This window comes from Xanthomonas massiliensis (assembly GCF_900018785.1).
Classification (GTDB): Bacteria; Pseudomonadota; Gammaproteobacteria; order Xanthomonadales; family Xanthomonadaceae; genus Xanthomonas_B; species Xanthomonas_B massiliensis.
In genome coordinates this window covers 1200040-1423892 of sequence record NZ_FCOY01000006.1, presented here as the reverse complement: position 1 = coordinate 1423892, position 223853 = coordinate 1200040, and the positions used below count along the sequence as shown (strand labels likewise).

The following is a 223853-nucleotide window of genomic DNA, read 5'->3' as shown; positions in this document are numbered from 1 at the left end:
ATCGGCAAGCAGAAAGGCTGAACGCCGCCGGCTGCGGGCATCGGCCCGGCCTGCGATAATGACGAACCGGCGCCGCAAGGGCGCCGGTGCCGTCTTTCCCTGCCGCGAAGAGATCGCCGGCAAGGTTATCCACAGCTTGTTCCGTCGCCTGTGCACAGCGGCGGGCACTAGCATGTGGGCGAGGTCCCCGTCAGGTCAGCGGCCGCGCGCCGCAGGAGTCGTGTTTCCATGTCCGCCCGTCCCGGTTTCCGCAATTCCAGCAACCGCGGCAGCGATCGCAGCGACCAGCGCATCGAGCAGCTGCGGGTGCCGCCGCATTCGGTGGAGGCGGAGCAGGCGGTGCTGGGCGGCCTCATGCTGGCCCCGGACGCCTACGACAAGGTCAACGACCAGCTCACCGAGAACGACTTCTACCGGCGCGACCACCAGCTGATCTACCGCGCCATCCGCGAGCTGGCCGAGAAGAGCCGTCCCTTCGATGCGGTGACCCTGACCGAGTGGTTCGAGTCGCAGGGCAAGCTGGACCAGGTCGGCGACGGCGCCTACCTGATCGAGCTGGCCAGCACCACGCCGTCGGCGGCCAACATCGCCGCCTACGCGGAGATCGTGCGCGACAAGGCGGTGCTGCGGCAGCTGATCGAGGTCGGCACCGGCATCGTCAACGACGCCTTCCAGCCCGAGGGGCGCGACAGCGCCGAGCTGCTGGCCACCGCCGAGAAGCAGGTGTTCCACATCGCCGAGGCCGGCGCCCGCGGGCGCACCGATTTCGTCGGCATGAACACCGCGCTCAAGGATGCCTTCGAGGTCCTGCAGACCCGCTTCGAGAACGGCGGCAGCGTCACCGGCCTGCCGACCGGCTACACCGAGTTCGACAACATGACCGCCGGCCTGCAGGCCACCGACCTGGTGATCCTGGCCGCGCGCCCGGCCATGGGCAAGACCACCTTCGCGCTGAACATCGCCGAGTTCGCGGCGATCAAGTCGAAGAAGGCGGTGGCGGTGTTCTCGATGGAAATGTCGGCCGCGCAGCTGGCCATGCGCCTGATTTCCTCCAACGGCCGGATCAACGCCCAGCGCCTGCGCACCGGCCAGCTCGAGGACGAGGACTGGAGCCGGGTGACGAGCGCGATCTCCATGCTCAAGCAGACCAAGATCTTCATCGACGACACCCCGGGCCTGTCGCCGGAGGTGCTGCGCTCCAAGGCGCGCCGGCTCAAGCGCGAGCACGACCTGGGCCTGATCGTCATCGACTACCTGCAGCTGATGAGCGTGCCGGGCAACAGCGAGAACCGCGCCACCGAGATCTCCGAGATCAGCCGTTCGCTCAAGGGCCTGGCCAAGGAGCTGAGCGTGCCGGTGATCGCCCTGTCCCAGCTCAACCGCTCGCTGGAGTCGCGCACCGACAAGCGCCCGGTGATGGCCGACCTGCGCGAATCCGGCGCCATCGAGCAGGACGCGGACATGATCGTGTTCATCTACCGCGACGACTACTACAACCGCGAGAACTCCCCGGACAAGGGCCTGGCCGAGATCATCATCGGCAAGCAGCGTTCCGGCCCGACCGGCTCGCTCAAGCTCAAGTTTTTCGGCGAGTACACCCGCTTCGACAACCTGGCGCACGATTCGGTCGGCAGCTTCGAGTAGCGCCGTGCACGCGATCGTCCGCACCTGCTCCAGGCGCCGGCAGAGGGGTTCCGGCACGGGCACCGGCCGGCGCCCGGGCGGGAAGGGCGGTGGCGGCCTGTCGCCGGTACCGGCTGTCCCGGCCCGGTGGCCGGATCGCGTCCGCCACCCTGGCGCAGGCGACCGGCGCCCGATCGCGATGGACCAAGGACGCGAGCGCCCGATCGCGGCGGCACGTGGGCGCGGGGCGTTGTCCGGCCGGGACGCCGGGCGATGACCTTCGCCCTGGTCTGGTTCCGGCGCGACCTGCGCCTGGACGACAACCCCGCGCTGCAGGCGGCGCTGGCGGTCGGCCACGTGCCGGTTCCGGTATATGTCCGCGCGCCGGAGGAGGAGGGCGCCTGGCGCGCCGGGCCGGCCTCCGAGGCGTGGCTGCATCGCTCGCTGGCGGCGCTGGATGCATCGCTGCGCGCGCGCGGTTCGCGCCTGCTGCTGCGGCAGGGACCGGCATTGCCGACGCTGCAGGCGCTGGCGGCCGAGACCGGCGCGGCGGCGGTGTACTGGAATCGCGGCTACGAACCGGCCGGCATCGCCCGCGACGCGGCGATCAAGCGCGCGCTGCGCGGCCAGGGCCTGGACGTGGCGAGCTTCAATGCGACGCTGTTGTTCGAGCCCTGGACCCTGGCGACCGGCCGCGGGGCGCCGTACCGGGTGTTCACTCCGTTCTGGCGCAGCGCCCGCGCGCGCCTGGCGCTGCCGGCACCGTGGCAGGCGCCTGCGGTATTCCCGTCGCTGCCGGAAGACTTGCGCGGTGCGCCGTTGGCGGACCTCGGGTTGCGCCCGCGCCCGGCCTGGGATGCCGGGTTCTGGGCCCACTGGCAGCCGGGCGAGGCCGGTGCGCAGGCGCTGCTGGACGCCTTCCTCGAGGGTGCCCTGCGCGGCTACCGCGAACAGCGCGACCTGCCCGACCGCACCGGTACCTCGCGGCTGTCGCCGCACCTGCACTTCGGCGAGATCGCGCCCTGGCGCTGCGCGCAGGCGGTGCTGTCCTTGCGCGATGCCGGTGCCGAGGCCGACGCCGAGGCCTGGCTGCGCCAGCTGGGCTGGCGCGAGTTCGCCCACCACCTGCTGTACCACTTCCCGGATACCGCCGAGCGCAACCTGGATCCGCGGTTCGATGCCTTTCCCTGGGCCGCGGCCGATCCGGCCGTCCTGGCCGCATGGCGGCACGGCCGCACCGGGATCCCGATCGTCGATGCGGGCATGCGCGAGCTGTGGGCCACCGGCTGGATGCACAACCGGGTGCGGATGATCGTGGCCAGCTTCCTGTGCAAGCACCTGCGCGTCCACTGGCACGAGGGCGCGCGCTGGTTCTGGGAGACGCTGGTGGACGCGGACCTGGCCAACAACACCCTGGGCTGGCAATGGGTGGCGGGCACCGGTGCCGATGCCGCGCCGTATTTCCGCATCTTCAATCCCGTCACGCAGTCGCGCCGCTTCGATCCGCAGGCGCGCTACCTGGCGCGCTGGCTGCCGGAACTGGCGCAGCTGCCGCCGGCGCAGCGCCACGCGCCGTGGGAATCGGCCACGGCCGCGGCCATGGCCGCGCGCGCCGGCTATCCGCCTCCCCTGGTGGACCTGGCCGCCGGCCGCGACGCAGCGCTGGCGGCATGGCGCGGGCTTCCGACCGCCGTCCGCACAAGCTGAATCGGCACTGGCCGCGCGGTCCCGCGCATCACCGGCGTTTCGCGGCCGGCTGGCTATGCTTGCCGCCGCTCCCTGGAGCACTTCGGAAATATTTCGTGCCGCATCGCCGGCAAATTTGGGAGAGATCTGATGACTTCGAACATTCTCAAGGCCACCGCCCTGGCACTGGCCACCAGCGTGCTGCTGTCGGCCTGCGCCACCGGCGGGTCCTACGTGCAGCAGGACCAGAACGGCAACCCGACCCAGCAGCGCAACCGCACCGGCACCGGTGCGCTGATCGGTACCGCGATCGGCGTGGCCGCCGGCCTGCTCAGCGGCAACAGCGCCACCGAGCGCCGCCAGCACGCGATGGTCGGCGCCGGCATCGGCGCGCTGTCGGGCGCGGCGATCGGCAACTACCAGGACCGCCAGGAACGCGCGCTGCGCGAGCGCACCGCCAACACCGGCATCGACGTGCAGCGCCAGGGCGACAACATCACCCTGAACCTGCCCGACGGCATCACCTTCGACTTCGGCAAGGCCACGCTCAAGCCGCAGTTCTATTCCGCGCTCAACGGCGTGGCCGGCACCCTGGCCGAGTACAACCAGACCATGATCGAGGTGGTCGGCCATACCGACAGCGTGGGCAGCGACGCCTACAACCTGCAGCTGTCCAAGCAGCGCGCCGACTCGGTCGCCGCCTACCTGGAAGGCCAGGGCGTGCAGGCGGTGCGCATCCAGACCCTGGGCGCCGGCAAGGCCTACCCGATCGCTGACAACAGCACCGAGGCCGGGCGCGCGCAGAACCGCCGCGTGGAGATCCGCGTGGTGCCGCTGCGCTCCTGACGGCCGGCACGGCGTCCCGGGGCATCCCGAGCCCGGCTCCGGCCGGGCTTTTTGCGCCGGCCCCGGCGCGCGACGCTCGGCAACGGCCGGGCAGGACGGCGGGGCGTGTAGAATGGCGGTTTTTTAGCCAGTATCGATGATGCAGCATTCCTCCCCGGCGCCCGTGCAGGGCCCGGCGTTCGTCCGCCTGTTGGCGCGCCTGGCCGGGGAAGGCCGGGCATCGGCGGCGACACCGCTGGCCGACCGGCTGGGGCAATGGGTCGACTGGAACCGCGCGGTGGTGCTGGCCGGCGCGCTCGACGGCCGCCTGCCCGAGCCGGAGGCGGAACCGCTCGCCTTCGACGCGGAGGAGGTCGAACGGGAATGCACGCTGGCCCGGCAGGCGCTGGTGCAGGCCATCGGCCAGGCTCCTGAGCTGGCTCCCGGTCCGGATGCGACGGCAGCGGTTTCGCCGCCGGACTTCGCCGCGTTCCGCAAGCGCCACGCCACGCTGCAGCAGTCCATGCTGGCCGCCACGGGGCGCCTGCGCGGGCGCCTGCGCGACCTGCTGGCGGCCCGGCCGGCGCCGCTGCGGCGGCTGGCCGAGCTCGACGCGGCCATGGAGCGCGTGCTCGGCCCGCGCGAGTACGCGCTGCTGGCGATGGTGCCGGACCTGCTCGAACGGCGCTTCCTGCACCTGCGCGGCCACGCCCAGGCGCCTGCCGACGACATCTTCTCCGCATCCGCCGACGCCACGGCCGGCCGCACCTGGCTGGACCTGTTCCGCCACGACATGCGGGCCGTGCTGCTGTCGGAACTGGATGTCCGCTTCCACCCCATCGAAGGCCTGCTCGAGGCGCTTCGCACCCGCTGACCGGAACCCCATGCCCAGACACCTCGTTTCCTCCCTCGTCTTCCTGGCCGGCCTGCTCGCCGTGGGCTGGGTCGGCATCGGCTACCTCGGCAACCATCCGCTCGGTGCCGCCATCGCCGCGGTGATCGCGCTGTGCTACCTGGCCGGTGCCGCCGAGCTGTACCGCTACGACCAGGCCAGCGCCGGGCTGGCCCGCGCCGTCGATGGCCTGGACGCATCCCCGGCGAACCTGGACGACTGGCTCGCGCGGGTGCCGGCCGGCCTGCGCCACGCCGTGCGCCTGCGCGTGGAAGGCGAGCGCGTGGCGCTGCCGGCACCGGCGCTGACGCCCTACCTGGTCGGCCTGCTGGTGCTGCTGGGCATGCTCGGCACCCTGCTGGGCATGATGGTCACCCTGCGCGGCACCGGCCTGGCGCTGGAGGGCGCGGCCGACCTGCAGGCGGTGCAGGGCTCGCTGGCCGCCCCGGTGAAGGGGCTGGGGTTCGCTTTCGGCACCTCGATCGCCGGCGTGGCGACCTCGGCCATGCTCGGCCTGCTGGCGGCGCTGGCACGGCGCCAGCGGACGCTGGCGGTGCAGCACCTGGACGCGGCGATCGCCGGCGTGCTGCGGCCGTTCTCGCAGGCCTGGCGGCGCGAGGAGGCCTTCCGCCTGCTGCAGCAGCAGGCCGCGCTGATGCCGGCGCTGGTCGATCGCCTGCAGGCGAGCGCGGACGCGCTGCAGGTGCAGAATCTCGCCGCCGCCGAGCGCCAGCTGGCCGGGCAGCAGGAATTCCATGCGCGCACCGAGGCGGCCTACCGCGCCCTGGCCACGAACGTGGAGCAGGCGCTGAAGGACAGCGTCGGCGAGAGTGCACGCGGCGTGGGCGTCGCGCTGCAACCGGTGGTGCAGGCCACCCTGCAGGCCGTTGCCGACCAGGCCGGTGCCCTGCATGCGCAGGTGGGCGAGGCGGTGCGCCGCCAGCTCGATGGCGTGTCGGACGGGCTCGAGGCGGCCACCGCACGCGTGGCCGGGCAGTGGGACGCCGCCCTGGAACGCCAGCAGCACGCCGCGCAGGCACTGGCCCGCGACCTGCGCGCCACCCTGGGAGGTTTCGCCGCCGGCTTCGAGCAACGCTCGTCCGCGCTGGTCGAGGCGATCGCGACGCGGCTGGAGACCGGCGTGGCCGGCCACGCGCAGGCCTGGGAGCAGGCGCTGGCCCGGCAGGACGTGGCCAACGCGGCCCTGGCCGATCGCCATGGGCAGGCGCTGGCGACCGCTGCCGCGACCTTCGCGCAGCAGGCCGACGGGCTGGTGCAGGCCTTCGACCAGGCGCAGGCGCGCCAGCAACGCGCCCAGGAGGAAGGCGGACGGCAGCAAGTGCAGGCGTGGACGGCGGCCTTCGACGCGCTGGCCACGACGCTGGCCGAGCGCTGGCAGCAGGCCGGCGTGCAGGCCGCCGCGCAGCAGCAGGCAGTGTGCGAGGCGCTGGCACGGCACGAGGCGGCCCAGTCCGAGCGCCTGCAGCAGCAGCGGCAGTCGCTGGCGGCAGTCGCTTCGGGCCTGGAAACGCAGGCGCAGGCGTGGCTGGACGGCCTGCGGCAATCGCAGGATCAGCTGCAGCAGGCGCTGGAGGCGCGCGACGCGCAGCGCCTGGCGACCTGGGCGCAGGCCTTCGAGGAACTGGCGACCGGCCTGGGCGCACGGTGGGAACGGACCGGGCAGGCCGCGGCCGAGCGCCAGCAGGCGATCTGCGAGGCGCTGGCACGCACCGCCGCGGACATCGGCGAGCAGGGCCGCCGCCACGCCGGCGAAACCCTGGCCGAGATCGGGCGGCTGGTGCAGACCGCCTCGGAGGCGCCGAAGGCCGCCGCCGAGGTCGTCGCCGAGCTGCGCCAGAAGCTGTCCGACAGCATGGTGCGCGACACCGCGATGCTGGAGGAACGCAACCGCCTGCTGGAAACGCTGCAGACCCTGCTGGAGGCGGTCAACCATGCCTCCGGCGAGCAGCGTGGCGCGATCGATGCGCTGGTCACCACCTCGGCCGACCTGCTCGAGCGCGTCGGCACGCGCTTCACCGACCGCATCGAGCACGAGGCCGGCAAGCTGGAAAGCGCCGCCGCCCAGCTCACCGGCGGCGCCGCCGAGGTGGCCGGCCTGGGCGAGGCCTTCGGCGCGGCGGTGCAGGCCTACGGCCAGTCCAACGAGGCGCTGATGGAGCGTCTGCAGCAGGTCGCCGCCGCGCTGGAGCAGTCGCAGTCGCGCAGCGACGAGCAGCTGGCCTACTACGTCGCCCAGGCGCGCGAGGTGGTGGACCTGAGCGTGCTCTCGCAGAAGCAGATCATCGAGGAACTGCAGCAGCTGGCCAGCCGCGGAACCGCCGCGGCATGAGCACGGAAGTCGAGGTCGAATCCGCGTCGGAGGCGACGATCTGGGCCGCCTTCGGCGACCTGATGGCGGTGCTGCTGGGCGTGTTCGTGCTGATCCTGGTCGGGGTGATCGCCGTGCAGGCGCAGCTGTCCGGGCGCCTGGACGACGCCCTGCGCCGGCAGCAGGCCGAGGCCCAGCGCCGGCAGACGCTGGAGCAGGCGCTGGCCGGGCCGCTGGCCGCCGGCCGGGTGACCCTGGTGGACGGGCGCATCGGCATCAGCGGCAACGTGCTGTTCGCCTTCAATTCCGACCAGCTCCAGCCGCAGGGGCGCGAGCTGCTGGACAGCCTGGCCGCTCCGCTGGCCGGCTACCTGGCCTCGCGCGAGGAGGTGCTGATGGTCAGCGGCTTCACCGACGACCGCCAGGTGCGCGAGGGCAACCGCCGGTTCGCCGACAACTGGGAACTGTCGGCGCAGCGCGCGTTGACCGTGACGCGCACGCTGATCGCCGCCGGGGTGCCGGCCGACGCGGTGTTCGCCGCCGCGTTCGGTGCCCAGCACCCGGTCGCCTCCAACGACGCCGAGGCCGGGCGGGCGCGCAACCGGCGCGTGGAGATCGCTCCCATCCCGACCTCTTCGGCCGCGGCCGAACCCGGGCCCGATGGACGCTGACCGCGCCGCGTTGCAGGCCCGGCTGGCGGCGCTGGACGGGCGCGACGACCACGGTGCTGCGGGCATGCGGCTGCGCCTCGTCCGCGCCCTGGCCCGGCGCGCGCAGGACCTGCAGGGCGAGGCCAGGGCGCAGCTGGAACGGCGCCTGGCCGGCCTGCTCGATACGCTGCCGCCGGTTGCCGGGGACGCCGGACCGGACCACGCCGGATCCGGCGCCGCCGGCGATCCTCCGGCGCACGCGGGCCGCGCGGCCCTGCGCACGCTGCTGGACCGGATCGATTCGGAACGGCAGGCCGTCGGGGCGGGCGCGCCGGGCAACGGGTTTCCGGCATTGCCGTTGCTGGACGAGTTCCGCCGGCGCTGGGACGGCCTGCGCGCCGAGAGCCAGCTGCGGCAGAGCCTGGCCCCGGCGGACGAGGAGGCCGGCCCGCTCAATTCCGTCGTGCTGGTGCGCCGCGCCATCGCCCTGATGCGCGATAGCGCGCCCGGCTACCTGCGCCATTTCCTGGCCTACGCCGACGCCCTGACCGGCCTGGAGCAGCTGCGTGCGTCCGCACGCGCGCCGGCGGGCGAGGCGGCCGCACCTGCCGCGAACAAGCGCAAGTCCCCGCGCGGCACGCCGCGCCGCCGTGGCTGAGGCGGGGCGCTTCGCGCCCGCGCGCCCGGATTCGCCGGTCCGCATTGCGCGGCGCCGGCACGGTTGGAAGCGCCGCTTCGCGCCCGCACGGATTCACCGGGCCTTGCCAGGCGCCGCCGGACCATGGAATCCCGTATTCCATTGGACAGGCCCCATGGCCAACATCCTGATCCTCGGGGCGGCCGGACAGATCGCCCGCCTCGCCACGCGGCTGTTCTTCGCCCGCACGTCCGACCACCTGGTGCTGTACCTGCGCCATCCCGGCCGCCTGAAGGTGGGCGATCCGGCGCGCGAGACCGTGGTGGACGGCGATGCCAACGACGTGGCGGCACTGACGCGGGCCATGGCCGGGCAGGACCTCGTCTACGCCAACCTCGCCGGCGACGACATCGAATCCCAGGCCCGCGCCGTGGTGGCGGCCATGCGCGCGGCCGGGATCCGGCGCCTGGTCTGGATATCGACGCTGGGCATCTACGACGAGGTACCGGGGCCGTTCGGCAAGTGGAACCGCGACACGCTCGGCGACTACCTGACCACCTACGCCGCGGCCGCCCGGGTCATCGAAGGCTCGGGACTGGACTACACCCTGGTGCGGCCGGCCTGGCTGACCGACAAGGACGAGATCGACTACGAGACCACGGAGAAGGGCGAGCCGTTCAAGGGCACGGAGGTCTCGCGCCTGAGCGTGGCGGACCTGGTGGTGCGGCTGGCGACCCATCCGGAGAGGCACGTGCACGGCTCGCTGGGCGTGGACAAGCCCGGCAGCGAGGGCGACAGGCCGGCCTGGTACCGCTGAGCCGGCGACGTTCGGAAACGTGGCCGACGCCGGGATCCCTGGATTGCGGCACAGGAGCCACGGCCCCGCGGGACCGGCCGCCGTTGCCGCGACACGGCGACCGGCGTGGAACCACGCCGCTCCTGCCGTACCGTTCGTTGCGATCGGCCCGTCCGGTGCCGTACCGGCCGGGGGATGGCTCCCGGGATTACGGCCCCCGCGCCGTCGGGACCTGGGCGGTGCCCGAATGCGTATCGCCTGGCCCGCCGGAACCGGCGCGGCTGCTTCCGGCGCGATGCCTCGTCTTCCCGTGCCTCAGCGACGCTTCTTGCGCACGTACAGCACCAGCGAATGCTCTTCCAGTTCGTAGCCGTGCGCGGCCGCGATCTTGCGCTGCAGCTCCTCGATCTCGTGGCTCTCGAACTCGATGATCTTGCCGGTGTCCACGTCCACCATGTGGTCGTGGTGGCCGCCGCGGTCCAGCTCGTACACCGCCTGGCCGCTCTCGAAATTGTGCTTGAGTACCAGCCCCGCCGCCTCGAACTGGGTGAGCACCCGGTACACCGTGGCCAGGCCGATCTCCTCGCCCTGGTCGATCAGGTGCCGGTAGATGTCCTCCGCCGTCATGTGGTGCTGGGGCGTCTTGCTCTCCAGCAGCTCCAGGATGCGCATCCGCGGATGCGTCACCTTCAGGCCGACTTTGCGCAGGTCGTGGGTTTCCATGCCTTCTCCGTTCATTGGCGACTTAACGCCAGCTGCCAGGGGCGGGTTGCGATGGCGGCCGGGAGTGTATCATCGCCGGGTTATTTCCTATTCCGGATCCGTCCGACGCATGCGCAACTTCCTGCTGGTCGCCGCCCTGACCCTCTCCACCGCCGGCTGCGGCATCATCTACAAGCAGCCCATCTTCCAGGGCAACCTGATCAAGCAGGACGCCGTGGAGCAACTGCAGGTCGGCCAGAGCAAGCAGCAGGTGGCCGCGTTGCTGGGCACGCCGTCGATCCCCGACCCGTTCCATGCCCAGCGCTGGGACTACACCGCCAGCGAGCGCACCAACCGCCTGGCCACCACCCACATCAAGAACTTCACGGTGTTCTTCGAGGGTGACAAGGTGGCCCGTTGGGAAGGCGACTACTTCCCCAACCAGGACGAGGAGCTGGCCAAGAACTCGCGCAAGCTGTTCGGCCCCAACCTGGCCAAGGACAAGAAGAAGAGCGGCGGCGGGGAGTAATCCGCCGGCGCGGTTCTCAGGTGCGTGCGGCCCGGCGCCGGCGCGCCTCCTTGGGATCGACCCGCAGCGGCCGCAGCAGTTCCACGCGGTCGCCTTCGTGCAGCACCTGGTCCGGCGTGGCCAGCACCCCGAACACCGACCGCGCCACGGCCCGGTCCGCGTGGGGCAGGGCGGCGGCGGCCACCGCCTGGTCCACGCGCGCGCCCTCGGCAAGCTCCACCCAGGCCGATTCGCAGCCCCGGGGCCAGGCCATCACCACCTGCACGCGCATCAGCCGTCCTCGCGGTCGGCCACGCGGATGAAATCGTTGACCATGCGGTCGGCCAGGGCCTGGAAGCCGAGCATCAACGCCGGCACCAGCAGCCGCGACTTGGGCTCGAACTCCAGGGTGAGGGTGACCTTGCAGGCGTCCTCGCCCAGCGGCAGGAAATCCCACTGGCCCTGCAGGCGCTTGAACGGCCCGTCGCGCAGCTGCATGCGGATGCCGTGCGGCGGATCGAGCAGGTTCTCGGTCATGAACCAGGTGTGGAACGAGCCCAGCCCCAGATCCAGGCGCGCGACCATGCGGCGATTGTCCTGTTCCAGGACATCGGCATGTTCGCACCAGGCGAAGCGGCGCGGGTAGTCGGCGACATCGTTGACCAGGTCGAACATGCGCCCGGCATCGTGCTGGACCAGGGCGCTGCGGCGGATCGTTGGCATGGGCAGGAAGGATCGTCCGGAAGCCCCCGGATCGGAGACAATGGCGCAATGAGCAAGAAGACTGCAAAGGATAAGGCAAACGGCTCCAAGACGATCGCGCTGAACAAGCGCGCCCGCCACGAGTACGCGCTGGAGGACCGCTTCGAGGCCGGGCTGGCGCTGCAGGGCTGGGAGGTCAAGGCGATCCGCGCCGGGCGCGCCACCATCGGCGACGCCTATGCCTACGTGCGCGACGGCCAGATCTACCTGATCGGCTCGCAGATCACCCCGCTGATCCAGGCCTCCACCCACGTCATCGCCGAGGACCGGCGCACGCGCAAGCTGCTGCTGCATCGCCACGAGATCGACAAGCTGATCGGCCGCGTCGAGCGCGACGGCTACACGCTGGTGCCCACCGCCATGTACTGGTCCAAGAACCGGGTCAAGCTGGAGATCGCCCTGGCCAAGGGCAAGCAGGCCCACGACAAGCGCCAGGCCTCCAAGGACCGCGACTGGGAGCGCGACAAGCAGCGCGTCATGCGCCGCCACAACCGCGACGCCTGAGCGGCGATGAAGCGCGCCTGAGCCCGGCGCGCGCGCGGCTTGTGGGCGCCGGCGCGCGCCCCTACACTGCAACGGTCGGCAAACACCGATTTCCCCGGGGGTGTACTTGGTTTCGACGGGGGTCGCGAAGTTGCTTGGCGCATGCCGAGGGGGCAGCTTTCCTCGTAAATCCAGCGGCAAAACTCATAGTTGCCAACGACGACAACTACGCTCTGGCCGCTTAAGGCCTAGCCCCGAACCCACTTGTGCTCGTGCTCGTGGATGTAGGGTCATTATCACGGGATCGCCCGAAGCCGCCGCCTGTCGGCCAGGGTTAAATCAAGCAGGCTGGTTCCCCGGTGCGCTTCGCGCGTCGTGCTGCCGGGGAACGAGATCCAACGTCGCGCTAAGCATGTAGTGCCGGGGATGGAGTGCCTTCGGACGGCGGTTCGATTCCGCCCACCTCCACCAATCGAAAAGCCCAGCCGCTCGCGCGGCTGGGCTTTTTTCTTGTGCCGGATCGGCGCCAGCCCGGGCCGCGCAAGGTCGCGCGAGCGAAGTCCCCCTGCGCTTCACGGAGCTGCCTGTATACCCGCCGGCCAGACCGCCACCGCGGCTCCGGTCCGCCGTGCCGCCTGCCGGTCCGGGCAGCGCGGGGGAAGCGGCGAAAACCCGGCCTGCCATCCGGAGTAGCTGTCGCCGACCGCCGACCGCCGATTCCGTCGGCCCGTCAGCCCGTCGCCCTCCGTGCCTGCCGTCTGCCGTGCGTCTCGTCCGGGAATCCGTCCGCGCCTACGCGTCCCGCTGGCCCGTGCCTGGCTCGCGGCCTTCCTGCAGCAGCCGCCGCGCCGCCGCACGCGCCTCCTTGCTCACCTCCACGCCGCCGAGCATCCGCGCCAGCTCCTCCTGCCGCTGGCGCGCATCGAGCAGTTCCACCGCGCTCTGGGTCATGCCGTCCACCGGGGCCTTGCTCACCCGGTAGTGGGCATGGCCCTTGGCGGCCACCTGCGGCAGATGGGTCACGCACAGCACCTGGCAGCGCTCGCCGAGCGCGCGCAGCTTCTGGCCGACGATGTCGGCCACCGCGCCGCCGATGCCCGAGTCGACCTCGTCGAACACCATCGTCGGCACCGCGTCCACGCCGAGGGCGGCGACCTCGATGGCCAGCGAGATGCGCGAGAGCTCGCCGCCGGAGGCAACCTTGCGCAGCGGGCGCGGCGGCTGGCCGGCGTTGGCCGCGACCAGGAATTCCACGCGCTCGGCGCCTTGCGGGTCGGGACGCTCGCGCGGCTGCGGTTCCAGTTCGACCAGGAAGCGGCCGCCGCCCATGCCGAGCTCGCCGATGATGGCGGTGGTGTCGGCCGACAGCCGTTCGGCGGCACGGGCACGGCTGCGGCCGAGCACGTCGGCGGCCTGTTCCCAGGCCTGGCGCGCGCGCGCGATTTCCCCGTCCAGGACGTGCAGGCGCTCGCCGGCGCCGCGCAGCCGTTCCAGCTCCGTCGCCAGCGCCTGCCGCGCCTGGGCCAGCTCGGGCACCGTCACGCGATGCTTGCGCGCCAGGTCGTGCAGCCGCCCCAGGCGCAGTTCGACCTGTTCGAACTGCGCCGGATCGGCGTCCAGGTCGTCGCGCACGCGCTCGACCAGGCCCAGGGCCTCGTCGAGCTGGATGGCCGCGCTTTCGATCAGGCCGTCCACCTCGCCCAGGCGCGGCTCGTGCTCGATCACCCGGCCCAGCACGTGGCGGCAGCGTTGCAGCAGCGCCAGGGCCGCGCCGGCGCTCTCGCCGTTGAGGGCATCGGCGACCTGGCCGCAGGCCTCGGCCAGCGCGCTGGCGTGGGCCTGGCGGCGATGGCTGGCTTCCAGCGCCTCCAGGGAGGCCGGCTCCAGGTCCTCGCGCTCCAGCTCGTCGTACTGGTGGTGCAGGTAGTCGATGCGGTCGGACACGTCGCCCTGGCCCTGCAGGCGCTCGCGTTCCTCCAGCAGCGCCTGCCAGTGGCGCGCGGCCAGGCGCACCGCCTCGCGCTCGTCGGCGTTGTCGGCGTGGGCGTCGAGCAGGGCCAGCTGGCTGGCGCGCGACAACAGGGCCTGGTGCTCGTGCTGGCCGTGGATCTCCACCAGCCAGCCGGCCAGTTCCGCCAGCTGCGACAGCGTGGCCGTGCGGCCGTTGATCCAGGCGCGCGAACCGCCGTCGGCGCGGATGACGCGGCGCAGGTGGCAGGCGCCGTCCTCGTCCAGCGCGTTCTCGTGCAGCCAGACGGCGGCGGCCGGGGCGTCGGCCAGGTCGAACTCGGCCGCCAGCTCGGCGCGCTCGGCGCCGTGGCGGACCACGCCCGAATCGGCGCGCAGGCCGGACAGGAAGCCCAGCGCATCGACCATGAGCGACTTGCCGGCGCCGGTCTCGCCGGAGACCACGGTCATGCCCGGGCCGAAGTCCAGCTCGGTGGCGCGGGCGACGGCGAAATCCTTGATGGACAGGTGGGTCAGCATGGGCGGGAAGCTTAGAGGGCCGGCAACGGTTGCGAAATGGGGTAGGGCGCGGGACGCCGCCTGGCTTGCCAAGCGGCCGCGGAGACATTATCTAACAGGCATCTTCACGGAATGCTTACATGATCGCCCGCGCTTCGTCCCCGCTCGATTCCCGTGCCCGGCACCTGCTGCGGACGCTGATCTCGCGCTACATCCGCGACGGCGAGCCGGTCGGCTCCAAGACCCTGGCCGAGCAGGCCGGCCTGGACGTGAGCGCGGCGACCATCCGCAACATCCTGGCCGACCTGGAGGAATCCGGGCTGCTGCGCTCGCCGCACACCTCGGCCGGGCGCGTGCCGACCGCGCACGGCTACCGGGTGTTCGTGGACAGCCTGCTGCAGGTGCAGCCGCCCAGCGAGGACGAGGTGGCGCGCCTGCGCGGCGAGCTGGGCGCCGGTGCCGGCACCCAGGCCCTGCTCGGCAACGCCTCGCAGATGCTCTCGGCGATGAGCCACTTCGTCGGCGTGGTCAGCGCGCCGCGGCGCGAGCAGTTCGCCTTCCGCCACATCGATTTCGTGCCGCTCGACGCCGAGCGCGTGCTGGCCATCGTGGTGTTCTCCGACAACGAGGTGCAGAACCGGGTCATCCGCACCCGCCGCCCGTACGAGCCGGCGATGCTCGAGCGGGTGGCCAACCATCTCAACGAGCGCTTCGCCGGCCATCCGCTGACGGCGATCCGGGCGACCTTGCTGCACGAGCTGCGGCGCGCGCGCGACGAGATGCAGCTGCTGCTGACCGACAGCATCGAACTGGCCGGCCAGGCGCTGGCCCCGGCCGAGGAGGGCGGCGGCGTGGTGCTGGCCGGCCAGACCCGGTTGATGGGGGTGCAGGACCTGACCGACCTGGACCGCCTGCGCGAGCTGTTCGAGCTGTTCGCCAGCAAGCGCGAGATCCTGCAGCTGCTCGAGCGCACCGCGCGTGCGCCGGGCGTGCGCATCTTCATCGGCGAGGAGACCGGGCTGGTGCCGATGGAGGAGGTCTCGGTGGTCAGCGCGCCCTACGCCAACGGCGGCCGGGTACTGGGCGTGCTCGGCGTGATCGGGCCCAAGCGCATGGCCTACGACCGCATGATCCCGCTGGTGCAGGCCACCGCGCAGGCGCTCGGCGCGGCGATGGCGGATGCCGGCAGCGGCACCGGTGGCGAAGGCCGGACCCATCACGCTTGAAACACGGCGTTGCGCCCACATTGGGGATTGCAGAGGCGGGGCAGTGCCCGCCAGGGAACCGGAAATGACACAAGACCACCCCGAGTCCGCCACGGACAACGCGCAGGCCGGCGCCGAGCCGGCCGCCGAGCTGGAGGCGTTGCGCGGCGAGATCGCCCAGCTCAAGACCGAAGCGCTGCGCGAACGTGCCGACCTTGAGAACCAGCGCAAGCGCCTGCTGCGCGACGTGGAGAACGCGCGCAAGTTCGCCAACGAGAAGCTGCTCGGCGACCTGCTGCCGGTGTTCGACAGCCTCGATGCCGGCCTGGCCGCCGCGGCCGAATCCGGCCCGTTGCGCGACGGGCTGGAACTGACCCACCGGCAGCTGGCCAAGGTCGCCGCCGACAACGGCCTGACCGTCCTGGATCCGGCCGGCCAGCCGTTCAATCCCGAGCACCACCAGGCCATCAGCCAGGTCGAGGCCCCCGAGGGGCTGGCGCCCGGGAGCGTGGTTCAGGTGTTCCAGAAGGGCTATCTGCTCAACGACCGCCTGCTGCGCCCCGCGCTGGTGGTGGTCGCCCGGCACGACTGATCCGCAGGCCGCCCGGACCCGGCGGCTGGCAGCAAGTTTCGATAGATGGCTTGAATGGGTCCGGGCCATCCCCACATCGGGTACCGGAACCCGGCAGCGCCGGAACGGAATCCCCAAGAAAACCTTTCGCAGGAGTCAAACATGGGCAAGATCATCGGCATCGACCTCGGCACGACCAATTCGTGCGTGGCGATCATGGAAGGCGGCAAGGCCCGCGTCATCGAGAATTCCGAGGGCGATCGCACCACGCCCTCGATCGTCGCCTACACCAAGGACGGCGAAGTGCTGGTGGGCGCGTCGGCCAAGCGCCAGGCGGTGACCAACCCGAAGAACACCTTCTACGCGGTCAAGCGCCTGATCGGCCGCAAGTTCACCGACGCCGAGGTGCAGAAGGACCTCGACCACGTGTCCTACAAGATCGTCGCCCACGACAACGGCGATGCCTGGGTGGAGACCGGCGACGGCAAGAAGCTGGCGCCGCAGGAGATCTCCGCGCAGGTGCTGGAGAAGATGAAGAAGACCGCCGAGGACTTCCTGGGCGAGAAGGTCACCGAGGCGGTCATCACCGTGCCGGCCTACTTCAACGACAGCCAGCGCCAGGCCACCAAGGACGCCGGCCGCATCGCCGGGCTGGACGTCAAGCGCATCATCAACGAGCCCACCGCGGCGGCGCTGGCCTACGGCCTGGACAAGGGCGACAACAAGGACCGCAAGATCGTCGTCTACGACCTGGGCGGCGGCACCTTCGACGTGTCGGTGATCGAGATCGCCAACGTCGACGGCGAGAAGCAGTTCGAGGTGCTGGCCACCAACGGCGACACCTTCCTCGGCGGCGAGGACTTCGACAAGCGCATCATCGATTACCTCGTCGAGGAGTTCCAGAAGGACCAGGGCATCGACCTGCGCAAGGACCCGCTGGCGCTGCAGCGCCTGAAGGATGCGGCCGAGCGCGCCAAGATCGAGCTGTCCTCGGCGCAGCAGACCGACGTCAACCTGCCGTACATCACCGCCGACGCCACCGGTCCGAAGCACCTGAACATCAAGCTGACCCGGGCCAAGCTCGAGGCGCTGGTGGAGGACCTGATCAAGAAATCGATCGATCCGTGCCGCATCGCGCTCAAGGACGCCGGCCTGAGCGCCAGCAACATCGACGAGGTGATCCTGGTCGGCGGCCAGACCCGCATGCCCAAGGTGCAGCAGGCCGTGGCCGAGTTCTTCGGCAAGGAGCCGCGCAAGGACGTCAACCCGGACGAGGCCGTGGCCATCGGCGCGGCGATCCAGGGCGGCGTGCTCGCCGGCGACGTCAAGGACGTGCTGCTGCTGGACGTGACCCCGCTGAGCCTGGGCATCGAGACCCTGGGCGGGGTGATGACCAAGATCATCGACAAGAACACCACGATCCCGACCAAGGCCTCGCAGACCTTCTCCACCGCCGAGGACAACCAGTCCGCGGTCACGGTGCACGTGCTGCAGGGCGAGCGCGAGCAGGCCCGCTACAACAAGTCGCTGGCCAAGTTCGACCTGACCGGCATCGAGCCGGCGCCGCGCGGCCTGCCGCAGGTGGAGGTGTCCTTCGACATCGACGCCAACGGCATCCTGCACGTGTCGGCCAAGGACAAGAAGACCGGCAAGGAGCAGAAGGTCGAGATCAAGGCCGGTTCGGGCCTGTCCGAGGAAGAGGTGCAGCGCATGGTCGCCGATGCCGAGGCGCACCGCGACGAGGACAAGAAGTTCCAGGAGCTGGTCGCCGCGCGCAACCAGGCCGATGCGCTGATCCATTCCACCCGCACCGCGATCACCGAGCACGGCAGCAAGGTCGGCGGCGAGGTGATCGGCAAGGTGGAGGCGGCGCTGTCCGACCTGGAGGCCGCGCTCAAGGGCGAGGACAAGGCCCAGATCGAGGCCAAGTCCAAGGCGCTGGAGGAAGCCGGGCAGTCGCTGTACGCGGCCGCCGCCGCTGCCGCGCAGGGCGGCGCCTCGGCCGGCCCGTCGGCCGGTGCCGCCGGCGGCCAGGCCCCGGGCGGCGACGACGTGGTCGATGCCGAGTTCACCGAAGTCAAGGACGACGACAAGAAGTAAGCCCGTCGGGGCGTGGATCGGGAGCGGGGCCTGCGGGTCCCGCTCCTTTCGTGTCTGCCGCCGCGATTTCGCGCGGCGAGCGTTCTTTCGGCCCGGTGGCGCTTGAAGCGGCGCCATCGGCCCCCCATGTGACAGGCCATGAGCAAGCGCGACTACTACGAGGTGTTGGGCGTGACCCGCACCGCCAGTGCCGAGGAAATCAAGAAGGCGTACCGCCGCTGCGCGATGAAGTACCACCCGGACCGCAATCCGGGCGATGCGCAGGCGGAGGTCATGTTCAAGGAGTGCAAGGAGGCCTACGAGGTCCTGGCCGACGACGGCAAGCGCCAGATGTACGACGCGCACGGCCATGCCGCCTTCGAGGGCGGCTTCGGTGCCGGCGGCCCCGGCCCGGACATGGGCGACATCTTCGGGGACATCTTCGGCAACATCTTCGGCGGTGGCGGGGCACGCGCGGCCCGCCGCGGCGCCGACATCGGCTACGTGATGGAACTGGACCTGGAAGAGGCCGTGGCCGGGGTCGAGCGGCGCATCGAGGTGCCGACGCTGGCCGAGTGCGGGCACTGCCACGGCTCCGGTTCGGAGGACGGCAAGGTCGAGACCTGCACCACCTGCGGCGGGCGCGGCCAGGTGCGCATGCAGCGCGGCATCTTCGCCATGCAGCAGACCTGCCCGGCCTGCGGCGGGCGCGGCCAGGTGGTACGCAATCCGTGCGGCGAATGCCACGGTGCCGGCCGCGTGGAGGAAGAGAAGGTGCTGCAGGTCAAGGTGCCCGCCGGCGTGGATACCGGCGACCGCATCCGCCTGGCCGGCGAGGGCGAGGCCGGGCCGGCCGGCACCTCGCCGGGCGACCTGTACGTGGAGATCCGCGTGCGCGAGCACGCCATCTTCCAGCGCGACGGCGACGACCTGCACTGCGAGGTGCCGATCCGCATCTCCCAGGCCGCGCTGGGCGATACCGTGCGCGTGCCCACGCTGGGCGGCGACGCGGAGATCCGCATCCCCGCCGAGACCCAGACCGGCAAGCTGTTCCGCCTGCGCGGCAAGGGCGTGCGCTCGGTGCGCAGCCGCACGCCCGGCGACCTGTATTGCCGGGTGGTGGTGGAAACCCCGATCAACCTCACCGCCGAGCAGCGCAAGCTGCTGCAGCAGTTCGAGACCACCTTCAGCGGCGAGGAAGGGCGCAAGCATTCGCCGCGCTCGGCCACGTTCCTGGACGGGGTCAAGGGCTTCTGGGAGCGGATGACCTCCTGATGCCGGCAGCCGACGCGCGCGGCCGGAGGCCGTGCGTGTCCTTGGTGCTGGCTTGCGTGTTCCCGAGGCCGGCCGCACGGCCTGCCATGCGCATGAAGGTGCCGCCGCCATGCCACGACGTACGGCGATGGCTCGCGCACACGGCCGGGTGGCGCGCGACGGCGCGGTCCGTCGGCGCCGACGATGGGTGCACCGCGGCCGGGCGCGGCCGTAGAATGCGGCGATGAGCGAACAGGCAAGTCATCTGGTGCATGGTCGCCGGCAGCGCCCCGACGGGCCCTCGCCGGTGGATGTGATCTCGGTGCAGTCGCAGCTGGTGTACGGCTATGCCGGCAACAGCGCGGCGGTGCCGCCGTTGCGGCAACTGGGCATGCGGGTGGCGGAGATCCCGACCACGCTGCTGAGCAACGCGCCCTTCTACGACACCCTGCGCGGGCGCATCCTGCCGGTGGACTGGTTCGGCGACCTGCTGCTCGGCGCCAGCGAGCGCGGCCTGCCGGGACGGGCCAAGGTGCTGATCTCCGGCTATTTCGGCAGCCTGGACAACGGCGAGGCCTTCGCCGACTGGCTGGACGGGCTGGATGCACCGCAGCTGCGCTACTGCCTGGATCCGGTGATCGGCGACACCCACACCGGCCCCTACGTGGAGCCGGCGCTGGAGCGCGTGTTCGTCGAGCGCCTGGCGCCGCGCGCCTGGCTGGTCACGCCCAACGCCTACGAGCTGGGACGGCTGACCGGCCTGCCGGCGCTGGCCGAGGACGATGCCATCGCCGCCGCGCGGGTGCTGCTCGCGCGCGGCCCGCACTGGGTGCTCGCGCACAGCGTGGCCGGCGCCGACGGCGAGCTGGTGACGCTGGCGGTGAGCCGCGATGCGGTCTGGCGCTGGACCACGCCGTACCTGCCGGTGGACGTGGCCGGCACCGGCGACGTGCTGATGTCGCTGCTGGTGGCGTTCCTGTTGCGCGGAGAGTCCTTCGAGCAGGCCGCCAGCCGCGCGATCGCCGGCGTGCACACGGCACTGGAGGCCACCCTGGCCAACGACTACGAGGAGTTCGACGTGGTCGCCGCGGCCCCGGCCGCGCTGGAACGGGCCGAGCGCTTCCGCCCCGTCCGCCTGGCATGATCCCGCCGCGTCCGGTCGTCGGCATCGTCGGCAGCGCCGGTGCCTACGGACGCTGGCTGCGCGCTTTCTTCGAGCGGCGCATGGGGCTGAAGGTGATCGGCCACGACCCGGCCGACCCGGCCTCGGACAGCCCGCAGGCGCTGGTGGAACGCGCCGACGTGCTGGTGTTCTCCGCCCCGATCCGCCATACCCCGGCGCTGATCGCCGAGTACGTGCGGCTGTCGGCCGGGCGCGAGCGCGGCCGGCTGTGGCTGGACATCACCTCGGTCAAGGCCGCGCCGGTGGCGGCGATGCTGGCCTCGCAGGCCGAGGTCGCCGGCCTGCATCCGATGACCGCCCCGCCGAAGACGCCCACGCTCAAGGGCCGGGTGATGGTGGTGTGCCGGGCGCGCGTGGATGCCTGGGCCGGCTGGCTGCAGGCACTGTGCGAGGCGCTGCAGGCCGAGTGCGTGCCCGCCGATCCCGAGTACCACGACCGGGTCATGGCGCTGGTGCAGGCCATGGTCCACGCCAGCCACCTGGCCCAGGCCGGGGTGCTGCGCGAATACGCGCCCGCGCTGGGCGAATTGCCGGCGCTGCTGCCGTTCCGCTCGGTCGCCTTCGAGCTGGATACCGCGTCCGTCGCCCGGATCCTGTCGCTGAACCCGGCGATCTACGAGGACATCCAGTTCGGCAACCCCTACGTGGCCGAGATGCTCGGCCGCCTGCTGGCGCAGCTGCAGGCCCTGCACGCGCTGGTGGTGCGCGGCGACGACGCCGCCCGCGCGCAGTTCCGCGACCGCTTCCTGCAGCGCAACCACCAGGCGCTGGAGAGCGGCCTGGCCGCCGGCAACTACACCTTCGAGCGCGTCGGCTACCTGCTGGCGGACCTGGCCGGGACCCGCGCGCTCAGCGTGTACCTGCCCGAGGACCGGCCGGGCTCGCTGCGTGCGCTGCTGCATGTGTTCGAACGCCATGGCGTCAACCTGGCCTCGATCCATTCCTCGCGCACGCCGGCCGGCGAGCTGCATTTCCGCATCGGCCTGGAGAACGGCGTGGACGCGCCGGCGCTGGCCGCGGCGGCCGCTGAGATCGACGCCACCGGGATCGGCCGGGTGCTGGCGCCGGCCTGAGCGGCTACAGCGTCAGCTGCACGCTGCCGTCGGCGGTGCGGAAGCTGCGCCCGTCGCGCAGCAGCGGGCGGCCGTCCTCGAGCTGATAGCGCAGCGGTTCGGCCGGCCGGCGCTCGGTGGTAGGGATCGGCGGCGCGCCGGGGTCGCGGAATTCCAGGACCACGTGGGGCACGCCGTTGGCATCGGTGGCCGGGAACTGGCGGAAGGACATCGCGGCACCTCCTGCGGGACTGTGGGCTGGGCCAGGGCCGGTGCGGGACCGGCGCGGCCAGCTTCGGCAGCGGGCCGTTAGCGCGGCGTGGTCACTGGATGAACTGCAGCCGCGCCAGCTCGGCGTACAGCCCGCCCTGGGCGAGCAGCTCCTCGTGGCGTCCCTGGGCGACGATGCGGCCGTGGTCCATCACCACGATGCGATCGGCGCGCAGCACCGTGGCCAGGCGGTGGGCGATGACCACCGTGGTGCGCCCGGCCATTAGCCGCTCCAGGGCCTGCTGCACCGCCTGCTCGCTCTGTGCGTCCAGTGCGCTGGTGGCCTCGTCCAGGAGCAGGACCGGGGCGTCGCGCAGCACCGCGCGGGCGATGGCGATGCGCTGCTGCTGGCCGCCGGACAGGCGCGCGCCGCGCTCGCCCAGCTCGCTGTCGTAGCCCTGCGGCAGGGCGCGGATGAAGGCATCGGCCTCGGCCGCGCGCGCGGCCGCCTCGATTTCCCCGCGGCCGGCCTCCAGGCGGCCGTAGCGGATGTTCTCGGCGGCGCTGGCGGCGAACAGCGTCGGCTGCTGCGGCACCAGCGCCATGTGCCGGCGCAGGGTGTCCGGCGCCAGTGCGCGCACGTCCACGCCGTCCAGGGTGATCGCGCCTTCCTGCGGGTCGTAGAAGCGCAGCAGCAGCGCCAGCACGGTGCTCTTGCCGGCGCCGGATGGGCCGACCAGGGCGACCGACTCGCCCGGGGCGATGGCCAGGCTGAAATCCTCCAGCGCCGCCGCGTCGGGCCGCTGCGGGTAGCGGAAGGTGACGTGCTCGAAGGCCAGGGCGCCGCGGACCGGCTCGGGCAGGGCGAGCGGCCGCGCCGGCGCGGTGATCCGCGCGCGTTCGTGCAGCAGCTCGGCGATGCGGCCCATGCCGCCGCTGGCACGCTGCAGGTCGTTCCACACCTCGGCCAGCGAGGCGACCGAGCCGCCGCCGATCAGCGCGTACAGCACGAACTGGCCGAGCGTGCCGGCCGTCATGGTGCCGGCGATCACGTCGCGCGCGCCGGACCACAGCACCGCGGTGATCGCGCCGAACACCAGCACGATGGCGATCGCCGTGACCCAGGCCTGGGCCCCGATGCGCCGCTGCGCGGTGGCCACCGCGTCGGCCACGGCGCGGGCGAAGCGGCCGCGCTCGTAGGTCTCGCGGGCATTGGCCTGCACCGTGCGCACCGCACCGAGGGTCTCGGCGGCGAGCTGGTTGGCGTCGGCGACGCGGTCCTGGCTGGCGCGCGAGACCTTCTGCAGGCGGCGCGCGCCGAACACGATCGGCAGGACCGCCAGCGGGATGCCCAGCAGGGTGTAGGCGGCCAGGCGCGGGCTGGTGATGCACAGCATGGCCAGCGCGCCGACCATGGTCACCGTGCTGCGCAGGGCCACCGACATGGTCGAGCCGATCACCCCGCGCAGCAGCTCGCTGTCGGCCGACAGGCGCGAGACCAGCTCGCCGCTGCGGCTGCGGTCGTGGAACTGGGCGTCCAGCCCGATCAGGTGGCCGTACAGGCGCTCGCGCAGGTCGGCCACCACCTTCTCGCCCAGCAGCGAGACGAAGTAGAAGCGCGCGGCGGTGGCCAGGGCCAGCACCACGGCCACGCCGAACAACAGCAGGAACACCCGGTCGATCTGGGTGCCGCCGCCGGAGAAGCCCTGGTCGATCATGTGCTTGACCGCCGCCGGCAGGCTGAGCGTGGCGGAGGAGGAGAGCGCCAGCGCCACCAGCCAGGCCGCGAACAGCCCGCTGTGGCGGCGGACGAAGGGCCAGAGCGTGCGCAGGCTGCCCAGGCGGCGCAGCCCGCGGGTCTCGGTGTCGGTCATGCCGGATCTTCCAGGAAGCGGATGCGATTGCGGGTGGCATCGCGCAGGCGGGTTTTCAAGGCCCCGACCCGGTCGGCAGGCAGGCGCAGGTTCATCCTGACGCCCTCGGCAAGGTAGTCCTCGCCGAGCTTGTCCGCCGAATGGGCAGCCAGCGCGGCATGCACGGTGCCGATGTCCTCGAAGGCGCAGGCCAGCGCCAGGGCGGCCTGCACCACGATCGGCTGGCGCGGGGCCAGGCGCAGGCACTCGGCGGCCACGCCGCCGTAGGCGCGCACCAGGCCGCCGGCGCCGAGCTTGATGCCGCCGAACCAGCGCGTGACCACGACCACCACCCGGTCCAGGCCCTGGCCGTCGATCGCGGCCAGGATGGGACGGCCGGCGGTGCCGGCCGGCTCGCCGTCGTCGCTGGAGCGGTAGTCGCCGCCGATGCGCCATGCCCAGCAGTTGTGGGTGGCCTGCGCATCGCCGGCCTGGCGCACGAAGTCCAGCGCCGCCGCGCCGTCGGCCACCGGTGCGGCCTGGGCGAGGAAGCGGCTGTGCTTGACGTCCAGCGCGTGCCGGACCGGTGTGGCGAGGGTGTCGGCCATGCCCCGATCCTAACCGCGCCGGGCCGGGCGCAGGCCCGCGGGTGTCGCCGTCAACCCATCATCGCCTTGCGGCGCTTCTCGTCGATCCACTTGGAGGCCTGCGCCGGCACGTAGCCGCGCATCCATGCCAGCAGGGCATCGATGTCCTCGCCGTACCACAGGTCGGCGCGCTGGTCCGGGTGCAGGAAGCGCTGCGCGACCATGCGGTCGATCATCTGGATCAGCGGGGCGTAGAAGCCGTCCATGTCCAGGAACGCGCACGGCTTGGTGCCGATGCCGAGCTGGCGCCAGGTGAGCATCTCGAAGATCTCCTCCATGGTGCCGAAGCCGCCGGGCAGGGCGACGAAACCGTCGGAGAGCTCGAACATGCGCCGCTTGCGCTGGTGCATGGTCTCCACGATCTCCAGCTCGGTCAGGCCGCGGTGGGCCACTTCCCACTCGGCCAGCTGGCGCGGGATCACGCCGTGGACCTGGCCGCCGGCGGCCAGGGCGGCGTTGGCCACCGTCCCCATCAGGCCGACGTTGCCGCCGCCGTAGACCACGCGGATGCCCTCGCGGGCCAGCCGGGTGCCCAGCGCGGCGGCGCGCTCGGCGAAGACGGGATCGGCTCCGGCATTGGAGCCGCAATACACGCAGATGCTTTTCATTGGATCTCGGGGCAGGCGAAAACGGGGAACGGGAGCGGCGGGGCATGCGCCGGGCCGGGAAAGCAAGAACGCCGGCATCGCTGCCGGCGTTCCGCGGGAGGGGCAGGGGCGGGCTTACGCCCACGTCCTCCCCTGCAGGCTCAGTTGGCCTTGTGGATGGCGCGCTTGTGCACGGCCATCGCGGCGTCGTGGATGCTCTCGGACAGGGTCGGGTGGGCATGGCAGATGCGCGCCAGGTCGTCGGCCGAACCGCTGAATTCCATGGTCAGCACGCCCTCGTGCACCAGCTCGGACACCACCGGGCCGACCAGGTGCAGGCCGAGCACGCGGTCGGTCTCGGCATGCGCCAGCACCTTGACGAAGCCGACCGCCTCGTCCATCGCCACCGCGCGGCCGTTGGCCGCGAACGGGAAGGTGCCGGACTTGTACGGCACGCCCTCGGCCTTGAGCTGCTGCTCGGTCTTGCCGACCCAGGCCACCTCCGGCTCGGTGTAGATCACGTAGGGGATGGTGTCGTAGTTGACGTGGCCGGGCAGGCCGGCGATCAGCTCGGCCACCTCGATGCCTTCCTCGAAGCCCTTGTGCGCCAGCATCGGCCCGCGCACGCAGTCGCCGACCGCCCACACGCCGTCCACACCGGTGTGGCAGTGCTCGTCGACCACGATGCGGCCGCGCTCGTCGACCTGCACGCCGGTGCCCTCGGCCAACAGGCCCTTGGTCGCCGCGCGGCGGCCCACGGCCACCAGCAGCTTGTCCACCACCAGCGTCTGTTCGCCGGCCGCGTCGGTGTAGCTGATGACCACTTCCTTCTTCTTGCCCTTGCCGGCGACCTCGGTCTTGGAGACCTTGGCGCCGAGGCGGATGTCCAGTCCCTGCTTCTTGTATTCCTTGGCCGCGGTCTTGGCGATCTCGGCATCGGCGGCGGGCAGGAAGTCCGGCAGCGCCTCGAGGATGGTGACTTCCGCGCCGAGGCGGCGCCACACGCTGCCCAGCTCCAGGCCGATCACGCCGGCGCCGATCACCGCCAGGCGCGCCGGGGTCTCGGTGAAGTCCAGCGCGCCGACGTTGTCGACGATGGTCTCGCCGTCGAACTTGGCGAACGGCAGCTCGATGGAATCCGAGCCGGCGGCGATGATCACGTTGGTGCCCTTGAGCTCGACCTCGTCGCCCTCGTGCGGCTTGATCTTGACCACGTTGCCCGGCTGCAGCTGGGCGTAGCCGTAGTACGCGGTGACCTTGTTGGCCTTGAACAGCAGGCCGATGCCGCCGGTGAACTGCTTAACGATCTTGTCCTTGCGGGTGATCATCGCCGGCACGTCGATCGCGGCGTCCTTGAAGCTGATGCCGTGGTCGCCGAACTGGTGGTTCATGTTCCAGAACTGGTGGGACGAGTCCAGCAGCGCCTTGGACGGGATGCAGCCCACGCGCAGGCAGGTGCCGCCGAGTGCCGGCTTGCCGTCCTTGCCCAGCGCGGCGTCCACGCAGGCCACCTTCATGCCGAGCTGGGCGGCGCGGATGGCGGCGTGATAGCCGGCCGGGCCGGCTCCGATGACGACGACGTCGTATTGTTCGCTCATTTCATTCGCTCACGGGAATGGGGAATGGGAGACGGGAAGGCGCACGGGCGGCCGGTTCCCGTCCAGGTCCAGGCGGGAACGGAGGGGGGCGTTCCCGCCCCGGCGTCCGTTCCCGATTCCCGGCTTACAGCCCGAACAGCATGCGGTCCGGGTTCTCCAGCTGGTTCTTGATGTCCACCAGGAACTGCACCGAATCCTTGCCGTCGATGATGCGGTGGTCGTAGGACAGGGCCACGTACATCATCGGCGCGACCACCACCTGGCCGTTCTCGGCAATCGGGCGGTCCTTCATGGCGTGCATGCCGAGGATTGCGCTCTGCGGCGGGTTGACGATCGGGGTGGACAGCAGCGAGCCGAAGGTGCCGCCGTTGGTGATGGTGAAGGTACCGCCCTGCAGGTCCTCCAGGGTCAGCTTGCCGGCGCGGGCGCGGGTGGCGAAGTCGGCGATGCCCTTCTCGATGTCGGCGAAGGACATGCGCTCCACGTTGCGCAGCACCGGGGTCACCAGGCCCTTGTCGGTGGACACGGCGATGGAGATGTCGCTGTAGCCGTGGTAGATGACGTCGGTGCCGTCGATGGAGGCGTTGACCAGCGGGAAGCGCTGCAGCGCGTTGGCCGCGGCCTTCACGAAGAAGCTCATGAAGCCGAGCTTGATGCCGTGGGCCTTGACGAAGTCCTCCTGCAGCGCCTTGCGCGCGGCGACGACCTTGGCGAGGTTGATCTCGTTGAAGGTGGTCAGCATCGCGGTGCTGTTCTTGGACTGCAGCAGGCGCTCGGCGATGCGCTGGCGGATGCGCGTCATCGGCACGCGCTCCTCCGGGCGGGCGCCGGTGGCGGTGGCCGCCCCGCCGGAGCGGGCGTAGTTGACGATGTCCTCCTTGGTCACCGCGCCGTGGCGGCCGGTGCCGGACACCTCGGCGGGATTCACGCCCTCGGTGATGGCGGCGAAGCGCGCGCCCGGCGGCAGGGTATCGACGCCGCTGCTCTTGGCGGCAGGCGCCGGGGCGGCGGCCGCTGCCGCTGCCGGCTTGGCCGGGGCCGGTGCCGGGGCGGCAGGCGCGGGAGCCGCAGGCGCGGCCGGGGCCGGTGCGGCGGCTTCGGCCTTGGGCTCGGCCGGCGCGGCCGCGGCGACGGCGCCTTCCTCGATCACCGCCAGCACCTGGTTGCTGGTGACGGTGTCGCCCTCCTTGAACTTGACCTCCTTCAGCACGCCATCGACCGGCGAAGGCACTTCCAGCACGACCTTGTCGGTTTCCAGGTCGACGAGGTTCTCGTCGCGCTTGACCGCTTCGCCAGCCTTCTTGTGCCAGCTCGCGATGGTGGCGTCGGATACGGATTCGGGCAGTACCGGGACTTTGACTTCGGTGACCATGCGTTGGGCTTCCTGGTGTTCGTTATCGAAGGGGGTGATGGAAGTGAGGGGTTACTCGGCGACCTGGTCGTCGAAGGGGTTGACCAGCGCATCGGCCACCAGCTGCTTCTGCTGGGCGACGTGGTCGGCCATGTGGCCGGCCGCCGGCGACGGCGAACGGGCGCGGCCGGCGTAGTGCAGGTTCTGGCCCGGCTGCAGGCAGGCCTGCAGGTGGTGGCGGATCTGGTACCAGGCGCCCTGGTTCTGCGGCTCTTCCTGGCACCACACCACGTCGGCACCGGCGTAGCGCTTGAGCTGCTCGACCAGCAGTTCGCGCGGGAACGGGTACAGCTGCTCCACGCGCAGGATGGCCACGTCGTCCTGGCCGCGGGCGAGCTTGTCCTCCAGCAGGTCGTAGTAGACCTTGCCAGCGCACAGCACCACGCGCTTGACCTGGGCCGGATCGGCCGCGCCGTCGGGAATCAGGTGCTGGAAGTGGCCGTTGGCCAGATCGTCCAGGCTGGACACGGCCAGCTTGTGGCGCAGCAGCGACTTGGGCGTCATCACCACCAGCGGCTTGCGGGTGGTCATGCGCAGCTGGCGGCGGATCATGTGGAAGCACTGCGCCGGGGTGGTGGGCACGCACACCAGCATGTTCTGCAGCGCGCACAGCTGCAGGTAGCGCTCCAGGCGCGCGGAGCTGTGTTCCGGGCCCTGGCCCTCGTAGCCGTGCGGCAGGAACAGCGCCAGGCCGGAGATGCGGCCCCACTTGGCCTCGCCGGCGGCGATGAACTGGTCGATCACCACCTGCGCGCCGTTGGCGAAGTCGCCGAACTGGGCCTCCCAGATGCACAGGGTGTTGGGATCGGTGGTGGAATAGCCGTACTCGTAGGCCAGCACCGCCTCCTCGCTGAGCAGCGAGTTGACCACCGCGGCCGACTCCGGATCCTTCACCAGCTGGTGCAGCGGGGTGTAGGTGGCATCGCTCTTCTGGTCGTGCAGCACCGCGTGGCGGTGGAAGAAGGTGCCGCGCTCCACGTCCTCGCCGACCAGGCGCAGGCGGTGGCCCTCGTCGAGCAGGGTGGCGTAGGCCAGGTTCTCGGCGAAGCCCCAGTCCGCCGGCTGCTCGCCGGCCGCCATCTTGGCGCGGTCGCCGTAGATCTTGGCCACGCGCGGGTGCAGGGTGAAGCCGTCCGGGACGGTGTTGATGGCCTTGGCCATCGCGTCCAGTTCCTTGCGCGGCACGCGGGTGTCGATGTCGTCGTCCAGGCCGCCGACCAGGTAGCTGGACCAGTCGATGGCGGTCTTGTCCGGATTGCGCTTGGCCAGCTCGGTGGTGTACTCGCCGGAGTCCAGCTTGGCGCGGTAGCCGTCCACCAGGGCCTGGGCCTCGCCGGCGGCGATCACACCCTCCTTCTCCAGCTGCGCGGCGTACAGCTCGCGCGGGGTCTGGTGGCTGCGGATCACCTGGTACATGACCGGCTGGGTCACCGCCGGCTCGTCGGCCTCGTTGTGGCCCCAGCGGCGGTAGCACACCAAGTCGATGAACACGTCCTTCTGGAACTTCTGGCGGAACTCGTAGGCCAGCTTGGTCACGTAGACCACCGCGTCCGGGTCGTCGCCGTTGACGTGGAACACCGGCGCCTCGACCATCTTGGCCACGTCGGTGCAGTACAGCGTGGAGCGGTCGTCGGACTCGCTGGTGGTGAAGCCGATCTGGTTGTTGATGACGATGTGCAGGGTGCCGCCGACGCCGAAGCCGCGCAGCTGCGACATCTGCAGCAGTTCCATGATCACGCCCTGGCCGGCCAGGGCGGCGTCGCCGTGCACCAGCACCGGCAGCACGCGCTTGCGTTCGCTGTCGCCGTAGCGTTCCTGGCGCGAGCGCACCGAACCGGCGACCACCGGGTCGACGATCTCCAGGTGCGAGGGGTTGAAGGCCAGGGCCAGGTGGACCGGATTGCCGGCGGTGACCACGTCGGCGGAGAAGCCCATGTGGTACTTGACGTCGCCGGTGCTGGCGCGGTCGTCGTGGGCGTGCTCGAACTTGCCCTCGAACTCGTCGAACAGCTTGCGCGGGTTCTTGCCCAGGGTGTTGATCAGCAGGTTCAGGCGGCCGCGGTGGGCCATGCCGATGACCACGTCCTGCACGTCGGTGCGGCCGGCGTCCTGCACCAGCGTGTCCATCATCGGGATGAACGAATCGCCGCCTTCCAGCGAGAAGCGCTTCTGGCCGACGTACTTGGTGTGCAGGTAGCGCTCCAGGCCCTCGGCCGCGGTCAGGCGCTCGAGGGTGCGCTTGCGCGAGGCGGTGTCGCCGGCCCAGGCGCCGCCGTCGTTCTCCATGCGCTGGTAGATCCAGCGGCGCTGCTCGGCGTCGCTGATGTGCATGAACTCGGCGCCGATGTGGCCGGCGTAGGTCGCCTTCAGGCGCCCCAGCAGCTCGCGCAGCTTCATGCGCGGCTGGCCGGCCACGCCGCCGGTGCTGAACTCGCTGTCCAGGTCGGCGTCGGAGAGGTGGTGGAAGGCCAGGCCCAGGTCGGGCGGGTTGACCGGGGCGACCAGGCCGAGCGGATCGAGCTGGGCGCCGAGGTGGCCGCGCGCGCGGTAGGCGGTGATCAGGCGGCCGACGTTGCGCTCGCGCTCGTCGGAGATCGGGACGCCCGCGCCGGAGGCGGCCTGGCGGGCGGCCTCGGTGATGTGGGCGATGACGGCCGAGTGCGGCACGTCGCCGGCTTCGCGGCCCTTGAGGCCGTCGAAGTAGGACTTCCACTCCGGTTCGACGCTGTCGGGAGAGACGAGGTACTGCTCGTAGAGCTCCTCCACGTAGGAGGCGTTGCCGCCGGCGAGCTGCGAGGTCTGCGCAAACTGCTTGAGTAGATTGTCCACGATGTTGGCCGATCGCTTGGAAATGGTCTGATGGGGCCTGGCGGATCCCGGAGGGGCGGCCAGAAGGCATCACGGTCGGAAATTATAGACCCGGGATGTCAAGGAATTGATGCGTGGGCACCGGCCGCGACGGTGTGCGGCCGGTGCCGGTACAGGCTCATGGCGTGGTCTCGTCCTCCACCTCGTCCTGCCCGGCGAGGCGATAGTGGCCTGCCTGCAGCAGGTCCCACACCGCATCGCGCCCCCGCGCGGACAGGCGTGCGTACTGGTGCCCGTCCACGCTCTCGGCCGCGGCCAGCGCCCGCGCGTCGTTCACGCCGACGTGGAATTCCAGGCCGCTGCAGAACAGGGTCGCGCCGCGGCTGGCGCGGCGCCAGGCCAGGCGCGACCACGGGAAGCGCTGCAGCACCCGGCCGGCGGCCAGGGCGGCTTCCACGTCCGCGCGCGGCGGCAGGTCCGGCGGCGGCACGACCTCGCCGGAGGCGCGATAGGTGGTGACGAAGCGGCCGAACCAGTCGCCCAGCCGGTCCGGGTCGTTCATGCGCAGCGCATTGAGCGCGGCGATGGCGCGGTGCATGGCGGCCGGGTCGATCTCGTAGGGGTCGGCCGCCGCCTGCAGGTCCTCGTCGTGGTAACGCACCGCCTCGTCGGCACCGTCGACCAGGGTATCCAGGTAGTCGGCGATCAGTTCGGCCGAGGACGGCGCGCGCATGCCGACCGAGAAGGTCAGGCACGGATCCTCGGCCACGCCGTGGTGCGGCACCAGCGGCGGCAGGTAGAGCATGTCGCCCGGCGCCAGCACCCAGTCGTGGGTGGGCGCGAACCGGCGCAGCAGCTTGATGTCCACGTCGTCGCGGAAGGCCAGGTCGGGGGCCTTGCGGCCCATCGCCACGCTGGCGTCGATCTGCCAGCGGCGCAGCCCGTAGGCCTGCAGCAGGAACACGTCGTAGTGGTCGACGTGGGCGCCGACCGAGCCGCCGGTGGCGGCGAAGCTGATCATGATGTCGTCGATGCGCCAGCGCGGCAGGAAGCGGAAGTGCTCCAGCAGCGCGCGCACGTCCGGGTCCCACTTGTCCACGTCCTGCACCAGCAGGGTCCAGTCGTGGTCGGGCAGGCCGGGGAAGTCCTCCTCGGCGAACGGGCCGGTGCGCACGTTCCAGCGCCCGCTGGCCCGGTCCAGGCTGACCATGCGCGCCAGCACGCCGTCCTCGCAGGCCAGGCCGGCCAGGTCCTCCGGGGTCACCGGCGTCTGGAAGCCGGGGAAGGCGTTGCGGATCAGCAGCGGGCGCTTGTGCCAGTAGTCGCGCAGGAAACGCGCGACCGGCATGCCCAGCGGGTACTGGCCGCTGGCCTGGATCTCGAAGGGAAGGGCGGGGGACTTGGCGGTTTTCTTGGTCATCGGGATGCACGCCCCTGTGGCGTGGCGCGGACGGGAGAAGGGAGGATGCAGGCATCGTCGCCGGCGCCGGTTTCCGGAACATTGATGCGGATCAACATGGCCGGGGGCGGGCAGGGCGAAGGGCGGAGCCGTTCAGGTCGCGCACGCCGGGCGCGTGCCGGCGGAGCGTATGCGCCGACAGGCATGTGCCGGCCCTGGAATGCCGCATGGAGGGAGGGCGCGGTGGCGCCCACCGGACGCGTGCCTGACCGGCACGCGGCGGTCGTGGCTCCGGGATGGCCGGCTGCGAAGCGATGCCGCCGCTGCGAGGCGGCGAATTTCCGGCGGCGCCGGATGAGAACAGGGCCCGCCAGCCCCCGGCACGCCCGCGGCAGCGCCGGCCCGGGGCCGGTGCCTGCGGCGGCGCCGTGGGCACGGTCGGCCGACCCGTGGGCTGGCGCATCGCCGGGCATGGTTCAGATCGCCCGTGCCAGCCGCTCGGCCAGGCCGGTGTAGTGCCCCGGGGTCAGCGCCAGCAGGCGCTGCTTGTCGGCCTCGGGCAGCGCCAGCCCGGCGATGAACGCCTGCATGGCCTCGGCGCTGATGCCGTGGCCGCGGGTCAGCGCCTTGAGCTGCTCGTAGGGATTGGGCAGGCCGTGGCGGCGCATCACCGTCTGCACGGCCTCGGCCAGCACTTCCCAGGCCGCGTCCAGGTCGGCGTCCAGGCGCTCGGGATTGACGGTGAGCTTGCCCAGGCCCTTGGCCAGCGAGTCCAGCGCCACCTGGGTGTGGCCGAAGGCGGTGCCCAGCGCGCGCAGCACGGTGGAGTCGGTCAGGTCGCGCTGCCAGCGGCTGATCGGCAGCTTGGCGCTGAAATGCCCGAACAGGGCGTTGGCGATGCCGAAGTTGCCCTCGGCATTCTCGAAGTCGATCGGGTTGACCTTGTGCGGCATGGTCGAGGAGCCGACCTCGCCTTCCTTGAGCTTCTGCCGGAAGTAGCCCAGCGAGACGTAGCCCCAGACATCGCGGGCCAGGTCGATCAGCACGGTGTTGGCGCGGCGCACGGCATCGCCGATCTCGGCGACGTTGTCGTGCGGCTCGATCTGGGTGGTGTAGGGGTTGAACACCAGGCCCAGGCTTTCCACGAAGCGGCGCGCGAACGCCGGCCAGTCCACGTCCGGGTAGGCGATCACGTGGGCGTTGTAGTTGCCGACCGCGCCGTTGATCTTGGCGGTCAGCTCGACCGCGGCGACCTGGCGGATCTGCCGGTCCAGGCGCGCGACGACGTTGGCGATCTCCTTGCCCAGGGTGGTCGGCGAGGCGGTCTGGCCGTGGGTGCGCGAGAGCATCGGCTGGGCCGCCTGCACGTGCGCCATTTCGCGCAGGGCCTGGGCGATGCCGTCCAGGGTCGGCAGCAGCACCTCGGCGCGGGCGCGGGCCAACATCAGGCCGTAGGACAGGTTGTTGATGTCCTCGCTGGTGCAGGCGAAGTGCACGAATTCCAGCGCCGGGGCCAGCTCGGCGTCGTCGCGCAGGCGCTCCTTGATGAAGTACTCCACCGCCTTGACGTCGTGGTTGGTGGTGCGCTCGATCGCCTTGACCCGGGCGGCGTCCTCCACCGAGAAGTCGTCGGCCAGCCCGCGCAGGCGCGCGGCCGCGCCGGCGGAGAACGGGGCCAGTTCGGGAATGCCCGGCTCGTCCGCCAGCGCCAGCAGCCAGGCGATCTCCACCCGCACGCGGGCATGGATCAGGCCGTATTCGGAGAAGATCGGGCGCAGGACGTCGACCTTGGCGGCGTAGCGGCCATCGAGCGGGGACAGGGCGAGCAGGGCGGAATCCGGCATGGCGACGGCGGGAAGCGGGGAAGAGGTCGTCCATTCTAGCCGGCCGCGCGGCCGGCCGAGCCCGGCGGGCCTGCACGCGCCGCAAAGGGGCGCGGCGTATCCTTGCGCGGTGCCAGCCCGGGCCCGTTGCCCCGCCAGCCGCAGGCTTCCCTTCAACCTGAAACGTGGAGTAGTGCGATGAGCGAGCGTTACCGGATCGAACACGACAGCATGGGCGAGCTGCAGGTGCCCGCCGAGGCCCTGTGGGGAGCGCAGACGCAGCGGGCGGTGCAGAACTTCCCGGTGTCGGGCCAGCGCATGCCGCGTGGCTTCATCCGTGCGCTGGGCCTGATCAAGGGCGCGGCCGCGCAGGTCAATGCCGAGCTGGATCTGCTGCCCAAGGGCGTGTCGCGGGCCATCCAGAAGGCGGCCGCCGAGGTGGCCGAGGGCCGCCACGACGACCAGTTCCCGATCGACGTCTACCAGACCGGGTCGGGCACCTCGTCCAACATGAACGCCAACGAGGTGATCGCCACCCTGGCCACGCGCCACCTCAAGGGCGACGCGTCCGGCAAGCGCCCGGTGCACCCCAACGACCACGTCAACCTGGGGCAGAGCTCCAACGACGTGGTCCCCACCGCGATCCGGGTATCGGCCCTGCTGGCCGTGCACGAGCAGCTGCTGCCGGCGCTCAAGCACCTGCGCAAGACCATCCACAAGCGCGCCCGCGGCCTGGACAAGGTGGTCAAGACCGGCCGCACCCACCTGATGGACGCCATGCCGGTGACCTTCGGCCAGGAGTTCGATGCCTGGGCGGCGCAGCTGCACTCGGCGCACGGGCGCCTGGAGGACAGCCTCAAGCGCCTGCGCCGGCTGCCGCTGGGCGGCACCGCGGTGGGCACCGGCATCAATGCCGATCCGCGCTTCGGCGGCAAGGTGGCCAAGGCGCTGTCCTCTACCACCGGCTTCAGGTTCGAGAGCGCGGACAACAAGTTCGAGGGCCTGGCCTCGCAGGACGACGCGGTGGAGCTGTCCGGCCAGCTCAACGCGCTGGCGGTGGCGCTGATCAAGATCGCCAACGACCTGCGCTGGATGAATTCCGGGCCGCTGGCCGGCCTGGGCGAGATCGAGCTGCCGGCGCTGCAGCCCGGCAGCTCGATCATGCCGGGCAAGGTCAACCCGGTGATCCCGGAGGCCACGGTGATGGCCTGCGCCCAAGTCATCGGCCACCACACCGCGATCACCGTGGCCGGGCAGACCGGCAACTTCCAGCTCAACGTCACCCTGCCGCTGATCGCGCTGGACCTGCTCGACTCGGTCGGCCTGCTGGCCAACGTCTCGCGGCTGCTGGCCGACAAGGCCATCGCCGGGCTGGTGGCGCGCAAGGACCACGTCGGCGCGGCGCTGGCGCGCAACCCGATCCTGGTAACCGCGCTCAACCCGATCATCGGCTACGAGAAGGCGGCGGCGATCGCCAAGCGCGCCTACAAGGAACAGCGGCCGGTGCTGGACGTGGCGATCGAGGACAGCGGCCTGCCCGAGGCCGAGCTGCGCGGCCTGCTCGATCCGGCCGCGCTCACCGCCGGCGGCATCCACGGCGGCAGCGGCGGCTGAACCGGCCCGCGCCCGCGGACCGCACGCGGGCAGCAGACAGCAGAACGGCCGCGCGAGCGGCCGTTCTGCTGTCTGGAGTAGGGGTGTCCCGGCTCAGTGCCACTCGGCCTTGAGCGCGGCAAAGCTCGGCGCGTAGGGGCGCAGTTCCGGGATGTCCTGCATCAGCTGCTGCTGCAGCGCCTGCAACGCGGGCGGGGCCTGCACCGGGACGCCGCGCGCGTCGGCGGCCAGCCGGCCGTCGTTGATCGCCTGCTGGCGCAGCATCTGCCACTGCAGGAAGGCCTCGCGCGTTTCCTGCTTGCGCGCCTCCGGCAGCGGCAGGGCGATATCGTCGATCTTGACGGTGCCGTCGATCAGGAAATCCACGTTCGGTGCCGGCGGCCGGCGCAGCGTCACCAGGGTGCCGCCGATGGACACGCGCGGCTGGGAACGTTCGGCGCGCGATTCGTGCCGGGAGGGGGAGGAACCGCCGCAGGCGGCCACGAGCAGGCAGGCGGCCAGCAGGACGGACAGGGCGAGCAGCTTCTTCATCGACGCGAACCATGGGGGAAGGACCCGTCCATTGTAAGGGGCCGCCGCGGAGGCGGCCCCCACCGAGGCTCAGTCTTCCTGGGCGTCGCGGCGGCAATCGTCCGCGTCGCCGGCCTGCACGTCGGCATAGGGCCGGAATGCCGGCACCTGCGCGGCGAGCGCGTCCTGGGCCGTGCGCAGCCCTTCGATCGCATCGCAGATCTTCAATGCGGCCTGGCGCACCTGGCCGGTCTGGGCCTTGATGCGCTGCTCGAGCTGGTCGGTGTCGCCGGCCAGCACCGCCTTCACCGCCTCGCCGGCGGCGCTGGCACCGAGGGCGGCGCCCTGCTTGCCGACCTCGATGCCCTGGTCGGCGATGCCCAGCACGTGCTGGCGGTAGTCCAGCACCAGCTGCCGTTGGGCCGGCGTCAGCGCCACTGCCCTGGCGCCGATCCGCAGCTGGCCGTCGGGGGTGATCGCGGCGGGCGGCTGGCCCTCGGCATGGAGTTGCAGGTTGCCGTTGACCAGGCTGACGCCGTGGCCGTCGACGTGGATGTCCTTGCCGGCCGGGGTCGCGGAGACCGAGGTGGTGGCGGCGGACTGGCCCTGCTGGCGCCCGCAGGCGGCCAGCAGGAACGGGGCGGCCAGGGCGGCCAGCAGCAGGGGGCGGAAGGCACGTTGCATCGGGGGCAGGGTCATCGGGGTCATGGCGCTTTCCGTGTCAGCGGCGGGGCAGGTTGACCGGGCCGCGCACGTCGCGGTGGCGCACGTCGCCGCTGCCCTTGGCCTTGACGGTCAGGCTGCCGGCGACATTGCGCGCGTCCACGTCGCCCGAGCCGATCACGTCGATGACGATGCTGCCGCCGACGTCGGCCAGGCCGACATCGCCCGAGCCGACCGAGGCGATGCTGACGTTGCCGCGCACCCGGGACAGCTCGAGATCGCCCGAGCCGACGCTGCCGACCGTCACCGGCCCGGCCACGCCTTCGCCCTTGAGGTCGCCCGAGCCGATCGAGCCGATCCTCAGCGCGCCGACGTCCTGCAGCTTGAGGTCGCCCGAGCCGATGCGCGCGTCCACCAGGCCCTTGACCCGGCGCACGTCCAGGTCGCCCGAGCCGATATCGGCCGAGAGCGAGGCCACGCCGCTGACCGCGGCATCGCCGGAGCCGACCCGCACCTGCACCGGGATGCCGTCGGGCACGCTGCCGGCGATGTCCAGCCAGGCATAGCTGTTGCCGGAGAACAGGCCGCCCAGGCCGGTGTTGCCTTCGCGCTGCAGGCGCACCACCAGCGCGTCGCCCTCGCGCTGCTGGGTCAGGGTCAGCTGTCGGAGCAGGGCCGGATCGCTGGCGCAGGCGCGGCCCTTGAGCGCGCCGGCGTGGCCGGGCGCGCCGGCCAGGCGCAGGTCGTGGCTGTTGACCTCGAAGCGCAGCGACGTCACCCCGGTGGTATCGAAGGCGAGCTGGCGGGGTTCGGCGTGCTTGCATTCCTGCGCGGCCAGCGCCGCGCCCGGCAGGGCGGCCGCGGCGACGGCCAGCAGCAGGAGGGATCGGGTCCGGAGCGTGTTCATGGTGAGCCTCTCGTGGAAGGCCGGCGTCCGCGCCGGCGCGATGGTGTGGCCGGCATGGATGCCGGGGAATGCGGGGGAGGGCGCGGTCAACGTGTCGCCAGTTCCTCGCGCACGCTGCGGTCGCAGTCGGCGATGTCGTCCTGGCGCAGGTCCGCGTAGGGGGCGAAGGCCGGCAGGTCCGCGGCCAGTTGCTGCTGCGAGGCCAGCACCACCGGCAGGCGCGCGCAGATCCGCTCGATGGCCGGCTTGAGGGCGGCCTTCATCTGGCGTTCGACCCGGCGCTCGGTGCTGCCGGTGAGCGCGCCGACCATCAGCCCGAACAGGCCGCGATCGACGACGTCCACGGCCGCCAGCGCACTGCGCTCGCCGACGTCGAGGCCGTCCCTGGCGATGTCGATCACCAGGCCGCGATAGGCCAGCAGCCGTGCGCGTTGCCGCGCGTCGATGGCCACCGCCTTGCCGCCGACCAGGAAATCGCCTCGCGGGCTGATCTCGGCGCCGGGCAGGGCGGCGTGCTTGCCGCCGCCGTCGCGGTGCCTGCCGAAATGCAGGCCGTTGCCGACGTCCAGGTTCTGCGTCTCAAGCTCGGTACGGGCCTTGGCCAGCTCGGCCACGATCTCGGCGCGGGCCTCGGCCATGCCCTGGCCGATCTCGCCGTTCACGCCGGCCGGCGTGTCGCCGGTGGCGGGCGGGGCCGCCCGGGCGGCGGCCGGCAGGCACAGGCACAGCGCGAGCGCGATGGATGCATGCTTCATGGTCGGTCCTCGTATCCGTGGATGTATGCGTCGATGCCGGGTCAGTCGGCCAGCTCGCGCCAGCGGCGCAGCCAGACGGCGGCGGCGATCAGGGCGATGCCCACGACCACGCCGATCCACAGGTCCCAGGTGGCGAAGGCGTGCCAGCTGTCGAGGTAGTCCAGGCCGGCGATCACCTGGTCGGGATGGTCCAGCCCGGCCGGTGCGGCGCTGCCCGAGGTGGCGGTCAGCCAGGTGCCCGGTATCGCGCTGAGCAGGCCGCGGTAGGCGAGCACGTGCCAGATCGCGCGGTGCGGCACCTGCAGCCCGGGCAGGATGCCCATCATGCTCAGCACCACGCTGGCCAGGATCGGCAGCAGTACCGCCCACAGGAACGGCTTGGCGCGGGCCCAGGCCGAGCAGAACATCAGCCAGCCGATGGTCGGCAGCGCCCACAGCACGTAGACCGGCAGTGCGGCCAGCACGTGGCCGAGGACCTGCAGCGGGTGTGAATGGGTGAACACCGCGGTGCTGGCGGAGATGCCGTTGACGGTCAGGGTCAGCGCCGAGACCACCCACAGCACCAGGCCCAGGACGATGCCGACGCCGAGCGCGATCAGCGGCGCCAGCACCAGTGCCCACAGCGCCTTGGACAGCACGGTGTCGCGATCGGACAGCGGCAGCGACTTCCAGAACAGCACGCTGCGGTCGCGGCGGTCGTCGTACAGGCTGCCCAGCGCGTAGAAGAACACGACGAAGGCCAGGACCACGCTGGTCAGGCCGATGCCGACCAGCAGCACGCCGTCGCCGAAGCGACCGAGGGCCTCGCTGATCCGCTCGGCGCCGCCGTCGATGACCATGTGGTTGCCGCCGATCTGGTTGCGCCCGGCGATGCTGCCGATCACCGCCAGCAGCGTGTACAGCACGGCGACGATGGCGCCGGTGATCACCGGCGCCCACAGCAAGCCGCCGCGGTTCTCCCAGAATTCGCGGCGCAGCAGCCAGACGAACGGATGGGTCTTGTGGGTCGGTGCGGAGACGGAAACGTTCATGCGTAGGTTCCCTTCATGATGGCCACGAACAGGTCGGCCAGGCCGGGGTTGCGGGTCTCGCCGAGCGCGGCCAGGCGCTGGCGCGGCGCGCCGTCGAACAGCATCACGGTCTTGCCGAAGGGCAGGGCGCGCTGGTCGATCGGGCCGAGGGCGCGGGCCTGGTCGAGCCGGTCGGCCGGCACCAGCACCTCGGTGTAGCGCTCGGACAGGCTTTCCATGTCGGTGGACAGGACGATCCGGCCGTCGCGGATGAACAGCACGTCGGTGAGGATGTGCTCGATCTCCTCGACCTGGTGGGTGGTGACCAGGATGGTCTTGTCCTCGTCGAAGTAGTCCTCCAGCAGGCGCTGGTAGAACTCCTTGCGGTACAGGATGTCCAGGCCCAGGGTCGGCTCGTCGAGCACCAGCAGGCGCGCGTCGATGGCCATCACCAGGGCCAGGTGCAGCTGCACGATCATGCCCTTGGACATCTCGCGCACGCGCAGCTCCGGCTTGAGCTGGGTGCTGGCCAGGAAGCGCTCGCACTTGGCGCGGTCGAAGCGCGGGTGCACGCCGGCGACGAAGTCCACCGCCTCCTTGACCTTGATCCAGCGCGGCAGCACCGCCACGTCGGCGATGAAGCAGACCTCGCGCATCAGCGCGTCGCGCTGGCGCCGCGGATCCATGCCGAGCACCCTGAGCTCGCCCTGGAACGGGATCAGGCCGAGGATGGCCTTCAGCGCGGTGGTCTTGCCGGCGCCGTTGGGGCCGATCAGGCCGACGATGCGGCCGGCGCCGATGTCGAAGTCAAGGCCGGTCAGGGCGTGCTTGTGCTTGTAGTCCTTGCGCAGGCCGCGGGCGCTGACCACGGCCTCGGCGGAGACGGGGGTGGGGATGGTGTTCATGCGGTGGTGTCCGGAGGAAGCAGGTCGTGGAGGTCCAGGCCCAGGCGCTGGATGCGTTCGAGCACCTGCGGCCATTCCTCGGTGAGGAAGCGTTCGCGCTCGCGTCCGCGCAGCTGGCTGGCGGCCGCCTCGGTCATGAACATGCCGAGGCCGCGGCGCTTCTCCACCAGGTGCTCGTCGGCGAGCTCCTGGTAGGCACGCGAGACCGTGATCGGATTGAGCTGGTATTCGGCGGCCACCTGGCGTACCGAGGGCAGGGCATCGCCCGGCTTGATGATTCCGTCGAGCATCATCGCGACCACCTTGTCCTTGAGTTGTCGATAGATCGGAGCGCCGTCGCTCCACTGGATGTCGGTCATGGGGGATCAGCTCCGTGGACGCAGTCTGCGCGCGAAGGAGAAGTAGGGCATCGCCAGCGAGGCCCGCAGGATCCGTTCGGGTCCTGCCGAAGCCGCCGGCGTGGGGGAGTCCTGTGCCGCTTCGGAGACGCCGCGTACGGCGCCGGGGTCCATGTCCCGCGAGGAAGCGGATACCACCAGCCAGCCCGCGGCCAGGAGGGCGACGCCGATGCAGCCCAGGGCTGCCGGGTGGGCGATGCGTTCCCGTTTCATGCCGCCTCCTGTCTTGGGTGAGTGGTGTTGTACGTGACTATAACACTAGATTTGGCCGCGTCAACCGGTTTCGCATGCGTGTTCCTCCCTGTTCATGGTTTCTGTCCTTCCCAGGGGGAGGGAGAGGGCGGATTCCAGGCCGGGAGCCTTGTGGAAGCGGCGGATTCCGGGGAGCCGCGTCCTTGAACAGGAGCGGCCGGGTACGGCCCCCGGGGCAGCACGGCACCGTTCGCCCGGCCTTCTTGGGTTTCTCGGACCCCGGCGGGGCCAGCGAAGCGTCGCGCTCCTTCCCTGGGTTTCCGGGCCCGGATGGTCATGGCGCCGGCGTGCCTGCGTTGCCCCCGGACGTACCGAAGGCGGAGGCCGCCCCGGGCCCACCGACGCGGCGGGATCGGCCGCTGCCATGCCGTCGGCGTCTTCGGGCAAGGGCGGCGTTGCGTCGATGCCGGGCGTGGCGCTTCGCCGCCGGAACGCGTGCCTCGGCCGGCGGCCGCATCGGCAGGGCCGACGGGGGCGGCCACGCGCGGCCGCTGCACAGCCCTGGCCCAGTGCGCGGATCGAGGCAGGATGCCTTGGCCATCCTTCGGCGACGGGGCTGGGTGTCGGCCCCGGATGCGGTGCTTGGTCGCCGCTGGCCATGGCCGGGCCGCGGCGACCGTTCCCGCGGCTTGGGCGCAGTGGCGAAGGGCGGCTGCGGGCACGGCGCACGGATCGAGGTGCGGCGATTGCCGTCGGGGGCAGGGCAGAGTCGATGGGGGCACGTCGTGATGCCGGTGCCTGCGCTGCCCGCGAATGCCGTGACATCGCGAATGCCGTGACGGGGGATCGGTCGCGGTGCCGCGCGCCGCGGCAGTCGCGGGCCGCAGGGTGCCGGGTGTTCCGCCATCGACGGCCGCCGGGGCACGCCGCCGCCGGCGCCTGCCGTGTACCGGGCGCGCATCGACATCGCCGCCGTGCATGCGACAATGCGGGCCGGTCGCGCCGTGGTGGCGCCGGTTCCATCGAGGACAAGCAGCGAATGAAGACGGGTATGCGCGGCGCGATGGCGTCGCTGATGATCGCGACACTGGCCGCTTCCGGGGCCGCAATGGCACAGCAGCCGGCCGCCACGCCGGCCGCCCACGACGCACAGGACAAATCATTGAATACCGAGCGGCAGAAAGTCAGCTACGCACTGGGCCTGGACGTGGCCCGCGCCTTCCAGCCCATCGCCGGCGACATCGACATGGCGGCACTGCGCAAGGCGGTGGACAACGCGCTGGCCGGCGGCCAGCCGCTGATCTCCATGGAAGAGGCCCAGGCCACCGACGCGGCACTGCGTACCGCCATGGCCGCCCGCAGCGGCCAGCCGGTGCCGGGCCAGGCGCCGGGCAGCGCGCCGCCGCCGGTGGACAAGCACAAGGTCGGCCTGATGCTGGGCAGCTACGCGATCGGCCCCAGCCTGGCCGGGCTGAAGGACGAGATCGACCTGGACACGCTGTTCGGCGCGTTGACCACCGTGTTCTCCGGCGGCACCCCGAGCATGGATCCGCAGCAGGCCCAGGCCGTGCTGCAGGCGTTCGGCTCCAGCCGCCAGGCCCAGCAGGCCGAGCGCAACCGCGCCGCCGGCGCCGAGTTCCTGGCCCACAACAAGACCCAGAAGGGCGTGATCACCACCGCCTCGGGCCTGCAGTACCTGGTGCTGCGCCAGGGCAGCGGCGAGCGTCCCACCGCCACCAGCAAGGTGCGGGTGAACTACGAGGGCAAGCTGCTCGACGGCACCGTGTTCGACAGCTCCTACCAGCGCGGCGAGCCGGCCGAGTTCGGCCTGGGCCAGGTCATCCCGGGCTGGACCGAGGGCCTGCAGCTGATGCCGGTCGGTTCCAAGTACCGCTTCTGGATCCCCTCCAACCTGGCCTATGGCCCGCAGGGCACCCAGGGCGGCCCGATCGGCCCGGACGCGACGCTGACCTTCGACGTCGAACTGATGGGCGTGTTGCCGTAAGCGGGAAACAGACGATGCGCGTTTCGATCTTCGGCACGGGTTATGTCGGCCTGGTCACCGGAACCTGCCTGGCCGAGGTGGGCCACAGCGTGGTCTGCGTGGATATCGACCAGGCCAAGGTGGAAGGCCTCAATCGCGGCGTGGTGCCGATCTACGAGCCCGGCCTGGAGCCGATGGTGCAGGCCAACCATGCCGCCGGGCGGCTGTTGTTCACCGACGACGCCGGAGCGGCGATCGAGCACGGGGAGATCGTGTTCATCGCCGTGGGCACGCCGCCGGACGAGGACGGCAGCGCCGACCTGCAGTACGTGCTGGCGGTGGCCCGCACCATCGGCCGCCACATCGACGGGCCGGTGATCGTGGTCAACAAGTCCACGGTGCCGGTCGGCACCGCCGACCGCGTGCAAGCGGTCATCCGTGCCGAGCTGGATGCGCGCGGCCTGTCGTTCGGCTTCGATGTCGTCTCCAATCCCGAGTTCCTCAAGGAAGGCGATGCGGTGGCCGACTGCATGCGCCCGGACCGCATCGTCATCGGTGCGTCCAGTGCGCGCGCGGTGGCGCGCCTGCGCCGCCTGTACGCGCCGTTCAACCGCAACCACGAGCGCATCGTGGAGATGGACGTGCGTTCGGCCGAGCTCACCAAGTACGCGGCCAACGCGATGCTGGCGACCAAGATCAGCTTCATGAACGAGATCGCCAACATCGCCGAGAAGGTCGGCGCGGACATCGAGTGCGTGCGCCAGGGCATCGGTTCGGATCCGCGCATCGGCTGGCATTTCATCTATCCCGGCGCCGGCTACGGCGGCTCGTGCTTCCCCAAGGACGTGCAGGCCCTGGCCCGCACCGCCACGCAGGTCGGCCATCCGGCCGTGCTGCTGCAGGCGGTGGAGGCGGTCAACGCCGCCCAGAAGGCGCACCTGTTCGAGCTGGTATGCCGCCACTACGGCACCGCCGACCTGGCCGGCAAGACCTTCGCGGTGTGGGGACTGGCGTTCAAGCCCAACACCGACGACATGCGCGAGGCCTCCAGCCGGCGCCTGCTGGCGCTGCTGTGGGAGGCCGGCGCACGCGTGCGCGCCTTCGACCCGGAGGCCGCCGACGAGGCGCGGCGCATCTTCGGCGAACGCGACGACCTGGTGCTGTGCGGCAGCGCCGGCGAGGCGCTGGAAGGGGCCGACGCGCTGATCGTGGTGACCGAGTGGAAGCAGTTCCGCAGCCCGGATTTCGTCGCGCTGCGCAGCGCCCTGGGCGACGCGGCGGTGTTCGACGGCCGCAACCTGTACGAGCCGGCCGAGGTCGAGGCCGCCGGCCTGGCCTACTACGGCATCGGCCGCGGCCGTTCGGTGGAGGGACATGCCCATGGCTGAGCCGGGCGATCTTTCCGACGAGCGTGCCCGCGCCCTGGAGGCGCGCCTGGTCGAGCTGGAGATGCGCGTGTCCTTCCAGGAACAGGCCATCGCCGAGCTGAGCGAGGCCCTGGCCGATGCGCGCCTGCAGGGCTCGCGCAACGCCGAGGTGCTGCGCAACCTGATCGAGGACCTGGGCAAGGTTCGCTCGGCGCTGTATTCGGACCCGGCCGACGAGCCGCCTCCGCCGCATTACTGAACCGTTGTCGGCGGCCGGGGCATGCTCGGCCCTTTCCCCCGTTTCCCGTACGATCCGAACACGCATGAGCGATTCCCTCCGCGACCAGCTGATGGGCTTGGGGTTCAAGCCCGCTCCCCGGCCCGAGCGCAAGCCCGAAGGCCGCAGGCCCGACCGCCCGGGCAAGCCGGCGGCGCATGCCGGCAAGGGCGGGGACGGGCCGCACAAGCCCGGTCCCGGCAAGGGACCCGGCCGGAGCGCTGCCCGGGGCGCCGGCAAGGCGCCGCGTTCGCGCGAGGAGATCGACCTGGCCAAGGCCTACGCGATCCGCGCGCAGAAGGAGAAGCAGGAGCGCATCGAGGCCGAGCGGCTCAAGCAGGAGGAGGCCCGCCAGCGCCGCGAGGCACGGGCGAAGCTGGAGGCGCTGCTCAAGGACAAGGCGCTCAACCAGGCCGAGGCCGAGATCGCGCGGCATTTCCCCTACGGCGGCAAGATCAAGCGCATCTACGTCACCGCCGAGCAGCTCAAGGCGCTCAACGCCGGCGCGCTGGGCGTGGTCCAGCTCAACGGCCGCTACCTGCTGGTGGATGCCGCCGCGCTGGCCGAGGTCGAGGCCGTGTTCCCGCCGGCGGTGGCGCTGAAGGTGGATCCGGACGCGCCGGCCGCGGACGATCCCTACGCCGACCCCAAGTACCAGGTGCCCGACGACCTGGTCTGGTGACCCTGCCGTTCCCCGGCCTCGGCGGCCGGGGAACGGCGCACCCGCTCAGCCCAACGGGCGCAGGGTGAGGATCTGGGCGCTGCGCCCGAACGGGCCGCGCTCGTCGTGCAGCACCGAGGTGGTCAGGCCGATGCCGTCCGCGCCGTACTGCTGGGTGGTCTGCAGGCCCAGCCAGGCGCCCTCGGGCAGGCGCAGCAGGTCGATGTTCAGGTCGAGATTGGGAAATGCCCACTCGCGCGGCGGCACGCGCGGGACGATGCCGTTGGCGGTGTCCACCATGCCCATCAGGCGCACGAACGCCGAGGTCGGGCGGCCTTCGACCATGTCCAGCTCGTTGCTCATCCACACCGTGCCGCGGCCGGCGCGGCGCCCGGCGTCGGCCCTGAAGCGCAGCGACTGGATGTAGCCGCCGGCCCACTGCTGCATGCCCGACCAGTCGGCCACGGCCTGCGGCCCGTCGATGCCGGGATCTTCGATCGCGGCGATGGCCGAGGTGTCGCGGGTCTGCAGCCGCCACGCCCGCGCGACGATGCAGGCCCGGCCCTGCGCGCCCATCGTCGCCTCCACCAGTTCGATCGTCCGGCCCGGCCGCAGCAGGCGCGTGGTGATGGTGAACGGGGCCAGCGGGATCAGCCCGAGGATGTCCAGGCATACCCGGCCGATGCGCAGGTCCTCGCGCGGCTGGAAGCGTTCCAGCTCGGCGCAGATCACGCCGGTGGCCGGCGCCATGTGCTGCTCGTGGGCGTTCCAGGCGCCCTGCGCCGGCAGTTCGGGCTGGTAATGGGCGACGACGCTGCCGTCGGCCTGCAGGTGGCGTTCGCCGGGGCGGTAGTAGGCGGGCATGGAGGCTCCTTGCAAGGATTCGGGGAAGGGGCGGCTTGGCGCTCGGCGGCTCAGGACGGGATGGGCGTTTCGGGAGCGGCGACGGCCCGGGGCCACAGCCAGATCGCCCCGATCACGGTGGCGGCCAGGGCGAGCACGCCCGACGCCAGGAACGAGGCCTGCCCGCCGAAGCGCCACAGCTGGCCGGCCAGCAGCGCGCCGGCCACGCCGCCGGTGCCGGAGGCGGCGCCGTAGAACAGGCCCTGGCCGTGGCCGTTGAGCCGGCCGGGGAAGTATTCGGCCAGCAGCTGCATCGCCGCGGCGAAGAACACCGCGAAGCTGAAGGCGTGCGTGGTCTGGGCCAGCGCCAGCACCGCCGGCGAGTCGGGCCACAGGCCGGTGGCCCACCAGCGCAGCACGGTCACGGCCAGCGAGAACACGATCAGCCGGCGCGCGCCCCAGCGCCGGAACAGCGGCCGCGAGGCGAAGAACAGGCCGATCTCGACCAGCACGCCGATGCTCCACAGCACGCCCTGGGTGCTCGGTGGATAGCCGTGCTCGCCCAGGTAGATCGAGAAGAACGTGTAGTACGGGCCGAACGACACCTGCAGCAGGAACGCGGCGAGGAAGAAGGCGCGCACCTGCGGCCGGCGCAGCACCGGCCGCAGGCTGTCGGCGCGGCCGGCGGCGCCCGGCGCGGCCGGCGGGAGTCCGGGGTCGTCGGCGTAGCGGTTCAGCCAGGCCGCGGCGAGCAGGCCGGCGAACAGCGGCAGCATCAGCCATGGCAGGGCGCCGGCGCCGAACCGGTCGATCAGCACGCCGTACAGCGCGACCACGACGATGAAGCCGATCGAGCCCCATACCCGGATCAGCCCGTAGCGGGCGCTGTCGCCGCGCAGGTGCGAGAGCGTGATCGACTCGAACTGCGGCATCACCGCGTTGTAGAAGAAGCAGAACGCGGTCATCGCCGCGAACAGCCCGGCGGTGCCGAGCGGCAGCACGAACGCGGCGAAGCTGGCCAGGGTCAGGCCGCAGCCGAGCCACAGCCAGCGGATCGGCGTCGGCGAGCGCGCCGCCAGCGTGGTCCAGGTGCTCGGCGCCACCATGCGGGTGGCATACCACAGGCTCATCAGCACGCTGATGGTCGCCACCGGCAGGCCGCGCGCCTGCAGGAACAGGCTCCAGTACGGGGTGAACGCACCGAGCGCGGCGTAGTAGGCCAGGTAGAACGCGGACAGGCGCGCAGCAGGCACCGCGCGGACGGCCGCGCTCACCGCCGGGCCCGGATCGTCATTGCGCGACATACCAGTCGCGGCGGTGGTTCAGCGCGATGGCCAGGTTGAGCACGGCCGCGCCGAGCAGCGACAGCATCACCGTGCGCGGATCGAGCAGGCATGCAGCCACGGCGAACAGGCCCAGGTCGAAGGCCAGCTGCACCCAGCCGGCGCGGAAACCGGTGCGTTCCTGCACCTGCAGGGCGATGATGCCGATGCCGCCGCAGCTGGCGCCGTGGCGGAACAACGCGATCAGGCCCACGCCCTGGGCGAAGCCGCCGACGATGGCGGCCACGCGCGGATCGAGGTGGTCGTAGGCGATCCAGTGCGGGGCCCACTGCGCCAGCGCGGACACGCCGGCCACCGCGACCAGGGTCTTCAGGGTGAAGCGCCAGCCGCGGTAGCGCAGCGCGAACAGGTAGCTGGGCAGGTTCAGGACGAGGAACAGCGTGCCCACCGGCCAGCCGTTCACCTGCGACAGCAGCAGCGCCAGGCCGGCGAACTGGCCGGTGATCAGCCCGGCCGCCTTCAGCATCGACAGGCCGAAGGCGGTCATCACGATGCCGAACAGCATGCCCTGCGCGTTGTCCAGCCCGCTGTGGCGGCCGGCATGCGCGGGATCGGCCTGCGGCACGGCGGCGCGGGCCACGGAAGCGGACGGGCGGTTCACTCGGGGTCGTAGTCCAGGTTCGAGGCCAGCCAGCGCTCGGCCTGGGCCAGGGACACGCCCTTGCGCCTGGCGTAGTCGGCGACCTGCTCCCTGGACACCCGCCCGACCACGAAGTACTGGCTGCCCGGGTGGCTGAAGTAGTAGCCGCACACCGCCGCGGTGGGCAGCATGGCGTAGCTCTCGGTGAGCTGCATGCCGGCGTTGCGTTCGGCATCGAGCAGGCGGAACAGCGTGGCCTTCTCGCTGTGCTCCGGGCAGGCCGGGTAGCCGGGGGCGGGGCGGATGCCGCGGTACTTCTCTCCGATCAGGGCCTCGTTGTCGAGCCGCTCGTCGCCGGCGTAGCCCCAGAACTCGGTGCGCACGCGCTGGTGCAGGCGCTCGGCCAGCGCCTCGGCCAGGCGGTCGGCCAGCGACTTGAGCAGGATCGCGTTGTAGTCGTCCTGCGCGGCCTCGAAGCGGGCCACGTGCGCGTCGATGCCGATGCCGGCGGTGACCGCGAACGCGCCGATCCAGTCCTGCCGCCCGGAATCCTGCGGCGCGACGAAGTCGGCCAGGCAGAAGTCCGGTCGGTCGGCGGGCTTGTCCACCTGCTGGCGCAGGAAGTGCAGGGTGGCCGGGCCGTCCCCGCCCTGCAGCACCACGTCGTCGCCCGTGGCGTGGGCCGGCCACAGGCCGAACACGGCCCGGGCGGTCAGCCACTTCTGCGCGACGATCGTCTCCAGCATCGCGCGCGCGTCGCGGTACAGCTCGCGCGCCTGGGTACCGACCACCTCGTCGTCGAGGATCGCCGGGTACTTGCCGGCCAGCTCCCAGGCGTTGAAGAACGGCGACCAGTCGATGAGCGGCACCAGGTCGGCCAGCGGCCAGTCCTCGAACACGTGCAGGCCCGGCTGCTTCGGCACCGGCGGCACGTAGCCGGCCCAGCCGCCGTCGAAGGCCTGGGCGCGCGCCTTCTCCAGCGACACCAGCCGCTTGGCGTCGCCACGGTTGGCGTGGCGCTTGCGGATCTCGGCGTAGTCGGCCTCGTTGGCGGCCACGAACGTGCCGCGCAGGTCGGCCGAGATCAGCGACTGGGCCACGCCGACCGCGCGCGAGGCGTCCTTCACCCAGACCGTCGGGGCGTGGTAGTGCGGGTCGATCTTCAGCGCGGTGTGCGCGCGCGAGGTGGTGGCGCCGCCGATCATCAGCGGGATGTCGAACTTCTGCCGTTCCAGCTCGCGCGCGACATGGCTCATCTCCTCCAGCGACGGGGTGATCAGTCCGGACAGGCCGATGATGTCGGCGTCGACCTCGCGCGCCTTGTCGAGGATGACCTGGGCCGGCACCATCACCCCCAGGTCCACGACCTCGAAGTTGTTGCAGGCCAGCACCACGCCGACGATGTTCTTGCCGATGTCGTGCACGTCGCCCTTGACCGTGGCCATGACGATGGTGCCGTTGTTCCGGCCGGCGTCGCCGGTGCGCAGCTTCTCGGCCTCGATGTAGGGCAGCAGGTAGGCCACCGCCTTCTTCATCACCCGCGCCGACTTGACCACCTGCGGCAGGAACATCTTGCCGGCGCCGAACAGGTCGCCGACCACGTTCATGCCCGCCATCAGCGGGCCCTCGATCACGTCCAGCGGCCGCGTGCTCTGCTGCCGCGCGGCCTCGGTGTCTTCCTCGACGAAGGCGTCGATGCCGTGCACCAGCGCGTAGGCCAGGCGCTCGTCCACCGGCTTGTGGCGCCAGGCCAGGTCCTCGGTCTTCTTCTCGCCCTTGGCGCCCTTGTAGCGCTCGGCGATCTCCAGCAGGCGCTCGGTCGCGTCCTTGCGGCGGTTGAGGACCACGTCCTCCACCCGCTCGCGCAGCTCCGGGTCGAGCTGGTCGTAGATCGGCAGCGCGCCGGCGTTGACGATGCCCATGTCCATGCCCGCGGCGATGGCGTGGTACAGGAACACCGAGTGGATCGCCGCGCGTACCGGCTCGTTGCCGCGGAAGGAGAAGCTGACGTTGGACACGCCGCCGGAGACGTGGCAGTGCGGCAGCGTGGCCTTGATGGTGCGGGTGGCCTCGATGAAGTCCACCGCGTAGTTGTCGTGCTCCTCGATGCCGGTGGCCACGGCGAAGATGTTGGGGTCGAAGATGATGTCTTCCGGCGGGAAGCCGACCTGCTCGGTGAGGATGCGGTAGGCGCGGGTGCAGATCTCGACCTTGCGGTCGCGGGTATCGGCCTGGCCCTGCTCGTCGAAGGCCATCACCACCGCCGCGGCGCCGTAGCGCAGCACCTTGCGCGCGTGTTCGACGAATGCCGCCTCGCCTTCCTTGAGCGAGATCGAGTTGACCACGCCCTTGCCCTGCAGGCACTTCAGCCCGGCCTCGATCACGCTCCACTTGGACGAATCCACCATCACCGGGATGCGGGCGATGTCCGGCTCGGAGGCGATCAGGTTGAGGAACCGGACCATCGCCTTCTCCGAGTCGATCAGGCCCTCGTCCATGTTGACGTCGAGGATCTGCGCGCCGCTGTCCACCTGCTGGCGCGCGACCTCCACCGCCTCGTCGTAGCGTTCCTCCTTGATCAGCTTGCGGAACTTCGCGCTGCCGGTGACGTTGGTGCGCTCGCCGATGTTGACGAACAGCAGGTCCGGGGTGATGACCAGCGGTTCCAGGCCGGACAGGCGGGTGGGGCGGGGCGTGGCGCTCATGCGGCGAGTTTCCGTGAGCCGGCCGGCCGGCGCGGCGCGATGCCGGCCACTGCCGCGGCGATGGCGCGGATGTGGTCCGGGGTGGTGCCGCAGCAGCCGCCGACGATGTTGAGCAGGCCCGATTCGGCGAACTCGCGCAGCACCTCGGCCATGTCCTCCGGGGTCTCGTCGTAGCCGCCGAAGGCGTTGGGCAGGCCCGCGTTCGGATGGGCGCTGACGTAGGCGTCGGCCACCCGCGCCAGGGTCTCGATGTGCGGGCGCAGGTCCTTGGCGCCGAGCGCGCAGTTCAGGCCGATCGACAGCGGCCGCGCGTGCGCCAGCGAGGTCCAGAACGCCTCGGCGGTCTGCCCGGACAGGGTGCGGCCGGAGGCATCGGTGATCGTGCCGGAGATCATCACCGGCAGGCGCCCGCCGCGGCGCTCGAACACGTCCTCGATGGCGAACAGCGCCGCCTTGGCGTTGAGCGTGTCGAAGATGGTCTCGACCATCAGCGTGTCGGCGCCGCCGTCGATCAGGCCGTCCACGGCCTCGGCATAGGTGGCGCGCAGTTCGTCGAAGCTGGTGTTGCGGAACCCCGGGTCGTTGACATCCGGGCTGATCGAGGCGGTGCGGCTGGTCGGGCCGAGCACGCCGATGACGAAGCGCGGCTTGCCGGGCGTGGTCGCCTCGACCGCCTCGCACGCCTGCCGCGCCACCTGCGCGCCGGCCTTGTTGAGCTCGTACACCAGGTGCTGCAGGTGGTAGTCGGCCTGGCTGACCGCGGTGGCGTTGAAGGTGTTGGTCTCCACCAGGTCGGCGCCGGCCTCCAGGTAGGCGCGGTGGATGCCGGCGATGACGTCCGGCCGGGTCAGCAGCAGCAGGTCGTTGTTGCCCTTGAGATCGTGGCCCTGCGGGGCGGCGTGGTCGCAGCCGGCGCCGTGCACGTGGCCGGCCGGGGCCGGTGACGCCGGCGCCGCGACCGCCGGCGGGGCCGCCTGTGCCGCGTCGAAACCGCCGGCGAAGCGCTCGCCGCGGTAGTCGGCCTCCTCCAGCCCGTGGCGCTGGATCATCGTGCCCATCGCCCCGTCCAGTACCAGGATGCGTTCGGACAGGTCCTGCAGCAGCGCGCGTGCGCGCTGCGGGTGCAGCCAGGGCAGGGGCCGGGCGGTGCCCGCGGCGGGGCGGGCCTGCGGATCGTGCGCGTTCATGGCTTGTGGCCTATCAGCGAGATGACCTCGAAATGCGGCGGCCGCTTCTCGCGGGTGACGGTCTCCAGGCTCGAGACCTGCAGGCCGGCCTTCTCCACGAACCGGCACAGCTCCTTGCCGGAAAAGCCGAGGTTGACGTGGCCGTAGGCTTCCACCGCGCTCTTGTGCTCGTGCCGGGCCAGGCTGCACAGCAGCAGGCGGCCGCCGGGGCGCAGCACGCGCGCGGCCTCGGCCACCGCCTGTGCCGGCTTGCTGGCGTAGGTCAGCGCATGCATCAGCACCACCAGGTCGAAACTGGCGTCGGCGAAGGGCAGGGCATGCATGTCGCCCTCGCGCACCTCCACGTTCTTCAGCTTGCGCAGGCGCTCGCCGGCGGCGGCGACCACGCGCGCGCTGGTGTCGATGCAGATGTAGCGGTGCGCATGCGGGGCCAGCAACTCGGCCAGCACGCCGTCGCCGGAGGCGATGTCCAGTACGTCGCCGGTTTCCAGCAGCGGCAGCGCGGTGCGCGCCAGCGCTTCCCAGGTGCGCCCCGGCGAGTAGTGCCGTTCCATGTCGCCGGCGACGGTATCGGCCCAGTTCTGGTCGGCCGCACGCATCGCCAGCACGCCGGGCAGGCGCTCGGCGTCCTGGCGCAGCAGCGGGTCGTCGCTGCCGGTGCTCAACGCGTGCCAGAGCGCGCGCTGCGCCGGGTCGAGCGTGGCCTCGTCGAAGCGGTAGTAGGCCGACACGCCGGCGCGGCGGTCGCGGACCAGCCCGGCCTCCTTGAGCCGGGCCAGGTGGGTGGAGACGCGCGGCTGGGCCAGGCGGGTCACGGCCGACAGTTCGGCCACGGTGAGTTCCTCCTGCTCCAGCAGCGCCAGCAGGCGCACGCGGGTGGCGTCGGCGAACACCTTGAGCCGGCTCGACCAGTCTTCCAGGTCCATCGATATCTCCGTATCGCGATATAGAGATATTTTCCGCGCCGGCGCCGCCTGCGGTCAAGCCGCGATGGCGTCGCACGTCGCGGGAAGGGACTGGCGGATGGCGGCCGGAAGAGCCGAGGTCCGGCTATTCCGACCAGGGGCGAGGAAGGTCGCCCGGCTATCGCTTGCGCGGTCGCGGCCAGGGTTCCCCGGCCGGCGGCGCGCGGCCCTCGCTGTCCGTACCCGGAAGCGAGGCAGGATGGCGGTTCCGCGCATTCAAGAAGGGCTTTGCCGCGGCGCCTGCGAACGCGCCGTCGCGCCGCGAACCGCCGCAGTTCTGGCCTGCCGTCTCAGGTGGCCTCGAAGGCCTTGGCATAGCCGCTGTTGACGATCACCTTCTGCAGCGCGTCGCAGACCTTGATGTTGCCGGCCACCACCTGGCGCGAATCCGGGCCGCGGTCGTCCATGCGCGCCGGCGTGGCGCCGGTGTAGTCGCACACGCGGCCGCCGGCCTCGCGCACCAGCAGCACGCCGGCGGCGATGTCCCAGGCCTTCACCCCGGCCTCGAAATAGGCGTCGGCGCGGCCGCAGGCGACATAGGCCAGGTCGAGCGCGGCCGAGCCGGTGCGGCGGATGTCCTCGGCCTGGGTCAGCAGGGCGTCCACGCACTTGAGCTGGGCGCTGGCGCGGGCGCGCTCGCGCGGGGCGAAGCCGGTGTGCACCATCGCCCCGGCCAGGTCCTTGCGCTCGGCCACGCGGATGCGGCGCTCGTTGAGCGCGGCGCCGGAACCCTTGCTGGCGGTGAACAGCTCGTTGCGCAGCGGATCGAAGATCACCGCGTCGGTCGGCTCGCCGTTGTCGACCAGGGCGATGGACACGCAGTAGTGGGGAAAGCCGCGCAGGTAGTTGCTGGTGCCGTCGAGCGGGTCGATCACCCACATGTAGCGGCCGCCGCCCTGGGCGCCGCTCTCCTCGCCGAACACCCCGTAGCCGGGGTAGGCGCGCTTGAGTTCCTTGATCGCGGTCTTCTCCGCGTCCGCGTCCACCTCGCTGGCATAGTCCATGCGGCCCTTCTGCACCACGTTCAGCGAATCGAGCTTGTTGATGTTGCGCAACAGGACGTTGCCGGCGAGACGGGCGGCCTTGACCATGACGTTGACGGCGGGTTTCTGCATGGCGAACGGCTCCCGTGAAGGCGGAAATGGACTTGGAGTGGAAAAGAGCGGACCGGCGGCAATGGCCGGCCGCACAGTTTACCATCTGCCGCTTTCCGTTCCGAACCTTGCCATGTCCGCCGCCCCGCATATCCGTTTCGTCCTGGTCGGTACCCAGCATCCCGGCAACATCGGCGCGGCCGCGCGCGCGATGAAGACCATGGGGCTGTCGCGGATGGTGCTGGTGGCGCCGGAGAAGGCGCTGGACGAGGTGGCCTATCGCCGTTCGGCCGGCGCCGAGGACGTGCTGGAGCAGGCGCCCGTGGTGGCCGGCCTGGCCGAGGCGGTGGCCGATTGCCACCTGGTGCTGGGCTGCACGGCGCGGGCGCGGCGCGTGGCGCTGGAGGAGCTGCAGCCGCCGGCCGCGGCCGCGCGCGCGCTGCAGGCCGTGGCCGAAGGCAGCGAAGTGGCCTTCGTCTTCGGTCGCGAGCGTACCGGCCTGACCAACGAGGAACTGCAGCTGTGCCACCTAGCGGTGCACATCCCCTCCGACCCGGCGTTCAGTTCGCTCAACCTGGCCGCGGCGGTGCAGGTGCTGGCCTACGAAGTGCGCATGGCGTACCTGGCCGGCAACGAGGCGCCGGCGCCGGTGCCGGGCCTGCGCGAGGGCCCGGCCGACCACGGCCAGCTCGAGGGACTGTTCGAACAGCTCGGCCAGACCCTGGAGGACATCGACTTCCACAAGGGACGCGCGCCGGAGTCGGCGATGCGCAAGCTGCGCCGCCTGTTCCTGAAGGCGGCGCTGACCGAACAGGAGGTGCGGCTGCTGCGCGGCATACTCGCCGATGCGCAGCGCATGGCCGGGTTGGCGTCGCCGGCCCGGCGGTGAGCGCGGCCGCTGTCCACGCGGCGGCCTTTGGGCTAGTCTTCAACGGTTCCTGAACGGGGGTGCGGATTGTCCGGTTGGCGTGCTCGCCTGGTGGCGTTGGGTCTGGCGCTGCTGGCAGGCGGGATGCTCGTCCCGTGCGCCGTCGCCGCGCGCCCGCCCGCGGCGCCGGCCGAGGAGCTCGATGCCTCGGTGCTGGTGCTCGGCCGGATCAGCGACGATCCGCGCGCGCACTACGAGCAGCTGCGGCCGCTGCTGGACTACGTGGTCGCGCACATGCACGACGTCGGCATCACCCGCGGGCGCATCCTGATGGCGCGCGATGCCCAGCAGATGGCCAGCTACCTGCGCCGCGGCCGCGTGGACTGGCTCACCGAGACTTCCGGCACCGCCATGGACCTGGCCGGCCGCTGCCATGCGCGGGTGCTGCTGCTGACCGAGCGCGACGGGGTGCGCGACTACCGCTCGCTGATCTTCGTGCGCAAGGACAGCCCGGTGCGCGACCTGCAGGACCTGCGCGGGCGCACCATCGCGCTGCAGAACGCCCAGTCCACCAGTTCCTACCTGCTGCCGCTGATGGCGTTGCTGCAGTCGCGGCTGCATCCGGAGCTGCTGCTTTCCCCGCGCGATACCGCATCGCCCGACTCGGTGGGCTATGTGTTCGCGCGCACCGGCCCGTCGGTGGCCGCCTACGTGCACAAGGGCCTGGCCGACGCCGGTGCGCTCAACGACGTGGAGTTCACCCGCAACGACGTGGTGCCCGAGGCATTCGCGCACGACCTGCGGGTGATCCACCGCAGCGAGGCGTTCCCGCGCGCGGTCGAGCTGGTCCGCGGCGACTTGGACGAGCGCGTGCGCCGGCGCCTGCAGGAGGTGCTGCTGCAGGCCGCCGGCGACCCGGCCGCGCGCCCGGCGCTGCGCCAGTTCTTCCATACCTCCGGTTTCTACCGGGTCGATCCGCAGTCCGAGCGCCAGCTCGAACGCCTGCGCGCCGGTTTCGCCCAGGTGCGCAGGAGCGTGGAATGAGCGTGCCGCGCCTGGGCCTGCAGGCCCGCTTCCTGATCGCCATCGGCATCGCCGCGCTGCTGTTCATGGGCGTGGTGGCGTTGCTGCTGACCCGCCAGGCGGCGATGCAGCGCGAGATGGTGTCGATGGGCGACACCGTGCTGCGCGACCTGTACGAGCGCAGCGTGCGCAGCCGTGCCGAGACGCTCGCCCACAGCCTGGCCCAGGACCTGGCCAACCCGCTGTACTACATGGACATGGACGCCATCGGCACGTTGCTGGCCAATACCCGGCGGCAGTCGGTGGTCGGCTACGTGGAGGTGCTGGACCCGCAGGGCCGGCTGGTCCACGACGGCTCGCGCGAGATCGCCGGCTACGGCCAGCCGCCGCCGGACCCGCTGGCCGCGCGTGCGGCCGCGGCGATGGCGCCGGCGGTGCAGCAGACCCGCGACCTGCTGGAAGCGGACGAACCGATCATGATCGGGCGCGAACGCATCGGCGTGGTGCGCGTGGGCATGTCGCTGCAGCGCGTGCGCGCGCTGGAAGCCGACGCGAACCGCAGGCTGGGCTCGCGCCTGGCCGAGACCGGGCGCCGCCACCTGGACCTGGTGGCGGTGCTGCTGGCGCTGCTGGCATTCAGCGGCGTGGTCGCGGCGGTCTACCTGCAGCGCACGGTGGTGCGGCCGATCCGCTCGCTGTCCCGGGCCGCGCGCGACATCGAGACCGGCCGCTACGAGGTCGAGGTCCCGGAGGTGCGCAACCGCGACGAGGTCGGCGAGCTGGCGCAGGCGTTCGTGCGCATGAGCCGCTCGGTGGCCCGGCACGACCGCGAGGTGCGGCGCATGGCCTACACCGATGCGTTGACCGGGCTGGCCAACCGCCTGGCCTTCCACGAGGTGCTCGAACAGCGCCTGCACCACGGTCGCGTGGCGCAGGCGCTGCTGTTCGCCGACATCGACGATTTCAAGCGCATCAACGACAGCCTCGGCCACGAGGCCGGCGATGCGGCGCTGCTGCAATTCGTGGCGCGGGTGACCACGGTGCTGGGCGAGGTGGTGGGCCCGGATGCGGTGATGGCGCGCTTCGGCGGCGACGAATTCGTGGTACTGGTCCAGGGCGAGGACATCGCCGCGCGCGCCGCGCACGTGGCCAACCGCATCATCGCCGAGCTGCGCCGGCCGATGCTGGTGCTCTCGCGCGAGGTGTTCATCGGCATCTCGCTGGGCATCACCCTGTTCCCGGACGATGGCCGCGACGCCAGTACCCTGCTCAAGAACGGCGACATCGCCATGTACCAGGCCAAGCTGGCCGGCAAGAACTGCTACCGCTTCTACAGCCGGGCGATGGAGCAGGCGGTCGAGCGCCGGGCGCGGCTGGAGCGCGAGCTGCGCGGGGCCTGGGAGCGCGGCGAGATCCACCTGGTCTACCAGCCGATCGTGGCGCTGCCGTCGCGGCGGATCGTCGGCGCCGAGGCGCTGATGCGCTGGGACCATCCGGCGATGGGCACCATCGCCCCGGCGGTGTTCATCGAGATCGCCGAGCAGACCGGCCTGATCGAGGCGATCGGCCCGGCCGTGCTGGTGGCCGCCTGCGAGGAGGCCCAGCGCTGGCCGCAGCGCGACGGCCGGGCGCCGTTCCTGTCGGTGAACATCTCCCCGCGCCAGTTGCGCGACCTGGCGCTGGACAAGCGCGTCGAGGCGGCGCTGGCGCATTCCGGGCTGGCGCCGGCGCGGCTGCACCTGGAACTGACCGAGACCGCCATCGCCGGCGACGAGATCCAGGCCGCCAGCCTGATGGCGCGCCTGGGCCGGCTCGGCATCAAGGTCTGGCTGGACGACTTCGGCACCGGTTTCTCCGGCCTGAACCAGCTGCGCCAGGTGCCGGTGGACGGCGTCAAGATCGACAAGAGCTTCGTGGCCGACCTGCAGCGCGACCCGGACGACCTGGCGCTGACCAGCGCCATCATCTCGATGAGCCACGCGCTGGGGATCACGGTGGTGGCCGAGGGCATCGAACTGGAGTCGCAGCTGGCGCTGCTGGAGGCGCGCGGCTGCGACTACGGCCAGGGCTACCTGTTCAGCCGGCCGCTGAGCGGCCCCGGCCTGGTCCAGCTGCTGCAGGCCTGACCGGGACGGCCCGCCACGCCGGGACCGGGCGCGGTCCCGCCGGCCCGTCGCTACAGCGGGCGCTTGCCGGTATCGCCGGCGATCTCGCGCACCAGCCGCGGCACCAGGTAGCCGGACAGGCGCGCGGCCAGGGCGGCGTGCAGGGCGCGGGCGCGGGCATCGTCCACCTCGAAATGGGCCACGCCCTGCACCCGGTCGAGCTGGTGCAGGTAGTAGGGCAGCACCCCGGCGGCGAAGCCGCGCTCGCTCAGCGCCGCCAGCGCATCGACCGAATCGTTGACCCCGCGCAGCAGCACGGCCTGGTTGAGCAGGTGTGCGCCGGCCCCGCGCAACGCGGCCAGGGCGGCATCGACCGATGGGTCGAACTCGTTGGCGTGGTTGGCATGGATCACCACGGCCACCGGCCAGGGCAGGGCGGACAGCCAGTCCAGCAGCGGCCGGTCGACCCGCTCGGGCAGCACCACCGGCAGGCGGCTGTGGATGCGCAGGCGCCGGACGTGCGGGATGGCGCGCAGCGCGTCGGTCAGCTCGGCCAGCTTGGAGGTGGCCAGCGACAGCGGATCGCCGCCGGAGAGCAGCACTTCCTCGATGCCCGGGTCGTCGGCGATGGCCGCCACCGCCTCGCGCCAGCCGTCGCGCGCGGCGGTCTCCTCGGCGTAGGGGAAGTGGCGGCGGAAGCAGTAGCGGCAATGCACCGCGCAGCTGCCGGTGGCCACCAGCAGGGCGCGGCCGCGGTATTTCTGGATGACGCCGGTGGCCTTCTTCGCCGCGCCGTCGCCGACCGCGTCCAGGGCGAAGCCGGGCACGATGCGCATCTCCGCGTCGATCGGCAGCACCTGGCGCAGCAGCGGGTCGTGCAGGTCGCCGCGGCGCATGCGCGCGGCGAACCCGGCCGGCACCCGCAGCGCGAACTGCGCGGCGGCGGCCTCGCTCAGCCGCGCGGCGGCCGCCTCCAGGCCCAGCATGCGCAGCAGTTCGCGCGGATCGCGGATCGCCTCGCGCCACAGCTGCTGCCAGCGCGCCGCAGCGCCGCCGCCGGGGGCGGAAACGGGCGAGGGCGCGTGGAGGGAAGCGGGGGCTGCGGTTATCATAGGCGGTCAGAAAACGAGCGCCCGCCGGTATGGCGGGCTTCCCTATTGTATCCGTCCGGCCGCCGACCCGCGGCGGCCCGAGTCCCACCCGAGGAGCTGCACATGGCCACTTACGGCATGAACGACGTCAAGAACGGGATGAAGATCCTGGTCAACGGCGAACCCGCGATCATCACCGAGACCGACTACGTCAAGCCGGGCAAGGGCCAGGCCTTCACCCGCGTGCGCTACCGCCTGATCAAGTCCGGCCGCGTGCAGGAAGTCACCATGAAGTCCACCGACTCGGTGGAGGCCGCCGACGTGGTCGATACCGACATGCAGTACCTGTACAGCGACGGCGAGTACTGGCACTTCATGCAGCAGGAGACCTTCGAGCAGGTGCAGGCCGACAAGGCCGGCATGGCCGGTGCCGAGAAGTGGCTCAAGGGCGAGGAGGACTGCGTGGTGACCCTGTGGAACGGCACCCCGATCTCGGTGCAGCCGCCGAACTTCGTCGAGCTGAAGATCGTGGAGACCGACCCGGGCGTGCGCGGCGATACCTCCGGCGGCGGCGGCAAGCCGGCTACCCTGGAGACCGGTGCGGTGGTGCGCGTGCCGCTGTTCGTCGGCCAGGACGAGGTGATCAAGGTCGATACCCGCTCCGGCGAGTACGTCAGCCGGGTCAAGTGACCGGCCAGCCGGCCGGGAATGCGGGCCGTGCCAGCGGCGCGGCCTCGACCAATCGCCATCCCCGCCAGGGCGGGGATCCAGTTCCGGGGTTTGCGGTGCCGATCGAGGATCTGCAATGACAGGGCATGCCGACGAGGCGGGTGCGGGGCCGGAACTGTTTCCTCACGACCGCGTCGTGTTCTTCAGCGATGCGGTCTTCGCCATCGCCATGACCCTGCTCGCGGTCGAGCTGAAGACCCCGTCGGAGGAACTGATCGCCCGGGTCGGCGAGAACCTGGCATGGGGCGAGACCGTTTCGGTGTTCATCGCCTACCTGGTGAGTTTCCTGGTGTGCGCGCTGTTCTGGGTCGGGCACATGCTGACCTGGAAGCACATCGCCCGCGCCACGCCGAAGCTGGTCTGGTGCACCGTGTTCCAGCTGATGTTCGTCGCGCTGATGCCGTTTGCCACGCGCCTGTATTCGGAAGCGTTCAACGGGCACAGTCCCGGGCGCTTTGCCTTCTACAGTTTCGTGCTCGCCGGCATCGCCCTGTTCAACGTGCTGACCCGGTGGGTCGCGGTGCGGCAGGAGAACCTGCGCGCGAAGCTCGGGGCCACGCAGGTGCGCTGGCTGCTGCTGCGCGGCATGGTGCCGCTGCTGGTGTTCGCCGCGGGCATCCCGCTGGCGTTCGTGCTGCCCATGCAGATGGGCGGTTTCATGTTCGCCCTGATCCTTCCCCTGAATATCGTTGCGCGGCGGCTGTGTCTGCGTCGCACGCAACCGGAACCCGCTGCATGAACGACACGGTACGGAAAGAAGACTGCGACCTGCTGATCGAGGCCGGCCACGTCGTGCCGATCGAGCCGCACGGCGTGGTGCTGGAGGACCATGCCGTGGCCGTGCGCGACGGTGTGATCGTGGCGCTGCTGCCGGTGGCCGAGGCGCGCGCGCGCTTCGCCCCGCGCGAGACCGTGGCGCGGCCGGACGGGGTGCTGATCCCCGGCCTGGTCAACGCCCATACCCACAACCCGATGACCCTGCTGCGCGGCGTCGCCGACGACCTGCCGCTGATGACCTGGCTGCGCGAGCACATCTGGCCGGTGGAGGCCGCGGTGATCGGCCCGGAGTTCGTCGCCGACGGCACTACCCTGGCCATCGCCGAGATGCTGCGCGGCGGCACCACCTGCGCCAACGAGAACTACTTCTTCGCCGACGTGCAGGCCGCGGTCTACAAGAAGCACGGGTTCCGCGCGCTGGTGGGCGCGGCGATCATCGACTTCCCCACCGCCTGGGCCAGGAGCGACGACGAGTACTTCGCCCGCGCCGCCGAGCTGCACGACCAGTGGCGCGACGATCCGCTGATCGACACCGCGTTCGCGCCGCACGCGCCGTACACGGTCAGCGATGCCAACTTCGAGCGGGTGCGGATGCTGTCCGACCAGCTCGAGGTGCCGGTGCACCTGCATACCCACGAGACCGAACAGGAAGTTCACGACTCGCTGCGCGACCACGGCCAGCGCCCGCTGGCGCGCCTGCAGCGCCTGGGCCTGGTCAACGACCGCCTGATCGCGGTGCACATGACCCAGCTCACCGAGGGCGAGATCGCGCTGTGCGCCGAGCACGGGGTCAGCGTGGTCCATTGCCCGGAATCCAACCTCAAGCTGGCCTCCGGCTTCTGCCCGGCCTGCGCGCTGGCGCGGGCCGGGGTCAACCTGGCCATCGGCACCGACGGCTGCGCCAGCAACAACGACCTGGACATGTTCGGCGAACTGCGTACCGCCGCGCTGCTGGCCAAGGCGGTGGCGCGCGATGCCACCGCGCTGGACGCGGCCACCACGCTGCGCGCGGCCACCCTGGGCGGCGCGCGCGCGCTGGGCATGGGCGAGCGCATCGGCTCGATCGAGCCGGGCAAGCAGGCCGACCTGGTGGTGGTGGACCTGTCGGCGCTGGAAACCCAGCCGCTGCACCACGTGCTCTCGCAGCTGGCCTACGCCGTCGGCCGCCAGCACGTGAGCGACGTGTGGATCGCCGGGCGCCCGAAGCTGCGCCGGCGCGAGCTGGTGGACATGGACGTGGCGGCGATCGTCGCCAACGCCCGCCAGTGGCGCCACCGCATCCGTACCCTGCACGCCGACTGAGCGCGCCACCGTCCTTCCGGAGATTTGCCCCATGAACGCCCCTTCCGCCTCCCGCGGTACCAATTTCCGCCAGGACGAGCTGGACAAGTTCGCCGCACTGGCCAGCCGCTGGTGGGATCCGGAAGGCCCGCAGAAGCCGCTGCACGCGCTCAACCCGGTGCGCCTGCGCTATATCGCCGCGCGCGTCCCGCTGGCCGGCGCGCGGGTGCTGGACGTGGGCTGCGGCGGCGGCCTGCTCAGCGAGGCGCTGGCGCGCGAGGGCGCCCAGGTCACCGGCATCGACCTGGGCGAGGAACTGATCGAGGTCGCGCGCCTGCACCGGCTCGAATCCGGGCTGGAGATCGATTACCGGCTCGAATCGGTGGAGGCGCTGGCCGACGCCCGGCCGGCCGGATTCGACGTGGTCACCTGCATGGAGATGCTCGAGCACGTGCCCGACCCGGCGGCCATCGTGCAGGCCTGCGCGCGCCTGCTGCGGCCGGGCGGGCGCCTGTTCCTGTCCACGGTCAACCGCACCCCGGCCGCGTTCGCGCTGGCCATCGTCGGTGCCGAGTACGTGGCGCGGCTGCTGCCGCGCGGCACCCACCACTACCAGGACTTCATCAAGCCGGCCGAGCTGGCTGGCTGGCTGCGCCAGGCCGGCCTGCAGCTGGAGGACGTCAGCGGCATGGCCTACGAGCCGTGGCGCAACGCCGCGCGGCTGTCCACGCGCACCGACGTCAACTACCTGGCCTGCGCGGCGAAGCCGTGAACACCGCGCGCGATGCCGGACCGCAGGCGCCGGGGCCCGCCGCCGTGACCTCCGCCCCGGATGTCCCCGCCGCCCGGGCAGGCTTCCCGCCGGCCGTGCTGTTCGACCTGGACGGCACCCTGCTGGACAGCGCGCCGGACATGCTGGTCACCGCCAACGCCATGCTGGCTGCGCGCGGCCGGCCGCCGCTGACCCTCGCCCAGCTGCGACCGGTGGTGTCCAAGGGGGCGCGCGCGATGATCGGCGTGGCCCTGCCGGAGCTGGACGCGGCCGGGCGCGAGGCGCACGTGCCCGAGTTCCTGGACCGCTACGAAGGCATCGTCGGCACCCACGCCCGGCTGTTCCCGGGCGTGGCCGAGCTGCTGGCGGCGTTCGACGCGGCCGGCACGCGCTGGGGCATCGTCACCAACAAGCCCGAGTACCTGGCGCGCAAGGTGCTGCCGCAGCAGGGCTGGGAGGGACGCTGCGCGGTGCTGATCGGCGGCGACACGCTGGCCGAGCGCAAGCCGCATCCGTTGCCGCTGCTGGTGGCGGCGCAGCGCATGGGGTTCGCCGCGCCGGCCTGCACCTACGTGGGCGACGACGAACGCGACATCGTCGCCGGCCGCGCGGCCGGCATGGCGACCGTGGCCGCGTTGTGGGGCTACCGCCCGCCGGGCGACGATCCGCATGCCTGGCACGCCGATGCGCTGGCGGCCGACGCATACGCGTTGCGGGTGCCGGCGCACTGGCCGCGTCCGGTCCGGGGCGACGACGCACGGGACGGAACGACGCCGGCATGAGCGACGCGCTCGACAGTTTCCTGGACAAATGGCGCAGTCGCTGGCCGGAATGGCAGCTGGCCGAAGGCTTCGTGCCTTCGGGCCAGCGCGCCACGACGCTGGCCTGGTTCGCGCTGCTGCAGGAGCTGGAGGACATCATGAACGTCACCGGCGATCCGCTGCCGGCCGACGCCAAGCTGGCCTGGTGGCAGCAGGAATTGCGCGACTGGTCGGCGCGCCGCTCGCGCCATCCGCTGGGGCGCGGGCTGGAGCCGTTCGAGGCACCGTGGCGGCAGCTGGCCGAGACCCTGCCGGCGATCCAGGCCGCGCGCGAAGTGCCGGCATCGCTGGACGCGGCGCTGGCGGGCCTGGAGGATTTCGCCCGCGCCCAGGCCGCGGTCGAGGCGGTGCTGTTCCAGCGCACGGCACCGGCCGCGCCGCGGGTCCTGGCGGTGCAATGGCTGGCCGCACGCGCCGACGCCGGCAGCGAGGCCCCGCCGGCCGGCCTCGATGCGCAGCAGTGGCGCGCGCAGCTGCTGCGCCAGTGGCCGGCCAAGCCGGCACTAGCCCGGCCACACCGGATCTGGTCGCGCCTGGCGCGTTTGCGGCTCAAGCGCCAGCAGGCCGGCCAACCGCTGCCGGCGCCGGCGCTGCAACTGGTCTGGCACAGCTGGCGCGCGGCCAGCGGCGGCGACTGAATCGCGGGCCTTCGTCGGCAGGGCGAAGGGCGAAGGCCACGGCGGTGGCACCGGGCAGCAAGGCGGCCGAAGCCGGCCCGCTCCCGGCCCGCTCCCGGCCATGCCGGCCGCTTTTGAATGCAGGTCCATGGCTGCGGCACGGCCGCAGGGCGGGGCAGGAGCGGCCAGGGCAGGGGGCGCGCGCCCGCTCCGGGCTCGAGTGCGGCCGGCCGGGCGACGCACGGTCTTGCCCGGGGACCGTGGCGGCCTCTCCGGCAACGACCGCCGGTACCGTTTCCGTTCCGGTCGAAGCGGGTCGACGCGGAACGATCGGCCGTCCATTGCCGCCAGCCCCTGCGGTGTCGGGAGCCGACCTCGCCAGGGTATGTCCGCACACGCCCATGCCGGTGGCGGCAGGAACCGGGAAGCCCTGCCGCTGCCGGTCGCGCTGCGTCCGAACCCTCCGGCATGCCGGCGTCCTGCCATCGCTGCGGTGCGACGCAGCGCGCCGTGCGCAACCGGCTACTGCTGCCCGCGTTGCAGCACCAGCAGCGGATCGATGCGTACGTCGAACCAGTTCATGCCCCAGTGCAGGTGCGGGCCGGTCGCGCGCCCGGTGGCGCCGACCGCGCCGATCACCTGGCCCTGTTCGACCCGGTCCCCGGGCTTCACGTCCAGCCGCGACAGGTGCAGGAAGTTGGAGCTGATGCCGTAGCCGTGGTCGAGCAGGAGCGTGCCGCCGGTCAGGTACAGGTCCGGCGCGGCGAAGGTGACCACGCCGGCCGCCGGCGCCTTGACCGGGGTGCCGGTCGGCACGGCGATATCCATGCCCGAATGCCCGGCGCCGGCGGCCTGGCCGTTGTACACGCGGGCATTGCCGAAGCGGCCGCTGATCCGGCCGGTCACCGGCCAGACGAACGGTTGGGCGAAATCGGTGCGGGCATCGTCGCGGGCGCGCGCCGCGGTCACCTGCGCTTGCTCGCGCGCGATGCGAGCGGCGATCGCCGGCGGGGGATTGACGGTCCTGGGCGGCACGCCGTCGACGCGCTCGACCGGCCAGTCGCGCGGGGTGACGGCGATGGCTTCCGTCTCCCGCCGGCCGTCGGGCCGCACCACCTGGACCTGCAGCGGCCCGGCCTCGTCGCGGCCGACCCCGAACACCACGGTGCCGTAGTCGCTGACCCGCAGGGTCCGGCCGGCATAGTCCACCCGGCTGCCTGGCGGGACCTTGCCGATCACCATCGCGCCCTGCGAAACGTGGTCAGGGAAGACGACGACGCGGGCGCTTTCCGGCGCCTGCGCGGGCGCCAGGCACGGCAGCGCCAGCAGCAGTACCGCGAACGCGGCCACGCGCCAGGGGCCGGAACGGAGGTACCGCATCAACGGTCGAAGGCCAGGCGGCGCCCGGCCGGCGTGCCGACCAATTCGGTGCCGTTCCAGACCAGCTGGCCGTTGACCCAGGTCGAGGCCACGCGCGAACGGAAGGAGGTGCCTTCGAACGGCGACCAGCCGCACTTGGACAGGATGTCCTGCCTGCGCACGGTGAACGGCGTGTCCTCCACCAGCACCAGGTCGGCGGCATAGCCCTCGCGCAGGAATCCGCGGCCGTGCACGTCGAACAGCTGCGCCGGGGCATGGGCGAACTTGCGCACCACGTCGGCGCGCGCGAGCTTGCCCTCGTGCACCAGCTCCAGCGCCGCGACCAGCGCGTACTGGGTCAGCGGCAGGCCGGACGGGGCCTGCGCGTACGGCTTCTGCTTCTCTTCCCAGGTGTGCGGGGCGTGGTCGGTGGCCAGCACGTCGAGCACGTCCTCGACCAGGGCGCGGGTCAGCGCCTCGCGGTCGGCCGGGTCCTTGATCGCCGGATTGCACTTGATCAGGTTGCCCAGGCGCGCGTAATCGCGGCTGTCGAAGCGCAGGAAGTGGATGCAGGTCTCGGCGGTGATGCGCTTGCGCACCTTGCCGGCCGCGTCCACCAGCGGGCCGCGCTCGAACAGCGCCAGCTCGTCGGCGGTGGACACGTGCAGCACGTGCAGGCGGGTGCCGTGCTTGCGGGCCAGCCCCACCGCGAGGGTGGAGGACTTCAGGCAGGCCTCGCGCGAGCGGATCAGCGGGTGCATGGCCGGGGTCAGCCCGTCCTCGCCGTACCGGGCCTTGAACGCGGCCAGGTTGGCGTCGATCATCGGCGTGTCCTCGCAATGGGTGATGATCGGCGTGGGCGCTTCGCGGAAGATCGCGTCCAGCGTGTCCGGATCGTCCACCAGCATGTTGCCGGTGGAGGCGCCCATGAACACCTTCACCCCCGGCGTGGTCAGCGGGTCGATGCGGCGGATGTCCTCCAGGTTGTCGTTGCTGGCCCCCATGTAGAAGCCGTGGTTGGCCCAGGCGCGGCCGGCGGCGCTGTCGTACTTGGCCTGCAGCGCGGCCGCGTTCAGGGTCGGCGGGCGGGTGTTGGGCATATCCATGAAGGTGGTGGTGCCGCCGGCCACGGCCGCGGCCGACTCGGTGGCGATGTCGCCCTTGTAGGTCATGCCCGGTTCGCGGAAGTGCACCTGGTCGTCGACCATGCCCGGCAGCAGCCAGCGGCCGGCCGCGTCCACCACGGTTTCGCCGGGGCGGGCCGCCAGCTGCGCGCCGATGACGGTGATGAGCCCGTCCTCGAAGCGCAGGTCGGCGTCGAACTCGCGGCCTTCGTTGACCAGGCGGGCATTGGTGATCAGGGTGGAGGCCATTCAGTGGGTTCCTCGGCAACGGTGGGGAGTGGGCGCGTCCGGATCGGGCACCGGGTCGTATCCGCCCGGGTGCAGGGGGTGGCAGCGGCCCAGGCGGCGCACGGCCAGCCAGCCGCCGCGCAACACGCCGAAGCGGGCGATTGCGGTCATCGCATAGGTCGAGCAGCTGGGCTCGAAGCGGCAGCGCGGGCCCAGCAGCGGACTGACGAAGCGCTTGTACAGGCGCAGCAGGGCGATGAGGATGCGGGCGATCACGATTCCATGATATGACAGGCGCCCGTGACGCGGTTGCCGCTGGGGTGACGGTAGGCTATAAAGGCCCGCTTTCCCGGCCCCCGGGAGGAACCAAGGAAGAGCGATTCGTGGCTGCTAAAAAACCTGCAAACAAGGCCCATCCGGCCGCCAAGAAACCCGCCAAGCCTGTCTCCAAGAAGGTGGTCAAGAAACCCGTGGCCAAGGCGCCGGCCGTGCACAAGGCGGCCAAGGCGCCTGCCGCGAAGGCGGCGCCGGCCAAGAAGCCCGCCGCCAAGAAGACGGCGACGAAGGCGGCAGCCGCCCCGGCGGGCAAGGTGCCCGCACGCAAGAGCGCCGCCCCGGCCAAGAAGACCACGTCCCCGGCCAAGCCCACGGTCGCCAAGACCGCCCACGCCAAGCCGGTCCCGGCCAGGCCGCACGCGCCGGCCAAGGCCCCGGCGGCGGTCGCGCCGGCGAAGAAGTCCGCGACCGCGGCCCATGCTCCGGCCGTGCACAAGAAGCCGGCCGCCGCGGCATCGGTCGCGCCAACCAACACCCCGCAAGTCAGGAATACCGTGCCAGCAGTGAAATCAAGCGCTTCCACGCCCGCCAAGAGCAAGACCCCTTCCGTGGCCAGCCGGCCGACGGGCAAGGTGGCCGTTGCCGTGACCGCGCGCCAGTCGGCTCCCGCCCCGCGTACCAAGTACAAGGTGGTGGAGTACAAGACCGACGAGGTCACCGGACGTCCCATCCTCCCGCCCGGCTACAAGCCGTCCCCGGACGAGGAGTACATGAATCCGCTGCAGCAGGAGTACTTCCGCCAGCGCCTGCTCAAGTGGCGCGCCGACCTGGTCGAGGAGTCCAAGCAGACCATCGAGAACCTGCGCGAGGAGGTCCGGGACATCGGCGACGAGGCCGAGCGTGCCACCCGCGAGACCGAGAACTCGCTGGAACTGCGTACCCGCGATCGCTACCGCAAGCTGATCGGCAAGATCGACAGCACCCTCAAGCGCCTGGACGCCGGCGACTACGGCTACTGCGTGGATACCGGCGAGGACATCGGCCTGGAGCGCCTGGAGGCGCGCCTGACCGCCGAGCGCACCCTCGACGCCCAGGAGCGCTGGGAGCACCTGCAGAAGCAGCAGGGCGAGTAGGCACCGCCGGCGCCTTCCCGGCGTCGCCCGACGAAAAAAGCCCCGCCTCGGCGGGGCTTTTTCCTGTCCAGGCACCGGGCTCGCCGTGGGGAGGCGGCACGGGTCCTACTGCAGTTCGCGCAGGTCCAGCCGGCGCAGGCGCGGCGCCTTCATCGCGGTGATGGCGACCACCGCCAGGGTGATGCAGCCGCCCAGCACCACCGCCGGCACCAGGCCGAGGGCACGGGCCATGACGCCGTCGTAGAAGGCGCCCAGTTCGTTGGACGAGCCGATGAAGATGCCGTTGATCGAGGACACCCGGCCGCGCATCTCGTCCGGCGTGGCCAACTGCAGGATGGTCTGGCGCACCACTACCGAGACGCCGTCGCACATGCCGTAGGCCAGCAGGATCGCCGCCGACAGCCAGAAGTGCCGCGACAGGCCGAAGGCGACCGTGCACAGGCCGAAGCCGGCCACCGCCAGCATCAGGGTGCGCCCGGCGTTGCGCTGCAGCGGGCGCCGCGCCAGCCACAGGCCGACCAGGATCGAGCCCAGCGCCGGCGCGCTGCGCAGGATGCCCAGGCCCTCCGGGCCGTAGTTCAGGATCTCGCGGATGAAGGCCGGCAGCATCGACACCGCGCCGCCCAGCAGTACCGAGAACATGTCCAGCGCCATCGCCCCGAGCATGATCTGGTTGGAGAACACGAAGCGCGCGCCCTCGGCGATGCTGCGCAGTACCGGCGCGCGCGCACCGCTGCCGGCCGGATCGTGCACGCGCAGGGCCAGCAGCGAGGCGCCGGCCAGCACCGCCACGACCATCGCCACCGCGTAGGCCGTGGCGCTGCCGCCCCAGCCGACCAGCACGCCGCCCAGCGCCGGGCCGACCACCATGCCGGCCTGGAAGAACACGCTGCCGATGCTGGCGCCGCGGGCGAAGTCCTGGCGCGGCAGCACCTTGGCGAACAGGGTGTTGTAGATCGGGGTGAGGAACGAGCGGACCATGCCGGTCAGCGCGATGGCGGCGTAGATCGGCCAGGTGCCGTGCACCGGCAGCCAGCCGCGCGCCACCGCCAGCAGGACCACGGCGGTGGCCACCAGGCCCAGCGTGGACAGCGCGCCAAGCCGGCGCTTGGGGAGGTGGTCCACCAGGTAGCCGGCGAACGGGGCGATGCAGAAGTAGGGCAGGATCTCGGCCAGGCCGATCAGGCCCAGCGACAGCGGGTTGCGGGTGATCTGGTAGATGTGCCAGCCCACCGTGACCGAGACGATCTGGTAGGACAGCATGGCCAGAACGCGGTAGCCCAGCAGCAGCGAGAAGCCCGGGTGCGCCATCAGGGTGCGCAGGCCGCCCGCGCTCGGAGGGGGCGTGCTCACGGGGCCAGTTTCTCGCGGGCGGTATCGCGGATGAACGCGAGCATGGCCGCCACGCCGTTGCTGCGGGTCGGCGACAGGTGCTTGGACAGGCCGACGGTGGCCAGGTATTCCGGCTCGGTGGCCAGGATCTCCCTGGCGCTGCGTCCGGAATAGACGCGCAGGGCCAGGTAGATCAGCCCGGAGACGATGGTCGAGTCGCTGACCGCGTGGAACACGAGCCGGTCGGCATCGCCCTCGGGCACGATCCACACCATCGACTGGCAGCCGAGCAGGCGGTGCTCCTCGGTCTTCCACGCCTCGGGGAAGGGCGGCAGCTTGTGGCCCAGGTCGATCAGGTACTGGTAGCGCTCGGACCAGTCGCCGAAGAAGGCGAATTCCTCGGCGATGGCGGCCTGGGCCTGCGCGGCGGTGGGTTCGAGCGGGAAATCGGGAGTGTCGGTCATCGTGTCGTTCGGTCCTGTGGCTGCGCCTGCGGTGCCGCGGCGCCGCCCGGCGCATCGGGTGGCGCGGGCGGCCCGGGGCGGGGGCCCGGGTGCGCGGCCGCCACCGGCGCGATCGGGGCTATGCGCGCTTCCTCGCCCAGCGCACGCCCTGCGGCGTGTCCTCGAGCACGATGCCCTCGGCGGCGAGCTGGTCGCGGATGGCGTCGGCGCGGGCGAAGTCGCGCGCCTGCTTGGCCGCGCCGCGTTCGTCCACCAGCGCCTGGATGCGGGCGTCGTCGGCGCCGTCGGTGCCCTGGAACCAGGCCTGCGGATCCTGCTGCAGCAGGCCCAGGGCGAGGCCGGCGCCGAGCAGCGCGGCCTTGAGCCGGGCGCGTTCGTCCGCGGCGCCGGCCTTGCGCGCTTCCGCGGCGATGCGCGCCAGCTCGGCCAGCGCCAGCGGCGTGTTGAGATCGTCGTCCAGGGCGTTCTCGATGGCCTCGGGCACGATCGGCTCGGCGTCCACGTCGGCCAGGTCGCGCAGGGTGCCGTACAGCCGGTCCAGGGTGTTCCTGGACTGCCCGATCAGCGCGTCGGACCAGTCCAGCGGCTGGCGGTAGTGCGCGCTCAGCAGCGCGTAGCGCAGCGCCTCGGGCGGGTGCCGGGCGACCAGGTCGTGCACGGTCTCGATGTTGCCCAGCGACTTGCTCATCTTGGCGCCGCCGAAGTTGAGCATGCCGTTGTGCAGCCAGAACCGGGCGAAGGTGGCGCCGCCGTGGGCGCACTCGCTCTGCGCGATCTCGTTCTCGTGGTGCGGGAACTGCAGGTCCACGCCGCCGGCGTGGATGTCGATGGTCTGGCCCAGGTGCGCGGCCGCCATCGCCGAGCATTCGATGTGCCAGCCGGGGCGGCCGCGGCCCCACGGCGAATCCCAGCCGGGCAGGTCGTCGGTGGACGGCTTCCACAGCACGAAGTCGCCCGGATCGCGCTTGTACGGGGCCACGTCCACGCGCGCGCCGGCCAGCAGCTCTTCGGGGTTGCGCCGCGACAGCCTGCCGTAGTCCTTGAACGTGTCCACGGCGAACAGCACGTGGCCTTCGGCGGCATAGGCGTGGCCGGAATCGAGCAGGGCCTGGATCATCGCCACGATCTGGTCGATGTGGGCGGTGGCGGCCGGCTCGATGTCCGGGGCGAAGTCGCCGACGATGCCGAGCGCGGCCATGTCCTGGCGATAGGCGGCGGCGAAGCGGTCGGTGATGGCCGAGATCGGCACGCCCTGGGCCCTGGCCGCGGCGTTGATCTTGTCGTCCACGTCGGTGATGTTGCGCGCGTAGCGCAGCTTGCCGTAGCGCCGGCGCAGCAGCGCGGCCAGCACGCCGAACACCACCGGGCCGCGGGCGTTGCCGATGTGCACGTAGTTGTAGACGGTGGGGCCGCACACGTAGAGGGAGGGCCCGGCCGCGGGGTCCAGCGGGGAGAATGCCTCGACCCGGCGGGTCAGGTTGTTGTGCAGGCGCAGGCTCATCGGCGGCAGGGCAGCGGAAACCGGCAGATTCTACCGGCTAGCTGCCGTCCCTGCGGACGTTCAGCCGGTCGCAAGCCGTCCGGCCTACACTTGCCCACTTGAATTCGACCCTCCTCACGATGCGCTCTTTCCATCCCTGGATGCTGGCCAGCCTGCTGGCGTCGCCGCTTGCGGCGGCGCAGGACGCCGGCGATCCCGGCAAGAACCGGGTGATCGTGGTGGAGAACGTCAAGTTCGACTACGCCCAGGTGCTCAACGTGGAGCCGGTCTACCAGACCCTGCGCGCCAGCCGCACCGAGGAGCAGTGCGATCCCCCGCCGGCGCCGCCGCGCGGCGGCATGCCGCCGCCGGCGCCGCGCGAGGACGAGGGCCGCCTGTCGCGGGCGGTGGATACCGTCAAGGGCTGGTTCGGCGGGCGCCCGGCCGCGCCGGAGCCGGCGCCACCGCCGCCGCCGGCCAGCGGCACGCCACGCAATTGCCGGATCGTGGAGATCGGCCGCGAGTTCCGCCGGCCCATCGCCTACGACGTGGACTACGTCTACAAGGGCACCAAGTACCGCTCGCGCCTGCCCGAGGATCCCGGCAACCGCCTGCGCGTGCGCGTGACCGTCGCGCCGTACGTGCCCGACGCGGTGATCGTGCCGCCGCGCTGAGGCTTGCCTGCTTGCGCGCGCCGCGCCCGCGTGCGAGGATGCGCGTCCGATGAACGCCACCATCTTCCCGCACGCAGACAGCGCCGCCCGCCTCGCCTCGGGCATGACCTCGCGTGCGCGCCGACCGGAACCCCACAGCATCGCTGGGTGACCGGAGCGTCGTGCCGTCCGTTTCCGAAGACCCAGCCAGCGGCTGGGTTTTTTCGTTCTGGCGCCGGCGTTTGGTTGCAACCGTAAAGAAATGCGCATTCCGCGCCCCGCTGTCCGCAGCGGCCATGCAGCAAAGGATCGACCGATGTCATTGAAGCATTTCCTCAACACCCAGGACTGGAGCCGGGGCGAGATCGATGCACTGCTGACGCAGGCGGCGCTGTTCAAGCGCAACAGGCTGGGCGAGGAGCTCAAGGGCCGGTCGATCGCGCTGGTGTTCTTCAATCCGTCCATGCGCACCCGCACCAGCTTCGAGCTGGGCGCCTTCCAGCTCGGCGGCCACGCCATCGTGCTGCAGCCGGGCAAGGATGCCTGGCCGATCGAGTTCGAGCTGGGCACGGTGATGGACGGGGAGGCCGAGGAGCACATCGCCGAGGTCGCCCGGGTGCTGGGCCGCTACGTCGACCTGATCGGCGTGCGCGCCTTCCCCAAGTTCAAGGACTGGGCCTACGACCGCCAGGACCTCGTGCTCAAGTCCTTCGCCAAGTACTCGCCGGTGCCGGTGATCAACATGGAGACCATCACCCACCCGTGCCAGGAGCTGGCGCACGTGCTGGCGCTGCAGGAGCATTTCGGCACGTCCGACCTGCGCGGCAAGAAGTACGTGCTGACCTGGACCTACCACCCCAAGCCGCTGAACACCGCGGTCGCCAACTCGGCGCTGACCATCGCCACGCGCATGGGCATGGACGTGACCCTGCTGTGCCCCACGCCCGACTACATCCTCGACGAGCGCTACATCGGCTGGGCCGAGCAGAACGTGGCCGAGAACGGCGGCAGCTTCCAGATCAGCCACGACGTGCCCAGCGCCTACGCCGGCGCCGACGTGGTCTACGCCAAGAGCTGGGGCGCGCTGCCGTACTTCGGCAACTGGGAGCCGGAAAAACCGATCCGCGACCAGTACAAGCACTTCATCGTCGACGAGGCCAAGATGGCGCTGACCAACAACGGCGTGTTCAGCCATTGCCTGCCGCTGCGCCGCAACGTCAAGGCCACCGACGCGGTGATGGACTCGCCGGCCTGCATCGCCATCGACGAGGCCGAGAACCGCCTGCACGTGCAGAAGGCGGTGATGGCCGCGCTGGTCGGGCAGCAGCGCGAGGGTTGAGCGCAGCCATGGCCGCCGATCTCCACCGTTACCGCGCCTGCATCCGCTGGACCGGCGATCGCGGCCAGGGCACGCGCGACTACCGTGCCTACGGGCGCGAGCACACGGTCGCGGTCGAGGGCAAGGCGGAGATCGCCGGCTCGGCCGATCCGGCGTTCCTCGGCGACCCGGCGCGGCACAACCCCGAGGACCTGCTGCTGGCCTCGCTGTCCTCGTGCCACATGCTTTGGTACCTGCACCTGGCCGCCGAGGCCGGGCTCGTGGTGACCGGCTACGTGGACCGGGCCGAGGCCAGCCTGGATGCCGCCGGCCAGCGCAGGCACTTCACCGAGGCGGTGCTGCGGCCGCAGGTGACGATCGCCGGCGGCGATCCGCTGCTGGCCGAAGTGCTGCACGAGGCGGCGCACCAGGCCTGCTTCATTGCCCACTCGGTCAATTTCCCCGTCCGTTGCGAACCGGTCATCGTGGCCGCCGCATCGTCTTCCTCCCCCTGATTCCCTCCCCCCAATTTCCCTAGGACACACAGCCATGAGCAAAGACGTCGTGCTCGCCTTCTCCGGCGGCCTGGACACCAGCTTCTGCATCCCCTACCTGAAGGAGCAGGGCTACAACGTGCACTCCCTGTTCGCCGACACCGGCGGCGTGGACGCCGAGGAGCGCGAGTACATCGAGAAGCGCGCCGCCGAGCTGGGCGCGGCCAGCCACGTCACCGTGGACGCCGGCAACGCGATCTGGGACGGGTTCGTCAAGCCGTTCGTGTGGGCCGGCGAGGGCTACCAGGGCCAGTACCCGCTGCTGGTCTCGGACCGCTACCTGATCGTCGATGCCGCGCTCAAGCGCGCCGCCGAGCTGGGCACCAACGCCGTCGCCCACGGCAGCACCGGCATGGGCAACGACCAGGTGCGCTTCGACCTGGCGATCAAGGCCCAGGGCGACTACGTGATCCACGCGCCGATCCGCGAGATCCAGAAGGAGCACACCCAGACCCGGGCCTACGAGCAGAAGTACCTGGAGGAGCGCGGCTTCGGCGTGCGCACCAAGCAGAAGAGCTACACCATCAACGAGAACCTGCTGGGCGTGACCCTGTCCGGCGGCGAGATCGACCGCTGGGAAGCCCCGGGCGAGGGCGCCCGTGCGCTGTGCGCGCCGCGCAGCGCCTGGCCGGTCGAGCCGCTGACGGTGACCCTCAAGTTCGTCCAGGGCGAGGCGGTGGAGCTGGACGGCAAGCCGCTGGAGGGCGCCAAGCTGCTGGCCCGGCTGAACACCCTGTTCGGCCAGTACGGCGTCGGCCGCGGCGTGTACACCGGCGACACCGTGATCGGCCTGAAGGGCCGCATCGTCTACGAGGCGCCGGGCCTGGTCGCGCTGCTGGCCGCGCACCGCGCCCTGGAGGACGCGGTGCTGACCAAGCAGCAGAACCGCTTCAAGCCGGAGGTGGCGCGCAAGTGGGTGGAGCTGGTGTACGAAGGCTTCTTCCATGATCCGCTCAAGACCGACCTGGAGGCGTTCCTGAAGTCGTCCCAGGCCCAGGTCAGCGGCGAGGTCACGCTGGAGACCCGCGGCGGTCGCGTCGATGCGGTGGCGGTGAAGTCCCCGCACATCCTCAACGCCAAGGGCGCCACCTACGCGCAGTCGGCCGACTGGGGCGTGGAGGAGGCCGAGGGCTTCATCAAGCTGTTCGGCATGAGCTCCACCCTGTACGCCCAGGTCAACCGCTGACGCCGCCCGCCCCTTGCCCTTCCGTGAGGGGGGGCAAGGCGAGCGACAGCGGCACCGATGGACGCAGCGCGCATGTCCGGGAGAACCGCCCGGGCATGATCCCCGGGCGATGCACTGCACGAGGCCGCGTCCGGACCCCCCGTCCGCCCTCCGGGGCGCCTTCTCCCGGAAGGGGAGGGCTTTTGCCGATGGAACCCATGGATACATTGCGCATCAGCACCGACAAGCACGAGCTGGACGTGGACCTGGTCCACCGGTTCCTCTCGACCGAGGCCTACTGGAGCCGGGGCATCCCGCGCGACACGGTCGAGCGGGCGATCGCCGGCTCGCTGTGCTTCGGCGGCTACCTCGACGGGGTGGGCCAGGTGGCGTTCGCCCGGGTGATCACCGACGGCGCGACCTTCGGCTACCTGTCCGACGTGTTCGTGCTGCCGGCGCACCGCGGGCAGGGCTACGCCAAGCAGCTGGTGGCGGCGATCATGGCCCATCCGCAAGTGCAGGGGCTGCGCCGGTTCATGCTGGCCACCTTCGATGCGCACGGCCTGTATGCCCGGTACGGTTTCGCCGCCCCGGCCCAGCCGCAGTCGCTGATGGAAGTAATGCATCCCGACCTCTACCAGCAGGCCGCCAGCGCGGCCGCGTGACTTCCCCATGACCGATCTGCTCGAAAACACGCTCGCGCACCTGCGGCAACTGGTGTCCTTCGACACCCGCAACCCGCCGCGCGCCATCGCCGCCGAGGGCGGCATCTTCGACTACATTCGCGCGAACCTCCCGGGGTTCGCGGTGGAGGTGATCGACCACGGTGCCGGCGCGGTCAGCCTGTACGCGGTACGCGGCGCGCCGAAGGTGCTGTTCAACGTGCACCTGGACACGGTGCCCGATTCGCCGGCCTGGAGCGCCGACCCGCACGCGATGCGGCGCCTGGACGACCGCGTGGTCGGGCTGGGCGTGTGCGACATCAAGGGCGCGGCGGCGGCGCTGATCGCGGCGGCCAACGCCGGCACCGGCGATGCCGCGTTCCTGTTCTCCTCCGACGAGGAGGCCAACGATCCGCGCTGCATCGCCGCCTTCCTGGCGCGCGGCCCGCAGCCCTACGAGGCGGTGGTGGTCGCCGAGCCGACGATGGGCGAGGCGGTACTGGCGCATCGCGGCATCAGCTCGGTGCTGATGCGCTTCAAGGGCACCGCCGGCCATGCGTCGGCCGCGCTCGACCCGGCGGCCAGCGCGCTGCACCAGGCGATCCGCTGGGGCGGCAGGGCGCTGGACCACGTGCAATCGCTGGCGCATGCGCGCTTCGGCGGGCTGACCGGGCTGCGCTTCAACATCGGCCGCATCGAGGGCGGGATCAAGGCGAACGTCATCGCCCCGGCCGCCGAGCTGCGCTTCAACTTCCGGCCGCTGCCGTCGATGGACAACGACGCGCTGCTGGCCACCTTCGCCGGTTTCGCCGAGCCGGCCGCGGCCGAGTTCGTCGAGACCTTCCGCGGCCCGAGCCTGCCGTCCGGGGACATCGCCAGGGCCGAGGACCGGCGCCTGGCCGCGCGCGATGTCGCCGACGAGCTGGGCCTGCCGATCGGCAACGCGGTGGATTTCTGGACCGAGGCCTCGCTGTTCTCGGCCGGCGGCTACACCGCCTTCGTCTACGGCCCCGGCGACATCGCCCAGGCCCACACCGCCGACGAGTTCGTCACGCTGGAGCAGCTGCAGCGCTACGCCGAGTCGGTGAACCGCATCATCAACGCCGGCGCCTGAGCGCGCGGCCGCACACGACCATGAACATCAAGACCTCGCTTCCCGCCCCGCAACGCCACACCCGCCAGACCATCGTGCGCCTGCTTTCCAGCATGGCCAGCGCCAAGGAGATCAGCCAGTACCTCAAGCGCTTCTCGCAGCTGGACGCCAAGCGCTTCGCCGTGGTCAAGGTCGGCGGCGCGGTGCTGCGCGACGACCTGGAGTCGCTGACTTCCTCGCTGACCTTCCTGCAGGAGGTCGGCCTGACCCCGATCGTGCTGCACGGCGCCGGCCCGCAGCTGGATACCGAGCTGGCCGCCGCCGGCATCGACAAGCACACCGTCAACGGCCTGCGGGTGACCTCGCCGGAGGCGCTGGCGATCGTGCGCAAGGTGTTCCAGGCCTCCAACCTGCGCCTGGTCGAGGCGCTGCAGGCGGCCGGGGCGCGCGCCACCTCGATCACCGGCGGCGTGTTCGAGGCCCGGTACCTGGACCGCGACACCTACGGCCTGGTCGGCGAGGTGACCTCGGTCAACCTGGCGCCGATCGAGGCCAGCCTGCACGCCGGCTCGATCCCGGTCATCGCCAGCCTCGGCGAGACCGCCGGCGGCCAGATCCTCAACGTCAACGCCGACTTCTCCGCCGCCGAACTGGTGCGCGCGGTGCAGCCGTACAAGATCATCTTCCTCACCGGCACCGGCGGCCTGCTGGACGAGAAGGGCAAGGTGATCGACTCGATCAACCTGTCCACCGAGTACGACCACCTGATGGCGCAGCCGTGGATCAACGGCGGCATGCGGGTGAAGCTGGAGCAGATCAAGTCGCTGCTCGACGGGCTGCCGCTGGAGTCGTCGGTGTCGATCACCCGGCCGGCCGACCTGGCCAAGGAGCTGTTCACCCACAAGGGCTCGGGCACGCTGGTGCGCCTGGGCGAGCGGGTGTGCTGCTTCGATCGCTGGGAGCAGGTGGACCTGCCGCGGCTGCGGGCACTGATCGAGTCGAGCTTCGGCCGCCGGCTGGTGGACGACTACTTCGAGCGCACCCGCCTGCTGCGCGTGTACGTCAGCGAGAACTACCGCACCGCGATCATCCTGGCCGACGTGGACGGAGTGCCGTACATGGACAAGTTCGCCGTCTCCGACGAGGCGCAGGGCGAGGGCCTGGGCCGGGCGGTGTGGAACGTGATGCGCGCCGAGACGCCGCAGCTGTTCTGGCGCTCGCGCCACAACAACCAGGTCAACATCTTCTACTACTCGGTCTCCGACGGCTGCTACAAGCAGGCCAAGTGGAAGACGTTCTGGTGCGGCCTGGACGATTTCGAGCAGATCCGCCGCTGCGTGGAATACGCCGGCGGCCACGAAGCGACGCTGGTGGGCTGAGCCGTGGCGCGCGCCGTTCCCGTGCCCGATGCCTGGCGGCAGGTCCCGGACCTGGCCGGCGGCGGCGTGCGCCTGGTGCCGCTCGCCGCCGCGCATGCGCCGGGGCTGCGCCGGGCGCTGGGCGAGGGTGCGCTGTCGCGGCTGTGGTACGCCAACGTGCCGGCACCCGGGGAGGTGGAGGACTACGTCGACGCGGCGCTGGCCGCGCGCGATGCGGGCACGGCGCTGCCGTTCGCGGTGCTCGATCGCGACGGCGCCGTCGTCGGCAGCACCCGCTTCTACGACCTGCAGCCGGCGGTGCCCAACCTCAAGATCGGCTACACCTGGTATGCGCCGCGGGTGCAGCGCAGCGGCATCAACACCGAGGCCAAGCTGCTGCTGCTCGGCCATGCCTTCGAGGCGCTGGGCTGTGCCGCGGTATCCTTCGAGACCAGCTGGTTCAACCATGCCTCGCGCGCGGCCATCGCCCGGCTCGGGGCGAAGCAGGACGGCGTGCTGCGGGCCCACAAGCGCCACGCCGACGGCAGCCTGCGCGATACCGTGGTCTTTTCCATCCTCGATACGGAATGGCGGGCCGTGAAGGCGAACCTGCGCTTCCGCCTGGAGCAACACGCATGACTACCCCCTTCACCGTCGGCATCGTCGGCGCCCGCGGCCATACCGGTGCCGAGCTGATCCGCCTGGTCGCCGGCCATCCGGACCTGGCGCTGGCCTTCGTCTCCTCGCGCGAACTGGCCGGCCAGTGCGTGGCCGACCACAATCCCGCCTACGCCGGGCCGCTGCGCTACGAGAACCTCGACCCGGCCGCGGTCGCCGCCAAGGGCGCCGACGTGGTGATCCTGGCCCTGCCCAACGGCAAGGCCGGCCCCTACGTGGAGGCGCTGGACCAGGCCGCGCCGCAGACCCTGATCGTGGACCTGTCGGCGGACTACCGCTTCGATGCGGGCTGGTACTACGGCCTGCCCGAGCTGACCCGCGACAGCTACGCCGGCCAGCGGCGCATCAGCAACCCGGGCTGCTACGCCACCGCCATGCAGCTGGCGATCGCACCGCTGCTGGACGAGCTGGCCGGCCCGCCGCAGTGCTTCGGCGTGTCCGGCTATTCCGGCGCCGGCACCACGCCCTCGGACCGCAACAATCCCGAGCTGCTGCACGACAACCTGATGCCGTACGCGCTGGCCAACCACGTGCACGAGCGCGAGGTGTCCACCCACCTGCACACCCCGGTGGAATTCATGCCGCACGTGGCGCCGCATTTCCGCGGCATCACCATGACCGTGAACCTGTGGCTGCAGCGGCCGCTGACGCGCGAGCAGGTGGAGCAGCGCTACCGCGCGCGCTATGCCGGTGAGCCGCTGGTGGCGGTGGTGGACGAGGCGCCGTGGGTGAGCCGCATCGCCGGGCGCCCCGGCGCCGAGGTCGGCGGCTTCACCCTGGCCCCGGGCAACCGGCGCGTGGTGGTGGTGGCCACCCTGGACAACCTGCTCAAGGGCGCGGCGACGCAGGCGCTGCAGAACATCAACCGCGCGCTGGGCCTGGACGAGACCGTGGGCATCGCGCTGGACGCGGCCTGAGCCGCGCCCAGCGCGCCCCTTCCCAACGCAATACGACCGGCGGCGCTGGCCGCCCGAAGCGAGATAACGATGGCCGAACTTCTCTGGCAAAAACCCGGCGTGCAGGTGGACGCGAAGATCCAGTCCTTCCTGGCCGGCGACGACGTGATCCTGGACCGGGAGTTCCTCCTCTACGACATCGCCGCCAGCAAGGCGCACGCCGAGGGCCTGCAGCACATCGGCATCCTCTCGGCCGAGGAGCTGGCGGGCCTGCTGCGCGAGCTGGACGCGCTGGCCGCCGACTACCGCAGCGGCGCCTTCGTGCTCGACGAGCGCTACGAGGACTGCCACTCGGCGATCGAGTCGCGCCTGACCGAGCGCCTGGGCGATGCCGGCCGCAAGATCCACACCGGCCGCAGCCGCAACGACCAGATCCTGGTAGCCACCCGGTTGTGGCTGAAGGACAGGCTGGCGCGGGTCGCGGCGCTGTCGCGCGAGATCGCCAAGGTCGCGCTCGACCGTGCCCAGGCCGAGGCGACGCTGCCGATCCCCGGCTACACCCACATCCAGCGCGCCGTGGTGTCCTCGGCCGGCATGTGGTGGGCCGGCTGGGCCGAGGCCTTCATCGACGATGCGGTGCGCGCCACCGATACGCTGAAGCTGATCGACGCCAATCCGCTCGGCACCGCCGCCGGCTACGGCGTCAACCTCGGGCTGGACCGCGAGCACACCACCGCCGCGCTCGGCTTCGCGCGCATGCAGGTCAGCCCGATCTACGCCCAGCTCTCGCGCGGCAAGTTCGAGCTGGCCGCACTGGAGGCGCTCGGCAGCGCCACCCTGGACCTGCGCCGCATCGCCTGGGACCTGTCGCTGTACACCAGCGCCGAGTTCGGCTTCGTCGCGCTGCCGGCGCAGTACACCACCGGCAGCTCGATCATGCCCAACAAGCGCAACCCGGACGTGATCGAGCTGATGCGCGCCACCCACGCCAGCGTGGCGGCCGCGCGCACCGAGATCGAGCAGCTGCTGTCGCTGCCGTCGGGCTACCAGCGCGACCTGCAGAACAGCAAGGGCGCGCTGTTCCACGGCTTCCACCGCGGCCTGGCGGCGCTGGAGCTGCTGCCGGCGCTGCTGGCCAACCTGGAATGGCGCCAGGACTGGCTGCGCGCGGCGATCGACTCGGGCATGTACGCCACCGACGTGGCGGTGGAGGCGGCGGTGGCCGGCGTGCCGTTCCGCGAGGCCTACAGGGCCGCCGCCGCCGGCGCCGCCCATGCCGGCGACGGCAGGACGCCGGAAGGCAGCCTGGCCGCCCGGGTCTCGCCCGGCGCGGCCGCCGACCTGCGCCTGGACGCGCTGCGCGCGCGCTGGCAGGCCCTGGCGTGATTCGGCTCGCATGAAACATGATCCGGCTCGCCTGGAAATGGAATCGTCGTCTCCGTGGAAGGCCTGTCTCCGCTGAGCCCGTTCGCTTCCCCCGCTTGCGGGGCCATGGCCCCGAAACAGGAGAAGGGATTCGGGAATTCCGAATGTGACGAAGAGGCATCGCGGAGACAGGCTCCGCGCGGAAACGACGAGCGCAACGAACTGCAGCGGCGAATCATCCCCATGAAGGACACAGCACGATGACGCACTACCTGGTCCTGGCCATGCGCAAACCCGGTTTCGATACCGCCGTGGTCGCTCCGCACCTGGCCTTCCTCGACGACCTGCGCACGCGCGGATTGCTGGAACTGACCGGCGGTTTCAGCGATGGCAGCGGCGGGGCCTACCTGCTGAAGGACGTAGGCAGCCTGGAGCAAGCCAAGGCCATCGTGGCGGCCGACCCGCTGGCGATCCACGGCAGTTCCGACCTCACTGTCCACGAATGGAACACGCGCCGATGAAGCGCCCGCAGGTGCCGCCTGCGCCGGCACGCATTCCATTGCTGCGGCGGATGGCAAGCCGATGAACACTGACGCCCCCGCCGGCTTCGCCGAACAGCCGCTGCCGCCGTGGCGGCGCGCGGTGCTCAAGGTCGGCAGCAGCCTGCTGGCCGCCGACGGCGGCGGGCTGTCGCCGCGCTACGCGCTGGGGCTGGCGCAGTTCGTCTCCTCCAGCCTGCTGGCCGGGCGCGAGGTGGTGGTGGTGTCCTCCGGCGCAGTCGCCGCCGGGCGCGCGATCCTGCCCCACGCCGGCAGCGCCGAAGCCGCGATCGCCGCGCGCCAGGCCCTGGCCGCGCTCGGCCAGGCGCAGCTGATCGCGCTGTGGCAGCGCTTCTTCGAGCGCCCGGTGGCGCAGGTACTGCTCACCCACGACGACCTGCGCAACCGGCGCCGCTACCTCAACGCCCGCGCCACCCTGACCGAGCTGCTGCGGCTGGGCACGCTGCCGGTGGTCAACGAGAACGACACCGTCTCGGTGGACGAGCTCAAGCTCGGCGACAACGACAACCTGGCCGCGATCGTCGCCGCCCTGGTCGATGCCGATGCGCTGTTCATCGCCACCGACATCCCCGGCCTGTACACCGCCGATCCGCGCCACGACCCGCAGGCCCGGCCGGTGGACGAGGTGGCCGAGCTGACCCCGCAGGTGCTGGCCATGGCCGGCGGCAGCGGCAGCCGCGCCGGCACCGGTGGCATGCGCACCAAGCTGGAGGCGGCGATCAAGGCCGGCGAGGCCGGCATCGACACCTTCCTGTTCAACGGACGCGACGGCGATACGGTGCGCGCGCTGGCGCAGGGCCGCCTGCGCGGCACCCGCATCCGCGCCGCGCACAGCCGCATCGCCGCGCGCAAGTACTGGCTGCGCCACGCGCCGCTGGAGCCGGGCGCGGTCGTGGTCGATGCCGGCGCTGCGCGCGCGCTGGCGGAGAAGGGCGCCTCGCTGCTGCCCGGGGGCATCGTCGCCGTGGAAGGCGAGTTCCGCCGTGGCGACATGGTCGCGGTGGCGTGCCGGGACGATGCCGGCGAGCGCCGCCTGGCGCACGGCATCGTCCAGTATTCCGCCCGCGACATCGCCCGCATCGCCCACCACCACTCGCGCGACATCCAGGCGGTGCTGGGGTACAACTACGGCGAGAACGTGATCCATCGCGACGACTTGGTGCTGTTGTAGCGGACCGGCCAAGGCGGCCGGCGGTCGTACCGATTCCGGGGGGAGAGGCAGGTGCGGTCAGGGGGAGGCGACCACGGATACCGGCGGACACGCCGGGTGCGGAACCATGCCGGCCATGGGCGGCGACCGCGCGCGATGCGCGCCATGGCACGGCGGCGCCGGCATGGATGACGTGGATCCGGTGCAGGCCCGCTACCTGCGGGCAAAGGCTATCGCGACGGCCGCCGACGCGTTGCCGCCGGAGGACCGGCAGGCCCATGTCGTGCGCGAATGCGCCGGCGACGACGCCCTGAGGCGGGAGGTCGAATGGCTGCTGCAGGCGCTGGATTCGGAATCGACCCTGCCGCCGCCGACGTGGAACGCCTACGTGGCACCGGACCGCAGCGGCGCGCAGGTGGTCGCCGCGGCCGCCAGCGACTACCGCATCCTGCGCCGGCTCGGGCAGGGCGGCATGGGCGTGGTGTACCTGGCCGAACGCAACGTCGGCGGCGCGGTGCAGCAGGTGGCGCTGAAACTGGTGGGCAGCGCGGGCGAGCCGGGCCCCGAGGTGCTGCGCCACTTCGCCGACGAGCGCCGCATCCTGGCGGGACTGGACCATCCCCGTATCGCCCGCCTGCTGGATGCGGGCAGCACCGCCGACGGCCAGCCGTTCCTGGCGATGGAATACGTGCAGGGCCAGCGCATCGACGTCTATTGCCGCGAGCAGGGGCTGTCGCTGGCCCGGCGCGTGGGGTTGTTCGCCAAGGTCTGCGCGGCGGTGCAGTACGCGCACCAGCACCTGGTGGTGCACCGGGACATCAAGCCGGCCAACATCCTGGTGGACGCGCGCGGCGAGCCGAGGCTGCTGGATTTCGGCATCGCCCGGCTGCTGGCCGAGGAGGGCGGCGAGGCAGCATTGCGCACCGCCGCCGGCCAGCGCGCGCTGACCCTGGCCTATGCCAGCCCCGAACAGGTGCTCGGCGAGTCCCTGACGACCGCCAGCGACATCTGGTCCCTGGGCGCGGTGCTGTACGAGCTGGTCAGCGGCCTGCTCCCGTTCGCCGCGGAGGAATCGCCGCTGGCCCTGTCCAACGCCATCGTCACCGGCCGGGTGCAGCCGCCGAGCCGGCGTCGCGACGCGCGTGACCCGGCGGCGGCCGTCCCGGGCTATCGCATTCCCGCCGACATCGACGCCGTCGTGCTCAAGGCCATGCGCACCGCCCCGGGCGATCGCTACGCCACCGCCGCGGCGCTCGGCGAAGACCTGGAGCGGTTCCTGCAGTCGTTGCCGGTCCAGGCCCGGCGCGGGGCGGCCTGGTACCGGGCGCGGCTCTACCTGAAGCGGCATCGCGGCGCGGCCGCGGCGGTGCTGGCGCTGGGCATGCTGCTGGCCGGTTTCGGCATCGAGCGCGAGAGCCAGCTGCGCCTGGCCGAGCAGGAGCGCGACAAGGCCCAGGCGCTGGCCGGCTTCATGAGCGAGCTGTTCGAGAATGCCGACCCGTCGCGCAGCCGGGGCGAACGCATCACCGTGGCCGAGATGCTGGACAAGGGCGTCGCCGAACTGCAGGGCGATACCGCCATGCCGGCGGCGGTGCGGGTGCCGTTGTTGTTGTCGATCGGCCGGGCCTACAACGCCCTGGACCGCGGCGACAAGGCGTTGCCGGTGCTGCGACAGGCGCGCCGGCTCCAGGCGGGCTACCCGGCGGGCACGCTCGAACGCGCGCGCGTGCTCGCGGCGCTGGGCCGGGCCTATTCGATGCTGATCGACCTGCCCTCGGCCGCGCAGGTGGACAAGGAGGCGATCGCGCTGCTGCGGCAATCCCCCGGTGCCGAGCCCGACGAGATCCTGCGGGTCCGGATCAACCAGATGTATTCGGAGCTGGCGGTGCGGCAGATGCCGGTCGCGCAGATCCAGGAGCAGCTGCGCCAGATCCTGGCCGAACTGCATGCCCAGGCCGCGCCCGACCGCGAGCTGGAAGTGCAGGCGCTGGCCGCGCAGGCGATGGCGCTGGCGGTCGCCGGGGACGATGCGCAGGCGCGCGCGCGTGCCGGCGATGCGCTGGCGCGGGCGACGGCGTTCTACGGCGGCCACGACCCGGCCCTGATCTACTACCGCTTCGTGCAGGCGCTGGTGACGATCCGCGTCGATCCGGCCCGGGCCGTTGCCCTGTATCGCACCATCATCGCCGACTACGACCGGGTGCTGGACGGCAACGGCCCGGGGCTGGCGGGCCTGCTGGCCTATTTCGGCGATGCCCTGATGCAGCTGGGGCGCTACGGGGACGCGGCGCAGGCGATGCAGCGGGCGCTGGCGATCTCGAAGACCTTCGCCGCGCAGTCGCCCGACTTCCACGATGGCACCCAGGTGTCGCTGGCCGAGGCCATGATCGAGCTGGGCCGGCTGGACGAAGCCGGCACGATGCTGGCCGGGCTGGCGCCGCGCCTGCGCGAACGTGCCGCCAGCGGGCATGCCTGGGCGGTCGGCAATTTCCTGCAGGGGCTGGACCTGCAGGCGCGGCTGGCGGCGCGTCGTGGCCAGGTCGGCCAGGCGCTGCAGCTGTACCGGGAAGCCGACGAAGCGCTCGACGGGCATCCCGATCTGCCGTTGACGGGAGTGCGCGGGGACGTGCTGTCCGGACTGGGCCAGGCGCGCCTGGCAACCGGCGACCGGGCCGGCGCGCGCGACGTGCTTGCACGGCTGCAGGCATTGAACGCCCGGATCGACGCGCCGGCCTACGCGACCAGTGCGATCGATGCGGCCTGGCTGGAGGCGGCCCTGGCGCGCGCCGACGGCGACACCGCGGCGGCGATCAGCCGGGCCACGCCGGCCGCCGCGATCGCCGCCCAGCGCTGGGGCGACGACGATCGCAGGAGCCGTGCCCTGGCCACCCTGGCCCAGGTCGCGACGCGCGCGCCTGCCACGTCCGCACGCCCGGCGGCGAGCCGGTGAAGGCGACGGGGCGCTCGGGTTGCCTGCACGCCGGCGGACGCGGGCACGGCGATGCCCGCATTGCCCTTATCATGCGCACATGGCCCGCGACGACCGGGCAGCGCATGGGAAATCCCGGATGAGCGACATCAAGACCCTGGCCCTGCAGTGCCGCGACGCGGCCCAGGCCCTGGCGCAGCTTTCCTCCGAGGCGCGCAGCGCGCTGATCGAGGCGATGGCCGGCGCGCTGCTGGCCGATGCCGATGCGATCCTGGCGGCCAATGCGCGCGACCTGGAGGCGGCTGCCGCCAAGGGCACCGGCAGCGCCATGCTCGACCGGCTCCGGCTCGATCCCAAGCGCCTGGCCGGCGTCGCCGGTGCGCTGCGCGAGGTGGCCGCGCTGCCCGATCCGGTCGGGCAGGTCACCCGCGACTACGTGCGCCCCAACGGCATCCGCGTGCAGAAGGTGCGGGTGCCGCTGGGCGTGATCGCGATGATCTACGAGGCCCGGCCCAACGTCACTGCCGACGCGGCCGCGCTGTGCATCAAGGCCGGCAATGGCGTGATCCTGCGCGGCGGCTCGGAAGCCCTGCATTCCAACGTCGCCATCGCCGCCGCGCTGCGCCGCGCGATCGCCGCCGCCGGCGTGCCGGAAGCGGCGCTGACCCTGGTGCAGGACCTGCGCCGGGAGACCATGCTCGAACTGCTGCAGCTGAACGAGATCGTCGACCTGGCCATCCCGCGCGGCGGCGAGGGCCTGATCCGCTTCGTCGCCGAGCACGCGCGGGTGCCGGTGATCAAGCACTACAAGGGCGTGTGCCACCTGTTCGTCGATGCCAGCGCCGACCGCAAGGTCGCCCTCGACCTGCTGATCGACGGCAAGGTGTCGCGCCCGGCCGCGTGCAATTCGCTGGAGACGCTGCTGGTGCACCGCGATGCGGCGGCGGCGTTCCTGCCCGGCGCGGTCGCCGCGCTGCGCGCGCGCGGCGTCGAGGTGCGCGGCGATGCCGCCACCCGGGCGCTGGTGCCCGACGTGGCGCCGGCCGGCGAGGACGACTACGCCGCCGAGTTCCTCGACCTGGTGATCGCGGTCAAGGTGGTCGATTCGCTGGAGCAGGCCATCGCCCACATCCGCCGCTACGGCTCGGACCATACCGAGGTCATCGCCACCCAGGACCCGGCCAACGCCCGCGCGTTCGTGCACGCGCTGCGCTCGGCGGTGGTCATGGTCAATGCCTCCTCGCGCTTTTCCGACGGCGGCGAGCTGGGCCTGGGCGCGGAGATCGGCATCTCCACCACGCGCCTGCACGCCTACGGGCCGATGGGGCTGGAGGCACTGACCGTGGAGCGTTTCGTGGTGCACGGGGAAGGGCAGACGCGCCAGCCGGTGTGAAGCGGGTAGCGCCCGGCCAGCGCCCACCCGCGGCCGGCGCCGCACCGCGCCGCCACGCCGGCTAGACTGCAGCTCCTTCATCCACGGAGCCTTCCCATGCGCCTGCGCCGAGCCCGCCTCCTGCCGCTGTCCCTATCGTTGTGGGCCATCCTGGGGGCCGCCGGCCATGCGCAGGAGCAGACCCCGACGATGACGCCGGACATCACCGGCAAGGCCTTCGTGGCACCGGAGCAGGGCTTCGACTACGACAAGCGCGAGGTGATGATCCCGATGCGCGACGGCACCAAGCTCTACACGGTGATCGTCGTGCCTAAGGGCGCCCGCCATGCGCCGATCCTGCTGACCCGCACCCCGTACGACGCCGCAGGCAACGCCTCGCGCAATTATTCGAGCAGGCGCGAGGCGGTGCTGCCGGTCGGCGATGCGGTGTTCGTGGAGGACGGCTACATCCGCGTGTACCAGGACGTGCGCGGCAAGCACGGCTCGGAAGGCGAGTACGTGATGACCCGTCCGCTGCGCGGGCCGCTCAACGACAGCGACGTGGACCACGCCACCGATGCCTACGACACCATCGACTGGCTGGTGAAGAACGTGCCGGAGAGCAACGGCAAGGTCGGCATGATCGGTTCGTCCTATCCCGGTTTCACCGTGGTGATGGCGCTGGCCGATCCGCACCCGGCGCTGAAGGCGGCCGCGCCGCAGAGCCCGATGGTCGATGGCTGGATGGGCGACGACTGGTTCAGCTACGGCGCCTTCCGCCAGACCATGCTCGACTATTTCGTCGGCCAGACCGCGGCGCACCGCAAGGGCGGCCGCATCGCGCGCGCGGGCCTGGACGACTACAGCAACTACCTGCGCGCGGGCTCGGCCGGCGACTTCGCGCGCGCGGCCGGGCTGGAGCAGCTGCCGTTCTGGCACAAGATCTCCGAGCATCCGGCCTACGACGCCTTCTGGCAGGGCCAGGCGCTGGACCGGATCATGGCCAAGCGGCCGCTGAAGGTGCCGACCATGTGGATCCAGGGCCTGTGGGACCAGGAGGACATGTGGGGCGCGCAGCACACCTACCTGGCGATGGAGCCGCAGGACAAGGACAACCACCGCAACTTCCTGGTGATGGGGCCGTGGCGCCACAGCCAGGTCAACTACGACGGCAGCAGCCTCGGCGCGCTGAAGTGGGACGGCGACACCGCCTACAAGTTCCGCCGCGACGTGCTCAAGCCGTTCTTCGACCAGTACCTCAAGGATGCCCCGCCGGCGGACACGCCGCCGGTGCTGATCTACGACACCGGCCTGGACCGCTGGGACCGCTACGCGCGCTGGCCGCAGAGCTGTGCGCAGGGCTGCCCGGCGCAGTCGCGGCCGCTGTACCTGGGCACCGGCGAAACGCTGTCGTTCAAGGCGCCGGACGGGCAGGGCAGCGCCTACGAGGAATACGTCTCCGATCCGGCCAAGCCGGTGCCGTACCGGCCGCGGCCGATCGATGCGGCCGACCGCCCCGCCTGGCAGGCCTGGCTGGTGGAGGACCAGCGCTTCGTCGACGGGCGCACGGACGTGCTGACCTTCGTCAGCGAACCGCTGACCGAGCCGATGAAGGTGGCGGGCATCCCGCAGGCGCACCTGTTCGCCTCCACCAGCGGCAGCGATAGCGACTGGGTGGTCAAGCTGATCGACGTGTATCCCGACGAGTACCCGGCGCGCCCGGAGATGGGCGGCTACGAACTGGCGCTGTCGCTGTCGATGTTCCGCGGCCGCTACCGCGAGAGCTTCGAGCACCCGGCGCCGCTGGCCGCCGGCGAGGCACTGCCGTACCGGTTCGAGATGCCGGCGGTGAACCACACGTTCCAGCCCGGCCACCGGATCATGGTGCAGGTGCAGTCCTCGCTGTTCCCTCTGTACGACCGCAACCCGCAGACCTACGTGCCCAACATCTTCTTCGCCAAGCCCGGCGACTACCAAAAGGCCACGCAGCGGATCTGGCACACGCCGCAGGCGGCCAGCTACGTCGAATTGCCGGTGGTCGGGCGCTGAGGAACGTCGCGATCTCCCTGCCCGTACGGAAGGCCCGGTTCCCCGCGGGGGCGTGGCGCGCTCCCCGGCGGATGCCCCGGCGCGAGGACGAGCGCAGCCGGGGCAGGGGCAGGGGCAGCATCCACGAAAACGATGAGCGGGGACTTGCCCGGGATTTTCCCGGTCTGTACAATGCGCAGCTCACAACGGGGTGTAGCTCAGGCTGGTAGAGCGCTACGTTCGGGACGTAGAGGTCGCAGGTTCGAATCCTGTCTCCCCGACCAATAAAATCCGAAGATCGCGACGAAGCCGGCCTTGTGCCGGCTTTTTCGTACCTGCACCGCGAATGCAAGCCGCGCCACCGCCCGACAGCGACGGTCGGCACCGGGCAGGGAGTCACTCACGGCGGATCCGAAGGACCATCGGTCAGCCACTGCAAAGAAAACCGCGCCAGGCGGGTTGTGCTGTCAGGCGGTCAGTGCCGGGATCGCGTGCCCAGGATGGTTCTGGATCGCCCGCGGCAGGACTTTTGCAGGGCCGGTCGGATCACGGCGTCCCTGCTCCCAGTTGCGCAGCGTACCCACCGGCACGTCGATGACCTTGGCGAACTTGGCCTGCGACAGGCCCGTGGTCGCGCGGACCGCCTTCACCTCGATCGCATCGACATGGAACTCGCGCGAGGGCGCGTTCGCCGCGGACGATCCCGCCCATCTGCCGAACGCTTTCCCGCAGGTCCCCAAAAAACTTGCTCACGGGTCTACCTCCAGTTCCCGATGCTGCTTTTCAGCACCTTGCGCCCAGGGCCGTCGGATCGTCTTGCCCGTTCTTCGGACAGACCAGCAGCAACGCGATATTGGCCTTGGATGTGAAGGGGTAGCAGATGGCCCGTGCTCCATCTCGTTTCCCGCATCCCATCGCGGCAATGCGAATTGCGCGGTCCGCCGGTTCCCGCGATCACATCGCCCGCTTCCGGGTTCTCTCCAAGCACTGCCTGGAATTGGCCGTAATCATCATCGTCCAGCAGTTCCAGGACACGGCGGATGAACGCTGGGGCTTCAATGAAGATCATGCGCGGAGAATATGCGTCGATGGCGCATGTGCGTCGCTGGCGCACCCCCTCGTCGGCGCCGGATGCGCAGTTGCCGATACCCGTGGATATTCCTTGCCTGTCCGGGTGCGTGGCTTTCGCCCTGCGTCCTGGCGCGGGCTACGGCTGCGGCGTGTCGAGCAGATGCATGCCGCCCGGCGGGGAGGCGCGCGCCTCCGGGAATTCAGGCATCCGGCAAGGAACGCCCGCATCGCCCTAGCCCTGGACGAGGCGGGGGACCATCCCTGCATGGCATGCTTCCGCATCGTCATGGGGCCGGGAATGGCATGAGGATCTTGCCGGGAATGCGTTTGGTGGCGGTCGTGCTGGCGACCGGCGTGCTGGCCGGGATCGGCGGCACGCTGCTGGCGTTGCTGCTGCATGCGGTGCAGCACCTGGCCTACGGCTATGGATTCGACGGCGCGCCCACGCACGCGAGTTTCCTGTCCGGGGTGGAGCACGCGTCCGCGCCGCGGCGGGTGCTGGTCATGCTCGCGTGCGGCGTGGTCGCCGGTGCGGGCTGGTGGGCGGTGGCACGCTACGGCGCGCGCCGGGTGAGCGTGGAACAGGCGGTGTCCGATGCCGGTGCGACCATGCCGCCGGCGACCACGCTCGCCCACGTGCTGCTGCAGATCGTCACCGTGGGGTTGGGCTCGCCGCTGGGGCGCGAGGTGGCGCCGCGCGAACTGGGGGCGCTGCTGGGCAGCGCCCTGGCGCGGCGCTGCCGGCTGGCGCCGGAGCAGGCGACGCTGGTGGTGGCCTGTGGCGCCGGTGCCGGCCTGGCCGCCGTCTACAACGTGCCCATGGCCGGTGCGGTGTTCGTGCTGGAGGTGCTGCTGGCCGCGTTCTCCTGGCAGGCGGCGGTGCTGGCCATGGCCAGCTCCGCGCTGGGGGCCTCGATCGCCTGGATCGGCCTGGGGCATCAGGTGCAGTACCAGCTGCCGCCGATGGACTTCAGCCCGGCCCTGCTGGTGTGGTCGTTGCTGGCCGGGCCCGCGATAGGCGTGGCCGCGTGGGCGATGCGCCGCTGGACCGACGTCGCCTCCCGCGCCGCCGCCGACGAGGGGCCGCGGCCGCTGCTGGCGGTGCTGAACTTCGGCCTGATCGGGGTCGCCGCGATCGCGTTCCCGCAGCTGCTCGGCAACGGCCGTGGGCCGGCGCAACTCGGATTCGCCGGGGAACTGGGGGGGCAACTGGCGCTGTGCCTGCTGGCGCTGAAGGTGCTGGCCACGGCCGGCAGCCTGCGCGTGGGGGCGCATGGCGGCCTGCTGACGCCGAGCCTGGCCATCGGCGCGCTGTTGGCCGTGCCGATGGGGCTGGCGTGGTCGTTGCTGTGGCCGGGCGTGCCGCAGGGCGCCTTCGCGCTGGTGGGCGGGGCGGCGTTCCTGGGGGCGTTCATGCGCATGCCGCTGACGGCGGTGCTGCTGATGGTGGAGTTCACGCGCTTCGACCACGACCTTGCGGTGCCGGTGCTGCTGGCGGTGGCCGGTGCCAGCCTCGTGTTCCGGCGCCTTGGCACTGTCCGCGGCGGCGCCGGCGGTTGATCCCGCGGGCGCATGCCGGCGGCGGCCTGCGTCGCGATGTCGCGGCGACGCGCGAGGGACGGTGCTTCCCGCAATGCCGGTACCCGCTGCCGGTTCATCTGCGGGCGCGGTCGTGCTAGCGTGCCCGGCCACCGACGAGCGCGAGTGCGAGCGTGCCCGGGACATCCGTCGCCGGTGGCATCGCCTCGGCCGGCAGGATTCCTGCCCGCTCGTCCCTGCCGCCACGCCGTCCCTTGCGACGGCACCGACGATGCGACCGGACGTATTTCCCATGCCCCGATTCCCGATCCATGCACGCCGGCCGGACAGGCCCGGCCATGCTGTGTGCCATGCGTGCCCGCCGGCGGGGCCGCGGCCATGAGCCGTCCCGCGCATGCCGGCCGCCGGCCGCGCGTCGAGGCCGGCGGCGTGCTGCAGCTGCTGGCCGCCCTGTTGTGGATCGGGCAGGCCGGGTGCATCGCGGTGGCGGTCGGGGCGATGGCCGATGCGGCACCGGACCTGCCCTCGCTGGCGTTGCGTTGCGCGGCGGGCGTGCTGGTGCTGGGCATCGTGCGCGCCGTCCTGGCGACCTGGGGCGAGCGCCTGGCGTTCGCGCGGGCCCGGGTCGAGCTCACCCGCCTGCGCCATGCGGCGGTGGCCGCGCTGTCGCGGCGTTCGCCGCTCGATGCCCGCCGTGCCGCCTCCGGCGAGGCGGCCAGCATCCTCGCCGAGCAGGCCGAGGCGGTGGTGCCGTACCTGGCGCGCTACCAGCCGGTGCAGTTGCGCGTGCTCGCCGTGCCGCTGGTGCTGCTGGTGCTGGTGGCCTGGCAGAGCTGGCTGGCGGCACTGGCGCTGCTGCTGGCCGCGCCGCTGATCCCGTTCTTCATGGCGCTGGTCGGCTGGCGTGCACAGGCGGCCAGCGAGGAACAGATGCTGGAGCTGGGCCAGATGAACGGTTTCCTGCTCGATCGCCTGCGCGGCCTGGCCACGATCCGTGCCTTCGATGCGGTGGACCTGGTCGCGCGGCGCCTGCGCGATTCGGCCGAGGAACTGCGCCGGCGCACGATGGCGGTGCTGCGCATCGCCTTCATGTCCTCGGCGGTGCTCGAGCTGTTCTCCGCGCTCGGCGTGGCGATGGTGGCCGTATACGTCGGCTTCCACCTGCTGGGCGACATCCGCTTCGGCGCCTGGGGCGGCAAGCTCAGCCTCGCCCAGGGCATGTTCGTGCTGCTGCTGGCGCCGGCCTTCTTCGAGCCGCTGCGCGACCTGGCCGCGGTGTGGCATGACCGCGCCGCCGGCGTGTCGGCGCTGGACGCCCTGCAGCGCCTGGGACAGGACGGGCGCGACGTGGTCGGTGGCGGCGGCGACGGGGGGGCGGCCGTGGCCGTGGCGCCGGGCGCGCTGGCGGTGCGCCTGGCGCGGGTCGGCTTCGCCTATGGCGAGGGCACGGCCGTGCTGCACGATTTCTCGCTGGAGATCGCCGCCGGCGAACGGGTCGCGCTGGTGGCGCCCAGCGGCGCCGGCAAGTCCACGCTGCTGGCCCTGGTGGCCGGCCTGGTGCGTCCCACCGCGGGCACGGTCGCGATCGGCGGGGTGCCGCTGGACGATGCCAGCGCCGATGCGCTGCGTGCGCGCATGGCCTGGATCGGCCAGCAGCCGCACGTGTTCGCCGGCACCCTGCTGCACAACATCACCCTCGGCCGCGCGCAGGTCGACGAGGCAAGGGCGCAGGACGCGGCCGCCGCCGCGGCGCTGTCGCGCGACAAGCGCGACCACCTGCACCAGCGGCTGGGCGAGGGCGGCACCGGGCTGTCCGGCGGCGAGGTGCTGCGGCTGGCGGTGGCACGTGCCCTGGCCGACGCCGGCTGCGGGCTGGTGCTGGCCGACGAACCCACCGCGCACCTGGACGCGCAGACCGCCGAATCGGTCACCGCGGGCCTGCTGGCGCTGGCCGCGCGCGGCGCCACCCTGGTGGTGGCCACCCACGACGAGCGGCTGATCGCGCGGATGGACCGCGTGGTGCGGCTTGCCCCCCCGCCGGCGGGAGGCGAGGCATGACCGGCGACGCTTCCGCATCGCGCCGCCGCCACGCCGGGCTGCGCACGGTGCTGCGCTACTTCTTCGCCCAGCAGCGCCTGCGCCTGTGGCTGGGCATGCTGATGGCCGCGCTCACCCTGCTGGGCGGGCTGGCGCTGCTGGGCGTGGCCGGCTGGTTCATCACCGCCTCGGCCATCGCCGGCCTGTCGGCGGCCACCGCGGCGGCGTTCAACTACTTCGGCCCGTCCTCGTTCATCCGCTTCCTGGCGATCGAACGCACCGTGGCGCGCTACGGCGAACGCCTGGTCACCCACGACGCCACGCTGTCGGTGCTGGCGGCGCTGCGCGAACGCCTGTTCCGCGGCTGGGCGCAACCGCAGGCCGCGCGGCGCCTGCTGGCCCAGCCGGCACGGCTGCTGTTCCGCCTGACCTCGGACATCGACGCGCTCGATTCGCTGTACCTGCGCGTGCTGGTGCCGGCCGCCGCCGCCCTGTTCGCGGTGGTCGCCGCCGGCCTGGCCCTGTCCTGGCTCTCGCCGTGGCTGGGGCTCGCGCTGATGGCCTGGCTGCTGGTGGTCGGCCTGGGCGTGCCGTGGTGGGTGGGCTGGCGCGCACGCCAGGCCGCGCGCCTGGCGGCGTACGCGGTGGAGGCGTTGCGTGCGCGCACCATCGACCTGGTGGCCGGCCAGGTGGAACTGCTGATGGCCGGGCGCCTGCCGGCGCAGGCGGCGGCGCTGCTGCATGCCGATGCGGTGTCGGCCCGTGCCGATGCCGCCAAGCTGCGGCTGGAGACGCGGATCACCCTGGCCCATGGCGTGGCCACCGCGGTGGCCCTGGCCGGCACGCTGCTGGCCGGCGCCGCGCTGGTCCGCTCGGCCGCGATCGGCGCGCCCATGGCCGCCTTCGCGATGCTGGTGGTGCTGGCCGCCTTCGAGCCGTTCACCGCGCTGCGCCGCGGGGCGGTGGAGTTCGGCCGCACCCTGCTGGCGGTGGGCCGGGTCGCCCCGCGCATCGACGGCCGGACCGACGCCCCCGCCGCGGCCGCCGCGGCCGCACCGCCGGCGGGCGAGGTGGTGCACCTGGCGGGCGTGACCTACACCTATCCCGGTGCCGGCGCGGCGGCCCTGGCCGGCGTGGACCTGGACCTGCGCACCGGCGAGCGCGTGGCCCTGGTCGGCGCCAGCGGCGCGGGCAAGTCCACGCTGCTGGCGCTGGTGGCCGGCGAGATCGTGCCGCAGGGCGGGCGCATCGAGGTCGCGCGCCACTGCATGCTGACCCAGCGCACCGAGCTGTTCCAGGACAGCGTGCGCGGCAACCTGCTGCTGGCCGATCCGCAGGCCGGCGACGAAGCGCTGTGGCAGGCGCTGGACGACGCCGGCCTGGGCGACACCGTGCGCGCGATGGCCGGCGGGCTCGATGCGCGCCTGGGCGAGGGCGGCCTGGGCCTGTCCGGCGGCCAGGCGCGACGCCTGGCGCTGGCCCGCCTGCTGCTGCGCAAGGCGCCGCTGTGGCTGCTGGACGAGCCCACCGAGGGCCTGGACGGCGCGACCGCCGCCGACGTGCTCGCCCGCCTTGGCCGGCGCGGCCAGGGCCAGGCCATGCTGGTCGCCACCCATCTGCGGCGCGAGGCCGACCTGGCCGACATGCTCGTCGTCGTCGCAGACGGCCGCCTGCAGGCCCGCCATCGCCGCGGCGAGGCCGGGTTCGGGACTGTCCTGGCGTCGCTGCGGGCCGGCTAGGGTGCCACCAGGCGCTGGATGACCGGCCACGGGCGGGAGTCGTCTTGCCGCCGTCGGTCGTGCGAATGCGACCGCGATGTGGCGTGCCGAGTGCCGGGCGGCAACGGTCCGCCTCGGAGGCGAGGCCGGTCCTGCCTTCCGCACCCAGCACCGGGCGGGCACGGGGCCGGCGAACCGGTGGGCGGGCGCCGGCCAGCGGGTTGCGGGCAGGGTGCAGGCGGCTTCCACCTTCCGGAAGGAAGCGGGCTTGCCTGCCGTCCCGCGGGCCTGCCGCGGCTGCACACGGGCCGCTAACGCGGCCGGGCGTTTGCTGTCGGCGCCGCTCCCTGGAAATCCCCGAATGGGCATCAAGAAACGGTTCAACATCCTGGCCAAGAAGGCCGCCAATATCGCGGGAACGCCCTGGGCGTTCTGCGGCGCCACGCTCGCGGTGGTGGTCTGGGCCGCCAGCGGCCCGGTCTTCGGCTTCAACGACACCTGGCAGCTGGTGATCAACACCAGCACCACCATCATCACCTTCCTGATGGTGTTCCTCATCCAGCACACCCAGAACGCCGACAGCGCCGCCGTGCAGATCAAGCTCGACGAGCTGATCATCGTCACCAAGGCGGCCAACAACGCCCTGCTCGATCTGGAGGAACTGGACGAGGTGGAGCTGGAGGCGTTGCGGAAACGCTACGAGGAACTGGCCAGCGAGGCACGCGAACGGATGGACCAGAAGCGCGGGGATTCGATCGCCGTGTGCCGGAAGGAGACCGCCGAAGGCCGCTAGGACGGCGCCGGCGCAGCTCCACGGGCTGGCCCCGGCAGGAGTCACCCGCCGCCGGGCGTGCCGCGTCGCGCCGCCTCGATGGCCGCGATGTCGATCTTGCCCATCTCCATCATCGCTTCGAAGGCGCGCTTGGCCGCCGCGCGATCGGGATCGGCGAGGGCATCGGTCAGCGCACGTGGCGTGATCTGCCACGACAGCCCCCATCTGTCCTTGCACCAGCCGCATGCGCTTTCGCGGCCGCCATTTCCCACGATGGCGTTCCAGAGACGGTCGGTCTCGGCCTGGTCGTCGGTCGCGACCTGGAACGAGAAGGCCTCGCTGTGCGGGAATCCGGGGCCACCGTTGAGGCCGAGGCAGGGGATGCCGATGACGCTGAACTCGACGGTCAGGACATCGCCCTGCCGGCCCGCCGGATAATCGCCGGGCGCACGATGGACGGCGCCGACCGCGCTGTCGGGGAAGGTGGCCGCGTAGAACCGGGCGGCGTCCAAGGCGGTGCCGTCGTACCACAGGCAAATCGTGTTCCTGCTGACCATTTCCGTTTCTCCGTCGGGGCGGGCTGGGGCGATGCGGCGATGCGGGTCGCTCGCCCGGTTCGCCGGTATCGGCGCAGGCGAGGGAGCATCCGTTCGCCGAGTCTGCCACGGGGCGCATGCGGCGTCCGTGTGCGGAAGCCGGCGGGGCGTTCGCGGCGACGGGACGAAAAAAGCCCCGCGGCTTGCGCCGCGGGGCCTTCTTCGTTTCCGTCATCGCGCCGGCCGGGCCGGCGGACGGCCTCAGTCGATCTTCTTCTCCGCCTGGGCGCCGGCGACGGCGTCCTGGGCGTCGAGCATGATGCCGGCGCCGGCGGCGACCATCACCACCACCACCGTGCCCAGCAGCCAGGCGAAGTACCAGGCGCCGCGCTCGCCCAGGGCGATGCCCAGCAGGATGGCCAGGCCGGCGAGGATGACGAGGATCACGAAAGTCCAGAAAGTACGCATGTTCGTTTCCTCTCGATCAGTACGCGTGTTCGTCGTGCTTGATGTCGTCGGCGTCGACCTTGCCGCGCATCACGTAGTAGCACCAGCCGGTGTACCACAGGATGATCGGGACGAAGACCACGGCGAAGCCCACCATCCAGGTCAGCGTGAGCTGGCTGGAGCTGGAGTTCCACAGCGTGAGGCTCTGCGAGGGATCGCTGCTCGAGGGCATCATGAAGGGGAACATCGCCGCGCCGACCGAACCGATCACGCCGATCCAGGCCAGTGCGCCCAGCCACCAGGACAGGTGGCTCCTGCCGCCGCGCGCGGCGACGACGCCCGCGGCCAGCCCGACGATCGCCACCAGCGGCAGCAGCCACAGCACCGGATGGGCGAGGTAGTTGCCGTACAGCGCGCCGGCGTGGACGCTGACGGTCTGCTGCAGCGGGGTCTGCGGCAGGTTGCCGGCCGGCGCCGCGTCGAGCACGTAGAACTCGATGCCGCGCATCCAGATGCCGCCGACCACGTACAGCACGATGGCCGCCACGCCCGTGGCGGTGGACACCTTGCGGGCGCGCTCGGCGATCACGCCGTCGGCCCCGTTGGCCACCGTGGCCGCGCCCATGAAGCACGACAGCGCCACCGACATCAGCCCGCACAGGATCGCGAACGGGTTGAACAGCGCCAGGAAGCTGCCTGTGTAGTACGAGGTCAGGTTCCAGCTGAAGTGGAACGGCACGCCCTGCAGCACGTTGCCGATCGCCGCGCCGAACACCAGCATCGGCAGGAAGCCGGACACGAACAGCATCCAGTCCCAGCCGCCGCGCCACCTGAGGCTTTCCTTCTTGCTGCGGTACTCGAACGCCAGCGGGCGCACGATCATGCTCCACAGCAGCAGCAGCATGACCACGTAGAAGCCCGAGAACGCGGTGCCGTAGATCAGCGGGAAGGCGGCGAAGATCGCACCGCCGCCGAGGATGAACCACACCTGGTTGCCGTCCCAGTGCGGGCCGATGCCGTTGATGACCACGCGGCGCTCGACGTCGTTGCGGCCCACGTAGCGCAGGATGGTGCCCACGCCCATGTCCATGCCGACCATGATGCCCAGACCCATGAGCAGCACGCCCAGCAGGATCCACCAGGTAACTTTGAGGATCAGATAGATTTCCATGGATCAGGCCTCCCGCCTGCTAGCCTTGGCCAGGGCCGAATAGCCCGGCAGGAACTTGGTGAACAGCGAGTCGGACGGGATGTCGTCGCCCGGGCCCTGCTTGACGGCGCGGACCATCAGGTACATCTCGATGATGATGAAGATGGTGTACACCGCCACGAAGCCGACCAGCGAGAACACCATGTAGCCGACGGAGTGGGTGGAGGCGGACATCCAGGTCGGCAGCACTTCGTACAGCGTCCATGGCTGGCGGCCCAGCTCGGCGACCAGCCAGCCGGCCTCGTTGGCCAGGAACGGCACCGGGATCATCCACGGCGCGATCTTCAGCAGCCACTTCTGGTCCTGGATGTTGTTGCGGATGCTGTAGATCATCGCGAGCACGAAGTAGGCCAGCATCAGCAGGCCGAACAGCACCATCACCCGGAAGCTCCAGAAGATCGGCGCCACCGGCGGGATGGAATCCTTCACCGCCTGCTGGATCTGCGCCTCGGTCACGTCCTGCAGGTCGGGCGAGTAGCGCTGCACCAGGAAGCCGAAGCCGAGATCGGCCTTGTGCGCCTGGAAGTCGGCCTGCGCCTGCGCGTCCCCGGGATTGGACTGCAGCACCTTCAGCGCCCGGGCCGAGACGATGCCGCTGCGGATGCGGGTCTCGTTCTGGTCCTGGATCTCCTTGATCGAGGGCACGGTGCCGTCCAGCGAGTGGGTGACCAGCAGCGAGAGCACCGCCGGGACCTGCACCGCGCCGTGGTTGGCCTCGTCCTTCTGCGAGGGGAAGGCGATCATGTTGAACGGCATCGGCGCCTTCTCGGGCTCCCACAGGCCTTCCATCGCGGCCAGCTTGGTCGGCTGCGAATTGCCGCCGATGAAGCCCAGCGCATCGCCCAGGGTGATCACGCCCAGGGTGGAGAGCACGCCGAACACGGTGGCCATGCGGAACGAGCGGCGCGCCAGCTCGACGTGGCGCCCGCGCAGCATGTAGAAGGCGCTGATGCCGGTGACGAAGATCGCCGCGGTCACGTAGCCGGCGATGGAGGTGTGCACGAACTTGGCCTGCGCGTCGGCGTTAAAGAACAGGTCCAGGAAGCTGGTCATCTCCATGCGCATCGTGGCGTAGTTGAACGCCATGCCCGCCGGCACTTGCATGAAGCCGTTGGCCACCAGGATCCACAGCGCCGACAGGTTCGAGCCGAGCGCGACCAGGTAGGTCACCGCTAGGTGCGTGCCCGGGCGCAGCCGCTCCCAGCCGAACACCATGATGCCGATGAAGGTGGACTCCATGAAGAAGGCCATCAGGCCCTCGACTGCCAGCGGCGCACCGAAGGCATCGCCCACGAAGGTCGAGTAGTAGGACCAGTTGGTGCCGAACTCGAACTCCATGGTCAGGCCGGTGGCCACGCCCAGGGCGAAGTTGATCAGGAACAGCTTGCCCCAGAACTGGGCCATCTGCTTGTAGATGGGATTGCGGGTGATGACGTACGCGGTCTCCACGGCCGCCAGGAAGAACGTCATGCCCAGCGTGAGCGGCACGAACAGGTAGTGGTAGAGCGCCGTTGCCGCGAATTGCAGTCGCGACAGGTCTACGACGAGTGAGTCAACCATGGGTATGGATCCTCTTTTTCATTGCATCGAATCAGTGGCTGGATGGGAGGAGACGAGAATGGCGTTGTGCTGTTCCACGACTCCCGACCACCTGGCGGCCGCAATGACGGCGTCCAGCAGGTACCCCCTGAGCGTGAACATGACGGCGATTTTCCTCGGGCCTGTTGCGGGATCGCGCGCATCTTCGGGCACCGATGCTGCAACCGGCCTTGATTCAGATCAATGAGTGGCTTGTGAACGGAGCCGGCCCGGTGCCGATGGCATCATGGCCGGCCCGCCGCGGCGGCGGCCGTGCACGGGACCGGGCCGCGCCTTGCCCGCCGGGGCTCGCGCCGGTGGGCACGCCGGGCAGGGCACGCGCCCGGGGCACGGTGGCCGGGCGTGCCCGCCGCGACGACGGGTCGCAGCCCTCGCCTGTGCGACTGCAATGGCGAACGGGGGAGTGGCGAAGGAATTGCGCACCGGATTGCCCCCTGGTACGCGCCGGCGCGTCGCTCAGAGCGCGTCGAGGAAGTCGCGCACCGCCGGCCCGAAGCGGTCGATGTCGACCAGGAAGGCGTCGTGGCCCTGCGGGGATTCCATGCCGATGAAGCGTGCGTCGGCACCGCCGGCGGCCAGGCCCTCGGCGATCTGTTCCTGTTGCTGCACCGGGAACAGGATGTCGGTATCCGCGCCGATCGCCAGGGCCTTGTCCACGCGGATCATCGCCAGGCCGGCCATCACGTCGCCGTTGCCGTATTCGGCCAGGTCGAACCAGTCCATCGAGCGGCTCAGGTACAGGTAGCAGTTCGGGTCGAAGCGGCGCACGAAGCGGCGCGCGTGTCCCTCCAGGTAGCTCTCCACCTCGAACTCCAGGCCGAACGGGTCGTCGTCGCGGCACTCCGGGTCCAGCCGCACGCGGCCGAAGCGGCCGTGCCATTCCAGCGCGGAACGGTAGGTGATCACGCCCAGCTTGCGCGCCATGCGCATGCCGTTCTCGGGGTAGCGGTCCTGGTCGTAATCGCCGCCATTCCACTGCGGGTCCAGGCGGATGGCCTCGCGCTGCAGCGAGCGGATGGCGATGGAGAAGGGCAGGGCCTGGGCGCTGCCGGAGATGTTGACGTGGCCACGGGCGATGCCCGGGTGGCGCAGCAGCACCGCCAGCGCGGTCATGCCGCCCATGGAGTTGCCGATCACGCAGGCCAGGCGCCCGATGCCCAGGCCGCGCACCACGCTGGCCGCGGCGTCGGCCACGTCCTCGATGGACAGGTCGGGGAAGGCGAGGCGGTAGGGCCGGCCAGTGGCGGGATCGATCGAGGCCGGTCCGGTGGAGCCCTTGCAGCTGCCCAGCGAATTCACGCAGACCACGAACCAGCGGTCGGTGTCGATGGCCTTGCCCGGGCCGAGCATGCGTTCCCACCAGCCCGCCCCGGGATCGGCGTCATGGCGGGCGGCGTGGGCGTCCGGCGACAGGCCGGTGACGATGAGGATCGCGTTGTCGGCCGCGGGCGCGAGCGTGCCCCAGGTCTCGTAGGCGATGCGTGCGCCATGCAGTTCGCCGCCGCGCTTCATCGGGAACGGCGAGGGCAGGGCGTGGAAGCGGGTGCCGGGCGGGACAAATTCGGTCATCGTCGCGATTCTACCGGGCAGGCCCGGCAACGACGCTGCCGGGGGAACGGGGATGGTGCCCGCGGCGGCGAGCGCGCAGGCGGCCGATCGTCATCGTCCGCGTGCCGGGCGCGGTGCCATGCGCCGCCACACGCAGGGCGGACGGACCGGGGCGGGACCGTCCGCAGTCGATCAGCGTGCCGGCGCCAGGGTCAGCTGCACCGGGGTCGCGGCCGGCAGCGCCACGCGCACCGGTGCGCTTTCCAGGTCGCCGGGCTGGCGCTGCACGCCGCCGCCGGTGGACAGGCGCGCCAGCACTTCCACCTCGCCCAGGGAGGCGAGCTTGCGGGTGGGCATGGGGCTGTCGCCATCGTCCAGGGTCACCTGCAGCGGCAGTTCGCCGACGGCGTGCCTTTCCACCGCCACCGGCATAGGCGGGCCGCCGACCTGGCGCGCGATCACGAACACTTGCGCCTGCGGCGGCAGCGAGGCCGGATCGATCCCGGGGGCGAGCGACACCCGTACCTGCACGGCATGGCCCGTGGCCGGCGCGGCGGCGGGCAGCGGCGCCAGGCCGGCTTCGGCCCGGGCGGCGTCGATCTGCGGGCGCAGGGCCGCCGCGGTGGCCGTGTCCACGCGCGCCAGCAGCGGTTCCCAGGTACGTGCCGCGGCGGCGGCATCGCCTTGCTGGCGCTGGGCGATGCCGAGGAACCAGGTGGCGCGTTCGTTGTCCGGGGCCCGTTCCAGGGCGCGCTCCAGCCATGCCCGGCCTTGCGCGTCGATGCGGTGCTGCGGGTCGGCCTGGGCACGCACCTGGGCGGCCTCGACCAGCCAGTCCGGCGTGTCCGGCGCCAGGGCGAGCGCCCGCGCGTAGGCCTGGGCGGCGGCAGGGTACTGGCCCAGGGCGGCCTGGGAACGGCCGAGCAGCGCCCAGCCGTCGGCATGCGCGGGGTCGCGGGCCAGGGCCTGCTGCAGCTGGGCGACGCCCGCGGCCAGGGTGGCCGGGGCGCTCGCGGCGGCGGGCCGCAGCGCCTGCGGCGTGCCCACGGCCAGGTACAGCAGCGGCGCGGCCAGGGTCGCCGCGGCCACCAGGGCGGTCCAGGTACGGCGCCAGCCACCGCGCCACAGCGGCCACAGCAGCGCCGCGGCCACCGCCATGGCGGCGAGCGCGGCCAGCAGCGGCGCCAGGGTGGACAGGCTCACCATTCCTGCTCTTCCTCGTCGTCGTGGAGTGCCTGGCCGCGGTTGCGGCGCCGGATCCAGGCGGCCAGGAGCGCGGCCGCGCCGACCAGCAACAGGCCGGGGCCGAACCACAGCAGCCAGGTGGCCGGCTCCACCCGCGGGCGGTACAGCACGAACTCGCCGTAGCGCTCCACCAGGTAGTGCTGGATGTCGGCGTCGCTGCGGCCCTGCTGCATCAGCGCCAGCACCTGGCGACGCACGTCGTGGGCGATGGGCGCGTTGGAGTCGGCGACGGACTGGTTCTGGCACTGCACGCAGCGCAGCTCGGCGGTCAGTGCGTGGAAGCGCGCTTCCTCGGCGGCATTGCGGAACTGCAGCGGTGCGGTTTCGTCGAGCGGTGCGGCCACGACCAGGGCGGGTGCCAGCACCAGCAGGACCACCGTCAGCACACGCCAGGGTTTCATCGTGCCTGGCCGGCCCACGGGTCGATGCCGGCTTCCTGCTCGGTGCGGGCCAGCAGCGGGATCAGCTGCTGCGCGATGACCTGGTCGGTCAGCGCACCGCTGTACTTCCAGCGGACGATGCCGCGGGCATCGACCAGGAAGGTCTCCGGCGCGGCGGCGATGCCCCAGTCCAGGGCGGCGCGGCCGTCCTGGTCGGTCACCACCACGAAGTAGGGATTGCCGCGCTGCTCCAGCCACGCCAGCGCGTCGGCCGGATTGTCCTTCCAGTCGTAGCCGATCACCCGCACCCGCTTGGTCAGGGCGAAGCGGCTCAGCGCCGCGTGCTCCTCGGCGCAGGCCGGGCACCAGCTGCCCCAGACGTTGAGCACGTAGGGCGCGCCGTGCAGGTCGCGCGCGCGCAGCGTGGCCGAGGGATCGTGCAGCACCGGCAGGGCGAAGTCCGGCGCGGGCTTGCCGATCAGCGCCGAAGGCAGGGTGTCGCGGTCGGGGCGGCCCGAGCGCGACACGCCCCAGGCCAGCAGGGCCAGCAGGGCCACGAACAGGACGCCGCCGGCGATCCAGGCGGCCGTCGGCAGACGGCGGGGGGTATCGGCCATCAGCGTTTCTCCGGTAGACGACGGAAGCGCCGGTCGGCGGCGGTGACGAAACCGCCCAGCGCCATCAGCAACGCGCCGAACCATATCCAGCGCACGAAGGGCTTGACGTGAACGCGCACCGCCCAGGCACCGTCGCCCAGCGGCTCGCCCAGGGCGACGTAGACGTCGGCGAACACGCCGGGGCGGATGCCGGCCTCGGTCATCACCTGGCCGCCGCTGGCATAGGCGCGCTTCTCCGGCTGCAGCACCGTCAGCGGCCTGCCCCGTTCCAGCACCTGCACGTGGCCGCGGTCGGAGACGTAGTTGGGGCCGCGGGTCTCGTCCACGCCCTCGAAGCGGAACGTGTACTTGCCGGCCTGCAGCGACTGCCCGGGCGCCAGCGCGACCTCGCGCTGGATGCTCTGCGCCTCCACCAGCAGCGCGCCGACCAGGAACACCGCGATGCCGCCATGGGCCAGCAGCATGCCCAGCATTTCCGGGGTGTAGCGGCGGCCGCTGGCCCGTACCCGCGACCAGGCGAAGCGCAGCGTGCCCAGGCCGACCCACAAGGCGCCGGCCACGCCGAAGCCGGTCTTCCACGCGCCCTGCGGCGCGGCGAACCAGGCCGCCACGCCGCCGGCCAGCGCCAGCGCGGCCCATGGCGCCAGCATGGCCAGCGGCCGCGAGGGCTGGTCGCGCTGCCAGCGCGTCAGCGGACCGAACGGCAGCAGCAGCACCAGCGGCGCCATCAGCAGCACGAACAGCGTGCCGAAGTACGGCGGGCCGACCGAGATCTTGCCCAGGTCCAGCGCGTCGGCGAGCATCGGGTACAGCGTGCCCAGCAGCACCATGGCGCAGGCGCATGCCAGCAGCAGGTTGTTGCCCAGCAGCAGCGTCTCGCGCGAGAACAGGGCGAAGCCGCGCCGCGGCAGGCCACCGTCCAGGCCGGGCGCGCGCCAGGCGTAGAGCGCCAGCGAGGCGCCGATCACCAGCGCCAGGAACACCAGCACGAACACGCCGCGCGAGGGATCGGCGGCAAAGGAGTGCACGCTGGTCAGCACGCCCGAGCGCACCAGGAAGGTGCCCAGCAGCGACAGCGAGAACGCGGCGATGGCCAGCAGCAGGGTCCAGCCGGCGAAGCTGCCGCGCTTCTCGGTGACCGCCTGGGAATGGATCAGCGCGGCGCCGGCCAGCCACGGCATGAAGCTGGCGTTCTCCACCGGGTCCCAGAACCACCATCCGCCCCAGCCCAGCTCGTAGTACGCCCACCAGCTGCCCAGCGCGATGCCCAGCGTCAGCAGGCCCCAGGCGACGTTGGTCCACGGCCGCGTCCAGCGCAGCCAGCGCGCATCGACGCGCCCGTCCAGCAACGCGGCGATGGCGAAGGCGAAGGGCACCGAGAAGCCGACGTAACCCGAATAGAGCATCGGCGGATGGATCACCAGTCCGGGGTCCTGCAGCAGCGGGTTGAGGTCGCGGCCTTCCAGCGGCGCCGGCAGCAGCCGCGCGAACGGATCGGAGGTGAAGATCAGGAACGCCAGAAACCCCACGCTGACCAGGGCCAGCACGCCGAGCACGCGCGCCACCACCGGCTGCGGCAGACGCCGCGAGAACAGCGCGACCGCGCCCGACCACAGCGCCAGGATCAGCGTCCACAGCAGCAGCGAGCCCTCGTGCGCGCCCCATACCGCCGAATAGCGATAGACCAGCGGTAGCAGCGAGTTGGAGTTCTCGGCCACGTAGCGCACCGAGAAGTCCTGCACCAGGAAGGCGTGGGTGAGGATCGCGAAGGCGCCGGCCACCAGCGCCAGCTGGGTCCACGCGGCCGGGCGCGCCACGGCCATCCAGGCGGCATCGCCGCGCTGGGCGCCGGCCAGCGGCAGCACGGCCTGGGCCAGGGCCACCAGCAGCGCCAGGACCAGCAGCAACTGGCCGAGCTCAGGCAGCATGCGCATGCTCCGGTGCGGGCGGTCGTCCCGCGGCCCTCGTCCGGCGATGGATCATGGCACCGCCGCGGCGGTGGGCACCGGCACGTCGTGCTTGCGGTGCGCCGCGCCCATCTTGTCGGCCACTTCCTTGGGCATGTAGGTCTCGTCGTGCTTGGCGAGCACTTCGTCGGCGACGAAAGTGCCGCCTTCCAGGTGGCCGGTGGCGATCACCGCCTGGCCCTCGCGGAACAGGTCCGGCAGGATCTTGTCGTAGACCACCGGCAGCTGGGCGTCGCCGTCGGTGACGCGGAAATGCGCCTGCAGCGAGCCGCGCGCGCGCTGGAACGAGCCCTTCTCGACCATGCCGCCGAGGCGGAAGCGGGCGCTCGCGCCGGCCTGGCCGTGCAGCACTTCCGAAGGGGTGTACAGGTAGGCCACGTTGCGTTGCAGGGCCAGCGCCACCAGCGCGGTGGCCAGTCCGGCGGCGAGCACCAGCACGACGATGAGCACCAGCCGGCGCCGGCGTTGCGGGTTCATCGCACCAGCTCCGAATCGGCCGGCGCGGCAGGGCGGCCGCGGGGCCGCCGCGCACGCTGGCGCGCGGCCAGCAAGGCGCGGCGCACCTGGCGGCGGCCGGCGAGGAAATCCCAGCCGAGCACGAGCACGAACACGGCGTAGGCGCCGACCAGGTAGGGCAGGTAGCTCATGGCGCGTCTCCGCCGGCCAGGCGCGCCACCCAGTCCTTGCCGCCCTCGCGGCGCAGGTTGTCGGCGCGGGCGCGGGTGAGCAGCGAGCCGCCGAACCAGAACTTGGTCGCCAGCACCATCAGCCACAGCGGCGCGATCATGCTCGCGTCCATGCTCGAACGGCCGAACAGGCGGATGGTCTGGCCCTGGTGCAGGGAGTTCCACCACACCACCGACCAGTGGATCACCGGCAGCAGCGCCACGCCGACGATCGCCAGCAGGCCGGCCGCGCGCGCGGCGTTGCGGCGGTCGTCGATCACCTGGTACAGGCCGATCACGCCCAGGTACAGGAACAGCAGGATCAGCTCGGTGGTCAGGCGCGGGTCCCAGTCCCACCAGGTGCCCCACATCGGCCGGCCCCAGATGCTGCCGGTGAGCAGCGTGACCAGGGTGAAGGCCGCGCCGATCGGCGCGCAGGCCATGGCCAGGATCTCGCACAGCTTGATGCGCCAGACCAGGGCGATCGCCGACAGCAGCGCCATCGCGCCGAACACGAACATGCTCATCCAGGCGCTGGGCACGTGGATGTAGAGGATGCGGAAGGCATCGCCCTGCTGGTAGTCGGCCGGCACCACGAACAGCGCCTGCCACAGCCCCAGGCCGGCCAGCACCAGCGCCACCGCGTACAGCCACGGGGCCCAGCGCGCCGCGAAACGGTCGAAGTACGGCGGCGAGCCGAGCATGTGGAACCAGCGGACGAGGGGATTCATTCGGTAGGGCGTGGCGATGGCGAAGCCGGTGTGCAGGATGCCTCAACTGAGCGAGATGCGGATCGCCGCGGCGGTGGCCAGCGGTGCCAGCACCAGGGCGAGGACCAGGCCCGCCGCCAGCAGGAGCAGCGCGCCGGAGGCATCCAGCCCCTGCGCGGCCGCGGCCACGCTGCCCGCACCGAACACCAGCACCGGCACGTACAGCGGCAAGGCCAGCAGCGCGACGAGGATACCAGAGCGCCGCGTGCCGACTGTCAGCGCGGCGACCACCGCGCCGAGCAGATTCAGGATCGGCGTGCCCAGCGCCAGCGAGGCCAGCAGCACCGGCAACTGGTCGTGCGGCAGGTGCAGCAGCTCGCCGAGCAGCGGCGTGGCCACGATCAGCGGCACGCAGGTCAGGGCCCAGTGCAGCAGCACCCGGACCAGCACCAGCCAGGCCAGCGGCACCGGCGCCAGCAGCCATTGCTCCAGCGAGCCGTCCTCGGCATCGCCGCGGAACAGCGAGTCCAGGGCCATCAGCCCGGCCAGCAGCGCGGCCACCCACAGTACCGCCGGCGCCACCGCCGCCAGCTGGCGCGGCTCGCGGCCCAGGGCCAGGGCGAACAGGGTCACGACCAGCAGCGCGAACAGCAGCGGCTGCAGGGCGTCGCCGCGGCGCCGCCAGACCAGGCGCAGATCCTGGACGACGAGGGCGCGGGTGGCCTGCCACAGCGAGGGCGTGGTGGCGGGGATGCTCATGCCGCCGCCTCCAGGGTCAGCAGGCGGGTGCGCACCGGCGGGGCGGCATAGGCGCCATGGGTGGTGACCAGCGCGGCGCCGCCGCCGCGCAGGTGCGCCGAGATCATGCGGTTGACCAGAGTGATGCCCTCCAGGTCCAGGTTCGCGTAGGGCTCGTCGAGCAGCCACAGCGGCGCCGGCGAGAGCCACAGCCGGGCCAGGCCGAGGCGCTTCTTCTGACCGGCCGATAGCGCCCGCAGCTGGGTCTCCTCGTAGCCGGCCAGGCCGACGATCGCCAGCGCGCCGCCGGGCATCTGCCGCGGCCGGCGGCCGTGCAGCCCGCACATGAAATGCAGGTTCTCCAAGGTGGTCAGGTCGGCCTTGAGCGCCGGCAGGTGGCCCAGGTAGGCCAGGTAGCGCTGGCGCTCGCCGCGGGTGGCGGCCCTGCCGTCGATCTCCACCGCGCCGGCCTCGTGGTGAAGCAGGCCGGCCAGCACGCGCAGCAAGGTGGTCTTGCCGGCGCCGTTGCCGCCCTGCACCAGCAGGGCCTCGCCGGCATCGACGTGGAAGTCCAGCGGGCCGAACACGGCCTCGTCGTTGCGCGAATAGGCCAGCCCGCGTGCGCACAGCAGCGGCGGGGCGGAGGACAGGGGGTCGTTCATCGGGCGGCGCCGGCGGGCGCGTGGAGCGGGCTGGAAAGGCGGCCATTGTATCGGCCCGTCGTTCCGCGGGCACGGCGGGAACGCTGATTTGCGGGCGCGCGCCCGCCGCCGCCGGCCGCAATGCGTAAACTGGCGGATCGAACCCGAAGCCCCCGCGCCGATGCAACCCCAAACCAAGCTGCCCAAGGTGGGCACGACCATCTTCACCGTCATGTCGCAACTGGCCGCCGAGCACGGCGCGGTCAACCTGGGGCAGGGCTTCCCGGACTTCCCGGTACCGGCGCGGCTGGTCGAGGAACTGGACCGGGCCATGCGCGCCGGCCACAACCAGTACCCGCCGATGACCGGCGTGGCCGCCCTGCGCAAGGCGATCGCCGGCAAGTCGCTGCGCGTGTACGGCGCCGAGGTCGACCCGGACACCGAGATCACCGTGACCAGCGGCGCCACCGAGGCGCTGTTCGACGCCATCCACGCGGTGGTGCGCCCGGGCGAGGAGGTCATCGTGCTGGACCCGGCCTACGACAGCTACGAGCCGGCCATCGACCTGGCCGGGGCGGTCGCCGTGCACGTGCCGCTGGATCCGTCGAGCTTCGCCGTGGACTGGGGCAAGGTGCAGGCCGCCATCGGCCCGCGCACGCGCCTGCTGGTCATCAACAGCCCGCACAACCCGTCCGGGGCGACGCTCTCGGCCGACGACCTGACCGCGCTGGCCGACATCCTGCGCGGCACCGACATCTTCGTGCTGTCCGACGAGGTCTACGAGCACATCGTCTACGACGGGCACCGCCACGAATCGGTGCTGCGCCACCCGGAACTGCGCGAGCGCGCCTTCGTGGTCTCCAGCTTCGGCAAGACCTACCACTGCACCGGCTGGAAGATCGGCTACGTGATCGCGCCGCCGGCGCTGAGCGCGGAGTTCCGCAAGGTCCACCAGTACAACGTGTTCACCAGCTTCGGCCCGGCCCAGTACGCCTTCGCGGCGATGCTCGAGGCCGAGCCGGAGCACTACGAGCAGCTGGGCGTGTTCTACCAGGCCCGTCGCGACCGCTTCCGCGAGCAGTTGCTGGCGACACGGCTCGCGCCGCTGCCGGTGGCCGGCGGCTATTTCCAGCTGGTGGACTATTCCGCGGTCAGCGATCTGCCGGACACCGAGTTCGCCATGTGGCTCACGTGCGTGCATGGCGTGGCCTCGATCCCGCTGTCGCCGTTCTATGCGCAGCCGCCGCGGGACCAGCGCCTGGTGCGCCTGTGCTTCGCCAAGAGCGACGAGACCCTGGACGCGGCCATCGAACGGCTGGTCAGGCTCTGACCCCGCCCCGGGCAGGGCGCAGGCGGCGGTTGCGCCTGGCCCTGTCTTTCCTGCCTTCCTCCTTCCCGTTCCCGAGCCCGCCATGCAAGACCTGCGCGTTTCCCTCGTCCAGGGCGATACCCGCTGGCACGACCCGGCCGGCAACCGCGTGCACTACGGCGCGCTGCTGGCTCCGCTGGCCGGCGCGACCGACCTGGTGGTGCTGCCGGAGACCTTCACCAGCGGCTTCTCCAACGACGCCATCGACCGTGCCGAAGGCATGGACGGGCCGACCGTGGCCTGGATCCGCGAGCAGGCCGCGGGCCTGGGCGCGGCGGTGACCGGCAGCGTGCAGCTGCGCGTCGAGGGCGGGGTGTTCAACCGCCTGCTGTTCGCCACGCCGGACGGGCAGGTGCGCCACTACGACAAGCGCCACCTGTTCCGCTATGCCGGCGAGCACGAGCGCTACGCCGCCGGCGACGGGCGCCTGACGGTGGAATGGAAGGGCTGGCGGATCAATCCGCAGGTCTGCTACGACCTGCGCTTCCCGGTGTTCTGCCGCAACCGCTACGACGTGGAGCGCCGCGGCGGCCTGGATTTCGATCTGCAGGTCTTCGTCGCCAACTGGCCGTCGGCACGGGCCCATGCGTGGAGGACGCTGCTGCGCGCGCGCGCGATCGAGAACCTGTGCTTCGTCGCGGCGGTCAACCGCGCCGGCGTCGATGGCAACGGCCTGCACTATGCCGGCGACAGCGCGGTGATCGATTTCCTCGGCCAGCACCAGGTCGAGCTCCACGGGCGCGAGCAGGTGGCCACCACCACGATCAGCGCCGCGGCGCTGGCCGACCACCGCGCGCGCTTCCCGGCGATGCTCGACGCGGACGCGTTCGAGCTGCGCTGAGGCGTCTTGCGCACGAGCCGGCGCCCGGCCGGCGGCGCTCGCTCCCCCGGGCAGGGCCGCACATCCGCGGCGGCCCGGCTTGCGCGTGCCTGCCGTGCCTTCCCGCGTCGTCGCCCGCTGGCCTGCGGTACCCAGGCCAGCGCGGCCGCCGCGGACCCGCGCCCGGTGCGCCTGCGCTTCGCCGGGAGCGAGAGACCCCGGACGCGGCCATCGCGCGGCTGGCCCGGCTCTGACGCCGTGCCGGGCAGGGCGGAGGCGATTGCGCCTGGCCCTGTCTTCCCTGCCTTTTCCCCCGGCAAGGGCGAAGCGGTACATGCCCGCGCCGGGCCGGAATTTGAAGCGGACCAGGCCCGCCGTACCGCGGCCTGAACGAGGGCGCCGGCGGATGCTGGCCAGTTCACGGGGCACTTGCTAGCGTGCCGGCGGTCCACAAGGAGATTCCTGCCATGCGCGTTTTCCTCACCGCCGCCACCGTCCTGGCGCTGTCGCTGGCCGCCCCGGCCGCTTCCGCCGCCGCCGCGGGCAATGTCGGCTGCGACCTGCACTTCAACCTTTCCGGATGGTCGGTCTTCTACAAGAGCGCCAAGGGCGCCGGCACCATCGTCTGCGACAACGGCGCGCGCATCCCGGTGAACATCCGCGTGCGCGGCGGCGGCCTGACCGTGGGCAAGTCGAAGATCGTCGATGGCCACGGCCGCTTCAGCGGCTCGCGCGGCGGCAACGACCTGCTCGGCACCTATGCCGCGGCCGGTGCGCATGCCGGCGTGGTCAAGTCCAGCGCGGCGCAGGTGCTGACCAAGGGCGACATCTCGCTGGCGCTGGCCGGCACCGGTGCCGGCGTCGACCTGGGCGTGGACGTGAGCGCCTTCACCCTGACGCGGCGCTGAGTCCCGCCGGCGCTCCGTCGGCGCGCGGCCCGGGCCGGCCAGCCCAAACGGAAGCGGGAGCGCGGCATGGGCCGCGCTCCCGCTTCCTCATCCATCCGTGCCTCCGATCCGGTCAGCGGCCGCGGCGGTTGCCGCCCGGGCCGGCATTGCCACCGGGCCCCCGGCGGTTGCCGCCGCCGGCCGGGCGTCCGGCACCGCCCCCAGGCCCGCGCCGGTTGCCGCCGCCCGGCGCGGCGTTCTGGCCGCCCGGACCGCGGCGGTTGCCCGCCGGCCGCGGCGTGCCGTAGGGGCTGAAGCCGGGCGTGGCGTGATCCGACGGGAAGCTCGGCGCGTTGCCCGGGTGCCCGTACGGGTGCTTGCGCTGTCCTTGCCCCTGTCCCTGGCCCTGGCCGCCGCCGGCCCCCCGTGGCGCCTGCCCGGGCCGGCCGGTACCGGGGCCCTTGGGCTTGCGTGCCTGGCCGCCCGGGCCGGCATTGCGGTGCCCGCTCGGGCCGGTGCTCACGCCTTCGGGCACGTACCAGCTGCGGAATGCGGCGGGGTTGCCCTCGGGCAGGGAGCGGTCGCCCTTCTGCTTGCGCTGCTTGAACGGCTTCTGCGACTGCTTGGCCGCGGCCTCGCCGGTCACGGTCAGGCCGCCCTTGAAGCCGCCCTTGCCGCGGCCCCGGCCGCGGTCCTCGCGCACGTTGTCGAAGCGGCGCAACTCGCGGCCTTCGTCGGCGGTGTTGTGGCCGTTGACGTAGGCCGTGGCCTGGCCGCCGTCGCGGCCGACGCGCACGGTGGTGCGCGCGGCGCGGCGCTGGCCGATCACCGGCTGCAGGGTCAGCGCCGAGGGCGTGCCTTCCTCCAGGTTCAGCTCCTTGCGCAGGGCCTCGACCTGGGCGGGCGGCAGTTCGGCCGAATGCCCGCGCAGCAGCTCGCGCGGCAGCGCCACCGTGCCGTAGCGGGTGCGCTTGAGGCGGCTGACCTGGCAGCCCTGCGATTCCCACAGGCGGCGCACCTCGCGGTTGCGGCCTTCCTTGACGGTCACCTGGAACCAGTCGTGCGAGTCGGTGCCGCCGATCTTCTCGATCTCGTCGAACTTGGCCGGGCCGTCCTCCAGTGCCACGCCGCGGGCGAGGCGATCGACCACGGCGTCGGGAACGTGCTCCTGGCCTTCCGGGGCCCGCACCCGCACCACGTACTCGCGCTCGATCTCGAAGGAGGGATGCATCATCGCGTTGGCCAGCTCGCCGTCGGTGGTGAGCAGCAGCAGGCCGGTGGTGTTGATGTCCAGGCGGCCGATGGCGATCCAGCGCGCGCCCTTGAGCGCGGGCAGGGCGTCGAACACGGTCGGGCGGCCCTCCGGGTCCTCGCGGGTGGTCACCTCGCCCTCGGGCTTGTTGTAGACCAGCACGCGCGCCGGCTCGCTCAGCGCGCTGGCCACGAAGGTCTTGCCGTCCAGCTCGATGCGATCGCCGCTCTTGACGGACATGCCGGTCTGGGCGGTCTCGCCGTTGACCTTGACCAGGCCGTCGGCGATGCGCTGCTCCAGCGCGCGGCGCGAGCCCAGGCCGGCCTGCGCCAGGACCTTGTGCAGGCGCTCTTCCAGGCGCGGGTGCTCGGGGGCGTCGTGCTTGAGCGAGAGCTTGTTCAACGACAGCTTGCGGGGGGTGTCACTCATCTACATGTGCTCCGGCCGGTGCGTCGGCAGCGGCCTCTGGGTGGTCGGCGCCCTCGGGCGCCGGGGAAGGTTCGGTACCGGCCTGCGGGATATCCGCGGCGGCGGGAGAGTCGTCGGGGCCGGCCGCCGCTGGCGGCATGCCCGGATCGGGGAGGGGGACGGCGACCGGCGCGAGGGCGGCGGGGTCCGGAGCGTCGCGTTCCAGCGGCAGCTGCGGTTCCAGCTCGCCGAAGTCCTTCAGCTCGGACAGCGGCGGCAGGTCGTCCAGGCGCCGGAGGCCGAAGTAGTCCAGGAACGCCTTGGTGGTGCCGAACAGCGCCGGCCGGCCGGGCACGTCGCGGTGGCCGACCACGCGGATCCACTCGCGTTCTTCCAGTGCCTGGATGATGTTGCTGCTCACCGCCACGCCGCGCACCTGCTCGATCTCGCCGCGGGTGATCGGCTGGCGGTAGGCGATCAGCGCCAGCGTCTCCAGGGTGGCGCGGGTGTACTTGGTGCGGCGCTCGGTCCACAGCCGCGCCACCCACGGATGCACCGCGGCCTTGACCTGGAAACGGAAGCCGGAGGCGACCTCGACCAGCTCCACGCCGCGCTCGGCGCAGGCCTCGCGCAGCTGTTCCAGCGCCTGCTCGATGCTGCCCGGCGGCGCCGGGGCCTCCTCGGGGAACAGCTCGTACAGCTGCGCCACCGTCAGCGGCTGGCTGGAGGCGAGGAGGGCGGCTTCCACGATCGGGGCGATCAGGCTCGAATCCATGCGCAGGTCCGGGTCAGGCGGGCTCGGCGGCGGCATCGCCGCCGTCCTCGTCGAACTCGCTGGAGAACTGCAGCGGTTCGTTGGTGTTGTTCAGCGCCAGCGACTTGACGTAGATCGGCGCCAGCGGCGCTTCCTGCACCAGGTCCAGCAACTGTTCCTTGGCCAGCTCCAGCATGGCCAGGAAGGTGACCAGCACGCCGAGGCGGCCTTCCTCGGCGGTGAACAGGCTCTCGAAGCGGTGGAAGGCGCCATCGCCCAGCCGCCCCAGCACCTCGCCCATGCGCTGGCGCACGCTCAGCGCCTCGCGCTTGATCGCGTGGCCGCTGAACAGCTCGGCGCGCTTGAGCACGTCGTGCAGGGCCAGCAGCATCTCCTTGAGTTCCACCGGCGGCGGCAGGCGGATGGTGGAGCGGTCCGGCACGAAGGCGGTCGCCGCGACGGTGTCGCGATCCAGCCGGGGCAGGGCGTCCAGGTCCTCGGCGGCCTGCTTGAAGCGCTCGTATTCCTGCAGGCGCCGCACCAGGTCCGCGCGCGGGTCGTCCTCCACGCCTTCCTCGGCCGGCGGCCGCGGCAGCAGCATGCGCGACTTGATCTCGGCCAGGATCGCGGCCATCACCAGATACTCGGCCGCCAGCTCGAAGCGCAGTTCCTGCATCACGTTGATGTAGTCGACGTACTGCCGGGTGATCTCGGCCACGGGGATGTCGAGGATGTCCAGGTTCTGCCGCCGGATCAGGTACAGCAGCAGGTCCAGCGGGCCCTCGAAGGCGTCCAGGATCACTTCCAGCGCATCCGGCGGGATGTACAGGTCCTGCGGCACCTGCAGCAGCGGCTGGCCATGCACCACCGCCAGCGGCATCTCCTGCTGCTGTGGGGCGTGTTGGCTCCCGGTTGGCGGATTCGCGGCGTGCGCGAGCTCGGAGGTCATCGATTGGGGCGTCAGGTGGTGCGGTGGCCGGGCGGTCGCCTGCCGGCGGGGCCGCCGGCCCGGCTCGGTATCCGGGCATCCCGCGCGCGGGCGGGCATGCAAGTCAACTGCGATCGTGGCCTGCACGGCATGCGGGCACGGGGAACGGCGAAGAGGTCGTCTCGCGACGCGGGAGGCGGGGGCAGCGAATCGGGCGTCGGGCGGGGCTTCGCGCCGGGCCGACGGGCCGCTGCATTCCGGGTCGCGCGGGATTGCGGGCTAGAGTAATGCGCGGCTGTGGCCGGTGTCCAGCGGCGTTTAGAATCGCCTTCATCTTGTGGTGATGCCTTGCGGAGGCTTGCATGTGGTACGTGATCGAGGGGTTCGACGGACAGGACGTGCTGGCCGCGCGCCTGCAGGCGCGCGCGGCGCACCTGGCGCGGTTGCAGGCGCTGGTCGATGCGGGGCGGCTGCTGGTGGCCGGCCCGTGTCCGGCGATCGACGCCGAGGACCCGGGCCCGGCCGGATTCAGCGGCAGCGTGGTGATCGCCGAGTTCGATTCGCTCGAGCAGGCACGCGCGTGGGCCGCGCAGGACCCGTACGTGGCCGCCGGCGTCTACGCGCGCGTGGACGTGCGCCCGTTCCGCAAGACATTGCCGTGAGCCGCCCCGAGGCCGGGAGCCGCGTCGAGCGCATCCGCCAGGCATTGCAGGCGGCGTTCTCGCCATCGCGGCTGGAAGTGGTGGACGACAGCCACAAGCACGCCGGCCATGCCGGCGCGCGCGATGGCCGCGGCCATTTCAGCGTGACCGTCGTCAGTCCCGCCTTCGCCGGCATGGCGCCATTGGCGCGCCATCGTGCGGTCTATGCGGCGCTGGGCGAGATGATGCAGCGCGACATCCATGCCCTGGCGATCCGGGCGCAGGCCCCGGGCGAGTAAGGCGCCAGGTTGCATGCGTGTGACGAACACGCTTCAAGTGTTGGCAACGTGTTAAATTGCGCGCGTTTTGGTTCCGGCGGTCATGGGATGACGTCGAAGTGTCCTGCCAACGTGCGTGCAAAGGCCACCCCGTGACGCATATCGCCTTGCGCGTGGAATCGGTTACAGTCCGTCATCAGGTGGACTGGCGTCTCGACCGTGGAGGGCGGCTCGGTGGCGAAGGGTTCGATCACCATCCGTGACGTCGCGCGGCTGGCCGGGGTTTCCGTGGCCACCGTCTCGCGCGCGCTCAACGGCCGGCACAACGTGGCCGAGCCGGTCCGCGAACGCGTGGTCGAGGCCGCGCGCCAGCTGCACTACTCGCCCAACGCCGCCGCGCGCAGCCTGAGCAGCCGCCGCACCCAGACCCTGGGCGTGGTCCTGCCGGACCTGCACGGCGAGTTCTTCTCCGAGCTGATCCGCGGCATCGATGCCGTGGCGCGCCAGCAGGACCGCCACCTGCTGGTGTCCAGCTACCACGGTGATCCCCAGGCCCAGGTGCTGGCGCTGCAGTCCATGCGCGGCCGCGTGGACGGGTTGCTGGTGCTTTCGCCCTACGTGGAGAGCCCGGGGTGGCTGGCCGCCAACCTGCCCGCCGATGTGCCGGCGGTGCTGGTCAACACGCGCATGCCGGCCGACGACGCCCACGCGGTGCTCAACATCGACGACCACGCCGGGGCCGTGGCGATGACCGAGCACCTGCTCGGGCGCGGCTACCGCGACATCGCCTTCATTTCCGGCCCGGCCTCCAACTACGACGCGGGCGAGCGCCTGCGCGGCTTCCGCGATGCCATCGCCGCGCACGGCCCGGGCATCGCCACGCGCGTGCTCGAGGGCGACTTCGACGAGGCCGCCGGCCACCGCGCCGGGCAGGCGCTGCTGGCCTCCGGCGCGTTGCCGCAGGCGGTGTTCGCCGCCAACGACATGATGGCGCTGGGCTGCCTGTATGCCTTCACCCAGGCCGGCCTGCGCGTGCCCGAGCAGATCGCCCTGGCGGGATTCGACGACATCCCGCTGGCGCGCTTCGTCCATCCCGCGCTGACCACGATGCGGGTCAGCATTGCCGAACTCGGCCGCAAGGCCGCCTCGCGCCTGGTGGCGCAGATCGATTCGGGCGCGCCGGCGGATGGATTCCGCCAGGAGCTGGTGCCCGAGCTGGTCGTGCGCGAATCCACCGGCGTACCCACCCGAGGTGCCGCGCGCGGTACCGACCCCTTATGACGACACCATCACCCCTGGGAGGGGGATTGCACATGACTTCCAACGACAACCAGCATCCGCGCCGCCATCCGGCACGCAAACTGCTCACCTGCGCCCTGGCCAGCTGCCTGCTGATCGGTGCGGCCGGGGAGGTGATGGCCCAGTCGGCCAACGCCAACCTGCGCGGCCAGGTGGCCCAGGCCCAGGCCGGCACCGAGGTGGTGGCCACCAACGTGGCGACCGGTTCGGTGCGCCGCACCACCACCCGCGAGGACGGCAGCTATTCGCTGATCGGCCTGGATCCGGGCACCTATACGGTCGTGGCCAACGGCGTTTCGCAGACGGTGACCCTGACGGTGGCCTCCACCACCAACCTGGACCTGGGCGGCGGCACGTCCGCGCAAGCCCCGGCGGGGCCGGCCAAGACCCTGGACACGGTCACCGTGACCGCGCCGGTGCTGCAGGAGGTGCGCACCTCCGAGGTGGCCAAGACGATCTCGCTGCAGCAGATCCAGACCGTGCCGCAGGTCTCGCGCAACTTCCTGGAGTTCGCCGACGCGGTGCCGGGCATGATCTTCACCCGGGACGCCAAGGGCAACACCTCCCTGCGCGGCGGTGCGCAGAACACCAGCTCCACCAACGTCTACATCGACGGCGTCGGCCAGAAGAGCTACGTCAAGGAAGGCGGCGTGGCCGGCCAGTTCGGCAGCGCGGGCAACCCGTTCCCGCAGCTGGCGATCGGCGAATACAAGGTCATCACCTCCAACTACAAGGCCGAGTACGGCCAGATCTCCAGCGCGGCGGTGACCGCGGCGACCAAGTCCGGCACCAACGAGTTCCACGGCGAGGCGTTCTACCGCTACACCGACGAGGACATGCGCTCGCCGACGCCGGCCGAGAAGCAGCCGGGCGCGGACAAGGCCTCCTCGCAGGAGAAGGAATACGGCTTCGCGGTGGGCGGCCCGATCGTCCAGGACCGCATGCACTTCTTCCTGACCTACGAGGCCAAGCGCTTCGACCTGCCGACCACGGTCTCCCCCGACGGCAACGCCGCAGGCGCGGTGTCGGCGCTGCCGGCCGACGCCGCCGCGCAGCTGGGCGCGGGCAGCCAGTCGTTCAAGCAGGACCTGGCCTTCGGCAAGATCGACTGGGAGCCGACCGACGCCGACCGCTTCGAGCTGTCCTACCAGTACCGCAACGAGCACCAGGCGAATTTCGGCGATACCGATGCCGCCTCGCACGGCACCACCACCGACAACTACGACAAGCGCTACGCGCTGCGCTGGAACCACAGCGCCGACCGCTGGTACAATGAGACGATCCTCACCCACGAGGATTCGTTCAACAACCCGGTGCCGGTGACCTACGGCAACGGCTACGTCTACACCACGCCCACCGCGAGCGACGACGCCACCATCGTCGCGATCGAGGGCGGTTCGCCGCTGGCCGCGCAGACCAAGGGCCAGAAGGGCTGGTCGCTCGAGAACAACATCACCTTCGACTCGTTCCAGTGGAAGGGCGACCACACCATCAAGATGGGTGCCAAGTACAAGGACATCGACCTGTACGCGGCCGATGCGCTGGACATCAACCCGCAGTTCTACTATTCGCTGGACAACGACAGCTTCGGCAGCGATACCCCGTACAAGGCGTTCTTCACCAAGCCGGTCAACGGCATCGGCGGGCTGGCACCCAGCGTGAAGACCAGCGCCAAGCAGTGGGGCCTGTTCATCCAGGACGACTGGCAGGTCAACGACCACCTGATGCTCAACATCGGCCTGCGCTGGGACTACGAGAAGAACCCGGCGTACCTGAACTTCGTGACCCCGCAGAATGTGATCGACGCGCTCAACAGCCAGGATCCGAACGGACCGGCCGGGCAGACCTATGCGCAGTCGCTGGCGCTGGGCGGGGTGAACGTCAACGACTACATCAGCACCGGCCACAATCGCCATGCGTTCAAGGACGCCTGGCAGCCGCGCCTGGGCTTCTCCTACGACATCAACGCCGACGAGCAGCACGTGGTCCACGGCGGCGCGGGACGCGCCTACGACCGCGACCTGTTCGACTACCTGCAGCTGGAGACCACCAAGTCCGCGCTGCCGCAGGTGACGGTGAACTTCCGCGATCCGGATACCGGCTCGTGCTACCGCGGCGCCTCGCCGTGCTACGACTGGGATCCGGCCTACCTGACCGGCGGCCTGGCGGCCCTGCAGGCGCTGGTCGGCCCGGCCTCCAACGCCGGCACCGAGGTCGACATGCTCAACAACAACCTGAAGGTCCCGTATTCGGACCAGTTCAGCCTGGGCATGTCCAACCAGATGGGCGACTGGCTGACCGACGTGACCGTGAGCCGCGTGCTCAGCTACGACGGCTTCGCCTTCACCCTGGGCAACCGCTACCCGAACGGCAGCTTCTGGGACCAGGCCTCGCTGTGCGATTCCAGCCTGGCCGGTACCAGCGACGATTACTACGGCCAGCCCTGGGGCTGCGGCCTGCCGGGCTTCGGCAGCCTGATCCTGGGCAACAACGGCATCAAGACCCGCACCACCCAGGTACTGCTGTCGGCGCAGAAGCCGTTCACCAAGGAGTCCGGCTGGGGCGCCTCGGCGGCCTATACCTGGACCAACGCGCGCCAGAACCGCGACGTCAACGAGCATTACTCGTTCGACGCCGAGACCATCCAGGACTATCCCTTCATCAAGTCCAACGCCGCGCCGCGCCATCGCCTGGTGCTCACCGGCTCGTACGCCGGCCCGTGGGGCATCACCTTCGGCGGCAAGCTGACCCTGGCCACGCCGACGGCGGGCAACAGCGTGGTGTCGATCGACCCGACCGGCACCAACGCACCGGCGGCGATGCCCGCCGGCGCCTACCCGGGCGGCAGCGGCCGCTTCCTGGTGGGCGGCAAGGTGTGGGGCTACCGCTCGGTGGACCTGCAGGCCACCAAGGAATTCGCCCTGCCGGGCGAGACCACCCTGTATGCGCGCCTGGACATCCTCAACGTGTTCAATTTCGAGAACTACGCGGACATCAACTACGTGGACGACAACGGCAGGCTGCTGGCCAGCTACAACACCACCGGCGACATCGTCGGCGTGCCGCGCCAGGTCAAGGTCGAGGTAGGCTTCAGGTTCTGAGCGTACCCGGCATCGGCCGGCCACCCGCGAGGGTGGCCGGACCGCGCGGAAGGGGCCGGCACGGCCCTTCTTTCGATCGTTCCATGTAATCGATTCCAGGCAGGGATTCATGAGGCCGCTCACGCAACGGCAGACGAGATGGATAGGGGTATTGGGACTGGCCCTGGGGCTGGCCGCATGCCGCCAGCCGGAACAACCGGCCAGAACAGAGGCCCCCAAGGTGATCCTGATGGAAGCGCAGTTGCCGCCGCGGCCGGTCAAGCCGGAACTGCCGCCGTTGTTCGCCGACATCGAGCGCCGGACCTTCCAGTTCTTCTGGGACACCACCAACGAGGTCAATGGCCTGACCCCGGACCGCTACCCGTCGCGGCCGTTCGCCAGCGTCGCCTCGGTCGGCTTCGCGCTGACCGCCTATCCGATCGGCATCGAGAACGACTGGATCAGCCGCAGCCAGGCGATCGACCGCACCCTGACCACGCTGCGCTTCCTGCGCGACCTGCCGATGGGCCCGCAACGCACCGGCCGGGCCGGGTTCCACGGCTTCTACTACCATTTCCTGGACATGCAGGACGGGCGCCGCTACGACAGCTGGGTGGAGCTGTCCAGCGTGGACACCGCGCTGCTGATGATGGGCGTGCTGTTCGCCCAGTCCTACTACGACGGCGACACCGCGCAGGAGAAGGAGATCCGCAGCATCGCCGACGCCCTCTACCGGCGCGTGGAATGGCCCTGGCTGCAGCAGCGCAAGCCGCTGATCTCGATGGGCTGGTTCCCGGAGAGCGGCTTCATCGCCCACGACTGGATGGGCTACAACGAGGCGATGATGCTCTACGTGCTGGCGCTGGGCTCGCCGACCCACCCGGTCGATCCCGACGCCTGGACGGTGTGGACGCGCACCTACAACAACGACTGGGGCGTGTACGAGGGCCAGGAATACCTGTCCTTCGGGCCGATGTTCGGCCACCAGTACAGCCATGTCTGGATCGATTTCCGCGACATCCAGGACCAGTACATGCGCGAGCGCGGCATCGACTACTTCCTCAACAGCCGCCGCGCCACCCTGGCCCAGCGCGACTACGCCATCGACAACCCGCTGAAGTGGCGCGACTACGGCGAGAACGTGTGGGGCCTCACCGCCAGCGACGGGCCGCAGAACACCGAGCAGGAATACAAGGGCGAGCTGCGCCAGTTCCGCCACTATTCCTCGCGCGGGGCGGGCCTGCGCGAGAACTTCGACGACGGCACCCTGGCCCCGACCGCGGCGCTGGGCTCGCTGCCGTTCGCGCCGGAGGTGGTGATCCCGGCGGTGCAGGAGATGCACAAGCGCTACGGCGACTACCTGTATTCCAGCTACGGCTTCCTCGATTCGTTCAATCCCAGCTTCGACTACGACATCCCGCTCAAGACCGGGCGCACGGTGCCGGGCAAGGGCTGGGTGTCCAGCGACTACATCGCCATCGACCAGGGGCCGATCCTGACGATGATCGCCAACTACCGCGACGAGTTCGTCTGGAACGTGATGAAGAAGAACAAGTACATCCGCCGCGGGCTGGAGCGGGCCGGCTTCACCGGCGGCTGGCTGACGCCGGAGGGCGAGGAGCCGCCGCCGCCGAGCCGCGACGCCCAGGCCGCCGCCGCGCGCGCGATCGGCATCGCCGAATCGCGCGCGGCCGCCGCGCAGGGCCAGGAGGATCCCGCCGTGCGCCGCCAGCAGCGTCCCGAATGAAGATGCGGCGCTACCGGTGGCTGGGCCCGTGCCTGGCGCTGCTGGCCGTCGCCGGCCTGGCCGGCTGCGGCGACCGTCCGCAGGCCACCGTGCGCTTCTGGGCGATGGGCCGCGAGGCCGAGGTGGTCGGCCAGCTGCTGCCCGATTTCGAGCGCGAGAACCCGGACATCCGCGTGGAGGTGCAGAACATCCCGTGGACGGCCGCGCACGAGAAGCTGCTCACCGCCTTCGCCGCCGACGCGCTGCCGGACCTGTGCCAGCTCGGCAACACCTGGATCCCCGAGTTCGCCGCGCTGGACACGCTGGAGCCGCTGCAGCCCTACATCGACGGCTCCGCCGGCGCGGTGGATCCGTCGGACTACTTCCCGGGCATCTGGGATACCAGCGTGATCGACGGCGAGGTGGTCGGCATCCCCTGGTACGTGGATACCCGCCTGCTGTTCTACCGCAAGGACATCCTGCGCAAGGCCGGCTATCGCCACCCGCCGCGCACCTGGGCCGAGTGGGAACGGCAGATGGCGGCGATCAAGCGCGAGGTCGGTCCGAAGCGCTACGCGCTGCTGATGCCGCTCAACGAGTTCGAGCCGCAGCTGTCCTTCGCCCTGCAGCAGCCCGATCCGCTGCTGCGCGACCACGACACCCGCGGCAACTTCGAGAGCCCCGGCTTCCGCAAGGCGCTGGGCTTCTATGCCAACGCGTTCGAGCAGGGCTGGGCGCCGAAGATGTCCGAGACCCAGATCTCCAACGTCTGGGACGAGTTCTTCAACGGGTTCTATGCGTTCTACATTTCCGGGCCATGGAACATCCGCGAGTTCCGCAAGGTGCAGCCGGCCGCGCTGGAAGGGCAGTGGGCCACCGCGCCGCTGCCTGGGCCGGACGGGCCGGGGGCGGGCATCGCCGGGGGCACCAGCCTGGTGATGTTCCGCAAGTCCCGGCTCAAGCCGCAGGCCTGGAAGCTGATCGAATACCTCTCGCGGCCGGCGGTGCAGGCGCGCTTCCACGCGCTGATCGGCGACCTGCCGCCGCGGCGCAGCACCTGGCAGTCGCGCCAGCTGCAGGACGATGCACTGGCGGCGGCCTTCCGCGACCAGCTCGAGCGGGTCAAGCCCACGCCCAAGGTGCTGGAGTGGGAGCGCATCGCCCAGCAGATGCGCATCGTCACCGAGCAGGTGGTGCGGGGCGGGCTGCCGCAGGACGCGGCGGTGAAGCAGCTGGACGGGCAGGTCGACGAGATCCTGGCCAAGCGGCGCTGGATCTGGGAACACGAACACCGCGGCGGCAGCCTGGAAGGCGGCATGCCATGAAGACCTCCTCGCTCGCCGGCTGGGTGTTCGCCGCGCCGGCGCTGCTGGTGCTGGGCCTGTTCTTCGGCCTGCCGGTGCTGGCCGCGCTGCTGCTCAGCCTGACCGACTTCGACCTGTACGCGCTGGCCGACCTGCACCACCTGCGCTTCGTCGCCCTCGGCAACTACCTGGACCTGCTGCGCACCCCGCTGTTCTGGAAGTCGCTGGGCAACACGCTGTACTTCGTCGTGGTCGGCGTGCCGCTGTCCATCGCGGTGTCGCTGTGCGCGGCCATGTTGCTCAATGCGCCGGCCGCGCGCCTGCGCGCGCTGTTCCGTACTGCGCTGTTCGCCCCGGTGGTGACCACGCTGGTGGCCGTGGCGGTGATCTGGCGCTACCTGTTCCACACCAGCTACGGCCTGGTGAACTGGGCGCTGGGCCACCTCGGGCTGGGACCGGTGGACTGGCTCGGCGATCCGCACTGGGCGATGCCGACCATCATCCTGTTCGCGGTATGGAAGAACTTCGGCTACAACATGGTGATCCTGCTGGCCGGCCTGCAGGCCATCCCGCAGGACCTGTACGAGGCCGCGCGCATCGACGGCGCCAACAAGTGGCAGCAGTTCCTGCACATCACCCTGCCGATGCTCGGACCGGTGCTGCTGGTGGTCGGGGTGATCACCGTGTCCGGCTATTTCCAGCTGTTCGCCGAGCCCTACGTGATGACCCGCGGCGATCCGCTGCAGAGCACGGTCAGCGTGCTGTATTTCATGTTCGACGAGGGCTTCAAGTGGTGGAGCCTGGGCCGCGCCTCGGCGGTGGCGTTCCTGCTGTTCCTGATCATCCTCGCGGTGACCAGCGTGATGCTGCGCCTGGGGCGCAGGAAGGGGTTGGTATGAGTTCCTCGCAACGGTGCTGTCCCTCCCGGCGCGCGGGGCGTTCCTCATGAGCCGGGAAGTGGGGCAGTCGCGCTGGACCGCCTGGTGGATCAACGGCGCCCTGGCGGCGCTGGCGGCGTTGAGCGTGGCCCCGCTGCTGTGGATGGTGGCGGTCTCGTTCATGCATCCGGGCGAGGCCAGCCGCTTCCCGCCGCCGCTGCTGCCGGCCCACGCCACGCTGGAGAACTACCACGCGCTGCTGGCGCGCACCGGCATGGCCGGCAACTTCGCCAACAGCCTGCTGGTGTCGGTGGCCATCACCCTGGGCTCGCTGCTGGTCAACACGCTGGCCGGCTATGCCTTCGCCAAGCTGCCGTTCCGCGGCCGCGAGCGCCTGTTCCAGATCCTGCTCGGGGCGCTGGTGATCCCGGCGCAGGTGGCGATGCTGCCGCTGTTCCTGTTGATGAAGCAGCTGCACCTGGTCAACAGCTTCGGCGGGGTGATCCTGCCGGCGTTGGCGACGGTGTTCGGCATCTTCCTGGTGCGCCAGTACGCGCGCAGCATCCCCGACGAACTGCTGGAGGCCGCGCGCATCGACGGAGCGGGAGAGCTGCGCATCTTCTTCCAGATCGTGCTGCCGATGCTCAAGCCGGTACTGGTGACCCTGGCGATCTTCACTTTCATGGCCTCGTGGAACGATTTCATGTGGCCGCTGATCGTGCTCACCGACCAGGACCACTACACCCTGCCGGTCGCCCTGGCCACGCTCTCGCGCGAACACATCATGGACGTGGAGATGATGATGGCCGGCGCGGTGGTCACCGTGCTGCCGGTGCTGGCGCTGTTCCTGCTGCTGCAGCGCTACTACATCCAGGGCCTGCTGCTGGGCAGCGTGAAGGGGTGAGCAGGCACGCTTGCGTGGCACCGCTCCGCGCGATTGCAAACGTCCGGCCAGCGATGGCCGGGCCAGATGTGCCGAAGCGCGCGATGCCTCGACCGGGACGGCAGCAGGGTACCTGCGGCGAGGACGCCTGCGGGGCGCGGGCTCGCGTTGCTGGGAGCGTCCGGTCGTGGACGTCCGGGCCGGGATCGCCGGATCCCGTGACGTGGCGTCCTGGAGGGCAGTGCGATGCCGGTGGCACGGCGCTTGCGTGGTACCGGCACGCGTACGTCCTGGCGTCCGGCCAGGGTCATCGCCCGCCCGTGCCGCGGGGCGGTACTGCCACTCCTGCCGCGGTCGGCCCGACGCCCCATGCCGGGCCGGCAGCCCGGACAGTATCCGGAGCCTGCGACGCGAAGGCGACGGCGGCCCCCTCGGACGCCCGGGAGCCAGCGCATCATTGGCGCGCATCGCCGGCCCGTGCCGCGGGTGGTACTGCCACTCCTGCCGCGGTCGGCCCGACGCCCCATGCCGGGCCGGCAGCCCGGATGGTATCCGGAGCCTGCGACGCGAAGGCGAGGACGGCGGCCCCCTCGGACGCCCGGGAGCCTGCGCATCGTTGGCGCGCATCGCCGCGATGGCCTGCTCGCCGGCGTGGAAGACCATCGCCGGCGCCAGGGACGGCGTGGCCATGGACCGCAAGGCCGCCGCGGCTGGCACAATCGGCGCTGGCCGCGATGCCTACCGGGCCCGGTGCGCGCCGGGCCCGGCCGGAAGCGTGGAACGGCGGCGGGAAGGGATGCCGCGGCCCGGCCGCGCCGGCGTGGCGGTAAGGAAGGAGAAGATCGTGCCGGGAGGCCGCCGTCGGCACGTTTCAGGGTAGTCGCCCGCATCCGGCGACCGGCCGGTCGTCCTGCAGGGGACGGCCACATCGTTTGCAGGCATCCGGGCGGAATGTCCGGTCCATGGGACTGAGGTTGGAAGAATGCGTTACGGTTTGGCGGTGTGGCTGCTTTCCGGCATGGTGCTGACGGGCGGGGTGGCGCCGGCGCGCGCCGCGCTGCTGGACGACTTCGACGACGCCTCGGCCTGGCAGGTCGTGGCCTCCACCCAGGTCAGCGGCAGCCTGCGCAGTGTCGCCGGCATCGGCGGCGGCCGCGCCCTGTGCCTGGACTACGACTTCAACGGCGTGTCCGGCTACGTCGGCATCCGCCGCAAGCTGCCGATCCACTACCCGGACAACTACGAATTCAGCTTCGCGGTCAGCGGCGCCTCGCCGGCCAACGACCTGCAGTTCAAGCTCATCGACGCCAGCGGCGACAACGTGTGGTGGGTGAACCGCCCGGCGTACGCCTTCTCGCGCAAGTGGTCACTGGTGCACTACCGCAAGCGCCAGATCAGCAAGGCCTGGGGGCCGGGTGCCGACCCGGTGCCGCGCGACAGCCAGGACGTGGAGTTCACGGTCTACAACCGGGTGGGCGGCAAGGGCTCGGTCTGCTTCGACAAGCTCGCCCTGCGTCCGCTCGCGGCCGAGGACCATTCGCCGTACGTGGCCACGGTCAGCACCGATACCGCGCCGGCGCTGGAGCAGCGCATCGCCGACGGCAACCCGGCCAGCTACTGGCTCAGCGCCGGGGTGCGCCAGCAGACGGTGACGCTGGACCTGGGCCGGGTGCGCGAGCTGGGCGGGGCGATCGTGCAGTGGGTGCCGGGGCTGGAGGCGTCGCACTACGCGGTGCGCGGCTCGCTCGACGGGCGCGGCTGGAAGGTCCTGCGCCAGGTCACCGCCGGTGCCGGCGGCACCGACTGGCTGGCGCTGCCTGGCACCGAGGCGCGCTACCTGCGCTTCGATCTGGCCGACGGGCCGAACTGGCGCTACGGCATCAAGGAAATCGCGATCCAGCCGCTGGAGTTCGCCGACACGCCCAACGACTTCATCGCCTCGGTCGCCCGACTCAATGCGCCGGGCACGTTCCCGCGCGGGTTCAGCGGCCAGCAGCCGTACTGGACCATCGTCGGCCTGGACGGCGGGCTCGACCAGGGCCTGCTCGGCGAAGATGGCGCGGTCGAGGTGGGCAAGGGCGGCTTCAGCATCGAGCCGTTCGTGGTGGTGGACGGCAAGCGCGTGGGCTGGAGCGACGTGAAGGCCGGCCAGCGCCTGCAGGACGGCTACCTGCCCATCCCCAGCGTGGACTGGAGCCACGACGCCTTCGGCCTGCAGGTCACCGCGTTCGTGCAGGGCCAGCCGGGCAACGCCCAGCTGGTCGCGCGCTACCGCCTGAGCAACCCCGGCAAGCAGGCGCGCGACTACGTGCTGGCGCTGGCGGTGCGGCCGTTCCAGGTCAACCCGCCGACCCAGTTCCTCAATACGGTCGGCGGCATCAGCCGCATCGACAAGCTGGCGGTGGAGGGCGGCCGGGTCAGCGTCAACGGCAAGCCGCGGGTGTTCGCGGTGCAGGCGCCGGACGCGGGCTTCGCCACCGCCTTCGACAGCGAGATGGACGCCATGCACCTGGCGCGCAAGGGCGACGTGCCCCCGACCACGGCGGTGGACGATGCCACCGGGCTGGCCTCCGGCGCGTTGCTTTACCGCTGGCACCTGGAGCCGGGGCAGAGCCGCGAGGTGGACCTGGTGGTGCCGCAGACCGGCGTGGCCGGGGTCCCGGCGGGGTTCGATGCCGCCCGCGCCCAGCAGGCGGTGGCCCAGTCCTGGCACGACAAGCTCGACCGGGTGCGCGTGCAGGTCCCGGCCGAGGGCCAGATGCTGGCCGACACGCTGCGCACCGCGCTGGCGCACATGCTGATCTCGCGGGTCGGCCCGCGCCTGCAGCCGGGCACGCGTTCCTATGCGCGCAGCTGGATCCGCGACGGCGCGATGATCTCCGAGGGCCTGCTGCGATTGGGGCGCGAGGACGCGGTGCGCGACTACCTGGCCTGGTATGCGCCGTTCCAGTTCGGCAACGGCATGGTGCCGTGCTGCGTGGACGAGCGCGGCAGCGATCCGGTGCCCGAGAACGACAGCCACGGCGAACTGATCCACGCGGTGGCCGAGTACTGGCGCTACACCGGCGACGAGGCGTTCCTGGCGTCGATGTGGCCGCACGTGCAGGGCGCCTGGAACTACATGGAACAGCTGCGCCAGAGCGAGCGCACCGAGGCCAACCGCGCCCGCGATCCGGCGTTCTACGGGCTGATGCCGGCCTCGATCAGCCACGAGGGCTATTCGGCCAAGCCGATGCATGCGTACTGGGACGATTTCTGGGCGCTGGCCGGCTATCGCGACGCGGTGGCCCTGGCCCAGGCGCAGCAGCCCGAACTGGTCGAACCCTACGCCATGGCGCTGGACGAGTTCCGCCAGGACCTGGAAGCATCGATCGCCACCGCGGTGGCCGGCCATGGCATCGACTACGTGCCCGGGTCGGCCGAGCTGGGCGATTTCGATCCGACCTCGACGACGGTGGCGCTGGTGCCGGGCGGCGAACAGGCGCGCCTGCCGCCGGCCTTGCTGGACGGCACGTTCGAACGCTATTGGAACGGGTTCGCCGCGCGCCGCGACGGTACCCGCCCCTGGAAGGACTACACGCCCTACGAATGGCGCAACGTCGGCGCCTTCGTGCGCCTGGGCTGGCGCGACCGGGCCTGGCAGGCGGCGCAGTTCTTCCTCGCCGACCGCCAGCCGCAGGCCTGGAACCAGTGGGCCGAGGTGGTCTCGGCCACGCCGCGCACGCCGTTCTTCCTGGGCGACCTGCCGCACGCCTGGGTGGCCTCGGACTTCGTGCGCTCGGCCCTGGACATGTTCGCCTACGAACGCGACGGCGATGCGCTGGTGCTGGCGGCCGGCCTGCCGGCACGCTGGTTCGACGACGACGGGGTGGCGATCGAAGGGCTGCGCACGCCGTGGGGCCCGCTCAACTACCGGCTGCAGCGCAAGGGCCGCAAGCTCGTGCTGGCCGTGGCCGAGGGCCTGACCTCGATGCCGGCGCAGGGCCTGGTGTTGCCGTGGCCATACGCCGGCTCGCCCGGCGATGCCCAGGTGGACGGCCAGGACGCGGCATGGCAGGGCAACGAGCTGCACATCGACCACGTCCCGGCCCGGGTGGAGATCACCGTGCCGGCGGCCGCGCTGAAGGCCGACGCCGGCCGTTGAGCGGGACCGGCCGCCGCCCAAGGAGCGGCGGTATCGGTGCCGGCCGCCGGCGTCGCGGATCAGCCCGCGCGCGCGTCGCGGATCAGCGCCGCGGCCGCGGCCGCGGCCTGCCTGACCTGGCCCCACTGGCCCTCGGCCAGCCAGTGCCGGGGCACCATCCACGAACCGCCGATGCAGACCACGTTCGGCTGGGCCAGGTAGTCGGCGGCATTGTGCTCGCCGATGCCGCCGGTCGGGCACAGCTTCAGGTCGGCCAACGGGCCGGCCAGGCCCTTGACCATGGCCAGGCCGCCCACCGCCGAGGCCGGGAACAGCTTGCACACGCGGAAGCCCAGCGCCTGCAGCGCCAGCAGTTCGGTCGGCGTGGCGCCGCCGGGCACCGCCGGGATCGGCGCGTCGGCCAGCAGTTGCGCCAGCGGCGCCGGGGTGCCGGGCGTGACCAGGAAGTCCGCGCCGGCGTCCACCGACTGCAGCAGCTGCAATTCGCTGAGCACGGTGCCGGCGCCGATCGCCACCTGCGGCAGGGCGTGCTTGAGCGCGGCCAGCGCCTCGATCGCCACCGGCGTGCGCAGGGTCAGCTCGATGGTCGACAGGCCGCCCTCGAGCAGGGCGTCGGCGACGTGGCGGGCCTGGTCGACGGTGTCCACGGTGACCACCGGCAGGATGCCGGCGGCGTGCAGCAGGGCTTCGGCCCTGTTCTGGTGTTCGGCGATGGTCATGGCGTTCTCGGTGGGTGGCGGAAGAGGCCGGGCAGGGGCCGCCGGGACGGCGTGGACGCCGGTGCCCGGGGTGGTCCGTTCAGGCGTCCTTGGTTTCGTGCGGCGCCTCGGCGGCCGCGGCGTCGCCGCCGAGCTCGTACTCGGCGTCGTATTCCCACAGGCTGCCGTCCGGGCGCGACGGCCCGCAGCTGATCGACAGCGCGCCCTGGTCGGCCGGGCCGACCACCTGGCGGTTGATGGCGAACAGCGAACGCCCCAGGTCGGTCCCGGCCGGCGCGCTGTTGGGGGCCGGCGCACGCGCCTCCCATTCGGCGGCATCGACGAGAACCTCGAGGGTGCCGGCCTCGCCGTCCAGGCGCACGATGTCGCCTTCGCGCACGCGCGCGATCGGACCGCCACGGGCGGCCTCGGGGGTGACGTGGAGGGCGGCGGGGATCTTGCCGGAGGCGCCGGACAGGCGCCCGTCGGTGACCAGCGCCACGCGCCGGCCCTGGTTCTGCAGCAGGCCCAGCAGCGGCGCCAGCGAATGCAGTTCGGGCATGCCGTCGGCGCGCGGGCCCTGGTAGCGCACCACGGCGACGAAATCCTGCGGCAGCGCGCCGGCGGCATGCAGCTTGTTGAGCACCTGCGGCGCATCGACCACCACCGCCGGGGCCTCGATGAAGCGGTACTGCGGCTTGACCGCCGACAGCTTGATCAGCGCGCGGCCGAGGTTGCCGTGCAGCAGGCGCAGGCCGCCCTGCGCCTCGAACGGCTTGGCCGCCGGGCGCACCACGTTGTCGTCGCCGCTTTCGGCCGGCAGCGTTTCCCAGCCCAGCACGCCCTCGCGCAGGCGCGGCTCGCGGGCGAAGGCGCGCATGCCGTCGGGGGCGATGGTCGCCAGGTCCTCGTGCATCAGCCCGGCATCGATCAGTTCGCGGAACACGAACGGGGTGCCGCCGGCGGCGGCGAAGCGGTTCACGTCGGCCTCGCCGTTGGGATACACGCGTGCCAGCAGCGGCACCACCTGCGAGAGGCGGTCCATGTCGCTCCAGGTCAGCACGATGCCGGCGGCGCGGGCGACCGCGATCCAGTGGATGGTGTGGTTGGTGGAACCGCCGGTGGCCATCAGCGCGACGATCGCGTTGACGATGGCGCGCTCGTCCACCAGCCAGCCGATGGGCCGGTAGTCCTGGCCCAGCGCGGTCATCTCCAGCGCGCGGTGGACCGCGGCCCGGGTCAGCGCCTCGCGCAGCGGCGTGCCCGGATGCACGAAGGACGATCCGGGCAACTGCAGGCCCATCGCCTCCAGCAGCACCTGGTTGGAGTTGGCGGTGCCGTAGAAGGTGCAGGTGCCGGGGGCATGGTAGGACGCCGATTCGGCGGCCAGCAGTTCGGCGCGGCTGGCCTCGCCGGCGGCGTAACGCTCGCGCACCTCGGCCTTCTGCTTGTTGGGGATGCCCGAGGGCATCGGCCCGGACGGCACGAACACCGCCGGCAGGTGGCCGAAGGACAGCGCGCCGATCAGCAGGCCGGGCACGATCTTGTCGCAGATGCCCAGGTACACGGCGGCATCGAACATGTCGTGGCTCAGGCCGATCGCGGTGGCCTGGGCGATCACGTCGCGCGAGAACAGCGACATCTCCATGCCGGGACGGCCCTGGGTGACGCCGTCGCACATCGCCGGCACGCCCGCCGCGACCTGGGCGGTGGCGCCGACCGCACGCGCCGTTTCGCGGATCAGCCCGGGATAGCCCTCGTACGGCTCGTGCGCCGAGAGCATGTCGTTGTAGGCGGTGACGATGCCCAGGTTGGGCGTGGCGTCGCCGCGCAGGCGTTCCTTGTCGGTGGGCCCGCAGGCGGCGAAGGCGTGGGCCAGGTTGCCGCAGCTCAGGCGCGTGCGCGAGGGGCCGCGGCGAATGGCCTCGTCGATGCCGGCCAGGTAGGCCGCGCGCGAGGGGGCACTGCGCTGGCGGATGCGTTCGGTGACGGAGGCGATGACGGGGTGCAGGCTCATTGGCAGTCGGCTATGAGTGGAACGGGGACATCCCGTTCTTCCTTAGATCCCCGTGCACGCAGGCACGGGGGCGGGTGGGAGCAGGCGCACTACGCGCACCAGTGCACGCGCAGCGGCGGGCCGGGCAGGTCCATGGCCAGCCGGATCGGATACTCGGCCGGGTCGTCGCCGGCCAGCGCCGCCTGCAGCACCTCCAGCTTGCGCGCGCCGCGCAGCAGCAGCATGCGCCGTTGCGCCCGGCCCAGCCCGGCCGGGGTCAGGGTGATGCGCAGCGGCCAGGCGTTGGCTCCCGGGCAGCCGGTGGCGTCGAGCGCGGCGTAGGGATACTGGCTGGCCAGCACGCGCGGCAGGTCGCGCGATCCGGGAAACATCGAGGCGGTGTGCCCGTCGTCGCCCATGCCGAGCACGGCCAGGCATGGGGCCCGGGCATGGCCGGCGTGGACGTTGGCGGCATGGACGCAATCGGCCAGCGCCAGCCCGGGCCGCACCAGCGGTTCGAAATGGGCGTCCTCCAGCACCTCGCCCAGGGTGTCGCGCAGCAGCCAGGCATTGCTGTCGCGGTCCGTGGGCGAAAGCCAGCGCTCGTCCACCAGGCCGAACTCGACCCGCGCCCAGTCCAGCTCCGCCTCGGCCAGCGCCTCGTAGACCGGGCGCGGGGTGCTGCCGCCGGACAGCAGCACGCGTCCCTGGCCGGCACCGTCGAGCGCCTGGGCCAAGGCCTGGGCGATCTCGGCAGCGACGGCCTCGGTCCAGTCCGCGGCATTGCGGTGGCGGACCAGCTCGATGCGGTTGGCGCGGACCGGAGGGAGCGGGGGAGCGTTCACGGCATCAGGTTCCTGTCGGGGGATGGCGTTCCAGGTCGGCCGCGTAGGCGGCCGCGCCCAGCAGCCCGGGATGCGGGTGCATCACCGCCACCGAGGGTACGCTGGCCATGTTCGGGGAGAAGCGCCCCTTGTTCTCGAAGCGCTGGCGGAATCCGGAATGGCGCAGCGAATCGAGCATGCGCGGCACCAGCCCGCCGGTCAGGAACACGCCGTCCCAGGCGCCCAGCACCAGGACCAGGTCGCCGGCGATCGCGCCGAACACCGCGCAGAACACGTCCACCGTGCGCATGGCCAGCGGGTCGCCCTGGGCGGCGCGGGCGGTGATGTCGGCCGGGCCGGGCAGGCCCGGGTCGGTGCCGGCCATCTCGCTCAGGGCGCGGTGGATGTTGACCAGGCCCGGGCCGCAGACCAGGCGTTCGTTGGACACCCGCCCGTACTGCTGGGAAAGCAGTTCCAGGATGCGGATCTCCTGCGGCGTGCCCGGCGGGAAGCTGACGTGGCCGCCCTCGGTCTCCAGCGGGAAGCAGCGCCCGTCGCGGATCAGCAGGCCGCCCACGCCCAGGCCGGTGCCCGGGCCGATCACCGCGTAGTTGCGCGGCCGGTCGAGCGGGGCCGGGGTCCAGTCGGCGCCGCCGACCGGCACGACGTCCTCGGCGCGCAGGGCGCTGATGGCCATGGCCTGGGCGGCGAAATCGTTGATCAGGGCGAGCTGCTCGAAGCCGAGCATCGCGCAGGTGCGGCTGCGCGAGATCACCCACGGGTGGTTGGTGATGCGGGCCTCGTCGCCGTCCACGCGGCCGGCCACCGCGAACACGCCGCGGCGCGCGTCCTGGCCGATCTCGTCCAGGTAATGCTGGGCGGCGTGGCCCAGCGAGGGGAAGTCGGTGACCGCGAAGCTGCGCACGCTGCCCAGGTCCAGCGGCGTGTCCGCGGCGACGTCGGCCAGGGCGAAGCGGGCGTTGGTGCCGCCGATGTCGGCGACCAGGTCGTAGCGGGCAGGGGTATCGGTCATGCGCTGTGTCCGTCGTTGCGCTTGCCGGCGGAGACCGCCGTGGGCATGAAGCGGGCCGCGTGCTGCGGGCCCCAGCTGCCCGCAGGATAGGACTCCAGCGGCAGCCCGGCATAGCGCCAGGCGTGGCGGACGCTGTCGATCCACTGCCAGGCCGCCTCGACCTCGTCGTCGCGCACGAACAGCGAGGAGTTGCCGTTGAGCGCATCCAGCAGCAGGCGCTCGTAGGCGATGCGCCGGTGCAGGCCGGTGGGTACCGACAGTTCCAGTTCGATGGGCTGCAGTTCCAGCGCGCCCCATTCCGGGCCGGCCAGGCTGCTCATCAGCCCCAGTTCGATGTTCTCCTGCGGCTGCAGCTGGAAAGTCAGGCGGTTGGGCGCGGCCTGGGCGCGGCCGGGCCGCTCGAACAGCCAGTGCGCTACCGGCTTGAGGGTGACCACGATGCGGGTGGAGCGCTCGGCCAGGCGCTTGCCGGTGACCAGGTGGAACGGCACGCCGGCCCAGCGCCAGTTGTCCACGTAGGCGGTGATCGCCACGAAGGTCTCCACGTCCGAGTCCTCCGGCGGCTGGTAGGCGGGCACGTCCTGCTCGCCGATGCGCCCGGCGCCGTAGCGGCCGCGCACGCTGTCGCGCGCGGCGGTACGCGGCTCCAGCGGGCGCAATGCACGCAGCACCTTGACCTTCTCGTCGCGGATGCGGTCGGCCTCCAGCGAGGCCGGCGGCTCCATCGCCACCAGGCACAGCAGCTGCAGGATGTGGCTCTGCACCATGTCGCGCAGCGCGCCGGAGCGCGCGTAGTAGGCGTTGCGCCCGTCCACGCCCTCGGTCTCGGCCACCAGGATCTCCACCGACTCGATGCAGTTGCGGTTCCACACCGCCTCCAGCAGCGTGTTGCCGAAGCGCAGCGCCGGCAGGTTCTGCACCGCCGCCTTGCCCAGGTAGTGGTCCAGGCGGAACACGCGGTCCTCGTCGATCAGCTCGCCGATCGCACCGATGATCTCGCGCGCGCTGTCCAGGTCGTGGCCGATCGGCTTTTCCAGCATCAGCCGGTGCGGCGGCGCCAGCAGGCCGCCCAGCGCCAGGCCGCGGCAGGTGCTGATGTACAGGCCCGGCGGGATCGCCAGGTAGCTCACGCAGCGGCGCCCGGCCAGGTCGCGCACCGCCTCGGCGATGGATTCGGGATCGCGCAGGTCCACCGAGCGGTAGTCGATGCGATCGAGCAGCGCGTCGATGCCGGTCCGCGTCGCCTCCGGGATGGTCTTCTCCAGGCGCGGGCGCAGCAGCTCGCGGAAGGCCTCGGTGGTGTGGCCGGACAGGGCCAGCGCGCGGATGCGGAAGTCCTCGGGCAGGAAGCCCTCGCCGAGCAGGCGCAGCAGCGAGGCGAACAGGTAGCGCTGGGCCAGGTCGCCGGTGGCTCCGAACAGCAGCACCGTGTCGTGCGAAGGAGGGGATTCGGTTTCTTGTGACATCGTTGTCATGCTGGTTGCAGGCCGGATACCGGAGTGTAAGCGAGGTCTGGCTGTCTTTAGGATTTTTCGCGGAAGGACGGCGGTTCCGGGGGACGGCGATCGCCACGATTGCCTGGAACCGCTTACACGCGTGGCAGAATACCCCGGCACCGTGCACCTGGGTGCCTGCCGTCGGGAGGGCCGGGGCAGTGGCGCTGCATTCCGGAACCGATCGATGGCCAAGGTACAACTGGAGAACCTCCGCAAGGTCTACCCCAACGGCTACGTGGGCGTGGACGATGCCAGCTTCGAGGTCGCCGACGGCGAGCTGATGGTGCTGGTGGGGCCGTCGGGCTGCGGCAAGTCCACCTTGCTGCGGATGATCGCCGGGCTCGAGGACATCACCGCCGGCACCCTGCGCATCGGCGAGCGCGTGGTCAACGACGTGCCCGCGCGCGACCGCGACATCGCCATGGTGTTCCAGAGCTATGCCCTGTACCCGCACATGACCGTGGCCGGCAACCTGGCCTTCGGGCTGAAGCTGCGCGGCACGCCGCGCGAGGAGATCCGGCGCCGGGTCGACGAGGCGGTGCAGGTGCTCGGGCTGGAAGGCATGCTCGACAAGCTGCCGCGGCAGATGTCCGGCGGCCAGCGCCAGCGCGTGGCGCTGGGACGGGCGATGGTGCGCCAGTCGGCCGTGTTCCTGCTCGACGAGCCGCTGTCGAACCTGGACGCCAAGCTGCGCCACAGCGTGCGCACCGACATCGCGCGCCTGCACCGGCAGCTGGGCACGACGATGATCTACGTCACCCACGACCAGGTGGAGGCGATGACGCTGGGGCAGCGGATCGTGGTGCTCGACCGCGGCCGCATCCAGCAGATCGACACGCCGATGAACCTCTACCGGCGCCCGGCCAACCTGTTCGTGGCCGGTTTCCTGGGCAGCCCGGCGATGAACGTGCTGCGCGGGCGGCTGCGCCAGGCCGATGGCCTGGTGCTGGAACTGGACGACGGGACGGCAGTCCCCCTCGGCGAGGCGGCGGTGCCGGCGCAGTGGCTCGGCCGCGACACGGTGGTCGGGGTGCGCCCGGAGCACCTGCAGCCGGCCAGTGCCGGCGAGCACGGCTTCCCGGCCCGCATCGACGTGGTCGAGCCGGTCGGCAACGAGACCTTCGTCAACCTGTCGCTGGGCGCGGTGCCGCTGGTCATCCGCGTGGCGCCGCAGGCGCTGCCCGACATCGGCCAGCCGCTGACGCTGGCGGTGCAGCCGCAGGCCCTGCATTTCTTCGATCCGGACACCGGCCTGCGCATCGAGGCCTGAACGCGCCGGGCCGGCGTATTCAGCGCGCCAGCCCGTCCGCGAACGGCAATTCGTGCGCGGCGACGCCGCCGACGTCCCAGTCCCGGGTCGCGTCCTCGTCCAGCGGCACCACTGCCAGCGCCAGCGCGCCGCTGGCGGCCACCACCGTGCCGCCCGGCCGGACCTCGTCGCCGGGTTGCGGATGGCCGCCCTCGGCCTGCAGCAGCTTGGTGGCGCGCTTGGCGCGGCCGAGGAAATGGGTGCGCGCGACGATCTCCTGGCCGGGATAGCAGCCCTTGTGCACGCTGTAGGCCGCGATCCGGTCCAGGCCGAGCTGCTGGGGCGTCCACTGCTCCACCTGGCTGTCGGCCAGGCGCGGCAGGCCCAGGCGCAGGTCGGCCTCGTCCCAGGCCAGCGCCCGGACCGGGTCCTCGGGCGCGGCATCGGCCAACAGGTACAGCGTGCGCGGCAGCCCGGGGCCGCCCATGTCCAGTTCCAGCGCGCCGCCGGCTGCGGCCAGTACCGCGCCGCGCGCCTGCGCCGGCGCATGGCACGCGGCGGCGGGGTGCAGCGCGCCATCCGCGTCGATGGCCACCTTGCGGCGGAAGACGTAGCGCCGCAACTGCGTGGCGATCGCCTCGGCACGGCCGTCCGGCAGCAGCATGAGCAGGCGCCCGGCCTCCGGCCGTGCCAGCGCGAACACGGCGATCACCCGGCCCTTGGCGGTGAGCCAGCAGCTCCACTGCCAGTGCCCGACGGGCAGGGCCTTGGCATCGCTGGCGAACTGGGCGTGGGCGAATTCCTGCGCATCCGGTCCGCGCAGCGAAACCACCTGCATGCCGGGCAGGGCGAATGCGTCGTCCGCGGGATTGGTCTGGTTGTCAGGCACGGAGATGCGGGATTAGACTTTCGTGGTTGCGAGACCGACATGATAGGCCAAACAACCCCCACTCCCGAGTCCGATCCAGAGCAGAGGCCGGCGACCGACCGCAAGGTCGACCCGAAGCCCGAGCCCAAGGAGATCGGTGGACGCGGCGGACTCGATCCGACGCGTTATGGCGACTGGGAGAAAAACGGACGCTGCATCGATTTCTGATCAGCATTTGAGCCAACGCGGCGCTTGCCGCCCAGCCGAGACAACGAGTCCAGCGAAATGGCGACCCGAGAACGTCCCCTCTCCCCGCACCTGCAGGTGTATCGCTGGCAGATACAGATGGCCACCTCGATCCTGCATCGAGCCACCGGCATCGTACTGTCCCTTGGCGCCCTGATCATCGCCGCCGGCCTGATGGCGCTGATGCTCGGCCCGGATCACTGGAACTGCTTCGCCTCGGTGATGGGCGCCTGGTACGGCCAGCTGTTCCTGTTCTTCTGGAGCTGGTGCTTCGCCTACCACCTGTGCAACGGCATCCGCCACATCGTCCAGGACTTCGCCCACGGCTACAGCAAGCCGGTGTTCGTGCGCAACAGCTGGCTGTCGGTGATCGGCAGCCTGGTGATCACCGCGCTGGTGTGGATCTACGTCCTCGTCGGAGGTGCCGCATGAGCCGTTTCCGGACTCCCCTCAAGGACGTGCGCGGCCTGGGCGCCGCCAAGAGCGGCACCGAGCACTTCGTGCTGCAGCGCCTGACCGCCACCGCGCTGGTGTTCCTGGCGGTGTGGTTCCTGGTGTTCGTGCTCGGCCTGATCGGCACCGACTACGTCGGCGCGGTCGAGGCGGTGGCGCGCCCGTGGAACGCGATCCTGCTGGTGGGCTTCCTGGTGGCCATGTTCTGGCACGCCCAGCTCGGCCTGCAGGTCATCCTCGAGGACTACATCCACAATTCGCTCCTGGCCCTGGCGCTGCAGGTGACGGTGAAGTTCGTCGCCATCCTCGGCGCGATCGTCAGCGTCTTCGCGGTCGCCCGCATCGCGCTCGGCGTCGTCTGAACGCAGCGCACCTCAGGAATCCCGATTCGATGTCCGCATACAAGATCACCGAACACAAGTACGACATGGTCGTGGTGGGCGCCGGCGGCGCCGGCCTGCGCGCGACCTTCGGCCTGGCCGAGAAGGGCCTGCAGACCGTGTGCATCACCAAGGTCTTCCCGACCCGTTCGCACACTGTCGCCGCGCAGGGCGGCATCTCCGCCGCGCTCGGCAACATGGGCGAGGACGACTGGCGCTACCACTTCTACGACACCATCAAGGGCTCGGACTGGCTGGGCGACCAGGACGCCATCGAGTACATGGTGCGCGAGGCCATCCCGGCGATCATCGAGCTGGAGCACTACGGCGTGCCGTTCTCGCGGACCGAGGAGGGCAAGATCTACCAGCGCCCGTTCGGCGGCATGACCACCAAGTTCGGCGAGGGCCCGGCCGCGCAGCGCACCTGCGCGGCGGCCGACCGTACCGGCCATGCGATGCTGCACACCCTGTACCAGCAGTCGCTGGCGCACAACGCGCGCTTCATGGTCGAGTACTTCGCGCTCGACCTGATCTTCGACGAGGAAGGCGTGTGCCGCGGCGTGCTGGCGCTGGACCTGGCCGAGGGCACGCTGCACCTGTTCCGCTCGCACGGCGTGGTGCTGGCCACCGGCGGCTATGGCCGCGCCTACTTCAGCGCGACTTCCGCCCACACCTGCACCGGCGACGGCGGCGGCCTGGTGATGCGCGCCGGCCTGCCGATGCAGGACATGGAGTTCGTGCAGTTCCACCCGACCGGCATCTACGGCGCCGGCTGCCTGATCACCGAGGGCGTGCGCGGCGAGGGCGGCATCCTGCGCAACTCCAACGGCGAGCGCTTCATGGAGCGCTACGCCCCGCACTACAAGGACCTGGCCTCGCGCGACGTGGTCAGCCGCTCGATGACCATCGAGATCCGCGAGGGCCGCGGCGTCGGCGAGCACAAGGACCATATCCTGCTCGACCTGACCCACCTCGGCCCGGAGGTGATCCAGGAGAAGTTGCCGGGCATCGCCGAGAGCGCGCGCATCTTCGCCGGCGTGGACGTGACCAAGCAGCCGATCCCGGTGATCCCGACCGTGCACTACAACATGGGCGGCATCCCGACCAACTACCACGGCGAGGTGGTGCGCAAGATCGGCGACGACCCGGACGCGGTGGTGCCCGGCCTGTACGCGGTGGGCGAGGCGGCCTGCGTGTCCGTCCACGGCGCCAACCGCCTGGGCTCGAACTCGCTGCTGGACCTGGTGGTGTTCGGCCGCGCGGTGGCCAACCGCTGCGCCGAGACCATCCGCCCGAACCAGCCGCACAAGGTGCTGCCGTCCGATGCCTGCGAGCAGGCGCTGTCGCGCCTGGACAAGCTGCGCAACGCCAACGGCTCCACGCCCACGGCGGTCATCCGCGACAAGATGCAGCGCACGATGCAGGCCGACGCGGCGGTGTTCCGTACCGCCGAGAGCCTGCAGGAAGGCTGCCGCAAGATGGCCGAGATCTACGACAGCTTCCAGGACGTGAAGGTCTCCGATCGCTCGCTGGTGTGGAACTCGGACCTGATCGAGACCTACGAGCTGAACAACCTGCTGCTCAACGCGGTGGCGACGATCAACTCCGCCGAGCAGCGCCACGAGAGCCGCGGCGCGCATGCGCGCGAGGACTTCCCCGACCGCGACGACGTCAACTGGCAGAAGCACACGCTGGTCAGCGTCGACGAGCAGGGCAAGTGCAGCTTCGACTACCGGCCGGTGCACATGTACACGCTCACCAAGGACGTGGACGTGGTGCCGCCCAAGCCGCGCGTCTATTGAGGCCATCGTGATGGAACCGACACATGCGGGCGAGCGGGCGGCGGGGATCTGCGGATCGCTGCCGGGCGCGCGTACGCAGGCCGGTTGCGTGACGGTCCTTCCCATGTCCCGCGCCGCACGCGCTTCCCGCGCGGCGCGCGCCGCCTGAGCCAACGAGAGCAGCTATGGCAGAGTTCACCCTCCCCAAGAATTCAAAGATCGGCAAGGGCAAGCATTACCCGGCCAAGGGTGCGAAGAACGTCCGTACCTTCAAGATCTACCGCTGGAGCCCGGACGACGGCCAGAACCCGCGTACCGACACCTACGAGGTCGATCTGGACAAGTGCGGCCCGATGGTCCTGGACGCACTGCTGAAGATCAAGAACGAGATCGACTCGACCCTGACCTTCCGCCGCTCCTGCCGCGAGGGCATCTGCGGTTCGTGCGCGATGAACATCGACGGCACCAACACGCTGGCCTGCACCCGCGCGATCAGCGACTGCAAGAAGGCCGAGGTGCCGATCTACCCGCTGCCGCACATGGACGTGGTCAAGGACCTGGTGCCGGACCTGACCCACTTCTACGCGCAGTACGCCTCGATCAAGCCGTGGATCCGCACCCAGACCCCGCCGCCGCCGGACCGCGAGCGGCTGCAGTCGCCGGAGGACCGCAAGAAGCTCGACGGCCTGTACGAGTGCATCCTTTGCGCGTGCTGCTCGACCAGCTGCCCGAGCTACTGGTGGAACGGCGAGCGCTACCTGGGCCCGGCGATCCTGCTGCAGGCCTACCGCTGGATCGTGGACTCGCGCGACGAGGACACCGGCGCGCGCCTGGACGACCTGGAAGACCCGTTCAAGCTGTACCGCTGCCACACCATCATGAACTGCGCGCGGACCTGCCCGAAGGGGCTGAACCCGGCGCTGGCGATCGCCGAGATCAAGAAGCTGATGATGGCGCGCCGCGCCTGACCGGCACGCCGCGGCACCGCCACCGAACGGCACCGCACCGCGCGGTGCCGTTCGCATATGCGCGAGCCGGCGGCCATGCCGACCCGAAAGAGGAGATCTTCGATGGACGCGAGCGAAAGCGAACTCAAGCGCCTGCGCTGGCGCAGCCGGCGCGGCATGCGCGAGCTCGACCAGTTGTTCGGGCGCTACCTGGACCGGGCCTGGCGCCAGGATTCCGAGGCGCAGCGCGAGGTTTTCCTACGCCTGCTCGATTGCGAGGACGATAAGCTCTGGCGCTGGTTCATGGGCTACGACCGCTGTCCCGATGCCGAACTGGAAACGCTCATCGCCCGCATCCGTGCCCTGCCGGCTTGAGTGGCGCCGGTCGCGCTGGCAGGCGCTAATTCTGCTCGCCCTTGCGGTGCTGGTGGTGCCCGCGGTGTGGCTGTCGGGCCTGCCGGTCGCGGCGCAGTGGGCGCTGGGCATCGCCGGGCTGGCGTGGACGGTAGGGGCGCTGCACGCCGAATGGCGCCGTGCGCCGTGCGTGCTGGTGATCCCGCCGAGTCCGTCCGCGCCCGCGTGCCTGGACGGGCAGGCCATCGCCGACCTGGCCCTGGCCTGGCGCGGGCCGCTGGCATTCGTCGGCTTCCGCCAGGGCCGCCGCCGCCGCACGCTGGTGTTCTGGCCCGACACCCTGTCGGCCGCGCAGCGACGTGAACTCCGTCTGGCCGTCTCCGCGCGCGAGGCTTCGTCCCGCGGCGGGGTGGTGGCACCATAGCGCATCCGTCATCGCGGTCCTTCCATGTTCAAACCCGTCCCGGTCGCCATCGGCCTGCGCTACCTGCGCGCGAAGCGACGCAATGGCTTCATCTCCTTCATCTCGATGGCCTCGATCCTCGGCATCGCCCTGGGCGTGACCGTGCTGATCACCACGCTGGCGGTGATGAGCGGCTTCCAGAAGGAGATCCGCGACCGCCTGCTGCAGATGACCGCCCACGCCACCGTCAGCGCCGACGGGGCGCCGATGCAGGACTGGCAGCGCGCGGTGGCCCTGGCCACGCAGGATCCGCGCGTGGCCGGCGCGGCCCCGTACATCGAGAAGGAAGGGCTGATTTCCGGCGCGCGCAACCAGCCGGCCATGGTGCAGGGCATCCTGCCGGCCGAAGAGCCCAAGGTGTCCGTCATCGCCGACAAGATGAAGAAGGGACGCATCGACCAGCTCGTGCCGGGCTCGTTCAACATCGTCCTGGGCCAGGAGCTGGCGCTGTGGCTGGGGGTGGACGTCGGCGACACCGTGCTGGTGACGCTGGCCGACGTGCAGGGCACGCCGATGGGGGCGTTGCCGCGGGTCAAGCGCTTCACCGTCAGCGGCATCTTCGAGGCCGGCTACAACGAGGTCGATCGCGGCCTGGCGGTGGTCAACATGGAGGACCTGCAGCGCGTGCTGAAGATGGACGGCGTCACCGGCGTGCGGCTGAAGCTGCACGACATGGACAAGGCCTTCGAGGTGGCGCGCGACCTGGCGCTCAAGCTGCAGGGCCCGTACCGGGTGACCGACTGGATGCAGGAGAACGCCAACCTCTACCAGTCGCTGAAGATGGAGAAGACGGTGATGGGCATCCTGCTCTCGCTGATCATCGCCATGGGCGCGTTCAACCTGGTGTCCTCGCAGGTGATGCTGGTGACCGACAAGCAGGCCGACATCGCCATCCTGCGCACGCTGGGGCTGACGCCGGGCGGGGTGATGCAGGTGTTCATGGTGCAGGGCTCGCTGATCGGCATCATCGGCACGGTGGCCGGGGTGATCGGCGGCATCGTGCTCACGCTCAACCTGGAGCGCATCCTCGACGCGATCGAGGCCGTGTTCCACGTGACCCTGCTGCCGGAGGACGTCTACTACATCACCGGCCTGCCTACCGACCTGCAGCCGCGCGACGTGGTCGTCATCGCCATCGTCGCGCTGGCGATGAGCTTCGTGGCCACGCTGTATCCGGCCTGGCGGGCCGCGCGTACCCAGCCGGCGGAGGCGCTGCGCTATGAATGAGGGCCGGGACATGGAGATCGGCAAGGGCGCCGCCGCGGCGGCGGGCGATCGCGCGACGGAGGCGGTGGTCCGCGCCGAGGGGCTGGCCAAGACCTATACCGAGGGCAAGCTGCACACGCCGGTGTTCGACGGGCTGGACCTGGCGGTGATGCCGGGCGAGACCGTGGCCATCGTCGGGGCCTCCGGCGCCGGCAAGAGCACGCTGCTGCACCTGCTGGGCGGGCTGGACGTGCCGTCGGGCGGCGAGGTCTACGTGGCCGGCCAGCGCATGTCGGCGCTGTCGGATGCCGAGCGCGGGCGCCTGCGCAACAGCGCCCTCGGCTTCGTCTACCAGTTCCACCACCTGCTGCCGGAATTCACCGCGCTGGAGAACGTGATGATGCCGGTGCTGCTGGCCGGTACCGACGTGGACCAGGCGCGCGCGCGCGCGCAGGCGTTGCTGGAATCCGTCGGCCTGGGCCATCGCATCGCCCACAAGCCGGGCGAGCTTTCCGGCGGCGAACGCCAGCGCGCCGCGGTGGCGCGGGCCCTGGTCAACAACCCGGCCTGCGTGCTCGGCGACGAGCCGACCGGCAACCTGGACGACCGCACCGCGGCCACGGTGTTCGGGCTGATGCTCGAGCTCAACCGTGCCCACCGCACCAGCCTCGTGCTGGTGACCCACGACCGCAGCCTGGCCTCCAGGCTGGACCGGGTGATGGAACTGCAGCAGGGCAAGCTGCGCCAGATCGCCTGAGCCGCATGCGCGGTTGATTCTGGTCAATGCGACCGGCCGCCGCGGCCGGCAGCATGCGCGGCATGGAACGTTCCATGTCTTCCCCGCAGCCACTGCCGCTGACCTGGCAGTTCGACCCGGACCTGCTCAGGCGCTACGACAGGCCGGGCCCGCGCTATACCTCCTATCCCACCGCGCCGCACTTCCACGACGGCTTCGGCGCGCACGAGCTGCGCCAGGCGGCGTTGCGCAGCCGGCTCGGCCACCCCGGGCGGCAGTTGTCGCTGTACGTGCACGTGCCGTACTGCCGCAACCCCTGCTTCTACTGCGGCTGCAACCGGGTGATCACGCGCGACGCGCGGCGCGGGCTGACCTACCTGGAACACCTGCTGCACGAAGCGGCGCTGGTCGCCCCGCTGTTCGGCGGGCGCGAGGTGATCCAGCTGCACCTGGGCGGCGGTACCCCCAACTTCCTGGCGCCGCAGCTGCTGGCCGACCTGGTCGAGGGGCTGGGGCGCCTGTTCCGCTTTTCCGGCGACGCCGGCCGCGATTTCTCCATCGAGCTGGACCCGCGCAGCGTGCAGCCCGAGGACGTCGCCCGCCTGGCGCAGATCGGTTTCAACCGCGCCAGCCTCGGCATCCAGGATTTCGACCCGCAGGTGCAGCGCGCGATCAACCGCGAACAGGGCGTGGCCGAGACCATGGCGGTGATCGAGGCCTGTCGCCGCCACGGCATGCACTCGGTCAACGTGGACCTGATCTACGGCCTGCCGCGGCAGACCCCGGCCGGCTTCGGCCGCACCCTGGATACGGTCATCGCCGCGCGGCCGGACCGATTGGCGGTATACGGCTACGCGCACCTGCCCAACCTGTTCAAGGCGCAGCGCCAGATCCACGAGGAGGACCTGCCGGACGCGGAAGGCAAGCTGGCGCTGCTCGGCCTGGCGGTGCGCAAGCTTTCCGATGCCGGCTACCAGTACATCGGCATGGACCACTTCGCCCTGCCGGGCGAGGACCTGGCCGTGGCCCAGCGCGAGGGCGGACTGCATCGCAACTTCATGGGCTACACCACGCATGCCGATACCGACCTGGTCGGCCTGGGGGTGAGCGCGATCAGCCACGTCGGCGACAGCTACAGCCAGAACCCGCGCGACCTGCCCGGCTGGGAGGCGGCGCTGGCCGAGGACCGCATCCCGGCGTGGCGGGGCGTGCAGCTGAGCGCCGACGATCTGCTGCGCGCCGAGCTGATCCAGCAGCTGATGTGCCAGGGACGGGTGGACCTGCGCGCCGTCGCGGCCGCACACGGCGTGGATGCCGAGCGTGCCTTCGCCGCCGAGCTCGAGGCGGTGGCACGGTTGCAGCGCGACGGCCTGGCCGATTACCGCGACGGCGTGGTCAGCACCACGGCGCAGGGACGCCCGCTGCTGCGGCTGCTGGCGATGTGCTTCGATGCCTACCTGCGCCAGCCCGACGAGGCAGCGCGCTATTCCAAGGCGATCTGAGCCCGCCGCGGGCGTTCCCATGCGCGTGCGGATGCGGCACCCTATGCGCATGCCCGGATGGCGAAACTGGTAGACGCATCGGACTTAAAATCCGCCGGCCGCAAGGCCATGCCGGTTCGATTCCGGCTCCGGGCACCAATACCGTCGGCGGCTTTCCGGGCCGCCGCTCGCTTTTTCGACAACCGGTGACGCAGATGGCGCCGCAACCGCAGGACAGGGCATGACCGCACCGCTGGGCATGGAGACCGACGCGCCGCGCATCGCGGTGGTCGGGCAGGGCTACGTGGGCTTGCCGCTGGCGGTGGCGTTCGGGCGCAGCCTGGACACGCTCGGCTTCGACATCGACGCGGCGCGCATCGCCGCGCTGCGGGACGGCCACGACCACACCCTGGAAACGCGCGACGACGAGCTCGCCGCCGCCGCGCGCTTGCGTTTCAGTGCCGAAGCCGCGGACCTGCGCGATCGCAACGTCTACATCGTCACCGTGCCCACGCCGATCGACGCGCACCAGCAACCGGACCTGGAGCCGCTGCGCAGCGCCTCGGCGCTGGTGGCCGCGGTGCTGGCGCCGGGCGACGTGGTGGTCTACGAGTCCACCGTGTACCCGGGCACCACCGAGGAAGTGTGCGTGCCGCTGCTGGAGCAGGGCTCGGGCCTGCACTTCAACGAGGACTTCTTCTGCGGCTACAGCCCGGAGCGGATCAACCCGGGCGACCAGCAGCGTCGCCTGGCCGACATCCGCAAGATCACTTCCGGTTCCACCGCCGCGGTGGCCGCGGCGGTGGACGCCCTGTACGCGCGGATCATCCATGCCGGCACCTGGCGCGCGCCGTCGATCCGCGTGGCCGAGGCCGCCAAGGTGGTGGAGAACATCCAGCGCGACGTCAACATCGCGCTGGTCAACGAGCTGGCGATGATCTTCGACCGCCTCGGCATCGATACGTCCGACGTGCTGGAGGCGGCCGGCACCAAGTGGAACTTCCTGCCGTTCCGGCCGGGCCTGGTCGGCGGCCACTGCATCGGCGTGGATCCGTACTACCTGCTGCACAAGTCCGAGAGCGTGGGTTACCACCCGGACCTGATCCATACCGCGCGCCAGGTCAACAACCGCATGGTCGATCATGTCGTGGACCGCGTCGGCGCGTTGCTGGGCGAGCGCGGCAAGGCGCTGGATGGCGCGCGCGTGCTGGTGCTGGGCGTGACCTTCAAGGAGAACTGCCCGGACCTGCGCAACAGCCGTGCGCTGGACCTGGTGCGCGGGTTATCCGCGGCCGGTGCGCGCGTGGACGCCTGCGATCCCTGGGCCGATGCGGACACGGTGCACCGCGAGACCGGGCTGCGGTTGCGCGCGGAACCGGCCAGCGGCGCCTACGACGCCGTGGTGCTGGCCGTGGCCCATCGCGAGTTCCGCGGCTGGGATACCGCGCGCATCCGCGCCCTGGGGGTGCCGGGCCTGGCGGTGTACGACGTCAAGTCGATCTGGCCGCGCGAGGCGATCGACGACCGTCTTTGACCCGCCCGCGGCTCAGCCCGGCCGCGTGGCGAGCCAGGCCAGCGCGCCATGCGCGGCACGCCGGCCGCTGGCGAAGCAGGCGGTGAGCAGGTAGCCGCCGGTCGGCGCCTCCCAGTCCAGCATCTCCCCGGCGCAGAACGTCCCGGGACGCGCGCGCAGCATCAGCGCGCCATCCAGCGATTCCAGGCGCACGCCGCCGGCGGTGCTGATCGCTTCGGCGACCGGGCGCGGCCGGCGCAGCAACAGGGGCAGGGCCTTGAGCGCGGCGGCCACGGCATCGAGGTCGCCACCGGCCTGGCGACCGAGCACCTCGAACAGCAGCGCCGCCTTGACCGGCGAGAGCCCGGCGTGGCGGCGCAGGTGCTCGCCGAAGCTGCGCCCGTCGCGCGGCCGTGCCAGGTCGCGGCGCAGGCGCTGGCGGTCGCGGCCGGGGACCAGGTCGAGTTCCAGCCGCGCCTGGCCGTCGCGGTCGATGGCGGCGCGCAGGTCCGCACCGGCGCCGTACACCAGGCTGCCCTCGATCCCGGTGGCGGTGGCCACGCATTCGCCCTGGCGTTCGTGCATTTCGCCGTCGGTGCCGCGCCAGCGCGCAACCACCGGCTTGAGCGGCGCGCCGGCGAAGCGATCGGCGAAATGCCCGCTCCAGTCGATGTCGAAACCGCAGTTGGCCGGCCGCAGCGGCGCGATGTCGGCCCCGGCCGCGGCCAGCGCCGGGGTCCAGCCGCCGTCCGAACCCAGCTGCGGCCAGCTGGCTCCGCCCAGGGCGAGCACCACGGCATCGGCCCGGGCCAGGATCTCGCCGCCTGGCGTCGCCAGGCGCAACGCACCGCTCGCGTCCCAGCCGAGCCAGCGGTGCTGGACATGGATCTCCACGCCGCTCTCGCGCAGGCACCGCACCCAGCCGCGCAGCAGCGGCGCGGCCTTGCGGTCGCGCGGGAACACGCGGCCGGAGGTGCCGACATAGGTGTCCACGCCCAGGCCGCGCGCCCAGTCGCGCAGCTCGCCGGCACCGAAGTCGCGCAGCCAGTCGCCGACGGCGCCGGCGCGTTCGCGGTAGCGCGCGGCGAAGCGTTCCGGCGCGTCGGAATGGGTGAGGTTCAGGCCGCCCTTGCCGGCGAGCAGGAACTTGCGCCCAACCGATCCCTTGGCCTCGTACAGGTCCACCGCCGCACCGCCGGCGCGCAGCGTCTCGGCGGCCATCAGCCCGGCCGGGCCGCCGCCGACCACCGCGACCCGGGCCAGGCCCATGGTCAACGTGCCTTGGCGTCGAGCAGCTCGACGTCGAACACCAGCGAGGCGTTGGGCGGGATCACCCCGCCGGCCCCGCGCGCGCCGTAGCCGTACTCCGGCGGCAGCATCAGCGTGCGCTTGCCGCCCACGCGCATGCCGGCCACGCCCTGGTCCCAGCCGCGGATGACCTGGCCGCCGCCGAGGATGAAGGTGAACGGCTCGTTCCTGTCCAGCGAGCTGTCGAACTTGCGCCCGTGCTTGTCCGGCGCCTTCTCGTCGTAGAGCCAGCCGGTGTAGTGCACGGTGACGTCCATGCCGTTGCGTGCCTCGGTCCCGCCGCCGACCTGGTGGTCGATGGTCTCGAACCGGGCGATGGTGCCCCCCGGCGGCGGCCCCGGCGGCTGGCAGGCACCGAGCAAGATCGTGCAGGCGAGGAGGGCGGGGGCAGCGAAACGGCGCATGGGAGGAAGGGGGTGAAAAACGGGCGCAAAGGGTAGCGCAGGCCGGCGCGCCTGTCCGGCCCGGCGTGGGCTCCCCTTACAATGCCGCGATGATCACCAATACCGCCGCCTACCATTTCGTCTCCATCGCCGAACCCCAGGCGCTGGCCGGGCAGGTGCACGCGCATGCCGCCGCCCACGACCTGCGCGGCACGGTGCTGGTGGCGGGCGAGGGCATCAACCTGTTCCTGGCCGGCACCCACGAGGCGATCGATGCGTTCTATGCCTGGCTCGGCCGCGATGACCGCTTCGCCGGGCTGCGCATCAAGTACAGCGAAAGCCGGTCGATGCCGTTCGCCCGGCTCAAGGTGAAGGTCAAGCCGGAGATCATCAGCTTCCGCCGCGCGCACGCCGATCCCTTGGCCGGGCGCGCGCCGGCGGTGGCAGCGCACGACCTGCGGCGCTGGCTGCGCCAGGGCCACGACGACACCGGCCGCCCGGTGGTGATGCTGGACACGCGCAACCGCCAGGAAGTGGAACACGGCACCTTCGCCGGTGCGTTGACCCTGCCGATCACCCGCTTCACGCAGTTGCCGCAGGCCCTGGCGCCGCACCGGCAGGCGCTCGCCGGCGCCACGGTGGTCAGCTTCTGCACCGGCGGCATCCGCTGCGAGAAGGCCGCGCTGTGGATGCGCGCGCAGGGCATGGACAACGTCGTGCAGCTCGACGGCGGCATCCTCGGCTATTTCGAGCAGGTCGGCGGCGAGGGCTACGACGGCAGCTGTTTCGTGTTCGACGGACGCCTCGCCCTGGATCCGGACCTGCGGCCGCGGGTGGACGGCGTGCCGGCCGCGGCGATGGAAGCCTGACGCGGCGGTTGGATATTCTCCTAGCCGGCAAGCACGCTTTTCCGATGCCGGCGCCATGGCGGCGATCCTAGGGTGCACAATTGCGCCACAGGGGAAAGGCGATGGCGCGGGGCGCGGACAGGCCGGGGTGCCGGTCCGGGCCGATCGGGTTTGCAGACCATCACCGTGCGTCACGCACCGCAGCCGGGGAGCAGGCACAGATGACCATTCGCGTATTCCTTGTAGACGACCATGCCCTGGTGCGCACCGGCATGAAGCTCATCCTCGGGGCCGAGACCGACATCGAGGTGGTCGGGGAAGCCGAGAGCGGCGAAGCCGCGATCCCGATGATCCGCACGCTCAAGCCGGACGTCGTGCTGTGCGACCTGCACCTGCCCGGCGTCAGCGGCCTGGAGGTGACCGAGCGCATCGCGCGCGGCACCGGCGGCCCGCGCGTGGTGATCGTCTCGGTGCTGGAGGACGGGCCATTGCCCAAGCGCCTGCTGGAGGCCGGTGCCTCCGGCTACGTCGGCAAGGGCGGCGACGCGCAGGAGCTGCTGCGCGCCGTGCGCGACGTGGCGATGGGCCGGCGCTACCTGGGCAGCAGCATCGCCCAGAACCTGGCGCTGTCGAACATCAAGGGCAGCGAATCGCCCTTCGACGGGCTGTCCCCGCGCGAGCTGGAAGTGGCGTTGCTGCTCACCCAGGGATTGCGCCAGGAAGACATCGCCCGGCGCCTGTGCCTGAGCCCGAAGACGGTGAATACCCACAAGGCGCGCCTGTTCGAGAAGATGGGCATCCACGACAACATCAGCCTGGCGCGGCTGGCCAGCCAGTACGGCCTGCTGGAACCGGCGCGGCCGGTCTGACGGAGGCGAGCAGCGGTATTGCTCCTCCGCAAGTTCGGCCGCGACCCGCGGCGCAGACAAACGAAAGGCGGCCGCAAGGCCGCCTTTCGTTCATCCGCCGGTGCCCGATCGTGTCGGGCTCCGGGCCGGCCAGCCTCAGTCGGCTGCCTTCTCCGGCTTGGCCGGCTGCGCCTCTTCCTGCTCGGGCTCGGAGGCGGTTTCGGGCTCCGGCTCCGGAACCGCCGGCGCCGCGTGGCCGGCCTCGATCGGCGCGGGAGCATTCCCGGCCGCCTCGGCGGACCCTGCAGTCTCGGCCGGCTCCGTGGCCTCGCCGTGTCCGGCGGCCTGCGGGGGCTCGGGCGCCGGTGCGGGCGCCGGGACCGGTTCCTGCGCGGGCGGAAGTTCCAGGCCGGGCTGCACGGGGGCGGCGGCCGGCGTCGCCGGGACACTGACTTCGACAGACGTGGCCGGAGCGGCCTGCGGTGCTTCCGGTTGCGGCGTCGCCGGGGCGGCTTCTTCGGTCGCGGCCGGAGCGATCTCCTCCGGTTCTGTGGCGGCGATGGGAGCCGCGGCAGCGCTCGCCGGCGCCGCTTCGCCGATGGAAGGCGTGACCGTCTGTTCCGGCGTGACGGCACCCTGTGCTTCCGCCGAGGGCTCGGCCGGCGCCGCAGGGGCTTGCTCCGCAGGCGCCGGCGAGGGGGCTGCGGGCGGTGGCGCGGCCTCGCTGCTGCCCGTAGCTGGCGACTGCTGCACCGGGTTGCGGCGCGACGGGGCCGGGGCCGCATCGGTATCGGCCGGTTCCTCGTCGAACTCGAACTCCGGCTGGCTGCGGTGCGGCGCGCCGGCGGCCTCGGCCGGGGACGCGGTGTCGGTGCCAGGCGCGCCCTCGTCGTTGCCCTCGTCGGCGTCGTTGTCCAGCTCCTCGCCGGCATTCTCGGCGCCGGCCTGGACGTTGTCGCCATTGCCGCGACGGCGACGACGGCCACCGCGGCGGCCGCGGCGGCGGCGGCTGCCGTTCTCGCCGGCAGACTCGCCTGCGCCGGCTTCCTCGTGCTCGCCTTGCTCGACCTGGGTCACCGCCTCGACCGAGGCCGCTTCTTCCTGGGCCTCGATCAGGTTCTCGACCACCGCGGCCGCGGCAGGAACGACGACCATCGCCGTGGCCGGCGCCTTGGCCGCAACCTCGCCGGCGGGTGCCGGTGCCGCCTTCTCCGGCGCGGCGGCATGAGCGGCATGCTCGTTCGCCGGCTCGGCCTGGCGCGTGCGCGGCACGGCATTGGGCTCGGCCGGCTGCGCCTGCGCGCCCCGCTGGCGACGGCGCGAGCGGTTCAGGCCGCTGCCGCCCTGGTTGCCGGCGGCGGCGGCGTCGCGGTTCTCCTGCGGCTCCTTGTCCCGGTTGTCCCGCGGCTCCTGGCGCGGCGCCTTGGGCGCCTGGGCCGGCGTGGCCTGGGAGGGGCCGCCGTTGTTGCCATTGCGCTCGTTGCGCGGCTCGCCGCGCCGCTCCTTGCGGCCGCCATTGCCATTGCCATTGCCGGGGCGCCGCTCGTCGCGGTCGCGACGATCCCGGCGCCGGCCATCATGGCCGTCCTGGGTACGCGCCTGCGGCTGGACGGGCTTGGCGGCAGCGGCCGGTGCCGGCGCGGACTCGGCCGCACCGAAGATCCGCTTGAGCCAGCCGACCACGCCCACCGGTGCTGCCGCCGGCACCGCGACGGGTGCCGCCGGCACTACCGGCGCGGGAGCCGGCTCCGGCTCCGGTTCGCGGATGGGAGCGGGCTGGGCATGCTTGACCTGGGTCACCGCCGGTGCCGGCGGGATGTTGAGCTGGGCCTTGGTCAGGGCATGGACCGGCAGCTTGCGCGGCGTGCCGCGCTGGTAGCTGGGCTTGCCGCTTTCCTCGCCCAGCTCGTTCTCGCGCAGGCGGGTGACGGTGTAGTGCGGGCTCTGCAGCTGCTCGTCGGCGACGATGACGATCGGCGCGTCGTGGCGCTTCTCGATCTCGCTGAGCGCGCGGCGCTTCTCGTTGAGCAGGTAGTTGGCGATCTCCACCGGCGCCTGGACAAGCACCTGCCCGGTGTTCTCCTTCATCGCGTGCTCCTCGGCGACGCGGATGATCGACAGCGACAGCGATTCCACGCTGCGCATGCGGCCCTGGCCCTCGCAGCGCGGGCACACGATCTGGCTGGATTCGCCCAGGCTGTTGCGCAGGCGCTGGCGGCTCATCTCCAGCAGGCCGAAGCGCGAGATCTTGCCGATCTGCACGCGCGCCCGGTCGTGCTTGAGCGCGGACTGCAGGCGGTTCTCGACCTCGCGCTGGTGCTTGGAGGAGGCCATGTCGATGAAGTCGATGACCACCAGTCCGCCCAGGTCGCGCAGGCGCAGCTGGCGGGCCACTTCCTCGGCGGCCTCCAGGTTGGTCTGGAACGCGGTCTCCTCGATGTCGCCGCCCTTGGTGGCGCGCGCCGAGTTGACGTCCACCGCGGTCAGCGCCTCGGTCTGGTCGACGACGATGGCGCCGCCGGAGGGCAGGCGCACCTCGCGCTCGTAGGCCGCCTCGATCTGCGATTCGATCTGGAAGCGGTTGAACAGCGGGATGTCGTCCTTGTAGAACTTCAGCTTGCGCAGGTTCTGCGGCATCACCTGCTGCATGAACTCCTTCGCGGTGGCGTACAGCTCCTCGGTGTCCACGAGGATCTCGCCCACGTCGGCGCGCAGGTAGTCGCGCAGGGCGCGCACGATCAGCCGCGACTCCTGGTAGATCAGGAACGGGGCCGGCTTGCTCAGCGCCGCCTCGGCGATGGCACGCCAGACCTGGAGCAGGTAGTCCAAGTCCCACTGCAGCTCCTCGGCGTCGCGGCCGACGCCGGCGGTGCGGATGATCACCCCCATGTCGTCGGGGATGTCGAGCTTGTCCATCGCCTCCTTGAGCGCGGCGCGGTCGTCGCCCTCGATCCGGCGCGAGACGCCGCCGGCGGTGGGCGAGTTGGGCATCAGCACCATGTAGCGCCCGGCCAGCGAGATGAACGTGGTCAGCGCCGCGCCCTTGTTGCCGCGCTCGTCCTTGTCGACCTGGACGACGACCTCCTGGCCCTCGCGCAGCAGCTCGCGGATGCCGGCCTTGTGCGGGTCGACGCCGGCCTGGAAGTAGTCGCGGGAAATTTCCTTGAGCGGCAGGAAGCCGTGGCGGTCGGCGCCGTAGTCGACGAAGGCGGCTTCGAGCGAGGGTTCGAGGCGGGTGATCCGGCCCTTGTAGATGTTGGACTTCTTCTGTTCCTTGGACGGCTGTTCGATGTCGATGTCGTACAGGTTCTGGCCGTCCACGATCGCCACGCGCAGTTCTTCTGCCTGCGTGGCGTTGATCAGCATTCGCTTCATTGTCAGTGCGTTTCCTTGCGCTGCTACCGCGCGGAACGCCTTGGCGTATCGCCTCTGGTCACATGCGCCCGGTCTTCCGCGCATGGCGCGTACGACCGGGCCGGTTTCCAGCGCTGCAACACCACGGCAGGCCGCGGGAGCGCTATTCAGTTTTGTCGGTACTGCGGGCCGCCGGCGCGCCAGCCCTCTGGCTGCGCCGCACGGGACGTGTTCAGCGCGACTGCCCCCAGGACAGCCGGCGATGGCCGGGCAAGCCGGTCAGCCGCTAACATGGCCGCCCCGGGGGCGGTGGTCGCGTGCTGTGCCGGAACCGCAGGAGGGCGGGGCTTCTGGCCCTGGGCAACCTCCAACGAAATCAAACCCTTATCTCGCCATCCGAGTGTACCAGAATTGAGGAGTCCGATGTCCGCCCCAGAATCCCCCCGTTCCACCGGTCCCGGGGGCGGTGTGCGCCTGGTCAGGGTTTCCGAGGACCGCGCCGGCCAGCGCCTGGACAACTTCCTGCTGGGCCAGCTCAAGGGAGCACCGCGCAGCCTGGTCTACAAGCTGGTGCGCAGCGGCCAGGTACGGGTGAACGGGGGCCGCGCCAAGGCCGAGCGCAAGCTCGAGGCCGGCGACGAGGTGCGGGTGCCGCCGGTGAGACTGGAGGAGGCGGGCGAGAAGGCCGGGCCACCGCCGGCCTTCATGGAACGCCTGCGTGCGGCCATCGTTTATGAGGATGAACGGTTGCTGGCGATCAACAAGCCCTCCGGCGTGGCCAGCCATGGCGGCAGCGGCATCAGCCACGGCGCCATCGAGACGCTGCGCGCGCTGCGCCCGGGCCAGACCCTGGAGCTGGTGCACCGCCTGGACCGGGATACCTCGGGCCTGCTGGTGGTGGCCAAGAAGCGCTCGGCGCTGACCGAGCTGCAGGCCCTGCTGCGCGAGGACCACGGCGCCGGGCTGACCAAGCGCTACCTGACCCTGCTGGTCGGGCGCATGCCGGACGGCACGATGACGGTGGACGCGCCCCTGCTGGTCGGCCTGCGCCAGGGCGGCGAGCGCCACGTCCAGGTCAACGCCGGCGGCAAGCGCTCGATCAGCCACTTCAAGGTGCTGGAACGGCGCGGCGGGCATTCCTATTGCGAAGTGCGCATCGAGACCGGGCGCACCCACCAGATCCGCGTGCACGCCCAGCACATCGGCCATCCCGTGGCTGGCGACGACAAGTACGGCGATGCCGCGGTCAACAAGCGCCTGCGCGAGCAGACCGGCCTGAAGCGGCTGTTCCTGCACGCGGCCTCGCTCGAGTTCGCGCTCGATGGCGGGCGCACGCCCTACCTGCTGAACGCGCCGCTGGCGCCGGAGCTGGCCGAGGCGCTGGACCGGCTGGGGTGATGCCGGGAGGTCCTGCGGCGGGCCTGCGATCCCGTCGCCTTGCCGCCTGCGGCCGCGCCCGCCGCCGGCATTCCTACCACTTGAACAGGACCAGGCTGGCGCCGAGCACGGCCATGCCGCTGACCAGGCCGTAGACGGTCTCGTGGCCGCGCGCGTGGCGCTTGGCGGCCGGCAGCAGCTCGTCCAGCGCCAGGAACACCATCACCCCGGCGACCAGGCCGAACACGCCGCCCATCACCGAGTCGGACAGGCGGCGCGCCAGCAGCGCGTAGCCGAGCACGGCGCCGGCCGGTTCGGCCAGGCCGGAGAGCAGGCTGGCGCCGACGGCGCGCACGCGGCTGCCGGTGGCGAAATACACCGGCACGGCGATGGCGATGCCTTCGGGAATGTTGTGGATGGCGATGGCGAAGGCCAGCGGCAGGCCCACCGCGGGGCTTTCCATCGTGGCGAAGAAGGTGGCCAGGCCCTCGGGGAAGTTGTGCGCGGTGACCGCGACCAGGGTGAGCATGCCGATCCGGCGCAGGGCATGGCGGTCGTCGCCGTCGCGGTGCCGCGCCGCGCCGGCGTCGAGGGTGTCGTGCGGATGCGGGATCAGCCGGTCGATCAGCAGCATGGCCAGCATGCCGGCCATGAACGACAGGGTGCCCCAGGTGAAGCCGAGCCTCGGGCCCGCGCTGCGCGAGAAGGCGGCGATCGACTCGCCCAGCAGCTCGGTCAGCGAGACGTAGACCATCGCGCCGCCGGCGAAGGCCAGGCCGAAGGCGAGCAGGCGCGGGTCCGGCCGGCGCGAGAACACCACCGGCAGGCTGCCGAGCACGGTGGCCAGGCCGGCGGCGGTGGTGGCGGCCAGCGCGACCAGGACGGCGTGGGACAGCCAGGGGTCGCTCATGCGAATGCGTTCCGCAGGCAAGACGGCGGCCCGTCGCCGGAGCGGCGGGCCGCCGGGAGGGATGCCGCCGGGATCAGCCCTGCGGGTGGGCGTGCTCGTCCAGCGCGAAGCACTGGTCCGGGCGCGGCTGCGGCGGGTTGAAGGTGACCGGCACCTGGATCGTGGTCGCCACCGGCTGGCCGGCGCGGGTGGCGGGATTGAAGGTCCAGTCCTGGGTGACGCGGGTCTGCGCGGCCTGGTCCAGCGCGGGCTGGCCGCTGCTTTGCTGGATCTGCACGTCGGTGGGCTTGCCTTCCGGGCCCACCACCACCTTCAGCACGGTGGTGCCGCCCTGGCCGGCGCAGGCCAGTTCGATCGGGTAGTCGGGCGGCGGGGTGTGGACGGCGGCGACCTCGGTGGAGGCGGGCGCGGGGTGTGGACGGCGGCGACCTCGGTGGAGGCGGGCGCGGCCGGGGCGGCGGGGGCGTCGGCCTTGCCGCAACTGGCCAGCGGCAGGATCAACAGCAGGGAAAGACAGGCAAAACCGGTTTTCATGGGTTCACTCCGTGAGGGCCGACGCCTTGGCGGCGCAGATGAAGTCGTTCTCGGTGAGGCCGCCGGCATCGTGGGTGGAATAGCGCACCACGACCCGGCCGTAGGTCACCTCGAGGTCGGGATGATGGTCCTCGCGGTGTGCAATCCATGCCAAGGCGTTCACGAAGGCGAGGGTGCGGTAGTAGTCCTCGAACCGGAACGTGCGGGCGATCGCCTCGCCGTCGGAGATCACTTCCCAGCCGGGCACCTGCGGCAGCAGTTCCGCCAGGCGCGCCGGCACGAGCCGGTGCTCGCGGCCGCGGTGGGGCAGGCAGCGGGCCTGGGCGAGCGGGATCAGGTCGGTCATCGGTCCATCCTCCTGGCACGGCTGAATGCCGCGGGGCCTGGGGCAGCGCCGTAACCGGCGTCGTCCGCACAGGCCGCTAGAATACCCCGCATGATCCAGATATCCGACCGTGCCCAGACGTATTTCCGCCGCCTGATCGAACGCGAGGACGCGCCCGGCATGGGCGTGCGCCTGAGCGCGGTCGATCCCGGCACGCCGCGCGCCGATGCGCGCCTGGAATTCGCCGAGCCGGCCGACCTGGCGGGCGACGAGTGGGCCGTGGACTGCGAGGGATTCACCCTGTACGTGCACGCGGCCAGCGTGCCGTGGCTGGACGGGGCGGAGATCGACTTCGTGACCCAGGCCACCGGCAGCCAGCAACTGACCATCAAGGCGCCGAAGATCAAGGGCGAGGCGCCCGGCGAGGCCGCCTCGCTGGTCGAGCGCGTGCACTGGGTGGTGGAGAACGAGATCAACCCGCAGCTGGCCTCGCACGGCGGCCGCGTGGCGGTGCAGGAAGTGCGCGCGGACGGCACCGTGCTGCTGCGTTTCGGTGGCGGCTGCCAGGGCTGCGGCATGGCCGACGTGACCCTCAAGCAGGGCATCGAGAAGACCCTGATGGGCCGCGTGCCGGGAGTGACCGCGGTGCGCGACGCCACCGACCACGACAACGGCGCGGCGCCCTACATCCCGCGCGAAACCCGGCGCGCCTGAGCGAAGCCGCACCGTGCTGCGTCTGGACGAGCTGCTGGACGTGATGCGGGCGCGCAGCCCGTCGCCGGTGCTCGACCGGCGTACCGGGATGCCCTACGGCTGGTCGTTGTGGTTGCGCTCGCAGCCGGTGCGGATCCTGCCGTTTTCGCCGGAACAGGTGGCCACGGCCGTGGCCGGGCACCTGCCACCGCGGCCGCCGCGCTGGCCGCGGCGGTTCACCGGCTTCTGGCCGTCGCTGCGCAGCCTGCTCTGGCAGCACTGGGATCCGCCGCCGGCCGACCAGCGGCGCCTGCGCCGGCTCGCGGCCCTGGGCAGCGTTGCCCTGCACCTGCTGCTGGCGGCGTTGTTGATGGTGTTGGCCTGGGTGCACCTGCCGCCGCCGCAGGCCTCGGACGAGGCCGGCATCCGGGTCGAGTTCCTGGGCCGCGGCAGCGAGCAGGAAGGCGGCGGTGGCCTGCCCGCGGCGGCCGCCGGGCAGGCGGCGCAGGCGGGTTCTTCGCGGCCGGCCAGTGGCGGGAGGAAGTCCCCCGCGGCGGCGGCCGCGCGCTCGCAAGCGGCGCCATCGTCATCGCCCGTGCCGCCGGCACCGCCGGCCGAGGCGTCGCCGGCCGTCGCGGACGCCGGCAGCGCGTCTGCCGCGCCGGTGTCGCCGCCCCCGCCCCCGCTGCAGGCCACCGAGGTGCCGCAGCCGACCCGGGACTTCGTCGTGCCGCCGCCCCCGCCGTTGCCCGTGCCGCCGCCCCCGATGGCGACGCCCTCCATGCAGGTGCGCGAGCGGGCGGTGCAGACGGTACAGAGCGGGGCCGTGCCGGCGCCGCAGGTGGCCGCGCGCACGCCGGCGATGGCATTGCCGGTGCCGCCGCCGGTCCAGGTGCGCGAACGCGAAGTGCAGGTCGTGCAGGCCGACAGCGTGCCGCTGCCCAGGATGCGCGAGCAGGTGCACGAAGCGACCCTGCCGGACGCGCCCACGGTGCAGGTACGCGAGCGCGCGGTGGCCGAGCCGCTGGTGGCCGTGCCCGCGCCGCAGGTGCAGGCCAGGGCGCCCGCCACGGCCGCCCCGGCGATACCGGAGGTGCAGGTGCGCCAGCGCGCCTTGCCCGCCGTATCCGGGGCGGGCGCAGCCCCGGCCGCAGCTCAGGCGCAGGGCGAACACCAGCCGGCGTCTTCCGATGCGGCCGTCGCCGGCGCCGGCCAGGCGCGTGCGCCGGAACCGGCCACCGGCACCGACGGTGCCGACGCGAGCCGGCCGGCCCCGGCAGCCGGTCGTGCTCCCGGGAGCGGGCCGCAGGCCGCCCCGCGTGCCGGGGGCTGGGATGCCGCGAACCAGGCCGACGACTGGGGACTGGGCCAGCGCGACCGTGCCGGCGCAGTGCGCGGGGGGGGCGACCGGGGCCAGGGACTGGTCGGCGGCGACGGCCGCGCCCGCGTGCCAGGTGGCGGCGATACCGCCACGCCGCCGCGCGGGGCGCCGGGCGGCGAATCGGACAGCTGGACACGCGAGCGCATCGCCCAGTCGGGCACCTGGCTCAAGCGCCCGCCCTATGACTACCAGCCGACCGAGTTCGACCAGTACTGGGTGCCCAACGAATCGCTGCTGGAAGAATGGGTACGCAAGGGCATCAAGAAGATCGAGATCCCGATCCCGGGCAGCAAGAACCGGATCAGCTGCGTGATCTCGCTGTTGCAGTTCGGCGGCGGCTGCGGCCTGGCCAATCCGGACATGAACGACCAGCCCGCCTCGGCGCGCCCGCCGCCGGACATCCCGTTCAAGAAGCGCCTGCAGGAAGACAACGGCAGCGTGCGCTAGACGCGTTCGCGGCGGGCACGGACGTACCCGGGCCTGCCGCGGAAAGCCGCGGTCGCTGTTTAGCAGGCGCGGACGCCACGCGCGGCTAGCCGCGCCGGCGGGCCCTGGCGATTCGCCCGCTCATTTCGCCTCGTGCAGGTCGCGCAGCGGCCCGCGGTGCGAACCGAACCAGGCCGCCAGGTCGGCGATGTCCTGGCCGCCCAGCGCGGCGGCCTGCGGCGCCATGTCGGCATCGTGGCGATCGCCGTCGCGATAGGCCAGCAGGGCGTGGGCGAGGTAGTCCTCGTACTGGCCGGCCAGCCGCGGATAGTCCGGCTGCAACGGATGGTTGCCGTCGGCGCCATGGCAATCGATGCAGCGCTGGCCGGTGACCGGATTCCTCAGCGCGGCGCGGGCCTGGCCGGCGGCGATGCGGCCGGGCGGGAGCTGCGGGAGCACCTGGACCGTGCCGGGCGGCAACGGCGGCGCCGGCGCGCAGGCACCCAGTGCCAGCACGGCAATCACGAGCAGAAACGGCAAGGGCGTCCGGGACATGGCCGTCCTCATTGCGCGGACAGGTATACCGCCAGGTCGGCGATGTCCTGGTCGGAGAAGTCGCGCGCCTGCGCCTGCATGGTGGCGTGGCGGCGCCGGCCCTGCCGGTAGTCCTCCAGCGCCCGGACCAGGTAGGCCGCCGGCTGTCCGGCGATGCGCGGCACCCGGAAGCGCGGGTAGGGATTCCGGTAGTCCGGCACGCCGTGGCACCCCTGGCAGGGCAGGGCGAGCTGGCGGCCGTGGTCGTAGTCGCCCTCGACCTTGAGCGCGGCCGCCGCGGCAGGGGCCGCCATGCCGCACAGCAGGAGACCGGCGGCCGCAAGCTTGGAGAACATGGACCGGCAGGACCAGGCAGGAAAAACGGGCGCCAGTATAGCCGCGGCGACGGCGATCGCCCGCCGGGCCGGCCGTGCCGAGGGCGATCCGTTCGCCCGGCTTGCGCCTGCGATCGCGGCGGCGCGACCGCCGCAACCAAGAGACGGCATCGGCCGCAGGGGGGATTGCCTTGGGCGAGAGTGCCTTGGCCCTGGTCCCTGCCGCCGGCCATCGCACCGGACCCCGGGCGCCAGCGGGCAGGGGCCGCCAGGCGCAGGGTGGCCCGGCGGCCGGGGGAGCGATCAGCCGTGCAGCTTGCCGAAGATGCGCGCGCTGGCCAGCCAGAAGCCCAGGCTGCTGCCGACGTTGGTGAGCAGGAAGGTCAGGGCCACGCGCGTCACCCGGTTGCGGTACCAGCCGCGCAGGGTCTGGGTGTCGTCGCGCAACGCCAGGAAATCGGCATAGGCCGGCTTGCGCAGGCGCACCTCGACCAGCGCGGCGAACATGCCGGTCGGAATGCTCAGGCGGAACGGCTTGAACGGCGCCACCACGATCGCGGTGAGGATGCTAAGCACGTGGCTGCCCGCCGCCAGGCAACCCAGTCCGGCCAGGCCGCCGGTGTACAGCGCCCACACCCCGACCAGTTCCAGGCCCACGCCGATGCCGCCGCGCGCGAATCCCCAGGCGATGCCGCCGATGGCGACCAGGCACAGCGCCAGGCTGACCCACGGGATGTTCTTCTTCGGCTTGACGTACTCCAGCTCGGCGCGTGCCTGCGCCGGGGAATCGTCGTCGTCCTGCAGGTGCCGGGCCAGCCCGGCCAGGTGGCCGGCGCCGACCACCGCCAGCACGTGGCGCGGAGGCGCGCCCTCGGCCGGGGCGGCCAGTTCGCGCAGGCGCGTGGCCATGTAGCGGTCGCGCTCGGCGATGATGGTCTCGTACAGGGCCGGGCTCTCGCGGGCGAAGTCGCCGAAGCTCGATTCGAGCATGTCGCCCTGCTTGAGCTTCTCGATCTCGTCCTCGCCGACCTCCTCGGAGGCGAACAGGCCGCCGAGCAGGGCCAGGCCGAGCTTGAACTTGCCGACCAGGCCCAGGCGCGCGGCGGCGCGGCGGAAGGTCAGCCCGACCTCGCGGTCGATCAGCGCCACCGGCAGGCCGCGCGCGCGCGCCGTGGTCACCGCGTGCTTGAGCTCGGCGCCCGGTTCGATGCCGAGCTGTTCGGCCAGCCGGCGCTGGTAGGCGGCCAGGGCCAGGTTGGCGGCGAACAGCGCGACCCGGCCGCTGCGGATGACCTGCACCAGGTCCAGCCGCGCCAGCGCGTCCGGATCGGTCAGCGCCTGCAGGCGCTGCGCGTCCAGTTCCACCGCCACCATGTCGTAGTCGCCCGAGACGACGGACTGGTCGACCGCCGCGACGCTGGCCTGGGATACGTGGGCGGTGCCGAGCAGCGTGTAGCGCACGCCGTCGCGTTCGACCACGCGCATGGGTTGGCCGGCGAGCGAATCGGCCGGGGTCTCGGGCAAAGCGGGCAAATCGGTCATGGAGGATCGTTCTATTCGGTAGGAGGCACGTCGGCACCGGGGCCGAGCGCGCGCTGCATCTGCACGGTGTCCAGCCAGCGCCCGTGCTTGAACGCCAGCGCCGGGAACACGCCGATCAGGCGGAAGCCGAGCTTCTCGTGCAGGCGGATGGAGGCGGTGTTGGAGGGCTCGCCGATCACCGCCACCATCTGGCGGAAGCCGCGCGCCTCGCATTCGGCGATCAGCGCTTGCATCAGCGCGGTGCCGATGCCGTGGCCGTGCGCGGCGTCGGCCACGTAGACCGAGTTCTCCACGGTCCACTGGTAGGCGATGCGGCTGCGGTAGCCGCCGGCGTAGGCATAGCCGACCACCGCGCCGCCGTCCTCGGCGGCCAGGTACGGGTAGCCGGCGGCGAGCGTGCGGCGCATGCGGGCCTGCATCTCGGCGACGTCCGGCACCTCGTACTCGTAGGTGTTGACCCGCTCGCGCACTTCCACCGCGTAGATCGCGGCGATGGCGGGAACGTCGGCCTCGGTGGCCGGTCGGATCAGGACGGACATGGCCGGCTCAGTCGAGGTAGCGCTCGAGCAGGCCACCGTAGGCGTCGATGCGGCGATCGCGCAGGAACGGCCAGATCCGGCGCACCTGCTCGCTGCGGCCCAGGTCCACCTCGGCCAGCAGCAGGCTCGGCTCGGTACCGGCTTCGGCGACGAACTCGCCCTGCGGGCCGAGGACGTGGCTGTTGCCCCAGAAAGCGATGCCGGAGGCGCCGGCGACCCGGTCGGCCGCGAGCGGCGAGGGCTCGTGGCCGACGCGGTTGCAGCTCAGCACCGGCAGGCCGTTGGCCACGGCGTGGCCGCGATGGCTCAACACCCAGGCATCGCGCTGGCGGGTCTTCTCCTCGTCCGCATCGGCCGGGTCCCAGCCGATCGCGGTGGGATACAGCAGCAGCTCGGCGCCGGCCAGCGCCATCAGCCGCGCCGCTTCCGGGTACCACTGGTCCCAGCACACCAGCACGCCCAGGCGACCGACCGAGGTGTCGATCGGCCTGAAGCCGATGTCGCCCGGGGTGAAGTAGAACTTCTCGTAGAAGCCGGGATCGTCCGGGATGTGCATCTTGCGGTACTTGCCGGCCAGGGTGCCGTCCTTTTCCAGCACCACCGCGGTGTTGTGGTACAGGCCGGTGGCGCGCTTCTCGAACAGCGAGCCGACGATCACCACGCCGTGCCGTTTCGCCAGCGCGCCCAGGCGCTGCGTGCTCGGGCCGGGGATCGGCTCGGCCAGGTCGAACTCGTCCACCGACTCGTGCTGGCAGAAGTAGGGGCCGTTGTGCAGTTCCTGCAGCAGCACGAGCCGCGCGCCCTGCGCGGCGGCTTCGGCCACGCGGGCCTCGATCACCGACAGGTTGGCCTCGGCGTCGCCGTGGTTGCGCTCCTGGATCAGGGCGACGGGAAGGGTATGGGTCTTCATGCGTGGATTGTAGGGATTGGCGGCGGCAAAGACGCGCGGTTGCCGGTCCGGGCGTTCATGCGGCGGCGCATTTGCGCCAGGTGTTCCGGTGCGGCTGGTGGTGGCATCGCCGAAGGTCCTGGCGCTCGGCGTCATGAACACCGGGTTTCCCGCGGCCGGCAGGGAGGCGGTGAAGATCTCGCGGTCGTGCATCGCCAGGATACGCGCCTCGTCCTTCTCCACCGGCAGCGCGGGCTCCACCGGCAGCGCGGGGACGAGGGGCCGGCGGCTCGCCGAGGAAGGTCACCATCCGCTTCGCCGCGGCCGGCAACGCGAAGGCGGCGAAGGGATCGGCCTCGAACAGAGCCTGCAGGTGCGCGAGCGGGCGCACGAAAGTGCGGAAACTGCGCCCCTGCGTGGCCTGCATCGCGGCCTCCGCCTGGCGGGCCAGCACGCGTTCGTCCCGCCGCGGCGCGCCGAAGACCGCGTTGCCGCTGCCCGGCACGGTCGCCACGTTGCCGGAACCGGCGTGTTCGAAGCTCGCGCGCGGCGCGGGCATCTTCGCGTTCATCGGGCTGACGCCACGGAGCAGGCCGACATGGCGCGGCATGGTCACTCCTCGCGGGCAGGGGCGGGCGTCAGCGCAGCAGCCCGGCAGGCAACTGCATGGTGATGCAATGCAGGCTGCCGTTCTGCCAGATCAGCGCGCGGCACGGGACCTGCACGATCTCGCGTCCCGGGAAGGCCGCGGCGAGCACGTCGCGGGCGGCATCGTCGGCGGGGTCGCCGTAGGCGGGCATGAGCACGGCGCCGTCGACGATCAGGAAGTTGGCGTAGGAAGCGGCCAGGCGGCGGCCCTGGTCGAGGATCGGCCGTGCCCACGGCAGCGGGAACAGCCGGTACGGCCGGCCGTCGCCGGTGCGCAGCGCGGCCAGCTCGGCGCCCATCGCGCCCAGTTCCGCGTAGTGCGTGTCGGTGGCGTCGTCGCAGGCCTGGTAGACGATGCTGTCGGTGGAGGCGAAGCGGGCCAGGGTATCGACGTGGGCGTCGGTGTCGTCGCCTTCCAGGTAGCCGTGGTCGAGCCACAGCACGCGCCGCTGCGCGAGCCAGCCGGCGAGCTTCTCGCCCAGGGCCTGGCGTGTCGCGTCCGGATGGCGCTCGTGCAGGCACTGCCAGGTGGTCAGCAGGGTGCCGTCGCCATCGGTGTCGATGGCACCGCCTTCCAGCGCGAAGTCGATGCGTTGCACCGACGCGTCGGCGAACAGGCCCGACGCCGCCAGCGCCGACGCCAGCCTGTCGTCGCGGCTCGCCTCGAACTTGCCGCCCCAGCCGGTGAAACGGAAATCCAGCAGGCGGAAGCCGCCGCCGGATTGGCGCAGGGTGATCGGGCCGGAATCGCGCAGCCAGGTGTCGTCGTACTCGGCGGCGACGAAACGCACCCGCTCCATGTCCACGCGCGCCGAACGCAGCCGGGCCTCGGCATAGATCTGCAGGTCGTCGTCGGCCACGCAGACAACCACCGGCTCGAACCGGGTGATGGCGGCGACGAGGGCGACGTAGGTCTCCTCGACCTCGCCCAGGCGCTCGGCCCAGTCGGTGTCGGCGTGCGGCCAGGCGATCAGGACGGCGGACTGGGGCTCCCACTCGGCGGGGAAGCGAAGCTGTTCGGTCATTCCGGGGAAATACTCGGCAGGTACCGGCCACGGGGCCGGCGGGAGGCGGCCGGCAGGTCGCGGCAATGGCGCCCTGCCGGCCGGGATGTGGATCGAACCCGCGGGGTCAGCGGATCGGCGGCTTGGGCCCGATCTCGTCGGGGCTGGCGCGGTGCGCCACCACGTCCACCACCCGGCTCTTCTCGAAGTACACGGTGTACTCGGGGTAGACCCAGCGGTTGATCGTCGGCCAGGCACGCTTCTGGCCGCCTCGCGGGGCCAGCTTCTCGGTCGGGGCGCCGTAGCGCGCCTCGACCTGGGCCATGGTCAGGCCGCGCACCGGGCTGGCGACGGGCTTGGCATGGACGCGGTCCACCAACAGGGTCTCGGGCGCCCGCTGGGCGGCGGCGTTGCCGGCGAGCAGCAGCAGGGCGAGGGAAACGGCACTAAGCAGGCATTTCATTGGCTTGGACTCCCCGGAGGTTTGAGGCGCGATTACAGCAAAAACGCCGACCGAAAACCGCTGTTTCCCGGGTGCCGCCGGTCGGTCCGGCCACCGCGAGCACCCGCGAAGCGCCGCCCATAACGAAAAAACCGCCAGAAGGCGGCTTTTTCGGACACGTCGCTTCTACCACTGCCGGCTCAGCGCTGGCGGGCCTTGAAGCGCGGGTTGGACTTGCAGATCACGAAGACCTTGCCGCGGCGGCGGACCACCTTGCAGTCGCGGTGACGGGTCTTCGCCGACTTCAGGGAGGACAGGACCTTCATGACACACCTCGGCGTAAACGTTGAATTCGGGAATTGGACGCACCGGATGCACCGGGCGCGACAAGCCGGCAATTCTAGCGGGCTTTCCCCTGCGGTTTCAAGTGGTTGCTCTGGCGCGGCGCCGGGGGCGGCTACAATCGCCGTTTTCGCACGCAAGGAACCCCATGGCCATGGCCGAGTCGCCCCCCGTCCTGACGATCGATGGCCCTTCCGGTGCCGGCAAGGGCACGGTCAGCCGGATCGTCGCCTCGCGCCTGGGCTGGAACTACCTGGACTCCGGCGCCCTGTACCGGGCGGTCGGCGTGGCCGCCAGCTGGGCCGACCTGGACCTGTCCGATGCCTCGGCCCTGGTGCGCTGCGCCTTCGACACGCGCATCGACTTCATCGATTCGCCCGAGCGTGGGTTGCGCGTGCGGGTCAACGAGGTCGATGCCACCGACGAGCTGCGCCTGGAGACGACCGGCGCGGTGGCCTCGGCGATCGCGGCCATCCCCGAGGTGCGCGCGGCGCTGAAGGAGCGCCAGCGTGCCTTCCGCAAGGCGCCGGGGCTGGTGGCCGACGGCCGCGACATGGGCACGGTGATCTTCCCGGACGCGCAGTACAAGGTGTTCCTGACCGCCAGCGCCGAGGAACGTGCGGTCAGGCGGCATAAGCAGTTGAAGGAAAAAGGGGTTTCGGTTATATTTTCCGACCTGCTGCGCGAGATCATGGCTCGCGACGCCCGCGACGCCCAGCGCGCGGTGGCGCCCCTCAGGCCGGCCGACGACGCCGTGCTGATCGATACCACCGGCCTGGACATCGAACAGGTGGTCGCGCGCGTGCTGGATTTGCTGCCCAAGGCGGCCTGATCCGGCGTCCCCGTGGCGGGCCTGCCCCGTGGCAACGACGGGGCGGGGCAGCCGGATCGGTTTTCCCGTTGCAAGCCAGGCTCCGCCGTTCCCCGAGGTGCGGCGGTTTTTCCCACTTCACACACGGCCTTTCGGGGTCGACTAACAGGGTGGACGGCGCGTCCCGGTCGGGGTGGTCGTCCGTGTGTTCAACCGAGTAACCATACAAATGACCGAATCTTTTGCCGAACTGTTCGAAGCCAGCCAGGCCAACCTGGCCAAGCTGAAGCCCGGCGCCATCGTCACCGGTACCGTCGTGGAAGTGCGCGGCGACGTGGTGGTGATCAATGCCGGCCTGAAGTCCGAGGGCATCGTCCCGATCGAGCAGTTCCGTAACGACGCCGGCGAGATCGACGTGGGCGTGGGCGACCAGGTCAAGGTCGCCCTCGATTCCATCGAGAACGGCTTCGGCGAAACCGTGCTGTCGCGCGAGAAGGCCAAGCGCGCGATGGTGTGGGACGAGCTGGAGGAAGCGCTGGAGAAGAACGAGACCGTGACCGGCCGCATCAGCGGCAAGGTCAAGGGCGGCTTCACCGTCGACATCAAGGACGTCCGCGCGTTCCTGCCGGGTTCGCTGGTCGATGTGCGCCCGGTGCGCGACCCGGCCTACCTGGAAGGCAAGGAGCTGGAGTTCAAGCTCATCAAGCTGGACCGCAAGCGCAACAACGTGGTCGTCTCCCGCCGCGCGGTGGTCGAGAGCGAGCACTCCGAGGAGCGCGAGCAGCTGATGGAGAAGCTGGTCGAGGGCGCCGTGCTCAAGGGCGTGGTCAAGAACCTGACCGACTACGGCGCGTTCGTGGACCTGGGCGGCATCGACGGCCTGCTGCACATCACCGACATGGCCTGGAAGCGCGTGCGCCATCCGTCCGAGGTGGTCAACGTCGGCGACGAGCTGGACGTGCGCGTGCTCAAGTTCGACCGCGAGCGCAACCGCGTCAGCCTGGGCCTGAAGCAGCTGGGCGAGGATCCGTGGGACAACATCGCCCGCCGCTACCCGGCCAACAGCCGCGTGTTCGGCAAGGTCTCCAACGTCACCGACTACGGCGCGTTCGTCGAGATCGAGCCGGGCGTGGAAGGCCTGGTGCACGTGTCCGAGATGGACTGGACCAACAAGAACGTCAACCCGTCCAAGGTCGTGCAGGTCGGCGACGAGGTCGAGGTCATGGTCCTGGACGTGGACGAGGAGCGTCGCCGCATCTCGCTGGGCATGAAGCAGGTCGCCGCCAACCCGTGGGAGACCTTCGCGGCCATCCACAAGAAGGGCGACAAGGTGTCCGGCCAGATCAAGTCGATCACCGACTTCGGCATCTTCATCGGCCTGGACGGCGGCATCGACGGCCTGGTGCACCTGTCCGACCTGAGCTGGAACACCACCGGCGAGGACGTGGTCCGCAACTTCAAGAAGGGCGACACCCTGGAAGCCGTCGTGCTGGCGGTCGATCCGGAGCGCGAGCGCATCTCGCTGGGCGTCAAGCAGCTCGAGCAGGATCCGTTCGGCCAGTACATGGCGGCCCATCCGAAGGGCTCCAAGGTCGAGGGCACGGTCAAGGAAGTGGATGCCAAGGGCGCCACGATCGAGCTGGCCGACGGCATCGAGGGCTACGTCTCGGCCCGCGACATCGCCAACGAGCGCGTCGACGACGCCTCGCAGCACCTGAAGGTCGGCGACAAGGTCGAGGCCAAGTTCGTGGGCATGGACCGCAAGGGCCGCACCCTGCAGCTGTCGATCAAGGCCAAGGACGACGCCGAGATGCGCGAGGTGCTCGAGGAGTACCAGAGCGCCGCCGGCGGCACCACCAAGCTGGGCGCGCTGCTGCGCGAGCAGCTGGGCGGCAAGTCCGAGTAAGCCAGCCTGCAACGGCATCGGATGGCCCGGGGTCTTCCCCCGGGCCATCCCTCGTTTTCCCCGTTTACCTTCTGGCCCCATGACCAAGTCGGAACTGATCGAGATCCTGGCGCGCCGCCAGGCGCACCTGAAGGCGGACGACGTGGACCTGGCGGTCAAGTCGCTGCTGGAGATGATGGGCGTGGCCCTGGCTTCGGGCGATCGCATCGAGATCCGCGGTTTCGGCAGCTTTTCCCTGCACTACCGTCCGCCGCGCCTGGGGCGCAACCCCAAGACCGGCGAATCGGTCGCGCTGGCCGGCAAGCACGTGCCGCACTTCAAGCCGGGCAAGGAGTTGCGCGACCGCGTCAGCGCCGTGGTGCCCGAGCAGGAAGATCCGGCCTGAGCCGTGGCGGACGCATCGGCGTCCCCGCGTCGGCTAAGCTTGCAGGCCTCTCCCTGGGGTCCGGATTTCCCATGAACATCTTCCGCGTGCTGGTGCTGCTGGCCTTCCTGTTGGTCGGTCTGGTCATCGGCGCCCTCAATTCCGAGCGCCTGGTCGTCGACCTGGGCGTGACCAGCATCGTCACTTCCTCCGGCATCGCCATCATCTTCGCGCTGCTGGCCGGGGTCGTGCTCGGTGCGGCGATCGTGCTGGCCGCGGTGGTCCTGCCCCTGTACGGGCGCCTGCGCCGGGCCAACAAGCAACTCAAGACGCAACCCGTGCCGCCGTCGCCATCCGACGTGCAGGCACCGGGCAATGGAGCCTGACCGATGGAATTCCTCAACGAGTGGTTCTGGTTCTTCCTGTTCCTGCCGCTGGCCGCGCTGAGCGGCTGGGTGGTGGGGCGGCGGGGAGGGCAGCGCCACGGCGACAGCCAGGTCAGCCGGTTGTCGAGCACCTATTTCCGTGGCCTGAACTACCTGCTCAACGAGCAGCCGGACAAGGCCATCGAGCTGTTCCTGCACATCGCCGAGCTGGACAAGGAAACCTTCGAGACCCAGGTGGCCCTGGGCCACCTGTTCCGTCGCCGCGGCGAGGTGGATCGCGCCATCCGCCTGCACCAGGGCCTGGTGCAGCGCCACGACCTGAGCGACCAGCAACGGGTGATCGCCTTGCTGGCGCTGGGCGAGGACTACATGAAGTCCGGCCTGCTCGACCGGGCCGAGACCGTGTTCACCGACCTGGCCAAGATCGACCAGCGCGCCCCGCAGGCGCTCAAGCACCTGATCACCATCTACCAGGCCGAGCGCGACTGGGAAAAGGCCATCGACAACGCCAGCCGCTACGAAGAGGTCACCGGCGAGCCGATGGGCAAGCTGATCGGCCAGTTCGAGTGCGAGCTCGCCGACCGCTACCGCGCGGCCGGCAAACCCGAGCTGGCACGGCAGGCGGTGGCCCGGGCCTACCAGGCCGACGCGGCCTCGGTGCGGGCCGGCATCCTGGAAGGGCGGATCGAGGTCGATGCCGGCAATTCCGAGGCCGCGGTGCGCGCCTTCGAGCGTGCCGCGCGCCACGATCCGGACTATCTGCCGGAGATCCTGCCGGCGCTGATGGACAGCTACCGCAAGACCGGCGACCTGACCGGTGCGCGCTCGTTCCTGGCGGAGATGACCGAGCACTACCGCGGCATCGCGCCGGTGCTGGCGCTCACCCAGCTGATCGAGCAGCAGGAAGGGCTGGCGGCGGCGCGCAGCTACCTGGCCAGCCAGCTCAAGGACCGCCCGTCGGTACGCGGCGAGTCCGCGCTGATCGGCCTGACCCTGGCCGAGGGGGCCGATCCCGTGGCGACCCTGCAGGATCTGCGCCACATCACCGACCAGTTGCTGGTGCGCAATCCCAGCTACCGCTGCACGCGCTGCGGCTTCGGTGCACGCACCCATCACTGGCAATGCCCCAGCTGCAAGGAGTGGGGCACGGTCAAGCCGTTGCTCAACTACGCCGTGGTCTGATGTCCTGCATGGGCGCATGGATCGCGCTGGCCGGCATCGCCAGCGCCGCCGGCACCTGGCTCGCGCGGCGCTACGCGCTGGCCCGCCAGCTGCTGGACGAGCCGGGCGAGCGGCGCAGCCACCAGGTCCCCACGCCACGTGGCGGCGGCGCGGCCATCGTCGCGGTGATGCTGGCTGTCGCCGCGGGGCTGCTGGTGCGGGCCTCCGGGGCGGAGGCGGCGCTGCTGGGCAGCTTCGTGCTGGCGCTGGCGCTGGTGGCCGGCATCGGTGCGTGGGACGACCATCGTCCGTTGTCCCCCTGGCTCCGGCTGGCCGTGCATGGCCTGGCCGGTGCATTGCTGGGCGGTGCGCTGTGGTGGGCCGGCGCGCCGGCCTGGCTGGCCGTGGCAGGCGCACTGCTGGTGCCGGGCCTGGTCAATGTCTGGAACTTCATGGACGGCATCAACGGCCTGGCCGCGAGCCAGGCGTTGCTGTGCGCCGGCCTGTTCGCCTCGGGGCTGGCCGGGGACTGGCGGCTGCTGGCCTGGGTGGCCGCGGCGGCCTGCCTGGGGTTCTTGCCCTTCAACTTTCCCCGCGCCCGGATATTCCTGGGCGACGTGGGCAGTGGCGCCCTGGGCCTGGTACTGGCCTGGCTGCTGGCGGTGCTGGTGCTGCAGCGTCCCGGTGCGTGGCCCTCGGCGCTGGCGCTGCTGCCGTTCCTGGCAGACGCCGGCTTCACCCTGGTGCGGCGCATGCTGCGTGGCGAGAAATGGTGGCAGCCTCATGCCACGCATCTCTACCAGCGTCTCGCGCGACGGCATGGCAGCCACGTGCCGGTGACGTTGGCCTATGCCGGCGTGACCGCCGTGCTGGCCACATTCGCCGCGCGTTTCCAGTAATACGACCGTGGTACCGTTAAGCCTGCAGTCGGTTGCGTCATCATTTCATGGCTGCGGTTGGCAGCAGACAGACGGGTTCAGGAGGAATCATCGAAATGAGCCGCAAGGCCTCCCGCTTGGCATGGGCGCCGAGCACGGTACGTACCCTGGTCGTGCTGCACGACCTGTTCATGGTGTGGCTGTGCTGGGAACTGCTGCACCTGGTGCGCTACTCGATGCTGGCCCATCCCGAAGCCTTGCCGCTGTGGAACGTGGATACGGCGATCGTGCTGGTGGCCCAGGGATTGGTGTTCTGGCGGCTGGGCCTGTACCGCGGCCTGTGGCGGTTCGCCAGCGTCCCGGACCTGTGGAACATCTTCCGCGCCAGCCTGATCGGCACGCTGGCGATCGTGGTGTTGCTGGCCTACAAGCGTTTCGACGGCATCCCGCTGTCGGTGCTGGCGGTCTATCCGTTCGCGCTGGTCGCTTTCGTCGGATTGCCGCGCCTGGTCTACCGCGCGTGGAAGGACCACCAGCTGGCGCAGCAGGGACGGGCGGCGCAGCGGGTGCTGATCCTGGGCGCGGGACGCGCGGGCGAGATGCTGGTGCGCGACCTGCGCCGCTCGGGCAGCTACTACCCGGTCGGCCTGCTCGACGACGCGCCGGCCCTGCGCGGCGCGAAGATGCAGGGCTTGCCGGTGCTGGGCACGCTGGACCAGGCGCCGATGGTGGCGCGCGAGGTCGGGGCCAACCTGCTGGTGATCGCCATTCCCTCGCTGGACGCGCAGGGCATGCAGCGCGTGGTGGCGCTGTGCGAATCCACCGGCCTGCCGTTCCGGCGCGTGCCGCACCTGACCGATGTGCTGGAAGGCCACGCCCTGCCCGGCGAGCTGCGGGAAGTGGCGATCGAGGACCTGCTCAACCGCAAGCCGGTCAAGCCGGACTGGAAGCTGGTGCACGCCTGGCTGTCGGGCCGTACCGTGCTGGTGACCGGCGCGGGCGGCTCGATCGGCTCGGAGGTCTGCCGCCAATGCGCGCGCCACGGCATCGAGCGCATCGTGCTCGTGGAAATCGACGAGCTTGCCCTGCTCACCATTCACGCTGACCTCAGGCGCGGTTTCCCCGATCTGGACGTGCGCTGCGTGCTTGGCGATTGCGGCGACCCGGCGCTGATGCGCCATGCCATGGCCGGGCTCGTGCCCGACGCGGTGTTCCATGCCGCGGCCTACAAGCAGGTGCCGCTGCTGGAGACGCACTTGCGCGAGGCGGTGCGCAACAACCTGCTGGCCACCGAGAACGTGGCCCGGGCGGCGCGCGAGGCCGGGGTGGACACCTTCGTGCTGATTTCCACCGACAAGGCGGTGCAGCCGGTCAACGTGCTCGGCGCGACCAAGCGCTACGCGGAGATGATCTGCCAGAGCCTGGCCCGGCAGGGCGGGGCGACCCGGTATGTGGTCGTGCGCTTCGGCAACGTGCTCGATTCCGCCGGCAGCGTGGTCCCGCTGTTCCGCCAGCAGATCCGCCAGGGCGGTCCGGTCACCGTCACCGACCCGGAGGTCAGCCGCTATTTCATGACCATCCCCGAGGCCTGCCAGCTCATCGTGCAGGCTGCCGCGATGTCCACGCCCGGGGCCATCTACACCCTGGACATGGGCGAGCCGGTGCTGATCCGGCAGCTGGCCGAGCAGATGATCCGGCTGGCCGGCAAGCGGCCGGGCAAGGACATCGCGATCGTGTACACCGGCCTGCGCCCCGGCGAGAAGCTGCACGAGACCCTGTTCTATCCGGACGAGGAGTATCGCCCGACCTCGCATCCGAAGGTGTTCGAGGCCTCGGCCAGGTCCTTTGCGCACGAAGCGGTCCTGCAGAGCGTGGCGCGGCTGCGCGCGGCGGTGGGCTGCTACGACGAGGCGGCCTTGTCGGCTATCCTCCAGGAAAACATGCCCGAGTTCGCGCCGTTGGTGTGTGCAGCGCGTACCGCGGTCGTCGTCCCGTTCCCCGCACGAGAGGCAAGAAGGCATTGATGAGCAAGCGCATTCGCAAGGCCGTTTTCCCGGTAGCCGGCCTGGGTACCCGCTTCCTGCCGGCAACCAAGACCGTGCCCAAGGAAATGATGCCCATCGTGGACCGGCCGCTGATCCAGTACGCGGTGGACGAGGCCATCGACGCCGGTTGCGATACGCTGATCTTCGTCACCAACCGCTACAAGCACGCGGTGGCGGACTATTTCGACAAGGCCTACGAGCTTGAACAGAAGCTCGAGCATGCCGGCAAGTTCGAGCAGCTCGAGATGGTCCGCCACGTATTGCCCGAGGGCGTGCGCGCGGTGTTCGTCACCCAGACCGAGGCCCGCGGCCTGGGCGATGCGGTGCTGTGCGCCAAGCCGATCGTGGGCGACGAGCCGTTCGCGGTGCTGCTGCCCGACGACATGATCTGGGCCACCACCGGGCAGAGTGCGCTTGGCCAAATGGCCGACGCGGCGGAGGCTTCCGGGGCCAGCATGATCGCCGTGGAGGACGTGCCGCGCGAGAGCACCAGCAGCTACGGCATCGTCGCCACCCAGGCGTTCGACGGCCGCAAGGGGCGGATCGAGGCGATCGTGGAAAAGCCCAAGCCGGAGGTCGCCCCGAGCACCCTGGCGGTGGTGGGGCGCTACGTCCTCAGCCCGACCATCTTCAGCCTGCTGGAGAGCACCCGCGCCGGTGCCGGCGGGGAGATCCAGCTGACCGATGCCATCGCGCGCCTGCTGGAGATCGAGCCGGTCTACGCGTACCGCTTCGAAGGGACTCGTTTCGATTGCGGCACCCATATCGGCCTGATCGAGGCGACCATCCGCTACGCGCTGGACCATCACAAGCTCAGCGAAGCGGCCCGCTCCATGCTGCGCCAGGCATTGGCGGAGACCGAGGCGCCCTGATGCGCGCGGGTGGCAGGTGACCGGGCCTGCGGCTTGGTTTACCATGCGCCCAGCCCCATCTAGACAGCCTATCCGGACAAGGTGGCCTGCGCGAGCCGGCCGAGCGTGCGACATGGACACTACCCGCATCCATTGCTGATCCTGCCCGAGGTTGCCGCGAAAGGCGCCCTCGTGGCGCCTTTTTCATGCGCTCGTCCCCGGACGGCACCCGCCTCCAAGGCCGCGCTCCCCACGCGCAAGCACTGGCTCCGGCCAGCCAACGACATCGTTCCCATCATGATCACCATCACTCTTCCCGACGGCAGCCGTCGCGAATTCGAATCCCCCGTCAGCGTCATGCAGGTGGCCGAGTCCATCGGTCCCGGCCTGGCCAAGGCGACCGTGGCCGGCGAGGTCGACGGCGGGCTCGTCGATGCCTGCGACCTCATCGACCATGACGCGCGGCTGCGCATCATCACGCCCAAGGACCCGGAGGGCGTGGACATCATCCGCCACTCCTGCGCGCACCTGGTCGGCCACGCGGTCAAGCAGCTCTACCCCGAGGCCAAGATGGTGATCGGCCCGGTCATCGCCGACGGCTTCTACTACGACATCTACAGCGAGCAGCCCTTCACCCCGGAGGACCTGCAGGCGATCGAGCAGCGCATGCGCGAGCTGATCGACCAGGACTACGACGTGGTCAAGAAGATGACCCCGCGTGCCGAGGCCATCCGCATCTTCGAGCAGCGCCACGAGGACTACAAGCTGCGCCTGATCGCGGACATGCCCGAGGACATCAAGCAGGTCGGGCTGTACTACCACCAGGAATACGTGGACATGTGCCGCGGCCCCCACGTGCCCAACACGCGTTTCCTGAAGGCATTCAAGCTGACCCGCATCTCCGGCGCCTACTGGCGCGGCGATGCCAACAACGAGCAGCTGCAGCGCATCTACGGCACCGCGTGGGCCGACAAGAAGCAGCTGGACGCCTACCTGCAGCGCATGGAGGAGGCCGAGAAGCGCGACCATCGGCGCATCGGCAAGGTGCAGGACCTGTTCCATCTCCAGGAGGAGGCGCCCGGCCTGGTGTTCTGGCATCCCAAGGGCTGGGCGATCTGGCAGGTCGTCGAGCAGTACATGCGCCGGGTCTACCGGGAATCAGGCTACGGCGAGGTGCGCTGCCCGCAGATCCTGGACGTGAGCTTGTGGAAGAAGTCCGGCCACTGGGACAATTACCAGGAGAACATGTTCTTCACCGAGTCGGAGAAGCGCACCTACGCGGTCAAGCCGATGAACTGTCCGGGGCATGTGCAGCTGTTCAACCAGGGCCTGCACAGCTACCGCGACCTGCCGATCCGCTACGGCGAGTTCGGTTCGTGCCACCGCAACGAACCTTCCGGCGCGCTGCACGGCATCCTGCGCGTGCGCGGCTTCACCCAGGACGACGGCCACATTTTCTGCACCGAGGACCAGATCGAGTCCGAGGTCACCGCCTTCCACCAGCAGGCGCTGAAGGTGTACTCCGATTTCGGCTTCAACGACATCCAGATCATGATCGCGTTGCGCCCGGAAAAGCGCCTGGGCGACGACGCGACCTGGGACAAGGCCGAGGAAGCGCTGCGCTCGGCGCTGCGCCATTGCGGCGTGGCCTGGAAGGAGCTGCCGGGCGAGGGCGCCTTCTACGGCCCGAAGATCGAGTACCACCTCAAGGATGCCATCGGCCGCACCTGGCAGCTCGGCACCGTGCAGGTGGACTTCATGATGCCCCAGCGCCTGGGCGCCGAATACGTGGACGAGAACAGCCAGAAGCGCCACCCGGTGATGCTGCACCGGGCCATCGTCGGCTCGATGGAGCGCTTCATCGGCATCCTGATCGAGCACCATGCCGGCTCGCTGCCGCTGTGGCTGGCGCCGGAGCAGGCCGTGGTGCTCAACATCACCGACGCCCAGGCCGGCTACGTCGAGTCGGTACAGAAAACCCTTGCGAATCAAGGCTTCCGGGTCAGTGCCGATTTGCGGAACGAGAAGATCGGCTATAAGATTCGCGAACATACGTTGCAGCGGGTGCCGTATCTGCTGGTTGTGGGAGACCGGGAGAAGGAAAATGGCGCCGTGGCGGTACGTACGCGATCGGGGGAGGACCTGGGCTCGATGTCCGTCCAGGCCTTCGTCGATCGCCTGAACGCCGAGCTGGGCGCCTGAACCACCGTCCCGGCCCGCCATGAGTGCGGGCCGGTCCGTTTCCCTATGGAGATCGCAATATCAGTACCCCCGACAACAAACAGAATCGCAGGAACCACGAGATCCGCGTGCCGCGCGTGCGCGTGATCGGCAGCGACGGCGAGATGATCGGCGTCCTGTCGCGCGACGAGGCCCTGGCGATGGCCGAGGAGGAAGGTCTGGACCTGGTCGAGATCCAGCCCCAGGCCGATCCGCCGGTCTGCAAGATCATGGACTTCGGCAAGTTCCGTTTCGAGCAGCAAAAGCGCGCCAACGAAGCCAAGAAGAAGTCCAAGCAGTCCGAGATCAAGGAAGTCAAGTTCCGTCCGGTCACCGACGAGGGCGACTACCAGATCAAGCTGCGCAACATGCGCCGGTTCCTGGAGGAAGGGGACAAGGTCAAGGTCAACATCCGTTTCCGCGGCCGCGAGATGAGCCACCAGGATCTGGGCCGGCAGATGGCCGCGCGCATCGAGGCCGACCTGGGCGAGGACATCGTGATCGAGTCGCGCCCGCGCCTGGAAGGGCGGCAGATGGTCATGATGATCGCGCCGAAGAAGAAGTAGGGGATACCGGGCGGCGATCGCCTCCGGCGTTCCGGCAGATCCCCGGTGGGGTTTGCAAGTCCGTATGCGCAAAGGCATAATGGGCGGCCCGGTTCGCCGGGTGCCGTTTTTTTTACGGCTCAGGACCGGTCCGCGGCGATGGCTGCGGGCCGCAAGCGGGCAGAGGGCATGGATGGAAAGCGTGGCGAAGGCCACCGCCCTGGCCAGTGACAAGAGACCATCAAGGACATAGCGATGCCCAAGATCAAGACCAACCGGGCGGCGGCGAAGCGTTTCTTCAAGACCGCTTCCGGCAAGTACAAGGCCGGCCACGCCAACCGTAGCCATATCCTCACCAAGAAGGCGACCAAGCGGAAGCGCAACCTGCGGCAGACGAACCATGTTCGTGCCGAGGACGCGGGCCGTCTGGACCGCATGCTGCCGTATCTCTGAGGAGGAATAAGTCATGGCACGAGTCAAGCGTGGCGTACAGGCGCGCCGCCGTCACAAGAAGATCCTGACCCTGGCGAAGGGCTACTACAATGCCCGCCGCAAGGTGTTCCGCGTCGCCAAGCAGGCGGTCATCAAGGCGCAGCAGTACGCCTACATCGGCCGCAAGCAGAAGAAGCGCAATTTCCGTTCGCTGTGGATCACCCGCATCAACGCGGCGGCCCGCATCAACGGCCTGAGCTACAGCCGCTTCATGAACGGCCTGCTGAAGGCCGGCATCACCCTGGACCGCAAGGTGCTGGCGGACATCGCCGTGAACGATGCGGCCGGTTTCGCGGCGCTGGCCGAGAAGGCCAAGGGCGCGCTGGCGGCGTGATGCACGCCCTTCCACTGTAGTCCGCACGTCCTTCGTGTGCGGACTGCCGGGGAGACAGGCAGTTGCATACAGGCAGGGGGAGGGCGCGAGCCCTTCCCCTTTGCTTTGGGTGATACCTTATCCCACCGAATTTCGTCGCCGGGCATCGCAAAGGGACCGGCGACCCGTCAGGACGTGGACGCAATGATCCAGATCGAATCCTTGACCGCGCAGGCACTGGCGGACGTGGCGGCTGCCGCCTCGCCCGACGCGCTCGAAGCACTGCGCGTGGCCCTGCTCGGCAAGAGCGGCAGCATCACCTCGCAGCTCAAGCAGCTGGGCACGTTGCCGGCCGCCGAGCGCAAGGCCGCTGGCGAGGCCATCAACAAGGCGCGCGACGCGGTTTCCGCCGCGCTGGCCGAACGCCGGAGCGTGCTCGATGCCGCCGCGCTCGGCGCCCGCCTGGAGCGCGAACGCATCGACGTGACCCTGCCGGGGCACCTGGCCGAGCGCGGCGGGCTGCATCCGGTCACCCGCGCGCTCGAGCGCATCGTCGAGATCTTCGCCCGGCTCGGCTACGAGCTCTCCGACGGCCCCGAGATCGAGGACGACTGGCACAACTTCGAGGCGCTGAACTTCCCGCCGCACCATCCGGCGCGCGCCATGCACGACACGTTCTATTTCGGCGACGGCCGCCTGCTGCGCACGCACACGTCCGGCGTGCAGGTGCGCTACATGGAGGACCACCGCCCGCCGTTGCGCATGATCGCCGCGGGCAAGGTCTACCGCAGCGATTCCGACCAGACCCATTCGCCGATGTTCCACCAGGTCGAGGGGCTGCTGGTCGACGAGCACGCCACCTTCGCCGACCTGAAGGGCACGCTGTCGGAGTTCGTGCGTGCCTTCTTCGAGCGCGATTTCCAGATGCGCTTCCGCCCCAGCTACTTCCCGTTCGTCGAGCCGGGCGCGGAGGTGGACATCGGCTGGCAGCAGCCCGACGGCAGCATGCGCTGGCTGGAGGTGCTCGGTTGCGGCATGGTCCACCCCAACGTGCTGCGCAGCTCGGGCATCGATCCGGAGCGCTATGGCGGCTTCGCCTTCGGCCTGGGCGTGGAGCGTTTCGCCATGCTGCGCTACGGCGTGAACGACCTGCGCGCCTTCTTCGAGAACGACGTGCGCTTCCTGCGCCAGTTCGCCTGAGGCCGCGCCCGCGCGTCCTCCCGTTTCCGTTCCCCATTCCACGGCGTTGAAATGAAATTCTCCGAGAACTGGCTGCGCAGCCACGTGTCCGTCGAAGCCGACCGCGACGCGCTGTTGGCGACGATGACGGCCATCGGCCTGGAGGTCGAAGAAGTCCAGCCCCTGGGGCAATCGCTGCAGGGCGTGGTGGTGGCGCGCATCCTCGAGGCCGAGCGCCACCCGCAGGCCGACCGGTTGCAGGTGTGCAAGGTCGATGCCGGCACCGGCGAGCCGCTGCAGATCGTGTGCGGCGCGCCCAACGCGCGCGCCGGCCTGGTCGCGCCGCTCGCCATGGTGGGGGCGCGCTTCGGCGATTTCGCGATCAAGGCGGCCAAGCTGCGCGGGGTGGAATCCCAGGGCATGCTGTGCTCGGCCAAGGAGCTGGGCCTGGACGAGGATGCCTCCGGCCTGCTGGAACTGCCCGACGATGCGCCGGTGGGCACGCCGCTGGCCGATTACCTCGGCCTGCCCGATGCCAGCATCGAGATCAAGCTCACGCCCAATCGCGCCGACTGCTTCAGCGTGCGCGGCATCGCCTTCGACGTGGCCGCCGCCTGCGGCAGCCACGTCGCGCCGTTCCCGATCGCGGCGGTGCCGGCCACGCACGATGCGGTGCTGCCGGTCGAGCTGAAGGCCGCCGCCGCCGCGCCGCGCTATTGCGGCCGGGTGATCGAGGCCGTGGACGCGCGTGCGTCCACGCCGGTGTGGATGGCCGAGCGCCTGCGCCGCTCCGGCGTGCGCCCGGTGTCGCTGCTGGTGGACATCACCCAGTACGTGATGCTGGAGCTGGGCCAGCCGATGCATGCCTACGACCGCGCCACCCTGGCCGGTCCGGTGGCGGTGCGCCATGCGGTGGCGGGGGAGACGCTCAAGCTGCTCGACGGCCGCGAGGCGCACCTGGACGAAAGCTTCCTGGTGATCGACGACGCCGGTCGCGCCGTGGCCCTGGCGGGCATCATGGGCGGCCTGGACACGCGGGTCACCGAGGCGACCACCTCGGTGTTCCTGGAGGCGGCCTATTTCGCCCCGGCCGCGATCATGGGACAGGGGCGCAAGCTCGGCTTGCACACCGACGCCAGCCATCGCTTCGAGCGCGGCGTGGACCCGGCGCTGCCGGCGCAGGCCATCGAGTACGCCACCCGGCTGGTGCTCGAGCTGGCCGGCGGCCGCGCGGGCCCGGTGCAGACCGTGGAACTGGCCGAGTTCGTGCCGCAGCCGCAGCCGATCGTGCTGCGGCGCGCGCGGATCCACCGCGTGCTCGGCATCGACATCGCCGATGCCGAGGTGGAGCGCATCCTGCGGGCGCTGGGCATGGATGTGCAGGCGCGACCGGACGGCTGGACCGTCACCGCGCCGAGCCGGCGTTTCGACGTGGCCATTGAGGAAGACTTGATCGAGGAGCTGGCGCGCATCCACGGCTACGACCGCATCCCGACGACGCTGCCGGGCGGGGCCACGCGCATCGCCCAGCCCAGCGAGACCCGGCTGGACGAGGCCACGGTGCGTCGCCAGCTGGTGGCGCGCGACCTGCTGGAAACCATCAACTACGCCTTCGTCGATGCCGCGTGGCTGCAGGCCTGGCAGATGGCGCAGGGCACCGTGCCGCTGGCCAACCCGCTCAGCGCCGAGCTGGCGGTGATGCGTCCTTCGCTGCTGCCCGGGCTGGTGGCGACGCTGGGGCGCAACGTGGCACGCCAGGCGGGACGGGTGCGGCTGTTCGAGATCGGTAAGGTGTTCGCCGCCGGCGACGAGGCCGGCGCCGCGCCGCGCGAGACGCTGCGCCTGGCTGCCGCCGTGTGTGGCGAGGTGTTCGCGCCGCAGTGGGGCGAGCCGGCGCGCAAGGTCGATTTCCACGACCTGAAGGGCGACCTGGCATCGCTGGCGGCCGCGTCCGGCGCCGGGCTGGAGTTGCGGCCGTCCGCGCCATCCCATGCCCATCCCGGCCGTTCCGCCGACGTCTTCCGCGATGGCGTGCGGATCGGCTGGATCGGCCAGCTGCATCCTTCGCTGCTGAAGGCGCTGGACATCGACGTGGACGTGATCGCGCTGGAGATCGACCTGCTGCCGCTGTCGCTGCGGGCGCTGCCCAAGGCCCACGAGTTGTCGCGCTTCCCGTCGGTACGCCGCGACCTGGCCTTCCTCGTTCCCGAGGCGGTGGACTGGGCGCAACTGGCCGGCTGCGTGCGCCGGGCGGGCGGCGAGGTGCTGCGGGACGTGCGCCTGTTCGACCGCTACGTCGGACCGGGCGTGGAAGCTGGGTTCAAAAGCCTGGCTATGGGCTTGATTTTGCAGGACAACTCGCGCACCCTGACCGACCGCGACGTGGACGCCGTGATCACCGAGGTGGTGGCGGCCGCGGAGCGGGAACTGGGGGCCCGGATCCGGGGCTAGGAAAGCGACGAGGCTGGCATGGCACTGACCAAGGCGGAAATGGCCGAGCAATTGTTCGACGAAGTCGGGCTGAACAAGCGCGAGGCCAAGGAGTTCGTCGACGCGTTCTTCGACGTGCTGCGCGATGCGTTGCAGCAGGGACAGCAGGTCAAGCTGTCGGGCTTCGGCAATTTCGACCTGCGCCGCAAGAACCAGCGGCCGGGCCGCAATCCCAAGACCGGCGAGGAAATCCCGATCACGGCGCGCACGGTGGTGACCTTCCGCCCGGGCCAGAAACTGAAGGAGCGGGTGGAGGCATATGCTGGATCCGGGCAGTAACCGCGAGCTTCCGCCGATCCCGGCCAAGCGCTATTTCACCATCGGCGAGGTCAGCGAGCTGTGCGACGTCAAGCCGCACGTGCTGCGCTACTGGGAAACCGAGTTCCCGAGCCTGGAGCCGGCCAAGCGCCGCGGCAACCGCCGCTACTACCAGCGCCACGACGTGCTGATGGTGCGCCAGATCCGCAGCCTGCTCTACGAACAGGGCTACACGATCGGTGGGGCCCGCCAGCGCCTGGAAGGCGAGGACGGCAAGCAGGAAGCGGCGCTGAGCAACCAGATCATCCGCCAGGTGCGGATGGAACTGGAGGAAGTGCTGCAACTGCTGCGGCGCTGATCCGGCCGCCAGGATGCGACGCGGCAAATCCGGTACACGCGCATGCGCCCGCCGGGGCGGGATCGCGTGACGCACTTGCCTGGGGGACAAGCGATCGTCGGTTCGAATCCGGCGCATCGCCGGTCCGGCGGCTAGGAAACGACGCGGCAAACCCGGTATAATCGTTCGTCCGCCGAGGCGGGACCTTTCGGGGTATAGCGCAGCCTGGTAGCGCACTTGTCTGGGGGACAAGTGGTCGTCGGTTCGAATCCGGCTACCCCGACCAAATCCTGGAAGCCCGCCGCAAGGCGGGCTTTTCCATGTCCGGCCGCCGGAGGAAGCATGCATCCACGCGTCGAGGAACTGGTCCGCACGCTGGCCTTGTCGCCGCATCCCGAGGGCGGGCACTACCGGCGCATCCATGCCTCCGCCGTGGAGGTGGTGCATGGCGGCCACGTCCGTCCGGCGATGACCGCGATCGAGTTCCTGCTGGAAGCCGGTCATGGCAGCCAGTGGCACAGGGTCGATGCCGACGAGAGCTGGCACTGGCAGGAAGGGGCGCCGCTGGAACTGCGCATCTTCGACGAGACGAGCGGCGAGTCCGAGACCATCCGCCTGGCGTCGGCACGCGATGGCCGGGCGACGGCGGTGGTGCCCGCCGGGGCGTGGCAGTCGGCACGTACGCTGGGCGACTACACGCGGGTGGTGTGCACGGTGGCGCCGGGCTTCGTCTGGGAAGGTTTCGAGCTGCTCGATGCCGATGACCCCGTGGCGACGCGCTTGCGTGCGTTGGACGTGCCGGACCGGACGTGAGCGCCAGCAGGCAGGCGAGCACCCGATCGCCGTAGAAAAGAAGGCTCGGGCTTGCCTGGTCGCGGCGCATGCGTCCGATGCCGTCGTGCTCGAAGCGTTGGGCCGTGCCATGCGTGACCTGGCGACGGGAAGATGCCGGCAGGATGAGCGGCGGTGAGCGGGCGCCCGATCCCGGCAGTCGCCACCGACCGTCCTGAGCCGGCATGGCGGTGCTTCCCGGCGTGTCCGGTGCCGTCAACCCGATGTGGCCATGCGGCCGGCATGGCCTTCCACTCGGAAGGATCACGACATCCACCGGTCGGCCGGTCCCGCCGTACCGCCGCGCCGGCAGTCGGCCTCGCCGGACCCGGGCAGGCAAGCCCGGTCCACGGCGTTTGCCTGGAGGGGCGAGAGTCTTGCGCGACAGTCGCCCCGGCCCGACCCGGCCGGTTCCTCAGCCGGCCGCGCTGCGCACCGGCGCGGCGGTGCCGAGATGCGGCCAGCGCCCGAGCACGGCGCGGCGGATGCCGGGCGCGTCGAGCCCGGCCTCGGCCAGCAGGTCCTCGCGGCTGGCGTGGTGCTGGAAAGCGTCGGGCAGGCCCAGGTGTAGGACCGGCAGGGTGATGCCCTCGGCGTCGAGCAGCTCGGACACGGCCGAGCCTGCACCGCCGGCGACCACGTTGTCCTCGAGCGTGACGAAGCCCTCGTGGGTCCCGGCCAGTTCCAGCACCAGGTCCCGGTCCAGCGGCTTGACGAAGCGCATGTTGACCACGGTCAGGCCGAGCTCGCGGCCGACCTGCTCGGCGGCCGCCAGCGGCGCGCCGAAGGCGAGCAGGGCGATGCGCTGGCCGGGCCGGCGCAGCTCGGCCTTGCCGACCGGCAACGCGTCCAGCGACGTGCCGGCGTCGATCCCGGGGCCGGTGCCGCGCGGATAGCGCACCGCCGCCGGGCCCTGCCAGCGCAAGCCGGTGGTCAGCAGCTGCCGGCATTCGGCCTCGTCGGCCGGGGCCATCACCACCATGCCGGGTACGCAGCGCAGGAAGCTCAGGTCCAGGTTGCCGGCATGGGTGGCGCCGTCCGGGCCGACCACGCCGCCGCGGTCGATCGCGAACAGCACGTCCAGGCCCTGGATCGCCACGTCGTGCACCAGCTGGTCGTAGGCGCGCTGCAGGAACGTGGAGTAGATCGCCACCACCGGCTTGGCGCCCTGGGTCGCCATGCCCGCCGCCAGCGTCACCGCGTGCTGTTCGGCGATGGCCACGTCGAAGTAGCGCTCCGGATATTCCTTGCTGAAGCGCACCAGGCCCGAGCCCTCGCGCATGGCCGGGGTGATGCCCATCAACCGCGGCTCGACCGCGGCCATGTCGCACAGCCAGTCGCCGAACACGTCGGTGTAGGTGGGTTTCTTCGCCCCGGGCTTGGGCATCAGGCCCTTGTCCGGATCGAACGGGCCGACCGCGTGGTAGCCGATCTGGTCGCCTTCGGCCAGCTCGTAGCCCTTGCCCTTGGTGGTGATCACGTGCAGCAGCTGCGGGCCCTTCAGGCCCTTGAGCGTCTTAAGCGCGCCGAGCAGCGCGGGCAGGTCGTGGCCGTCGATCGGGCCGGTGTAGTGGAAGCCCATCTGCTCGAACAGCGAGGACGGCACGAACATGCCCTTCCACTGTTCCTCCCAGCGCTTGACGAAGCGCGCGGTGGGATTGCGCTTCTTGTCGCCGAGGATCTTCTTGCCGCCCTCGCGCAGCGCATTGAGCGTGCGGCTGCCGGACATGCGCCCGAGCATCTTGGTCAGGCCGCCCACCGCCTCGGAGATGGACATGCGGTTGTCGTTGAGCACGACCAGCAGGTTCGGTTCCGGATGCATGCCGCCGGCATGGTTGAGCGCCTCGTAGGCCATCCCGGCGGTCATCGCGCCGTCGCCGATCACCGCCACCACCTTGCGGTCGTCGCCGGCGCGCTGCAGGGCGACGGCCATGCCCAGCGCGGCCGAGATCGAGGTAGAGGAGTGGCCGACGCCGAAGGCGTCGTACTCGCTTTCCTCGCGCTTGGGAAACGGCGCCACGCCGTCCTTCTGCTTGACGGTATGGATGGTGTCGCGGCGGCCGGTAAGGATCTTGTGCGGGTAGGTCTGGTGGCCCACGTCCCAGACCAACTGGTCGCGCGGGGTCTGGAACAGATAGTGCAGGGCGACGGTCAGCTCGATCACGCCCAGGCCGGCGGCGAAGTGGCCGCCGCTCTTGCCGACCGATTCGATCAGGTAGGCGCGCAATTCGGCCGCGATGGCTTCCAGGTCGGCCTCGCCGAACTTCCGCAGATCCTGCGGGGTCTGGATCTGCGACAGGAACGGATAGCGGGCGGGATCGATCATTCGGCGGGCCAAGGCGGGCAATGAAATGCAATTGTCGGTCCCGGCCGGGGGTGGGGCAAGCAAGCCGTTCAGGTTCCCGGCCGATCGCGCGGTGGCTGCGCAAGCCGGTCCGGCCTGGATCCGGGCCTTCCATCGGTGCATGCATGCATCGGCAGGGGCGCGGCGGTGGCATCGCAGGGCGGGGCACCTCCCGGGACGCCGACCGGGCAGGCGTCGGGGGCCGGTCTCGCCGCGGTGCGCTGGGAATCGGCCAGCCCCTCGAAGTTCAGGCCTGCCGGCCCGGCCATGCCGGGCAAGGCGCCCCGGGGCGGCGTCAGAGGGGCGAACGACGCGGCTTGCGCGGCAGCTGCGAGCGCAGGAATGCCATCTGGTCGGCGAGGATGTTGCGGTTGCACAGGATCAGGTGCTCGATCCAGCTCGGCCGGTAGGGCACCGCCAGCAACGGCATGTGGGCCTGCTGCGGGGTACGGTCGGCCTTGCGCGAATTGCAGGCCACGCAGGCGGTGACCACGTTCTCCCACACGTCCAGCCCGCCCTTGGACAGCGGCATGACGTGGTCGCGGGTCAGGTGCGGACGGCTGAACTGCTGCCCGCAGTACAGGCACAGCTGGGCATCGCGGGCGAACAGCGCGGTGTTGCTGAGGCAGGGCGTGGGATCGATCGCGCGGGAATGGGCCTGGCCGCGCGCGGCGATGATCGGATGCAGCTCCAGCACGCTCTGCGCGCCGCTGGCACGGCTGTGGCCGCCGTGCACGCGCAGGCAGGGATCGCCCAGCGTCCAGGCGACCGCATCGCGCGCATACAGGCAGGCGGCGTCCTGCCAGTTGATCCAGTCGAGTACCCGGCCGTGGGCGTCGAGCGACAACAGGCGGACCGGGAACGGGGAAGAAGAAGGCGACGCTGCAAGCGCCGGAGAAACCGTGGCTCCGGGAGCGATCAGACTACGGGTGCAAGTGTCTGTCTCCATCGGGAAAACAGCTTATACCCGATTGGTGACGGTTTGTGTATGTGCCTGGCCGGGGGGGGGGGCGGCGACTTGCAATTGCCGCGGGCGCCGGCGGGCAGCCGGATTCGTCGGCAGCGTCGGAGGTGTATAAGAGACAGGGTTGCAAGGTCCTGGCGACGGAAGGGCCGGGGGGCGGCGGCCAGGCGAAGGCAAAACCGCGAAGGCAGGCGGTGTCGTGCGTGTGCGGACATGCCGCCCGTCGGTCCGCAGGCCTGCGTGGCGAGAGCGCGGCCGGCCGGGCGGTGCCGATATCCTGCGCGCCACCCCGAGGACGGGGGCCAGGCGTCGTCGAAACGGGAAGCGCTCCGGGACCTTTCCGTTCCGCCTGGCCGGCTTGCCGCACCTGCGGCCGGATCGGAAGCCAGCCTCGGATCCCGCTCCCGTGACCGGCCAGGGACCCTGGGGCGTGGATCCGGGTACAACGACCCGGAGGCGCGATCGGCGGTCGTGCGCCGCAGTGGCACGTGAAAGGCGGGAAAAGGGGGCGGGTGGAAGGGGAGAGCGGAAACCGTCGTGGGAAAGCAGCGCAAAACGGAAAAGGGGAAATGGAAAAGGGGAAACGGAAAAGGGGAAACGGAAAAGGAACGGGCCGCTTGCGCGGCCCGTCCGGTGACTTCGGGAAAAGCGCGGGTCAGGCCCCGAAACGCGGATCCGCCATCGCCATCAGCGGCTCGGCACCGGCCTCGATGCAGGCGGCGTGGGCCAGGGTGCGCGGCAGGACGCGGGCGTAGTAGAAGCGGGCGGTTTCCAGCTTGGCCTGTTTGAAGTCCGCGTCCTGCGAGGATGCCTTCGCGGTCGCCACCGCACGTGCCCACCAGTAGGCCAGCGCGACATAGCCGGAATAGAACAGGTAGTCGTAGCTGGCCGCGCCGATTTCCTCGGGATTGGCGGCGGCGCGCTCGAGCACGGCCTGGGTCAGCCTGGCCCATTCGGCGGCCTTGGCCTGCAGCGGGCCGACGAACTCGGCCAGTTCGGCATCGCCGGCGTGTTCCTTGACGAAGGATTCGACCAGGCCCAGGAACAGCTTCAGGCCGGCGCCCTTGCTGGCGGCGGTCTTGCGGCCCATCAGGTCCAGCGCCTGGATGCCGGTGGTGCCTTCGTACAGCGTGGTGATGCGGGCATCGCGGGCCAGCTGTTCCATGCCGTGCTCGACGATGTAGCCGTGGCCGCCGAAGCACTGCTGGGCGTTGTAGGTGTTCTCGATGCTCCATTCGGTCAGGCACGCCTTGGTGATCGGCGTGAGGAAGCTGACCAGCGTGTCGGCCTCCGCCCGGGCCTGCTCGCCGTCGGCGTGCTGGGCCTTGTCCAGCTCGGTGTAGGCGTGCAGGGCCAGCATGCGGCCGCCCTCGGTCAGCGACTTGATGGTGAGCAGCATGCGGCGCACGTCGGGCTGGGCCAGGATCGGGTCGGCCGGCTTGTCCGGCAGCTGCGGGCCCTTCGGCGCGCGCGACTGCAGCCGCTCGCGGGCGTAGTGCAGGGCGTTCTGGTAGGCGCGCTCGGACTGCGCCAAGCCCTGCACGCCCACGCCCAGGCGCGCGGAGTTCATCATCACGAACATCGCCTGCAGGCCCTTGTGCGGCTGGCCGACGAGGTAGCCCTGGGCGCCGTCGAAGTTCATCACGCAGGTGGACGAGCCGTGGATGCCCATCTTGTGCTCCAGCGCGCCGCAGCGCAGCGCGTTGCGCTCGCCGATGCTGCCGTCGCGGGCGACCTTGTACTTGGGCGTGACGAACAGCGAGATGCCCTTCGGGCCGGCAGGCGCGTCGGGCAGCTTGGCCAGCACCAGGTGGACGATGTTCTCGGCCAGGTCGTGCTCGCCGGCGGTGATGAAGATCTTGGTGCCGGTGATCGAGTAGCTGCCGTCGGCGTCGGGCTCGGCGCGGGTCTTCAGCAAGCCAAGGTCGGTGCCGGCGTGCGGTTCGGTCAGGCACATGGTGCCGGTCCAGTTGCCGGCCACCAGCGGCTTGAGGAAGACCTCCTTCTGCCAGTCCTCGCCGTAGTGCTTGAGCGCCTCGACCGCGCCGTGGGAGAGCAGCGGGAACAGGCTCCAGGCCAGGTTGGAGGCGTTGGTCATCTCGGCCACCGCCATGCCCAGCGTCTCCGGCATGTCCTGGCCGCCGAACTCCGGCGCCGCGGTCAGGCCGGTCCAGCCGCCCTCCACGTACTGCGCATAGGCCTGCTTGAAGCCGGGCGCGGTGGTGACCTCGCCGGTCTCCTTGTCCAGCGTGCAGCCGACTTCGTCGCCGATCGCGTTCAGCGGCGACAGTACGCTGGCGGTGAAGCGGCCGGCTTCCTCCAGCACGGCGTCGATGATGTCGGCGGTCGCATCGGCGAAGCCGATGTCGGCGAACAGGCGATCGGCCTTCAGCACGTCGTGCAGGACGAAGCGGATGTCGTTCAACGGGGCGGAATAGCTGCTCATGCGAGGGGTTCCGTGGGTCGGTATGGAAGGTGGAGGCGGGGCGGCGGACGGGTCAGCGCAGGACGCCGGCCAGCCCGGGCGCCGGATTGAGGGTGTTGCGGCTGTCCAGGTCGAAGCCGCGCGCCTTCTTGTCCTCGGGCGTGGCCGTGATCCGGCCCTGCAGGCGGTAGTTCAGCGGCCGCCCGGCGGACAGCGCGTCGGCGACGACCAGGCGTGCATCGGGCGAGGGCACCAGCGCCACGGTGACCACGTCGGCCGACTCGGGGCCGATGGAGATGGCTGGACGGGCCTGCAGCGTACCGGCCGCCTGGTCGTCCACGGACACCTGCAGCGCCACGTCGTCGAAGCGCATCGGGATGCTGCTGTAGTTCTGCAGGCGCAGGTCCACCGACCAGCTGCCGTCGGCGAGCACGCTCAGCTGCTGGATGCCGGCGGCCGGCTCGGACACGCGCTTGATCCGTCCGGTGCTGCAGGCACCGAGCAGCGCGAGGGCCGCGAGCAGCACGAGCAGCGGGGCGATACGCTTGCACATAGAAGTAGACCTCTCGGCCGGAGCCATCCCCCGAATGATACGACCATACCTTTGCGAATGGTGAGGGGGTGGTCCTGCGTGCGCACCGGGGATGGCGGAAGTCGCGCGCTTGCGCATCGTGCCATTGAGAGGGATGTCATTTCGCGTTTGTTCACTTCGATCACGGGGATACACCATGCGTTCTATCAAGCCGTTGCCGTTGTCCCAGGCCATCCGGGGAGGCCTGCTGGCCGCCCTGCTGGGATCTTGCGTTCCTTCCGCCCTTGCCCAGCAGGCCACGCAGTTCGACCTGGCCGGCGGCCGCATCGAGGACGTGTTGCCGGCGTTCGCGCGCCAGGCCGGGCTGCAGGTGATCGCCCCGGCGCACGAGCGCGGCGAGGGGCCGGTGCGGGTGGCGGCGCTGAAGGGACGGATGGCACCGCGCGAGGCCCTGGGCCGGCTGCTGGAAGGCACCGGGCTTTCGGTGGCCAGCGACGACGGCCATACGGTCACGCTGCGCGCGGCGGCGCCGATGCTGGCCTCGCGCGGCGGCCTGGCCGGCCTGGGCCTGGCCGCCGCCGCGGCGGCCGCGCCGCAGGAGGAGCCGGCCGCACAGGCCGCGCCGGCGCCGGCCCAGCCGGTGAACACGCTCGACCAGGTCACCGTGGTCGGCACCCAGATCAAGGGCGGCAACAGCGCCAACGTGCTGCCGGTCACCACGCTCGACGCCCAGCAGATCGAGGCCACCGGCGCGGTGTCCGGCGATGACCTGTACCGTTCCATCCCGCAGATGGGCGACGTGTCCTTCAGCGGTACCAACGGCGGCAACAGCTCCAACTACGCGCGCGGCGACGTCGCCTCGGTGAACCTGCGCGGCCTGGGCGTGGGCAACACGCTGATGCTGATCAACGGCCGGCGCACGGTGGTCCACCCGACCAGCCAGGCCGACGACCAGCTGGTGCCGGTGCTTGCCTACAACGCCAATGCCATCCCGGTGGCCGACCTGGCGCGCGTGGAGGTGCTGCTGGACGGCGCGGCCGCGATCTACGGCACCGACGCGGTGGCCGGCGTGGTCAACAACGTGCTGCGCGACGATATCGACGGCGGCCGCATCAGCGTGCAGCGCGGCGTGGGCGAGGGCACCAACCTGCGCGATTTCCGCCTCGACGGCGTGGTCGGCAAGAACAGCAAGGACCTGCGCGGCAACGTCACCCTGGCCTTCAGCTACTACGGCACCACTGGCCTGAATTCGCTGGACCAGGACTGGACCGACACCGGCGACCGCCGCGACGACTTCGTCGGTACCCGCTTCGAGGGCTACAGCACCCTGGACGGGCGCAGCACCACCAGCCCGTGGGGCAACTTCACCGCCGGTACCCGCATCACCCGCAACGGCACCGCGATCACCAGCGCGGCCGGCGGGTTCTACGTGAAGCCGGACACCAATGCGCCGTGCACCGTGTCGCTCGGCGACGGGCTGTGCCTGGCCAGCGGCACCAAGGCGATCTCAGGCGCGGACCGCAACCTGCGTGCCGACTCGCAGGCGGTGTGGCCGTTGTCGATCACCCCGGACGTGCACCGCCTGAACCTGTTCCTGACTTCCAAGTACGACTTCGACAACGGCATCAGCTTCTTCAGCGAGCTGGGCCTGTACAAGGCCAAGGCCACCAGCCTGCAGGCACCGGTCAACAGCATCAGCTCGCTGCCGATGACGGTGCCGGCGAGCAACTACTGGAGCCCCCTGGGCGCCACCTACCTGGCCGACGGCACGCTCAACCCGAACCGGCTGTCCGGCCTCAGCGTGGGCGCCGACGGCATCCCGGTGACCATCTCCACCTACCGCTTCGAGCGGCCGACCCGCATCGAGGTGGACAACACCCAGGTCCGCGCCCTGGCCGGCCTGCGCGGCAACCACTTCGGCTTCGACTGGGAGAGCGCGCTGCTGTACTCCAAGGCGAAGGTGCGCGACCAGCAGGATGCGGTCAGCATGACCCAGCTGCAGCAGTCGCTGGCCAGGAACGATGCCAGTGCCTACAACCCGTTCTGCGGCGGCTGCAACAGCGACGCGGTGCTGAACGACATCTTCTACCAGGCCGTGCGCAAGGACGAGACCACGCTGGCGATGTGGGACTTCAAGGCCTCGCGCCCGGACCTGTTCAGCACCTGGGCCGGCCACGTCGGCGTGGCCACCGGCCTGGAAGTGCGCCACGAGACCCAGAAGGACGACCGCGACCCGCACGTGGACGGCACCATCACCTACACCGACGCGGTGAAGGGGACCGTCTACGACAGCGACATGTACGGCGTGAGCCCGACCCCGGACACCGAGGGCAGCCGCACCGTCGCCGGCCTGTTCGCCGAGTTCTCGGTGCCGCTGGTCTCCCCGGAAATGGGCGTGCCGCTGGTGCGGTCGCTGGACATGCAGGTGGCCGGCCGCGCCGAGCACTACAACGACTTCGGCAACGTGGCCAAGCCCAAGCTGGCGCTGGCCTGGGAGGTCTTCGATGGCTTCCGCCTGCGCGGTTCGTGGGCCAAGGGCTTCCGCGCGCCCAACCTGGAGCAGATGAACGCCCAGGTGATCACCCGCTCCAACACCCGCACCGACTACATCCAGTGCGAGGCCGACGTGCGCAGCGGGACGATCGCGCACTTCTCCGACTGCGCCCACAGCATCTCCACCAGCGCCCGCCGCTCGGGCAACCCGGACCTGCAGCCGGAGACCTCCACCAACTACGGCGGCGGCGTGGTGTGGCAGCCGCGCTTCATCCCCGAGGACTACGGCCGGTTCAACCTGTCGGTGGACTACTACGTCTACAACCAGAAGAACATCATCGGCCTGTTCGGCGAGGGCAACGCGCTGATCCTGGACTACCTGGACCGCGTGCAGGGCTCCAGCAACCCCAACGTGATCCGCGCCGATCCCACGGTCGACGACATCGCCCGCTACGAGGGCACCGGTCTGGCGCCGGCCGGCAAGGTGCTGTACGTGGTCGACAAGTACGTCAACCTGATGCCGCAGAAGGTGCGTGGCGTGGACTTCGGCTTCAACTGGGCGCTGCCGGAGACCCGCGTGGGCCGCTTCAACCTGGCCATCAACGCCACCCACCTGATCGAGTTCTACCGCGAGCCCTCGCCGGACATCGCCGCCCTCATCGCGGCGCGCGATGCCGGCCTGATCAACGCCTCCACCTACATCGCCGGCGGCGGCAACCTGATCGGCCAGGACGGCAATCCGGAATGGAAGGCCTCGGCCACGCTGACCTGGAACTACGCCAACTGGACCGTGGGCGGCACCGCCCGCTACGTCGGCACGTTCATCGACACCGGGCTGAGCGACGACGACGGCAACTACTGGAAGGTCAAGGCGCAGACGCTCGGCAACGCCTTCGTGAAGTACGACTTCGGCGACGAGGGCAGCCTGGGCGGCTTCTCGGTCAAGGTCGGCGTCAACAACCTGGCCGGCCGCCGCCCGCCGGTGTCCTCGGACACCTACGGCTACGTCTCGTCGGTGTACCAGCCGTACCCGCGCTACTGGTACCTCAACGTGAGCAAGGCGTTCTGAGCATGCGCACGGACCGGCGGACCGGGAGGACGGCATGAGCGCGGCGCTGCCCAGCGGCCGCGCCGCATGGCTGGCCGAGTCCGTGCTGCCGCACGAGCCGGAATTGCGGCAATGGCTCGGCCGGCGCGTGCCGGCCGGGCTGGACGTGGAGGACGTGGTGCAGGAGGCCTACGCGATCCTGGCCGGGATGGAGAGCGTGGACCACGTGCAGCAGCCGCGTGCCTACCTGTTCACCGTGGCCCAGTCGGTGGTGCTGCAACAGTTGCGTCGCGCGCAGGTGGTATCCATCGAGGCGGTGGGCGACATCGAGCGCCTGGAGATTCCCTCCGCGGCGCCGTCGCCCGAGCGCAACGCCGCCTCGCACCAGGAGTTGCGCAGGGTGCAGGACCTGATCGGGCACCTGCCGGAGAAGTGCCGGCAGGCGTTCTGGATGCGCCGGGTGGACGGCTACTCGCAGCGCGAGATCGCCGAACGCCTGCACATCAGCGAGAACACCGTGGAAAAGCACGTCGGCAAGGGCATCCGCGTGCTGATGGACGCGATGCGCCACGCGCCGGACGTGGACAGGAGCAGTCGGGACGCCTTGGCGCCCGGGGAAGGACGACATGCAAGAAAGCGATAAACGCGACATCGAGGATATCGCCGCCGCCTGGGTGGCGCGCGAGGACCGTGCCACGCTGGCAGCGGACGACGTGGCCGAGCGCGACGCCTGGCTGGCGCGCGACCCGCGCCATTTCGGCGCCTACGCGCGGGCCCACGCGGTGTTCGAGCGGACCCGCCGGGCACGGGCGCTGGCCGGTGGCCGGCGTGCCGGCAGCGCCCCGGTGCGCCGCCGCCGGCTGGCCTGGGGCCTGGGCATGGCCGCGGCGCTGGCGCTGGCCGCGTTCGGGCTGCATGCGCTGTGGTCGGTGGATGTGTACTCCACGCGCCGCGGCGAGGTGCTGCGCGTGACCCTGGCCGACGGCTCGGCGGTCACCCTGGATTCGGACAGCCAGGTCCGGGTGCGCTACAGCCGCCACCGCCGCGACATCGAGCTGGTCCGTGGCGAGGCGCTGTTCGACGTGGCCAAGAACCATGCGCGCCCCTTCGTGGTGCAGGCTGCCGGCACCACCACCACGGCGGTGGGCACCAGCTTCGCGGTGAGCCTGACCCCGCGCAGCCTGGCCGGGGTGGAGGTGCTGGTCCGCGAGGGCGTGGTGGACGTGGCCGACCTGGACGGCGGCATCGCCCCGGCGCGGCTGGAAGCCAACCACAAGGCCCTGTCGGAGAAGGGCCGCGGCATCCGCATCGAGCCGGTGCCGCGGCAGGAAGTGGGCCAGGCGCTGGCCTGGCGCGAAGGCATGCTGTCCTTCAGCGGCGATACGCTGTCCGTGGCCGCCGCGCAGTTCCTGCGCTACAGCGACGTGCGCATCGTCATCGACGACCCGCGCGTGGGTGGCCGGCGCATCGTCGGCCTGTACGCGGCCAACGATCCGGTCGGTTTCGCCCGCTCGGTGGCCCTGAGCCTGGGCCTGGTGGTGGAGCAGCGCGGCGGCGTGGTGCGCCTGCGCGACCCGGCGCAGGCGCCGGCGGACCGCCCGTTGCCGGCGCGGAGAACGGCGGCGCCCGACATCCGTTCGATGCATTGACCCGTCTTTCGACTCAGGAGATCCCATGAACCACATGTGCCGTCGCGTGACCGCATGCCTGCTGCTGGCGGTGCTGGTCCCGGCCTGGGCGATCGCATCGCCGTTGCTGATCAAGGGGGCCACCGTCTTCGACGGCAGCGGACGCGCGGCGTACGTGGCCGACGTCGAGATCGACGAGGGGCGCATCGTCAGCGTGGGCCCCCACCTGCCGGCCGGCAAGGGCACCCGCGTGGTGCGCGCGCACGGCATGGCGCTGCTGCCGGGCCTGTTCGACCTGCACACCCACTGGACGCCCAATTTCGAGCCCGGCACCCTGCCGCAGATCGCCAATGCCTACCTGGCCCAGGGCGTGACCACGGTCAACGACTTCCACCAGGCGCCGGAGGCCTATGCACCGCGCCGCGACTGGCTGGCGGCCATCGACGCACCGAGCGTGCGTTTCGCCGCGCGCATCAGCACGCCGCTCGGCCACGGTGCCGACTGGGCAGACGAGAACACCACGCGCTGGGTCAACTCGCCGGCCGCCGCGCGCGCCGCGGTGGATGCGGTGGCGCCCTACAAGCCCGACCTGATCAAGGCCTTCACCGATGGCTGGCGCTACAACAACGCGCCTGACAACAGCAGCATGGACGCGCCCACGCTCACCGCGCTGGTGGAGCAGGCCCATATCCACGGCCTGCGCGTGTACACCCACACCGTCACCCTGGCGCGCGGCAAGATCGCCGCGCGCGCCGGCGTGGACGTGATCGCCCACAGCCTGCTCGATGCGCCGGTGGACGACGAGCTGGTGCAGCTGATGCGCGCGCACGGCACCTTCTATGCCCCGACCCTGGCGGTCTACGAGCCGGTGAAGCCGGGCACGGCGCCGGCCAGGCCGGCCGACGATCCGGTACTGCGCCAGCGCCAGGCCAATTTCGCCAACGCCCTGGCCAATGTCGCCACGCTGCACCGCGCCGGCGTGCCGATCGCGGTCGGCACGGACGCGGGCATGCCCGGCACGCCGCACGGGATCGCCACCCAGCACGAGCTGGAACTGCTGGTGCGCGCCGGGCTGACCCCGGCCGAGGCCCTGCAGGCCGGCACGTCCGCCAGTGCCCGGGCCGCCGGCCTGGACGATCGCGGCGTCATCGCCCCGGGCAAGCGCGCCGACCTGATCCTGGTGGCCGGCCAGCCCTGGCAGGACATCGCCGACATCCATCGCATCCGCCGCGTGTACGTCGCCGGGCGGCAGGTCGTCGGTCCCGGCACGCCCGTGCCGGCCGGCAACCGGCAGCAGGCGTTGCCGCCAGTCGCGGTGGACGCGCACGTGGACGACTTCGAGCGGGCCGACGGGCGCACCGGGCTGGATACGCTGCCCACCGACGAGGCCGACGGCGGCACCGACCGCACCGTGCAGGTCAGCGAGGTGGTCGCACGCAGCGACGGCGGCCACGCGCTGTCCACGCAGGCGCGCCTGTCGTGGAACCCGGATGCGCACGCCGGCGTGCTGCTGCCGCTCACGCGCGGCGCGGTGGCGCCCGCGGACCTGCGCCGCTTCCATGGCCTGCGCTTCCAGGTGCGCGGCGATGCGCCGGCCCTGGCGGTGCAGCTGCGCGGCCTGGACAACCGTCGCTGGCAGGCGCCGGTGCCGGTGAACGCCGGCTGGAACACCGTCGAGGTGCCGTTCGGCCAGTTCCAGGGACAGCCGCCCTACGGCCGCACCGACGGGCCGGTGCCGGCCTGGCGCGGCGACGACGTGCAGCAGCTGTTCTTCGACGCCTCGGGCCGGCCGGGCCAGAAGCTGTGGTTCGAGCTGGACAACGTGGAGTTCTATTGATGCGCGCGGCCGGCATTGCCGCTGCGCGCGCACTCGCCCTGGCGTGCCTGCTGGCGCTGCCGTCCGCGCATAGCCTGGCCGGGGATGCGCCCGGACCGGATGCCGCGACCGATCCAGCGGTACTCGTGGCCGTGGACGCCTGGGCCGCGCAGCAGGCGCACCTGGCCCACGCGCTGTGGTCCAGGCCCGAGCTGGGCTACCTGGAGACCCAGTCCTCGGCGTTGCTGCAGCAGGCGCTGGCCCAGGCCGGGTTCGAGGTGCAGGCCGGCGTGGCCGGCATTCCGACCGCCTTCGTCGCCACCGCGGGGCATCGCGGCAAGGGGCCGGTGATCGCGCTGCTGGCCGAGATGGACGCCTTGCCCGGCATGGCCCAGGAGGCCGTGCCCGAACCCAGGCCGATCGCCGGCCAGCAGGCGGGCCAGGCCTGCGGGCACAACCTGTTCGGCGCGGCCACGGTCGGTGCCGCCCGCGCCATCGCCGCCTGGCTGCGCCAGAGCGGCACCGACGGGGAGATCCGCGTCTATGGCACGCCGGCCGAGGAGGGCGGCTCGGGCAAGGTCTACATGGCCCGCGCGGGCCTGTTCGACGACGTGGACCTGGTCCTGCACTGGCATCCGAGCGACGCCAATTCGGCGGCGCAGCAGCGCAGCCTGGCCAACATCAGCGGCAAGTTCCGCTTCCGCGGGCGCGCCGCGCACGCGGCCATCGCGCCGGATCGCGGCCGTTCCGCGCTCGACGGCGTGGAGGCGCTGGACTACATGGCCAACATGATGCGCGAGCACGTGCCCGACGGGACCCGCATCCACTACGTCATCACCGACGGCGGGCAGGCGCCCAACGTGGTCCCCGATCGCGCCGAAGCCTATTACTACGTGCGCAATGCCGACCCGGCCGTGGTTCGCGATGTTTTCGACCGCCTGGGCAAGGCCGCCGAAGGGGCGGCGCTGGGGACCGGCACCACGGTGGAGTTCGAGCAGACCGGCGGGGTGTTCTCGCTGCTGCCCAACGACACGCTCGGGCGCGTGGTCGATGCCGCGCTGCACCAGGTCGGCGGCGTGCGCTACGACGCCACCGACCTGGCGTTCGCCACGACGCTGCAGCAGAGCCTGGAACAGCGGCCGCCGCTGGAGCAGGCGATGCAGATCCAGCCCTACGCGGCGGACGGCCAGGGCTGGGCCTCCACCGACGTGGGCGACGTGAGCTGGAACGTGCCCACCGCCGGCTTCGGCGTGGCGACCTGGGTACCGGGCACCCCGGCGCACAGCTGGCAGGCCGTGGCCGCATCGGGCATGGCCATCGGCGAGCAGGGCGCGCTCAACGCGGCGCGCGTGCTCGCCCTGGCGGCGACCGCGCTATACCGCTCGCCGCAGACGGTCGCCGCGGCACGGCAGGAGTTCGAGCGCCGGCGTGGTCCGCAGTTCCGCTACACGCCGCTGCTGCAGCGCCAGTCGCCACCGCTGGACTACCGCCTCAAGGCCGGGGATTGAAGTCCTGCCAGGCGTTGCGACGTGCTGATGGTGCGGCACGCGGCGGCCGCAGGCGGATGCCAGGTGGCGGGCGCCTGCGAGGCCGGGCTGGGCCGCGTCCAGGATGCTGGCAGGACGCTGCCAGGAACGCGAACGCCTAGGAGGCGGACGCACGCCTGCCGGCAGACGCAGGTACGGACGAAGGCAAAAAGGAACCCCGCCGTGAAGCGGGGTTCCTTTTTTTGTCTTCCGGTTGGTTTTGTCTTCCGGCTGGGCTGTCGCCGGCTTCCGGCGCGAAGGTGAGTGGCCACCTTGTCGAAGAAGGCAGACTCATCCTATGGGACGCGCCCGGCTGAAAAACCAGCACTCCGGAGAAGACGGATGAACCAGGGCACGTCCGGACGGCGGAGGGATGTCAGCCGTGCTGGAACAGCAGGACGGAGTCGCGCGCGTCCATGTCCATCACCACGGCCACCGGGTTGCCGGTGCTGAAGTGCCGCCCAAGCGCCAGGCTGTCCGCCGCCTCGAGCGCCTGCTCGCGCACGTACGAGCAATAGCGCACCTGGCCGGCCTCGTCGACCTGCCAGCCCGATGCGGTGCGCTTGACGTGGATGAGCAACCTTTCCATGCGGGCCTGGCTTCTTGCTTGGCGTGTGCCCGGGCAGGGCGTCTCCTGGGAGCATGCGCACCGGCCGGTGCGTTTCCCATCGGGCCGAGTTCTGACCTCGTGTAGGAAAAATCCGAATAACCGATGCTTGCCCAAATTCAGGGTCGTCGGTATGATGCGCGTCCTCGCAACGAAGCAACGCTTCCAAGCGAAGTGGCCGGGTAGCTCAGTTGGTAGAGCAGGGGATTGAAAATCCCCGTGTCGGCGGTTCGATTCCGTCCCCGGCCACCATATCTTGCAAAGGGCTTGCAGCGATGCAGGCCCTTTTCCGTTTTCGGGCGGCAGGATTTCGGGGCGATCGGAAGTCGACGGGCCGTTCGCCGTCGATCGTCCTGGTCCCGTTCCGCTTGTTTCCCGCCGCTCCGGCATGCGAGGCGTTCCAGCACGGGATGACCTGGCAGTAGCGATTCGTCGCCGCGGGTAGCGGGGACGGTTGCGCAGGTATCCGGACGATCCCGAGCCACGCGCCGGCATGGCAGCGTGCGAAGGCCGTGCGCGGGGCCGGCTCGGTACCGGCATGTGCAGATCCCATGAACCGGCTGGGGCGAGGCCGGCGATCCGGCGACCGCCGGAGTTATGCTGGCTGCGAATCCCCAACCGAGGACACGCCATGAAGTTCAGGACAGTGCTTTTGGCAGCAGCGACCGCGATCGCGTTGACGGCGTGCCTGCCGCCACCGCGTGACGGCGGACGTGATCACCGGCATTCCGATCGCCATGGAGACCGTGACGGGCAAGGTCCCGGACAGGGACCGGGAGGACCGGGGCCCGGCGGCCAGGACGGCGGTCGCAGGGATTGACGATTGAAGGGGCCCCGAAAGGGGCCCTCGTCGTTTCCGGGGCGATCGGAAGGTGGGGGCGGGCCATGACGGGGCATTGCCTGCCGGAACTCGCCCCTCGCGGCAGGCCTGTTGCGGCCGGTCGTGGAGAACTCCGGCGTCGGGCCAGCCCGGTCGCCGTTCCCGGCAAGCGAATGCCGATGGCGTCCTCGGGGCGGATACGCAGATGCGCATGGCGTGCAGGGGTCGATCGCGGCGCGACAACGGTTCCCGGGGCGGAAGATCGCGCCCGGCAGCCGCATCGTCGCACCGGCCGGAAAACGGCCTGTAGCTGCATCGTCGCCGGCCGTTTTCCGGCCGGTGCGTTCCAACGCCTCCTATACATCCGGGCGCGCATGATGCCCGCGTTTTCTCCTGGAGAACGAAGCGATGACTACCCGAAACTGGCTGGCCGGCGCGGCCGTGGCGCTGGCATTGGCGGCCTGCGCGACCGGGCCACGGCTCAGCGATGCGCAGAAGCTGGATCTCTACCGCGCCCATGCCGGGGCGCCGGTCAAGGATTTCCACTACTTCAACGATCTCAACGGATGGACCGACCTGGGCGACAGCGCCCTGGCCGTGTGGACCAGGCCCTCGGAAGCCTATCTGCTGGAATTGTGGGGCCCTTGCCTGGACCTGCAGTTCACGCCGGCGATCGGCCTGACCAGCCAGGTCGGGACGGTGTCCGCCAATTTCGACGAGGTGCGGGTACTGCGCCAGCCGGGCACCGGGCCGGCCGTGCCGTGCCGGATCAAGGAGATCCGTCCGCTGGACGTGAAGGGGTTGCGGGCCTCCGAGCGCGAGCTACGCCAGGTCCAGCAGCAGGAGCGTACCCAGCAGGCGCCTGGGGCGCAGACGCCACCGTCCGGGTCCAACCCGGGCTGAGCCGCAGGTCAGCGGTCGGCCGGCGCGACGTAGCCGGCCGGCTGCTCGGCCTCGCCCTCGCCGAACAGGAACTTGCGCATCTGTTCCTCCAGGAAGGCACGGTGCGCGGGATCGCGTGGCGACAGGCGGTTCTCGTTGATCAGCATCGTCTGGTGCGCCAGCCAGGCGGCCCAGCCGGCCTTGCCGACGTGTTCGAACACGCGCCGGCCGAGCTCACCGGGATAGGGCACGAAATCCAGGCCTTCGGTTTCGCGTTTTTCGTACTGGCAGTAGACGGTGCGGGACATGGCGGTTCCGGTGGCGCGGCTCACAGGCCGTCGAGCAGTTTGCGGATCGGCGCGGGCAGCCCGAACCCGCCCAGGGCGATGCGCGGGACCCAGCGCAGGGCGTCATTGTCGCCCACGCCGTCGCGCAGGGCGACCCGGCGCAGGCGCAGCGGCTGCAGGTGCAGCCGGTAGTGGCTGAAGGTGTGCACGATCAGCGGCAACGCTTCGGCCGCCTCGTAGTCGCCGGCCACGTGCCGGGCGAACCAGGCGCGCAGGCCGGCGTCGGTCTCTTCCTGCGGCAGGGTCCACAGCGATGCCCAGATGCCCGAAGGCGGGCGGCGCAACAGCAGGATCTCGCCGGCATCGTTCTCCAGCAGCAGGGCGCTGGCCTCGCGCTCGGGCAGGATCCGGCTCGGTTTCGGCGTGGGCAGGGCCTCGACCAGGCCCTCGCGCAGGGCGACGCAATCGGCCTGCAGCGGGCACAGCACGCAGGCCGGGTTGGCGCGGGTGCACAGGGTGGCGCCGAAATCCATCTGCGCCTGGGTGTAGTCGGCCATGCGGCCTTCGGGCACGCCGTCGAGCAGGGCGTCGGCGCGTGCCCACAGCGTCTTCTCCACGGCCGGCAGGCCCGGCCAGCCGGCGATGCCATGCCAGCGCGCCAGCACGCGCTTGACGTTGCCGTCGAGGATGGCGAAGCGCTCGCCCCAGGCCTGCGACAGGATCGCCGCGGCGGTACTGCGGCCGATGCCGGGCAGGGCGAGCAGGGCATCCAGGTCGCGCGGCAGCGCGCCGCCGTGGCGATCCACGCAGGCGCGCGCGGCGGCCTGCAGGTTGCGTGCGCGGGCGTAGTACCCCAGCCCGGCCCAGTGCGCCATCACCTCGTCGGTGGCCGCGGCCGCCAGTGCCGCGATGTCCGGGAAGCGGGCGACGAAACGCTGGAAATACGGGATAACCGTGGCCACCTGGGTCTGCTGCAGCATGATCTCCGAGAGCCACACCCGGTACGGCGTGCGCGGATGCTGCCAGGGCAGGTCGTGGCGGCCGTGGCGCTCGAACCAGGCCAGCAGGCGCGGGGCGAAGGGATCGGATGGCTGGCTCATGCTGGCTGCGGAGGTCTGGCCTTCTTCCCTTCGGGACCGTGGGCCCCTGCCGGGGAAGCGGCCCGAAGGGAAGCAACGGAGGAGGCCGGCGAAATGCCGGTGCGGCCGGAACGGTGCGGGGCATCGCCTCGTCGTCCCGTCGCGGTGATCCTCTTCCGGGGAAAAAGAGGGACGGCGGAGGTCAGCTGCCCAGCGCTTCGGGCAACAGGGCGTCGACGAAGGCCTCCGGGTCGAACACGCGCAGGTCCTCCGGGCGTTCGCCGATGCCGGCGAAGCGGATCGGGATGCCGAACTCGCGCGCCAGCGCGAATACCACGCCGCCCTTGGCGGTGCCGTCGAGCTTGGTCACCACCAGGCCGGTGACCTGGACCACCGCATTGAACTGGCGCAGCTGCGAGAGCGCGTTCTGGCCGGTGGTGCCGTCGATCACCATCAGCACCTCGTGCGGGGCGGACGGATCGAGCTTGCCCAGCACCCGCTTGATCTTGCCCAGCTCGTTCATCAGGCCGGTCTGGGTGTGCAGGCGGCCGGCGGTGTCGGCGATCAGCACCTCGGTGCCGCGCGCCCGCGCCGCCTGCAGGGCGTCGAAGGCGACCGAGGCCGGATCGGCGTCCTGGCCCTGGGCGATGACGGCGACGCCGTTGCGCTGGCCCCAGGCCTGCAACTGGGCCACGGCGGCGGCGCGGAAGGTGTCGCCGGCGGCCAGCATCAGGCTGTGGCCTTCGTCCTTGAAGCGCTTGGCCAGCTTGCCGATGGTGGTGGTCTTGCCGACGCCGTTGACGCCGACGGTGAGGACCACGAAGGGCCTTGCGCCGGGATCGATCCGCAGCGGCACCGAGACCGGCCGCAGCATCGCGACCAGTTCCGCGCGCAGCGCAGCCAGCAACGCACCGGCGTCGGCGAACTCGCGTGCCTTCATGCGCTTGCGCAGCTCGTCCACCAGGGCGGTGGTGGCGGCGACGCCGACGTCTGCGGTGATCAGCGCGGTCTCGATCTCGTCGAGCAGCTCGTCGTCCAGGCGCGGGTTGCCCGAGAACAGGCCGCCGAAGGCGCGGGCGAAGGTGCTGTTGCGCAACCGCTCGCGCCAGCCGGGCTTGCCGGCCGGTGCGGCCGGTTTCTCGCGGCCGGCATCGACGGCGGGCTCGTCGGATGCGGCGGCCACGGCCGGTGCAGGCGCCGTCGCCGGCGGGATAGGTTCCGGCGGGAGAGGGGCATCCGGCGCAGCGGCCGCCGCGCCGGCGGCACTCGCGACGTCGTGCGCGCGGGGCGATGGTTCGCCCTGCCCGGGGGCGGCCTGGCCGGCTGCGCCCGCCGCGGCCGGGGCTTCGGCGGCCACGGCCTGGTCCGGTGGCGCGGGGAAGCCCTGCCCGGGGGCGGGATTGTCGGCCGTCGCCTCGCTGGGGGCCTTGGGGAAGGCGGCGGCCAGCTCCTCGATGCTCGCGCCCGGCTTGGCCGGGGCGTCGGGTTTCTTGCGGCGGAAGAAGCTGAAGCTCATGCGCGAGGCGTACCGGTCGGGGTGGAAGATGCTAACACCCGGGCCACGAGCCCCCGGGTGACGGGATGCCTGGCGCGGGCAGGCGCGGCCGGGCAGGGTCCCGGCCTGCCCGGCCGCGCGAGCGGTGGCCCGGACCTCAGGCCGCCAGCTCCAGCAGCAGCTTGTTGAGCCGCTTCACGTAGCCGGCCGGATCCTTGAGGCTGTCGCCGGCGGCGAGGGCGGCCTGGTCGAACAGCACCCGGGTCAGTTCCTCGAAGCGCGTGCCGTCCTGTTCGGCGTCGAGCTTGGCGATCAACGGGTGGTCGGGATTGAACTCGAACACCGGCTTGGCCTCCGGCAGCTTCTGGCCGCTGGCTTCCAGGATCTGGCGCATCTGCACGCCCAGGTCGCCCTGGCCGATGGCCAGGATCGCCGGCGAATCGGTCAGGCGGTGGGAGACGCGCACTTCGGCCACGTCGTCGCCGAGCACGGCCTTGATGCGGCTGGCCAGCCCTTCCTTGGCCTTGGCGGTCTCCTCCTGGGCCTTCTTCTCCTCCTCGCTGTCGAGCTTGCCCAGGTCCAGGTCGCCGCGCGCCACGTCGACGAAGCCCTTGCCGTCGAACTCGGTCAGGTAGCCCATCAGCCACTCGTCGATGCGGTCGGTCAGCAGCAGCACCTCGATGCCCTTCTTGCGGAACACCTCCAGGTGCGGGCTGTCCTTGATCTGGGCGTAGCCTTCGCCGGTCAGGTAGTAGATCTTGTCCTGGCCTTCCTTCATCCGCGCCACGTAGTCGGCCAGGGCCACGTCCTGGGCACCGTCGCTGCCATGGGTGGAGGCGAAGCGCAGCAGGCCGGCGACCTTCTCGCGGTTGGCGTAGTCCTCGGCCGGGCCTTCCTTGAGCACCTGGCCGAACTCGCGCCAGAACGTGGCGTACTTGTCGGCGTCGTCCTTGGCCAGCTTCTCCAGCATGTCCAGCGAGCGCCGGGTCAGCGCCGCCTTCATCGACTCGATCACCGGGCCGGACTGCAGGATCTCGCGCGAGACGTTGAGCGAGAGGTCGGCCGAATCCACCACGCCGCGCACGAAGCGCAGGTACAGCGGCAGGAACTGGTCGGCCTGGTCCATGATGAAGACGCGCTGCACGTACAGCTTCAGGCCCTTGGCCGCCTCGCGGTTGTACAGGTCGAACGGCGCGCGCGCCGGCACGTACAGCAGCGAGGTGTATTCCAGCTTGCCCTCGACCTTGTTGTGGCTCCACGCCAGCGGGTCGGTGAAGTCGTGGGCGATGTGCTTGTAGAACTCGCGGTATTCCTCGTCGCTGATCTCCGTGCGGGGCCGGGTCCACAGCGCGCTGGCGCGGTTGACGGTCTCCCACTGCGGCGCGGCGGCCTCGTCCTTCTTGTCCTCCTCGCCAGGATGCTCGGCCAGCATCTGGATCGGCACGGAGATGTGGTCGGAATAGGTCTTGATGATGTTGCGCAGCTTCCAGCCGTCGGCGTAGTCGTGCTCGCCGTCCTTCAGGTGCAGCACGATGCGGGTGCCGCGCGAGGGCTTGTCGACCGTCTCGACCTCGAAGTCGCCTTCGCCCTTGCTCGACCAGTGCACGCCCTCGGCGGCGGGCAGGCCGGCACGGCGGCTGTACACGTCCACCTGGTCGGCGACGATGAAGGCGCTGTAGAAACCCACGCCGAACTGGCCGATCAGGTGCGAGTCCTTCTTCTGGTCGCCGGACAGGTGGGACAGGAAATCGGCGGTGCCGGACTTGGCGATGGTGCCGAGGTGGGCGATGGCTTCCTCGCGGCTCATGCCGATGCCGTTGTCGTCGATGCTGACGGTGTGGGCGTCCTTGTCGAACTCCACGCGGATGCGCAGCTCGCCGTCGCCCTCGAGCAGATCGGGCTTGACCAGCGCCTCGAAGCGCAGCTTGTCGGTCGCATCGGCGGCGTTGGACACCAGCTCGCGCAGGAAGATGTCGCGGTTGGAGTACAGCGAGTGGATCATCAGCTGCAGCAGCTGCTTGACCTCGGTCTGGAAGCCGAGGGTTTCCTTGTGGGTTTCGACGGTCATCGTGGGCATGCTCCATGAACAGGGCCGCGGGGCGGCCAACCTGCCCCGGGTATGGGTGGAACCGCGGATTTCAAGGTGGCCGCGCCGGCGCGGCGGGTATCATCCGCTTCCGTTCCGCGCTTGTTGCCCGTGCATGGCCCGCTTCCGTCCTCCCGCTTCCGCATCGCGCAGCCCGCCCGCCCCGGCGGCCGGCCAGGTGCGCATCGTCGGCGGGCGCTGGCGCAATACCCGGCTGGCCATCGGCGATGTCGTCGGCCTGCGCCCGACCGGCGAAAGGGTGCGCGAGACCCTGTTCAACTGGCTGATGCCGGTGCTGCCGGGCGCGCGCGTGCTGGACCTGTTCGCCGGCTCCGGCGCACTGGGACTGGAGTCGGTCTCGCGCGGCGCGGCCTCGGCTGTGCTGGTCGAGCGCGAGCCGGGCCAGGCCGCCCGCCTGCGCGAAGCGGTGGCCAGGCTCGAGGCGGGCGGGCAGGTGGACGTGGTGCAGGACGATGCCCTGCGCTGGCTGGCCGGCGCCCCGCCGGCGGCCTTCGACATCGCCTTCCTCGACCCGCCGTTCGCCGCCGGCCTGCTGCCGCAGGGGGTGCCGGCGCTGGTGCCGCACCTGGCGCCGCGGGCCTGGGTCTACGTCGAGGCGCCCGAGGCCGTGGCGGACATCCCGCCAGGCTGGACCGAGCACCGGCGGATGCGCACCCGCGAGACCTGTTGCACGCTGTATCGGGTCGGGTAGCGCCGGGCCGCGGCCGGCCGGGCAGGCGGGGACAACGCCGGGATCGGACGTGCGCGCTTGCCGAGCGCGGGAGAACGGCCGCGCCAAGCCCGCGATGAGCCGTGCGCCGCCGGGGCCGCGCCCGCGTCCGGCGCGGATCAGACCCCGAGGTTCAGGTCCGGGCTGTTCTTCACTTCCTCCATCACCGCGTAGGTGCGGGTCTCGCGCACGCCGGGCAGGCGCCACAGCACGCGGCCGGCCACCCGGCGGTAGTCCTCCATGTCGGCCACGCGCAGCTTGAGCAGGTAGTCGAAGCCGCCGGCCACCAGGTGGCATTCCATGATCTCCGGCTGGTCGCGTACCGCGGCGCGGAACTGCTCCAGGATGTTCTCGGTGGTGCGGTCGAGGATGATCTCCACGAACACCAGCATCGCCCCGCCCAGCTTGTGCGGGTCGAGGCGGGCGCGGTAGCCGAGGATGTAGCCCTGCTCGGTCAGCCGGCGCACCCGCTCGAGCGTGGCGGTGGGCGAGAGGTGGACCGCCTCAGCCAGCCTGACGTTGCTGATCCGGCCGTCGCGCTGGAGCAGGGCGAGGATTCTTCGGTCGGTGCGGTCCAGGGCGGGATTGGCTGCGCTCATGCGCGGATGATACGGCCATCTACCGACGAATATCCGGTGTCTGCCGGATCAAGATGGCGCATCTTCCGTCATCGCCCCGAGTGGTGGTCAATCATGCGGCTTCCCGATCCCTATCGCCCCGAATCCCAGGTCCTCCAATCCCTGCTTGCCCGCCTGGAGGGGCTGGCGTGGGAAGCGGCCAGCGCCGACGGCGTGCGCTGGATCGAGCAGGTGCGGGCGGCCAAGCCGTCCGGCTTCGCGATGGAGGCGCTGCTGCGCGAGTTCCCGCTGTCCACCGCCGAGGGTCTGGCGCTGATGCGCCTGGCCGAGGCGCTGCTGCGCGTGCCCGATGCCGAGACCGCGATGGTGCTGACCGCCGACCAGCTCTCGCGCGCCGATTTCTCCGGTGCCTCGCAGTCGTGGCTGGCCACGCTGTCCACCCAGGCCATCGCCCTGTCCAAGAAGATGCTCGGCGAGGACGGCCAGAAGACCGGCTTCTTCGCCAAGGTCGGCGCCAAGGCGGTGGTCGCGGCCACCGTGCGTGCGGTGCAGCTGATGGGCAAGCAGTTCGTCATGGGCGAGACCCTGGAGGAGGCGCTGGGCGATGCGCGCAAGCAACGCAAGGCCCGTACCGGCCTGCGCTTCTCCTACGACATGCTGGGCGAGGGCGCGCGCACCGAGGCCGATGCGCTGGACTACATGCGCAAGTACCACGCCTCGATCGCCGCGCTGGCCGCCGCGCGCGACCCGCAGGTGCCGGTGGAGCAGGCCGACGGCATCTCGATCAAGCTCTCGGCCATCGATGCGCGCTACGAGGCCGCCCAGCACGCACACGTGATGGCGGTGCTGGTGCCGCGGGTGCTGGAGCTGGCCCGCGCGGCCGCCGCCGCCGATCTCAACCTGACCATCGACGCCGAGGAGAGCGAGCGCCTGGAGCTGTCGCTGGACGTGTTCGAGGCGGTGGCCCGGCGGGTGGTGGCCGAGCATCCGCGCTGGCAGGGCTTCGGCCTGGCGGTGCAGGCCTACCAGACCCGCACCCTGCAGACACTGGAGGAGGTCGCCCGCATCGCGCGGGCGCTGGGCACGCGCTTCATGGTGCGCCTGGTCAAGGGCGCCTACTGGGACTACGAGATCAAGCGCGCCCAGGAACTGGGCATGCCGGCGTTCCCGGTGTTCACCCACAAGCACCACACCGACGTGTCCTACCTGGCCTGCGCCAAGGCGATGCTGGCGGTGCCCGATGCGATCTATCCGCAATTCGCCGGCCACAACGCCGGCACGATCTCGGCGGTGCTGGCGATGGCGCGCGCGGCCGGGGTGCCGTTCGAACTGCAGCGCCTGCACGGCATGGGCGAGGGCATCCATGCCCAGGTGCATGCGCAGTACCCGGACGTCGGCCTGCGCGTGTACGCGCCGGTCGGCCCGCACAAGGACCTGCTGGCCTATCTGGTCCGCCGCCTGCTGGAGAACGGCGCCAATTCCTCGTTCGTGCACCAGCTGGCCGATACCGCGCTCGATCCGCGCGAGCTGGTGGCCTCGCCGCTGTGGCTGGCCGCCGAGCCGGGGGTGACGTTGCCGTGCGACATCCTCGGCGCGCGCCGCAACACCGCCGGCGTGGACCTGGCCTGCCAGGCGCAGGCCGAGCCGCTGCTGCAGGCCTATGCGCGCTCGCCGGTACCGCAGCCGCCGGCGACCGGCACCGACGCGATCGCCGGGATCGTGGCCGGCCTGGCCGCCGGCCAGCGGGCCTGGGACGCGCGTCCGGTGGCCGAGCGCGCGGCGATCCTGGAACGGGCCGCAGACCGGCTCGAGCAGGACATGGGCACCTGGTGCGCGCGCATCGTCCACGAAGGCCGCCGTACCTGGGGCGATGCCGTTTCCGAGGTGCGCGAGGCCGCCGACTTCTGCCGCTACTACGCCGGGCAGGCGCGCGCGGCGATGGCGCCGCAGCTGCTGCCCGGGGTCACCGGCGAGCGCAATACCTATGCCCTGGGCGGGCGCGGCGTGTGGGCCTGCATCTCGCCGTGGAACTTCCCGCTGGCGATCTTCACCGGTCAGGTGGTCGCGGCGCTGGTCACCGGCAACGCGGTGGCGGCCAAGCCGGCCGAGCAGACCCCGGGCATCGGCGCGGCGATGATCGCGCTGCTGCACGAATGCGGCGTGCCGCAGGACGCGCTGGCCGGCGTGTACGGCGACGGCGAGACCGGCGCGGCGCTGGTGGCGCATCCGGCCATCGCCGGCGTGGCCTTCACCGGTTCGACCGCGGTGGCCAAGGCCATCGCCCGCGCGCTGGCCGCCAAGGACGGCCCGATCGTGCCGCTGATCGCCGAGACCGGCGGTCTGAACGCGATGATCGTCGATTCCACCGCGCTGCCCGAGCAGGTGGTCGATGCGGTGGTGCAGAGCACCTTCCGCAGCGCCGGCCAGCGCTGCTCGGCGCTGCGCGTGCTGTGCCTGCAGGACGACATCGCCGACGGCGTGCTGAAGATGCTGGCCGGCGCCATCGGCCTGCTGCAGGTGGGCGATCCGTCGCGCCTGTCCAGCGACCTGGGGCCGGTGATCGATGCCGAGGCCGCCGCCCCCCTGCGCCGGCAGGTCGGCGACCTGGAACGGCGCGCCACCCTGATCGCCCGCGCGCCGCTGCCCGAAGGCGCGCACGCCGACGCCATCGCCCCGGCAGCCTACGAGATCCGCGCGCTGGAGGACGTGCGCGAGGAGATCTTCGGCCCGGTGCTGCAGGTGCTGCGCTGGTCCGGCGACGTACAGGCGCTGGTCGGGCGCATCAACGCGCTCGGCTACGGCCTGACCCTGGGCGTGCAGACCCGCATCGACAGCCGCGCCCAGGCCATCGCCGAGCGGGCGCGGGTCGGCAACGTCTACGTCAACCGCAACATGATCGGCGCGGTGGTCGGGGTGCAGCCGTTCGGCGGCGAGGGCCTGTCCGGCACCGGCCCCAAGGCCGGCGGGCCGAACTACCTGCCGCGTTTCTGCGTGGAGCGCAGCGTCAGCGTCAACACCACCGCCGCCGGCGGCGACGTGGAGCTGCTGATGCAGGCCGGCTGACCCGGGCAGGGCGGTCCGGTCGCACCCGGACCGCCCTGCAGCGCCGGCCGCCGCTGCTACAATCCGCCGCATTCCAGCCCCAGCCGCCGACAACGCCCCGTGGCCAACAAACGCATCGCCGTCTATCCGGGCACCTTCGACCCGATCACCAACGGGCACATCGACCTGGTCAACCGTGCCGCGCCGCTGTTCGAGAAGATCTACATCGGCGTGGCGCACAGCCCGTCCAAGGGGCCCACGCTGCCGCTGGAGCTGCGCGTGGACCTGGCGCGCAAGGCGCTTTCGCGCCATTCCAACGTGGACGTGCACGGCTTCGACACGCTGCTGGCCGATTTCGTCCGTGCCCACGATGCCGGCGTGCTGCTGCGCGGCCTGCGCGCGGTCTCCGATTTCGAGTACGAGTTCCAGATGGCGAGCATGAACCGCCACCTGATCCCGGAGGTCGAGACGCTGTTCCTGACCCCGGCCGAGCCGTACAGCTTCATTTCGTCCTCGCTGGTGCGCGAGATCGCCCGGCTGGGCGGCGACGTGTCCGGCTTCGTGCCGTCGCTGGTCGTGGAAGCCCTGCGCCAGGCACGTGAATCCAAGACCCGGGCCTGACCCGGTCCATCGACAGTTCCCAAGGGGAGGAGTCCCAGCATGAACAAGAGCACCCGTTTGATCCTGGCCGCGGTGATGGCGGCAATGGCCCTGGCGGCCTGCAAGAAGCAGGAGGCCGCGGTCCCGGCCGCCGAGCAGGCCCAGGCCGCGCCGGCACTGCCGGCCAAGGACGACAACAACGGCTGGAAGCAGTACCTGCAGACCGTGGTCGGCCAGAACCTGGGCAGCGTGACCAACAACCCGTACCTGTACTACCTGCCGCCGGAATCGGACCCGGACTTCCAGGCCAGCTACGACCGCCAGGTCGAGAGCGTGACCACCTCCATCAGCCGCGGCGTGCAGCCGGGCAACATGCTGGCGTTCGGCTCGTCGGCCTCGGCGAAGATGGCCGACCTGATCCAGGCCGCGTTCAAGGGCGTGGCGCCGAACTCGATGAAGGGCGTGCGCGTGCTCTACATCGGCGAGGCGGCCGACAACGACCGGGTGAAGGCGGTGATCGAGCCGACCGGCGCCGACTACGTGTTCGTCGAAGCCAAGTGATCGACCCGGTGGCGCCGCGGCGCCACCGGCGGCAGGGGGCCGTCCGTTCGCGGGCGGCCCCTTTGCGTTGCCGCGGGCGCTGCCTGCGTTCCATGCCTGCAACGACAGCCGTGCGGGCCTGTAGCACAATGGAGGCCAACGTTTTCCCCGGTCCACCATGTCGCTGAAGATCAACGAGCTCTGCGTCAACTGCGACGTCTGCGAGCCGGCGTGCCCCAACCATGCGATCTCCATGGGCGAGACGATCTACGTGATCGACCCGGCCCGCTGCACGGAATGCGTGGGGCACTTCGACGAGGCGCAGTGCGTGGTGGTGTGCCCGGTGGAATGCATCGACCCCGACCCGGATCATCCGGAGAGCGAGCCCGAGCTGCTGGCCAAGCTGCGCCGGCTGCAGCACGACCACCCCGAACTGTACGAACAGGAGTCCCCTGCCGAATGAAAGTCCTGACCCGGAAACTGTGGCGCCCGTTGCTGGCGCTGGCCTTCGTGGTGGTGGCGCCCGTCTGGGCCGACGATGGCGTCCAGGCGCCGGCGCATCCGCCCGGCGCGGCCATCGCCAGCGGCCACAAGCTGGCCACCGAGGCCGGCCTGGAGATCCTGCGCGAGGGCGGCAACGCCTTCGACGCGGCCGTGGCGGTGTCCTCCACGCTGGGCGTGGTCGAGCCGATCAGCTCGGGCCTGGGCGGCGGCGGCTTCTTCCTGCTGCACGATGCCGGCAGTGGTAAGGACCTGTTCCTGGACGCGCGCGAGTACGCGCCCGAATCGGCCTCGCCGGACAAGTTCCTGGACAAGGCCGGCAACCTCGACCCGGAGAAGTCGCAGAACGGTCCGTGGTCGGCCGGTATCCCCGGGCTGCCGGCGGTGCTGGTCGAACTGGCCGGCAAGCACGGCCGGCTGCCGCTGAAGCAGTCGCTGGCCCCGGCCATCCGCATCGCGCGCGAGGGCTTCCCCGTGTACGCGCGCATGGCCAAGGGCTACGCGCAGCGCCACGAGGTGATGGAGCGCTATCCCGGCACGCGCGATGTCTACCTGCGCGGCGGCAAGCCGATCGCCGAGGGCGACATCTTCAGGCAGCCCGAGCTGGCGCACACGCTGGAGCTGCTGGCGGACAAGGGCTTCGACGGCTTCTACAAGGGCGAGACCGCGAAGAAGCTGATCGCCGGCGTGAAGCAGGCCGGCGGGCACTGGACGCCGGAGGAACTGGCGGCCTACCGGGTCAAGGAACGCGAGCCGATCATCTTCAACTACAAGCAGTGGAAGATCACCACCGCGCCGCCGGCGTCCTCCGGCGGCATCGCCCTGGCCGAGATCCTGCAGATCCTGGAAGGCTACGACCTCAAGGACATGGATCCGGTGCACCGCACCCACATGGTGGTGGAGGCCATGCGCCGCGCCTACCGCGACCGCACCTTCTTTCTGGGCGATCCGGACTTCACCCGGATCCCGATGCGGGTGCTGCTGAGCAAGGACTACGCGCTGGGCCTGCGCTCGACCATCAACCCGGACAAGGCCACCCCGAGCGACCTGCTGTCGGGCAACCCGACGCCGCTGGAGGACGACGAGACCACGCATTTCTCGATCATCGACCAGGACGGCAACCGCGTGGCCGCCACCCAGACCGTCAACCTGCTGTACGGCTCGGGCCTGATCCCCAAGGGCACCGGCGTGCTGCTCAACGACGAGATGGACGACTTCGCGCTCAAGCCGGGCACGCCGAACGCCTTCGGCGTGATGGGCTACGAGGCCAATGCGCCCAAGCCGGGCAAGCGCCCGCTCAGCTCGATGACGCCCACCTTCATGGAATCGCCCGAGCGGCTGGCGGTGCTGGGCACGCCGGGCGGCAGCCGCATCATCACCATGGTGCTGCTGGGCATCCTCGGCTACGACGACGGCCTGGACGCGCAGCAGGTCGCCGCGCTGCCGCGCTACCACCACCAGTGGCTGCCGGACGTGATCGACGCGGAGACCGATGCCTTCACCGCGGACACGGTGAAGGGACTGGAAGCGATGGGCCACAAGGTGGTCATGCCCGGCAACACCGCCGCTGGCGGGCGCGGTTCCAGCCATGTGTGGGGCAACCTGCAGACGGTGGAATGGGACAAGACGCGCGGCGTGCTGCTCGGTGGCAGCGACCCGCGCAACCCGGTCGGCGCGGCCGAGGTGATCGCGCCGGTGCCGGCCAACTGAACAGCCGATATTGGGCATTGGTTGCCGACATCGGGTAGAAGGGCGGCGCTTCGGCGCCGCCCTTCTCATTTGCGCGGACCCGGAGCCGCTCCGGGGGACTGCCGGCCTGGGCGCGCGCCGTGGCGGCGGGACGTGTCCCGGGCATACGGCACCGGCGGGCGGTGCCCAGGCGAATCGACGGCTGTTGATGCAAGCGCAGCGCCCGGGCGCGACGACCCGGTCGATCACCCGGGGTCTTCCGGTTCCCCATCGCCGGTCGCGGTCCGGGCCAGGGCGAGGGCCGCCGGACCCGGCCCGGCACGCTGCAGCGGCATGGCCGGTCGGCCGGCGGTGGTCGATTGCCGAGCGCGACGCGCCGGGTCCGCCCGCATTCCCGATGGCGTCCTTACCAGCATCCCTACCAAGTGTCCTTACCACGCCTCCCCACCAGGCGGATTGGGTGTCCGCGCCGGCAGCCGGGTCATTTCGATCCGCAACCCTGCGGACCAGGCGCCGGTGCCGTGCCGGTCCGGGCATGCCGCCGGCCCAGCCACAGCAGCGGCGCCTGCGCCGCGAATGCCAGCACCACCCCGGCCCAGGGCGTCAGCACCAGCCGCTCGTGGGCGACCAGGGCGCTGCCCAGCGTCTCGCCCAGGGTGATGCCCAGGTTGAAGGCCGAGATGTTCAGCGCGGAGGCGAAGTCCACCGCGCGCGGCGTCCAGCGCTGCGCGGTCTCCAGCATGCCGGCCTGCAGGCCCGGCGAGATGCCGAAGGCCAGCACGCCCCAGGCGAACAGCAGCGGCACCATCGCCGGCCGGCTGGCCATTGCCAGGGCCAGCGCCGCGAGCACGAGCAGCAGCGCCGCCAGCATGCGCCGCAGCGCCACCGCCCAGCCCAGGTGCGCGGCCCAGCGGCCGCCGGCCAGGTTGCCGACCAGCGTGGCCGCGCCGAACACCACCAGCAGCAGGCTCGCCGTACGGATCGAGAAGCCGGTGATCCCGGTGAGGATGGGGGTGACGAAGGTGAAGGCGGCGAAGCTGGCGCCGAAGCCGAACACGGTGACGGCCATCATCGCCAGCACCGGCGGGCTGGCCAGCGCCGCCAGCTGCGCGCGCGCCGGCCCGGCCGCCGGTGCCGGCATCGACGGCACCCAGCGCGCGGTGGCCGCCAGCGCCAGCGCGGCCAGCACCGCCACCGCGAAGAACGGCAGCCGCCAGCCCAGGGCGTTGCCGACCAGGCTGCCCAGCGGCACGCCGATGACCATCGCCAGGGTCAGGCCGGCGAACATCAGCGCGATGGCGCGGCTGGCCTGCCCGGGCGGCGCCAGCCGCGCCGCGACCGTGGCGCCGATGGCGAAGAAACTGCCGTGCGCCACCGCGGTGACGATGCGCCCGGCCAGCAGCATGGCGTAGCCGGTGGACAGCGCCGAGAGCAGGTTGCCGGCCAGGAACACGGCCACCAGCGCCAGCAGCAGCGGCTTGCGCGGCAACCGCGCCAGCGCCAGCACCACCAGCGGCGTGCCGATCGCCAGCGCCAGCGCATACGGCCCGACGAGGCCGCCGGCACGCGCCAGCGGCACGTGCAGGTCGGCGGCGATGGCCGGCAGCACGCCGACCACGATGAACTCGGCCACGCCGATGGCGAAGGCGGTGACCGCCAGCGCCCAGATGCCGGGCGCGGTGCCGCGCGCTGCACTCATGCGGCGCCCCCGGCCGGGGCGGGCGGGTAGTCGGTATAGCCGGCCGCGTCGCCGCCGAAGAAGCGGCTGGCGTCGGGCACGTTCAGCGCCCAGCCGTTGCGCAGGCGCTCGGGCAGGTCCGGGTTGGCGATGAACGGGCGGCCGAAGCCGATCAGGTCGGCCCAGTTCTTGCGCAGCGCCTCCTCGGCACGTTCGAGCGTGTACTTGCCGGCGTAGATCAGCGTGCCGCCGTAGATCAGCCGCAGCGCTTCCTTGAACGCGGCCGGCATCTCCGGGGCGTCCTCCCAGTCGGCCTCGGCAATGTGGATGTAGGCCGCGCCGATGTCGTCGAGCACCTTGGCCGCCGCCAGGTAGGTGGCCTGCGGGGTGTCGTCGACGGCGCCGTTGAGCGTGGTCAGCGGCGCCAGCCGCACGCCCAGGCGCCCGGGCCCGGTGACGGCGGCCACCGCCTCGCTCACCTCGCGCAGGAAGCGCAGGCGGTTGGGCAGCGAGCCGCCGTACGCGTCGGTGCGCGCGTTGGCGCGGGAATCGATGAACTGGTTGATCAGGTAGCCGTTGGCGCCGTGCAGCTCGACGCCGTCGAAGCCGGCCTCCAGCGCGTTGGCGGCGGCGGTGGCGTAGTCGCGCACGATGCTGGGGATCTCCTCCAGCGCCAGCGCGCGCGGCATCGAGTGCTGGACCATCTCGCCGGCGCCGGCCTGCGGGCCGCGGCCGTCGGGATCGATGAACACCTTGACGCCCTCGGCCAGCAGTGCCGACGAGGACACCGGCGCGGCGCCGCCCGGCTGCAGCGACACGTGCGACAGGCGGCCCACGTGCCACAGCTGGGCGAAGATGCGCCCGCCGGCGGCATGCACCGCGTCGGTCACGCCGCGCCAGCCGGCGACCTGCGCGCGGCTGTGGATGCCGGGCGTCCACGCGTAGCCCTGGCCCTGCGGGCTGATCTGCGTGCCCTCGCTGACGATCAGGCCGGCCGCGGCGCGCTGGGCGTAGTACGCGGCCATCAGCGGCGTGGCGACGTTGCCGGCAGCGGCGCGCGAGCGCGTCATCGGCGGCATGACGATGCGGTTGGGCAGGTGCAGCGAGCCCAGGCGATAGGGGGTGAACAGCGGGTTGTCGGTACTCATGGCGGACGGTTCTCGTGGGGATTGCAGATCAGTTTGCGGAGGAAGCGGGGCGCGCGGCGACCGCGGGGCCGGGCAGGAGCGCATCGAGGTCGAGGGCCTCGGCCATGGCGCGGTTGCCGGCATCGCCCGGATGCAGGTGGTCGCCGGAATCGAAGCGCGGGTCGAGCCGGGCCGGATCGGCCGGATCGCGCAGCAGCGCGTCGAAATCGACCACCGCGTCGAACGCGCCGCTGTCGCGTATCCAGGCGTTCACCTGCTGGCGCAGCGTATCCTTGGCCGGCTGGTAGTAGTCGGCCAGCGGCGTGCCGGGCAGCGCGCCGGCGAACGGCGTGAGCGTGGCGCCGATCACGCGCACGCCATGGACGTGGGCCTGCTCGATCAATTGCCGGTAGCCGGCGACCAGCGTGGCCAGGGGCGGCGGCGCGGCATCGCGCGCGTAGGCGGTGCCGGGCCAGGCGATGTCGTTGATGCCCAGCATCACCACCACGCTCGCCACGCCTGGTTGCGCCAGCACGTCGCGGTCCAGCCGCGCCAGCGCGTTGGCCCCCATGCCGTCGGTAAGCAGGCGCGCGCCGGAGATGCCGGCGTTGACGACCGCCACGCTGCGCGGAGCCAGGCGCGCGGCCAGGAAGTCCGGCCAGCGGCTGTTCCGGTCCAGGCTGGCGCCGGCGCCATCGGTGATGGAGTCGCCTATCACGGCGACCGCGCGCGGGTCGGCCGCGGTCTCGACCTGGATGCCGGCCAGCAAGGGCCGCGCCGTCGTGGTGGATACGACGCCGGTAGTCGCCGGCAACGCCGCCGCGCCGGTCTGGTCGCCGGCAACGATCCAACCGGTCTGGCGTCCGTCCCAGTGGAAGGTTTCCAGCGGCGTCGCCTCCGGCAGGTAGAGGCTCACGGCCACCTGCGCCAATGCCGGCAGCGGCAGCGCCACCGGATCGCTGACCAGCGATGCGCCGGGCAGGAGTGTCGCCGCCGCTTGCCCGCCGAACGTCACCGCATGCAGGCTCGCCGCGTCCACGGCACCGCCCGCGCGCGGCAGCGCGACCGTGGCCCGGCCGATGGCGAGCGGCTGGCGACCGTAGGCGTTGGAGAGCACGATGCGCAGCCGCGGGCCCCCCAGGCTGATGCGCGCCAGCTGCCGCACGGTCTGGTCGTGCAGCTCGGCCGGGACGTTGGCGGGAAGCAGGAAATCCGATCCCCAGACCGGCTGCGGGCTGGCCGTCCAGCTCGCGACCCAGGTGGTCGAAGTGGGGCGCGCGGGTGCGGCCGCCGCCGTGCCCATGGCCAGTGCCAGAGCGAGCGCCGCGGCGGCGGCGCGGGAAACGGATTCGTGGGGGGCGTTCATGTCGTTGAATGGGTGTCCATCGAGGCCCGCATCATGAATCCAACGACCGGGATGAAATAGACTGCCTTAAGAACATCATTTGTGAATCCAATTCACCAAGGAGACGGCCATGGCCCGCTTGGAAGTGAACCGTTCCGGCGAACTGGACGTGTTCGTGCGGGTGATCGAGCTCGGCGGCTTCTCCGCGGCGGCGCGGGCCTGCGGCATGACGCCCTCGGCGGTGAGCAAGCTGGTGGCGCGGCTGGAGCAGCGCCTGGGCACGCGCCTGGTGAACCGCTCCACCCGCCGGATCCAGCTCACGCCCGAGGGCTGCGCGTTCTACGAGCGCGGCGTGCGCATCCTCGCCGACCTGGACGAGGCCGAGCGCCTGGCCAGCGAGCATTCGCAGCCGCGCGGGCGCCTGCGGGTGAACGCCAACGTGCCGTTCGGCCATCATTTCCTGCTGCCGCTGGTGCCGGAGTTCCTGGCCCGTCATCCCGGGGTGAGCCTGGACATCGTGCTGACCGACGAGGTCGTGGACGTGCTCGAGCAGCGCACCGACGTGGCTGTGCGCGCCGGCCCGCTCAAGAGCTCCAGCCTGGTCGCGCGCCGGCTCGGCGCCACCCGCATGGTGATCGTCGGCGCCCCGGCGTACCTGGCGCGCGCCGGCACGCCGGCCACCACGGACGACCTGCGCCGTCACAACCTGCTGGGCCTGAACTACATGCGCGCGGCCAGCGGCTGGCCGCTGCGCCACGGCGGCGAGGATTGCCTCGTGGTGCCGGCCGGCAACGCCCAGGCCAGCGACGGCGAGGCGGTGCGCCGGCTGGCCCTGGCCGGGCTGGGGCTGGCACGGCTGGCCGCATTCCAGGCGCGCGAGGACATCGCCGCCGGTCGCCTGGTGCCGGTGCTCGAGGACTGCAACCCCGGCGACACCGAGGAGGTGCACGCGGTGTTCATGGGCCAGGGCGGCTACCTGCCGCTGCGGGTGCGCGCCTTCCTCGACTTCCTGGCCGAACGCGTGCGGCTCTGAGACCCCCGCGATCACGCGCGCGCCACGGCCTCCAGCGCGATCGCCTGGTCGGCCTCGACCGTGGCGCCGGCCACGCCCACCGCGCCCACGGCGCGGCCCTGCGCGTCGCGCAGCACGATGCCGCCGCCGAAGCTGATCAGGCCGCCGTTGCTGGATTCCAGCGTGTAGATCGCCCCGCCCGGCTGCGCCGCCGCACCGAGTTCCAGGCTGTCGGTGCGGAACAGCGCCGCGGTGCGGGCCTTCTTGATCGACACGTCGATGGCGCCGGGCACCGCATCGTCCATGCGCAGGAAGCCGCGCAGCAGGCCGGACTCGTCCACGACGGCGATGTTGACGGCGAAGCGCCGTGCGCATGCCGATGCCCTGGCGCGTTCGATGACCTGGCCGACGGTGGTTTCGCTGAGCGCGGGGGACATGCGGGGACTCCTGGACGTGGAAGGGGGGGCCGATGATTCCCGCGGCACCGGACCGCGGGAAGGGGGCATGGCCGATCCGGCGCTAAAGTTTGAGCATGGCGAACATGTCGCGCATGCAGGTCGCCGCCAGCCCGCGCAGCAGTGGCGCGCGCAGGCGCTGGGCCGGGCCGGCGACGCCGAGCGCCGCGACCACGCGGCCCTGCCGGCGCAGCGGCAGCGCCAGGCAGTTCAGGCCGGGCTCGGCCTCCTCCAGGTCCAGCGCGTAGCCCTGGCCGTCGATCGCCCCGAGCTCGTAGTCGAGCGCGGGCGGTACCTGCCCGGCCCGGCGCAGGCTGCGCAGCAGGGCCGGATCGTGCGCCAGGAAGACCTTGCCGATGGCCGAGGTGGTGAGGCCCTCGCGGCGGCCGCGCGGGCTGGCCACGCGCAGGCTGCCGTGGCCTTCCACGGCATCGATGTAGAGGTACTCGCGCGTACCGCAGGGCACGGCGAGGTAGCAGGTCTCGCCGCTGCGCCGGGCCAGTTCCTGCAGCGCCGGCATGAACGCCGCGCGCAGCGTCGCGTCGGCATCCGCCAACGGCTGGGCAATCTCGCGCAGGCGCAGTCCCAGCGCGTAGCGCGTGCCGTGGCGCGCGACATAGCCCAGCGCCGCCAGGGTGTTGAGCAGGCCGTGCAGGGTGCTCTTGCCCAGGCCGAGGCGCGCCGACAGGTCCACCAGGCGCGCCTCGCCGCCGGCGGCGGCCAGGGCCTCGAGCAGGGCCATCGCCCGGGCCACGGACTGGATGCCGCGGGTTTCGTCGATCATGGGCATGGCGGCTTCGGCATGGGAGTGTGGATATGGTGCGGCTTGCCAGGACGGCAGGCTGGGCGGCCTCGGGATATGGCCTGGAACTCGGGAGTGGGCCGCGGGAGTTCGCGCGAAGTTCGGGAGAACGGCCGCCATCGGGATGGTGCCTTCCTGCGACCGTCGCCCGGCGAGATGCTTGCCGGCCCGCTCGGGAAGTTCGGCATCGTGGAACTGTCCGGACGGCGCGGCAAGCCCATCCGGCGTCATGGCAGGGCAAGCCCATCCAGCGTCGGCGGGCGGTCGCGATGGCGATTCGGCTTCCCGGCCGGCGGCCCGCGCCGCGACGCGCTGCCGTGGCCACGGCAGCGGTCGATGCAGGGCGGGACATGGCGGCTCCGAGACCAGGCCGGCGCATCCCCTATGGCCGGGCGTCGCGGTGAAGGCGGGAGGGGCGCAGCCGGCTGCAGACATGCCGGGCATCGGCCGGCAGGCCCTTCCGTGGCGGGCGAGTCCCCGGTCCTCGCATTGCACCGGGCCATAGGGGATGCGCCGGGGAGGGACGCGATGGGGCAGTGTCCGGGGTGGTCCGCCCGGGCCGGCCGCATGGCATCGCCGCCGCCGCCGATGGCTTGGCGATGGCGTCCCCGGGAGCGACCGAGGCCCGAAACAAGAAGGGCCCGCGATGCGGGCCCTTCCGGCATGCCGGGCATGCGCCGGGCGATCAGGACTTCTTGAGGCAACTGCTCATGAAGGTCTTGCGTGCATCGCCGGCGAGCTTCTTGGTGCCGGCCTCGGCATTGCAGGCCTTCATCCGCGCCTGCGGCGTGGTGGCCGCGGCGGCCGGCGCGCTCTTGCCGGACAGGCAGGCCTGCTGGGCGTCCTTGTAGGCCTGGCCGGTCTTGCCCTTGTTCTGGTGCGAACAGTCGGCCATGCGCTGCTGCTGCGCCGTGGGGGCGGCGAAGGCGGACGGGGCGGCGGCCAGGGCGACGGCGAGGAGCGCGCTCGCCACGAGGGTCTTGTACATGGAGTTCTCCTTTGGGGCCGATATGGCAACGGGCGAGATTAGGCGAGACGGGGGGAACGAATATGGCATCGCTGCGACAAACCGCGGCGGGGGAGAGGCACCCGCCGCTTCCGCCGGTCACTCCAGGCGGGTACCGAAGATGCGGTCGCCGGCATCGCCCAGGCCGGGCAGGATGTAGCCCTTCTCGTTGAGGCGCTGGTCGATGGCGGCGGTGTAGATCTCCACGTCCGGATGCCCCGCTTCGACCGCGCGCAGGCCCTCCGGGGCGGCGACCAGGAAGATGCCCTTGATACGCCGCGCCCCGGCGCGCTTGAGCATGGCGATGGTGGCGATCAGGGTGCCGCCGGTGGCCAGCATCGGGTCGAGGATCAGCGCGTCGCGTTCTTCCAGGCGCCCGGTCAGGCGCTCGAAGTAGGGCACGGGCTGCAGCGTCTCCTCGTCGCGCTGCAGGCCGACCACGCTGACCCGCGCGGCTGGGATCAGCGCCAGGACGCCGGGCAGCATGCCCAGGCCGGCGCGCAGGATCGGCACCACGGTGATCTTGGCGCCGGCGATGCGCTCCACCCGTACCGGACCGGCCCAGCCCTGCTGGGTATAGGTCTCCGTCTCCAGGTCGGCGGTGGCCTCGTAGGCGAGCAGGGTGCCGAGCTCGGTCACCAGTTCGCGGAAGCCCTTGGTGCTGAGCGACGCGTCACGCAGCAGGCCGATCTTGTGGCGGACGAGGGGATGGGTGACTTCGACGATCTTCATGGCCGGGAGGGAAGCTGGGGGCGGTCCGCACAGTGTGACCCAGGCGCCGCGCGCGCCGCCAGCGGCCGGCACGCCGCGGGCGCGTGGATCGGCGCGGTGGCGGCCGGGGCCGGGTTCGTCCCCGGCGTGCGTTGGGCTACAGTCCGGACCGTCCCCGACGTGGGCAGGGGGCGGTGCTTCGCGTCGATTCGACTGCCAGGGAGAAGGGAGATGGACATGCTCGGCAAGGCGGTGGTGCTCGCGTTCGTCCTGATGGCCGCGGTCCCGGCCGGTGCGCGGCCGGCCGCGACGGCGTGGGTCGAGGAGGAAGTGAATCCGGCCGAGGTGGTGCTCCGCGACGGCCAGGCCTGGTACTACGGCCGCGACGGCTACGAGCGCCTGGGGGTGCGCAGCCGCGACGGCGGGACGATCTATTTCCGCAAGGCGCCCGCCTACGATCCGGAATACGGCTACGCGCAGGCCGAAGCCGGCGATGCGGCGGTGGCGCCGGCCGACGGCGCGTGGCCGGCATCGCCGGCCGTAGTACCGGGCTTCGCGGGAGGCGGAGCGGCGAAGTACTACGGCAACGGCCGCTACGGGCCGGACTATTTGCGCAGCCCGTACAACCGCGACGCGCGGCAGGTGCGCTACGGGCCGGGCTACTACCAGAGCTGCAGCCGCTACGACGGCTGCCATGGCCTGTGGGCGGTGCCGTCCGTGGCGCGCGGGCCGCAGGTCGTGCTCGTCCCCGTGCCGGAGTGAGTGGCAGCCGCCTGGCCGAATGGGGCGGGGCGGCGGACCAGGGAATCGCCAGTGCTCAGGCGTGCCGGTTCAGGCAGTGGCCTGCCGGCGCGGCCCTTCGCGCAGCGCCCGGCCGACCAGGCCGACCAGCAGGTCCAACTCGGCCTCGTCGATGGCGAAGTGCGGGGTGAAGCGCAGCGAGTTGGCGCCGCCGTGGATCACGTTCAGGCCGTGCCGGCGCAGCCATTCCTCGGTCGAGCCGGCGCCGTAGCACTTGAACTGCGGCGCCAGCTCGCAGGAGAACAGCAGGCCGGTGCCCTGCACGCCGGTGATCAGCCCGCCCAGCTCCTTCTTCAGCGCTTCCAGCTTGCGCACCGCCTGCTCGCCGCGGGCACGGATGTTCTCGCGCAGCTGCGGCGTCAGCAGGGACAGGGCCGCGCAGGCGACGTCGAGCGCGCGCGGGTTGGAGGTCATGGTGTTGCCGTACACGCCCTTGCGGTACAGCCCGGCGGCGCGCGCGTCCAGCGCCAGCACCGACAGCGGGAACTGGGCGGCGTTGAGCGCCTTGGAGTAGGTCTCCATGTCCGGTGCCTCCTGTCCCTCGAAACCGGGGTAGTCGACGATCGACAGCACGCCCTGCGCGCGCAGGCCGGCCTGGATCGAATCGACCAGGAACAGGCTGCCGTGTTCGCGGGTCAGGCGCCGCGCGGCGGCGTAGAAGTCCACCGGCACCGAGCGGCCGGGGTCGCCTTCGCCCATCACCGGCTCCAGGAACAGCGCCTCGATGTGCCAGCCGTGGGTCTCGGCATCGGCGAACGCCTGCTCCAGCGCGGCCACGTCGTAGGGCGGGATCGCGATCAGCGAGTCCTCGTCGCGGTAGCTGGCCAGGTGGCGGACGTAGTCGCCGCGCGAGGAATCGGAATAGCGCGCCGGCGGCTCGGTGCGGCCGTGGAAGCTGCCCTTGACCACGATCCGCTTGATCGCGCGGCCGGCATGTGCGGCGCCCGGGTCGGTGGCCAGCTTGCTGTTGATGTCGGCGATGCGCCCGGCCAGGCCCACGGCCTCCGAGCCGGAGTTGAGGCACATGAACTTGGCGTACGGGCAACCGCGGCCGCCCGGGGAACGGGTATGGCCGATCTCCGCGCGCAGGGCGCGGTCGAAGCGCAGCTGCGCCAGGCTGGGCGTCATGATGTTGGCCATCATCTGCGGCCGTGCCAGCGCGGCCAGCACCGCTTCCGGCGAGTGGCCGGCGCCGAGCATGCCGTAGCCGCCGGCGTCGTACAGCACCGCGCCCTTGAGGGTGACGATCCAGGGCCCGCGCGCGGCCAGCGCCACGTATGGCTGCACCGCATCGTCGGCGTAGAAGTTGACGAAGCCGGCCTGCACCCGGCGGACCTGCTCGGCCTCGTCCTGGTCCAGCAGGTCGGCGACGTCCGTGCCCAGGCCGGCGTACTCGGTGCCGGCGGCGGCGATGGCCGCGGCCAGGGCCGGGTGCGAGCCGGCCAGGCGCAGCACCGTGGCGTCGTCCAGGCCTTCGGTGAGGCGGGCGCCGGCGTGGGCGCGCAGCGGGGCGAGGGGGGCAAGCAGGGACATGCACTCTCTCCGGAATGAGGACCGTGCCTTTCATTATCTGGATGGGTTCGTCGGATGGCAGCTATGATCCGACCGGAACGCCGCCATATTTCGGCGATACGACGAGCCGGTTCGACCGAATGAAGATTTCGCCCGCCGACGAGCGCCTGTTGTCCCTGTTGCGCGAGGACGCGCGTACCTCCACCGCGCAGATCGCGCGCCGGCTGGGGCTCTCGCGCACCACGGTGCAGAGCCGCATCGACCGGCTCGAGCGCCAGGGCGTGATCGCCGGCTACACGGTGCGCGTGCACGAGGCCTACGAGGCCGGCTGCATCCGTGCCCACATCATGGTCACCGTGGCGCCGCGGCACATGACCGGCGTGGTCAAGGCGCTGCAGGCGATCCCGGAGGTGCGCGAACTGCATTCGGTGAGCGGCCCGTTCGACCTGATGGCCCTCGGCGTGGTCGCCTCGGTGGGGGAGATGGACGTGCTCACCGACCGCATCGGCAGCCTGGACGGCGTGGAGCGCACCACCTCGGCGATCATCCTGTCCACCAAGTTCGACCGTTGACGCCGGGATCTTCCGGGCGTCGCGGGCCGGGGACGCGGGCCGGCCGCGGCCGTGCGACCGCAGGAAATGCGGGCATGCACGGACATGGCGGGAACATGCCGCGGATGCCGCGGCGGCAAGAGGCGGGGCGGATGGAACGCCGCGGTGCCTGGATTTTTCCCCAGGTGGCGGCAGGGCGGCCCTCTCGTCGGCCGGCGGCAGGCCCGGCCGGGAGCTGCGTCGGGGCAGCGGGCTTGGCGGGCGCCTCCGCCGGTCCGCCGCTTGCGCCCGGCCCGCCGCTACAATGACCGGCTTCGTTTTTGCCGATGTCCTGCGT

204 protein-coding genes, 4 tRNA genes, 1 other RNA gene and 2 pseudogenes (2 of these 211 only partly in view) are annotated in these 223853 nt (G+C 71.3%); 118 read left to right on the top strand and 93 right to left on the bottom strand.

Translation table 11 applies throughout. The features are described 5' to 3' along the window. The 9 genes from BN3794_RS09365 to BN3794_RS09325 form a co-directional block, all read left to right on the top strand. On the top strand, nt 1-21 hold the 3' end of the coding sequence (locus BN3794_RS09365) for an NADPH-dependent FMN reductase (protein WP_066096473.1). The gene continues 534 nt to the left of window position 1, outside the view; only the last 21 of its 555 coding nucleotides appear in the window; its start codon lies off the left edge, out of view; its stop codon occupies nt 19-21. A gap of 207 nt (nt 22-228) precedes the next feature. Next, nucleotides 229-1644: a replicative DNA helicase gene (locus BN3794_RS09360; RefSeq protein ID WP_066096471.1), complete on the top strand. Its 1416-nt coding sequence runs from the start codon at nt 229-231 to the stop codon at nt 1642-1644. Between the two features lie 252 nt (nt 1645-1896). After that, complete coding sequence (locus BN3794_RS09355; protein ID WP_066096468.1) at nt 1897-3330, top strand: cryptochrome/photolyase family protein; 1434 nt, start codon at nt 1897-1899, stop codon at nt 3328-3330. A 129-nt stretch (nt 3331-3459) separates the two neighbouring features. Then, nucleotides 3460-4155, top strand: a complete 696-nt coding sequence (locus BN3794_RS09350) for a YiaD family glycine zipper/OmpA-like lipoprotein (protein ID WP_066096465.1) — start codon at nt 3460-3462, stop codon at nt 4153-4155. A gap of 136 nt (nt 4156-4291) precedes the next feature. Then, on the top strand, nt 4292-5008 hold the full coding sequence (locus tag BN3794_RS09345; RefSeq protein WP_066096463.1) for a DUF3348 family protein: 717 nt from the start codon (nt 4292-4294) through the stop codon (nt 5006-5008). 10 nt (nt 5009-5018) lie between these two features. Beyond that, nucleotides 5019-7376: a DUF802 domain-containing protein gene (locus BN3794_RS09340; protein WP_066096461.1), complete on the top strand. Its 2358-nt coding sequence runs from the start codon at nt 5019-5021 to the stop codon at nt 7374-7376. Then, nucleotides 7373-8026 (top strand): OmpA family protein, encoded by a 654-nt coding sequence (locus tag BN3794_RS09335; RefSeq protein WP_066096458.1) that lies wholly within the window; start codon nt 7373-7375, stop codon nt 8024-8026. The genes BN3794_RS09340 and BN3794_RS09335 overlap by 4 nt, the downstream gene beginning before the upstream one ends. Beyond that, entirely contained in the window at nt 8016-8663 is a 648-nt protein-coding gene (locus BN3794_RS09330; RefSeq protein ID WP_066096456.1) for a DUF2894 domain-containing protein, read from the top strand. The genes BN3794_RS09335 and BN3794_RS09330 overlap by 11 nt, the downstream gene beginning before the upstream one ends. A 154-nt stretch (nt 8664-8817) precedes the next feature. Next, nucleotides 8818-9459, top strand: a complete 642-nt coding sequence (locus tag BN3794_RS09325; protein WP_066096453.1) for an SDR family oxidoreductase — start codon at nt 8818-8820, stop codon at nt 9457-9459. Nucleotides 9460-9753: 294 nt separating this feature from the next. Here the strand turns inward: BN3794_RS09325 and fur are convergent, their stop codons facing one another. Then, nucleotides 9754-10161 carry a ferric iron uptake transcriptional regulator gene (fur, locus tag BN3794_RS09320; RefSeq protein ID WP_066097205.1) on the bottom strand — a complete coding sequence of 136 codons (408 nt, stop codon included), beginning with the start codon at nt 10159-10161 and terminating at the stop codon, nt 9754-9756. 109 nt (nt 10162-10270) lie between these two features. On the opposite strand from fur, the gene BN3794_RS09315 reads away from it, so the two are divergent. Further along, the gene (locus BN3794_RS09315; RefSeq protein ID WP_066096450.1) at nt 10271-10669 is read left to right on the top strand and encodes an outer membrane protein assembly factor BamE; all 399 of its coding nucleotides are present in this window, start codon (nt 10271-10273) and stop codon (nt 10667-10669) included. A 16-nt stretch (nt 10670-10685) separates the two neighbouring features. Here BN3794_RS09315 and BN3794_RS09310 read toward each other — a convergent pair whose 3' ends face one another. Together BN3794_RS09310 and BN3794_RS09305 are read right to left on the bottom strand one after the other, a co-directional pair. Further along, complete coding sequence (locus tag BN3794_RS09310) at nt 10686-10940, bottom strand: RnfH family protein (RefSeq protein WP_066096447.1); 255 nt, start codon at nt 10938-10940, stop codon at nt 10686-10688. Further along, nucleotides 10940-11371, bottom strand: coding sequence for a type II toxin-antitoxin system RatA family toxin (locus BN3794_RS09305; protein ID WP_066096444.1), 432 nt, complete (start codon nt 11369-11371; stop codon nt 10940-10942). Before BN3794_RS09305 ends, BN3794_RS09310 begins: the two co-directional genes overlap by 1 nt. A 48-nt stretch (nt 11372-11419) precedes the next feature. Here BN3794_RS09305 and smpB point away from each other — a divergent pair, with 48 nt between their 5' ends. Then, the gene (gene smpB, locus BN3794_RS09300) at nt 11420-11914 is read left to right on the top strand and encodes an SsrA-binding protein SmpB (RefSeq protein ID WP_066096438.1); all 495 of its coding nucleotides are present in this window, start codon (nt 11420-11422) and stop codon (nt 11912-11914) included. 96 nt (nt 11915-12010) lie between these two features. Next, nucleotides 12011-12364, top strand: a transfer-messenger RNA (tmRNA) gene (gene ssrA, locus BN3794_RS09295). A gap of 321 nt (nt 12365-12685) precedes the next feature. Here the strand turns inward: ssrA and recN are convergent. Further along, nucleotides 12686-14380, bottom strand: a complete 1695-nt coding sequence (recN, locus tag BN3794_RS09290; RefSeq protein ID WP_066096434.1) for a DNA repair protein RecN — start codon at nt 14378-14380, stop codon at nt 12686-12688. A gap of 119 nt (nt 14381-14499) precedes the next feature. On the opposite strand from recN, the gene hrcA reads away from it, so the two are divergent. The 6 genes from hrcA to BN3794_RS09260 all read left to right on the top strand — a co-directional run bounded on the left by hrcA (nt 14500) and on the right by BN3794_RS09260 (nt 21724). Next, a complete protein-coding gene (gene hrcA, locus BN3794_RS09285) occupies nt 14500-15585 on the top strand; it encodes a heat-inducible transcriptional repressor HrcA (RefSeq protein WP_066096431.1) in 1086 nt (361 codons plus the stop codon). 64 nt (nt 15586-15649) lie between these two features. Then, nucleotides 15650-16156: a nucleotide exchange factor GrpE gene (grpE, locus tag BN3794_RS09280; RefSeq protein WP_066096428.1), complete on the top strand. Its 507-nt coding sequence runs from the start codon at nt 15650-15652 to the stop codon at nt 16154-16156. Nucleotides 16157-16297: 141 nt separating this feature from the next. Next, a complete protein-coding gene (dnaK, locus tag BN3794_RS09275; RefSeq protein WP_066096424.1) occupies nt 16298-18235 on the top strand; it encodes a molecular chaperone DnaK in 1938 nt (645 codons plus the stop codon). Nucleotides 18236-18373: 138 nt separating this feature from the next. Next, nucleotides 18374-19489, top strand: coding sequence for a molecular chaperone DnaJ (gene dnaJ / locus BN3794_RS09270; protein ID WP_066096422.1), 1116 nt, complete (start codon nt 18374-18376; stop codon nt 19487-19489). Between the two features lie 223 nt (nt 19490-19712). Beyond that, nucleotides 19713-20612 (top strand): pyridoxal kinase, encoded by a 900-nt coding sequence (gene pdxY / locus BN3794_RS09265; RefSeq protein WP_066096419.1) that lies wholly within the window; start codon nt 19713-19715, stop codon nt 20610-20612. After that, nucleotides 20612-21724 (top strand): prephenate dehydrogenase, encoded by a 1113-nt coding sequence (locus BN3794_RS09260; protein WP_147675745.1) that lies wholly within the window; start codon nt 20612-20614, stop codon nt 21722-21724. The genes pdxY and BN3794_RS09260 overlap by 1 nt, the downstream gene beginning before the upstream one ends. Before the next feature lie 4 nt (nt 21725-21728). Here BN3794_RS09260 and BN3794_RS09255 read toward each other — a convergent pair whose 3' ends face one another. The 9 genes from BN3794_RS09255 to purB form a co-directional block, all read right to left on the bottom strand. Further along, entirely contained in the window at nt 21729-21935 is a 207-nt protein-coding gene (locus BN3794_RS09255; protein ID WP_066096413.1) for a hypothetical protein, read from the bottom strand. Between the two features lie 91 nt (nt 21936-22026). Then, on the bottom strand, nt 22027-23787 hold the full coding sequence (locus tag BN3794_RS09250; RefSeq protein ID WP_066096410.1) for an ABC transporter transmembrane domain-containing protein: 1761 nt from the start codon (nt 23785-23787) through the stop codon (nt 22027-22029). Then, nucleotides 23784-24374, bottom strand: a complete 591-nt coding sequence (locus tag BN3794_RS09245; protein ID WP_066096407.1) for an IMPACT family protein — start codon at nt 24372-24374, stop codon at nt 23784-23786. Before BN3794_RS09245 ends, BN3794_RS09250 begins: the two co-directional genes overlap by 4 nt. A gap of 50 nt (nt 24375-24424) precedes the next feature. Next, on the bottom strand, nt 24425-25021 hold the full coding sequence (locus BN3794_RS09240) for an LOG family protein (RefSeq protein WP_066096404.1): 597 nt from the start codon (nt 25019-25021) through the stop codon (nt 24425-24427). A gap of 140 nt (nt 25022-25161) precedes the next feature. Further along, nucleotides 25162-26598, bottom strand: coding sequence for a dihydrolipoyl dehydrogenase (gene lpdA / locus BN3794_RS09235; RefSeq protein ID WP_066096402.1), 1437 nt, complete (start codon nt 26596-26598; stop codon nt 25162-25164). 124 nt (nt 26599-26722) lie between these two features. After that, on the bottom strand, nt 26723-27970 hold the full coding sequence (sucB, locus tag BN3794_RS09230; RefSeq protein ID WP_066096399.1) for a dihydrolipoyllysine-residue succinyltransferase: 1248 nt from the start codon (nt 27968-27970) through the stop codon (nt 26723-26725). A 51-nt stretch (nt 27971-28021) separates the two neighbouring features. Next, on the bottom strand, nt 28022-30838 hold the full coding sequence (locus tag BN3794_RS09225) for a 2-oxoglutarate dehydrogenase E1 component (protein WP_066096396.1): 2817 nt from the start codon (nt 30836-30838) through the stop codon (nt 28022-28024). 157 nt (nt 30839-30995) lie between these two features. Beyond that, entirely contained in the window at nt 30996-32237 is a 1242-nt protein-coding gene (locus BN3794_RS09220) for a ribosomal protein uL16 3-hydroxylase (RefSeq protein WP_078059672.1), read from the bottom strand. A 455-nt stretch (nt 32238-32692) separates the two neighbouring features. Further along, nucleotides 32693-34060 carry an adenylosuccinate lyase gene (purB, locus tag BN3794_RS09215; RefSeq protein ID WP_066096393.1) on the bottom strand — a complete coding sequence of 456 codons (1368 nt, stop codon included), beginning with the start codon at nt 34058-34060 and terminating at the stop codon, nt 32693-32695. Nucleotides 34061-34237: 177 nt separating this feature from the next. Between purB and BN3794_RS09210 the strand changes: the two genes are divergently transcribed. Then, nucleotides 34238-35653, top strand: coding sequence for a class II fumarate hydratase (locus BN3794_RS09210; RefSeq protein WP_066096390.1), 1416 nt, complete (start codon nt 34238-34240; stop codon nt 35651-35653). Nucleotides 35654-35746: 93 nt separating this feature from the next. Here the strand turns inward: BN3794_RS09210 and BN3794_RS09205 are convergent, their stop codons facing one another. The 8 genes from BN3794_RS09205 to BN3794_RS15930 form a co-directional block, all read right to left on the bottom strand. Next, entirely contained in the window at nt 35747-36184 is a 438-nt protein-coding gene (locus tag BN3794_RS09205) for a hypothetical protein (protein ID WP_066096387.1), read from the bottom strand. Nucleotides 36185-36253: 69 nt separating this feature from the next. After that, a complete protein-coding gene (locus tag BN3794_RS09200) occupies nt 36254-36871 on the bottom strand; it encodes a DUF2884 domain-containing protein (RefSeq protein ID WP_147675715.1) in 618 nt (205 codons plus the stop codon). Between the two features lie 13 nt (nt 36872-36884). Then, nucleotides 36885-37733 carry a DUF4097 family beta strand repeat-containing protein gene (locus tag BN3794_RS09195; RefSeq protein ID WP_066096380.1) on the bottom strand — a complete coding sequence of 283 codons (849 nt, stop codon included), beginning with the start codon at nt 37731-37733 and terminating at the stop codon, nt 36885-36887. 86 nt (nt 37734-37819) lie between these two features. Next, the gene (locus BN3794_RS09190; RefSeq protein WP_066096377.1) at nt 37820-38488 is read right to left on the bottom strand and encodes a YggN family protein; all 669 of its coding nucleotides are present in this window, start codon (nt 38486-38488) and stop codon (nt 37820-37822) included. Nucleotides 38489-38529: 41 nt separating this feature from the next. After that, nucleotides 38530-39519, bottom strand: coding sequence for an ABC transporter permease (locus tag BN3794_RS09185; protein ID WP_066096374.1), 990 nt, complete (start codon nt 39517-39519; stop codon nt 38530-38532). Next, nucleotides 39516-40403 carry an ABC transporter ATP-binding protein gene (locus BN3794_RS09180; RefSeq protein WP_066096371.1) on the bottom strand — a complete coding sequence of 296 codons (888 nt, stop codon included), beginning with the start codon at nt 40401-40403 and terminating at the stop codon, nt 39516-39518. The genes BN3794_RS09185 and BN3794_RS09180 overlap by 4 nt, the downstream gene beginning before the upstream one ends. Further along, entirely contained in the window at nt 40400-40762 is a 363-nt protein-coding gene (locus tag BN3794_RS09175; protein WP_066096368.1) for a GntR family transcriptional regulator, read from the bottom strand. The genes BN3794_RS09180 and BN3794_RS09175 overlap by 4 nt, the downstream gene beginning before the upstream one ends. Nucleotides 40763-40768: 6 nt before the next feature. After that, entirely contained in the window at nt 40769-41014 is a 246-nt protein-coding gene (locus BN3794_RS15930) for a hypothetical protein (protein ID WP_078059671.1), read from the bottom strand. Nucleotides 41015-42032: 1018 nt separating this feature from the next. Here BN3794_RS15930 and BN3794_RS09170 point away from each other — a divergent pair. From BN3794_RS09170 to BN3794_RS09155, 4 genes are all read left to right on the top strand, one after another. After that, a complete protein-coding gene (locus tag BN3794_RS09170) occupies nt 42033-42998 on the top strand; it encodes an FKBP-type peptidyl-prolyl cis-trans isomerase (protein ID WP_066096365.1) in 966 nt (321 codons plus the stop codon). A 14-nt stretch (nt 42999-43012) separates the two neighbouring features. Continuing rightward, nucleotides 43013-44365, top strand: a complete 1353-nt coding sequence (locus tag BN3794_RS09165) for a UDP-glucose dehydrogenase family protein (RefSeq protein WP_066096362.1) — start codon at nt 43013-43015, stop codon at nt 44363-44365. After that, a complete protein-coding gene (locus BN3794_RS09160; protein WP_066096359.1) occupies nt 44358-44603 on the top strand; it encodes a SlyX family protein in 246 nt (81 codons plus the stop codon). Before BN3794_RS09165 ends, BN3794_RS09160 begins: the two co-directional genes overlap by 8 nt. Before the next feature lie 64 nt (nt 44604-44667). Then, a complete protein-coding gene (locus tag BN3794_RS09155; RefSeq protein WP_066096356.1) occupies nt 44668-45303 on the top strand; it encodes a DUF2058 domain-containing protein in 636 nt (211 codons plus the stop codon). A 45-nt stretch (nt 45304-45348) separates the two neighbouring features. Here BN3794_RS09155 and BN3794_RS09150 read toward each other — a convergent pair whose 3' ends face one another. The 7 genes from BN3794_RS09150 to BN3794_RS09120 form a co-directional block, all read right to left on the bottom strand. Further along, nucleotides 45349-46146: a thioesterase family protein gene (locus tag BN3794_RS09150; protein ID WP_066096353.1), complete on the bottom strand. Its 798-nt coding sequence runs from the start codon at nt 46144-46146 to the stop codon at nt 45349-45351. A gap of 50 nt (nt 46147-46196) precedes the next feature. Next, entirely contained in the window at nt 46197-47399 is a 1203-nt protein-coding gene (locus BN3794_RS09145) for an MFS transporter (RefSeq protein ID WP_066097202.1), read from the bottom strand. A 16-nt stretch (nt 47400-47415) separates the two neighbouring features. Continuing rightward, nucleotides 47416-48069, bottom strand: a complete 654-nt coding sequence (locus tag BN3794_RS09140) for a YitT family protein (RefSeq protein ID WP_201455264.1) — start codon at nt 48067-48069, stop codon at nt 47416-47418. Beyond that, on the bottom strand, nt 48066-50753 hold the full coding sequence (gene metH, locus BN3794_RS09135; protein WP_066096348.1) for a methionine synthase: 2688 nt from the start codon (nt 50751-50753) through the stop codon (nt 48066-48068). The genes BN3794_RS09140 and metH overlap by 4 nt, the downstream gene beginning before the upstream one ends. After that, nucleotides 50750-51940 (bottom strand): homocysteine S-methyltransferase family protein, encoded by a 1191-nt coding sequence (locus tag BN3794_RS09130; RefSeq protein ID WP_066096346.1) that lies wholly within the window; start codon nt 51938-51940, stop codon nt 50750-50752. The genes metH and BN3794_RS09130 overlap by 4 nt, the downstream gene beginning before the upstream one ends. After that, nucleotides 51937-52866: an ArsR/SmtB family transcription factor gene (locus BN3794_RS09125; protein WP_066096343.1), complete on the bottom strand. Its 930-nt coding sequence runs from the start codon at nt 52864-52866 to the stop codon at nt 51937-51939. The genes BN3794_RS09130 and BN3794_RS09125 overlap by 4 nt, the downstream gene beginning before the upstream one ends. 329 nt (nt 52867-53195) lie before the next feature. Then, nucleotides 53196-54020, bottom strand: coding sequence for an inositol monophosphatase family protein (locus BN3794_RS09120; RefSeq protein ID WP_066096340.1), 825 nt, complete (start codon nt 54018-54020; stop codon nt 53196-53198). Between the two features lie 112 nt (nt 54021-54132). On the opposite strand from BN3794_RS09120, the gene BN3794_RS09115 reads away from it, so the two are divergent. The 3 genes from BN3794_RS09115 (at nt 54133) to BN3794_RS09105 (ending at nt 58016) form a co-directional block, all read left to right on the top strand. Beyond that, entirely contained in the window at nt 54133-54888 is a 756-nt protein-coding gene (locus BN3794_RS09115) for an RNA methyltransferase (RefSeq protein ID WP_066096338.1), read from the top strand. Between the two features lie 102 nt (nt 54889-54990). Next, nucleotides 54991-55911: a phosphate/phosphite/phosphonate ABC transporter substrate-binding protein gene (locus tag BN3794_RS09110; RefSeq protein ID WP_425476713.1), complete on the top strand. Its 921-nt coding sequence runs from the start codon at nt 54991-54993 to the stop codon at nt 55909-55911. Next, nucleotides 55908-58016, top strand: a complete 2109-nt coding sequence (locus BN3794_RS09105; RefSeq protein WP_066096332.1) for a putative bifunctional diguanylate cyclase/phosphodiesterase — start codon at nt 55908-55910, stop codon at nt 58014-58016. The genes BN3794_RS09110 and BN3794_RS09105 overlap by 4 nt, the downstream gene beginning before the upstream one ends. 50 nt (nt 58017-58066) lie before the next feature. On the opposite strand, the gene epmB is transcribed toward BN3794_RS09105, so the two are convergent. Then, entirely contained in the window at nt 58067-59107 is a 1041-nt protein-coding gene (gene epmB / locus BN3794_RS09100) for an EF-P beta-lysylation protein EpmB (RefSeq protein WP_066096329.1), read from the bottom strand. Nucleotides 59108-59209: 102 nt separating this feature from the next. Between epmB and efp the strand changes: the two genes are divergently transcribed. The 6 genes from efp to BN3794_RS09070 all read left to right on the top strand — a co-directional run bounded on the left by efp (nt 59210) and on the right by BN3794_RS09070 (nt 64104). Continuing rightward, nucleotides 59210-59776: an elongation factor P gene (efp, locus tag BN3794_RS09095; protein WP_066096327.1), complete on the top strand. Its 567-nt coding sequence runs from the start codon at nt 59210-59212 to the stop codon at nt 59774-59776. A 115-nt stretch (nt 59777-59891) separates the two neighbouring features. Further along, nucleotides 59892-60554, top strand: coding sequence for a TMEM175 family protein (locus BN3794_RS09090; RefSeq protein ID WP_078059669.1), 663 nt, complete (start codon nt 59892-59894; stop codon nt 60552-60554). Beyond that, the gene (locus BN3794_RS09085; RefSeq protein WP_066096322.1) at nt 60551-61894 is read left to right on the top strand and encodes a TRZ/ATZ family hydrolase; all 1344 of its coding nucleotides are present in this window, start codon (nt 60551-60553) and stop codon (nt 61892-61894) included. The genes BN3794_RS09090 and BN3794_RS09085 overlap by 4 nt, the downstream gene beginning before the upstream one ends. A 31-nt stretch (nt 61895-61925) precedes the next feature. Further along, nucleotides 61926-62645 carry a bifunctional 2-polyprenyl-6-hydroxyphenol methylase/3-demethylubiquinol 3-O-methyltransferase UbiG gene (ubiG, locus tag BN3794_RS09080; protein ID WP_066096318.1) on the top strand — a complete coding sequence of 240 codons (720 nt, stop codon included), beginning with the start codon at nt 61926-61928 and terminating at the stop codon, nt 62643-62645. 44 nt (nt 62646-62689) lie between these two features. After that, the gene (locus tag BN3794_RS09075; protein WP_066097198.1) at nt 62690-63427 is read left to right on the top strand and encodes a phosphoglycolate phosphatase; all 738 of its coding nucleotides are present in this window, start codon (nt 62690-62692) and stop codon (nt 63425-63427) included. Beyond that, nucleotides 63424-64104, top strand: coding sequence for an isoprenoid biosynthesis enzyme family protein (locus BN3794_RS09070; protein WP_066096315.1), 681 nt, complete (start codon nt 63424-63426; stop codon nt 64102-64104). Before BN3794_RS09075 ends, BN3794_RS09070 begins: the two co-directional genes overlap by 4 nt. Nucleotides 64105-64605: 501 nt before the next feature. On the opposite strand, the gene BN3794_RS09065 is transcribed toward BN3794_RS09070, so the two are convergent. Genes BN3794_RS09065 through yidD form a run of 3 tightly spaced genes read right to left on the bottom strand, consistent with a single transcriptional unit; the run spans nt 64606 to nt 67088 of the window. Next, nucleotides 64606-65463, bottom strand: a complete 858-nt coding sequence (locus BN3794_RS09065; RefSeq protein WP_066096312.1) for a M23 family metallopeptidase — start codon at nt 65461-65463, stop codon at nt 64606-64608. After that, the gene (locus BN3794_RS09060; RefSeq protein WP_066096309.1) at nt 65463-66815 is read right to left on the bottom strand and encodes a dihydroorotase; all 1353 of its coding nucleotides are present in this window, start codon (nt 66813-66815) and stop codon (nt 65463-65465) included. The genes BN3794_RS09065 and BN3794_RS09060 overlap by 1 nt, the downstream gene beginning before the upstream one ends. After that, nucleotides 66816-67088: a membrane protein insertion efficiency factor YidD gene (yidD, locus tag BN3794_RS09055; RefSeq protein ID WP_147675714.1), complete on the bottom strand. Its 273-nt coding sequence runs from the start codon at nt 67086-67088 to the stop codon at nt 66816-66818. An 89-nt stretch (nt 67089-67177) separates the two neighbouring features. Between yidD and dksA the strand changes: the two genes are divergently transcribed. Beyond that, the gene (gene dksA, locus BN3794_RS09050) at nt 67178-68203 is read left to right on the top strand and encodes an RNA polymerase-binding protein DksA (protein WP_066096303.1); all 1026 of its coding nucleotides are present in this window, start codon (nt 67178-67180) and stop codon (nt 68201-68203) included. Nucleotides 68204-68308: 105 nt separating this feature from the next. On the opposite strand, the gene BN3794_RS09045 is transcribed toward dksA, so the two are convergent. The 3 genes from BN3794_RS09045 to cysS all read right to left on the bottom strand — a co-directional run bounded on the left by BN3794_RS09045 (nt 68309) and on the right by cysS (nt 71500). Then, complete coding sequence (locus tag BN3794_RS09045; protein WP_066096301.1) at nt 68309-69556, bottom strand: MFS transporter; 1248 nt, start codon at nt 69554-69556, stop codon at nt 68309-68311. After that, entirely contained in the window at nt 69553-69999 is a 447-nt protein-coding gene (locus BN3794_RS09040; protein WP_066096299.1) for a SufE family protein, read from the bottom strand. Before BN3794_RS09040 ends, BN3794_RS09045 begins: the two co-directional genes overlap by 4 nt. A gap of 118 nt (nt 70000-70117) precedes the next feature. Continuing rightward, on the bottom strand, nt 70118-71500 hold the full coding sequence (gene cysS / locus BN3794_RS09035; RefSeq protein WP_066096296.1) for a cysteine--tRNA ligase: 1383 nt from the start codon (nt 71498-71500) through the stop codon (nt 70118-70120). Between the two features lie 119 nt (nt 71501-71619). Between cysS and BN3794_RS09030 the strand changes: the two genes are divergently transcribed. The 16 genes from BN3794_RS09030 (at nt 71620) to BN3794_RS08955 (ending at nt 89544) form a co-directional block, all read left to right on the top strand. Beyond that, the gene (locus BN3794_RS09030) at nt 71620-72153 is read left to right on the top strand and encodes a hypothetical protein (RefSeq protein WP_425476704.1); all 534 of its coding nucleotides are present in this window, start codon (nt 71620-71622) and stop codon (nt 72151-72153) included. 295 nt (nt 72154-72448) lie between these two features. Next, nucleotides 72449-73471, top strand: coding sequence for an N-acetylornithine carbamoyltransferase (locus BN3794_RS09025; protein WP_066096291.1), 1023 nt, complete (start codon nt 72449-72451; stop codon nt 73469-73471). An 8-nt stretch (nt 73472-73479) separates the two neighbouring features. Further along, nucleotides 73480-73965, top strand: a complete 486-nt coding sequence (locus BN3794_RS09020; RefSeq protein WP_066096288.1) for an OsmC family protein — start codon at nt 73480-73482, stop codon at nt 73963-73965. Nucleotides 73966-73999: 34 nt separating this feature from the next. Further along, nucleotides 74000-75190 (top strand): argininosuccinate synthase, encoded by a 1191-nt coding sequence (locus BN3794_RS09015; protein WP_066096286.1) that lies wholly within the window; start codon nt 74000-74002, stop codon nt 75188-75190. A 188-nt stretch (nt 75191-75378) separates the two neighbouring features. After that, nucleotides 75379-75834 (top strand): GNAT family N-acetyltransferase, encoded by a 456-nt coding sequence (locus BN3794_RS09010; protein WP_066096283.1) that lies wholly within the window; start codon nt 75379-75381, stop codon nt 75832-75834. A gap of 7 nt (nt 75835-75841) precedes the next feature. Then, a complete protein-coding gene (locus BN3794_RS09005) occupies nt 75842-76945 on the top strand; it encodes an acetylornithine deacetylase (RefSeq protein ID WP_066096280.1) in 1104 nt (367 codons plus the stop codon). Nucleotides 76946-76965: 20 nt separating this feature from the next. Continuing rightward, nucleotides 76966-78303 (top strand): acetylglutamate kinase, encoded by a 1338-nt coding sequence (locus BN3794_RS09000; RefSeq protein WP_066096277.1) that lies wholly within the window; start codon nt 76966-76968, stop codon nt 78301-78303. A gap of 21 nt (nt 78304-78324) precedes the next feature. Further along, complete coding sequence (locus tag BN3794_RS08995; protein WP_425476712.1) at nt 78325-78921, top strand: GNAT family N-acetyltransferase; 597 nt, start codon at nt 78325-78327, stop codon at nt 78919-78921. Continuing rightward, nucleotides 78918-79877 (top strand): N-acetyl-gamma-glutamyl-phosphate reductase, encoded by a 960-nt coding sequence (gene argC, locus BN3794_RS08990; RefSeq protein ID WP_066096271.1) that lies wholly within the window; start codon nt 78918-78920, stop codon nt 79875-79877. The genes BN3794_RS08995 and argC overlap by 4 nt, the downstream gene beginning before the upstream one ends. A 69-nt stretch (nt 79878-79946) precedes the next feature. Continuing rightward, nucleotides 79947-81242 (top strand): argininosuccinate lyase, encoded by a 1296-nt coding sequence (gene argH, locus BN3794_RS08985; RefSeq protein WP_066096268.1) that lies wholly within the window; start codon nt 79947-79949, stop codon nt 81240-81242. Nucleotides 81243-81481: 239 nt separating this feature from the next. Further along, nucleotides 81482-81742 carry a YciI family protein gene (locus BN3794_RS08980; protein ID WP_066096266.1) on the top strand — a complete coding sequence of 87 codons (261 nt, stop codon included), beginning with the start codon at nt 81482-81484 and terminating at the stop codon, nt 81740-81742. A gap of 61 nt (nt 81743-81803) precedes the next feature. Next, entirely contained in the window at nt 81804-82952 is a 1149-nt protein-coding gene (gene proB, locus BN3794_RS08975; RefSeq protein WP_066096263.1) for a glutamate 5-kinase, read from the top strand. A gap of 163 nt (nt 82953-83115) precedes the next feature. Next, entirely contained in the window at nt 83116-85881 is a 2766-nt protein-coding gene (locus BN3794_RS08970) for a serine/threonine-protein kinase (RefSeq protein ID WP_160330909.1), read from the top strand. A gap of 118 nt (nt 85882-85999) precedes the next feature. Beyond that, on the top strand, nt 86000-87253 hold the full coding sequence (locus BN3794_RS08965; RefSeq protein WP_066096257.1) for a glutamate-5-semialdehyde dehydrogenase: 1254 nt from the start codon (nt 86000-86002) through the stop codon (nt 87251-87253). A 96-nt stretch (nt 87254-87349) separates the two neighbouring features. Beyond that, on the top strand, nt 87350-89281 hold the full coding sequence (locus tag BN3794_RS08960; protein ID WP_066096254.1) for a CocE/NonD family hydrolase: 1932 nt from the start codon (nt 87350-87352) through the stop codon (nt 89279-89281). Nucleotides 89282-89467: 186 nt separating this feature from the next. Continuing rightward, a tRNA-Pro gene (locus BN3794_RS08955) sits at nt 89468-89544 on the top strand. 183 nt (nt 89545-89727) lie between these two features. Here the strand turns inward: BN3794_RS08955 and BN3794_RS08950 are convergent. Then, on the bottom strand, nt 89728-89910 hold the full coding sequence (locus BN3794_RS08950) for a helix-turn-helix domain-containing protein (RefSeq protein WP_236493205.1): 183 nt from the start codon (nt 89908-89910) through the stop codon (nt 89728-89730). A gap of 107 nt (nt 89911-90017) precedes the next feature. Further along, complete coding sequence (locus BN3794_RS15925) at nt 90018-90329, bottom strand: hypothetical protein (protein WP_236493204.1); 312 nt, start codon at nt 90327-90329, stop codon at nt 90018-90020. 323 nt (nt 90330-90652) lie between these two features. On the opposite strand from BN3794_RS15925, the gene BN3794_RS08945 reads away from it, so the two are divergent. The 4 genes from BN3794_RS08945 to BN3794_RS08930 all read left to right on the top strand — a co-directional run bounded on the left by BN3794_RS08945 (nt 90653) and on the right by BN3794_RS08930 (nt 96418). After that, the gene (locus BN3794_RS08945) at nt 90653-91891 is read left to right on the top strand and encodes a chloride channel protein (RefSeq protein ID WP_201455263.1); all 1239 of its coding nucleotides are present in this window, start codon (nt 90653-90655) and stop codon (nt 91889-91891) included. Nucleotides 91892-92248: 357 nt separating this feature from the next. Next, nucleotides 92249-93928, top strand: coding sequence for a thiol reductant ABC exporter subunit CydD (gene cydD, locus BN3794_RS08940; protein ID WP_147675713.1), 1680 nt, complete (start codon nt 92249-92251; stop codon nt 93926-93928). After that, complete coding sequence (cydC, locus tag BN3794_RS08935) at nt 93925-95646, top strand: thiol reductant ABC exporter subunit CydC (RefSeq protein ID WP_066096249.1); 1722 nt, start codon at nt 93925-93927, stop codon at nt 95644-95646. The genes cydD and cydC overlap by 4 nt, the downstream gene beginning before the upstream one ends. Nucleotides 95647-95986: 340 nt before the next feature. Further along, nucleotides 95987-96418, top strand: a complete 432-nt coding sequence (locus BN3794_RS08930) for a low affinity iron permease family protein (protein ID WP_066096247.1) — start codon at nt 95987-95989, stop codon at nt 96416-96418. Nucleotides 96419-96459: 41 nt separating this feature from the next. Here BN3794_RS08930 and BN3794_RS08925 read toward each other — a convergent pair whose 3' ends face one another. From BN3794_RS08925 to ccmA, 14 genes are all read right to left on the bottom strand, one after another. Further along, the gene (locus BN3794_RS08925; protein ID WP_066096245.1) at nt 96460-96954 is read right to left on the bottom strand and encodes a VOC family protein; all 495 of its coding nucleotides are present in this window, start codon (nt 96952-96954) and stop codon (nt 96460-96462) included. Between the two features lie 240 nt (nt 96955-97194). Beyond that, complete coding sequence (locus tag BN3794_RS08920; RefSeq protein ID WP_066096243.1) at nt 97195-97401, bottom strand: hypothetical protein; 207 nt, start codon at nt 97399-97401, stop codon at nt 97195-97197. Between the two features lie 16 nt (nt 97402-97417). Beyond that, nucleotides 97418-98551, bottom strand: coding sequence for a cytochrome d ubiquinol oxidase subunit II (gene cydB / locus BN3794_RS08915; protein ID WP_066096240.1), 1134 nt, complete (start codon nt 98549-98551; stop codon nt 97418-97420). 3 nt (nt 98552-98554) lie between these two features. Beyond that, nucleotides 98555-100150, bottom strand: coding sequence for a cytochrome ubiquinol oxidase subunit I (locus BN3794_RS08910; protein ID WP_147675712.1), 1596 nt, complete (start codon nt 100148-100150; stop codon nt 98555-98557). A 495-nt stretch (nt 100151-100645) separates the two neighbouring features. Beyond that, nucleotides 100646-101758 carry a homoserine O-acetyltransferase MetX gene (gene metX, locus BN3794_RS08905; RefSeq protein WP_066096237.1) on the bottom strand — a complete coding sequence of 371 codons (1113 nt, stop codon included), beginning with the start codon at nt 101756-101758 and terminating at the stop codon, nt 100646-100648. A 171-nt stretch (nt 101759-101929) separates the two neighbouring features. Next, nucleotides 101930-102943 (bottom strand): tetratricopeptide repeat protein, encoded by a 1014-nt coding sequence (locus tag BN3794_RS08900; protein WP_066096233.1) that lies wholly within the window; start codon nt 102941-102943, stop codon nt 101930-101932. After that, on the bottom strand, nt 102937-103383 hold the full coding sequence (locus BN3794_RS08895) for a cytochrome c-type biogenesis protein (RefSeq protein WP_066096231.1): 447 nt from the start codon (nt 103381-103383) through the stop codon (nt 102937-102939). Before BN3794_RS08895 ends, BN3794_RS08900 begins: the two co-directional genes overlap by 7 nt. Beyond that, complete coding sequence (locus BN3794_RS08890) at nt 103380-103979, bottom strand: DsbE family thiol:disulfide interchange protein (protein ID WP_066096229.1); 600 nt, start codon at nt 103977-103979, stop codon at nt 103380-103382. Before BN3794_RS08890 ends, BN3794_RS08895 begins: the two co-directional genes overlap by 4 nt. Next, the gene (locus tag BN3794_RS08885) at nt 103979-105907 is read right to left on the bottom strand and encodes a heme lyase CcmF/NrfE family subunit (protein ID WP_066096225.1); all 1929 of its coding nucleotides are present in this window, start codon (nt 105905-105907) and stop codon (nt 103979-103981) included. The genes BN3794_RS08890 and BN3794_RS08885 overlap by 1 nt, the downstream gene beginning before the upstream one ends. A 51-nt stretch (nt 105908-105958) precedes the next feature. Then, nucleotides 105959-106423, bottom strand: a complete 465-nt coding sequence (gene ccmE, locus BN3794_RS08880; protein WP_066096222.1) for a cytochrome c maturation protein CcmE — start codon at nt 106421-106423, stop codon at nt 105959-105961. Then, nucleotides 106420-106593: a heme exporter protein CcmD gene (ccmD, locus tag BN3794_RS15920; protein WP_078059667.1), complete on the bottom strand. Its 174-nt coding sequence runs from the start codon at nt 106591-106593 to the stop codon at nt 106420-106422. Before ccmD ends, ccmE begins: the two co-directional genes overlap by 4 nt. Next, nucleotides 106590-107342, bottom strand: coding sequence for a heme ABC transporter permease (locus BN3794_RS08875; RefSeq protein WP_066096219.1), 753 nt, complete (start codon nt 107340-107342; stop codon nt 106590-106592). The genes ccmD and BN3794_RS08875 overlap by 4 nt, the downstream gene beginning before the upstream one ends. A gap of 42 nt (nt 107343-107384) precedes the next feature. Then, entirely contained in the window at nt 107385-108080 is a 696-nt protein-coding gene (gene ccmB / locus BN3794_RS08870; protein WP_066096216.1) for a heme exporter protein CcmB, read from the bottom strand. Continuing rightward, nucleotides 108077-108721: a heme ABC exporter ATP-binding protein CcmA gene (gene ccmA / locus BN3794_RS08865; RefSeq protein ID WP_066096214.1), complete on the bottom strand. Its 645-nt coding sequence runs from the start codon at nt 108719-108721 to the stop codon at nt 108077-108079. Before ccmA ends, ccmB begins: the two co-directional genes overlap by 4 nt. A 160-nt stretch (nt 108722-108881) precedes the next feature. On the opposite strand from ccmA, the gene BN3794_RS08860 reads away from it, so the two are divergent. The 3 genes from BN3794_RS08860 (at nt 108882) to BN3794_RS08850 (ending at nt 111797) form a co-directional block, all read left to right on the top strand. After that, nucleotides 108882-110030: a pyridoxal phosphate-dependent aminotransferase gene (locus BN3794_RS08860; protein WP_066096211.1), complete on the top strand. Its 1149-nt coding sequence runs from the start codon at nt 108882-108884 to the stop codon at nt 110028-110030. Nucleotides 110031-110112: 82 nt separating this feature from the next. Continuing rightward, a complete protein-coding gene (locus BN3794_RS08855) occupies nt 110113-110910 on the top strand; it encodes an amidohydrolase (RefSeq protein WP_066096208.1) in 798 nt (265 codons plus the stop codon). 446 nt (nt 110911-111356) lie between these two features. Next, nucleotides 111357-111797: a hypothetical protein gene (locus BN3794_RS08850; RefSeq protein WP_066096205.1), complete on the top strand. Its 441-nt coding sequence runs from the start codon at nt 111357-111359 to the stop codon at nt 111795-111797. A gap of 112 nt (nt 111798-111909) precedes the next feature. Here the strand turns inward: BN3794_RS08850 and rluB are convergent, their stop codons facing one another. The 3 genes and pseudogenes from rluB to BN3794_RS08835 form a co-directional block, all read right to left on the bottom strand. Continuing rightward, complete coding sequence (gene rluB / locus BN3794_RS08845) at nt 111910-113457, bottom strand: 23S rRNA pseudouridine(2605) synthase RluB (protein ID WP_066096202.1); 1548 nt, start codon at nt 113455-113457, stop codon at nt 111910-111912. Nucleotides 113458-113649: 192 nt separating this feature from the next. Then, nucleotides 113650-114211, bottom strand: a pseudogene (scpB, locus tag BN3794_RS08840) (SMC-Scp complex subunit ScpB); the annotation flags it as partial. 13 nt (nt 114212-114224) lie between these two features. Continuing rightward, nucleotides 114225-115139 (bottom strand): segregation and condensation protein A, encoded by a 915-nt coding sequence (locus tag BN3794_RS08835; RefSeq protein WP_066096197.1) that lies wholly within the window; start codon nt 115137-115139, stop codon nt 114225-114227. A 341-nt stretch (nt 115140-115480) separates the two neighbouring features. On the opposite strand from BN3794_RS08835, the gene BN3794_RS08830 reads away from it, so the two are divergent. The 9 genes from BN3794_RS08830 (at nt 115481) to BN3794_RS08790 (ending at nt 129351) form a co-directional block, all read left to right on the top strand. Then, entirely contained in the window at nt 115481-115780 is a 300-nt protein-coding gene (locus tag BN3794_RS08830) for a YciI family protein (protein WP_066096195.1), read from the top strand. Continuing rightward, complete coding sequence (locus tag BN3794_RS08825) at nt 115777-116058, top strand: BolA family protein (protein ID WP_066096192.1); 282 nt, start codon at nt 115777-115779, stop codon at nt 116056-116058. The genes BN3794_RS08830 and BN3794_RS08825 overlap by 4 nt, the downstream gene beginning before the upstream one ends. Nucleotides 116059-116271: 213 nt before the next feature. Then, nucleotides 116272-117318 carry a LacI family DNA-binding transcriptional regulator gene (locus BN3794_RS08820; protein ID WP_066097194.1) on the top strand — a complete coding sequence of 349 codons (1047 nt, stop codon included), beginning with the start codon at nt 116272-116274 and terminating at the stop codon, nt 117316-117318. Nucleotides 117319-117350: 32 nt separating this feature from the next. Then, entirely contained in the window at nt 117351-120437 is a 3087-nt protein-coding gene (locus BN3794_RS08815; protein ID WP_066096189.1) for a TonB-dependent receptor, read from the top strand. Nucleotides 120438-120546: 109 nt separating this feature from the next. Then, nucleotides 120547-122163 carry a glucoamylase family protein gene (locus BN3794_RS08810; protein ID WP_066096186.1) on the top strand — a complete coding sequence of 539 codons (1617 nt, stop codon included), beginning with the start codon at nt 120547-120549 and terminating at the stop codon, nt 122161-122163. 2 nt (nt 122164-122165) lie between these two features. Continuing rightward, nucleotides 122166-123467, top strand: a complete 1302-nt coding sequence (locus BN3794_RS08805) for a sugar ABC transporter substrate-binding protein (RefSeq protein ID WP_066097192.1) — start codon at nt 122166-122168, stop codon at nt 123465-123467. Continuing rightward, nucleotides 123464-124345 carry a carbohydrate ABC transporter permease gene (locus BN3794_RS08800; RefSeq protein WP_066096184.1) on the top strand — a complete coding sequence of 294 codons (882 nt, stop codon included), beginning with the start codon at nt 123464-123466 and terminating at the stop codon, nt 124343-124345. Before BN3794_RS08805 ends, BN3794_RS08800 begins: the two co-directional genes overlap by 4 nt. A 46-nt stretch (nt 124346-124391) precedes the next feature. After that, nucleotides 124392-125228, top strand: a complete 837-nt coding sequence (locus tag BN3794_RS08795; RefSeq protein WP_066096181.1) for a carbohydrate ABC transporter permease — start codon at nt 124392-124394, stop codon at nt 125226-125228. Nucleotides 125229-126225: 997 nt separating this feature from the next. Further along, nucleotides 126226-129351 carry a discoidin domain-containing protein gene (locus tag BN3794_RS08790; protein WP_066097190.1) on the top strand — a complete coding sequence of 1042 codons (3126 nt, stop codon included), beginning with the start codon at nt 126226-126228 and terminating at the stop codon, nt 129349-129351. A 59-nt stretch (nt 129352-129410) separates the two neighbouring features. On the opposite strand, the gene eda is transcribed toward BN3794_RS08790, so the two are convergent. The 5 genes from eda to zwf all read right to left on the bottom strand — a co-directional run bounded on the left by eda (nt 129411) and on the right by zwf (nt 135368). After that, on the bottom strand, nt 129411-130070 hold the full coding sequence (gene eda, locus BN3794_RS08785) for a bifunctional 4-hydroxy-2-oxoglutarate aldolase/2-dehydro-3-deoxy-phosphogluconate aldolase (protein ID WP_066096178.1): 660 nt from the start codon (nt 130068-130070) through the stop codon (nt 129411-129413). Nucleotides 130071-130149: 79 nt separating this feature from the next. Further along, nucleotides 130150-132066: a phosphogluconate dehydratase gene (gene edd / locus BN3794_RS08780; protein WP_066096174.1), complete on the bottom strand. Its 1917-nt coding sequence runs from the start codon at nt 132064-132066 to the stop codon at nt 130150-130152. An 89-nt stretch (nt 132067-132155) separates the two neighbouring features. Next, a complete protein-coding gene (gene pgl / locus BN3794_RS08775) occupies nt 132156-132890 on the bottom strand; it encodes a 6-phosphogluconolactonase (RefSeq protein WP_066096171.1) in 735 nt (244 codons plus the stop codon). Nucleotides 132891-132894: 4 nt separating this feature from the next. Continuing rightward, complete coding sequence (glk, locus tag BN3794_RS08770; RefSeq protein WP_066096170.1) at nt 132895-133902, bottom strand: glucokinase; 1008 nt, start codon at nt 133900-133902, stop codon at nt 132895-132897. Beyond that, nucleotides 133899-135368 carry a glucose-6-phosphate dehydrogenase gene (gene zwf / locus BN3794_RS08765; protein WP_328585344.1) on the bottom strand — a complete coding sequence of 490 codons (1470 nt, stop codon included), beginning with the start codon at nt 135366-135368 and terminating at the stop codon, nt 133899-133901. Before zwf ends, glk begins: the two co-directional genes overlap by 4 nt. Nucleotides 135369-135582: 214 nt before the next feature. Between zwf and BN3794_RS08760 the strand changes: the two genes are divergently transcribed. Next, nucleotides 135583-136668 (top strand): ABC transporter ATP-binding protein, encoded by a 1086-nt coding sequence (locus tag BN3794_RS08760; protein WP_066096165.1) that lies wholly within the window; start codon nt 135583-135585, stop codon nt 136666-136668. A gap of 19 nt (nt 136669-136687) precedes the next feature. Here BN3794_RS08760 and ygfZ read toward each other — a convergent pair whose 3' ends face one another. Then, nucleotides 136688-137536 carry a CAF17-like 4Fe-4S cluster assembly/insertion protein YgfZ gene (gene ygfZ / locus BN3794_RS08755; protein WP_066096161.1) on the bottom strand — a complete coding sequence of 283 codons (849 nt, stop codon included), beginning with the start codon at nt 137534-137536 and terminating at the stop codon, nt 136688-136690. 39 nt (nt 137537-137575) lie between these two features. Here ygfZ and BN3794_RS15910 point away from each other — a divergent pair, with 39 nt between their 5' ends. The 12 genes from BN3794_RS15910 to BN3794_RS08700 all read left to right on the top strand — a co-directional run bounded on the left by BN3794_RS15910 (nt 137576) and on the right by BN3794_RS08700 (nt 147096). Further along, on the top strand, nt 137576-137743 hold the full coding sequence (locus BN3794_RS15910; protein ID WP_078059664.1) for a DUF1674 domain-containing protein: 168 nt from the start codon (nt 137576-137578) through the stop codon (nt 137741-137743). A gap of 57 nt (nt 137744-137800) precedes the next feature. After that, nucleotides 137801-138193 carry a succinate dehydrogenase, cytochrome b556 subunit gene (gene sdhC, locus BN3794_RS08750; RefSeq protein ID WP_066096159.1) on the top strand — a complete coding sequence of 131 codons (393 nt, stop codon included), beginning with the start codon at nt 137801-137803 and terminating at the stop codon, nt 138191-138193. Next, nucleotides 138190-138576, top strand: coding sequence for a succinate dehydrogenase, hydrophobic membrane anchor protein (sdhD, locus tag BN3794_RS08745; RefSeq protein WP_066096156.1), 387 nt, complete (start codon nt 138190-138192; stop codon nt 138574-138576). The genes sdhC and sdhD overlap by 4 nt, the downstream gene beginning before the upstream one ends. Before the next feature lie 29 nt (nt 138577-138605). After that, the gene (gene sdhA / locus BN3794_RS08740; protein ID WP_066096153.1) at nt 138606-140396 is read left to right on the top strand and encodes a succinate dehydrogenase flavoprotein subunit; all 1791 of its coding nucleotides are present in this window, start codon (nt 138606-138608) and stop codon (nt 140394-140396) included. A 164-nt stretch (nt 140397-140560) separates the two neighbouring features. Then, nucleotides 140561-141343, top strand: coding sequence for a succinate dehydrogenase iron-sulfur subunit (locus tag BN3794_RS08735; protein ID WP_066096152.1), 783 nt, complete (start codon nt 140561-140563; stop codon nt 141341-141343). 102 nt (nt 141344-141445) lie between these two features. Then, complete coding sequence (locus tag BN3794_RS08730) at nt 141446-141697, top strand: FAD assembly factor SdhE (protein WP_066096149.1); 252 nt, start codon at nt 141446-141448, stop codon at nt 141695-141697. Then, nucleotides 141681-142100, top strand: a complete 420-nt coding sequence (locus BN3794_RS08725) for a hypothetical protein (RefSeq protein WP_236493202.1) — start codon at nt 141681-141683, stop codon at nt 142098-142100. The genes BN3794_RS08730 and BN3794_RS08725 overlap by 17 nt, the downstream gene beginning before the upstream one ends. Nucleotides 142101-142124: 24 nt before the next feature. Further along, nucleotides 142125-143366 (top strand): lipoprotein-releasing ABC transporter permease subunit, encoded by a 1242-nt coding sequence (locus tag BN3794_RS08720; RefSeq protein ID WP_066096143.1) that lies wholly within the window; start codon nt 142125-142127, stop codon nt 143364-143366. 10 nt (nt 143367-143376) lie between these two features. Then, on the top strand, nt 143377-144102 hold the full coding sequence (gene lolD / locus BN3794_RS08715) for a lipoprotein-releasing ABC transporter ATP-binding protein LolD (RefSeq protein ID WP_066096140.1): 726 nt from the start codon (nt 143377-143379) through the stop codon (nt 144100-144102). A gap of 74 nt (nt 144103-144176) precedes the next feature. Further along, nucleotides 144177-145583, top strand: a complete 1407-nt coding sequence (gene hemN, locus BN3794_RS08710; RefSeq protein ID WP_147675711.1) for an oxygen-independent coproporphyrinogen III oxidase — start codon at nt 144177-144179, stop codon at nt 145581-145583. A 51-nt stretch (nt 145584-145634) separates the two neighbouring features. Continuing rightward, nucleotides 145635-145721, top strand: a tRNA-Leu gene (locus BN3794_RS08705). Between the two features lie 82 nt (nt 145722-145803). Continuing rightward, nucleotides 145804-147096 carry a nucleotide sugar dehydrogenase gene (locus BN3794_RS08700; RefSeq protein ID WP_066096137.1) on the top strand — a complete coding sequence of 431 codons (1293 nt, stop codon included), beginning with the start codon at nt 145804-145806 and terminating at the stop codon, nt 147094-147096. A gap of 12 nt (nt 147097-147108) precedes the next feature. On the opposite strand, the gene BN3794_RS08695 is transcribed toward BN3794_RS08700, so the two are convergent. Beyond that, nucleotides 147109-148344, bottom strand: a complete 1236-nt coding sequence (locus tag BN3794_RS08695) for a TIGR03862 family flavoprotein (protein ID WP_066096133.1) — start codon at nt 148342-148344, stop codon at nt 147109-147111. A 2-nt stretch (nt 148345-148346) separates the two neighbouring features. Continuing rightward, nucleotides 148347-148787, bottom strand: coding sequence for an FKBP-type peptidyl-prolyl cis-trans isomerase (locus BN3794_RS08690; protein ID WP_066096128.1), 441 nt, complete (start codon nt 148785-148787; stop codon nt 148347-148349). An 89-nt stretch (nt 148788-148876) separates the two neighbouring features. On the opposite strand from BN3794_RS08690, the gene BN3794_RS08685 reads away from it, so the two are divergent. Together BN3794_RS08685 and BN3794_RS08680 are read left to right on the top strand one after the other, a co-directional pair. Continuing rightward, nucleotides 148877-149635, top strand: a complete 759-nt coding sequence (locus BN3794_RS08685) for a sulfurtransferase (RefSeq protein ID WP_066096125.1) — start codon at nt 148877-148879, stop codon at nt 149633-149635. A 200-nt stretch (nt 149636-149835) separates the two neighbouring features. Then, entirely contained in the window at nt 149836-150483 is a 648-nt protein-coding gene (locus tag BN3794_RS08680; protein WP_066096121.1) for a response regulator, read from the top strand. A gap of 135 nt (nt 150484-150618) precedes the next feature. Here BN3794_RS08680 and BN3794_RS08675 read toward each other — a convergent pair whose 3' ends face one another. Further along, nucleotides 150619-153837, bottom strand: a complete 3219-nt coding sequence (locus BN3794_RS08675; protein WP_078059661.1) for a ribonuclease E/G — start codon at nt 153835-153837, stop codon at nt 150619-150621. Between the two features lie 402 nt (nt 153838-154239). On the opposite strand from BN3794_RS08675, the gene BN3794_RS08670 reads away from it, so the two are divergent. After that, nucleotides 154240-155214 carry an RluA family pseudouridine synthase gene (locus tag BN3794_RS08670; RefSeq protein ID WP_078059660.1) on the top strand — a complete coding sequence of 325 codons (975 nt, stop codon included), beginning with the start codon at nt 154240-154242 and terminating at the stop codon, nt 155212-155214. A gap of 73 nt (nt 155215-155287) precedes the next feature. Here the strand turns inward: BN3794_RS08670 and zupT are convergent, their stop codons facing one another. The 3 genes and pseudogenes from zupT to BN3794_RS08655 form a co-directional block, all read right to left on the bottom strand. Beyond that, nucleotides 155288-156103, bottom strand: a complete 816-nt coding sequence (gene zupT, locus BN3794_RS08665; protein WP_066096112.1) for a zinc transporter ZupT — start codon at nt 156101-156103, stop codon at nt 155288-155290. 73 nt (nt 156104-156176) lie between these two features. Then, a pseudogene (locus BN3794_RS08660) lies at nt 156177-156637 on the bottom strand (energy transducer TonB). A gap of 4 nt (nt 156638-156641) precedes the next feature. Next, nucleotides 156642-156983, bottom strand: a complete 342-nt coding sequence (locus BN3794_RS08655; RefSeq protein ID WP_066096109.1) for a 4a-hydroxytetrahydrobiopterin dehydratase — start codon at nt 156981-156983, stop codon at nt 156642-156644. A gap of 90 nt (nt 156984-157073) precedes the next feature. On the opposite strand from BN3794_RS08655, the gene BN3794_RS08650 reads away from it, so the two are divergent. Together BN3794_RS08650 and BN3794_RS08645 are read left to right on the top strand one after the other, a co-directional pair. Then, nucleotides 157074-157676, top strand: a complete 603-nt coding sequence (locus BN3794_RS08650) for an NfuA family Fe-S biogenesis protein (RefSeq protein ID WP_066096106.1) — start codon at nt 157074-157076, stop codon at nt 157674-157676. Between the two features lie 13 nt (nt 157677-157689). Beyond that, on the top strand, nt 157690-159483 hold the full coding sequence (locus BN3794_RS08645) for a hypothetical protein (RefSeq protein ID WP_066096103.1): 1794 nt from the start codon (nt 157690-157692) through the stop codon (nt 159481-159483). 120 nt (nt 159484-159603) lie between these two features. On the opposite strand, the gene BN3794_RS08640 is transcribed toward BN3794_RS08645, so the two are convergent. The 9 genes from BN3794_RS08640 to ykgO form a co-directional block, all read right to left on the bottom strand. After that, nucleotides 159604-160017, bottom strand: coding sequence for a c-type cytochrome (locus BN3794_RS08640; RefSeq protein ID WP_066097185.1), 414 nt, complete (start codon nt 160015-160017; stop codon nt 159604-159606). A gap of 8 nt (nt 160018-160025) precedes the next feature. After that, on the bottom strand, nt 160026-160352 hold the full coding sequence (locus BN3794_RS08635; RefSeq protein ID WP_425476703.1) for a c-type cytochrome: 327 nt from the start codon (nt 160350-160352) through the stop codon (nt 160026-160028). A 282-nt stretch (nt 160353-160634) separates the two neighbouring features. After that, nucleotides 160635-161873, bottom strand: coding sequence for a TraB/GumN family protein (locus BN3794_RS08630; RefSeq protein WP_066096101.1), 1239 nt, complete (start codon nt 161871-161873; stop codon nt 160635-160637). 11 nt (nt 161874-161884) lie between these two features. Further along, nucleotides 161885-162412, bottom strand: a complete 528-nt coding sequence (locus BN3794_RS08625) for a GNAT family N-acetyltransferase (RefSeq protein ID WP_066096098.1) — start codon at nt 162410-162412, stop codon at nt 161885-161887. 7 nt (nt 162413-162419) lie between these two features. After that, complete coding sequence (locus tag BN3794_RS08620) at nt 162420-163322, bottom strand: carbon-nitrogen hydrolase (RefSeq protein WP_066097182.1); 903 nt, start codon at nt 163320-163322, stop codon at nt 162420-162422. A 55-nt stretch (nt 163323-163377) separates the two neighbouring features. Then, entirely contained in the window at nt 163378-163911 is a 534-nt protein-coding gene (locus BN3794_RS15905; protein ID WP_201455262.1) for a DUF1697 domain-containing protein, read from the bottom strand. A 28-nt stretch (nt 163912-163939) separates the two neighbouring features. Beyond that, complete coding sequence (locus BN3794_RS08615) at nt 163940-164974, bottom strand: agmatine deiminase family protein (RefSeq protein ID WP_066096095.1); 1035 nt, start codon at nt 164972-164974, stop codon at nt 163940-163942. Between the two features lie 106 nt (nt 164975-165080). Beyond that, nucleotides 165081-165416, bottom strand: a complete 336-nt coding sequence (locus BN3794_RS08610; protein ID WP_066096092.1) for a hypothetical protein — start codon at nt 165414-165416, stop codon at nt 165081-165083. A gap of 179 nt (nt 165417-165595) precedes the next feature. Then, on the bottom strand, nt 165596-165721 hold the full coding sequence (gene ykgO, locus BN3794_RS08605) for a type B 50S ribosomal protein L36 (RefSeq protein ID WP_005913193.1): 126 nt from the start codon (nt 165719-165721) through the stop codon (nt 165596-165598). 170 nt (nt 165722-165891) lie between these two features. On the opposite strand from ykgO, the gene cmk reads away from it, so the two are divergent. The 18 genes from cmk (at nt 165892) to BN3794_RS08515 (ending at nt 182786) form a co-directional block, all read left to right on the top strand. Beyond that, nucleotides 165892-166569, top strand: a complete 678-nt coding sequence (gene cmk, locus BN3794_RS08600) for a (d)CMP kinase (protein ID WP_066097180.1) — start codon at nt 165892-165894, stop codon at nt 166567-166569. A 208-nt stretch (nt 166570-166777) separates the two neighbouring features. Next, on the top strand, nt 166778-168454 hold the full coding sequence (gene rpsA, locus BN3794_RS08595; RefSeq protein WP_066096090.1) for a 30S ribosomal protein S1: 1677 nt from the start codon (nt 166778-166780) through the stop codon (nt 168452-168454). A 79-nt stretch (nt 168455-168533) separates the two neighbouring features. Then, nucleotides 168534-168839 carry an integration host factor subunit beta gene (locus tag BN3794_RS08590; protein ID WP_066096087.1) on the top strand — a complete coding sequence of 102 codons (306 nt, stop codon included), beginning with the start codon at nt 168534-168536 and terminating at the stop codon, nt 168837-168839. A 71-nt stretch (nt 168840-168910) separates the two neighbouring features. Then, nucleotides 168911-169204 carry a hypothetical protein gene (locus BN3794_RS08585; protein ID WP_066096084.1) on the top strand — a complete coding sequence of 98 codons (294 nt, stop codon included), beginning with the start codon at nt 168911-168913 and terminating at the stop codon, nt 169202-169204. Between the two features lie 3 nt (nt 169205-169207). Further along, nucleotides 169208-170386 (top strand): lipopolysaccharide assembly protein LapB, encoded by a 1179-nt coding sequence (lapB, locus tag BN3794_RS08580; RefSeq protein ID WP_066096081.1) that lies wholly within the window; start codon nt 169208-169210, stop codon nt 170384-170386. Between the two features lie 8 nt (nt 170387-170394). Next, nucleotides 170395-171264: an MraY family glycosyltransferase gene (locus BN3794_RS08575; RefSeq protein WP_236493201.1), complete on the top strand. Its 870-nt coding sequence runs from the start codon at nt 170395-170397 to the stop codon at nt 171262-171264. Nucleotides 171265-171359: 95 nt separating this feature from the next. After that, nucleotides 171360-173267, top strand: a complete 1908-nt coding sequence (locus tag BN3794_RS08570) for a polysaccharide biosynthesis protein (RefSeq protein ID WP_066096078.1) — start codon at nt 171360-171362, stop codon at nt 173265-173267. Beyond that, nucleotides 173267-174160 (top strand): UTP--glucose-1-phosphate uridylyltransferase GalU, encoded by an 894-nt coding sequence (gene galU / locus BN3794_RS08565; protein ID WP_066096075.1) that lies wholly within the window; start codon nt 173267-173269, stop codon nt 174158-174160. Before BN3794_RS08570 ends, galU begins: the two co-directional genes overlap by 1 nt. Before the next feature lie 276 nt (nt 174161-174436). Further along, nucleotides 174437-176341, top strand: coding sequence for a threonine--tRNA ligase (gene thrS, locus BN3794_RS08560; RefSeq protein ID WP_066096072.1), 1905 nt, complete (start codon nt 174437-174439; stop codon nt 176339-176341). Between the two features lie 59 nt (nt 176342-176400). Further along, nucleotides 176401-176925 carry a translation initiation factor IF-3 gene (gene infC / locus BN3794_RS08555; protein ID WP_236493234.1) on the top strand — a complete coding sequence of 175 codons (525 nt, stop codon included), beginning with the start codon at nt 176401-176403 and terminating at the stop codon, nt 176923-176925. 234 nt (nt 176926-177159) lie between these two features. Continuing rightward, a complete protein-coding gene (rpmI, locus tag BN3794_RS08550) occupies nt 177160-177357 on the top strand; it encodes a 50S ribosomal protein L35 (RefSeq protein WP_066096066.1) in 198 nt (65 codons plus the stop codon). A gap of 13 nt (nt 177358-177370) precedes the next feature. Beyond that, nucleotides 177371-177730 carry a 50S ribosomal protein L20 gene (rplT, locus tag BN3794_RS08545; RefSeq protein ID WP_066096064.1) on the top strand — a complete coding sequence of 120 codons (360 nt, stop codon included), beginning with the start codon at nt 177371-177373 and terminating at the stop codon, nt 177728-177730. Nucleotides 177731-177913: 183 nt separating this feature from the next. Beyond that, on the top strand, nt 177914-178909 hold the full coding sequence (locus BN3794_RS08540; RefSeq protein ID WP_066096061.1) for a phenylalanine--tRNA ligase subunit alpha: 996 nt from the start codon (nt 177914-177916) through the stop codon (nt 178907-178909). 51 nt (nt 178910-178960) lie between these two features. After that, a complete protein-coding gene (gene pheT, locus BN3794_RS08535) occupies nt 178961-181339 on the top strand; it encodes a phenylalanine--tRNA ligase subunit beta (protein WP_066096059.1) in 2379 nt (792 codons plus the stop codon). A gap of 18 nt (nt 181340-181357) precedes the next feature. Continuing rightward, nucleotides 181358-181657, top strand: coding sequence for an integration host factor subunit alpha (locus BN3794_RS08530; protein ID WP_066096057.1), 300 nt, complete (start codon nt 181358-181360; stop codon nt 181655-181657). Continuing rightward, nucleotides 181638-181994: a MerR family transcriptional regulator gene (locus BN3794_RS08525; protein ID WP_066096054.1), complete on the top strand. Its 357-nt coding sequence runs from the start codon at nt 181638-181640 to the stop codon at nt 181992-181994. The genes BN3794_RS08530 and BN3794_RS08525 overlap by 20 nt, the downstream gene beginning before the upstream one ends. Before the next feature lie 188 nt (nt 181995-182182). Then, a tRNA-Pro gene (locus BN3794_RS08520) sits at nt 182183-182259 on the top strand. Nucleotides 182260-182315: 56 nt separating this feature from the next. Further along, nucleotides 182316-182786, top strand: coding sequence for a cupin domain-containing protein (locus BN3794_RS08515; protein WP_066096052.1), 471 nt, complete (start codon nt 182316-182318; stop codon nt 182784-182786). Between the two features lie 433 nt (nt 182787-183219). Here the strand turns inward: BN3794_RS08515 and dxs are convergent, their stop codons facing one another. The 4 genes from dxs to BN3794_RS08495 form a co-directional block, all read right to left on the bottom strand. Then, complete coding sequence (dxs, locus tag BN3794_RS08510; protein ID WP_066096048.1) at nt 183220-185130, bottom strand: 1-deoxy-D-xylulose-5-phosphate synthase; 1911 nt, start codon at nt 185128-185130, stop codon at nt 183220-183222. A gap of 313 nt (nt 185131-185443) precedes the next feature. Next, complete coding sequence (locus tag BN3794_RS08505) at nt 185444-186097, bottom strand: HNH endonuclease (RefSeq protein ID WP_066096045.1); 654 nt, start codon at nt 186095-186097, stop codon at nt 185444-185446. 670 nt (nt 186098-186767) lie between these two features. Beyond that, complete coding sequence (locus tag BN3794_RS08500; protein ID WP_066096042.1) at nt 186768-188558, bottom strand: acyl-CoA dehydrogenase C-terminal domain-containing protein; 1791 nt, start codon at nt 188556-188558, stop codon at nt 186768-186770. Nucleotides 188559-188610: 52 nt separating this feature from the next. Next, entirely contained in the window at nt 188611-189090 is a 480-nt protein-coding gene (locus tag BN3794_RS08495) for an LEA/WHy family protein (RefSeq protein WP_066096040.1), read from the bottom strand. 175 nt (nt 189091-189265) lie between these two features. Between BN3794_RS08495 and BN3794_RS16935 the strand changes: the two genes are divergently transcribed. The 5 genes from BN3794_RS16935 to BN3794_RS08470 are packed head-to-tail and all read left to right on the top strand — an operon-like array spanning nt 189266 to nt 197562. Next, nucleotides 189266-192631 (top strand): TonB-dependent receptor, encoded by a 3366-nt coding sequence (locus BN3794_RS16935; RefSeq protein WP_078059656.1) that lies wholly within the window; start codon nt 189266-189268, stop codon nt 192629-192631. Nucleotides 192632-192665: 34 nt separating this feature from the next. Continuing rightward, nucleotides 192666-193253, top strand: a complete 588-nt coding sequence (locus BN3794_RS08485; protein WP_066096037.1) for an RNA polymerase sigma factor — start codon at nt 192666-192668, stop codon at nt 193251-193253. After that, nucleotides 193237-194259 carry a FecR family protein gene (locus BN3794_RS08480; protein WP_078059655.1) on the top strand — a complete coding sequence of 341 codons (1023 nt, stop codon included), beginning with the start codon at nt 193237-193239 and terminating at the stop codon, nt 194257-194259. The genes BN3794_RS08485 and BN3794_RS08480 overlap by 17 nt, the downstream gene beginning before the upstream one ends. A 25-nt stretch (nt 194260-194284) precedes the next feature. Further along, nucleotides 194285-196075, top strand: a complete 1791-nt coding sequence (locus tag BN3794_RS08475; RefSeq protein WP_236493200.1) for an amidohydrolase family protein — start codon at nt 194285-194287, stop codon at nt 196073-196075. Further along, nucleotides 196075-197562 carry an amidohydrolase gene (locus tag BN3794_RS08470; protein WP_066096034.1) on the top strand — a complete coding sequence of 496 codons (1488 nt, stop codon included), beginning with the start codon at nt 196075-196077 and terminating at the stop codon, nt 197560-197562. The genes BN3794_RS08475 and BN3794_RS08470 overlap by 1 nt, the downstream gene beginning before the upstream one ends. 394 nt (nt 197563-197956) lie before the next feature. Here BN3794_RS08470 and BN3794_RS08465 read toward each other — a convergent pair whose 3' ends face one another. Then, nucleotides 197957-198169, bottom strand: coding sequence for a hypothetical protein (locus BN3794_RS08465; protein WP_147675709.1), 213 nt, complete (start codon nt 198167-198169; stop codon nt 197957-197959). A 194-nt stretch (nt 198170-198363) separates the two neighbouring features. Here BN3794_RS08465 and BN3794_RS08460 point away from each other — a divergent pair. Together BN3794_RS08460 and BN3794_RS08455 are read left to right on the top strand one after the other, a co-directional pair. Next, a tRNA-Phe gene (locus BN3794_RS08460) sits at nt 198364-198439 on the top strand. A 976-nt stretch (nt 198440-199415) separates the two neighbouring features. Then, nucleotides 199416-199910, top strand: coding sequence for a DUF6491 family protein (locus BN3794_RS08455; protein ID WP_066096028.1), 495 nt, complete (start codon nt 199416-199418; stop codon nt 199908-199910). A gap of 8 nt (nt 199911-199918) precedes the next feature. Here BN3794_RS08455 and BN3794_RS08450 read toward each other — a convergent pair whose 3' ends face one another. The 4 genes from BN3794_RS08450 to htpG all read right to left on the bottom strand — a co-directional run bounded on the left by BN3794_RS08450 (nt 199919) and on the right by htpG (nt 204818). Further along, entirely contained in the window at nt 199919-200197 is a 279-nt protein-coding gene (locus BN3794_RS08450; protein ID WP_066097174.1) for an oxidative damage protection protein, read from the bottom strand. 20 nt (nt 200198-200217) lie between these two features. Continuing rightward, nucleotides 200218-201276 (bottom strand): A/G-specific adenine glycosylase, encoded by a 1059-nt coding sequence (mutY, locus tag BN3794_RS08445; RefSeq protein WP_066096025.1) that lies wholly within the window; start codon nt 201274-201276, stop codon nt 200218-200220. A gap of 181 nt (nt 201277-201457) precedes the next feature. Continuing rightward, nucleotides 201458-202771, bottom strand: a complete 1314-nt coding sequence (ftsY, locus tag BN3794_RS08440; protein ID WP_066096022.1) for a signal recognition particle-docking protein FtsY — start codon at nt 202769-202771, stop codon at nt 201458-201460. A gap of 136 nt (nt 202772-202907) precedes the next feature. After that, nucleotides 202908-204818 carry a molecular chaperone HtpG gene (gene htpG / locus BN3794_RS08435; protein ID WP_066096019.1) on the bottom strand — a complete coding sequence of 637 codons (1911 nt, stop codon included), beginning with the start codon at nt 204816-204818 and terminating at the stop codon, nt 202908-202910. Nucleotides 204819-204951: 133 nt separating this feature from the next. Here htpG and rsmD point away from each other — a divergent pair, with 133 nt between their 5' ends. Beyond that, the gene (rsmD, locus tag BN3794_RS08430; RefSeq protein WP_066096016.1) at nt 204952-205548 is read left to right on the top strand and encodes a 16S rRNA (guanine(966)-N(2))-methyltransferase RsmD; all 597 of its coding nucleotides are present in this window, start codon (nt 204952-204954) and stop codon (nt 205546-205548) included. Between the two features lie 137 nt (nt 205549-205685). Here rsmD and BN3794_RS08425 read toward each other — a convergent pair whose 3' ends face one another. Next, nucleotides 205686-206165 (bottom strand): Lrp/AsnC ligand binding domain-containing protein, encoded by a 480-nt coding sequence (locus tag BN3794_RS08425; RefSeq protein ID WP_066096014.1) that lies wholly within the window; start codon nt 206163-206165, stop codon nt 205686-205688. A gap of 93 nt (nt 206166-206258) precedes the next feature. Between BN3794_RS08425 and BN3794_RS08420 the strand changes: the two genes are divergently transcribed. From BN3794_RS08420 to ggt, 5 genes are all read left to right on the top strand, one after another. Then, nucleotides 206259-209207 carry an L-glutamate gamma-semialdehyde dehydrogenase gene (locus tag BN3794_RS08420; protein ID WP_066096010.1) on the top strand — a complete coding sequence of 983 codons (2949 nt, stop codon included), beginning with the start codon at nt 206259-206261 and terminating at the stop codon, nt 209205-209207. 99 nt (nt 209208-209306) lie between these two features. Further along, complete coding sequence (gene coaD / locus BN3794_RS08415; protein ID WP_066096008.1) at nt 209307-209807, top strand: pantetheine-phosphate adenylyltransferase; 501 nt, start codon at nt 209307-209309, stop codon at nt 209805-209807. Between the two features lie 39 nt (nt 209808-209846). After that, on the top strand, nt 209847-210347 hold the full coding sequence (locus BN3794_RS08410; RefSeq protein WP_066096005.1) for a hypothetical protein: 501 nt from the start codon (nt 209847-209849) through the stop codon (nt 210345-210347). A 157-nt stretch (nt 210348-210504) separates the two neighbouring features. Next, nucleotides 210505-210789 (top strand): YfhL family 4Fe-4S dicluster ferredoxin, encoded by a 285-nt coding sequence (locus BN3794_RS08405; RefSeq protein WP_066096000.1) that lies wholly within the window; start codon nt 210505-210507, stop codon nt 210787-210789. Continuing rightward, nucleotides 210786-212537: a gamma-glutamyltransferase gene (ggt, locus tag BN3794_RS08400; protein ID WP_066095995.1), complete on the top strand. Its 1752-nt coding sequence runs from the start codon at nt 210786-210788 to the stop codon at nt 212535-212537. The genes BN3794_RS08405 and ggt overlap by 4 nt, the downstream gene beginning before the upstream one ends. A gap of 460 nt (nt 212538-212997) precedes the next feature. Here the strand turns inward: ggt and BN3794_RS08395 are convergent, their stop codons facing one another. The 3 genes from BN3794_RS08395 to BN3794_RS08385 are packed head-to-tail and all read right to left on the bottom strand — an operon-like array spanning nt 212998 to nt 216687. Then, a complete protein-coding gene (locus BN3794_RS08395; RefSeq protein ID WP_066095992.1) occupies nt 212998-214215 on the bottom strand; it encodes an MFS transporter in 1218 nt (405 codons plus the stop codon). Continuing rightward, entirely contained in the window at nt 214212-215342 is a 1131-nt protein-coding gene (locus tag BN3794_RS08390) for an alkene reductase (RefSeq protein ID WP_066095989.1), read from the bottom strand. Before BN3794_RS08390 ends, BN3794_RS08395 begins: the two co-directional genes overlap by 4 nt. A 28-nt stretch (nt 215343-215370) precedes the next feature. Beyond that, nucleotides 215371-216687, bottom strand: coding sequence for an SGNH/GDSL hydrolase family protein (locus tag BN3794_RS08385; protein WP_066095986.1), 1317 nt, complete (start codon nt 216685-216687; stop codon nt 215371-215373). Nucleotides 216688-216796: 109 nt separating this feature from the next. Here BN3794_RS08385 and BN3794_RS08380 point away from each other — a divergent pair, with 109 nt between their 5' ends. Next, nucleotides 216797-217699 (top strand): LysR family transcriptional regulator, encoded by a 903-nt coding sequence (locus BN3794_RS08380; protein WP_066095982.1) that lies wholly within the window; start codon nt 216797-216799, stop codon nt 217697-217699. Between the two features lie 11 nt (nt 217700-217710). Here the strand turns inward: BN3794_RS08380 and BN3794_RS08375 are convergent, their stop codons facing one another. From BN3794_RS08375 to upp, 4 genes are all read right to left on the bottom strand, one after another. Further along, the gene (locus BN3794_RS08375) at nt 217711-218115 is read right to left on the bottom strand and encodes a GlcG/HbpS family heme-binding protein (protein ID WP_066095979.1); all 405 of its coding nucleotides are present in this window, start codon (nt 218113-218115) and stop codon (nt 217711-217713) included. Nucleotides 218116-218197: 82 nt separating this feature from the next. Beyond that, nucleotides 218198-218917 (bottom strand): IclR family transcriptional regulator, encoded by a 720-nt coding sequence (locus BN3794_RS08370; protein WP_066095976.1) that lies wholly within the window; start codon nt 218915-218917, stop codon nt 218198-218200. A gap of 703 nt (nt 218918-219620) precedes the next feature. Further along, nucleotides 219621-219923: a PsiF family protein gene (locus BN3794_RS08365; RefSeq protein WP_066095973.1), complete on the bottom strand. Its 303-nt coding sequence runs from the start codon at nt 219921-219923 to the stop codon at nt 219621-219623. Between the two features lie 117 nt (nt 219924-220040). Continuing rightward, entirely contained in the window at nt 220041-220673 is a 633-nt protein-coding gene (gene upp, locus BN3794_RS08360) for a uracil phosphoribosyltransferase (protein WP_066095971.1), read from the bottom strand. Nucleotides 220674-220883: 210 nt separating this feature from the next. Here upp and BN3794_RS08355 point away from each other — a divergent pair, with 210 nt between their 5' ends. Further along, nucleotides 220884-221414 carry a hypothetical protein gene (locus BN3794_RS08355; RefSeq protein ID WP_066095969.1) on the top strand — a complete coding sequence of 177 codons (531 nt, stop codon included), beginning with the start codon at nt 220884-220886 and terminating at the stop codon, nt 221412-221414. Nucleotides 221415-221483: 69 nt separating this feature from the next. Here the strand turns inward: BN3794_RS08355 and BN3794_RS08350 are convergent, their stop codons facing one another. Further along, a complete protein-coding gene (locus BN3794_RS08350; protein WP_066095966.1) occupies nt 221484-222986 on the bottom strand; it encodes an aminotransferase class III-fold pyridoxal phosphate-dependent enzyme in 1503 nt (500 codons plus the stop codon). A 119-nt stretch (nt 222987-223105) separates the two neighbouring features. Between BN3794_RS08350 and BN3794_RS08345 the strand changes: the two genes are divergently transcribed. Continuing rightward, on the top strand, nt 223106-223537 hold the full coding sequence (locus tag BN3794_RS08345) for an Lrp/AsnC family transcriptional regulator (protein WP_066095963.1): 432 nt from the start codon (nt 223106-223108) through the stop codon (nt 223535-223537). A gap of 315 nt (nt 223538-223852) precedes the next feature. Next, on the top strand, nt 223853 holds a 1-nt sliver of the coding sequence (gene queA / locus BN3794_RS08340; protein WP_066095960.1) for a tRNA preQ1(34) S-adenosylmethionine ribosyltransferase-isomerase QueA. 1061 nt of this gene lie beyond the right edge of the window; just 1 of its 1062 coding nucleotides falls inside the window; only part of the start codon is in view: it crosses the right edge, with 1 base visible at nt 223853; its stop codon lies beyond the right edge, outside the window.

Coding starts and splice junctions, on each gene's coding strand:
- BN3794_RS08790 (WP_066097190.1), top strand. CDS start 126,226: ATGGTGCTGACGGGCGGGGTGGCGCCGGCGCGCGCCGCGCTGCTGGAC.
- argH (WP_066096268.1), top strand. CDS start 79,947: ATGGCCGAACTTCTCTGGCAAAAACCCGGCGTGCAGGTGGACGCGAAG.
- BN3794_RS08815 (WP_066096189.1), top strand. CDS start 117,351: ATGACTTCCAACGACAACCAGCATCCGCGCCGCCATCCGGCACGCAAA.
- BN3794_RS08530 (WP_066096057.1), top strand. CDS start 181,358: ATGGCACTGACCAAGGCGGAAATGGCCGAGCAATTGTTCGACGAAGTC.
- BN3794_RS09125 (WP_066096343.1), bottom strand. CDS start 52,866: ATGGACCTGGAAGACTGGTCGAGCCGGCTCAAGGTGTTCGCCGACGCC.
- BN3794_RS08350 (WP_066095966.1), bottom strand. CDS start 222,986: ATGTCCCTGCTTGCCCCCCTCGCCCCGCTGCGCGCCCACGCCGGCGCC.
- BN3794_RS08850 (WP_066096205.1), top strand. CDS start 111,357: ATGCGCGTTTTCCTCACCGCCGCCACCGTCCTGGCGCTGTCGCTGGCC.
- BN3794_RS16935 (WP_078059656.1), top strand. CDS start 189,266: ATGCGTTCTATCAAGCCGTTGCCGTTGTCCCAGGCCATCCGGGGAGGC.
- BN3794_RS08455 (WP_066096028.1), top strand. CDS start 199,416: ATGACTACCCGAAACTGGCTGGCCGGCGCGGCCGTGGCGCTGGCATTG.
- lapB (WP_066096081.1), top strand. CDS start 169,208: ATGGAATTCCTCAACGAGTGGTTCTGGTTCTTCCTGTTCCTGCCGCTG.
- dnaJ (WP_066096422.1), top strand. CDS start 18,374: ATGAGCAAGCGCGACTACTACGAGGTGTTGGGCGTGACCCGCACCGCC.
- BN3794_RS08635 (WP_425476703.1), bottom strand. CDS start 160,352: ATGTTCTCCAAGCTTGCGGCCGCCGGTCTCCTGCTGTGCGGCATGGCG.
- BN3794_RS08470 (WP_066096034.1), top strand. CDS start 196,075: ATGCGCGCGGCCGGCATTGCCGCTGCGCGCGCACTCGCCCTGGCGTGC.
- lpdA (WP_066096402.1), bottom strand. CDS start 26,598: ATGAGCGAACAATACGACGTCGTCGTCATCGGAGCCGGCCCGGCCGGC.
- rluB (WP_066096202.1), bottom strand. CDS start 113,457: ATGAGTGACACCCCCCGCAAGCTGTCGTTGAACAAGCTCTCGCTCAAG.
- metX (WP_066096237.1), bottom strand. CDS start 101,758: ATGACCGAATTTGTCCCGCCCGGCACCCGCTTCCACGCCCTGCCCTCG.
- BN3794_RS09340 (WP_066096461.1), top strand. CDS start 5,019: ATGCCCAGACACCTCGTTTCCTCCCTCGTCTTCCTGGCCGGCCTGCTC.
- htpG (WP_066096019.1), bottom strand. CDS start 204,818: ATGACCGTCGAAACCCACAAGGAAACCCTCGGCTTCCAGACCGAGGTC.
- BN3794_RS08675 (WP_078059661.1), bottom strand. CDS start 153,837: ATGAAGCGAATGCTGATCAACGCCACGCAGGCAGAAGAACTGCGCGTG.
- BN3794_RS08965 (WP_066096257.1), top strand. CDS start 86,000: ATGAGCGACATCAAGACCCTGGCCCTGCAGTGCCGCGACGCGGCCCAG.
- BN3794_RS08485 (WP_066096037.1), top strand. CDS start 192,666: ATGAGCGCGGCGCTGCCCAGCGGCCGCGCCGCATGGCTGGCCGAGTCC.
- BN3794_RS08500 (WP_066096042.1), bottom strand. CDS start 188,558: ATGAGCAGCTATTCCGCCCCGTTGAACGACATCCGCTTCGTCCTGCAC.
- purB (WP_066096393.1), bottom strand. CDS start 34,060: ATGCCGGATTCCGCCCTGCTCGCCCTGTCCCCGCTCGATGGCCGCTAC.
- BN3794_RS08370 (WP_066095976.1), bottom strand. CDS start 218,917: ATGATCGACGAAACCCGCGGCATCCAGTCCGTGGCCCGGGCGATGGCC.
- BN3794_RS08695 (WP_066096133.1), bottom strand. CDS start 148,344: ATGGGCCTGGCCCGGGTCGCGGTGGTCGGCGGCGGCCCGGCCGGGCTG.
- BN3794_RS09020 (WP_066096288.1), top strand. CDS start 73,480: ATGGCCGCCGATCTCCACCGTTACCGCGCCTGCATCCGCTGGACCGGC.
- hemN (WP_147675711.1), top strand. CDS start 144,177: ATGTCTTCCCCGCAGCCACTGCCGCTGACCTGGCAGTTCGACCCGGAC.
- BN3794_RS08380 (WP_066095982.1), top strand. CDS start 216,797: ATGGCCCGCTTGGAAGTGAACCGTTCCGGCGAACTGGACGTGTTCGTG.
- BN3794_RS09090 (WP_078059669.1), top strand. CDS start 59,892: ATGACAGGGCATGCCGACGAGGCGGGTGCGGGGCCGGAACTGTTTCCT.
- sdhC (WP_066096159.1), top strand. CDS start 137,801: ATGGCGACCCGAGAACGTCCCCTCTCCCCGCACCTGCAGGTGTATCGC.
- BN3794_RS15930 (WP_078059671.1), bottom strand. CDS start 41,014: ATGAAACGGGAACGCATCGCCCACCCGGCAGCCCTGGGCTGCATCGGC.
- BN3794_RS09175 (WP_066096368.1), bottom strand. CDS start 40,762: ATGACCGACATCCAGTGGAGCGACGGCGCTCCGATCTATCGACAACTC.
- galU (WP_066096075.1), top strand. CDS start 173,267: ATGAGCAAGCGCATTCGCAAGGCCGTTTTCCCGGTAGCCGGCCTGGGT.
- BN3794_RS08945 (WP_201455263.1), top strand. CDS start 90,653: ATGCGTTTGGTGGCGGTCGTGCTGGCGACCGGCGTGCTGGCCGGGATC.
- cydB (WP_066096240.1), bottom strand. CDS start 98,551: ATGGAAATCTATCTGATCCTCAAAGTTACCTGGTGGATCCTGCTGGGC.
- metH (WP_066096348.1), bottom strand. CDS start 50,753: ATGAGCGCCACGCCCCGCCCCACCCGCCTGTCCGGCCTGGAACCGCTG.
- BN3794_RS08505 (WP_066096045.1), bottom strand. CDS start 186,097: ATGGAGACAGACACTTGCACCCGTAGTCTGATCGCTCCCGGAGCCACG.
- ccmA (WP_066096214.1), bottom strand. CDS start 108,721: ATGAACGACCCCCTGTCCTCCGCCCCGCCGCTGCTGTGCGCACGCGGG.
- zwf (WP_328585344.1), bottom strand. CDS start 135,368: ATGTCACAAGAAACCGAATCCCCTCCTTCGCACGACACGGTGCTGCTG.
- sdhA (WP_066096153.1), top strand. CDS start 138,606: ATGTCCGCATACAAGATCACCGAACACAAGTACGACATGGTCGTGGTG.
- BN3794_RS08980 (WP_066096266.1), top strand. CDS start 81,482: ATGACGCACTACCTGGTCCTGGCCATGCGCAAACCCGGTTTCGATACC.
- rsmD (WP_066096016.1), top strand. CDS start 204,952: ATGGCCCGCTTCCGTCCTCCCGCTTCCGCATCGCGCAGCCCGCCCGCC.
- BN3794_RS08375 (WP_066095979.1), bottom strand. CDS start 218,115: ATGTCCCCCGCGCTCAGCGAAACCACCGTCGGCCAGGTCATCGAACGC.
- sucB (WP_066096399.1), bottom strand. CDS start 27,970: ATGGTCACCGAAGTCAAAGTCCCGGTACTGCCCGAATCCGTATCCGAC.
- BN3794_RS08355 (WP_066095969.1), top strand. CDS start 220,884: ATGGACATGCTCGGCAAGGCGGTGGTGCTCGCGTTCGTCCTGATGGCC.
- BN3794_RS08575 (WP_236493201.1), top strand. CDS start 170,395: ATGGGCGCATGGATCGCGCTGGCCGGCATCGCCAGCGCCGCCGGCACC.
- cysS (WP_066096296.1), bottom strand. CDS start 71,500: ATGAGCCTGCGCCTGCACAACAACCTGACCCGCCGGGTCGAGGCATTC.
- BN3794_RS09310 (WP_066096447.1), bottom strand. CDS start 10,940: ATGCGCGTGCAGGTGGTGATGGCCTGGCCCCGGGGCTGCGAATCGGCC.
- BN3794_RS08650 (WP_066096106.1), top strand. CDS start 157,074: ATGATCCAGATATCCGACCGTGCCCAGACGTATTTCCGCCGCCTGATC.
- BN3794_RS08405 (WP_066096000.1), top strand. CDS start 210,505: ATGTCGCTGAAGATCAACGAGCTCTGCGTCAACTGCGACGTCTGCGAG.
- BN3794_RS09115 (WP_066096338.1), top strand. CDS start 54,133: ATGTCCGCCGCCCCGCATATCCGTTTCGTCCTGGTCGGTACCCAGCAT.
- BN3794_RS09255 (WP_066096413.1), bottom strand. CDS start 21,935: ATGTCCTTCCGCCAGTTCCCGGCCACCGATGCCAACGGCGTGCCCCAC.
- BN3794_RS08395 (WP_066095992.1), bottom strand. CDS start 214,215: ATGAGTGCAGCGCGCGGCACCGCGCCCGGCATCTGGGCGCTGGCGGTC.
- BN3794_RS08910 (WP_147675712.1), bottom strand. CDS start 100,150: ATGGTTGACTCACTCGTCGTAGACCTGTCGCGACTGCAATTCGCGGCA.
- BN3794_RS09030 (WP_425476704.1), top strand. CDS start 71,620: ATGCGCTCTTTCCATCCCTGGATGCTGGCCAGCCTGCTGGCGTCGCCG.
- ubiG (WP_066096318.1), top strand. CDS start 61,926: ATGAACGCCCCTTCCGCCTCCCGCGGTACCAATTTCCGCCAGGACGAG.
- pdxY (WP_066096419.1), top strand. CDS start 19,713: ATGAGCGAACAGGCAAGTCATCTGGTGCATGGTCGCCGGCAGCGCCCC.
- dnaK (WP_066096424.1), top strand. CDS start 16,298: ATGGGCAAGATCATCGGCATCGACCTCGGCACGACCAATTCGTGCGTG.
- BN3794_RS09325 (WP_066096453.1), top strand. CDS start 8,818: ATGGCCAACATCCTGATCCTCGGGGCGGCCGGACAGATCGCCCGCCTC.
- BN3794_RS08830 (WP_066096195.1), top strand. CDS start 115,481: ATGTGGTACGTGATCGAGGGGTTCGACGGACAGGACGTGCTGGCCGCG.
- BN3794_RS09130 (WP_066096346.1), bottom strand. CDS start 51,940: ATGAACGCGCACGATCCGCAGGCCCGCCCCGCCGCGGGCACCGCCCGG.
- BN3794_RS08960 (WP_066096254.1), top strand. CDS start 87,350: ATGCGCCTGCGCCGAGCCCGCCTCCTGCCGCTGTCCCTATCGTTGTGG.
- BN3794_RS09220 (WP_078059672.1), bottom strand. CDS start 32,237: ATGACCAAGAAAACCGCCAAGTCCCCCGCCCTTCCCTTCGAGATCCAG.
- ggt (WP_066095995.1), top strand. CDS start 210,786: ATGAAAGTCCTGACCCGGAAACTGTGGCGCCCGTTGCTGGCGCTGGCC.
- BN3794_RS09305 (WP_066096444.1), bottom strand. CDS start 11,371: ATGCCAACGATCCGCCGCAGCGCCCTGGTCCAGCACGATGCCGGGCGC.
- rplT (WP_066096064.1), top strand. CDS start 177,371: ATGGCACGAGTCAAGCGTGGCGTACAGGCGCGCCGCCGTCACAAGAAG.
- BN3794_RS08735 (WP_066096152.1), top strand. CDS start 140,561: ATGGCAGAGTTCACCCTCCCCAAGAATTCAAAGATCGGCAAGGGCAAG.
- BN3794_RS08690 (WP_066096128.1), bottom strand. CDS start 148,787: ATGCGCCGTTTCGCTGCCCCCGCCCTCCTCGCCTGCACGATCTTGCTC.
- BN3794_RS09195 (WP_066096380.1), bottom strand. CDS start 37,733: ATGAACACGCTCCGGACCCGATCCCTCCTGCTGCTGGCCGTCGCCGCG.
- BN3794_RS09180 (WP_066096371.1), bottom strand. CDS start 40,403: ATGAACACCATCCCCACCCCCGTCTCCGCCGAGGCCGTGGTCAGCGCC.
- BN3794_RS09345 (WP_066096463.1), top strand. CDS start 4,292: ATGATGCAGCATTCCTCCCCGGCGCCCGTGCAGGGCCCGGCGTTCGTC.
- BN3794_RS09330 (WP_066096456.1), top strand. CDS start 8,016: ATGGACGCTGACCGCGCCGCGTTGCAGGCCCGGCTGGCGGCGCTGGAC.
- BN3794_RS08640 (WP_066097185.1), bottom strand. CDS start 160,017: ATGTCCCGGACGCCCTTGCCGTTTCTGCTCGTGATTGCCGTGCTGGCA.
- BN3794_RS09000 (WP_066096277.1), top strand. CDS start 76,966: ATGAACATCAAGACCTCGCTTCCCGCCCCGCAACGCCACACCCGCCAG.
- mutY (WP_066096025.1), bottom strand. CDS start 201,276: ATGAGCCAGCCATCCGATCCCTTCGCCCCGCGCCTGCTGGCCTGGTTC.
- BN3794_RS09240 (WP_066096404.1), bottom strand. CDS start 25,021: ATGAAAAGCATCTGCGTGTATTGCGGCTCCAATGCCGGAGCCGATCCC.
- BN3794_RS09245 (WP_066096407.1), bottom strand. CDS start 24,374: ATGGCCGACACCCTCGCCACACCGGTCCGGCACGCGCTGGACGTCAAG.
- BN3794_RS08630 (WP_066096101.1), bottom strand. CDS start 161,873: ATGACCGATTTGCCCGCTTTGCCCGAGACCCCGGCCGATTCGCTCGCC.
- BN3794_RS08835 (WP_066096197.1), bottom strand. CDS start 115,139: ATGACCTCCGAGCTCGCGCACGCCGCGAATCCGCCAACCGGGAGCCAA.
- BN3794_RS09160 (WP_066096359.1), top strand. CDS start 44,358: ATGGCTGAGCCGGGCGATCTTTCCGACGAGCGTGCCCGCGCCCTGGAG.
- edd (WP_066096174.1), bottom strand. CDS start 132,066: ATGAGCCTGCACCCCGTCATCGCCTCCGTCACCGAACGCATCCGCCAG.
- BN3794_RS09015 (WP_066096286.1), top strand. CDS start 74,000: ATGAGCAAAGACGTCGTGCTCGCCTTCTCCGGCGGCCTGGACACCAGC.
- BN3794_RS09200 (WP_147675715.1), bottom strand. CDS start 36,871: ATGACCCCGATGACCCTGCCCCCGATGCAACGTGCCTTCCGCCCCCTG.
- epmB (WP_066096329.1), bottom strand. CDS start 59,107: ATGATAACCGCAGCCCCCGCTTCCCTCCACGCGCCCTCGCCCGTTTCC.
- BN3794_RS09085 (WP_066096322.1), top strand. CDS start 60,551: ATGAACGACACGGTACGGAAAGAAGACTGCGACCTGCTGATCGAGGCC.
- BN3794_RS09185 (WP_066096374.1), bottom strand. CDS start 39,519: ATGAACGTTTCCGTCTCCGCACCGACCCACAAGACCCATCCGTTCGTC.
- BN3794_RS08800 (WP_066096184.1), top strand. CDS start 123,464: ATGAAGACCTCCTCGCTCGCCGGCTGGGTGTTCGCCGCGCCGGCGCTG.
- BN3794_RS08885 (WP_066096225.1), bottom strand. CDS start 105,907: ATGCTGCCTGAGCTCGGCCAGTTGCTGCTGGTCCTGGCGCTGCTGGTG.
- BN3794_RS09005 (WP_066096280.1), top strand. CDS start 75,842: ATGACCGATCTGCTCGAAAACACGCTCGCGCACCTGCGGCAACTGGTG.
- pheT (WP_066096059.1), top strand. CDS start 178,961: ATGAAATTCTCCGAGAACTGGCTGCGCAGCCACGTGTCCGTCGAAGCC.
- BN3794_RS08410 (WP_066096005.1), top strand. CDS start 209,847: ATGAACAAGAGCACCCGTTTGATCCTGGCCGCGGTGATGGCGGCAATG.
- ykgO (WP_005913193.1), bottom strand. CDS start 165,721: ATGAAGGTCCTGTCCTCCCTGAAGTCGGCGAAGACCCGTCACCGCGAC.
- BN3794_RS09355 (WP_066096468.1), top strand. CDS start 1,897: ATGACCTTCGCCCTGGTCTGGTTCCGGCGCGACCTGCGCCTGGACGAC.
- BN3794_RS08700 (WP_066096137.1), top strand. CDS start 145,804: ATGACCGCACCGCTGGGCATGGAGACCGACGCGCCGCGCATCGCGGTG.
- BN3794_RS09250 (WP_066096410.1), bottom strand. CDS start 23,787: ATGACCGACACCGAGACCCGCGGGCTGCGCCGCCTGGGCAGCCTGCGC.
- ccmB (WP_066096216.1), bottom strand. CDS start 108,080: ATGAGCATCCCCGCCACCACGCCCTCGCTGTGGCAGGCCACCCGCGCC.
- BN3794_RS08875 (WP_066096219.1), bottom strand. CDS start 107,342: ATGAATCCCCTCGTCCGCTGGTTCCACATGCTCGGCTCGCCGCCGTAC.
- BN3794_RS08420 (WP_066096010.1), top strand. CDS start 206,259: ATGCGGCTTCCCGATCCCTATCGCCCCGAATCCCAGGTCCTCCAATCC.
- proB (WP_066096263.1), top strand. CDS start 81,804: ATGAACACTGACGCCCCCGCCGGCTTCGCCGAACAGCCGCTGCCGCCG.
- BN3794_RS15925 (WP_236493204.1), bottom strand. CDS start 90,329: ATGATCTTCATTGAAGCCCCAGCGTTCATCCGCCGTGTCCTGGAACTG.
- BN3794_RS08730 (WP_066096149.1), top strand. CDS start 141,446: ATGGACGCGAGCGAAAGCGAACTCAAGCGCCTGCGCTGGCGCAGCCGG.
- BN3794_RS08525 (WP_066096054.1), top strand. CDS start 181,638: ATGCTGGATCCGGGCAGTAACCGCGAGCTTCCGCCGATCCCGGCCAAG.
- upp (WP_066095971.1), bottom strand. CDS start 220,673: ATGAAGATCGTCGAAGTCACCCATCCCCTCGTCCGCCACAAGATCGGC.
- BN3794_RS09025 (WP_066096291.1), top strand. CDS start 72,449: ATGTCATTGAAGCATTTCCTCAACACCCAGGACTGGAGCCGGGGCGAG.
- glk (WP_066096170.1), bottom strand. CDS start 133,902: ATGACCGATACCCCTGCCCGCTACGACCTGGTCGCCGACATCGGCGGC.
- hrcA (WP_066096431.1), top strand. CDS start 14,500: ATGATCGCCCGCGCTTCGTCCCCGCTCGATTCCCGTGCCCGGCACCTG.
- BN3794_RS08570 (WP_066096078.1), top strand. CDS start 171,360: ATGAGCCGCAAGGCCTCCCGCTTGGCATGGGCGCCGAGCACGGTACGT.
- BN3794_RS08655 (WP_066096109.1), bottom strand. CDS start 156,983: ATGACCGACCTGATCCCGCTCGCCCAGGCCCGCTGCCTGCCCCACCGC.
- BN3794_RS08610 (WP_066096092.1), bottom strand. CDS start 165,416: ATGAAATGCCTGCTTAGTGCCGTTTCCCTCGCCCTGCTGCTGCTCGCC.
- BN3794_RS08475 (WP_236493200.1), top strand. CDS start 194,285: ATGAACCACATGTGCCGTCGCGTGACCGCATGCCTGCTGCTGGCGGTG.
- BN3794_RS09165 (WP_066096362.1), top strand. CDS start 43,013: ATGCGCGTTTCGATCTTCGGCACGGGTTATGTCGGCCTGGTCACCGGA.
- grpE (WP_066096428.1), top strand. CDS start 15,650: ATGACACAAGACCACCCCGAGTCCGCCACGGACAACGCGCAGGCCGGC.
- recN (WP_066096434.1), bottom strand. CDS start 14,380: ATGCTGACCCACCTGTCCATCAAGGATTTCGCCGTCGCCCGCGCCACC.
- BN3794_RS09350 (WP_066096465.1), top strand. CDS start 3,460: ATGACTTCGAACATTCTCAAGGCCACCGCCCTGGCACTGGCCACCAGC.
- sdhD (WP_066096156.1), top strand. CDS start 138,190: ATGAGCCGTTTCCGGACTCCCCTCAAGGACGTGCGCGGCCTGGGCGCC.
- BN3794_RS08670 (WP_078059660.1), top strand. CDS start 154,240: ATGTCCGCCCCAGAATCCCCCCGTTCCACCGGTCCCGGGGGCGGTGTG.
- BN3794_RS08900 (WP_066096233.1), bottom strand. CDS start 102,943: ATGGTGAGCCTGTCCACCCTGGCGCCGCTGCTGGCCGCGCTCGCCGCC.
- ccmD (WP_078059667.1), bottom strand. CDS start 106,593: ATGAGCTACCTGCCCTACCTGGTCGGCGCCTACGCCGTGTTCGTGCTC.
- BN3794_RS15905 (WP_201455262.1), bottom strand. CDS start 163,911: ATGCCGCGCCATGTCGGCCTGCTCCGTGGCGTCAGCCCGATGAACGCG.
- BN3794_RS09155 (WP_066096356.1), top strand. CDS start 44,668: ATGAGCGATTCCCTCCGCGACCAGCTGATGGGCTTGGGGTTCAAGCCC.
- BN3794_RS09010 (WP_066096283.1), top strand. CDS start 75,379: ATGGAACCCATGGATACATTGCGCATCAGCACCGACAAGCACGAGCTG.
- BN3794_RS09360 (WP_066096471.1), top strand. CDS start 229: ATGTCCGCCCGTCCCGGTTTCCGCAATTCCAGCAACCGCGGCAGCGAT.
- BN3794_RS09040 (WP_066096299.1), bottom strand. CDS start 69,999: ATGACCGACACTCCCGATTTCCCGCTCGAACCCACCGCCGCGCAGGCC.
- BN3794_RS09150 (WP_066096353.1), bottom strand. CDS start 46,146: ATGCCCGCCTACTACCGCCCCGGCGAACGCCACCTGCAGGCCGACGGC.
- BN3794_RS08925 (WP_066096245.1), bottom strand. CDS start 96,954: ATGGTCAGCAGGAACACGATTTGCCTGTGGTACGACGGCACCGCCTTG.
- BN3794_RS08890 (WP_066096229.1), bottom strand. CDS start 103,979: ATGGCCGATACCCCCCGCCGTCTGCCGACGGCCGCCTGGATCGCCGGC.
- BN3794_RS08425 (WP_066096014.1), bottom strand. CDS start 206,165: ATGAGCGCAGCCAATCCCGCCCTGGACCGCACCGACCGAAGAATCCTC.
- BN3794_RS08365 (WP_066095973.1), bottom strand. CDS start 219,923: ATGTACAAGACCCTCGTGGCGAGCGCGCTCCTCGCCGTCGCCCTGGCC.
- BN3794_RS09105 (WP_066096332.1), top strand. CDS start 55,908: ATGAGCGTGCCGCGCCTGGGCCTGCAGGCCCGCTTCCTGATCGCCATC.
- BN3794_RS08465 (WP_147675709.1), bottom strand. CDS start 198,169: ATGGAAAGGTTGCTCATCCACGTCAAGCGCACCGCATCGGGCTGGCAG.
- cydC (WP_066096249.1), top strand. CDS start 93,925: ATGACCGGCGACGCTTCCGCATCGCGCCGCCGCCACGCCGGGCTGCGC.
- BN3794_RS09315 (WP_066096450.1), top strand. CDS start 10,271: ATGCGCAACTTCCTGCTGGTCGCCGCCCTGACCCTCTCCACCGCCGGC.
- cmk (WP_066097180.1), top strand. CDS start 165,892: ATGGCCGAGTCGCCCCCCGTCCTGACGATCGATGGCCCTTCCGGTGCC.
- BN3794_RS08345 (WP_066095963.1), top strand. CDS start 223,106: ATGAAGATTTCGCCCGCCGACGAGCGCCTGTTGTCCCTGTTGCGCGAG.
- dxs (WP_066096048.1), bottom strand. CDS start 185,130: ATGATCGATCCCGCCCGCTATCCGTTCCTGTCGCAGATCCAGACCCCG.
- BN3794_RS09065 (WP_066096312.1), bottom strand. CDS start 65,463: ATGCGGTACCTCCGTTCCGGCCCCTGGCGCGTGGCCGCGTTCGCGGTA.
- lolD (WP_066096140.1), top strand. CDS start 143,377: ATGGAGATCGGCAAGGGCGCCGCCGCGGCGGCGGGCGATCGCGCGACG.
- BN3794_RS09210 (WP_066096390.1), top strand. CDS start 34,238: ATGAGCGAGCGTTACCGGATCGAACACGACAGCATGGGCGAGCTGCAG.
- ftsY (WP_066096022.1), bottom strand. CDS start 202,771: ATGAGCTTCAGCTTCTTCCGCCGCAAGAAACCCGACGCCCCGGCCAAG.
- thrS (WP_066096072.1), top strand. CDS start 174,437: ATGATCACCATCACTCTTCCCGACGGCAGCCGTCGCGAATTCGAATCC.
- BN3794_RS08895 (WP_066096231.1), bottom strand. CDS start 103,383: ATGAAACCCTGGCGTGTGCTGACGGTGGTCCTGCTGGTGCTGGCACCC.
- BN3794_RS08480 (WP_078059655.1), top strand. CDS start 193,237: ATGCAAGAAAGCGATAAACGCGACATCGAGGATATCGCCGCCGCCTGG.
- BN3794_RS09190 (WP_066096377.1), bottom strand. CDS start 38,488: ATGAAGCATGCATCCATCGCGCTCGCGCTGTGCCTGTGCCTGCCGGCC.
- BN3794_RS08795 (WP_066096181.1), top strand. CDS start 124,392: ATGAGCCGGGAAGTGGGGCAGTCGCGCTGGACCGCCTGGTGGATCAAC.
- BN3794_RS08450 (WP_066097174.1), bottom strand. CDS start 200,197: ATGTCCCGCACCGTCTACTGCCAGTACGAAAAACGCGAAACCGAAGGC.
- BN3794_RS08810 (WP_066096186.1), top strand. CDS start 120,547: ATGAGGCCGCTCACGCAACGGCAGACGAGATGGATAGGGGTATTGGGA.
- fur (WP_066097205.1), bottom strand. CDS start 10,161: ATGGAAACCCACGACCTGCGCAAAGTCGGCCTGAAGGTGACGCATCCG.
- BN3794_RS09060 (WP_066096309.1), bottom strand. CDS start 66,815: ATGGCCTCCACCCTGATCACCAATGCCCGCCTGGTCAACGAAGGCCGC.
- BN3794_RS08680 (WP_066096121.1), top strand. CDS start 149,836: ATGACCATTCGCGTATTCCTTGTAGACGACCATGCCCTGGTGCGCACC.
- BN3794_RS08860 (WP_066096211.1), top strand. CDS start 108,882: ATGCAACCCCAAACCAAGCTGCCCAAGGTGGGCACGACCATCTTCACC.
- BN3794_RS08760 (WP_066096165.1), top strand. CDS start 135,583: ATGGCCAAGGTACAACTGGAGAACCTCCGCAAGGTCTACCCCAACGGC.
- BN3794_RS08720 (WP_066096143.1), top strand. CDS start 142,125: ATGTTCAAACCCGTCCCGGTCGCCATCGGCCTGCGCTACCTGCGCGCG.
- BN3794_RS08385 (WP_066095986.1), bottom strand. CDS start 216,687: ATGAACGCCCCCCACGAATCCGTTTCCCGCGCCGCCGCCGCGGCGCTC.
- cydD (WP_147675713.1), top strand. CDS start 92,249: ATGAGCCGTCCCGCGCATGCCGGCCGCCGGCCGCGCGTCGAGGCCGGC.
- BN3794_RS15910 (WP_078059664.1), top strand. CDS start 137,576: ATGATAGGCCAAACAACCCCCACTCCCGAGTCCGATCCAGAGCAGAGG.
- BN3794_RS08615 (WP_066096095.1), bottom strand. CDS start 164,974: ATGACCGAACAGCTTCGCTTCCCCGCCGAGTGGGAGCCCCAGTCCGCC.
- zupT (WP_066096112.1), bottom strand. CDS start 156,103: ATGAGCGACCCCTGGCTGTCCCACGCCGTCCTGGTCGCGCTGGCCGCC.
- BN3794_RS08495 (WP_066096040.1), bottom strand. CDS start 189,090: ATGTGCAAGCGTATCGCCCCGCTGCTCGTGCTGCTCGCGGCCCTCGCG.
- rpsA (WP_066096090.1), top strand. CDS start 166,778: ATGACCGAATCTTTTGCCGAACTGTTCGAAGCCAGCCAGGCCAACCTG.
- smpB (WP_066096438.1), top strand. CDS start 11,420: ATGAGCAAGAAGACTGCAAAGGATAAGGCAAACGGCTCCAAGACGATC.
- rpmI (WP_066096066.1), top strand. CDS start 177,160: ATGCCCAAGATCAAGACCAACCGGGCGGCGGCGAAGCGTTTCTTCAAG.
- argC (WP_066096271.1), top strand. CDS start 78,918: ATGACTACCCCCTTCACCGTCGGCATCGTCGGCGCCCGCGGCCATACC.
- BN3794_RS08625 (WP_066096098.1), bottom strand. CDS start 162,412: ATGTCCGTCCTGATCCGACCGGCCACCGAGGCCGACGTTCCCGCCATC.
- BN3794_RS09120 (WP_066096340.1), bottom strand. CDS start 54,020: ATGCAGAAACCCGCCGTCAACGTCATGGTCAAGGCCGCCCGTCTCGCC.
- BN3794_RS08920 (WP_066096243.1), bottom strand. CDS start 97,401: ATGCGTACTTTCTGGACTTTCGTGATCCTCGTCATCCTCGCCGGCCTG.
- BN3794_RS08515 (WP_066096052.1), top strand. CDS start 182,316: ATGCATCCACGCGTCGAGGAACTGGTCCGCACGCTGGCCTTGTCGCCG.
- BN3794_RS09070 (WP_066096315.1), top strand. CDS start 63,424: ATGAGCGACGCGCTCGACAGTTTCCTGGACAAATGGCGCAGTCGCTGG.
- BN3794_RS08620 (WP_066097182.1), bottom strand. CDS start 163,322: ATGAAGACCCATACCCTTCCCGTCGCCCTGATCCAGGAGCGCAACCAC.
- BN3794_RS08685 (WP_066096125.1), top strand. CDS start 148,877: ATGATCACCAATACCGCCGCCTACCATTTCGTCTCCATCGCCGAACCC.
- BN3794_RS08390 (WP_066095989.1), bottom strand. CDS start 215,342: ATGAGTACCGACAACCCGCTGTTCACCCCCTATCGCCTGGGCTCGCTG.
- BN3794_RS08805 (WP_066097192.1), top strand. CDS start 122,166: ATGCGGCGCTACCGGTGGCTGGGCCCGTGCCTGGCGCTGCTGGCCGTC.
- BN3794_RS08590 (WP_066096087.1), top strand. CDS start 168,534: ATGACCAAGTCGGAACTGATCGAGATCCTGGCGCGCCGCCAGGCGCAC.
- BN3794_RS09335 (WP_066096458.1), top strand. CDS start 7,373: ATGAGCACGGAAGTCGAGGTCGAATCCGCGTCGGAGGCGACGATCTGG.
- eda (WP_066096178.1), bottom strand. CDS start 130,070: ATGACCATCGCCGAACACCAGAACAGGGCCGAAGCCCTGCTGCACGCC.
- BN3794_RS08970 (WP_160330909.1), top strand. CDS start 83,116: ATGGATGACGTGGATCCGGTGCAGGCCCGCTACCTGCGGGCAAAGGCT.
- BN3794_RS08930 (WP_066096247.1), top strand. CDS start 95,987: ATGGGCATCAAGAAACGGTTCAACATCCTGGCCAAGAAGGCCGCCAAT.
- BN3794_RS08855 (WP_066096208.1), top strand. CDS start 110,113: ATGCAAGACCTGCGCGTTTCCCTCGTCCAGGGCGATACCCGCTGGCAC.
- efp (WP_066096327.1), top strand. CDS start 59,210: ATGGCCACTTACGGCATGAACGACGTCAAGAACGGGATGAAGATCCTG.
- BN3794_RS09205 (WP_066096387.1), bottom strand. CDS start 36,184: ATGAAGAAGCTGCTCGCCCTGTCCGTCCTGCTGGCCGCCTGCCTGCTC.
- BN3794_RS08585 (WP_066096084.1), top strand. CDS start 168,911: ATGAACATCTTCCGCGTGCTGGTGCTGCTGGCCTTCCTGTTGGTCGGT.
- ccmE (WP_066096222.1), bottom strand. CDS start 106,423: ATGAACCCGCAACGCCGGCGCCGGCTGGTGCTCATCGTCGTGCTGGTG.
- BN3794_RS09170 (WP_066096365.1), top strand. CDS start 42,033: ATGAAGACGGGTATGCGCGGCGCGATGGCGTCGCTGATGATCGCGACA.
- BN3794_RS08540 (WP_066096061.1), top strand. CDS start 177,914: ATGATCCAGATCGAATCCTTGACCGCGCAGGCACTGGCGGACGTGGCG.